222 protein-coding genes, 8 tRNA genes and 1 other RNA gene (1 of these 231 cut by a window edge) are annotated in these 222928 nt (G+C 69.7%); 146 read left to right on the top strand and 85 right to left on the bottom strand.

What is annotated here, in order from left to right; genetic code table 11:
- A protein-coding gene (trmD, locus tag AB6V31_RS07335; protein WP_056230897.1) for a tRNA (guanosine(37)-N1)-methyltransferase TrmD crosses the window boundary here: on the top strand, positions 1–465 show its 3' portion. 225 nt of this gene lie to the left of the window's left edge; the window shows 465 of its 690 coding nt (coding positions 226–690); the start codon falls outside the window, past its left edge; the stop codon is at positions 463–465.
- Positions 466–535: 70 nt separating this feature from the next.
- Here trmD and map read toward each other — a convergent pair whose 3' ends face one another.
- Positions 536–1318 (bottom strand): type I methionyl aminopeptidase, encoded by a 783-nt coding sequence (gene map / locus AB6V31_RS07330; protein ID WP_074695098.1) that lies wholly within the window; start codon positions 1316–1318, stop codon positions 536–538.
- Between the two features lie 118 nt (positions 1319–1436).
- Here map and AB6V31_RS07325 point away from each other — a divergent pair, with 118 nt between their 5' ends.
- The 10 genes from AB6V31_RS07325 (at position 1437) to AB6V31_RS07280 (ending at position 9407) form a co-directional block, all read left to right on the top strand.
- Positions 1437–1928, top strand: a complete 492-nt coding sequence (locus AB6V31_RS07325) for an MFS transporter permease (RefSeq protein ID WP_369364838.1) — start codon at positions 1437–1439, stop codon at positions 1926–1928.
- Between the two features lie 186 nt (positions 1929–2114).
- Positions 2115–2462 carry a 50S ribosomal protein L19 gene (gene rplS / locus AB6V31_RS07320; protein WP_056232294.1) on the top strand — a complete coding sequence of 116 codons (348 nt, stop codon included), beginning with the start codon at positions 2115–2117 and terminating at the stop codon, positions 2460–2462.
- Between the two features lie 144 nt (positions 2463–2606).
- Positions 2607–3356, top strand: a complete 750-nt coding sequence (gene lepB, locus AB6V31_RS07315; RefSeq protein ID WP_056232298.1) for a signal peptidase I — start codon at positions 2607–2609, stop codon at positions 3354–3356.
- Positions 3353–4006 (top strand): ribonuclease HII, encoded by a 654-nt coding sequence (locus tag AB6V31_RS07310; RefSeq protein WP_369364837.1) that lies wholly within the window; start codon positions 3353–3355, stop codon positions 4004–4006. The genes lepB and AB6V31_RS07310 overlap by 4 nt, the downstream gene beginning before the upstream one ends.
- An 86-nt stretch (positions 4007–4092) precedes the next feature.
- Complete coding sequence (locus AB6V31_RS07305; protein WP_055836674.1) at positions 4093–4416, top strand: DUF2469 family protein; 324 nt, start codon at positions 4093–4095, stop codon at positions 4414–4416.
- A 92-nt stretch (positions 4417–4508) separates the two neighbouring features.
- Positions 4509–4871 carry a YraN family protein gene (locus tag AB6V31_RS07300; protein ID WP_056232302.1) on the top strand — a complete coding sequence of 121 codons (363 nt, stop codon included), beginning with the start codon at positions 4509–4511 and terminating at the stop codon, positions 4869–4871.
- Positions 4868–6391, top strand: coding sequence for a YifB family Mg chelatase-like AAA ATPase (locus AB6V31_RS07295; RefSeq protein WP_074695095.1), 1524 nt, complete (start codon positions 4868–4870; stop codon positions 6389–6391). The genes AB6V31_RS07300 and AB6V31_RS07295 overlap by 4 nt, the downstream gene beginning before the upstream one ends.
- Positions 6388–7560: a DNA-processing protein DprA gene (gene dprA, locus AB6V31_RS07290; protein WP_369364834.1), complete on the top strand. Its 1173-nt coding sequence runs from the start codon at positions 6388–6390 to the stop codon at positions 7558–7560. Before AB6V31_RS07295 ends, dprA begins: the two co-directional genes overlap by 4 nt.
- A 63-nt stretch (positions 7561–7623) precedes the next feature.
- Complete coding sequence (locus tag AB6V31_RS07285; RefSeq protein WP_369364833.1) at positions 7624–8619, top strand: tyrosine recombinase XerC; 996 nt, start codon at positions 7624–7626, stop codon at positions 8617–8619.
- Between the two features lie 170 nt (positions 8620–8789).
- Positions 8790–9407 (top strand): hypothetical protein, encoded by a 618-nt coding sequence (locus tag AB6V31_RS07280; protein ID WP_369364831.1) that lies wholly within the window; start codon positions 8790–8792, stop codon positions 9405–9407.
- A 14-nt stretch (positions 9408–9421) separates the two neighbouring features.
- On the opposite strand, the gene AB6V31_RS07275 is transcribed toward AB6V31_RS07280, so the two are convergent.
- Complete coding sequence (locus AB6V31_RS07275) at positions 9422–9925, bottom strand: murein hydrolase activator EnvC (RefSeq protein WP_268104109.1); 504 nt, start codon at positions 9923–9925, stop codon at positions 9422–9424.
- Positions 9926–10239: 314 nt separating this feature from the next.
- Between AB6V31_RS07275 and rpsB the strand changes: the two genes are divergently transcribed.
- The 9 genes from rpsB to AB6V31_RS07230 all read left to right on the top strand — a co-directional run bounded on the left by rpsB (position 10240) and on the right by AB6V31_RS07230 (position 17026).
- Positions 10240–11139, top strand: a complete 900-nt coding sequence (gene rpsB / locus AB6V31_RS07270) for a 30S ribosomal protein S2 (RefSeq protein ID WP_369364829.1) — start codon at positions 10240–10242, stop codon at positions 11137–11139.
- A gap of 153 nt (positions 11140–11292) precedes the next feature.
- Positions 11293–12120 carry a translation elongation factor Ts gene (gene tsf / locus AB6V31_RS07265; protein ID WP_056230918.1) on the top strand — a complete coding sequence of 276 codons (828 nt, stop codon included), beginning with the start codon at positions 11293–11295 and terminating at the stop codon, positions 12118–12120.
- Between the two features lie 144 nt (positions 12121–12264).
- Positions 12265–12984 carry a UMP kinase gene (pyrH, locus tag AB6V31_RS07260; protein WP_369364827.1) on the top strand — a complete coding sequence of 240 codons (720 nt, stop codon included), beginning with the start codon at positions 12265–12267 and terminating at the stop codon, positions 12982–12984.
- Positions 12985–13059: 75 nt separating this feature from the next.
- Positions 13060–13614 (top strand): ribosome recycling factor, encoded by a 555-nt coding sequence (frr, locus tag AB6V31_RS07255; protein WP_056230923.1) that lies wholly within the window; start codon positions 13060–13062, stop codon positions 13612–13614.
- A gap of 5 nt (positions 13615–13619) precedes the next feature.
- A complete protein-coding gene (locus AB6V31_RS07250; protein ID WP_369364826.1) occupies positions 13620–14672 on the top strand; it encodes a phosphatidate cytidylyltransferase in 1053 nt (350 codons plus the stop codon).
- Complete coding sequence (locus tag AB6V31_RS07245; protein ID WP_268104106.1) at positions 14669–15244, top strand: DivIVA domain-containing protein; 576 nt, start codon at positions 14669–14671, stop codon at positions 15242–15244. Before AB6V31_RS07250 ends, AB6V31_RS07245 begins: the two co-directional genes overlap by 4 nt.
- A 49-nt stretch (positions 15245–15293) precedes the next feature.
- On the top strand, positions 15294–16007 hold the full coding sequence (locus AB6V31_RS07240; RefSeq protein ID WP_074695091.1) for a transglycosylase SLT domain-containing protein: 714 nt from the start codon (positions 15294–15296) through the stop codon (positions 16005–16007).
- A gap of 9 nt (positions 16008–16016) precedes the next feature.
- Positions 16017–16304, top strand: a complete 288-nt coding sequence (locus AB6V31_RS07235) for a hypothetical protein (protein ID WP_369364823.1) — start codon at positions 16017–16019, stop codon at positions 16302–16304.
- Positions 16304–17026: an alpha/beta hydrolase gene (locus AB6V31_RS07230; RefSeq protein WP_369364821.1), complete on the top strand. Its 723-nt coding sequence runs from the start codon at positions 16304–16306 to the stop codon at positions 17024–17026. Before AB6V31_RS07235 ends, AB6V31_RS07230 begins: the two co-directional genes overlap by 1 nt.
- A 49-nt stretch (positions 17027–17075) precedes the next feature.
- On the opposite strand, the gene AB6V31_RS07225 is transcribed toward AB6V31_RS07230, so the two are convergent.
- Positions 17076–18152 carry an AI-2E family transporter gene (locus tag AB6V31_RS07225; RefSeq protein WP_056232310.1) on the bottom strand — a complete coding sequence of 359 codons (1077 nt, stop codon included), beginning with the start codon at positions 18150–18152 and terminating at the stop codon, positions 17076–17078.
- Between the two features lie 170 nt (positions 18153–18322).
- Here AB6V31_RS07225 and AB6V31_RS07220 point away from each other — a divergent pair, with 170 nt between their 5' ends.
- Together AB6V31_RS07220 and AB6V31_RS07215 are read left to right on the top strand one after the other, a co-directional pair.
- Positions 18323–20134 (top strand): glycosyl transferase, encoded by a 1812-nt coding sequence (locus AB6V31_RS07220; RefSeq protein ID WP_369364819.1) that lies wholly within the window; start codon positions 18323–18325, stop codon positions 20132–20134.
- The gene (locus AB6V31_RS07215; RefSeq protein ID WP_369364818.1) at positions 20131–21081 is read left to right on the top strand and encodes a tetratricopeptide repeat protein; all 951 of its coding nucleotides are present in this window, start codon (positions 20131–20133) and stop codon (positions 21079–21081) included. The genes AB6V31_RS07220 and AB6V31_RS07215 overlap by 4 nt, the downstream gene beginning before the upstream one ends.
- Before the next feature lie 119 nt (positions 21082–21200).
- Here the strand turns inward: AB6V31_RS07215 and glgB are convergent, their stop codons facing one another.
- The 3 genes from glgB to glgX form a co-directional block, all read right to left on the bottom strand.
- Positions 21201–23339: a 1,4-alpha-glucan branching protein GlgB gene (gene glgB / locus AB6V31_RS07210; protein ID WP_369364816.1), complete on the bottom strand. Its 2139-nt coding sequence runs from the start codon at positions 23337–23339 to the stop codon at positions 21201–21203.
- On the bottom strand, positions 23336–25303 hold the full coding sequence (locus AB6V31_RS07205; protein WP_056232312.1) for an alpha-1,4-glucan--maltose-1-phosphate maltosyltransferase: 1968 nt from the start codon (positions 25301–25303) through the stop codon (positions 23336–23338). Before AB6V31_RS07205 ends, glgB begins: the two co-directional genes overlap by 4 nt.
- A 185-nt stretch (positions 25304–25488) precedes the next feature.
- Positions 25489–27567 carry a glycogen debranching protein GlgX gene (gene glgX / locus AB6V31_RS07200; protein ID WP_268104103.1) on the bottom strand — a complete coding sequence of 693 codons (2079 nt, stop codon included), beginning with the start codon at positions 27565–27567 and terminating at the stop codon, positions 25489–25491.
- Positions 27568–27613: 46 nt separating this feature from the next.
- Between glgX and AB6V31_RS07195 the strand changes: the two genes are divergently transcribed.
- From AB6V31_RS07195 to ligA, 5 genes are all read left to right on the top strand, one after another.
- Positions 27614–28798 (top strand): cysteine desulfurase family protein, encoded by a 1185-nt coding sequence (locus AB6V31_RS07195; RefSeq protein WP_369364813.1) that lies wholly within the window; start codon positions 27614–27616, stop codon positions 28796–28798.
- Positions 28799–28807: 9 nt separating this feature from the next.
- Complete coding sequence (gene mnmA, locus AB6V31_RS07190) at positions 28808–29905, top strand: tRNA 2-thiouridine(34) synthase MnmA (protein ID WP_074695086.1); 1098 nt, start codon at positions 28808–28810, stop codon at positions 29903–29905.
- 79 nt (positions 29906–29984) lie between these two features.
- The gene (locus tag AB6V31_RS07185) at positions 29985–30443 is read left to right on the top strand and encodes a carboxymuconolactone decarboxylase family protein (protein ID WP_056230947.1); all 459 of its coding nucleotides are present in this window, start codon (positions 29985–29987) and stop codon (positions 30441–30443) included.
- Between the two features lie 38 nt (positions 30444–30481).
- A complete protein-coding gene (locus AB6V31_RS07180) occupies positions 30482–31339 on the top strand; it encodes a sigma-70 family RNA polymerase sigma factor (RefSeq protein WP_369365079.1) in 858 nt (285 codons plus the stop codon).
- Between the two features lie 50 nt (positions 31340–31389).
- Positions 31390–33837, top strand: coding sequence for an NAD-dependent DNA ligase LigA (gene ligA / locus AB6V31_RS07175; RefSeq protein WP_369364811.1), 2448 nt, complete (start codon positions 31390–31392; stop codon positions 33835–33837).
- Between the two features lie 59 nt (positions 33838–33896).
- Here the strand turns inward: ligA and AB6V31_RS07170 are convergent, their stop codons facing one another.
- On the bottom strand, positions 33897–34397 hold the full coding sequence (locus AB6V31_RS07170; RefSeq protein ID WP_056230950.1) for a hypothetical protein: 501 nt from the start codon (positions 34395–34397) through the stop codon (positions 33897–33899).
- Positions 34398–34531: 134 nt separating this feature from the next.
- Positions 34532–36211, bottom strand: coding sequence for a long-chain-fatty-acid--CoA ligase (locus tag AB6V31_RS07165; protein WP_369364809.1), 1680 nt, complete (start codon positions 36209–36211; stop codon positions 34532–34534).
- A gap of 61 nt (positions 36212–36272) precedes the next feature.
- Here AB6V31_RS07165 and gatC point away from each other — a divergent pair, with 61 nt between their 5' ends.
- The 6 genes from gatC (at position 36273) to AB6V31_RS07135 (ending at position 42076) form a co-directional block, all read left to right on the top strand.
- Positions 36273–36572 carry an Asp-tRNA(Asn)/Glu-tRNA(Gln) amidotransferase subunit GatC gene (gene gatC / locus AB6V31_RS07160; protein ID WP_056230955.1) on the top strand — a complete coding sequence of 100 codons (300 nt, stop codon included), beginning with the start codon at positions 36273–36275 and terminating at the stop codon, positions 36570–36572.
- Between the two features lie 64 nt (positions 36573–36636).
- Positions 36637–38157, top strand: a complete 1521-nt coding sequence (gatA, locus tag AB6V31_RS07155) for an Asp-tRNA(Asn)/Glu-tRNA(Gln) amidotransferase subunit GatA (protein WP_056230957.1) — start codon at positions 36637–36639, stop codon at positions 38155–38157.
- Positions 38157–39674: an Asp-tRNA(Asn)/Glu-tRNA(Gln) amidotransferase subunit GatB gene (gene gatB / locus AB6V31_RS07150; RefSeq protein ID WP_268104099.1), complete on the top strand. Its 1518-nt coding sequence runs from the start codon at positions 38157–38159 to the stop codon at positions 39672–39674. Before gatA ends, gatB begins: the two co-directional genes overlap by 1 nt.
- A gap of 193 nt (positions 39675–39867) precedes the next feature.
- Positions 39868–41124: a DNA polymerase IV gene (locus tag AB6V31_RS07145; RefSeq protein ID WP_369364807.1), complete on the top strand. Its 1257-nt coding sequence runs from the start codon at positions 39868–39870 to the stop codon at positions 41122–41124.
- Between the two features lie 63 nt (positions 41125–41187).
- Positions 41188–41508, top strand: coding sequence for a hypothetical protein (locus AB6V31_RS07140; RefSeq protein ID WP_056230965.1), 321 nt, complete (start codon positions 41188–41190; stop codon positions 41506–41508).
- Entirely contained in the window at positions 41483–42076 is a 594-nt protein-coding gene (locus AB6V31_RS07135; protein WP_369364805.1) for a hypothetical protein, read from the top strand. Before AB6V31_RS07140 ends, AB6V31_RS07135 begins: the two co-directional genes overlap by 26 nt.
- Before the next feature lie 19 nt (positions 42077–42095).
- Here AB6V31_RS07135 and AB6V31_RS07130 read toward each other — a convergent pair whose 3' ends face one another.
- The 6 genes from AB6V31_RS07130 to AB6V31_RS07105 form a co-directional block, all read right to left on the bottom strand.
- A complete protein-coding gene (locus tag AB6V31_RS07130; protein WP_074695080.1) occupies positions 42096–42578 on the bottom strand; it encodes a DUF2017 family protein in 483 nt (160 codons plus the stop codon).
- On the bottom strand, positions 42575–42880 hold the full coding sequence (gene clpS, locus AB6V31_RS07125) for an ATP-dependent Clp protease adapter ClpS (RefSeq protein ID WP_143017876.1): 306 nt from the start codon (positions 42878–42880) through the stop codon (positions 42575–42577). Before clpS ends, AB6V31_RS07130 begins: the two co-directional genes overlap by 4 nt.
- Positions 42880–43221 (bottom strand): metallopeptidase family protein, encoded by a 342-nt coding sequence (locus AB6V31_RS07120; protein ID WP_369365077.1) that lies wholly within the window; start codon positions 43219–43221, stop codon positions 42880–42882. Before AB6V31_RS07120 ends, clpS begins: the two co-directional genes overlap by 1 nt.
- Before the next feature lie 178 nt (positions 43222–43399).
- A tRNA-His gene (locus AB6V31_RS07115) sits at positions 43400–43475 on the bottom strand.
- A gap of 36 nt (positions 43476–43511) precedes the next feature.
- A complete protein-coding gene (orn, locus tag AB6V31_RS07110) occupies positions 43512–44138 on the bottom strand; it encodes an oligoribonuclease (RefSeq protein ID WP_056230973.1) in 627 nt (208 codons plus the stop codon).
- Positions 44139–44173: 35 nt separating this feature from the next.
- Positions 44174–44249, bottom strand: a tRNA-Arg gene (locus tag AB6V31_RS07105).
- Between the two features lie 101 nt (positions 44250–44350).
- Here AB6V31_RS07105 and AB6V31_RS07100 point away from each other — a divergent pair.
- Positions 44351–44560 carry a hypothetical protein gene (locus AB6V31_RS07100; RefSeq protein ID WP_056230976.1) on the top strand — a complete coding sequence of 70 codons (210 nt, stop codon included), beginning with the start codon at positions 44351–44353 and terminating at the stop codon, positions 44558–44560.
- 47 nt (positions 44561–44607) lie between these two features.
- Here AB6V31_RS07100 and AB6V31_RS07095 read toward each other — a convergent pair whose 3' ends face one another.
- Positions 44608–45216: a YitT family protein gene (locus tag AB6V31_RS07095; RefSeq protein ID WP_056230978.1), complete on the bottom strand. Its 609-nt coding sequence runs from the start codon at positions 45214–45216 to the stop codon at positions 44608–44610.
- A 61-nt stretch (positions 45217–45277) separates the two neighbouring features.
- On the opposite strand from AB6V31_RS07095, the gene AB6V31_RS07090 reads away from it, so the two are divergent.
- Positions 45278–46696 (top strand): PLP-dependent aminotransferase family protein, encoded by a 1419-nt coding sequence (locus AB6V31_RS07090; RefSeq protein WP_369364801.1) that lies wholly within the window; start codon positions 45278–45280, stop codon positions 46694–46696.
- A 48-nt stretch (positions 46697–46744) separates the two neighbouring features.
- Here the strand turns inward: AB6V31_RS07090 and AB6V31_RS07085 are convergent, their stop codons facing one another.
- The gene (locus tag AB6V31_RS07085) at positions 46745–47002 is read right to left on the bottom strand and encodes a hypothetical protein (protein WP_056230983.1); all 258 of its coding nucleotides are present in this window, start codon (positions 47000–47002) and stop codon (positions 46745–46747) included.
- A gap of 206 nt (positions 47003–47208) precedes the next feature.
- On the opposite strand from AB6V31_RS07085, the gene AB6V31_RS07080 reads away from it, so the two are divergent.
- From AB6V31_RS07080 to AB6V31_RS07065, 4 genes are all read left to right on the top strand, one after another.
- Entirely contained in the window at positions 47209–47739 is a 531-nt protein-coding gene (locus AB6V31_RS07080) for a single-stranded DNA-binding protein (protein ID WP_369364799.1), read from the top strand.
- Between the two features lie 95 nt (positions 47740–47834).
- On the top strand, positions 47835–48332 hold the full coding sequence (locus tag AB6V31_RS07075) for a hypothetical protein (protein ID WP_369364797.1): 498 nt from the start codon (positions 47835–47837) through the stop codon (positions 48330–48332).
- Between the two features lie 55 nt (positions 48333–48387).
- The gene (gene ettA, locus AB6V31_RS07070; RefSeq protein ID WP_056230991.1) at positions 48388–50067 is read left to right on the top strand and encodes an energy-dependent translational throttle protein EttA; all 1680 of its coding nucleotides are present in this window, start codon (positions 48388–48390) and stop codon (positions 50065–50067) included.
- On the top strand, positions 50060–50605 hold the full coding sequence (locus tag AB6V31_RS07065) for an acyl-CoA thioesterase (RefSeq protein WP_369364795.1): 546 nt from the start codon (positions 50060–50062) through the stop codon (positions 50603–50605). The genes ettA and AB6V31_RS07065 overlap by 8 nt, the downstream gene beginning before the upstream one ends.
- A 198-nt stretch (positions 50606–50803) precedes the next feature.
- Here the strand turns inward: AB6V31_RS07065 and AB6V31_RS07060 are convergent, their stop codons facing one another.
- Complete coding sequence (locus tag AB6V31_RS07060) at positions 50804–51673, bottom strand: acyl-CoA thioesterase (RefSeq protein ID WP_369364793.1); 870 nt, start codon at positions 51671–51673, stop codon at positions 50804–50806.
- A 53-nt stretch (positions 51674–51726) separates the two neighbouring features.
- On the opposite strand from AB6V31_RS07060, the gene AB6V31_RS07055 reads away from it, so the two are divergent.
- Together AB6V31_RS07055 and AB6V31_RS07050 are read left to right on the top strand one after the other, a co-directional pair.
- Entirely contained in the window at positions 51727–52395 is a 669-nt protein-coding gene (locus AB6V31_RS07055; protein ID WP_074695074.1) for a hypothetical protein, read from the top strand.
- A 276-nt stretch (positions 52396–52671) separates the two neighbouring features.
- Positions 52672–53391: a cation-transporting ATPase gene (locus AB6V31_RS07050; protein ID WP_369364792.1), complete on the top strand. Its 720-nt coding sequence runs from the start codon at positions 52672–52674 to the stop codon at positions 53389–53391.
- Here AB6V31_RS07050 and AB6V31_RS07045 read toward each other — a convergent pair whose 3' ends face one another.
- From AB6V31_RS07045 to pepN, 5 genes are all read right to left on the bottom strand, one after another.
- On the bottom strand, positions 53392–53841 hold the full coding sequence (locus tag AB6V31_RS07045; RefSeq protein ID WP_144785279.1) for a globin: 450 nt from the start codon (positions 53839–53841) through the stop codon (positions 53392–53394). It abuts the gene before it with no gap.
- Complete coding sequence (locus AB6V31_RS07040; protein ID WP_369364790.1) at positions 53838–55082, bottom strand: mechanosensitive ion channel family protein; 1245 nt, start codon at positions 55080–55082, stop codon at positions 53838–53840. Before AB6V31_RS07040 ends, AB6V31_RS07045 begins: the two co-directional genes overlap by 4 nt.
- A 66-nt stretch (positions 55083–55148) precedes the next feature.
- The gene (locus AB6V31_RS07035) at positions 55149–55952 is read right to left on the bottom strand and encodes an ABC transporter permease subunit (protein WP_074695072.1); all 804 of its coding nucleotides are present in this window, start codon (positions 55950–55952) and stop codon (positions 55149–55151) included.
- Positions 55949–56860 (bottom strand): ABC transporter ATP-binding protein, encoded by a 912-nt coding sequence (locus AB6V31_RS07030; protein WP_074695071.1) that lies wholly within the window; start codon positions 56858–56860, stop codon positions 55949–55951. Before AB6V31_RS07030 ends, AB6V31_RS07035 begins: the two co-directional genes overlap by 4 nt.
- Before the next feature lie 130 nt (positions 56861–56990).
- Entirely contained in the window at positions 56991–59540 is a 2550-nt protein-coding gene (pepN, locus tag AB6V31_RS07025) for an aminopeptidase N (RefSeq protein WP_369364787.1), read from the bottom strand.
- Positions 59541–59666: 126 nt separating this feature from the next.
- On the opposite strand from pepN, the gene AB6V31_RS07020 reads away from it, so the two are divergent.
- From AB6V31_RS07020 to AB6V31_RS07000, 5 genes are all read left to right on the top strand, one after another.
- Positions 59667–60854 carry a ferrochelatase gene (locus tag AB6V31_RS07020; RefSeq protein WP_369364785.1) on the top strand — a complete coding sequence of 396 codons (1188 nt, stop codon included), beginning with the start codon at positions 59667–59669 and terminating at the stop codon, positions 60852–60854.
- A gap of 88 nt (positions 60855–60942) precedes the next feature.
- Entirely contained in the window at positions 60943–61485 is a 543-nt protein-coding gene (locus AB6V31_RS07015) for a ribose-5-phosphate isomerase (RefSeq protein WP_268104089.1), read from the top strand.
- The gene (locus AB6V31_RS07010) at positions 61485–62477 is read left to right on the top strand and encodes an Fpg/Nei family DNA glycosylase (protein ID WP_268104088.1); all 993 of its coding nucleotides are present in this window, start codon (positions 61485–61487) and stop codon (positions 62475–62477) included. Before AB6V31_RS07015 ends, AB6V31_RS07010 begins: the two co-directional genes overlap by 1 nt.
- A gap of 97 nt (positions 62478–62574) precedes the next feature.
- A complete protein-coding gene (locus AB6V31_RS07005; protein ID WP_369364783.1) occupies positions 62575–63201 on the top strand; it encodes an FMN-binding negative transcriptional regulator in 627 nt (208 codons plus the stop codon).
- The gene (locus tag AB6V31_RS07000) at positions 63198–64691 is read left to right on the top strand and encodes an amidohydrolase (protein ID WP_369364781.1); all 1494 of its coding nucleotides are present in this window, start codon (positions 63198–63200) and stop codon (positions 64689–64691) included. Before AB6V31_RS07005 ends, AB6V31_RS07000 begins: the two co-directional genes overlap by 4 nt.
- A 166-nt stretch (positions 64692–64857) precedes the next feature.
- On the opposite strand, the gene AB6V31_RS06995 is transcribed toward AB6V31_RS07000, so the two are convergent.
- The 5 genes from AB6V31_RS06995 to AB6V31_RS06975 all read right to left on the bottom strand — a co-directional run bounded on the left by AB6V31_RS06995 (position 64858) and on the right by AB6V31_RS06975 (position 68275).
- A complete protein-coding gene (locus tag AB6V31_RS06995; RefSeq protein ID WP_056231037.1) occupies positions 64858–65343 on the bottom strand; it encodes a Dps family protein in 486 nt (161 codons plus the stop codon).
- 110 nt (positions 65344–65453) lie between these two features.
- A complete protein-coding gene (locus tag AB6V31_RS06990; RefSeq protein WP_369364779.1) occupies positions 65454–66587 on the bottom strand; it encodes a signal peptidase I in 1134 nt (377 codons plus the stop codon).
- A 74-nt stretch (positions 66588–66661) separates the two neighbouring features.
- Entirely contained in the window at positions 66662–67153 is a 492-nt protein-coding gene (locus AB6V31_RS06985; RefSeq protein ID WP_369364777.1) for a hypothetical protein, read from the bottom strand.
- A complete protein-coding gene (locus AB6V31_RS06980; RefSeq protein ID WP_369364775.1) occupies positions 67150–67671 on the bottom strand; it encodes a hypothetical protein in 522 nt (173 codons plus the stop codon). The genes AB6V31_RS06985 and AB6V31_RS06980 overlap by 4 nt, the downstream gene beginning before the upstream one ends.
- A 10-nt stretch (positions 67672–67681) precedes the next feature.
- Positions 67682–68275, bottom strand: coding sequence for an alternate-type signal peptide domain-containing protein (locus tag AB6V31_RS06975; RefSeq protein WP_268104082.1), 594 nt, complete (start codon positions 68273–68275; stop codon positions 67682–67684).
- Positions 68276–68434: 159 nt separating this feature from the next.
- Between AB6V31_RS06975 and AB6V31_RS06970 the strand changes: the two genes are divergently transcribed.
- Both AB6V31_RS06970 and AB6V31_RS06965 read left to right on the top strand, forming a co-directional pair.
- Complete coding sequence (locus AB6V31_RS06970) at positions 68435–69013, top strand: gamma carbonic anhydrase family protein (RefSeq protein ID WP_268104081.1); 579 nt, start codon at positions 68435–68437, stop codon at positions 69011–69013.
- 10 nt (positions 69014–69023) lie between these two features.
- Positions 69024–69410, top strand: a complete 387-nt coding sequence (locus AB6V31_RS06965; protein ID WP_369364773.1) for a hypothetical protein — start codon at positions 69024–69026, stop codon at positions 69408–69410.
- Between the two features lie 104 nt (positions 69411–69514).
- Here the strand turns inward: AB6V31_RS06965 and AB6V31_RS06960 are convergent, their stop codons facing one another.
- The gene (locus AB6V31_RS06960; RefSeq protein WP_268104079.1) at positions 69515–69994 is read right to left on the bottom strand and encodes a GNAT family N-acetyltransferase; all 480 of its coding nucleotides are present in this window, start codon (positions 69992–69994) and stop codon (positions 69515–69517) included.
- Positions 69995–70104: 110 nt separating this feature from the next.
- Positions 70105–70178: transfer RNA gene (locus tag AB6V31_RS06955), tRNA-Gly, on the bottom strand.
- 194 nt (positions 70179–70372) lie between these two features.
- On the opposite strand from AB6V31_RS06955, the gene AB6V31_RS06950 reads away from it, so the two are divergent.
- The 11 genes from AB6V31_RS06950 to AB6V31_RS06900 all read left to right on the top strand — a co-directional run bounded on the left by AB6V31_RS06950 (position 70373) and on the right by AB6V31_RS06900 (position 78878).
- Positions 70373–70446, top strand: a tRNA-Pro gene (locus AB6V31_RS06950).
- Positions 70447–70518: 72 nt separating this feature from the next.
- The gene (gene tig / locus AB6V31_RS06945) at positions 70519–72021 is read left to right on the top strand and encodes a trigger factor (protein WP_074695050.1); all 1503 of its coding nucleotides are present in this window, start codon (positions 70519–70521) and stop codon (positions 72019–72021) included.
- 177 nt (positions 72022–72198) lie between these two features.
- The gene (locus AB6V31_RS06940) at positions 72199–72687 is read left to right on the top strand and encodes a tetratricopeptide repeat protein (protein WP_268104077.1); all 489 of its coding nucleotides are present in this window, start codon (positions 72199–72201) and stop codon (positions 72685–72687) included.
- 77 nt (positions 72688–72764) lie between these two features.
- On the top strand, positions 72765–73349 hold the full coding sequence (locus AB6V31_RS06935) for an ATP-dependent Clp protease proteolytic subunit (protein ID WP_056231069.1): 585 nt from the start codon (positions 72765–72767) through the stop codon (positions 73347–73349).
- Positions 73350–73371: 22 nt separating this feature from the next.
- Positions 73372–74034, top strand: a complete 663-nt coding sequence (locus AB6V31_RS06930; protein ID WP_056231073.1) for an ATP-dependent Clp protease proteolytic subunit — start codon at positions 73372–73374, stop codon at positions 74032–74034.
- 428 nt (positions 74035–74462) lie between these two features.
- The gene (clpX, locus tag AB6V31_RS06925) at positions 74463–75731 is read left to right on the top strand and encodes an ATP-dependent Clp protease ATP-binding subunit ClpX (RefSeq protein ID WP_056231076.1); all 1269 of its coding nucleotides are present in this window, start codon (positions 74463–74465) and stop codon (positions 75729–75731) included.
- A 41-nt stretch (positions 75732–75772) separates the two neighbouring features.
- Positions 75773–76969, top strand: coding sequence for a hypothetical protein (locus AB6V31_RS06920; RefSeq protein ID WP_056231079.1), 1197 nt, complete (start codon positions 75773–75775; stop codon positions 76967–76969).
- Entirely contained in the window at positions 76969–77472 is a 504-nt protein-coding gene (locus AB6V31_RS06915; protein ID WP_056231081.1) for a hypothetical protein, read from the top strand. Before AB6V31_RS06920 ends, AB6V31_RS06915 begins: the two co-directional genes overlap by 1 nt.
- Positions 77473–77489: 17 nt before the next feature.
- Entirely contained in the window at positions 77490–77780 is a 291-nt protein-coding gene (locus tag AB6V31_RS06910; protein ID WP_369364770.1) for a WXG100 family type VII secretion target, read from the top strand.
- A gap of 74 nt (positions 77781–77854) precedes the next feature.
- A complete protein-coding gene (locus tag AB6V31_RS06905; protein ID WP_369364768.1) occupies positions 77855–78346 on the top strand; it encodes a hypothetical protein in 492 nt (163 codons plus the stop codon).
- A gap of 22 nt (positions 78347–78368) precedes the next feature.
- The gene (locus AB6V31_RS06900; RefSeq protein ID WP_056232332.1) at positions 78369–78878 is read left to right on the top strand and encodes a GNAT family N-acetyltransferase; all 510 of its coding nucleotides are present in this window, start codon (positions 78369–78371) and stop codon (positions 78876–78878) included.
- A 42-nt stretch (positions 78879–78920) separates the two neighbouring features.
- Here the strand turns inward: AB6V31_RS06900 and AB6V31_RS06895 are convergent, their stop codons facing one another.
- Positions 78921–80972, bottom strand: a complete 2052-nt coding sequence (locus AB6V31_RS06895) for a M3 family metallopeptidase (RefSeq protein ID WP_369364766.1) — start codon at positions 80970–80972, stop codon at positions 78921–78923.
- Between the two features lie 80 nt (positions 80973–81052).
- Between AB6V31_RS06895 and AB6V31_RS06890 the strand changes: the two genes are divergently transcribed.
- Both AB6V31_RS06890 and AB6V31_RS06885 read left to right on the top strand, forming a co-directional pair.
- Positions 81053–81649, top strand: a complete 597-nt coding sequence (locus AB6V31_RS06890; protein WP_056231093.1) for a helix-turn-helix domain-containing protein — start codon at positions 81053–81055, stop codon at positions 81647–81649.
- The gene (locus AB6V31_RS06885) at positions 81646–81858 is read left to right on the top strand and encodes a hypothetical protein (RefSeq protein ID WP_056231098.1); all 213 of its coding nucleotides are present in this window, start codon (positions 81646–81648) and stop codon (positions 81856–81858) included. The genes AB6V31_RS06890 and AB6V31_RS06885 overlap by 4 nt, the downstream gene beginning before the upstream one ends.
- Positions 81859–82003: 145 nt before the next feature.
- Here AB6V31_RS06885 and AB6V31_RS06880 read toward each other — a convergent pair whose 3' ends face one another.
- Together AB6V31_RS06880 and valS are read right to left on the bottom strand one after the other, a co-directional pair.
- Entirely contained in the window at positions 82004–82252 is a 249-nt protein-coding gene (locus AB6V31_RS06880) for a hypothetical protein (protein ID WP_056231099.1), read from the bottom strand.
- Positions 82252–84819: a valine--tRNA ligase gene (gene valS / locus AB6V31_RS06875; RefSeq protein ID WP_369364763.1), complete on the bottom strand. Its 2568-nt coding sequence runs from the start codon at positions 84817–84819 to the stop codon at positions 82252–82254. Before valS ends, AB6V31_RS06880 begins: the two co-directional genes overlap by 1 nt.
- 260 nt (positions 84820–85079) lie before the next feature.
- On the opposite strand from valS, the gene AB6V31_RS06870 reads away from it, so the two are divergent.
- The 8 genes from AB6V31_RS06870 to ndk all read left to right on the top strand — a co-directional run bounded on the left by AB6V31_RS06870 (position 85080) and on the right by ndk (position 95967).
- A complete protein-coding gene (locus AB6V31_RS06870; protein ID WP_369364762.1) occupies positions 85080–86693 on the top strand; it encodes an ABC transporter substrate-binding protein in 1614 nt (537 codons plus the stop codon).
- A gap of 28 nt (positions 86694–86721) precedes the next feature.
- Positions 86722–87699, top strand: coding sequence for an ABC transporter permease (locus AB6V31_RS06865; protein WP_369364760.1), 978 nt, complete (start codon positions 86722–86724; stop codon positions 87697–87699).
- A complete protein-coding gene (locus AB6V31_RS06860; protein ID WP_369364758.1) occupies positions 87696–88511 on the top strand; it encodes an ABC transporter permease in 816 nt (271 codons plus the stop codon). The genes AB6V31_RS06865 and AB6V31_RS06860 overlap by 4 nt, the downstream gene beginning before the upstream one ends.
- Positions 88508–90055: a dipeptide ABC transporter ATP-binding protein gene (locus tag AB6V31_RS06855; protein WP_369364756.1), complete on the top strand. Its 1548-nt coding sequence runs from the start codon at positions 88508–88510 to the stop codon at positions 90053–90055. The genes AB6V31_RS06860 and AB6V31_RS06855 overlap by 4 nt, the downstream gene beginning before the upstream one ends.
- A 337-nt stretch (positions 90056–90392) precedes the next feature.
- Positions 90393–93788, top strand: a complete 3396-nt coding sequence (ileS, locus tag AB6V31_RS06850; protein WP_369364754.1) for an isoleucine--tRNA ligase — start codon at positions 90393–90395, stop codon at positions 93786–93788.
- Positions 93785–95137, top strand: coding sequence for a folylpolyglutamate synthase/dihydrofolate synthase family protein (locus tag AB6V31_RS06845; protein ID WP_369364752.1), 1353 nt, complete (start codon positions 93785–93787; stop codon positions 95135–95137). Before ileS ends, AB6V31_RS06845 begins: the two co-directional genes overlap by 4 nt.
- Positions 95134–95547 carry a DUF4233 domain-containing protein gene (locus AB6V31_RS06840; RefSeq protein ID WP_235557008.1) on the top strand — a complete coding sequence of 138 codons (414 nt, stop codon included), beginning with the start codon at positions 95134–95136 and terminating at the stop codon, positions 95545–95547. Before AB6V31_RS06845 ends, AB6V31_RS06840 begins: the two co-directional genes overlap by 4 nt.
- A gap of 3 nt (positions 95548–95550) precedes the next feature.
- Positions 95551–95967 carry a nucleoside-diphosphate kinase gene (ndk, locus tag AB6V31_RS06835; protein ID WP_013586434.1) on the top strand — a complete coding sequence of 139 codons (417 nt, stop codon included), beginning with the start codon at positions 95551–95553 and terminating at the stop codon, positions 95965–95967.
- Between the two features lie 125 nt (positions 95968–96092).
- Here the strand turns inward: ndk and AB6V31_RS06830 are convergent, their stop codons facing one another.
- The 7 genes from AB6V31_RS06830 to AB6V31_RS06800 form a co-directional block, all read right to left on the bottom strand.
- On the bottom strand, positions 96093–96323 hold the full coding sequence (locus tag AB6V31_RS06830; protein ID WP_268104067.1) for a PLDc N-terminal domain-containing protein: 231 nt from the start codon (positions 96321–96323) through the stop codon (positions 96093–96095).
- 38 nt (positions 96324–96361) lie between these two features.
- Complete coding sequence (locus AB6V31_RS06825; RefSeq protein ID WP_369364751.1) at positions 96362–96958, bottom strand: vitamin K epoxide reductase family protein; 597 nt, start codon at positions 96956–96958, stop codon at positions 96362–96364.
- A 325-nt stretch (positions 96959–97283) separates the two neighbouring features.
- Positions 97284–98702 carry a hypothetical protein gene (locus AB6V31_RS06820; RefSeq protein ID WP_156371748.1) on the bottom strand — a complete coding sequence of 473 codons (1419 nt, stop codon included), beginning with the start codon at positions 98700–98702 and terminating at the stop codon, positions 97284–97286.
- Positions 98703–98806: 104 nt separating this feature from the next.
- The gene (locus AB6V31_RS06815; RefSeq protein WP_056231133.1) at positions 98807–99124 is read right to left on the bottom strand and encodes a hypothetical protein; all 318 of its coding nucleotides are present in this window, start codon (positions 99122–99124) and stop codon (positions 98807–98809) included.
- Positions 99121–99570 (bottom strand): hypothetical protein, encoded by a 450-nt coding sequence (locus AB6V31_RS06810; RefSeq protein WP_156371749.1) that lies wholly within the window; start codon positions 99568–99570, stop codon positions 99121–99123. The genes AB6V31_RS06815 and AB6V31_RS06810 overlap by 4 nt, the downstream gene beginning before the upstream one ends.
- Positions 99567–99866 carry a WXG100 family type VII secretion target gene (locus AB6V31_RS06805; RefSeq protein WP_369364748.1) on the bottom strand — a complete coding sequence of 100 codons (300 nt, stop codon included), beginning with the start codon at positions 99864–99866 and terminating at the stop codon, positions 99567–99569. The genes AB6V31_RS06810 and AB6V31_RS06805 overlap by 4 nt, the downstream gene beginning before the upstream one ends.
- A complete protein-coding gene (locus tag AB6V31_RS06800) occupies positions 99863–100426 on the bottom strand; it encodes a YbaB/EbfC family nucleoid-associated protein (RefSeq protein WP_369365075.1) in 564 nt (187 codons plus the stop codon). Before AB6V31_RS06800 ends, AB6V31_RS06805 begins: the two co-directional genes overlap by 4 nt.
- A gap of 150 nt (positions 100427–100576) precedes the next feature.
- Between AB6V31_RS06800 and AB6V31_RS06795 the strand changes: the two genes are divergently transcribed.
- Positions 100577–103159: an Rne/Rng family ribonuclease gene (locus AB6V31_RS06795; protein ID WP_369364746.1), complete on the top strand. Its 2583-nt coding sequence runs from the start codon at positions 100577–100579 to the stop codon at positions 103157–103159.
- Positions 103160–103308: 149 nt separating this feature from the next.
- Here AB6V31_RS06795 and AB6V31_RS06790 read toward each other — a convergent pair whose 3' ends face one another.
- On the bottom strand, positions 103309–103584 hold the full coding sequence (locus AB6V31_RS06790) for a DUF4031 domain-containing protein (RefSeq protein ID WP_074695030.1): 276 nt from the start codon (positions 103582–103584) through the stop codon (positions 103309–103311).
- A gap of 214 nt (positions 103585–103798) precedes the next feature.
- Here AB6V31_RS06790 and rplU point away from each other — a divergent pair, with 214 nt between their 5' ends.
- The 10 genes from rplU (at position 103799) to AB6V31_RS06740 (ending at position 111809) form a co-directional block, all read left to right on the top strand.
- Positions 103799–104107: a 50S ribosomal protein L21 gene (gene rplU, locus AB6V31_RS06785; RefSeq protein WP_055836929.1), complete on the top strand. Its 309-nt coding sequence runs from the start codon at positions 103799–103801 to the stop codon at positions 104105–104107.
- A gap of 18 nt (positions 104108–104125) precedes the next feature.
- A complete protein-coding gene (gene rpmA, locus AB6V31_RS06780) occupies positions 104126–104386 on the top strand; it encodes a 50S ribosomal protein L27 (protein WP_055836932.1) in 261 nt (86 codons plus the stop codon).
- Positions 104387–104480: 94 nt separating this feature from the next.
- Positions 104481–106025, top strand: a complete 1545-nt coding sequence (obgE, locus tag AB6V31_RS06775) for a GTPase ObgE (RefSeq protein ID WP_056231150.1) — start codon at positions 104481–104483, stop codon at positions 106023–106025.
- Positions 106022–106867 (top strand): glutamate 5-kinase, encoded by an 846-nt coding sequence (gene proB / locus AB6V31_RS06770; RefSeq protein ID WP_056231153.1) that lies wholly within the window; start codon positions 106022–106024, stop codon positions 106865–106867. Before obgE ends, proB begins: the two co-directional genes overlap by 4 nt.
- Positions 106864–108123, top strand: a complete 1260-nt coding sequence (locus AB6V31_RS06765; protein WP_369364744.1) for a glutamate-5-semialdehyde dehydrogenase — start codon at positions 106864–106866, stop codon at positions 108121–108123. Before proB ends, AB6V31_RS06765 begins: the two co-directional genes overlap by 4 nt.
- Positions 108124–108173: 50 nt before the next feature.
- A complete protein-coding gene (locus tag AB6V31_RS06760; RefSeq protein WP_056231158.1) occupies positions 108174–108398 on the top strand; it encodes a hypothetical protein in 225 nt (74 codons plus the stop codon).
- A gap of 10 nt (positions 108399–108408) precedes the next feature.
- Positions 108409–109005 (top strand): nicotinate-nucleotide adenylyltransferase, encoded by a 597-nt coding sequence (gene nadD, locus AB6V31_RS06755; protein WP_074695027.1) that lies wholly within the window; start codon positions 108409–108411, stop codon positions 109003–109005.
- On the top strand, positions 109002–110093 hold the full coding sequence (locus AB6V31_RS06750) for a hypothetical protein (protein WP_369364741.1): 1092 nt from the start codon (positions 109002–109004) through the stop codon (positions 110091–110093). The genes nadD and AB6V31_RS06750 overlap by 4 nt, the downstream gene beginning before the upstream one ends.
- Entirely contained in the window at positions 110090–110470 is a 381-nt protein-coding gene (rsfS, locus tag AB6V31_RS06745; RefSeq protein ID WP_150956956.1) for a ribosome silencing factor, read from the top strand. Before AB6V31_RS06750 ends, rsfS begins: the two co-directional genes overlap by 4 nt.
- Before the next feature lie 91 nt (positions 110471–110561).
- Positions 110562–111809, top strand: coding sequence for an LCP family protein (locus AB6V31_RS06740; protein ID WP_369364740.1), 1248 nt, complete (start codon positions 110562–110564; stop codon positions 111807–111809).
- 7 nt (positions 111810–111816) lie between these two features.
- On the opposite strand, the gene AB6V31_RS06735 is transcribed toward AB6V31_RS06740, so the two are convergent.
- From AB6V31_RS06735 to AB6V31_RS06725, 3 genes are read right to left on the bottom strand one after another with little or no spacing between them, the layout of a single operon-like run.
- Positions 111817–112749 (bottom strand): TAXI family TRAP transporter solute-binding subunit, encoded by a 933-nt coding sequence (locus AB6V31_RS06735; protein ID WP_369364738.1) that lies wholly within the window; start codon positions 112747–112749, stop codon positions 111817–111819.
- Positions 112746–114134: a HAMP domain-containing sensor histidine kinase gene (locus tag AB6V31_RS06730; RefSeq protein WP_074695024.1), complete on the bottom strand. Its 1389-nt coding sequence runs from the start codon at positions 114132–114134 to the stop codon at positions 112746–112748. Before AB6V31_RS06730 ends, AB6V31_RS06735 begins: the two co-directional genes overlap by 4 nt.
- Positions 114131–114787: a response regulator transcription factor gene (locus tag AB6V31_RS06725; RefSeq protein ID WP_369364736.1), complete on the bottom strand. Its 657-nt coding sequence runs from the start codon at positions 114785–114787 to the stop codon at positions 114131–114133. The genes AB6V31_RS06730 and AB6V31_RS06725 overlap by 4 nt, the downstream gene beginning before the upstream one ends.
- Positions 114788–114968: 181 nt before the next feature.
- Between AB6V31_RS06725 and AB6V31_RS06720 the strand changes: the two genes are divergently transcribed.
- Entirely contained in the window at positions 114969–116333 is a 1365-nt protein-coding gene (locus AB6V31_RS06720; RefSeq protein ID WP_369364734.1) for an MFS transporter, read from the top strand.
- A gap of 271 nt (positions 116334–116604) precedes the next feature.
- Here AB6V31_RS06720 and AB6V31_RS06715 read toward each other — a convergent pair.
- The 5 genes from AB6V31_RS06715 to AB6V31_RS06695 form a co-directional block, all read right to left on the bottom strand.
- Positions 116605–116680, bottom strand: a tRNA-Ala gene (locus AB6V31_RS06715).
- A 40-nt stretch (positions 116681–116720) separates the two neighbouring features.
- On the bottom strand, positions 116721–117602 hold the full coding sequence (locus tag AB6V31_RS06710; protein ID WP_369365073.1) for a 3-methyladenine DNA glycosylase: 882 nt from the start codon (positions 117600–117602) through the stop codon (positions 116721–116723).
- Between the two features lie 23 nt (positions 117603–117625).
- Positions 117626–118336 carry an SOS response-associated peptidase gene (locus AB6V31_RS06705; protein WP_369364732.1) on the bottom strand — a complete coding sequence of 237 codons (711 nt, stop codon included), beginning with the start codon at positions 118334–118336 and terminating at the stop codon, positions 117626–117628.
- Between the two features lie 164 nt (positions 118337–118500).
- Complete coding sequence (locus AB6V31_RS06700) at positions 118501–119532, bottom strand: App1 family protein (protein WP_056231197.1); 1032 nt, start codon at positions 119530–119532, stop codon at positions 118501–118503.
- Between the two features lie 5 nt (positions 119533–119537).
- Complete coding sequence (locus AB6V31_RS06695; protein ID WP_074695021.1) at positions 119538–120218, bottom strand: DedA family protein; 681 nt, start codon at positions 120216–120218, stop codon at positions 119538–119540.
- A gap of 42 nt (positions 120219–120260) precedes the next feature.
- Between AB6V31_RS06695 and AB6V31_RS06690 the strand changes: the two genes are divergently transcribed.
- Together AB6V31_RS06690 and leuS are read left to right on the top strand one after the other, a co-directional pair.
- A complete protein-coding gene (locus AB6V31_RS06690) occupies positions 120261–121499 on the top strand; it encodes an anthranilate synthase component I family protein (protein ID WP_369364731.1) in 1239 nt (412 codons plus the stop codon).
- 66 nt (positions 121500–121565) lie between these two features.
- Positions 121566–124139, top strand: a complete 2574-nt coding sequence (gene leuS / locus AB6V31_RS06685) for a leucine--tRNA ligase (protein ID WP_143017866.1) — start codon at positions 121566–121568, stop codon at positions 124137–124139.
- Between the two features lie 145 nt (positions 124140–124284).
- On the opposite strand, the gene AB6V31_RS06680 is transcribed toward leuS, so the two are convergent.
- Positions 124285–124782, bottom strand: a complete 498-nt coding sequence (locus AB6V31_RS06680) for a DUF2087 domain-containing protein (RefSeq protein ID WP_074695019.1) — start codon at positions 124780–124782, stop codon at positions 124285–124287.
- A 108-nt stretch (positions 124783–124890) separates the two neighbouring features.
- On the opposite strand from AB6V31_RS06680, the gene AB6V31_RS06675 reads away from it, so the two are divergent.
- The 3 genes from AB6V31_RS06675 (at position 124891) to holA (ending at position 129017) form a co-directional block, all read left to right on the top strand.
- Positions 124891–125622 carry a ComEA family DNA-binding protein gene (locus tag AB6V31_RS06675; protein WP_326493365.1) on the top strand — a complete coding sequence of 244 codons (732 nt, stop codon included), beginning with the start codon at positions 124891–124893 and terminating at the stop codon, positions 125620–125622.
- Between the two features lie 83 nt (positions 125623–125705).
- Complete coding sequence (locus AB6V31_RS06670; RefSeq protein WP_369364728.1) at positions 125706–127970, top strand: ComEC/Rec2 family competence protein; 2265 nt, start codon at positions 125706–125708, stop codon at positions 127968–127970.
- Between the two features lie 9 nt (positions 127971–127979).
- Complete coding sequence (gene holA / locus AB6V31_RS06665) at positions 127980–129017, top strand: DNA polymerase III subunit delta (RefSeq protein ID WP_268104052.1); 1038 nt, start codon at positions 127980–127982, stop codon at positions 129015–129017.
- Between the two features lie 128 nt (positions 129018–129145).
- Here holA and rpsT read toward each other — a convergent pair whose 3' ends face one another.
- Together rpsT and AB6V31_RS06655 are read right to left on the bottom strand one after the other, a co-directional pair.
- On the bottom strand, positions 129146–129406 hold the full coding sequence (gene rpsT / locus AB6V31_RS06660; RefSeq protein ID WP_056231218.1) for a 30S ribosomal protein S20: 261 nt from the start codon (positions 129404–129406) through the stop codon (positions 129146–129148).
- A gap of 118 nt (positions 129407–129524) precedes the next feature.
- Positions 129525–130247 (bottom strand): alpha/beta fold hydrolase, encoded by a 723-nt coding sequence (locus AB6V31_RS06655; RefSeq protein ID WP_268104051.1) that lies wholly within the window; start codon positions 130245–130247, stop codon positions 129525–129527.
- A gap of 87 nt (positions 130248–130334) precedes the next feature.
- Here AB6V31_RS06655 and lepA point away from each other — a divergent pair, with 87 nt between their 5' ends.
- The 16 genes from lepA (at position 130335) to AB6V31_RS06575 (ending at position 146501) form a co-directional block, all read left to right on the top strand.
- Entirely contained in the window at positions 130335–132179 is a 1845-nt protein-coding gene (gene lepA / locus AB6V31_RS06650; protein ID WP_369364725.1) for a translation elongation factor 4, read from the top strand.
- A gap of 25 nt (positions 132180–132204) precedes the next feature.
- Positions 132205–132849, top strand: coding sequence for a DUF1990 family protein (locus AB6V31_RS06645; RefSeq protein WP_074695016.1), 645 nt, complete (start codon positions 132205–132207; stop codon positions 132847–132849).
- Complete coding sequence (gene hemW / locus AB6V31_RS06640) at positions 132849–134066, top strand: radical SAM family heme chaperone HemW (RefSeq protein ID WP_369364722.1); 1218 nt, start codon at positions 132849–132851, stop codon at positions 134064–134066. The genes AB6V31_RS06645 and hemW overlap by 1 nt, the downstream gene beginning before the upstream one ends.
- 180 nt (positions 134067–134246) lie before the next feature.
- On the top strand, positions 134247–135287 hold the full coding sequence (gene hrcA / locus AB6V31_RS06635; protein WP_056231235.1) for a heat-inducible transcriptional repressor HrcA: 1041 nt from the start codon (positions 134247–134249) through the stop codon (positions 135285–135287).
- A gap of 62 nt (positions 135288–135349) precedes the next feature.
- Positions 135350–136474: a molecular chaperone DnaJ gene (dnaJ, locus tag AB6V31_RS06630; RefSeq protein ID WP_074695014.1), complete on the top strand. Its 1125-nt coding sequence runs from the start codon at positions 135350–135352 to the stop codon at positions 136472–136474.
- A 2-nt stretch (positions 136475–136476) separates the two neighbouring features.
- Positions 136477–137211 (top strand): 16S rRNA (uracil(1498)-N(3))-methyltransferase, encoded by a 735-nt coding sequence (locus tag AB6V31_RS06625; RefSeq protein ID WP_056231246.1) that lies wholly within the window; start codon positions 136477–136479, stop codon positions 137209–137211.
- Positions 137212–137276: 65 nt separating this feature from the next.
- Entirely contained in the window at positions 137277–137624 is a 348-nt protein-coding gene (locus AB6V31_RS06620; protein ID WP_056232343.1) for an HIT domain-containing protein, read from the top strand.
- A gap of 49 nt (positions 137625–137673) precedes the next feature.
- Positions 137674–138699, top strand: coding sequence for a PhoH family protein (locus AB6V31_RS06615; RefSeq protein ID WP_235557024.1), 1026 nt, complete (start codon positions 137674–137676; stop codon positions 138697–138699).
- A complete protein-coding gene (gene ybeY / locus AB6V31_RS06610; RefSeq protein WP_369364719.1) occupies positions 138696–139163 on the top strand; it encodes an rRNA maturation RNase YbeY in 468 nt (155 codons plus the stop codon). The genes AB6V31_RS06615 and ybeY overlap by 4 nt, the downstream gene beginning before the upstream one ends.
- On the top strand, positions 139160–140470 hold the full coding sequence (locus AB6V31_RS06605) for a hemolysin family protein (protein WP_074695012.1): 1311 nt from the start codon (positions 139160–139162) through the stop codon (positions 140468–140470). The genes ybeY and AB6V31_RS06605 overlap by 4 nt, the downstream gene beginning before the upstream one ends.
- Positions 140467–141360: a GTPase Era gene (gene era / locus AB6V31_RS06600; RefSeq protein ID WP_056231267.1), complete on the top strand. Its 894-nt coding sequence runs from the start codon at positions 140467–140469 to the stop codon at positions 141358–141360. The genes AB6V31_RS06605 and era overlap by 4 nt, the downstream gene beginning before the upstream one ends.
- 71 nt (positions 141361–141431) lie before the next feature.
- Positions 141432–142379, top strand: a complete 948-nt coding sequence (locus tag AB6V31_RS06595) for an NADP-dependent oxidoreductase (protein ID WP_268104045.1) — start codon at positions 141432–141434, stop codon at positions 142377–142379.
- Positions 142376–142975: a GNAT family N-acetyltransferase gene (locus AB6V31_RS06590; protein ID WP_081349741.1), complete on the top strand. Its 600-nt coding sequence runs from the start codon at positions 142376–142378 to the stop codon at positions 142973–142975. The genes AB6V31_RS06595 and AB6V31_RS06590 overlap by 4 nt, the downstream gene beginning before the upstream one ends.
- 138 nt (positions 142976–143113) lie before the next feature.
- Positions 143114–144874: a 2-isopropylmalate synthase gene (gene leuA, locus AB6V31_RS06585; RefSeq protein WP_369364717.1), complete on the top strand. Its 1761-nt coding sequence runs from the start codon at positions 143114–143116 to the stop codon at positions 144872–144874.
- A gap of 23 nt (positions 144875–144897) precedes the next feature.
- On the top strand, positions 144898–145686 hold the full coding sequence (locus AB6V31_RS06580; RefSeq protein ID WP_268104043.1) for a methyltransferase domain-containing protein: 789 nt from the start codon (positions 144898–144900) through the stop codon (positions 145684–145686).
- 32 nt (positions 145687–145718) lie between these two features.
- The gene (locus AB6V31_RS06575; RefSeq protein WP_369364716.1) at positions 145719–146501 is read left to right on the top strand and encodes an MOSC domain-containing protein; all 783 of its coding nucleotides are present in this window, start codon (positions 145719–145721) and stop codon (positions 146499–146501) included.
- 253 nt (positions 146502–146754) lie between these two features.
- Here AB6V31_RS06575 and AB6V31_RS06570 read toward each other — a convergent pair whose 3' ends face one another.
- Positions 146755–147453, bottom strand: a complete 699-nt coding sequence (locus tag AB6V31_RS06570) for a trimeric intracellular cation channel family protein (RefSeq protein WP_369364715.1) — start codon at positions 147451–147453, stop codon at positions 146755–146757.
- A gap of 244 nt (positions 147454–147697) precedes the next feature.
- Here AB6V31_RS06570 and AB6V31_RS06565 point away from each other — a divergent pair, with 244 nt between their 5' ends.
- From AB6V31_RS06565 to AB6V31_RS06525, 9 genes are all read left to right on the top strand, one after another.
- Entirely contained in the window at positions 147698–148273 is a 576-nt protein-coding gene (locus AB6V31_RS06565; protein ID WP_268104040.1) for a hypothetical protein, read from the top strand.
- Between the two features lie 62 nt (positions 148274–148335).
- On the top strand, positions 148336–149064 hold the full coding sequence (gene recO, locus AB6V31_RS06560; RefSeq protein ID WP_056231295.1) for a DNA repair protein RecO: 729 nt from the start codon (positions 148336–148338) through the stop codon (positions 149062–149064).
- The gene (locus AB6V31_RS06555) at positions 149061–149864 is read left to right on the top strand and encodes an isoprenyl transferase (RefSeq protein ID WP_074695006.1); all 804 of its coding nucleotides are present in this window, start codon (positions 149061–149063) and stop codon (positions 149862–149864) included. The genes recO and AB6V31_RS06555 overlap by 4 nt, the downstream gene beginning before the upstream one ends.
- A 49-nt stretch (positions 149865–149913) precedes the next feature.
- A complete protein-coding gene (locus AB6V31_RS06550) occupies positions 149914–150597 on the top strand; it encodes a DsbA family protein (RefSeq protein WP_369364714.1) in 684 nt (227 codons plus the stop codon).
- Between the two features lie 79 nt (positions 150598–150676).
- Positions 150677–151843, top strand: a complete 1167-nt coding sequence (gene dusB / locus AB6V31_RS06545; RefSeq protein ID WP_369364713.1) for a tRNA dihydrouridine synthase DusB — start codon at positions 150677–150679, stop codon at positions 151841–151843.
- Positions 151833–153167: a deoxyguanosinetriphosphate triphosphohydrolase gene (locus AB6V31_RS06540; RefSeq protein WP_074695005.1), complete on the top strand. Its 1335-nt coding sequence runs from the start codon at positions 151833–151835 to the stop codon at positions 153165–153167. The genes dusB and AB6V31_RS06540 overlap by 11 nt, the downstream gene beginning before the upstream one ends.
- A complete protein-coding gene (gene dnaG / locus AB6V31_RS06535) occupies positions 153167–155005 on the top strand; it encodes a DNA primase (RefSeq protein ID WP_369364711.1) in 1839 nt (612 codons plus the stop codon). Before AB6V31_RS06540 ends, dnaG begins: the two co-directional genes overlap by 1 nt.
- Before the next feature lie 56 nt (positions 155006–155061).
- On the top strand, positions 155062–155835 hold the full coding sequence (locus AB6V31_RS06530) for an ATP-binding cassette domain-containing protein (protein ID WP_369364710.1): 774 nt from the start codon (positions 155062–155064) through the stop codon (positions 155833–155835).
- A 62-nt stretch (positions 155836–155897) separates the two neighbouring features.
- Positions 155898–155973 (top strand) — tRNA-Asn (locus AB6V31_RS06525).
- Between the two features lie 166 nt (positions 155974–156139).
- Here the strand turns inward: AB6V31_RS06525 and AB6V31_RS06520 are convergent.
- Positions 156140–157768, bottom strand: coding sequence for a protein kinase (locus AB6V31_RS06520; RefSeq protein WP_369364708.1), 1629 nt, complete (start codon positions 157766–157768; stop codon positions 156140–156142).
- A 263-nt stretch (positions 157769–158031) separates the two neighbouring features.
- Between AB6V31_RS06520 and AB6V31_RS06515 the strand changes: the two genes are divergently transcribed.
- The 6 genes from AB6V31_RS06515 (at position 158032) to AB6V31_RS06490 (ending at position 164432) form a co-directional block, all read left to right on the top strand.
- Positions 158032–160368, top strand: coding sequence for an acyltransferase family protein (locus AB6V31_RS06515; protein WP_369364706.1), 2337 nt, complete (start codon positions 158032–158034; stop codon positions 160366–160368).
- A 43-nt stretch (positions 160369–160411) separates the two neighbouring features.
- Positions 160412–161344, top strand: a complete 933-nt coding sequence (gene glsA / locus AB6V31_RS06510) for a glutaminase A (protein ID WP_369364705.1) — start codon at positions 160412–160414, stop codon at positions 161342–161344.
- Between the two features lie 55 nt (positions 161345–161399).
- A complete protein-coding gene (locus AB6V31_RS06505) occupies positions 161400–162017 on the top strand; it encodes an SRPBCC family protein (RefSeq protein ID WP_369364703.1) in 618 nt (205 codons plus the stop codon).
- Positions 162014–162682: a DUF4166 domain-containing protein gene (locus AB6V31_RS06500; RefSeq protein WP_369364701.1), complete on the top strand. Its 669-nt coding sequence runs from the start codon at positions 162014–162016 to the stop codon at positions 162680–162682. The genes AB6V31_RS06505 and AB6V31_RS06500 overlap by 4 nt, the downstream gene beginning before the upstream one ends.
- Positions 162683–162753: 71 nt before the next feature.
- Positions 162754–163128: a tRNA-dihydrouridine synthase gene (locus AB6V31_RS06495; protein ID WP_074694999.1), complete on the top strand. Its 375-nt coding sequence runs from the start codon at positions 162754–162756 to the stop codon at positions 163126–163128.
- A complete protein-coding gene (locus AB6V31_RS06490) occupies positions 163128–164432 on the top strand; it encodes a glutathionylspermidine synthase family protein (RefSeq protein WP_369364699.1) in 1305 nt (434 codons plus the stop codon). The genes AB6V31_RS06495 and AB6V31_RS06490 overlap by 1 nt, the downstream gene beginning before the upstream one ends.
- 24 nt (positions 164433–164456) lie before the next feature.
- Here the strand turns inward: AB6V31_RS06490 and def are convergent, their stop codons facing one another.
- On the bottom strand, positions 164457–165023 hold the full coding sequence (gene def, locus AB6V31_RS06485; RefSeq protein WP_369364697.1) for a peptide deformylase: 567 nt from the start codon (positions 165021–165023) through the stop codon (positions 164457–164459).
- 41 nt (positions 165024–165064) lie between these two features.
- On the opposite strand from def, the gene AB6V31_RS06480 reads away from it, so the two are divergent.
- Positions 165065–166027, top strand: coding sequence for a DMT family transporter (locus AB6V31_RS06480; protein WP_174799693.1), 963 nt, complete (start codon positions 165065–165067; stop codon positions 166025–166027).
- Positions 166028–166187: 160 nt separating this feature from the next.
- Here AB6V31_RS06480 and AB6V31_RS06475 read toward each other — a convergent pair whose 3' ends face one another.
- The 6 genes from AB6V31_RS06475 to AB6V31_RS06450 all read right to left on the bottom strand — a co-directional run bounded on the left by AB6V31_RS06475 (position 166188) and on the right by AB6V31_RS06450 (position 170541).
- Positions 166188–166640, bottom strand: a complete 453-nt coding sequence (locus tag AB6V31_RS06475; protein WP_369364696.1) for a hypothetical protein — start codon at positions 166638–166640, stop codon at positions 166188–166190.
- A 243-nt stretch (positions 166641–166883) separates the two neighbouring features.
- On the bottom strand, positions 166884–167336 hold the full coding sequence (locus AB6V31_RS06470; protein WP_369364695.1) for a hypothetical protein: 453 nt from the start codon (positions 167334–167336) through the stop codon (positions 166884–166886).
- Between the two features lie 207 nt (positions 167337–167543).
- Positions 167544–167954, bottom strand: a complete 411-nt coding sequence (locus AB6V31_RS06465; protein WP_369364694.1) for a hypothetical protein — start codon at positions 167952–167954, stop codon at positions 167544–167546.
- A 331-nt stretch (positions 167955–168285) separates the two neighbouring features.
- Positions 168286–168660: a YbaB/EbfC family nucleoid-associated protein gene (locus AB6V31_RS06460; protein ID WP_369364692.1), complete on the bottom strand. Its 375-nt coding sequence runs from the start codon at positions 168658–168660 to the stop codon at positions 168286–168288.
- Positions 168661–168664: 4 nt separating this feature from the next.
- Positions 168665–170254 carry a hypothetical protein gene (locus AB6V31_RS06455; RefSeq protein WP_369364691.1) on the bottom strand — a complete coding sequence of 530 codons (1590 nt, stop codon included), beginning with the start codon at positions 170252–170254 and terminating at the stop codon, positions 168665–168667.
- Complete coding sequence (locus AB6V31_RS06450) at positions 170251–170541, bottom strand: hypothetical protein (RefSeq protein WP_369364689.1); 291 nt, start codon at positions 170539–170541, stop codon at positions 170251–170253. Before AB6V31_RS06450 ends, AB6V31_RS06455 begins: the two co-directional genes overlap by 4 nt.
- A 135-nt stretch (positions 170542–170676) precedes the next feature.
- Here AB6V31_RS06450 and AB6V31_RS06445 point away from each other — a divergent pair.
- Positions 170677–170750, top strand: a tRNA-Ile gene (locus tag AB6V31_RS06445).
- A gap of 126 nt (positions 170751–170876) precedes the next feature.
- Here the strand turns inward: AB6V31_RS06445 and AB6V31_RS06440 are convergent.
- A complete protein-coding gene (locus AB6V31_RS06440) occupies positions 170877–172073 on the bottom strand; it encodes a glycosyltransferase (RefSeq protein ID WP_369364687.1) in 1197 nt (398 codons plus the stop codon).
- 40 nt (positions 172074–172113) lie between these two features.
- On the opposite strand from AB6V31_RS06440, the gene AB6V31_RS06435 reads away from it, so the two are divergent.
- From AB6V31_RS06435 to AB6V31_RS06425, 3 genes are read left to right on the top strand one after another with little or no spacing between them, the layout of a single operon-like run.
- The gene (locus tag AB6V31_RS06435; RefSeq protein ID WP_369364685.1) at positions 172114–173124 is read left to right on the top strand and encodes an NAD-dependent epimerase/dehydratase family protein; all 1011 of its coding nucleotides are present in this window, start codon (positions 172114–172116) and stop codon (positions 173122–173124) included.
- Positions 173117–173878, top strand: coding sequence for an MBL fold metallo-hydrolase (locus AB6V31_RS06430; protein ID WP_369364683.1), 762 nt, complete (start codon positions 173117–173119; stop codon positions 173876–173878). Before AB6V31_RS06435 ends, AB6V31_RS06430 begins: the two co-directional genes overlap by 8 nt.
- A gap of 2 nt (positions 173879–173880) precedes the next feature.
- Positions 173881–174879 carry a 3-oxoacyl-ACP synthase III family protein gene (locus AB6V31_RS06425; protein ID WP_369364682.1) on the top strand — a complete coding sequence of 333 codons (999 nt, stop codon included), beginning with the start codon at positions 173881–173883 and terminating at the stop codon, positions 174877–174879.
- Positions 174880–175122: 243 nt separating this feature from the next.
- Here the strand turns inward: AB6V31_RS06425 and AB6V31_RS06420 are convergent, their stop codons facing one another.
- A complete protein-coding gene (locus tag AB6V31_RS06420; protein WP_369364681.1) occupies positions 175123–175488 on the bottom strand; it encodes a hypothetical protein in 366 nt (121 codons plus the stop codon).
- Between the two features lie 80 nt (positions 175489–175568).
- On the opposite strand from AB6V31_RS06420, the gene AB6V31_RS06415 reads away from it, so the two are divergent.
- Positions 175569–176435, top strand: coding sequence for a zinc-ribbon domain-containing protein (locus AB6V31_RS06415; RefSeq protein WP_369364680.1), 867 nt, complete (start codon positions 175569–175571; stop codon positions 176433–176435).
- 134 nt (positions 176436–176569) lie between these two features.
- On the opposite strand, the gene AB6V31_RS06410 is transcribed toward AB6V31_RS06415, so the two are convergent.
- The 6 genes from AB6V31_RS06410 to AB6V31_RS06385 form a co-directional block, all read right to left on the bottom strand.
- Entirely contained in the window at positions 176570–177388 is an 819-nt protein-coding gene (locus AB6V31_RS06410; RefSeq protein ID WP_369364679.1) for an SDR family oxidoreductase, read from the bottom strand.
- A gap of 184 nt (positions 177389–177572) precedes the next feature.
- The gene (locus AB6V31_RS06405) at positions 177573–178607 is read right to left on the bottom strand and encodes a CNNM domain-containing protein (protein WP_369364678.1); all 1035 of its coding nucleotides are present in this window, start codon (positions 178605–178607) and stop codon (positions 177573–177575) included.
- Positions 178604–180007: a hemolysin family protein gene (locus AB6V31_RS06400; RefSeq protein WP_369364676.1), complete on the bottom strand. Its 1404-nt coding sequence runs from the start codon at positions 180005–180007 to the stop codon at positions 178604–178606. Before AB6V31_RS06400 ends, AB6V31_RS06405 begins: the two co-directional genes overlap by 4 nt.
- A gap of 170 nt (positions 180008–180177) precedes the next feature.
- Positions 180178–180921, bottom strand: a complete 744-nt coding sequence (locus AB6V31_RS06395) for a hypothetical protein (protein WP_369364674.1) — start codon at positions 180919–180921, stop codon at positions 180178–180180.
- Positions 180918–181346: a DUF6114 domain-containing protein gene (locus AB6V31_RS06390; protein ID WP_256335555.1), complete on the bottom strand. Its 429-nt coding sequence runs from the start codon at positions 181344–181346 to the stop codon at positions 180918–180920. Before AB6V31_RS06390 ends, AB6V31_RS06395 begins: the two co-directional genes overlap by 4 nt.
- An 11-nt stretch (positions 181347–181357) precedes the next feature.
- Positions 181358–181954 carry a DUF6230 family protein gene (locus AB6V31_RS06385; protein ID WP_074694982.1) on the bottom strand — a complete coding sequence of 199 codons (597 nt, stop codon included), beginning with the start codon at positions 181952–181954 and terminating at the stop codon, positions 181358–181360.
- A 110-nt stretch (positions 181955–182064) separates the two neighbouring features.
- Here AB6V31_RS06385 and AB6V31_RS06380 point away from each other — a divergent pair, with 110 nt between their 5' ends.
- Together AB6V31_RS06380 and AB6V31_RS06375 are read left to right on the top strand one after the other, a co-directional pair.
- Positions 182065–182679, top strand: coding sequence for a TetR/AcrR family transcriptional regulator (locus tag AB6V31_RS06380; RefSeq protein ID WP_369364672.1), 615 nt, complete (start codon positions 182065–182067; stop codon positions 182677–182679).
- A 135-nt stretch (positions 182680–182814) separates the two neighbouring features.
- Positions 182815–183156: a hypothetical protein gene (locus tag AB6V31_RS06375; RefSeq protein ID WP_074694980.1), complete on the top strand. Its 342-nt coding sequence runs from the start codon at positions 182815–182817 to the stop codon at positions 183154–183156.
- Between the two features lie 9 nt (positions 183157–183165).
- On the opposite strand, the gene AB6V31_RS06370 is transcribed toward AB6V31_RS06375, so the two are convergent.
- Both AB6V31_RS06370 and AB6V31_RS06365 read right to left on the bottom strand, forming a co-directional pair.
- Positions 183166–184605, bottom strand: coding sequence for an ATP-binding protein (locus AB6V31_RS06370; protein ID WP_369364670.1), 1440 nt, complete (start codon positions 184603–184605; stop codon positions 183166–183168).
- Positions 184602–185276, bottom strand: a complete 675-nt coding sequence (locus AB6V31_RS06365; RefSeq protein WP_369364669.1) for a response regulator transcription factor — start codon at positions 185274–185276, stop codon at positions 184602–184604. Before AB6V31_RS06365 ends, AB6V31_RS06370 begins: the two co-directional genes overlap by 4 nt.
- Positions 185277–185421: 145 nt before the next feature.
- Between AB6V31_RS06365 and AB6V31_RS06360 the strand changes: the two genes are divergently transcribed.
- The 3 genes from AB6V31_RS06360 to AB6V31_RS06350 all read left to right on the top strand — a co-directional run bounded on the left by AB6V31_RS06360 (position 185422) and on the right by AB6V31_RS06350 (position 187556).
- Positions 185422–185946: a hypothetical protein gene (locus AB6V31_RS06360; protein WP_369364667.1), complete on the top strand. Its 525-nt coding sequence runs from the start codon at positions 185422–185424 to the stop codon at positions 185944–185946.
- A gap of 140 nt (positions 185947–186086) precedes the next feature.
- Entirely contained in the window at positions 186087–186893 is an 807-nt protein-coding gene (locus tag AB6V31_RS06355) for a hypothetical protein (RefSeq protein ID WP_369364666.1), read from the top strand.
- Between the two features lie 159 nt (positions 186894–187052).
- The gene (locus tag AB6V31_RS06350) at positions 187053–187556 is read left to right on the top strand and encodes a DUF3145 domain-containing protein (protein WP_056231415.1); all 504 of its coding nucleotides are present in this window, start codon (positions 187053–187055) and stop codon (positions 187554–187556) included.
- Between the two features lie 155 nt (positions 187557–187711).
- On the opposite strand, the gene AB6V31_RS06345 is transcribed toward AB6V31_RS06350, so the two are convergent.
- The 6 genes from AB6V31_RS06345 to aceE form a co-directional block, all read right to left on the bottom strand.
- Complete coding sequence (locus tag AB6V31_RS06345; RefSeq protein WP_369364665.1) at positions 187712–188950, bottom strand: beta-ketoacyl synthase; 1239 nt, start codon at positions 188948–188950, stop codon at positions 187712–187714.
- Positions 188951–189018: 68 nt separating this feature from the next.
- Positions 189019–189267 carry an acyl carrier protein gene (locus tag AB6V31_RS06340; RefSeq protein WP_022880558.1) on the bottom strand — a complete coding sequence of 83 codons (249 nt, stop codon included), beginning with the start codon at positions 189265–189267 and terminating at the stop codon, positions 189019–189021.
- Positions 189268–189334: 67 nt separating this feature from the next.
- On the bottom strand, positions 189335–190339 hold the full coding sequence (locus AB6V31_RS06335; protein WP_369364663.1) for a beta-ketoacyl-ACP synthase III: 1005 nt from the start codon (positions 190337–190339) through the stop codon (positions 189335–189337).
- Positions 190336–191256, bottom strand: a complete 921-nt coding sequence (locus tag AB6V31_RS06330; protein ID WP_369364662.1) for an ACP S-malonyltransferase — start codon at positions 191254–191256, stop codon at positions 190336–190338. The genes AB6V31_RS06335 and AB6V31_RS06330 overlap by 4 nt, the downstream gene beginning before the upstream one ends.
- 82 nt (positions 191257–191338) lie before the next feature.
- Entirely contained in the window at positions 191339–192595 is a 1257-nt protein-coding gene (locus AB6V31_RS06325) for a CdaR family transcriptional regulator (protein ID WP_056232370.1), read from the bottom strand.
- A 40-nt stretch (positions 192596–192635) separates the two neighbouring features.
- Positions 192636–195362, bottom strand: a complete 2727-nt coding sequence (gene aceE / locus AB6V31_RS06320; protein ID WP_074694976.1) for a pyruvate dehydrogenase (acetyl-transferring), homodimeric type — start codon at positions 195360–195362, stop codon at positions 192636–192638.
- Between the two features lie 252 nt (positions 195363–195614).
- Between aceE and AB6V31_RS06315 the strand changes: the two genes are divergently transcribed.
- Positions 195615–196310: a DUF1345 domain-containing protein gene (locus AB6V31_RS06315; RefSeq protein WP_056231440.1), complete on the top strand. Its 696-nt coding sequence runs from the start codon at positions 195615–195617 to the stop codon at positions 196308–196310.
- Here AB6V31_RS06315 and AB6V31_RS06310 read toward each other — a convergent pair.
- The gene (locus AB6V31_RS06310; RefSeq protein ID WP_074694975.1) at positions 196307–196969 is read right to left on the bottom strand and encodes a CatA-like O-acetyltransferase; all 663 of its coding nucleotides are present in this window, start codon (positions 196967–196969) and stop codon (positions 196307–196309) included. The two genes, AB6V31_RS06315 and AB6V31_RS06310, sit on opposite strands and share 4 nt — an antisense overlap.
- Positions 196970–197015: 46 nt before the next feature.
- Positions 197016–197088: transfer RNA gene (locus tag AB6V31_RS06305), tRNA-Val, on the bottom strand.
- Positions 197089–197172: 84 nt separating this feature from the next.
- On the opposite strand from AB6V31_RS06305, the gene AB6V31_RS06300 reads away from it, so the two are divergent.
- The 8 genes from AB6V31_RS06300 to AB6V31_RS06265 all read left to right on the top strand — a co-directional run bounded on the left by AB6V31_RS06300 (position 197173) and on the right by AB6V31_RS06265 (position 203042).
- Positions 197173–197748, top strand: a complete 576-nt coding sequence (locus tag AB6V31_RS06300) for a helix-turn-helix domain-containing protein (RefSeq protein WP_369364660.1) — start codon at positions 197173–197175, stop codon at positions 197746–197748.
- 1 nt (position 197749) lies between these two features.
- On the top strand, positions 197750–198049 hold the full coding sequence (locus AB6V31_RS06295) for a hypothetical protein (RefSeq protein WP_369364658.1): 300 nt from the start codon (positions 197750–197752) through the stop codon (positions 198047–198049).
- A gap of 335 nt (positions 198050–198384) precedes the next feature.
- A complete protein-coding gene (locus AB6V31_RS06290; RefSeq protein WP_369364657.1) occupies positions 198385–199113 on the top strand; it encodes a zinc ribbon domain-containing protein in 729 nt (242 codons plus the stop codon).
- Positions 199114–199125: 12 nt separating this feature from the next.
- On the top strand, positions 199126–200826 hold the full coding sequence (locus AB6V31_RS06285) for a bifunctional 3'-5' exonuclease/DNA polymerase (RefSeq protein ID WP_369364656.1): 1701 nt from the start codon (positions 199126–199128) through the stop codon (positions 200824–200826).
- 23 nt (positions 200827–200849) lie between these two features.
- Positions 200850–201872, top strand: a complete 1023-nt coding sequence (locus AB6V31_RS06280) for a hypothetical protein (RefSeq protein ID WP_369364655.1) — start codon at positions 200850–200852, stop codon at positions 201870–201872.
- Between the two features lie 42 nt (positions 201873–201914).
- An RNA gene (rnpB, locus tag AB6V31_RS06275) (RNase P RNA component class A) lies at positions 201915–202282 on the top strand.
- A gap of 73 nt (positions 202283–202355) precedes the next feature.
- Positions 202356–202670, top strand: coding sequence for a hypothetical protein (locus AB6V31_RS06270; RefSeq protein WP_369364654.1), 315 nt, complete (start codon positions 202356–202358; stop codon positions 202668–202670).
- A gap of 81 nt (positions 202671–202751) precedes the next feature.
- Positions 202752–203042 (top strand): hypothetical protein, encoded by a 291-nt coding sequence (locus AB6V31_RS06265; protein ID WP_143017854.1) that lies wholly within the window; start codon positions 202752–202754, stop codon positions 203040–203042.
- Between the two features lie 34 nt (positions 203043–203076).
- Here AB6V31_RS06265 and ppgK read toward each other — a convergent pair whose 3' ends face one another.
- On the bottom strand, positions 203077–203862 hold the full coding sequence (ppgK, locus tag AB6V31_RS06260; RefSeq protein WP_369364653.1) for a polyphosphate--glucose phosphotransferase: 786 nt from the start codon (positions 203860–203862) through the stop codon (positions 203077–203079).
- 96 nt (positions 203863–203958) lie between these two features.
- Here ppgK and AB6V31_RS06255 point away from each other — a divergent pair, with 96 nt between their 5' ends.
- Genes AB6V31_RS06255 through AB6V31_RS06245 form a run of 3 tightly spaced genes read left to right on the top strand, consistent with a single transcriptional unit; the run spans position 203959 to position 208529 of the window.
- The gene (locus AB6V31_RS06255) at positions 203959–204162 is read left to right on the top strand and encodes a hypothetical protein (protein ID WP_056231480.1); all 204 of its coding nucleotides are present in this window, start codon (positions 203959–203961) and stop codon (positions 204160–204162) included.
- Between the two features lie 25 nt (positions 204163–204187).
- A complete protein-coding gene (gene glnA, locus AB6V31_RS06250) occupies positions 204188–205528 on the top strand; it encodes a type I glutamate--ammonia ligase (protein ID WP_056232374.1) in 1341 nt (446 codons plus the stop codon).
- Positions 205529–205538: 10 nt separating this feature from the next.
- Entirely contained in the window at positions 205539–208529 is a 2991-nt protein-coding gene (locus AB6V31_RS06245) for a bifunctional [glutamine synthetase] adenylyltransferase/[glutamine synthetase]-adenylyl-L-tyrosine phosphorylase (RefSeq protein ID WP_369364651.1), read from the top strand.
- Between the two features lie 49 nt (positions 208530–208578).
- Here the strand turns inward: AB6V31_RS06245 and AB6V31_RS06240 are convergent, their stop codons facing one another.
- Positions 208579–210273, bottom strand: a complete 1695-nt coding sequence (locus AB6V31_RS06240) for a long-chain-fatty-acid--CoA ligase (protein WP_369364649.1) — start codon at positions 210271–210273, stop codon at positions 208579–208581.
- Between the two features lie 129 nt (positions 210274–210402).
- Here AB6V31_RS06240 and AB6V31_RS06235 point away from each other — a divergent pair, with 129 nt between their 5' ends.
- Complete coding sequence (locus tag AB6V31_RS06235) at positions 210403–210714, top strand: DUF2277 domain-containing protein (protein ID WP_056231489.1); 312 nt, start codon at positions 210403–210405, stop codon at positions 210712–210714.
- Between the two features lie 71 nt (positions 210715–210785).
- Here AB6V31_RS06235 and glnA (AB6V31_RS06230) read toward each other — a convergent pair whose 3' ends face one another.
- Positions 210786–212210: a type I glutamate--ammonia ligase gene (glnA, locus tag AB6V31_RS06230; protein WP_056231492.1), complete on the bottom strand. Its 1425-nt coding sequence runs from the start codon at positions 212208–212210 to the stop codon at positions 210786–210788.
- Between the two features lie 133 nt (positions 212211–212343).
- Between glnA (AB6V31_RS06230) and AB6V31_RS06225 the strand changes: the two genes are divergently transcribed.
- Entirely contained in the window at positions 212344–212772 is a 429-nt protein-coding gene (locus AB6V31_RS06225) for an RDD family protein (protein ID WP_256335554.1), read from the top strand.
- A 53-nt stretch (positions 212773–212825) separates the two neighbouring features.
- On the opposite strand, the gene AB6V31_RS06220 is transcribed toward AB6V31_RS06225, so the two are convergent.
- On the bottom strand, positions 212826–213536 hold the full coding sequence (locus tag AB6V31_RS06220) for a DUF4191 domain-containing protein (protein ID WP_369364647.1): 711 nt from the start codon (positions 213534–213536) through the stop codon (positions 212826–212828).
- A 118-nt stretch (positions 213537–213654) separates the two neighbouring features.
- Here AB6V31_RS06220 and AB6V31_RS06215 point away from each other — a divergent pair, with 118 nt between their 5' ends.
- Positions 213655–214668 carry a hypothetical protein gene (locus AB6V31_RS06215; RefSeq protein ID WP_369364645.1) on the top strand — a complete coding sequence of 338 codons (1014 nt, stop codon included), beginning with the start codon at positions 213655–213657 and terminating at the stop codon, positions 214666–214668.
- Positions 214669–214685: 17 nt separating this feature from the next.
- Here the strand turns inward: AB6V31_RS06215 and sucB are convergent, their stop codons facing one another.
- Genes sucB through AB6V31_RS06200 form a run of 3 tightly spaced genes read right to left on the bottom strand, consistent with a single transcriptional unit; the run spans position 214686 to position 219301 of the window.
- Positions 214686–216410 carry a 2-oxoglutarate dehydrogenase, E2 component, dihydrolipoamide succinyltransferase gene (sucB, locus tag AB6V31_RS06210; protein WP_369364644.1) on the bottom strand — a complete coding sequence of 575 codons (1725 nt, stop codon included), beginning with the start codon at positions 216408–216410 and terminating at the stop codon, positions 214686–214688.
- A gap of 54 nt (positions 216411–216464) precedes the next feature.
- Complete coding sequence (gene lpdA / locus AB6V31_RS06205; protein ID WP_369364642.1) at positions 216465–217838, bottom strand: dihydrolipoyl dehydrogenase; 1374 nt, start codon at positions 217836–217838, stop codon at positions 216465–216467.
- The gene (locus tag AB6V31_RS06200; RefSeq protein ID WP_369364641.1) at positions 217835–219301 is read right to left on the bottom strand and encodes a leucyl aminopeptidase; all 1467 of its coding nucleotides are present in this window, start codon (positions 219299–219301) and stop codon (positions 217835–217837) included. Before AB6V31_RS06200 ends, lpdA begins: the two co-directional genes overlap by 4 nt.
- An 84-nt stretch (positions 219302–219385) precedes the next feature.
- On the opposite strand from AB6V31_RS06200, the gene AB6V31_RS06195 reads away from it, so the two are divergent.
- The 3 genes from AB6V31_RS06195 (at position 219386) to AB6V31_RS06185 (ending at position 222586) form a co-directional block, all read left to right on the top strand.
- Complete coding sequence (locus AB6V31_RS06195) at positions 219386–220312, top strand: proteasome assembly chaperone family protein (protein ID WP_056231507.1); 927 nt, start codon at positions 219386–219388, stop codon at positions 220310–220312.
- 259 nt (positions 220313–220571) lie between these two features.
- The gene (locus tag AB6V31_RS06190) at positions 220572–221891 is read left to right on the top strand and encodes an RNA polymerase sigma factor (protein ID WP_369364639.1); all 1320 of its coding nucleotides are present in this window, start codon (positions 220572–220574) and stop codon (positions 221889–221891) included.
- Positions 221888–222586 carry a coenzyme F420-0:L-glutamate ligase gene (locus AB6V31_RS06185; protein WP_056231515.1) on the top strand — a complete coding sequence of 233 codons (699 nt, stop codon included), beginning with the start codon at positions 221888–221890 and terminating at the stop codon, positions 222584–222586. Before AB6V31_RS06190 ends, AB6V31_RS06185 begins: the two co-directional genes overlap by 4 nt.
- Positions 222587–222928 lie beyond the last annotated feature (342 nt).

Here is a 222928-nt window from a genome sequence, read left to right as displayed (position 1 = left end):
GACGCCGAAGCGCGCCCGGTCATCATCTTCCCCTCGCCCGCGGGCGAGCGGTTCACGCAGGCGACGGCGCGAGAGCTCTCCACCGCCCCGCACCTCGTCTTCGGCTGCGGCCGGTACGAGGGCATCGACGAGCGCGTCTTCGACTACGCCGCCGAGCGGGGCGACGTGCGCCTGATCTCTTTGGGCGACTACGTGCTCAACGGGGGAGAGGTCGCCGTCATGGCGATGGTCGAGGCGATCGGACGACTGATCCCCGGCGTCGTCGGCAACCCCGAGAGCCTTGTCGAGGAGTCGCACGAGGACGGCCTGCTCGAATACCCCTCGTTCACCAAGCCGGCCGTGTGGCGCGAGCGAGAGGTGCCGCCCGTGCTCCTGAGCGGCAACCACGGCGCCGTGGCGACCTGGCGTCGCGCGCAGCAGATCGAGCGCACGCGCGAGCGGCGGCCCGACCTGCTCGCTGACTGACGCGGCAGAGCTCTTCCGTCGCTGCCGGGAGGATGCCGCGACCTCGGGCCGCGGCATCCGGGATCATCCGTCAGTCGACGCCCAGGAACGAGCGATCGGTCAGGACGATGGGACCGTCGGCGGTGATCGCCACGGTGTGCTCGGAGTGCGCTCCGCGCGATCCATCGGCGCTGCGCAGGGTCCATCCGTCGGGGTCGGTGATCAGCTCGTCGGTGGTCTGCAGGAACCACGGCTCGAGCGCGAGCACGAGGCCGTCGCGGAGCGGGTAGCCGCGGCCGGCCTTGCCGTCGTTGGCGACGTGCGGGTCGCCGTGCATGGTGCGGCCGACGCCGTGGCCGCCGAAGTCGGTGTTGATGCTCAGGCCCTCGGCGTGGGCGACGGCGGCGATCGCGGCGGAGATGTCGCCGATCTTGCGGCCCACGCTCGCGGCCTCGATCGCGGCGGCCAGCGCGCGCTGCGAGGTGTCGATGAGGGCGAGGTCCTCGTCGCGAGCGGTGCCCACGACGAAGGAGACGGCGGAGTCGGCGACCCAGCCGTCCACGGACGCGGCGAAGTCGAGCGAGACGAGGTCGCCGTCACGCAGCACGTAGTCGTGGGGGAGTCCGTGCAGCACGGCGTCGTTGATCGACGTGCAGAGGACCTTGCCGAAGGGGCTCGCGCCGAAGGACGGGTGGTAATCGATGTAGCACGACTCCGCGCCGGCCGAGCGGATCATGTCGTGCGCGCGACGGTCCAACTGCAGCAGGTTGGTCCCCACCTTGGTCTCGGCGCGCAGCGTGGCCAGCACCTCCGCGACGAAGCGTCCGGCGGGGCGCATCGCGTCGATCTCGGCCGGGGTGCGCAGTTCGATCATGGGTGGTTCCTCTCGCGTCGAACCTCCATTGTCTCCGATCCGCGGCGCCGCCGCCCGATGCGCGTGCGCCATAGCCTTCTCAGAGGCGAAGCACATGCGCGAGCCCTAGTCTCGGGTCATGGCGTTGCGACGGATGTTCCTCCACTGGCTGTTCCCGGCCGCGTTCGTTCTGCCGCTGTGGCTGTTCGTCGGGTGGATCGTCTTCTCGGGAGGCAGCGCGTGGGGCCTGCTCTGGCTCTTCGTCGCGGTTCCGGCCGTCTTCATCTCGCAGCTCGTCCTGACCCTCATGGTGCGAGCGCGGGGGAGTGTGCGCGAGAACCGCGCGGTGTCGTGGCGGGATCTGGCGGGCCTGGGCATCTGGCAGGTCGTGATCGTCGCCCTCGGATTCTTCGACTCCCGGGTCTTCTTCCCGCTGCTCGTGCTGTCGATCGCGGGAGCGCTGGTGTTGTTCTGGTCGTCTCTCGCGCAGCTCTGGAACGAGGCGCGCGGCGCGGTGACGATGCTGCACACGACCGACGGGACCGCGTACATCCCGCCGCCGCGCGAGAGTCGCGAACAGACACGGGATGCCGAGGTCATCGTCGTTCCGGAGACGCGGCGCCCCGACTGACGTCGTCGCGTGCCCGCGGCGGAGCGCACCGTTTTGGCGGGTCGGCCTGCGCGTGGCAGAATGGACGCTTGTGCCCTGACCGGCTCTGCCTCAGGGGAGTCAGCTGCTTCGGCGGCTTCGGGCACGCCTCACCTTTTTCCCTCTTATCGTGCGATCGACCTGTGGCGGTCGCAGGAAGTGATGATCATGCAGATCCTCGACTCCGTCGACGCGGCTTCGCTCCGCTCCGACATCCCCGTCTTCGGCCCCGGCGACACCGTCAAGGTGCACGTCAACATCACCGAAGGCAACCGCTCGCGCATCCAGGTGTTCCAGGGCGTCGTCATCGGCCGCTCGGGCGACGGCGTGCGCGAGACCTTCTGCGTCCGCAAGGTCAGCTTCCAGGTCGGCGTGGAGCGCACGTTCCCCGTCCACAGCCCCGTGATCGACCACATCGAGGTCGTCACCCGCGGTGACGTGCGTCGCGCCAAGCTGTACTACCTGCGCAGCCTGCGTGGCAAGAAGGCCAAGATCAAGGAGAAGCGCGACCGCTGAGTCCGCTCTCTCGAACGCCCCGTGGGTTTCACCCGCGGGGCGTTCGGCGTTCTCACGGCGTCGTCGGTCACGGGGCGGCTCCTCGATGTGCGACCCTGGTTCCTGCGGTTCGCTCGGTGTGCGTCGAACCCGGTGAAGGAACACATGAGCGACCAGACCGCCTCGACCCCGGATGCCGTGGCATCCCGCTCCGCCGGACGGCGTCGACGCGGATGGGGGGCGTTCTTCCGCGACCTGCTCGTGATCGTGCTGATCGCGCTCGTGGTGTCGTTCCTCGTCAAGACCTTCGTCGTCCGCTCGTTCTACATCCCGTCGGCGTCGATGGAGAACACGCTGCTGATCAAGGACCGCATCCTCGTGGACGAGCTGACCCCGAAGTTCGGTCAGTACTCGCGGGGTGACGTGGTCGTGTTCCGCGACCCCGGTGGATGGCTGCCGCCGAGCCCCACCGAGCAGCGGTCCCCGGTGGTCGAGGGCGCCGACTGGGTGCTGTCGCTCTTCGGGCTGTCGGCTCCCGACAGCGACGATCACCTCATCAAGCGCGTGATCGGCACGGCGGGCGACCACGTCGTCTGCTGCAACGCCCTGGGGCAGACGACGGTCAACGGCGTCCCGCTCGATGAATCGTACGTGCGGCTCGCTCCGGGGGCGACTGCGCCCGAGCCCGTTCCCTACGACATCACGGTGCCCGACGGCTCGCTCTGGGTCCTCGGCGACAACCGCAACAGCTCGCGCGACTCGCGTTTCAACCAGGACCAGCCCGGGCAGGGCTTCGTCCCCGTCGACAACGTCGTGGGACGCGCGTTCCTCATCACGTGGCCGTTCACGCGCTTCGGTCTGATCGACTTCCACCACGAGGTGTTCGCGGGGGTCCCCGCGCCGGGAGCGCAGTGATCGAACCCACCCTCACCCTCGAGCGCCGTCTGCTGAAGGATCATGCGATCGTCATCGCGTGCGACGAGGTCGGGCGCGGGGCCCTCGCGGGGCCGGTGGCGGTCGGCGCCGCGGTCATCGACCCGGCGCGTTCGCGCAAGCGGGTTCCCGCCGGCCTGCGCGACTCCAAGCTCGTTCCCGAGGCGCGACGGCCCGAGGTGGCCGCCCGGGCGGCCGCGTTCGTCCAGCACAGCGCCGTCGGGTGGGCGAGCTCGGTCGAGGTCGATGAGATCGGCATCATCCGGGCTCTGGGTCTCGCGGCCGTCCGCGCGATCGCGGATCTGCGCGCGCACGGCGTCGTGCCCGAAGAGGCCCTCGTCATCCTCGACGGCAACCACGACTACATCACGCCGGCGGGGGAGACGGGGCTGACGGTGCGTCCCATCATCAAGGCCGACCGTGACTGCGCGAGTGCGGCCGCGGCATCCGTCATCGCCAAGGTCGCCCGCGACACCCTCATGACGGGACTGCACGACGATCACCCCGCCTACGGGTGGGCGCGCAACAAGGGCTACGCGAGCCTCGATCACCGCGAGGCGATCACCGCGCACGGAATGAGCGTGCACCACCGGCACTCGTGGGCCATCGCCGCGGCCCCGACGCTCTTCTGACCCCGCTGCGGACACGGCGCCCGAACGCGCCCGGGCGGCTGCACCGTGCGGCCGGGGCGACGGCGCGCGCCTAGGATGGAGAAACCATGGATGACGACGTCTTCGAGGACTACGACCGCGAGCTCGAGCTGGCCCTGTACCGCGAGTACCGCGATGTCGTGCGCCAGTTCACCTACGTGATCGAGACCGAGCGCCGGTTCTATCTCGCGAACGACGTGAACGTCGTGCGGCGCGACACCGAGCACGACTTCTACTTCGAGATCTCGATGACCGACGTGTGGGTGTGGGACATCTACCGCGCCGACCGCTTCGTGAAATCCGTGCGCGTGCTCACCTTCAAGGACGTCAACGTCGAGGAGCTCTCGCGCCACGACTTCCAGTTGCCCGACGAACTCTCGCTCGACAACTGAGGTCCCTCCCCAGTCGGATCTTCCCCCGGGTTGTCCACCGATAGGTCCCTCCGCTCCGCGCGAGGGGGAGGGTGGATGCCACGCTCTCGGGCATGGCAGCGAAAGACGAGCTCGGCAGAGCAGGCGAAGATCGCGCCGTCGCGTACCTGAGGGACGACGGCTACCGCATTCTCACGCGCAACTGGCGGTGCGATCAGGGCGAGATCGACATCGTCGCCGCGCGCGACGACACTCTCGTCGTGGTCGAGGTGAAGACCCGACGCACCGAGGACTACGGCCACCCCTTCGAGGCCATCGACGCCCGGAAGGCGCAGCGGCTCTGGCGCCTCGCCATGGCGTGGTTGGCGGCCCATCCCGAAGAGGCGAGGGGGCGACGCCTCCGGGTCGACGCGATCGGCCTCGTCGGTCCCGATCCCGCGCGGGCGCGCCTCGAGCACCTCGAGGACGCCTTGTGACCCTCGCGCGGACCTGGGCCGTGGCGTTGTCGGGGCTGCACGGCGATCTCGTCGAGGTTGAGGCCGACGTGTCGTCTCAGACCCCGGAGTTCTCGATCATCGGTCTCGCCGACAAGGCCCTGGGCGAAGCCGGTCGGCGCGTGCGGGGCGCGTGCACCAACCGCGGCCTCGACCTGCCCAAGCGTCGGATCACCGTCAACCTGTCGCCCGCGAGCCTGCCGAAGCGCGGATCGGGGTTCGACGTGGCGATCGCCGTGGCCGCCCTCGCGACGTCGGTGCGGATGGATGCCGCCCGCGTCGCGCGGACCGTGCACATCGGCGAACTGGGACTCGACGGACGACTCCGACCCGTTCCCGGGGTCCTGCCGGCGGTCGTGGCAGCGCAGCGCGCCGGTCATCGGCGCGTGGTGGTCCCGGCGGCCAATGCCGCGGAAGCGGGACTCATCGAGGGGATCGAGGTATTCGCCGCCACGTGCCTCGCCGACGTGGTGAGGTGGCACGGCGGTACGAGCGACGCGCCCGACCTCGAGCCGGTCGAGGCGCCCGCCACCCGTGCAGACGACGAGGAGCAGCTCGACCTCGCCGATGTCGTGGGGCAGGGGGACGCCGTGGACGCCCTCGTCGTCGCCGCGGCGGGCGGGCACCACCTGCTCATGAGCGGCCCGCCGGGCGCGGGCAAGACGATGCTGGCGCGCCGGCTCCCCGGCATCCTGCCGCCCCTCGATGACGAGGCGGCCCTCTCGGTCGCGTCGGTGCGCTCCCTGTCCGGCGAGGCGGTGACTCGGTTGTCGCGCACGCCCCCGTTCGAGAGCCCCCACCACGGGGCGACCGCCGCGGCGCTGATCGGGGGAGGCTCCGGCGTGGTGCGTCCGGGTGCCATCGCCCGCGCGAGCGAGGGAGTGCTGTTCCTCGACGAGGGCGGCGAGTTCCCGGCATCCGTTCTCGACGCCCTTCGTCAGCCCCTCGAGAACGGCGTGATCCAGGTGCACCGCTCCGGGGTCTCGGCGACGTACCCCGCGCGATTCCAGCTCGTGGTGGCCACGAACCCCTGCCCGTGCGGCCAATACGGCGTCCCGGGTGGATCGTGCGAGTGCGCTCCGCAGGCGATACGCCGCTACACGCGGCGCCTCTCGGGCCCGCTTCTCGATCGGATCGACATCGACCTGCGGCTGCAGCGCGTGTCCACCGCCCGGCACGAGTGCAGTTCCCGGACGGTGTCCTCGGAACGCGCGCGCGAGATCGTCGCCGCCGCTCGTGCGCACGCCGCTCGACGGTGGGCCCAGACGCCCTGGAGACGCAACGCCGATGTGCCGGGCACGTGGTTGCGCGGCCCGGCCGCCCCGTCGCCCGAGGTCCTGCGTCCGCTCGACACCGCCCTTCGCCGCGGCGCAGTGACCTTGCGCGGATACGACCGCCTGCTCCGTGTGGCGTGGACGGTCGCCGACATCGCCGGACACGAACAGCTCCGGTCCGACGATGTGGGCCGCGCCCTCTACCTGCGCAGAGGTGCGGGCGCATGATGCCCTACGAGGTCGACGAGATCGAGGCCGCACGCGCCCTCCGGGGCCTGCGGGACGACGATGACCATGGGGGTGCCGTGGAGGCGTTCGCGCGGGCGGTGTGGAGTGTGCTGACCGAGCCCGGAGACGGGGTCGCCGGGAAACTCATCGCGGGACACGGACCGGTTCGGGCCCTGAGCGTGGCCACGTCCGCGGGGCGTGAGGATCTCGGGGCGGCGCGCGCCCGGTGGCTGCCCCGGCTCCATCCCGACGCGATCGCGGCAGCGCTCGACGCCGCGCGGCGGTCGGGAACCTCGCTCGTCGTTCCGGGAGACGCCTCGTGGCCCGCCCGCCTCGACGATCTGGGGGAGCACGCGCCGGTCGTCCTCTGGCGCCGCGGAGCCGGCATCGAGGACGATTCCCCCACGGTCGCCCTCGTGGGCGCGCGAGCTTCGACGGCGTACGGGGAGGGGGTCGCGGCGGATCTCGCCGCCGACCTGACGGCGGCCGGGGTGATCGTCGTCTCGGGGGCGGCGTACGGGATCGACGGGGCCGCTCATCGGGCGGCGCTGTCGACGGGCGGACCGACGGTCGCGTTCCTCGCCGGCGGCGTCGATCGGGCGTACCCGCGCGGTCACGAAGGTCTCCTTGCCCGGATCGCGGGAGCCGGCGCGGTCTGGAGCGAGACGCCCTGCGGGACGACGCCCACCAAGTGGCGCTTCCTCGCTCGCAACCGGTTGATCGCCGCAGTCGCGGACGCCGTCGTGGTCGTCGAGGCGGGGTGGCGCAGCGGCTCGCTCAACACCGCCGCGCACGCCGCGAGCCTCGGCCGCGCCCTCGGCGCGGTGCCCGGTCCCGTCACCAGCGCGGCGTCGGCGGGGTGCCACCGTATCCTCCGCGAGTACGGCGGAGTCTGCGTGACGGGCGCTGCCGACGTGCTCGAGATGGTCGGCGCGGGAGGACCCGGCGAGCAGGGCGCCACCGATCGCACCGACGACACCACCCGACTGCTCGACGCCCTCTCGGCGCGCTCCGGTCGGTCGACGCGGGAGGTCGCCCGCCGAAGCGGGATGTCGAGCGAGGAGGCCGGGGTGCTCCTCGGCTTCGCGGAGCTCGAGGGGAGGGTCGTCCGCGACAGCGAGGGGCTGTGGACGTCCGCCGGTCGGGGGGACGGGCGATCTCCGCGATGAGGGAAACGCCGTTCGGCGCGCGTCGTCGCGCACGCGCGGCCGGCCTGCGGGCACTCTGGGGGGATGCAGTTGTCGGAGGCCGTCGCGGGATATCTCTCCCACCTGTCCGACGTGCGCCGACTCTCTCCGGCGACGGTGCGGGCCTACCGCGCGGATCTCGCGGACCTGATCCTGTGGGTCGGCGATCGCCCCCTGGGCGAGGTCGGCGTGGAGGATCTGCGCGAATGGCAGTGGCAGTCGGCCAAGTCGGGGCAGTCCAAGGCGACCGCCGCGCGTCGCGCGTCGACGGTACGGGGGCTGTTCGCCTGGGCCGTCGAGGAAGAGCTGGTCGGGGTGGACCCCGCGCGGAGGCTGGTGTCTCCGAAGCGCGGGCGCACCCTCCCCGCCGTCGCGACCACCGACGCGCTCGACGACGTCCTGACCGCGGCGGCCGAGCGCGCGGCGAGTGGCGATGCCGTGGCGCTCCGAGACCACGCCCTCCTGGAGGTGCTCTACGGATCGGGCGCGCGGGTCTCCGAGGTGTGCGGTCTCGACCTCGACGACATCGATCACGATCGACGCACCCTGTTCCTGCGCGGCAAGGGCGGCAAGGACCGCGTCGTGCCGTTCGGACTCCCCGCCGCTCGCGCGCTGCAGGCATACCTGGTGCGGGCCCGTCCCGTCCTGCAGGCACGCCGGGTCGAGGCATCCGCATCTCTCGCATCCGGGTCGCGCCACGACGGAAGGGGGAGCGGCTCCCGCATTCCCGCCCGCGAAGCCGGGGCTGCGACGCGCCCGCACGAGCGCGCCGTGTTCCTGGGGGCGAAGGGCTCGCGTCTCGGGCCGAGGGCCGTGCACGCCCTCGTGTCGAGAACCGTGGCGCCGAGTGTGGGAGCGGACGTGCTCGGGCCGCACGCTCTGCGGCACTCGGCCGCGACCCATCTGCTCGACGGGGGCGCCGATCTGCGCTCCGTGCAAGAGATCCTCGGCCACGCGAGTCTGGGCACCACGCAGATCTACACCCATGTCTCCGCCGAGCGCCTCCGCGAGGCCTACCGACTCGCGCACCCGCGCGCTTGAGGGGTCGGCGCGGGCGACCCGGGTGGCGCAGCGCCTCGTGCCGAGGAGCCCGTCCTCAGCCAGCGCTCCGGCAGGCCGCGCGGCTCACCTCGCCGTCGGGTTCTCGCCGGTCGGCCCGTGAAGTGTCCCGTATGCGTGCGCATGCGTGCCGGACCCCCTAGCGTGGAACCGTGATCCCCCGCCGCCTGGTGCCCGCCGCGATCGGCGTCGTCGCGCTCGTCGGGGTGCTCAGCGGGTGCAGCCTCGCCCCGGAGCCGGTCGAAACCCGTCTTCCTCCCGGGCTCGTCGCCTCGAGCCCTCCGCCCCCGGTCGCCGTGCCCTCGCCCTCCGTCGTCACAACGTCTCCCGCGCCGGTCTCATCGACGGGCCCGTCGACTCCCGCCGCAGGATCCGGCACCGACGCCGTCTCGTGCGGCGACGGGGGAAGCCGGACCGTATCGGGGGCCGAGCAGAGCGTCCGCATCGTCGGAACGTGCGCCGAGCTCACCGTCTCGGGGGCGGCCCTCACCGTCGACGCCTCGGGGGCCTCGATCGGCACCCTCCGCATCTCCGGCGACCGCGCCCGCATCGACGCCGGGTCGATCGATGCCCTCATCCTGCAGGGCAATGACGGCTCGGTCCGTTCCTCGGGGGCGATCGGCAGCGCCGATCTGAGCGGCGATCGGTCCTCGATCCAGGCGGGCGGTGCGATCTCGGCCGTCACGGTCCGCGGGCAGGACAACATCGTGAGCGCCACGGGCGGCATCGGCACCCAGACCGTCGAGGGCCGCGGCAACCGGATCGGATGAGCGGGCCCGCCGGGTCACCTCTCGCAGCAGGGCAGCAGCACCGCTCGCGGGACGCCGCCCAGCAGGCGCAGCGGATTCACGTACTCACCGTTCCACCGCACCCCGAAGTGGACGGTCGCGGGGCCGGCGTGCCCACCGGCGGCCACCCGCCCCACCGGTGACGCGCGCGCGACGACCGCACCTACATCCAGGTCGGTGACCACGGGTTCCAGCGTCGTCACGAGGCCGTCGCCGTGGTCGATGGTCACGATGTCGCGCCCGGCTACGGCCCCCACGAAGGCGACGCGGCCGTCCGCGGGGGACCGGACCGAATCTCCCGCGAGATCGAGCCCGCGGTGACCCGGACCGTACATGTGAGCAGGGGCGACGAACGGCCGCACCACCCGGGCCGGAATCGCGGGCCACACCCAGGCGAGGTCGCCGAGCGGGTCGCCGTCGGACGCTTCGGCGGGCGGCGATACGAGGAGCGTCGCCGTCAGAAGGGCGAGAGTGACGAGGCGGGCGGATGCCGGGATCATCAGCGAAGTCTTCTCTCCCCGGGTCCGTGCCGAGCGCGGTGGAGGCGAGACCGGGGAGAGTTCGCGCCCGCACGCGGGTGGGGAGGAGCAGTCCTGTATGCTGGAGGACGCATCTCGCATGTCGGGATGACTCCGCGTGCCCACAGCGCATCGCGCCGCCCTCCGGGGCAGCGCACCGCGCGGCATCCACACCCCCTGGTCCTCCGCTTCGGCGGATGGCGGGTGTGCGCCGGGTACCAGGCTCGTCAGGCGGACCGTCTGACGCGAACAACCACAACCACGGCGCGAAAGCGCCCAGAAACAGGAGTACGACCATGGCCGTCGTCACCATCCGCCAGCTGCTCGACAGCGGCGTTCACTTCGGACACCAGACCCGCCGGTGGAACCCGAAGGTGAAGCGCTTCATCCTGACCGAGCGCTCGGGTATCCACATCATCGACCTCCAGCAGTCGCTCGGCTACATCGACAAGGCGTACGAGTTCGTCAAGGAGACCGTCGCGCACGGCGGCACCATCCTCTTCGTCGGCACCAAGAAGCAGGCGCAGGAAGTCCTCGCCGAGCAGGCGACCCGCGTGGGCCAGCCCTACGTCAACCAGCGCTGGCTCGGTGGCCTCCTCACCAACTTCCAGACGGTGTCGAAGCGCCTCGCCCGTATGAAGGAGCTCGAGGAGCTCGACTACGAGAACCCGGCCGAGAGCGGCTTCACCAAGAAGGAGCTGCTGCTCAAGAAGCGCGAGCTCGACAAGCTGCACAAGTCGCTCGGTGGTATCCGCAACCTGCAGAAGACCCCCTCGGCGATCTGGGTCGTCGATGCCAAGCGCGAGCACCTCGCGGTCGACGAGGCCAAGAAGCTCGGCATCCCCGTGATCGGCATCCTCGACACGAACGCCGACCCCGACGAGTTCCAGTACCCGATCCCCGGCAACGACGACGCGATCCGCTCGGTGAGCCTGCTCACGCGCATCATCGCCGACGCCGCCGCCGAGGGCCTCATCCAGCGCCACCAGCCCGCCGGTGAAGAAGAGGCCGCCGAGCCCCTCGCCGAGTGGGAGCGCGAGCTGCTCGAGACCCCCGCCGAGTCGACCGACGCCCCCGCGGCCGAGTCGACCGACGAGGCTCCCGCTGAGTCGACCGAGGCTCCGGCCGGCGAGTCTACCGAGGCCGCCGAGACCGAGACCGAGGCCGCTGACGCTGAGGCCACCGACAGCAAGTAAGCCGCGAGGCGTTCCGTTCTCCTCCGCGTGAACGGCCCGCTACCCGCACAGGCTACGATCCGGCGGGGTCGTGACAGCCCCCTCTTCGGAGGGTGGCGACACGGCCCCGCCGGGCTCACATCTAGAACGCAAACGACAAGGAGACGCCACACCATGGCAAACTTCACGATCGCCGACATCAAGGCGCTGCGCGAGCAGCTCGGCACGGGCATGGTCGACACCAAGAAGGCGCTCGAAGAGGCTGACGGCGACGTCGAGAAGGCCGTCGAGATCCTGCGCCTCAAGGGCGCGAAGGGCAACGCCAAGCGCGCCGACCGTTCGACCAGCGAGGGCCTCGTCGCCGCCCGCGAAAACAACGGTTCCGTCACGCTTCTCGAGCTCGCCTGTGAGACCGACTTCGTCGCCAAGAACGAGCGCTTCATCGCTCTGGCCGACAAGGTCGTCGACGCAGCCGCCGCCGCCGGTGCTGACTCGGTCGAGGCCGCCCTGGCCGCTGACGCCGACGGCAAGACCGTCGAGCAGCTCATCTCGGACGAGGCCGCGATCATCGGCGAGAAGGTCGAGCTCCGTCGCGTGCGCACCATCTCGGGCGACAAGTTCGAGGTCTACCTGCACAAGACCAGCAAGGACCTGCCCCCGCAGGTCGGCGTCGTCCTCGCCTACTCGGGCGATGACGCCGAGACCGCTCGCTCGATCGCGCAGCACATCTCGTTCGCCAACCCCTCGTACCTCACCCGCGACGCCGTCCCCGAGGCCGACGTCGAGAAGGAGCGCGAGATCGTCACCGAGATCTCCCGCAACGAGGGCAAGCCCGAGGCTGCGCTGCCGAAGATCGTGGAGGGCCGCGTGAACGCGTTCTTCAAGCAGGTCTCGCTGCTCGACCAGGACTACGCGAAGGACAACAAGCTGTCCGTCGCCAAGGTCGCGTCCGACGCCGGTCTCACGCTGACCGACTTCGCCCGCTTCAAGGTCGGCGCGTAACCCTTCGACAGGCTCAGGGCCCGTCATGAGGCCCGGGATGCCACGGCATCCCGGGCCTTTTCCCTGCCCGCGTCCCATATCGGTTCCTGCGTATCGGTCGCGGGTGCGGGGGGATAGTTTGTTCAAGACGAGAGGACATCACACGTGATCGATGAAGCCACCAAGCGCCGCCGAGTTCTGCTGAAGCTGTCGGGGGAGGCGTTCGGCGGGGGCCAACTGGGCGTGAATCCCGACGTCGTGGGCCAGATCGCCCGTGAGATCGCCGAGGCCGTCGACCGCGTCGACATCGCCATCGTCGTCGGCGGGGGCAACTTCTTCCGCGGCGCCGAGCTCAGCCAGCGCGGCATGGACCGCGGGCGGGCCGACTACATGGGAATGCTCGGCACCGTGATGAACTCCCTCGCGCTGCAGGACTTCCTCGAGCAGGCGGGGGCCGCCACGCGCGTGCAGTCCGCTATCTCGATGACCCAGGTCGCGGAGCCCTACATCCCGCGTCGTGCTGTCCGTCACCTCGAGAAGGGTCGCGTCGTGATCTTCGGCGCCGGCGCCGGACTGCCGTACTTCTCCACCGACACCGTCGCCGCCCAGCGCGCGCTCGAGATCGGAGCGACCGAGGTCCTCGTCGCGAAGAACGGCGTCGACGGGGTCTACACGGCCGACCCGAACGTGGATCCGACGGCCACGAAGCTCGATCACGTCACCTACAACGACGCCCTGCAGAAGGGTCTGAAGGTCGTGGACTCCACGGCGTTCAGCCTCTGCATGGACAACGGAATGGATATGCGCGTGTTCGGCATGGAGCCGTCCGGAAACGTCACCCGGGCCCTTCTCGGCGAGACGATGGGCACCCTCGTCACCGCATGACGCGCCGCGCGGGCCCGGGGAGCCGGGCCCGCGCGCGACTAGACTGAACAGTCAGTCCCAACGAATGGAGTCACCGTGATTTCCGATGTCCTCGCCGATGCCGGAGCGCGTATGGATCGCGCCGTGGAGGCCGCCAAGGAAGACTTCGCGACGGTCCGTACCGGACGCGCGAACCCCCAGATGTTCCAGAAGGTGCTGGTCGACTACTACGGCTCGCCCACCCCGCTGGCTCAGCTCGCCTCGCTGAACAACCCCGAGGCGCGCACTCTCGTCATCAACCCGTACGACAAGTCGGCGCTGAAGGCGATCGAGCAGGCGATCCGCGACATGCCGAACCTCGGGGTGAACCCGACGAACGACGGCAACATCGTCCGCGTCACCATGCCCGAGCTCACGCAGGACCGCCGCAAGGAGTACGTCAAGATCGTGCGCGGCAAGGGCGAGGACGCCAAGGTGCAGGTCCGCAACCTGCGCCGCAAGGCCAAGGACGACCTCGACGCGCTGAAGAGCGACGTCGGCGAGGACGAGCTGGTCCGCGCCGAGAAGGAGCTCGACACCGTCACGCGCACGCACGTCGACCTCATCGACGAGGCGCTCAAGCGCAAAGAGGCTGAGCTCCTCGAGGTCTGACCCCCATGCCCGACGCTCCCGAGATCGGCGACAGCGAGCCGGTCGATCCGTCCGCCTCGCCGCGCCGGGCCGAATCAGCGCGCCGTTCGCCGACCACGGGTGAAGGGGTGACCGCGATCGAGTCGCAGCTGCGCGCGATGCGGTCGGACGCCGATCAGCGGATCGCGCACGCCCGCGCCGAGTTCGACCAGGCCAACGAGCGGATCAAGCAGCGCACGGGGCGCGACCTCATCGTGGCGACCCTGATCGGGGTCGGCATCGGCGTGATCGTCATCGCCTCGCTGATCTTCGTCAAATGGCTGTTCGTCCTGTTCGCGGCCGCCGCGATGGTCCTGGGCGTCCTCGAGTTCTCGCGCGCCCTCCAGGTGGCGGGGCGTCGCGTCGATGTGGTCCCGCAGCTCGTCATGGGGTTCCTGCTCCTGCTGAGCGGGTTCTTCCTGGGCCCGTGGGTGCACTGGATCGCCACCCTCGTCGCCGTCGTCGTCGTCATCGTTTGGCGCCTGACGGCCCAGATGTTCGCGTCCGACGGTCGCGCTCACATCGAGGTGATCGGCGACGTCCTCGTCGCGAGCTTCGTGCAGCTGTACGTGCCCTTCCTGACGAGTGTCGCGATGATCCTCCTCGCGCAGCCCCGCGGGGAGTGGTGGGTGCTCGCGTTCCTCATCCTGGCGGTGGCGGCCGACACCGGCGCGTACGTCTCGGGCTTGACGTTCGGCCGGGGTGGTCGGCATCCGATGGCCCCCCGCATCAGCCCCAAGAAGACCTGGGAGGGCTTCGCGGGAGCGTGCGTCGCGGCGCTCGTGGCGGGCGCGCTCCTGGCCGCCTTCATGCTGCAGGTGCCGTGGTGGGCCGGTCTCATCTTCGGGGCCGTGGTCCTCGCGACGGCGACCGTGGGCGACCTCGGGGAGTCGATGCTCAAGCGGGACCTGGGCATCAAGGACATGAGTTCGTGGCTTCCGGGTCACGGGGGAGTGCTCGACCGCCTCGACTCGATCCTGCCGTCGGCGACCGCCGCCCTGGTGATGTTCTATCTGCTGTCCCCCCTGGGAGTGTCATGACCGAGACGCCGATCCACGACACCGTGGCCGCGATGCCGTTCCCCACGACCTCGGGTCGCACCAAGGGGTACGAGAAGCGCGCGGTCGACGTCTTCCTGGCCCGCGCGCGCGAAGCGTTCGAAGCCGACGAGGTCGGGGCCCTGCGTTCCTCCGAGGTTCGCGCCGCCGCCTTCCCGCTCGTCAAGGGCGGCTACAAGGTGGAGGCCGTGGACGCCGCTCTCGGCCGTGTCGAGGACGCCTTCGCCGCGCGCGAGCGCGAGCACGCCCTCTCGCGTCTCGGCGCCCGCGCGTGGGTCGCCGAGACCCGGGACACGGCGCAGGTGGTGCTCGACCGTCTTCGTCGTCCGCGGGGTTCGCGCTTCGACCGCGTCGGCCTCCTGCGCTACGGCTACCGGGTCGACGAGGTGGACGTGGTCGCCGATCGCGTCGCCCGCTACCTCGCGGCGGGTGATCCGGTGACACCCGATCAGGTGCGCTCGGTCGCGTTCCGCATGCAGCGCGGGGGGTACCGCGAGACCCAGGTCGACGCCGTCCTCGACGCCGTCGTCGAAGTGATGCTCGCCGTCGGATGACCCCGACGCGTGGCATCCGGCCTCGGGCGTCGGTAGAATCGAGCGCACTGTGACTTCTGGTTCGGAACTTTCGCGCGCATCCACGTCCCGTGTCGCCCGCCGGGGCGCCTCGGTCGACGTGGTCCCGCCGTCTCTCCCGCACCGTTCCAGCCCCCGCTGGTCGCGTCGTCGCGGTGTGGTCGGCGTCTTCGGGGCTGCGGCCGCGGTCTTGTTCGTCGGTGCATACGTCGGCCCGATGGGCGCCTCGCTGCTGCCGGCTCAGGCCGAGGAGCCGCATACGGTCACCCTGTACGCCGAGGGTCTCGGCGACACGCAGGCCGTGTCGACCTCGGGCGAGAAGCAGGCGCCGCAGCTCGACCGGGCCAGCTACAACGTCTACGTCAAGCCGAAGCCGACGCCCACCCCGACGCCGACGCCGTCCCGCGAGAAGGACTCCGGCTCCGGCTCGTCCTCGGGCAACGCCGGTCCCATGCTCTACACCGGTGGTGGCGCTCCTGCCGAGTGGATGGCCGCTGCCGGCATCTCCGAATCCGACATGGGCTTCGTGGACTACATCGTCAGTCGCGAGAGCGGTTGGAACCCGAACGCGACGAACCGCTCGTCCGGCGCCTGCGGCCTCGTGCAGGCCCTGCCGTGCAGCAAGGTCCCCGGCAACGGCTACGACCCGGTCGACAATCTGCGCTGGGGAACCGGCTACGCCACCGGGCGTTACGGCGGATGGGCCGGCGCCTACGCGTTCTGGTCCGCCAACCACTGGTGGTGAGCGGCATCCATGCCCCGCTCCCGTAAACGGCGCCCGGACTCCTCCCGAGGCGACGAGTCGCTCGATCGTCTGATCGCCGGGTGGAAGCGCACCGAGGTCAAGCGGGGCGGGGAGTGGACGGTGCAGCCCATCTCGGGCCAACAGGCGGTCAAGGACTACCTGTGCCCCGGGTGCGGTCGGACCGTGGAGGCCGGAACCGCTCACGTGGTGGTCTGGCGCGCCGACGGCGTCCTCGGGGACGCAGCCGATCTCGCCGCCCGTCGTCATTGGCACACGCACTGTTGGAGGATCGCCTGATGGAGATTCGCGGACCCGTTCTTCTGCCCGCCCGTCGCGAGGACGTCGAGCTGCGCACGGTCGACGAGCTGACCCTGGTGGGCGAGCTGGCGCTGCCGGCCGATCGCGACCCGGTCGCCAGCCTCGTCACGCTTCACCCCCTGCCCACGGCGGGCGGTTTCATGGACTCGCACATCCTGCGCAAAGCGGCGGGCCGGTTGCCGGCGCTGGCCGACCTCGCGGTGCTGCGTTTCAACACGCGGGGAACGACGTCTGCTCGCGGGACCAGCGACGGGGCATTCGACGGGGGTGCGAACGAGTGCTTCGACGTCGCGGCCGCCGTCGATTTCGTCCGTGAGCGCGGTCTGCCGCGGCCGTGGCTCGTCGGCTGGTCGTTCGGCACCGAGCTGGCGCTGAAGTACGGTCGCGATCACGACATCGAGGGCGTCATCCTGCTCTCGCCCCCGCTGCACCGCGCGACGGCCGAAGAGGTCGCCGCCTGGGCGGGCGACGAGCGCCGCATGGTCGTGCTCGTCCCCGAGTTCGACGACTACCTGCGTCCCGACGAGGCCCGCGAGCGGTTCTCGTCGGTACCGGATGCCACCCTCATCGCGGTCGAGGGCGGCAAGCACCTGTGGGTCGGCGAGACGCAGACCCGTCGCGTGCTCACCGAGATCGTCGCGGCGGTCAACCCGGACGCCCTGCCGCTCCCGGTGGAGTGGGACGGCGAGATCGCGGGCTGAACCCGCGCGCCGGTGCTCCGGCGTCGATGCCGGGTGTCCGCGGACGGGCTCAGCGTTCGTTCTGCCGCGGGATGATGACCTCGCGGTAGATGATGAGGATGCTCGCGGCGACCGGGATGGCGATGAGCGCGCCGAGCAGGTTCAACAGGGCGCCGCCGGCCAAGGCCGAGATCACGACGACGGATCCCGGCACCGAGACCGCGCGGTTCATGATGCGCGGCGAGATCACGTACGCCTCGATCTGCATGTACACGAGGTAGTAGATCGCGGCGGCGAGGATCGCCCACGTGGGGGTGCCGAGGCCCGGGATGAGGCACGTCAGCACGATGATCGTCGACCCCGTGAGGGTGCCCACCAGGGGGATGAGCGAGAAGAAGAAGGCGATGACCGCCAGCACGGCCGGGAACGGCGCGTTGATGATCGACAGGAAGATGGCGCTCAGGACGCCGTTGATGACTCCGAGACTGACCTGCCCCATGACGTAGTAGCCCACGGAGTCGGTGATCTTCTCGGCGAGCTCGATGAATCGGGCGCGCTTCGAGGCCGGGACCAGCTGGTAGACGGCCGACTTCAGCGAGGGAGTGGATGCCGTGAAGTAGATCGTGAGGATCAGCACGATGAACGCGCCGCCCAGGCCGGCCGCGACGGCGCCGCCGATGGTGAGGAGGCTGTTGCCGATCATCGTGGAGATGCTGCCGACGTCGAGCGTGGAGAACCAGTGCTGGATCCCCGCCCACACCTCGTCGATCTTCAGCCAGGGGAGGGTCTGCGACACCCAGGCCTGCACGTCGGTGACGATCTCGTTCCACCGACCGGGCTGCAGCAGCTGCTCGATCTGGGACACCAGCTGGGCGATCTGGCTCACGATGATCGGGACGACCATGAAGATGATCCCGGCGAAGACGCCGAGCACCGCCAGGATCGTCACCAGCACCGCCGCCCAGCGGGGGAGACCTCGACGCTCGAGGAACGACACGACGGGGTCGAGGCCGAGAGACAGGAACAACGCCGTGCCCACGTACAACAGGATCGTCGACAGGTTCTGGACGCTGCCGATGAGCAGCAGGCCGACTCCGACGCCGAGCGTGGCGAGCAGAGCCACCCGGAAGGGATTGTGAATCTTCATGCCGAACGACTCCCGCATCAGCCGGGCTGACGTGCCCGTGTCGTCAGGATACTGAGCGGATGGCCCGACCGAGCGCGCGACGGGCCTCGCCGCGAACTTTCAGGCGCCCTCGGATAGTCTGAAATGTCGATTCGGTGGCGCCCGAGCCACCGGTGGGGATGGTGTGAAGCGTGAGATTCGTCTGGGCCGTGGTGGCATTCGTCATCGCTGCCGCCATGATCGGTGCCGGTATCGCCCAAAGGACCGTGTTCCACGGCCCTTCGGAGACCTCGGCCAACGTGCAGACCGACGGCTCGACGGCGTTCACGCTGATCGACGGCGCAGTGCTGACGAGCGTCCCCGGGGCGCAGACCCTGCGCGTCCAAGGCGATGGGGCGGTGTTCGTCTCGTACGGACGCACCGCCGACGTCACCGCGTGGCTCGCCGACGTCCCCTACACCGCGGTGACCCTCGACGGCGCCGGCACCGTCCAGACCTCCGAGGTCGCGCCGACGGTCACCCCCGCCTCGGGCGCCGCGACCACCGGACGATCGCCCGTGGACTCCGACCTCTGGCTCGACGAGTTCGAACAGACCGGATCGCTGTCGACCACTCTGCAGCTCCCGTCCGACATGAGCGTGCTCGTCGCCTCCGACGGAACGGCCCCCGCCCCCTCGACCGTCAGCCTCACCTGGCCGATCGACGACTCCACGCCGTGGGCCGGTCCACTCATCGTCGGCGGCGGAATCGTCCTTCTGGCCGGTCTGGTGCTCTACCTGCTCGGCATCCGCCATGTCCGTCGTCAGCGTCGTCCGCGCCGCAAGGGGCTGCCCCTTCCGGTCACCGAGCCGATTTCGACGGTCGACGCGGATGCCGAGAGCAAAGGCGTCGTGAGCCAGAGCCCCGCTCGCCGCGGAGGGTCGCGAGTCCGCGGGGCCCTGCGCGGTCGCCGCGCTCTGGTCGCCATCCCCGCGCTGGGCGTGTCGATCGCTCTGCTGGCGGGATGCTCGGCTGACGCGTGGCCGCAGCTCGCGGCGACCGAGTCGCCGAGCCCCACTCCGACGGTGATCGTCCCGGAGGGGCAGTTCCCGCCGGCGGTCACCGAGGCGCAGGCGCAGCGCATTGTGGCGAAGGTCTCGTCGACCGTCGCGCAGGCCGATGCCTCGCTCGACGGGAACGTCGTCGCCGAGCGGCTGTCGGGCCCGGCTCTCGCGGAGCGGCAGACCAACTACAAGCTGCGCGCCGCGATCCCCGACCGACCCGCCCTGCCCGCGATCCCGGCGGAGCCCGTGCAGATCGTGCTGCCGCAGACCACGGGAACGTGGCCGCGCACCCTCATGACGGTGGTGGAGTCGGCGGATGCCGCGACCCCCACGACCACGATCATGATGATGACGCAGCAGACGCCGTGGGAGGAGTACAAGGCCTCGTACGTCGGCAACCTCGAGGCCTCGACGAACCTTCCCGAGCTCGCGGCGCCCTACGTCGGTGCCACGCAGGTTCCGCCGGACTCGTCCTTCCTCGTCATGGCGCCCGAGAAGGTGGCCGCCGCCTACGCGGATGTCATCAACAACGGCCAGAACAGCGCCTCGTTCGCGAAGTTCGACACGGCGAACGACCTGCTGCTCTCGGCGATCCAGGACAACAAGACCAAGCGCACCGACGAACTCAACCAGACCGGTGCGGGAACGGCGGAGATCAGCTTCTCGGCCTCCGCGGGAGCCGCGACGCCCATCGCGCTGGCGACGCTCGACACCGGTGCGATCGTCGCGGTCAACGTGTACGAGAGCGACACCGCGAAGCCCACCAACAAGGACGCCGTGATCAAGCTGGACAACAATCCGGCGGTCAAGGCCCTGACCGGTGTCGACCAGTCGGCGACAGGCTTCACCACGACATACTCCGACCAGGTCTTCTTCTACGTGCCCAGCCAGGGCTCCGACGATCAGATCCGCCTGCTCGGCTACCGATCCAGCCTCCTCGAAGCGAAGGTGTCCCCGTGAGCACTCCCGCCCCCGGTTCCGTGATGCGCGGTGCCGTCGACCTCTCGTCGTTGCGCAACCGTCCCCAGCCGCCGGCGGCACCCGCCTCCGGCGCCCCCGCGACGCCCCCGCGCCCCGCCGGCGCGCCGCCCCTGGTCTTCGACGTGACCGATGAGACGTTCGGTGAGGTCCTCGAGCTCTCGCGCACGGTCCCGGTCGTCATCGATCTGTGGGCCGAGTGGTGCGGGCCGTGCAAGCAGCTGAGCCCCGTGCTCGAGAAGGTGGTCACCGAGCTCGCCGGCCGCCTGGTGCTCGCCAAGGTCGACGTCGACGCGAACCCGCAGCTCGCGCAGGGCTTCCGCGCGCAGTCGATCCCCATGGTGCTCGCGCTCGTGGCGGGTCAGCCGGTGCCCCTGTTCACCGGAGCCGTCCCTGAGCAGCAGGTGCGCGACGTGTTCGCCCAGCTTCTGCAGCTCGCCGCTCAGCACGGCGTAACCGGTACCGTCCCGGTCGAGGGCGCCCCCTCCGCCGATGCCCCCGCCGCGGAGCCCGAGCTGCCCCCGCTGCACGCAGAGGCGTTCGCCGCGATCGAAGAGGGCGACTACGCCCGCGCCATCACCGCCTACGAGAAGGCCCTCGTCGAGAACCCGCGCGACGCCGACGCGCGCGCCGGTCTCGGACAGGTGCGTCTGCTGGACCGCGTCCAGGACGCCGACCTCCAGGCGGCCCGTGCCGCGGCGGCCGCCGACCCGACGGGGCTCGAGGCACAATTCCTCGTCGCGGATCTCGACGTCGTGGGCGGGCATGTCGACGACGCCTTCGGCCGTCTGCTCGACCTCTTCGCCGCGCTTCCCGGGGATGAGCGCGCCCCGGTGCGCGAGCGTCTGCTCGAGCTCTTCGGCCTCGTCGGCGACGAGGACGCGCGGGTGATCCGCGCCCGCTCGCGACTGGCCTCGTTGCTCTTCTGAGCCCGGACATCGCACGGCCCCGTCCTCCCTAGGGGGGACGGGGCCGTCGTCGTTTGCGCGTGTGTCAGACCCGTGGATCCGGCGCGGATCACCCCGCGCAGGGGCCGAGACGCCCGGGGTCAGCTCCCCGAACGGTGGTGGAGCCACAGCACCCCGAGAGGGGGGAGGGTCAGCGTCGCGCTTCCGCGACCATCCGTCTGTACCGCACCGAAGTTGCCCTGCCCTGAGCCGCCGAAGGCCTCGGCGTCGCTGTTGAGGATCTCGGTCCAGGTGCCCGATTCGGGCAGGTCGAGGGGGTAATCGGTCAGCGGAACGCCCGAGAAGTTGCACACCACGGCGATCGTGTTGCCGTGGTGATCGCGACGGGCGAAGGCGAGGACGTTCGTGTTCCAGGCCGGGGCACCGAGGCGCGAGAATGCCGCGCCGTCGTGATCACGCGCCCACAGGGCCGCTTGATCCTTGTAGACGCGGTTCAGCTCGGCCACGAAGGAGTGCAGCTGCGCATGCGAGGGCTGGTCGAGCATCCACCAGTCGATGCTGCGCGACTCCGACCACTCGGACATCTGCCCGAACTCCTGGCCCATGAACAGCAGTTGCTTGCCGGGGTGCCCCCACATGTACGCCAGGAACGCGCGCATGTTGGCGAGCTTTTGCCAGTGGTCGCCCGGCATGCGACCGAAGAGGCTGCCCTTGCCGTGCACGACCTCGTCGTGGCTGATCGGCAGGACGAAGTTCTCGCTGAACGAGTACACGAACGAGAACGACAGCTCACCCTCGTGGTGCGAGCGGTACATGGGATCGCGCCCGATGTACTGCAGCGAGTCGTTCATCCAGCCCATGTTCCACTTGAAGCCGAAACCGAGGCCCGCGTGCGAGGTGGGAGCCGTGACGCCGGGGAAGCTCGTCGACTCCTCGGCGATCAAGGCGATACCGGGGTAGCGCTTGTACGAGGTCGCGTTCACCTCCTGCAGGAACCGGATCGCCTCGAGGTTCTCGCGACCGCCGAACTGGTTCGGCGCCCACTCGCCCTCGTTGCGCGAGTAATCGAGGTAGAGCATGGAGGCCACGGCATCCACTCGCAGACCGTCGACGTGGAACTCCTCGAACCAGTACAGCGCGTTCGCGACGAGGAAGTTACGCACCTCGTTGCGGCCGTAGTCGAAGATGAGCGTGCCCCAGTCCTTGTGCTCGCCGCGACGGGGGTCCGGGTGCTCGTACAGGGCCTCGCCGTCGAAGCGGGCGAGCGCGAAGTCGTCCTTGGGGAAGTGGCCGGGGACCCAGTCCATGATCACGCCGATGCCGGCCTGGTGCAGACGGTCGATGAGGTAGCGCAGGTCGTCCGGCGAGCCGAAACGGCTCGTCGGGGCGTAGTAACCCGACACCTGGTACCCCCACGAGCCGCCGAAGGGGTGCTCGGCCAGCGGGAGGAACTCGACGTGGGTGAACCCCTGCGCGCCGACGTAGTCGATGATCTCGTCGGCCGCGTCGCGGTACGACAGCCCCTGCTTCCAGGAACCGAGGTGGAGTTCGTAGATCGACATCGGGCGGTCGATCGGCGCGGTGAGCGAGCGCTCGTCGATCCACTCGTCGTCCGCCCACGCGTAGGTCGAATCGGTGACCACGGACGCCGTGGCGGGAGGAACCTCGGCGAGTCGCGCCATGGGATCCGCCTTCTCGATCCACTGGCCGGCGCGGGTGAGGATCTCGAACTTGTAGCGCGTGCCGACGCCGATCCCGGGGACGAACAGTTCCCAGACGCCGCTGCCGCCCATCGACCGCATGGCGTGGCCGGCGCCGTCCCACCCGTTGAAGTCTCCGATGACGCGCAGGGCGCGCGCATCGGGAGCCCAGACGGTGAACGCGGTGCCCGTCGACCCGTCGAGTTCGCGCACGTGTGCACCGAGGATGCGCCAGAGCTCTTCATGACGCCCCTCGGCGATCAGGTGCAGGTCGAGCTCGCCGACGGACGGCGCGTGGCGGTACCCGTCGTCGGAGACGTGCTCCGAACCGTCGTACGACGCGCGCACCGTGTAGGCGCCAGGGTAGGCCGCGACGGGCGCCTCCCAGATCCCCCCGCGGACGTGCTCGAGGGCGACCGAGGTGCCGTCGGCCAGTTCGGCGACCACCTCGCGGGCAAGGGGCCGGCGCGAACGGATGACCCATCCCTCGCCGGTCTCGTGCACGCCGAGCACGCTGTGCGGGTCATGGTGGGCGCCGTGGGCCACGGCATCCAGGATCTCGGAGGGAAGGGAGGTCATCGGTTCTCCTTGACGTGCAGGATGTGCACCGGCTCGACGAAGGCGTCGAGGCGCACGAAGTTGTGGTCGGCCCAGGTCCAGACCTGTCCGGTGACGAGATCCTCGACCTCGTACGTGGCGCCGGGTTCGATGCCGAAGACCGTGGTGTCGAGGTGGACGGTCGTTTCACGGGCCGAGTGCGGGTCGACGTTCGCGACCACGATGATCGTGTCGCTGCGACCATCGGGCGAGAGGGCGGCGTCGAGGTGCTTGGAGTACACGAGGATGCTGTCGTCGTCGCTCCAGTGCACGCTGAGGTTGCGCAACTGCCCGAGCGCCGGATGCGCGCGCCGCGCGCCGTTCAGCATGCGCAGGTACGGCGCGAGCGAGTCACCCGCGGCTTCGGCGGCGGCCCAGTCGCGGAACTTGTACTCGTACTTCTCGTTGTCGATGTTCTCTTCGGACCCCGGACGCGCGACGTTCTCGTACAGCTCGTAGCCCGCGTAGACGCCGTAGGTGGGAGCCGCGGTGGCCGCGATGGCGGCGCGGATCTTGTACGCCGGTCGCCCGCCGAACTGAAGGTACTCGGTGAGGATGTCAGGGGTGTTGACGAAGAGGTTGGGGCGGAGGAAGTCGTCGGTCTCGTGGGCGAGACCGGTGAGGAACTCCTCGAGCTCGTCCTTCGTGTTGCGCCACGTGAAGTAGGTGTAGCTCTGCTGGAACCCCGCCATGGCCAGGCCCTGCAGCGGCGCGGGGCGCGTGAAGGCCTCGGCCAGGAACACCGCGTCGGGCTCCTCGGCGCTGACGGTCGCGATGAGCCACTCCCAGAACTGCAGGGGCTTCGTGTGCGGGTTGTCCACGCGGAAGATCGTGACGCCCTGCGCGATCCAATGGCGGACGATGCGCAGCACCTCGGCGCGGATGCCCTCGGGGTCGTTGTCGAAGTTGACCGGATAGATGTCCTGGTACTTCTTCGGGGGGTTCTCGGCGAAGGCGATCGAGCCGTCGGGGAGGGTGGTGAACCACTCCGGGTGCTCGGCGACCCACGGGTGATCGGGCGAGGCCTGCAGCGCGAGGTCGAGTGCCACCTCGATGTCGTTCTCGCGCGCGGTCCGCACGAAGGCGCGGAAGTCCTCGAGAGTGCCGAGGTCGGGGTGGACGGTGTCGTGCCCGCCTGCCGCGCCCCCGATGGCCCACGGCGAGCCGGGGTCTCCGGGCTCGGTGACGAGGGTGTTGTTCGGCCCCTTGCGGTTGGTCTGGCCGATGGGGTGGATCGGCGGCAGGTACAGCACGTCGAAGCCCATTCCGGCGACGGCCGGGAGCCGCTCGGCGGCGGTGCGGAACGTGCCGCTGACGATCGAGCCGTCCTCCGCTCGTCGTGCCCCTTCGGACCGGGGGAAGAACTCGTACCAGGCGCCGGCGCCGGCGCGCTCTCGTTCGACGAGCAGCTCGGCATCCCGCCCGACAGAGACCAGGCCCATCATGGGGCGGGCCTCGAACAGCGCCGCGATCTCGGGGTCGCGGACGATCTGGAGCGCGGTGTCGTCGTGCACGTCGGGATCGCGCAGGGCGCGGGCGGCGTCGTACAGGCGGTCCTTGTCGGTGCCGGGCCGCTTCTTCTCGCCGCGCGCCCGATCGAAGAGCTGCGCGCCCATCTCTCGCATGAGGGCGACATCGACGCCCGCCGCGATCTTGACCTCGGCGGCGTGCTCCCACGTCGCGAAGTCGTCGGCGAAGGATTCGAAACGGAACCGCCAGACGCCCTGCTCGAGCGGAGCGACGAGCGTCGACCAGCGATCGAAGCCGTCGTTGAGGGGACTCAGGCGGTGCAGCGATTCGTCGCCGGACGGCGAGAACAGGCGCACCTGCACGCCGATGCGGTCGTGGCCCTCGCGGAACGCTGTCACGGTGAACGGCACGGCCTCACCGACGTACGCGGAGGGGCGGAATCTGCCGCCGGGCACGCTCGGGTGCGGGAGCGCCAGCGGGATGCGCGGGGTGACCACGCTGCGCGAGGTGGGCGTCGGCTTGACCGGACGCACGGGAATCGAGGCGGCGCTGCGCCAGGGCAGCTCGGGCGAGGGAGTCGTCGTGGTGGCCACGGTCCGAACCTATCGCGGGCCACCGACGTTCCCGTACGGTTTCGCCCGGCCTTGACAGCGGGGCCGGATCAGTCGACGCGGAACAGTCGCATCGAGGCGCCGGCGAGGGGGACGACGTCTCCGGGCGCGAAGCGCTCCTCGTCATCGGACGGCGTCTCGTCGGCGCTCGACCAGAGCGAGACGTAGACCGCGTCCTCGAGATCGGGCAGGACGATCTCGGTGGCGTCCTCGGTGCCGTGGATCACGAGGAGGACGCGGTTCGGGTCCTCTTCTTCGGGCGTCGAGGTCGCGAGGTACTGCAGGGTCCGGTGCGCCGGGTCGTTCCAGCGCTCGCTCGACATCGTCTCGCCGTTCTCGTCGAACCACTCCATGACCGAGGCCGAGGGGATCACCTCGCCGAGCCGGGCGAAGCGCTGGGGCCGCAGCGCGGGATTGTCGCGGCGCAGCCGCAGGAGGCGCTGCGTGTGCGCGAACAGGTGCTCCTGCCACGGGGCGAGGTCCCACGACAGCCAGGTGAGCGCGGAATCGTGGCAGTAGGCGTTGTTGTTGCCGCGCTGCGTGCGTCCCATCTCGTCGCCGGCGGTGATCATCGGCACTCCCGCCGACAACAGCAGCGTGCCCATGAGGTTGCGCATGGCCTTGCGGCGGGTGGCGAGCACGCGTTCGTCGGTGGTGCGGCCTTCGGCGCCGTGGTTGAACGAGCGGTTGGTGTCGGCGCCGTCGCGGTTCTGCTCGCCGTTGCCGAGGTTGTGCTTGACGTCGTACGAGACGAGGTCGCGCAGGGTGAACCCGTCGTGCGCGGTGACGAAGTTGACGCTCGCGAGGGGCCCGCGGTCTTCGGAGAAGGTGTTCGACGATCCCGCCAGACGCGTGGCGAAGCCGCCGATCCCGACCGGGGCGGTGGCCGCGCGCCGGGCGTAGTCGATGTCGCTCAGCCAGAAATTGCGCACCCGATCGCGGTAGCGGTCGTTCCACTCCAGCCAGCCCTCGCCGAAGTTGCCGGTCTGCCAGCCGCCCATGCCGACGTCCCAGGGTTCGGCGATCAGCTTGGTGCCCGACAGCGCGGCACCCTCTCGGATGGCCCTGAGGAGCGGGTGATCGGGCGTGAAGGAGTGGTTCTCGTCGCGGCCGAGGGTGACGGCGAGATCGAAGCGGAAGCCGTCGATCTGCACCTCGTCGCTCCAGTACCGCAACGAGTCGAGGATGAGTCGTGCCGCGGCATCCGTCGAGGTGTTCACCGCGTTGCCGCAGCCGGTCTCGTCGATGTACGCGCCCTCGGCGGTCTGGCGGTAGTAGGCCTTGTTGTCGATGCCGCGCAGGCTCGTGCGCGGCCCCCCGATGCCTTCTTCGGCGGTGTGGTTGTAGACGACGTCGAGCAGCACCTCGAGGCCGGCCTCGTGTAGGAGCTTCACCATTCCCTTGAACTCGCGCAAAACGGCCTCGGGACCCTCGGCGCGGCTGGCGGCCGTGGCATACGGCGCGTGCGGGGTGAAGAAGTTGAGCGAGTTGTAGCCCCAGTAGTTCGACAGGCCCAGCTGCAGCAGGCGAGGCTCGGTGGCGAAGGCGTGGACCGGAAGCAGCTCGACGCTGGTGACGCCGAGGGAGAGCAGGTGATCGATCATCGCGGGGTGCGCCAGTCCCGCGTACGTGCCGTGCAGAGCGGGCGGAATGAAGGGATGCCGCTTGGTGAGGCCCTTGACATGTCCCTCGTAGATGACCGTGCGGTCCATCGGCACGCGGGGCTTGGTGGAGGTGCCCCAGTCGAAAGAGCCGTCGACGACCACGGAGCGCCAGTCGCCGTAGCTGACCGAGACGAGCCCCCGCGAGTACGGCTCGATCAGGAGCGACTGCGGGTTGAACGTGTGTCCGGGGCCGTGCGGCCCTCCGACGCGGATCGCGTATCGCGCGCCGGGTCGCAGCAGGGGAGTGGTGGCCTCGAACACGCCCCCGCCCACGGGGGTCATGGTGATGGTCTCGGTCGCCCAGTCGAGGTCGACGTCGTCGAAGACGAGCACTTGCATCGCGTCGGCGGAACCCGACCAGACGCGCAGGGTGCCCCCGTCGGGGCCGAGCCGCACGCCCAGATCGTCGAGCGACGAGCGGAGCAGGGCGGGGCGGGCGGGCAGGACAGTCTCGGGTCGGACCATGCGTCTTAGGGTAGTGAAAGGCGCTGGAGATACCGGGAGGGCGAGGATGCGGGTATACCTCGATCACGCGGCGACCACCCCGTTGCGCCCGGAGGCGCGAGAGGCGTGGCTCGCCGCCCACGACGTGCTCGGCAACCCGTCGTCGATCCACGGCGCCGGTCAGGACGCGCGTCGCCTGCTCGAGGACGCTCGCGAGGCTCTCGCGACCGTGCTCGGGTGCCAGCCGATCGAGGTCGTCTTCACGTCCGGCGGCACCGAGGCGGCCAATCTCGCGCTGAAGGGCCTGTGGTGGTCGCGCTCCGCCGACGCCGACGCGATCCTGCTCCCCGACGGCGAGCACCACGCCACGCTCGATGCGGTGGGGTGGCTGTCCTCGACGCAGGATGCGCATGTGCGCCCGGTACCCCTCGATCCGCTCGGCCGCATCGACGCGGAGGCGTTCTCTGCGGCTCTTCCGGGAGCCGCCCTCGCGACGGCGCTCGTCGCGAGCAACGAGGTCGGAACGATCCAGGATGCCGCCGACCTCGCGCGGCGCGCGCTCGACGCCGGGGTGCCCCTGCACCTCGACGCCGTGTCGGCGCTCGGCCAGATCCCGGTGTCGTTCTCGGCGTGGCGGGGCTCGGGGAGCGCGCCCTCGGGCCTCGTGGCGATGTCGGTCTCGGCGCACAAGGTCGGCGGTCCCGTCGGCGTTGGCGCCGCGGTCGTCTCGCGACACGCCCGGCTCACGCCTCTCGTCCACGGCGGCGGCCAGCAGCGGAGCCTCCGCGCCGGGACGCAGGACGTCGCGGGCGCCTCCGCCTTCGCGGCGGCCCTCACGGCGGCCGAGGCCGAGCGCCACGGCGAGGCGGAGCGGCTCGCCGCACTCCGCGATCGCCTGGTGACCGGCATCCTCTCGTCCATCCCTTCCGCCCGGCTGCTCGGGCACCGGACCGAGCGTCTGCCCGGCAACGCGCACGTGCTGTTCCCGGATGCCGCGGGCGAGACGCTCCTGTTCCTGCTCGATATGGAGCAGATCGCCGTGTCGACGGGGTCGGCGTGCCAGGCCGGCGTGGCGGAGCCGTCGCACGTGGTGCTCGCTCTCGGGCTCGACGATCGCGCGGCGCGATCGGTGCTGAGATTCACCCTCGGACACACCTCCACGGACGCCGACGTCGACGCCGTTCTCACCCGTCTCCCCGACGCGTACGCCCGGGCCGTGGCATCCGGCGCCCGTTCAGACCGACGTTCGTAGACTGGGACGATGCGAGTTCTTGCGGCGATGAGCGGTGGAGTCGACTCCGCGGTGGCTGCGGCCCGCGCGGTCGAGGCGGGTCACGACGTGGTCGGCGTGCACCTGGCGCTCTCGCGTGCCGGGGGAACGCTCCGCGCCGGCAGCCGCGGCTGCTGCACGATCGAAGACGCGATGGACGCCCGCCGTGCCGCCGACAAGCTCGGCATGCCCTTCTACGTCTGGGACTTCTCGGAGCGCTTCCGCGACGACGTGATCGACGACTTCGTCGCGGAGTACCGCGCCGGGCGCACGCCCAACCCCTGTATGCGCTGCAACGAGAAGATCAAGTTCGCGGCCCTCCTCGAGCGGGCCCTCGAACTCGGCTTCGACGCCGTCTGCACCGGCCACTACGCCACTCTCGTCGACACGCCCGGGGGGCGCGAGCTGCACCGCGCCTCCGACAACGCCAAGGACCAGTCGTACGTGCTGGGTGTGCTCACCGCTGAGCAGCTCGCGCACACCTACTTCCCGCTCGGGTCCACCCCGTCGAAGGCGCTCGTGCGCGCCGAGGCGGAGGAGCGCGGGTTGTCCGTGGCGCAGAAGCCCGACAGCCATGACATCTGTTTCATCCCCGACGGTGACACGCGCGGCTGGCTCGCCGACAAGGTGGGTGCCGAGCGCGGCGAGATCCTCGACCGTACGGGAGCCGTGGTCGGCACGCACGAGGGGGCGCACGCCTTCACCGTGGGGCAGCGCCGCGGCTTGCAGCTCGGGGTTCCCGCGGCCGATGGCAAGCCCCGCTTCGTGCTCGAAGTGCGTCCCATCACCAACTCCGTGGTCGTCGGGCCGAAAGAGGCGCTCGCGTGCTCCGAGATCGCGGGGGAGCGCTACACCTGGGCCGGACGCGCACCCGAGGGCGAGCGCTTCGACTGCGACGTGCAGATCCGCGCGCACGCGGACCCCGTGCCCGCCGTCGCCGAGTTCGTCGACGGCGTGCTGACGGTGCGTCCCGAGACGCCTTTCGACGGGGTCGCCCCCGGGCAGACCGCTGTGCTCTACGACGGCACGCGCGTGCTCGGACAGTTCACGATCGACCGGACGGTGTCGGCGGTCCCGGTCGAGGCCTGAGGCCCGTCACACTCCGCCGTCGCCGTTCGACTCCTCTGGTGGACGCGATCTTCGCGTCCCCTACCGCGAGGAGTCCCCGATGACCCGTATCGACCTGTCCCGCACCAACCGCGGCGGTTACGCCGCCGTCCTCGCGCTCGAGGGGTATGCGCGCACCCACGTCGACAAGACCCTCTACGAGTTGCTCAAACTGCGGGCGTCGATCCTCAACGGGTGCGGGTTCTGCGTCGACATGCACGCCACCGCGGCGGCCGCGCACGGCGTCCCCGCGCGGACGCTCCACGCCGTCGCGGCCTGGCACCACGCCGGCGACCTCCTCGACGACCGGCAACGCGCGGTACTCGCCCTCACCGATGCCGTGACCCTCGTCGGGCCGGAGAGCGTGACCGACGAGGTGTGGGAGCGCGCGGCCGCGTTCTTCTCGGAGAAGGAGCTCGGCTCCCTCGTGGTCGCCATCGCGACGATCAACGTGTGGAACCGCATCGCCCTGGCGACAGGGATGACCCCGCCGGTCGATGCCGCCCACCCCGTCGCATGAGCGTCGCCCGTCCTGCCGGTAGCCTCGGCGAGGTGACGATGGCCAGCCTCGCGTGGAGCACGGAGCGGGACCGACTCGTGGGGATCGCCTATCGGATGCTCGGAGACTTCGGCGCCGCGGAGGACGTCGTCTCGGACGTCGCCCTCGACGCACTGCGGGCGGAGGGCGACGGCGATGAGGTGCGCTCGTGGGCGGCCTGGCTGACGACGGTCTGCGTCAGACGATCCATCGACCAGTTGCGTCGAGTGCAGGCCGCTCGCGAGGATTATCCGGGGCCGTGGTTGCCGGAGCCGGTCGCCACCGAGCGTCTGCCCGACGACGTGGTGGCGGACCGCGAGATGCTGTCGCTGGCGGTCCTGCACCTCGCGGAGCAGCTGGAACCCGCGGCTCGTGCGTCGGTGGTGTTGCATCGGGCGTTCGGGATGACGTCCGTCGAGATCGCGGAAATCCTCGATCGCTCACCCGCGTCGGTGCGCCAGCTGATCTCGCGGGGAGAAAGGAGGCTTCAGCTGCGCGCCGAGCCGTCGTCGTCAGGCGCCGACCGCGGGGCTGTCCGCGCTCTCGTCGCCGCGATCGAGACCGGAGACGTCGCGGGCGTGGCGGGCATCCTCACCGATGACGCGATCCTCTGGGCGGACGGAGGCGGGCGGGTCAAGAGCGCGCTCAACCCCATCTTCGGCGCCGAGAGGATCGTCCGCTTCTTCGCCGGAATCCTCGAGAAGGCGGCCGCAGCCGGAGCCGTGATCTCGGCGCGGCAGGTGGACGTCAATGGCGAGATCGGGCTCTCGCTCTCGGTGGGCGCCGTCACGGACGTCATCTCGCTGGAGATGAGGGGTGGGCTCGTCGCCGGCGTCCGACGGATATCGAACCCCGACAAGCTCTGGAGGGCGTGGTAAGCGGCGACCCGCCCGCGGCCGATGTCGGAACCCCTCCCTAAGCTGGATGCGTGACCGAGCACGATCAGCTTCCCGACCTCACCCTCGACGAGGCGCGCGCCGAGGCCGCGGACCTCACCCAGCGGATCGTCGGTGCGCGCGACGCGTACTACGGCCGAGACGCCGAGGTCGTCGACGACGCGACGTACGACGGATGGATGCACCGGCTCGAGGCCCTCGAGCGTCTGCACCCCGAACTCCAGGGGCAGGACAGCCCGACCCTGTCGGTGGGAGCCGCCGAGGCCACCGACCTCGCGACGATCGAGCACGCCGAGCGCATGCTCAGCCTCGACAACGTCTTCTCGCCCGAAGAGCTGCGCGATTGGGCCGTCAAGACCGAGGCCGCCGCGGGGCGCGCGGTGCACTGGCTCAGCGAGCTCAAGATCGACGGACTGGCCATCAGCCTGCGCTACGAGAACGGCGTGCTCACCTCCGCCGCGACCCGCGGCGACGGTCGGGTCGGAGAAATCGTCACCGAGAACGCCCTGCGTCTCGCCGACATCCCGCACGAGCTCGCGGGAGAGGGGCACCCGCCGATCGTGGAGGTGCGCGGAGAGGTCTTCATCCCCGTCGCGAAATTCGAGAACCTCAACCGGCTCCAGGGCGAGTTCCGCGAGCGGGCGCTGGCCGAGGCTCGAGAGCGGGCCGCCGGCCGACGTGGGGGCCGCGCGTTCGACGAAGAGAAGGCCGAGATCGCGGCGGCTCGACGCTTCCCCGCGTTCGCGAATCCCCGCAACGCGGCTAGCGGCGGACTGCGTCAGCAGATCGAGAAGAAGACGGGCCTCGAACTCGAGGCCGGTCTCGCGCGCATCGACTCCCTCAAGCTCTACGTGCACGGCATCGGTGCGTGGCAGATCCCTCCCGTGGCCGCACAGAGCGAGATCTACGACCTGCTGGCGTCGTGGGGACTGCCCACCTCGCCGTACAGCCGCGTCGAGTCGACGATCGACGGCGTCCTGGCCTGCGTCGCGCACCACGGCGAGCATCGTCACGACGTGGAGCACGAGATCGACGGCGTCGTCGTCAAGGTCGACGAACTCGCCCTGCACGACGAGCTCGGTGCCACGAGTAGAGCGCCGCGATGGGCGATCGCGTACAAGTACCCTCCCGAGCAGGTGAACACGAAGCTGCTCGACATCGTGGTGTCCGTCGGCCGCACCGGACGGGCCACCCCCTTCGCGGTCATGGAACCCGCGAAGGTCGCCGGCAGTGTCGTGCGCCAGGCCACCTTGCACAACCAGGACGTCGTCAAGGTCAAGGGCGTGCTGATCGGCGACACGGTCGTGCTGCGCAAGGCCGGCGACGTCATTCCCGAGGTCCTCGGTCCGGTGGTCGAGCTGCGCGACGGCAGCGAACGCGCGTTCGTCATGCCGGCGGACTGCCCCGAGTGCGGGACGCCGCTGCGCCCCGCGAAAGAGGGCGACATCGACCTGCGGTGCCCGAACGCGCGCTCGTGCCCCGCCCAGGTGCGCGGTCGTGTGGAGCACATCGGGTCCCGCGGAGCGCTCGACGTCGAGGCCCTGGGAGAAGTCACCGCCGCGGCCCTCACCCAGCCCGAGGTGCCCGACCGGCCGCCGCTCGACACCGAGGCGGGGCTCTTCGACCTGACGGTCGACCAGCTCGTGCCGATCGAGGTCGTCGTGCGCGACTCCGAGACGGGGGAGCGCAAGGTCGATCCCGATACCGGCGAGCTCGTGCGACGACTGCCGTTCCAGAAGCTGTCGCCGGCGTCGTACCCGCCGGGCGCCGAGGACCTCGACCCGGCCGAGCGCCGCCGCCGCGGCATCCGCAAGGACTATCGGCAGGTCCTGCCGTCCGAGCAGGCGACCAAGCTCATCGCCGAGCTCGACAAGGCGAAGACCAAAGACCTCTGGCGGTTGCTCGTCTCGCTGAACATCCGGCACGTCGGTCCGGTCGCGGCCCGGGCCCTCGCCCAGTGGTTCGGCTCGCTCGAGGCCATTCGAGCGGCCTCGCGCGAAGAACTCGCGGCCGTCGAGGGTGTCGGCGGCATCATCGCCGACGCCGTCATCGATTGGTTCGACGTGGAGTGGCACCGCGAGATCGTCGACCGCTGGGCAGCCGCGGGGGTGCGCTTCACGATCCCCGGCCACCCCGGACCCGGGGCGGCGGCCGCTGCGGGCGGGGTCCTCGCGGGCCTCACGGTGGTGGCGACCGGATCACTCGAGGGCTACACCCGCGAGGGGGCGCAAGAAGCCATCCTCTCGGCCGGCGGCAAGGCGGCATCGAGCGTGTCGAAGAAGACGGACTTCGTGGCGGCGGGCCCGGGGGCCGGATCCAAGCTCGCGAAGGCCGAGGAGCTCGGACTGAGAATCCTGGATGCCGCGCAGTTCCGCATCCTCGTCGAGCAGGGCCCCGCGGCACTCGACGCGGCGACGGGCGACACCTCAGCCGACGCCGACATCGACGCCGCCGCGGAAGAGACCGCCGCCGACGACTGATCGAACAACGGAAGGGCGGGGGCCGAGGCCCCCGCCCTTCCGTTCGTTCTCGGTATCTGTCAGCCGGCGCAGACCGTGGCGGCCTCCGTGAAGCTCGCCTGCAGAGTGCTCACCTGGCCGCTCAGGCCGCTGGCCTTCGACGGGTCGGCGACGACGGTCTCGAGGAACGCGGCGTAGTCGTTGAGAGCGCCGCTGGCCTTCTTGGCCGCGGGCGCGACCTCCGCGTTGGTGATCGAGTCGAACTGCGTGCCGACGTCGGACGCGAGCTTCTTGAACGCCGCCAACGTCGCCTGCGGGTCGGAGCTGTCGACCGTGCTGCCCGCACCGCTGACCTCCTGGAACTGCGTCCGGACGATGTCGCAGGCGTCGGCCTTCGACTGATCCCCGGCGGGTGCGGCGGGCGACGCGGGCGCGGTGGTCTCCTGCGTCGTCGTGGTGCCGCTGTCGGTCATGCTGTCGTCGCTCGACTCCGCGGTGTTGCTGGCACCGCCGGAGCAGCCGGCGAGAAGAAGCAGCGCGGAGGCTGCGACGAGAGCGAACGGAGTGCGCTTGATGATCATGTGATTCCCCCCAAAGGTCACACCCGGGCACGACGCGGCCCGGAATGCCCCCACGCTACCGAGCGCACGCGTGCACCGACCAATTCGGCCCCGGGTCTTGCGCGCCGAGGTCTGCGTGTAGCAGGGCGGTGGCGTCAGTCGGCGAGCAGGCGGTCGCGCACCTGACGTCGGAGCACCTTACCGATGAGCGAGCGGGGCAGTTCATCGACGACGACGATCTGCTTCGGAACCTTGTAGGGCGTCAGGATGCCGCGCGCGAAGGCCCGCACGGCTTCGGCGTCGAACTCGCCGGGGGTCGAGGGCACGACCGCGGCGACGACCTCTTCGCCCGAGTGCTCGCTCGGAAGGCCGACCACGGCGACATCGGCGATCGAGGGGTGTTGGCGCAGGACGTTCTCGACCTCGGTGGGGGCGACGTTGAAGCCTCCCGTGATGATGAGCTCTTTAATGCGGTCGACGATCCGCACGAAACCGCCGTCGTCGATCGTCACGATGTCACCGGTGCGGAACCACCCGTCGACGAAGACCGCGTCGGTCTCCTCGGGCTTGCCGTAGTAGCCGGAGAAGACCTGCGGGCCGCGGACGAGGAGTTCACCGCGCTCGACGTCGGTGCGCGGGTCGTCGGGGTCGACGACCCGGCACTCGGTGCCGGGCAGGGGGAGGCCGACGGTCCCCGCGACGCGGTTGTCGGCGACGGGGTTGGCCATCAGCACGGGTGAGCACTCGCTCAGGCCGTAGCCCTCGACGAGATAGCCTCCGGTGGCTTCCTCGAACGGCACGACGAGATCGTGCGGGAGGGCCATCGCGCCCGAGATCGCGACGTCGGTACCGGTCAGCGAAACGCCCTTCTCGGTCGCCGCGGCGAGCAGCCGCTCGGCGATCGGGGGGACGAGGGGGAGGAAGGTCGCGGGGTGCTTCTTCGTCACGGCGAGCACGAGGTCGGGATCGAACTTGGGGAAGAGGACGAGACGCGCGCCCATCGACATCGCGAAGGTCACGCACAGGGTCAGCCCGTACGCGTGGAACATCGGCAGCACGGCGTAGACGACGCACCCCTCGCCGCGGACGATCTGCGGCACCCAGGCGCGGGCCTGAGCGGCGTTGGCGAGCAGGTTCGCGTGCGTGAGCATCGCCCCCTTGGGGGTGCCGGTCGTCCCGCTCGTGTACTGGATGATCGCCAGGTCGGTCGACCCCGGTCGCGGGTGCGACGAGGGGAGGGGCGCGTGACGCACCAGGTCGGCCCAGTCGGCGGCATCCTGGGCCTTCGTCGTCAGAGCCGCGCGGGCCTCTCGCGCCTTCGCGAGGGGCAGGCGGAGGGCGAGTCGGGTCAGCAGGGGCATGGCGGTGGTCACGTCGACCGAGATGAGCGTGTCGACCGTCAGGTCGGCCGGGAACTCCTGGATCGTGGCGACGACTTTGCGCCACACGATCGCGTGCTTCGCACCGTGATCCTCGAACTGCTTGCGCAGCTCCCGCGGGGTGTAGAGGGGATTGTGCTCGACCACGACGGCGCCCAGGCGCAGGACCGCGTAGAACGCCACGATGTGCTGCGGGCAGTTGGGCAGCACGATCGCGACCGGGTCTCCCGCTTTCACCCCGCGCTCGGCGAGGGCTCCCGCGACGCGGGCGATGTCGGCGGCCATCTCGGCGTACGTCGTCTCGCGGCCGAAGAACTGCAGGGCCGGGGCGTTGGGGTAGTCGCGCACCGAGGCGTCGACGATGTCGACGAGCGAGCCGCTCTGGGGGTCAAGGTCTTCGGGGACACCGGGGGCGTAGCTCGAGGTCCAGGGCCGCGGGGGATCGAAGCTCGTCACCCCGTCAGCCTAGAGGTGGTGCTCGGCGGGGACAGGACCGCGCGCGAACTAGACTTGCGGGGTGTCTGAAATCACTCCTGATCTCGTGCGCCATCTCGGTGTGCTCGCCCGGATCCAGTTGAGCGACGAGGAGGTCCAAAGCCTCACCGGCCAGCTGGATGCCATCGTCGACAACATCGCGAAGGTGTCCGAGGTGGCGACCCCCGAGGTCGTCGCCACGAGCCACCCGATCCCGCTCGAGAACGTCTTCCGCCCCGACGTCGTTCAGCAGCAGCTCACGCGCGAGCAGGTGCTGCAGAACGCCCCCGACCAGGCCGACGGCCGATTCCGCGTGACCGCGATCCTGGGAGAAGAGCAGTGATGCGCACCGTGCCGACCGATTTCCGGGGAGTCTCCACCTCCGACGCGACGAAGGAGCAGGGACGATGACCGATCTGACCCGCCTCACCGCCGCCGACCTGGCCTCCGCGCTCTCGAGCAAAGAGGTGTCGAGCGTCGAGGCCACGCAGGCCCACCTCGACCGCATCGCGGCCGTCGACGGCGACGTGCACGCGTTCCTGCACGTGAGCGACCACGCCCTCGAGGTCGCGGCCGACATCGACCGCCGCCGCGCGGCGGGCGAGCAGCTGCACGAACTCGCCGGCGTTCCGCTCGCGGTCAAGGACGTGCTCGTCACCACCGACATGCCCTCCACGAGCGGATCGAAGATCCTCGAGGGCTACATGTCGCCCTACGACGCCACGGTCGTCGCGCGCTCGCGCGCCGCGGGCCTGGTGCCGCTCGGCAAGACCAACATGGACGAGTTCGCGATGGGCTCCTCCACCGAGTTCTCGGCGTACGGCCCCACCCGCAACCCGTGGGACCTCGACCGCATCCCCGGCGGCTCGGGAGGCGGGTCGGCTGCGGCCGTCGCGGCCTTTGAGGCGCCGCTGGCCCTCGGCTCCGACACGGGCGGCTCGATCCGTCAGCCCGCGCACGTCACCGGCACGGTCGGCGTCAAGCCCACCTACGGTGGAGTGAGCCGTTACGGCGCGATCGCCCTGGCATCCAGCCTCGATCAGGTCGGCCCGGTCACCCGCACCGTGCTCGACGCGGGCCTGCTCCACGACGTCATCGGCGGACACGACGCGAACGACTCGACCTCGCTGTCCGACGCGTGGCCCTCGTTCGCTGCCGCGGCTCGCGAGGGTGCGACCGGCGAGGTCCTGAAGGGCCTCAAGATCGGCGTCATCCGCGAGCTCGACGACCGCGGCTTCCAGAAGGGCGTGTCGGACTCGTTCCGCGCGTCGCTGGCGGCCATGGAGGCGCAGGGCGCCGAGATCGTCGAGATCAGCGCCCCGCACTTCGAGTACGGCGTCGCCGCGTACTACCTGATCCTCCCCGCCGAGGCCTCGAGCAACCTCGCGAAGTTCGACTCGGTGCGCTTCGGCATGCGCGTGAACCCGCAGGGCGCCGCCACCGTCGAGAACGTCATGGCCGCCACGCGCGACGCGGGCTTCGGCCCCGAGGTCAAGCGCCGCATCATCCTCGGCACCTACGCCCTCTCGGCCGGATACTACGACGCCTACTACGGCAGCGCGCAGAAGGTCCGCACGCTCATCCAGCACGATTTCGACGCCGCGTTCTCGCAGGTCGACGTCATTGCGACGCCGTCCGCGCCGACTACGGCCTTCCGCCTCGGCGAGAAGATCGACGACCCGCTGCAGATGTATCTCAACGACGTCACCACGATCCCCGCGAACCTCGCGGGCGTGCCCGGCATCTCGGTGCCGAGCGGTCTCGCCGCAGAGGACGGCCTGCCCGTCGGCATCCAATTCCTCGCCCCCGCTCGCGAGGACGCCCGCCTCTACCGTGTCGGTGCGGCCCTCGAAGCGCTGCTCGTCGACCAGTGGGGTGCCCCGCTGCTCGACAAGGCCCCCTCTCTCACGAACGGAGCGTCGCTCTGATGGCGAAAGATGCCCTGATGGACTTCGACGAGGCGCTCGAGATGTTCGAGCCCGTCCTCGGTTTCGAGGTGCACGTCGAGCTCAACACCGCGACCAAGATGTTCTCGGCCGCGCCCAACCCCGCCAACGAGGCCCACCACGGTGCCGAGCCGAACACGCTCGTCGCCCCGGTCGACATGGGCCTTCCGGGCGCTCTGCCGGTGGTGAACGCCGAGGCCATCCGGTCGTCGATCAGCCTGGGCCTCGCCCTCGGTTGCTCGATCGCCCCGTCCAGCCGTTTCGCGCGGAAGAACTACTTCTACCCCGACCTCGGCAAGAACTACCAGATCTCGCAGTACGACGAGCCGATCGCCTTCGAGGGCTCGGTCGAGGTCGAGCTCGAGGACGGCACCATCGTGACCGTGCCGATCGAGCGCGCGCACATGGAAGAAGACGCCGGCAAGCTCACCCACATGGGAGGGGCGACCGGTCGCATCCAGGGTGCGGAGTACTCGCTGGTCGACTACAACCGCGCCGGCGTCCCGCTCGTCGAGATCGTCACGAAGCCGATCTTCGGTGCCGAGCACTCGGCGCCTGCACTGGCGAAGGCCTACGTCGCGACGATCCGCGACATCGTGCGCGGCCTCGGAATCTCGGAGGCCAAGCTCGAGCGCGGAAACCTCCGCTGCGACGCCAACGTCTCGCTGCGCCCGCGCGGCCAGGAGAAGCTCGGCACCCGCACCGAGACCAAGAACGTCAACTCGATGCGTTCGGTCGAGCGTGCGGTGCGCTACGAGATCCAGCGTCAGGCCGCGATCCTCGCCAAGGGCGGGACCATCACGCAAGAGACCCGTCACTGGCACGAGGACACCGGTCGCACGTCTCCGGGGCGCCCGAAGTCGGATGCCGACGACTACCGTTACTTCCCCGAGCCCGACCTGCTGCCGGTGGTGCCCGCGCCCGAGCTGATCGAGGAGCTGCGCGCCGCGCTCCCCGAGCCGCCCGCGGCCCGTCGTCGTCGGCTCAAGGGCGAGTGGGGCTTCACCGATCTCGAGTTCCAGGACGTCGCCAACGGCGGCCTGCTCGACGCGGTGGCCGACACGATCGCCGCGGGAGCCGCTCCCGCCTCGGCCCGTAAGTGGTGGACGGGTGAGATCACCCGCGTCGCGAACGCGCAGGAGCGCGACGCGGCCGACCTCGTCTCTCCCGAGAACGTCGCCGCTCTGCAGAAGCTGATCGACGCCGGCACCCTCACCGACAAGCTCGCGCGCCAGGTGCTCGAGGGCGTCATCGCCGGAGAGGGCACCCCGCAAGAGGTCGTCGACGCCCGGGGTCTCGCCGTGGTCTCGGACGACGGGGCGCTCATCGCCGCGATCGACGAGGCCCTCGTCGCCCAGCCCGACGTGCTCGCCAAGATCCGCGACGGCAAGGTGCAGGCCGCCGGCGCCGTCATCGGCGCGGTCATGAAGGCGATGAAGGGCCAGGCCGACGCCGCGCGCGTGCGCGAACTCGTGCTGGAGCGCGCCGCCGCTCTGTAATCGACACCGGATGCCACGGCACCACGCCCCGCGAGGGGTGGGCCCGTGGCATCCGTCGTTCCCGGCCCGGGGCGTGTACACAGCCTCGGCGGTTGACGCGAGATTCGCGAGACGACGGTCGAGGATGCGCGGATCGCTGACCTCGCGCGGGCGCCGAGGACCGATGTCGGAGGTCCGGGGGAGAATGGATGCCATGGGACGAGGTGACGGAACGGGGCGCATCGTCTCGCGCCCCGACGCCGATGACACGGGCACGGGCATCCTGCACGTCGACATGGACGCCTTCTTCGCCTCGGTGGCCGTGCTCGACGATCCCTCTCTCGCGGGCAAGCCGCTCATCATCGGCGGGTCCGAGGGGCGCGGCGTCGTCTCGAGCGCTTCGTACGAGGCCCGCCGCTACGGCGTGAAGTCGGCGATGCCGGTCGCGATCGCCCTGCGGATGTGCCCGACCGCGATCGTCGTCAACCCGCCGTACCACCGCTACACCGAGATGTCGCGACAGGTTATGGCGATCTTCCACGACGTCACCCCGCTGGTCGAACCCCTCTCGATCGACGAGGCGTTCCTCGACGTCCGGGGTGCGCGGCGGCTGTGGCGGAGCCCCGGCATGATCGCGCGGGACCTGAGGGCTCGGGTGAAGGCCGAGACCGGGCTGACCTGCAGCATCGGAGTCGCCGCGACCAAGCACGTCGCAAAGATGGCCTCCACGATCTCCAAGCCCGACGGGCTGCTCGTGGTGGCCGAGGCCGACACCGAGGCGTTCCTTCGCCCGCGTTCGGTGCGGGCGCTGTGGGGAGTGGGTCCCAAGGCCGCCGAGGCGCTCGAGTCTCGCGGCATCCGGCTCATCTCCGACATCCTCGACACCCCGCGGCCTGCGCTCGAGCGGGTGCTCGGTCCCGCAATGGGCGAGCGCATCTGGCATCTGTCACGCGGCATCGACGCCCGCGAGGTACACACGGGGCGCTCCGAGAAGAGCGTCGGTCATGAAGAGACGTTCCACACCGACATCTCCGACACCCGCACGCTGCACGTCGAGCTCCGCCGCCTCGCCGATCGCGTGGGAGCGCGCCTGCGCGCGCAGCAGTACGAGGCGTCGACGATCTCGATCAAGGTGCGCTTCTCCGACTTCACCACGCTCAGCCGTTCGCGCACGCTGCCCGAACCGACCTCGGTCGGCCAGCGCATCGGCGACGCGGCCATCGAGCTGTTCGACGGGATCGACCGACGCCAGGCCGTTCGCCTGGTCGGCGTGCGGGGCGAGAAGCTCAAGCCGGCGGCGATCGCGGCCACCCTGTGGGATGACGACGCCGAATGGCGCCGCGTCGAGGGAGCGCTCGACGACGCCACCACCCGCTTCGGCCGAGGGGCCGTCACCCGTGGATCGCTGCTCGGGCCGTCGCGCGGTGGGGGAGCCCTGCCCACGAACCCACGGCCGTCGTACGACCACTGACACGCCGGTCCCGGTCGCGCAACGCCCCTCGATGCTCCGAGGCCGGGCCGCTACGGTGGAGCCATGCCCAACATCGCTTTGGAACTCGGCAAGCAAGCCACCAGCTTCGGCGTCACCTCCGCCTACGGGGAGCAGCAGGACGTGAACGGCGTCAAGATGATCCCCGTCGCCCTCACCTGGGCCGGGTACGGCGGCGGCTCCGACGAGCAGGGCAACGGTGGCGGCGGGGGCGGTGGCTACACGCTGCCCCTCGGCGCCTACATCCGCCGTGGTGACGATCTGCGGTTCGATCCGAACCTCGTCGCGTTGCTCGCCGTCGGCATCCCGTTCGTGTGGGTGGCCGGTCGCGCCCTCAGCCGTGTCATCCGCGCCCTCAAGAAGTAACGCGGACCCGGTCGCCGACGCCCTCACTGCGGCTGTTGCCGCGGTGTCGGCGCGCGTCGTCGCGGTCGGCGCCGCGAACCCCGTCGTCGCCCTCGACGGGCGTAGTGGCGCGGGGAAGAGCTCCTTCGCTCGACGCCTGGTCGCGGCATGGCCGGGCCACGGACGCGTGCAACTCGTCGCCCTCGACGACGTCTACCCCGGCTGGGACGGCCTCGCCGACGGCGTCGAATACGCCCGGCGGGTCATCCTCTCACCGCACGCGCGGGGGCTGATCGGCGTCTGGGAGCGGTGGGACTGGGAAGCGAGCGCGCGAGCCGAGGCATACGCCGTCGACCCCTCGCTGCCGCTGGTGGTCGAAGGATCGGGACTTCTCACCCCTGAGGTCGCGCGACTCGCCGACGTGTCGGTGTGGGTCGAGGCTCCGTTGGCGTCCCGCAAGGCGCGCGCCCTCGACCGCGACGGCGACACCTACCGTCCGCATTGGGACCGCTGGGCCGCGCAGGAGGACCGGCATCTCGAGGCGCACCATCCGGAACGGCTGGCCGATCTGGTCGTCTCCGTCCCGTAAGGTACGTCGACGACGCCGCTCACGCGCGATCGAGAGTTGCGACGAGACCGTCGAGGCGATAGCCGATCCAGTCGTACACGCCGTAGCGCGGGTCTTCGGGATCGTGATCGTCGTCGTTCTGGATGCCGAGACGGGTCGCCATAACCAGTCGCAGCGCCGAGAGCGTGCGCATCCACGCCAGGGCCTCGGTCTCACCGAGGGCGACGGCGATCGTCGCATCGGGATCGCTCTCGGGGTCGAGGTCCGCACCGTCGAGGCCGAGGGTGTGAAGAACCGTGGCGACGTCCTGCGACCGACGCTCGAGGAGGTCCCCGCCGGTCAGACGCCGGAACTCCCGACTGGCAGCTGCGTCGTCGGGGTAGGCATCCGGGAGCAGGCGTTCCACCGCCGGGTCCTCGCCCGCGCGGGAGTCCGCCAGCAGATCGCGGAACTGTCCCACGATGCCGGCCAGATGCAGGGCCTCGAGGCCGCTGATCTCCAGCACGACGACGCGCTCGCTCACGCGGGGTCCTTCCTGACGGTGGCCCAGAGGCCGAAGTCGTGCATCGCCTGCACGTGGGCTTCCATGACTTCGCGTGGCCCTCGGGCCACCACGGCGTGGCCGTCGTGGTGCACGGCGAGCATCAGCCGGTTCGCGGTCGCGGCGTCGTAGCCGAAGTAGGTGCGGAAGATGTGGGTGACGTAGCTCATGAGGTTCACGGGGTCGTTCCACACCACGGTCTGCCACGACGCTGGCGGAGCCGCCGTCAGATCGGTCTCGAGGTCGACGTCGAGATCGAGGTCGGGACTCGCCACGCCCGCCATCACGCCCACCCCAGCTCGTGGAGGCGTTTGTCGTCGATGCCATAGAAGTGCGCGATCTCGTGGACGAGCGTCGTGTGGATCTCGTCGCGCAGTTCCGCCTCGTCGTGGCAGGCAGCGAGGTGCGGCTCCCGGTACACGATGATGCGATCGGGGAGCTCGCCGACGCCGTAGCGCTCTCGTTCCGTCAACGCCCAGCCGTCGTACAGCCCGAGGAGATCCAGGGACCCGTCCTCGGGGCGGTCCTCGACGACGAAGACGACGTTATCGAGACCGTCCACCATGTCGTCGGGGAGCTGATCCAGCTCGTCGACGACCAGTTCTTCGAACGCAGACGCATCCATCTCGAGGGCCGGGCGCGCGTCGACGCGGTCGTTCACGGCGGGCCTCCCGGGGGTCTCGAGCCGTCCATCGGATGCCGACAGATCACGCCGACGTTCCGTGTCGATTCTACGGCGCGGGGGAGCGCCGGTCGCGAATGACGAAGGCCCGGCGAGCGATGCTCGACCGGGCCTTCTTCGTTGGGGTGGCTAACGGGACTTGAACCCGCGACCCCCGCGACCACAACGCGGTGCTCTACCGACTGAGCTATAGCCACCATGTGTCTGCCGCAGCAGACAACTGAACGATTATGTCATACGTCCAGCGTGAACGACGACACGGCCGAGGCCGAGACGGCCTTCGCCTCGTCGCTCGTCGGGCCCGGCTGGGGCACGAACACCGCGGCGCGGTAGTAGGCGAGCTCGCGGATCGATTCGCGGATGTCGGCGAGCGCGCGGTGTCCGCCGTTCTTCGCCGGGGCCTGGAAGTAGGCGCGCGGATACCAGCGACGCGAGAGCTCCTTGATGCTCGACACGTCGACGTTGCGGTAGTGGAGCCAGCGGTCGACGCGCGGCATGTACTTCGCCAGGAACATGCGGTCGGTGCCGATCGTGTTGCCGGCGAGAGGAGCCTTGCCCTCGACGGGCGCGAACCGCTGGATGTACTCGAGGGTCTGGAACTCGGCATCCGCAAGGCTCACCCCGTTCGGGATCTCGTCGAGCAGACCCGAGGAGCGGTGCATCTCGGTGACGAACTCGCCCATGTTGGCGAGGGCCGAGGCGTCGGGCTTGATCACGATCTGGAAACCGGGGTCGAGCACGTTGAGCTCGAAATCGGTGATGACGACGGCGATCTCGACGAGCTCGTCGACGGCCAGGTCGAGCCCGGTCATCTCGCAGTCGATCCAGACGAGCCGGTCGTTCTCGGAGGCGTTTACCATCCCCACATCCTAGTGAGGGGTGCCGACACCGGCTCTGGTCCCCCAGACACGATTCGAACGTGTGACCGGCGGATTAGAAGGCCGCTGCTCTATCCACTGAGCTACTGGGGGTCGATCTCAGGATATCGCCCGAGGCGTTCCCGGCGCGCCAGCCCCTGGCACATCTGCCGCGGCGGCTGTACATTCCCGCGAAAGAGAGCAAAGGAGCACTCATGTCCGAGACTGCGACGCGACGCATCTGGGTGGCCTACGGTCCGAACGGCGTCGTCGGGAAGATCCAGAAAGACAGCGACGGCTACCGCGTTCACATGGCCGGCAAGGACGAGCCCCTGGGCGTGTACCCCTCCATGGAGATCGCCAAGAACGCCGTGCACTCGCACCTCAAGCCCGGCAGCGAGCGGCCCGAGTTCCGCGAGCACTGAACGGTGGGGCGGCTCCCGGTCCGCGGGAGCCGCCCCACCGCGGTGTCTCAGGCGGATGCCATCGTCCGCGCGGGCGCCGCGGGCTTCGGAGTGGCCAGCAGCGGCAGGGCGAGGTGGACCAACGGCCCGATCCCCAGCGCGAAGACGACGGTCCCGATGCCGACGGTGCCGCCGAGCAGCCACCCGAGGACGAGCACCGACCCCTCGACGCCGAGGCGGCACGCCCAGATCGGCCAGCCGAAGCGCGCGTGCATTCCGGTCATGAGGCCGTCGCGCGGGCCGGGGCCGAAGTGCGCTCCGATGTAGAGCCCGGATGCCACGGCCACCAGCACCACGCCGGCGACGAGCATGAGGGCTTGCAGCCAGAAGGTGTCGGGGTGGGGGAGCAGCCCGAGCGAGAGCTGGAGACTCGTGCCGACGAGCAGGATGTTCGCCACGGTTCCCACCCCCGGCTTCTGGCGCAGGGGGATCCACAGCAGCAGCACGCCCAGGCCGACGATGTTGGTGATCCAACCGATGCCGATCCCCGTCACGCGCGAAAGTCCCTGCGCGAAGACCGTCCACGGGTCGACTCCCAGGCCGGCCGCCACGGTGACGGCGCAGCCGAAGCCGTAGAGCACGAGTCCGAAGAAGAGGCGCAGGATCCGAGAAGACATGTGGCGATCCAATCACGGGATTGGCTTTGGCGCAGGATGCCAATTCGACTACGGTGGCCGCATGGACTCGCGCGTATCGGCCCGCACCCTCGCCGCCTCTCTCGGTGGCTGGCGGGGAAACGGCCCCGCCTACGAGGCACTCGCCGACGGCGTCCGCCTTCTCTGCTTGGACAATCGCCTCGCTCCGGCCACGGCCCTCCCCGCCGAGCGTGAGCTGGCGGCGATTCTGGGAGTGAGTCGCACCACCGTCGCCGCCGCCTACCAGAGCCTGCGCGACACCGGACACATCGAGAGCCTGCGCGGGAGCGGGAGCGTCACCCTGCCCCTGCGTCGGACCGACCCGGGCCGGCACGAACCGGACGCCGAGACGATCGATCTGCAGCAGGCGAGCCCCGCGGCCTGGCCCGGGCTTCCAAGGACCATGGCGGAGGTCATCCAGGACGCTCCGGCACTCGTCGCGCGGATCGGATACGACGTCGTCGGCGATGTGGGCCTGCGTACCGCGATCGCCGAGCACTACCGCGCGAGAGGTCTCGCCACCTCCACCGACCAGATCCTCGTGACGACGGGGGCGCAGAGCGCGATCCACCTGATCGCCTCGGTACTCCTGCACCGCGCCGACCGGGTCATGATCGAGACCCCCACCTACCCTCACGCGGCGGATGCGTTCCGTCGGGTCGGGGCACGCCTGGTGGGCGTGCCGGTCGACTCCGCCCACGGATGGGACCTCGAGCGCGCGGAGCAGACGTTCGCGAGGGCGCTGCCCTCGCTGGCGTACCTGATGCCCGACTTCCACAACCCGACGGGACGCACCATGACCGCGGACGAGACGGATGCCTTCGTCGTGGGCGCGCGCTCGGTCGGGACTCTCCTGGTCCTTGATGAGACCACCGCACAGCTCGACATCGATCGGCGATCGCAGTCGGCGGCATTTCCCGAGGATGAGCGCGTGATCCGCGTCGGCTCCCTCGGCAAGACGGTGTGGGGTGGACTGCGCGTCGGGTGGGTGCGCGCAGCGCCCGACATCGTGCGGCGCCTAGCCAGCGGTCGACCCGTGCACGATCTGGGGACTCCCGAGCTCGAGCAGGCCATCGCGGCGCGCCTCATCCCGCGACTCGACGAGATCGCCGCGCAGCGCGGCACCCTGCTGCGTGCGGGTCGCGACAGCCTGGTCGAGGAGCTGAGGCGACTGTTTCCGGAGTGGGACGTGCCCGAGGTGCACGGCGGTGTGTCGCTCTGGGTGGGGATCGGCGAGCCGCTGAGCACGCCGTTGGTGATGTCGGCGCGGGCACGAGGGCTCGCCCTCTCCGCCGGATCGCGATTCGCCGTGGAGGGCGGCCACGACCGTCGTCTGCGCGTGCCGTTCACCGCGTCGCCGTCGACGCTGCGGCGGGCGGTCGGCATTCTGCGCTCAGCGTGGGACGACGTGCGCGGCGGAAGCGCGATCCCTTCTCGAACGGACTTCACCACCGTCGTCTGAGCACAGCCCGACCGCACCGGGAGACCGGATGCCGAGCGCCGCACGGTTCTACCTGAGGTACCGCAAACACTCGACGGCGTCGGCGGACGACCAGAACTCGCCGAGGCGACGGAAGCTGCCGGAGGCGGAGTGGAACCGCTCGGCGGCGTAACGCCACCCCCCGTCGGCGGAGATCGCACGGATATGACCGACCACGATGCCGCGCGGATCGGCGATGCGCCACAGGCCCGCGGCGACGTGCGTCGCCGCTCCCCACCCGGCCGGACGCGGTGCCGGAGCGAGGTCGTTCCACAGTGCGGTGCTCATGGGATGACGGTAGAACCAACCTCCGACATCGACGCCGGTCGTCCCCGGGGTCCGTCCTCCCCAGGCGCCTGATCGTCCGAATCATCCACGGAACGGCCGGATCGACCCGCGGCGTACGCGTCGATCCGGTCATTCTGAGCGTGGCTCCGGCATCCGTCGGGCACACGGATGCCGGAGCGCACACCACGTCGAGAGGAACAACGGATATGAGCGATCACATCACCCTGGTGGGCAACATCGTCGGCGAGCTGGAGCAACGCGCCACGCGCGGAGGCGGGCCGATCGCGGCCTTCCGGATCGCCGTCGGCGAGCGCAGACTCGATCGCGAGCGCGGAGAGTGGGTGGACGGGCACACGAACTACTACAACGTCTCGGCGTTCGGAGACCTCGGGGCTCACGCGCTGCACTCCCTGCGGAAGGGGCAGCGGGTCGTCCTGACCGGCCGTCTGCGGCTGCGCGAGTGGGAGAACGACGTCAAACGCGGGGTGAGCGCCGACGTCGTCGCCGACGCCATCGGCCACGACCTGCGGTGGGGCACCACGCGCTTCGAGAAGGCGGCGCGGTCGTCGGACGCCGCGAGCGTCGCGGCCTCAGAGGCGGCGGGGCCGGAGGCGGACGAGCAATGGGCGCTCCCCGGGGCGTCGGAGAGGCTCGCCGGTGACGTCGAGATGGTCGGCGCGAGCGCCGGGGGCAGCGGGGGATCGTCGTCGGACGCGGACGAGGCCGGTCCGTTCTGAGTCGGGGGTTCACGGCGGCGCGGGGGACGGTCGCGGCGCGGGCGATCGCGTCGTCCGGAGCGGGGTGGGGCGGAGGGGTCCGTAGACTCGGACGCGTGTCCCGCCTCCTCGGTCGTCCCCTCGCCGCCCTGACCCTCGTCGCGGTGCTGGGCCTCGCCGGATGCACCGGCGAGTCGCCCGCTCCCGGCCCCGTCGAGTCCGCCACACCGTCGGTCTCGGCCTCACCGTCGTCCACGTCCACGCCGACGGCGCCGGCTGCTCCCGCGCTCGTACCCGGGGGGACCGCCGCGCAGAACCTGCCGTTCTTCACCCAGGTCGTCTCGGGGGTCTGGTCGGGCCCCGATCAGGTGGCCGGTCGCGCCTACATCGACGCTCTCGCCGCCGCGGGCTTCGACAAGGCCGCGATGCAGGTGACGCCCGACCGGACCACGGTCGACAACCCCGCCGAGAGCATCGAGTTCTCCGTCCGCATCGGCGATCAGTGCCTGGTGGGTCAGGTCGGCCCCTCGATCGGCAACCCCGTCACCGCGGTGCTGCCCGGCCTGTCGTCCGGCGGGTGCCTGATCGGGCAGACGCGCGCCATCGACTGGTGACCCGAGGCCGACTCACGTCGGCGAGATGCCGCATCGCCCCTAGACTGGACGGGTTATGGCGGAATACATCTACTCCATGGTCCGCGCTCGCAAAGCTGTGGGCGACAAGCTGATCCTCGACGACGTCACCATGTCGTTCCTCCCCGGTGCCAAGATCGGCATGGTCGGGCCGAACGGTGCGGGTAAGTCGACGATCCTGAAGATCATGGCGGGGCTCGACAACCCCTCCAACGGTGAAGCTCGGCTGAGCCCCGGCTTCACCGTCGGCATCCTCATGCAGGAGCCCGAGCTCGACGACAGCAAGACCGTCCTCGAGAACATCCAGGACGGCGTGGCGATCAAGCCCAAGCTCGACCGCTTCAACGAGATCTCTGCCCTCATGGCCGACCCCGATGCGGACTTCGACGCCCTGCTGGCCGAGATGGGAACGCTGCAGGAAGAGATCGACGCAGCCGACGGCTGGGACCTCGACTCGCAGCTCGAGCAGGCGATGGACGCGCTGCGCACCCCGCCGGCCGACGCCTCGGTCGTTCCGCTCTCCGGCGGTGAGCGTCGTCGCGTCGCCCTCGCCAAGCTCCTCCTGCAGAAGCCCGACCTGCTGCTCCTTGACGAGCCCACCAACCACCTCGACGCCGAGAGCGTGCTCTGGCTCGAGCAGCACCTCAAGGCGTACAAGGGCGCGGTCATCGCGATCACCCACGACCGGTACTTCCTCGACAACGTCGCGGAGTGGATCGCCGAGGTCGACCGCGGCCACCTGTACCCCTACGAGGGCAACTACTCGACCTACCTCGAGAAGAAGGGGCAGCGCCTCGACGTCCAGGGCAAGAAGGACGCCAAGCTCGCCAAGCGCCTCAAGGAGGAGCTCGAGTGGGTCCGCTCCAACGCCAAGGGCCGCCAGGTCAAGTCGAAGGCGCGTCTCGCCCGCTACGAAGAGATGGCAGCCGAGGCCGAGCGCACGCGCAAGTTGGACTTCGACGAGATCCAGATCCCCGCGGGCCCGCGCCTAGGCAGCATCGTCATCGACGCCAAGAAGCTCGAGAAGAGCTTCGGCGACCGCTCGCTGATCAGCAACCTCAGCTTCAACCTGCCGCCGAACGGCATCGTCGGCGTGATCGGTCCGAACGGTGTCGGAAAGACCACGCTGTTCAAGACGATCGTCGGCCTCGAGCCCCTCGACGGCGGCACGCTGAAGATCGGCGAGACCGTCAAGATCAGCTACGTCGACCAGTCGCGCTCCAACATCGACCCCGAGAAGACGCTGTGGGAGGTCGTGTCCGACGGACTCGACATCATCACCGTCGGCAAGACCGAGATCCCGTCGCGCGCGTACGTGTCGAAATTCGGATTCAAGGGCCCCGACCAGCAGAAGAAGGCGGGCGTCCTGTCCGGCGGTGAGCGCAACCGCCTGAACCTCGCCCTCACGCTGAAAGAGGGCGGCAACCTGCTCCTCCTCGACGAGCCGACCAACGACCTCGACGTCGAGACGCTGAGCTCGCTCGAGAACGCGCTGCTCGAATTCCCCGGCTGCGCCGTGGTTATCACGCACGACCGGTGGTTCCTCGACCGCATCGCGACGCACATCCTCGCCTACGAGGGCACCGAAGAGCACCCCGACCAGTGGCACTGGTTCGAGGGCAACTTCGAGGCCTACGAGGCGAACAAGATCGAGCGTCTCGGTGCCGACGCGGCCAACCCCTCGCGCTCGACCTACCGCAAGCTCACTCGTGACTGACAGCCCCGCGCAGCACACCCCCGACGAGGGTCCGGCGGTCGCCGGACCCTCGCGGGTGCACGTGCCCATCCACCTCCGCTGGGGCGACCTCGACGCCCTCGGGCACGTCAACAACACCTCGATGTTGAAGCTGCTCGAAGAGGCACGGTTGCGCGCGTTCTGGCACAGCGACGGCGAGGGCGAACCGCTCCCGACGGCGGTGTTCGACATGGACGTGCTCGAGAGCGGCGGCGATCGCGCCACGCTCATCGCCCGTCAAGAGATCGAGTACCTGCGCCCGGTGCCCTACACTCAACGCCCCCTCGACGTGCGCATGTGGATCGGCGCGATGGGCGGGTCGAGCGCCGACATCTGCTTCGAGGTCTACAGCCTCGTCGGTGACGCCGAGCCCGTGCTCTACGCCCGCGCCACGGCCGTCACGGTCCTCGTCGACACCGCCAGTGGTCGACCCATCCGCTGGACCGAAGCGGAACGCACCGCCTGGGCGCCGTACATCGGCGACCCGATCGAGTACCGCCGGGGCCGTTCGCGCGGGTGAGCCCGCTCCACGGGGCTCCGCGTATCCTGCGCCCGTCGTAAGACGCCGGAGCCCGATGACGCCACTCGCGGGCCCGGGGCGTTCCCCTCCCGCCGGGAGCCGACTCTCGTCAGCGCCCTGCGGAACCCGGCCCGCGCACGCCGCCGCCGACCCGCGCGACCTCGTCCGGCGAGGGCCGCCGGGTGTCGGCATCCGGGATCATCCGCGCGGGACGCGCACCATGACCTCTTGCGCGACGCTGGCCACGAGCGCGCCGTCGCGCGTGTAGATGCGTCCGGTGGCCAGTCCTCGGCCCCCGCGGGCGTTCGGGGACTCCTGCACGTACAGCAGCCACTCGTCGACGCGTCCCGGCCGGTGCCACCACATCGCGTGGTCGAGGCTTGCGACCTTCAGCCCCGGGGCGTTCCACGCGACGCCGTGCGCACGCATGATCGACTCCTGGATCGTGAGGTCGCTGAGGTAGGCGAGGGCGGCGCGGTGGACGGCGGGGTCGTCGCCGACCTGGCGACGCAGCTTCATCCAGACCGCCTGCCGGGGCACGTGCGGGCCCTCGACCGAGGCGTACAGCGGCGAGGTCACGTGGCGGACGTCGACAGGGCTTTCGGAGAGGATCCTGCGGCTGATCGGGTGCAGGGTCTCGACCTCGAGCGAGGGGGCGTCCTCGGGCTGGGGAATCCCCTCCGGCATCGGCTCGAAGTGCTCGAGACCCGGGTCTTCGTCCTGGAACGAGGCGATCATCGAGAAGATCGGGACGCCGGACTGGAACGCCTGGGTCCGCCGGGTCGAGAACGAGCGGCCGTCGTGAATGCGGTCGACGGAGAAGGTGATGCCGTCGGAGGGATCACCCGGGCGCAGGAAGTACCCGTGCATCGAGTGGACGGTGCGCTCAGCCGGGAGGGTCCGAGACGCTGCGACGATGGTCTGCGCGAGCACCTGACCGCCGTACACGCGCCCGGTGGGCATGGCCTGCGACACCCCCGTGAAGATGTCTTCGGTCGTGCGCGCTCCGGCATCGCGGAGGTCGAGCACGCTCAGCAGCGACGCCACGGGATCGATGGCCTCGGACACACTGACTCCCGTTCCGGTACGGCGAACCCGCACCGCTTGATAGTTTAGGGCGGGTGTCCGCGCGCCTGTTGTTCCCCGACCCGCAGGCGGCAGCCGACCTGCTCACCTTCGCCGCCCGAACGATCCGTCTCGGTGACGGCACCGTGCGACTGCGAGCCGACGGGGGAGTGCTGGTCGCCACGGCGGCCCCTCTCGCCCCCCGCGGACTGCTCGATGCCACGCCGACCGTTCTGGGTCTGCGCGTCTCGGCGATCGACCCCGAGCTCGAGTGCGACCTGGTGGTCGAGGCGTCCGCCCTGCTCCCCGCCCCCGACGACGCGTCCGCGGTCGTGCTGCCCGAGACCGCGACCTCGCCGGCCTGGGCGGGCATCTCGCCCCCGCGCGGAGGATGGGAGCAGACGGATGCCATCGACTCGGCCGTACTCGCATCGCGAGCGCAGTACGGGGTCGCGGCCGTCGCCGACGCCCTTCCCGCCGACGCCGGCGAGGACATCGTGCGCCTCGTGCGGGCACAGGTGTGGGGTCAGCCCGACGAAGCACTGGGGGGACTGCCCCTGGGCACGGCCTTCGCGGCCTTCGCTCTGGGCTTCATCGCCGGGTCCGAGCAGGCGCCCGTGCGCCGCAGCGGTGCCTGGACGCGCGTGAGTCTCGCGCGCGGCCACGTGCTGGTGCGCGGCCCGGTGCGTTCGGGGCTCACCGCGGTGCGCGCCACGGGGAGCTGATCCAGCAAGCGCACAGGTGGCCTCCATACGCTGAAGACACGCAAGGGGAGTACTCCCGACGCGACGTATCCGTCATCACGAGTCCACGATTGGATTCCGGGTACGTCGGTCCGACAGGGCGGAGGAGACCTTGACGCCGCGGCCGTGCGCCGCCCGTCGAGAGGTCCTTCCATGGTCTCGTTCTCCCGTCTGTTCGATCTCGCCTCCAAGGCCGCCGGAAAAGCCGCATCCTCGTCGCGCCCCCCGGGTGCCTCCGGAGGAAAAGACTGGCGCGACATGGTCCGCTCCGCGGCCGACGCCGTCACCGCCGATCGCGGAGCGAGCACCCCGCCCGCCGCGACCCGCGGCCCCGCGTCGAACGGGCGGTACGCGCCGCCCGCGGCATCCCGTCCCTCGTCCGCTCTGTCGGACGCCGACCGTGCCGCCATCGCCCGCTACGACTACCTCCTGCGCACGGCCGACCCCGACAGGGTCGAGCAGATGCACCGCGAAGCGTTCGCCCGCCTCACACCGGCGCAGCGCGCGCACGTGAAGGAGCGGATGGATGCCGATCTGGCCCCTGACGAGCGCCCGCGCACGGACACCGCGGACGACCTCGCGCGCACGGCTGCGCGTGCCGAGGCGGCGCGTCCCGGACGCATGTCCGGGCTGCTCGCCAAGGCCGGGCGCGGCGGTCTGATCGGTGCCGGCGTCGTGGGCGCCGGGGGCCTCCTCGCGGCGGTCGCCGGGGGAGCCGTCGTCAGCGCCGTCGCGGTGCCCCTGCTCGCGCAGGCCGGGCAGATGGGCGTCGACTTCGCGCGGCTCGCAGAGGGCGTCGACCTCGAGGCGATGGCATCCGGGGTCGATCTCGCCTCCCTTGCCGAGGGCACCGGTCTCGGCGAGTGGGCCGGAGGAGCTCAGGATGCCGTGTCGGGCGCCGGCGAGCAGATCAGCGGTTTCGGCGAGGGACTGTCGAACCTCGACATCCCCGGGTTCGGGGACTTCCTCGGTCGGTGATCAGTCGTTCGCGCGGACGGGCAGGCCCGTATCGGGGCGCCCGTCCTGGCGCGGGCCGATCCCGCGCGGCTCGAACGTGTTGACCATCGCGTAGGCCGCCCGCTCGAGGTAGTCCCACAGGGGCTCTTCGAACGCGGGCGGCAGGGCGATCTCGTCGACGGCGGCGCGCATGTGCCGCAGCCAGCGGTCGCGGGCGTCGGGGTCGACGTGGAACGGCATGTGGCGCATGCGCAGTCGCGGGTGTCCGCGCGTCTCGCCATAGGTCGTCGGGCCGCCCCAGTACTGCGCGAGGAACAGGGTGAGGCGTTCGGCTGCCGGGCCGAGGTCCTCTTCGGGGTACATCGGCTTCAGCACCTCGTCGGAGGCGACGCCGCGGTAGAACGCGTCGACCAGCCGACGGAACGTCTCCATCCCGCCCACCTGGTCGTAGAAGCTGACGGGCTCGGTCATGACTCGTCCTTGTCGTCGGCGCGGACCGCCGGAGGAGTGGGCTTGGGCGCGTCGGCGCCGGGAGCCGGGGGCAGGTCGACGATGGCCGTGGGGGTGTCGTCCTGAACGGTCTTCTTCTTCACCTTGGCAGGGGGCGCTTCGCCGGCGTGCTCGTCAGCGGTCTCGGATGAGTCCATCTTGCTGCGGCGCGGGCGCCAGATCGGGCGGCTCGCGCCGACCGCGACCTGGGTCTCTTTGGTCTTCGGCGGGTGCGCTCCGCGGACGCTCTGCGCGCCCTCCGCGCCCGTCAGCACGATCGAGTTGAGCTGGGGGAGCGCGATGCCCATCGCGTCGATGGCCTTCTTCAGGCGCGCGCGCAGCTCGCGGGCCACGTCGTCCTTCGCGCTCGAGCGGGTCTTCATGACGAGGCGGATGACGAGGGCGTCGCCACTGATCGACTCCAGGCCCCAGATCTCGGGCTGCTCGATGATGCGCGAGCGCCACTTCGTCTCTTTCGCCATCGTCTTGGCGGCGGTCAGCATCGCCTTCTCGACGTCGTCGATGTCGGCATCCACCGGTACGGCCAAATCGATGATGACGCGCGACCATCCCTGGGACATGTTGCCGATGCGGGTGATCTCACCGTTGCGCACGTACCAGAGCGTGCCGTTGACGTCGCGAACGTGGGTGATGCGCACGCTGACGAACTCCACGATGCCGGTCGCGAGCCCCAGGTCGACGACGTCGCCGATGCCGATCTGGTCTTCGGCGACGATGAAGATGCCGTTGAGCACGTCTTTGACGATGTTCTGGGCGCCGAAGCCGAGACCGGCGCCGATCGCGGCGGTGAGCAGCGTGAGCGAGGCGAGTGCGTCGGGCGCGACGATGCTGGCGATCCAGACGAGCGCGACGATCACGAGAATGACGTTGACGATGTTCTGCAGGATCGTGCCGAGGGTGCGGGTGCGCTGCACCAGCCGTACCGCGCTGAGGGGCGAACGATCGAGGGCCTGCGTGTCGTCGACGCGGGCCTTGCTCTTCGCCCCATTGACGATTCGATCCACCACGCGGCGGATGATCACGCGAAGGATCCAGGCGGCGACGGCGATCCCGATGATGATCCCGAGCACCCTCAGCAGCACACCGCCGAAGCCGAGCAGCTGATCGCCGATCCAGGCCCAGGTGTCGGGGTTGGCCAGATCGCTCGGCGACGTGATGGAGGATGACGGGGCGGGCGAGGGGTTTTCGGCGAGAACGGACATCGGATTCAGACTAACGACGGATGCCTCGGCGCCGGCTGAGCGTCGAGGCATCCATCGCGGATCGGATCAGGCGTCGCGCCAGCGCAGCGCGATCCACCCGAGCAGGAGGGGCCCGATCACCCACCCGGCCATCGTGAGCGCGGGCTCCACCAGGTCGGTCGCTCCGGCCCGGGTGAGGCTGCCGGCGGCGCTGACCGGGAGGTATTTGCCCGCCTCGACGACCCACATCCAGTCGGGGCCGGCGATCGAGAAGAGGCTCAGCATGATCGGCAGCACGAAGAGCACTCCCACCGTGACGGCGATCGCACCGGCGCCGCTGCGCAGGACGAAACCGAAGCCGACGCCCATGAGGGTGAAGCAGGCCATCGAGAGCATGCCGAGGGCGAGGGGCACGATCGAGTCGGCGGGCGTCGCCCAGTCGATGCCCGTGCCACCCAGCAGGGGAGCGGTGGCGGCGATGGCGACGGCGTAGATGATCACGGTGGTCACCATCATCGTCACGGCCACGACGAGCGCCTTCGCCAGCAGCACGGCACCGCGACGGGGCTCCGCGGTGAGTGTCGAGCGGATCATCCCGGTCGAGTACTCCCCGGTCACGACGATCGCGCCGAGGATGCCGGCCACGAGCATCGTGAACTGGGTGGGCGCGAGGATGACGTTCGTCGGCTCCATCCCCCCGCCCATGCCGCTCGTGGCGAGCGCGATGAGCAGCGAGATCCCCACCGACAGTGCGGCGGTGACCCCGAGCGACCACCAGGTCGAGCGGAGCGTGAGGATCTTGATCGCCTCGCTCTTCAGCAGGTGCGCGAAGCTCAGGCGCGGGGTGTTCGGGTGCGTCGCCCGGCGGGGCGCGGCGGCGAGGGCGGTCATGCGATCTCCTTGGTCTTGTACTCGACGGAGTCGTCGGTCAGGGCGAGATAGGCGTCCTCGAGGGAGCCGACGCGCGGGCTGAGTTCGTAGAGGGGGATGCCGCGGGCGGCGGCGATGTCGCCGACCGTTTCGGCCGTGATCCCGGTGATCTGCGCCGCGCCCGGCTCGACGGCCGAGACGGTGGCATCCGGGATCTCGAGGGCGGTGACGAGTTCGCCGAGGCGGGGGGAGCGCACGAGCAGGGTGGTCGTGGTCCAGGTGCGGACGAGGTCGGGGAGGGCCGCGTCGGCGAGCACGCGCCCGCGCCCCAGCACGATCACGTGATCGGCGGTCTGCGACATCTCGCTCATCAGGTGGCTCGACAGCAGGACCGTTCGACCCTCGCCCGCGAGATGGCGCACGAACTGGCGCACCCAGCGGACGCCCTCGGGGTCGAGGCCGTTGACGGGTTCGTCGAGGATCAGCGTGTGCGGGTCGCCGAGCAGGGCGGCCGCGATGCCGAGGCGCTGACCCATGCCGAGCGAGAAGCCGCCCGCGCGCTTGCCGGCCACGGATCTGATGCCGGTGAGCTCGATCACCTCGTCGACGCGGGCGTTCCCGATGCCGTGCGTCGCGGCCATGGCGCGAAGGTGATTGCGCGCCGATCGGCCGGTGTGGATGGCCTTCGCGTCGAGCAGGACGCCAACCTCGGTGAGGGGAGAGCGGAGGTGCCGGTAGTCCTGGCCGCCCACGGTCACGCGGCCGGCGGTAGGGCGGTCGAGCCCGACGATCATGCGCATCGTGGTGGACTTCCCCGCACCGTTCGGTCCGAGGAAGCCGGTCACCCGCCCGGGGGCCACCGTGAACGAGACGCCGTCGACGGCGGTCTTGTCGCCGTACCGCTTGGTGAGGTTGTCTGCAACGATCATGCCTCCACGCTAGGGACGGCGACCCGGTCGCCGCGTCCTCCGTCCGGATGATCGCGAGCGACGGGAGGATGACCCCGCAACGACGGATGCCCCCTCCCGAGGGGGAGAGGGCATCCGACGCAGACGCGGATTACTGGGCGTCGCGCTCCTGGACCGCCAGCGCGCGTTCGACGCCGGCGAGGTTCTCGCCGACGAGGCGACGAAGCGCGGGGGCGGCGTCGGCGTTCTGCGACAGCCACTGACGCGTCGCGTCGCGCAGCGCCTTGTTCGCCAGGGCGGCGGGGTACAGGCCCACGATCAGGTACTGCGCGATTTGGTAGCTGCGCGACTCCCAGATGGGCAGCAGCATCGCGAAGTACGGCTCGACGAAGTCGGCGAGCACGTCGACCGTCGTCGGGTTCGTGAAGCCCGAGGCCGTCGACCGAACGATCGTGTTCGGCGCGTCGGCGCGCTCGATGAGCGAGTCCCACGCCTCCTGCTTCGCCGCGTGCGAGGGGAGCGACGCCTTGGCCATGGCCGCGAACTCCCCGCCCTTCGCCGTGTTGTCCGCGGCGCGCGCCTCGTTGATGTCGGCCGCCGTGACCACGCCCGCGGAGGCGAGCGAGACCAGTAGCTGCCACGACAGGTCGGTGTCGATCTCGAGGCCCTCGAGCGTGGTGTCGCCGTCGCGGAGCGCACGGACCGTCTCGGCGTGAGCCGGGGTGGAGGCCGCCGAGGCGAACGCCGTCACGAACTGCAACTGGCTGTCGCTGCCGGCCTCGGCCTTCTGCGCCAGCTCCCACAGGCCGTCGGCCACGCGCTCGCGCGCCGCGTCACGGGTCTCGGGGGCGACGTACGAGTTCGCGGCGAGCTGCAGCTGGCCCAGCGTCGTGCGCACCGTGGTCGACTCGGTCTCGGAGCCGATGTTCTGCAGGACGAGGTCGAGGTAATCGGTGGCCGAGGCCTCGGCATCCCGCGTCTGATCCCACGCCGCACCCCACACGAGCGAACGCGCAAGCGGGTCGGAGATGTCCTTCAGGTGCGCGATCGCGGTGGCCAGCGAGCGCTCGTCGAGACGGATCTTCGCGTAAGCGAGGTCATCGTCGTTGAGCAGCACGAGGTCGGGACGACGGATGCCACGGAGCTCGGCGACCTCGGTGCGGTCGCCGTCGACGTCGATCTCGACGCGGTGGACGCGCTCGAGCGAGCCCGACTCGGTCACCGAGTAGAAGCCCACGCCCAGTCGGTGCGGGCGGATGGTGGGGTAGTCGGCCGGGGCGGTCTGCACGATGGCGAAGCGCGTGATTGTGCCGTCCGCTCCCTCTTCGATGAGCGGGGTGAGCGTGTTGACACCCGCCGTCTCGAGCCACTTCTTGGCCCAGTCGCCCAGGTCGCGACCGCTGGTGGCCTCGAGCTCGACGAGCAGGTCGCCGACCTCGGTGTTCGACCACTGGTGCTTCTGGAAGTACGCGGCCACACCCGCGAAGAACTGCTCGATACCCACCCACGCGGCGAGCTGCTTCAGCACGGAGCCGCCCTTGGCGTAGGTGATGCCGTCGAAGTTCACCTGCACGTCTTCGAGGTCGTTGATCTCGGCGACGACCGGGTGGGTCGAGGGGAGCTGGTCCTGGCGGTACGCCCAGGTCTTCTCCATCGCGTTGAAGGTCGTCCAGGCGGCCTCCCACTCGGTGGCCTCGGCGGTGGCGATCGTGGAGGCCCACTCGGCGAACGACTCGTTCAGCCAGAGGTCGTTCCACCACTTCATGGTGACGAGGTCGCCGAACCACATGTGCGCGAGCTCGTGGAGGATCGTCACGACGCGACGTTCCTTCACGGCATCCGTCACCTTGCTGCGGAAGACGTAGGTCTCGGTGAAGGTGACCGCACCCGCGTTCTCCATCGCGCCGGCGTTGAACTCGGGCACGAAGAGCTGGTCGTACTTGGCGAACGGGTAGGGGAAGCCGAACTTCTCCTCGAAGTACGCGAAGCCCTGACGGGTCTTCTCGAAGACGTAGTCGGCGTCGAGGTACTGCCACAGGCTCTTCCGAGCGAAGACGCCGAGGGGGATGACGCGGCCGTCGGCGCTCGTGAGCTCGCTGTAGGTCGCCTCGTAGGGACCCGCGACGAGAGCGGTGATGTACGACGAGATGCGCGGGGTGGCGGGGAAGTCCCAGCGGGCGGTGTCGTCCGACACGACGACCGGCTCGGGCGTGGGGGAGTTGGAGACGACCTTCCAGCGCGCGGGGGCGGTGACCGAGAAGGTGAAGGCGGCCTTGAGATCGGGCTGCTCGAACACGGTGTACATGCGGCGCGAGTCGGGCACCTCGAACTGCGAGTAGAGGTAGACCTCGCCGTCGACGGGGTCGACGAAGCGGTGCAGGCCCTCGCCGGTGTTGGTGTATTCGCAGTCGGCCTCGACGACGAGCTCGTTCTCGGCCGCGAGGTCGTCGAGCGCGATGCGCGAGTCGGCGAAGACGGCGGCGGGGTCGAGCGAGCGGCCGTTGAGGGTGATTGCTTGCACGGTGCGCGCGATCAGGTCGATGAAGGTCGACGCGCCCTCGGTGGCGGCGAAGGTCACGACGGTGCGCGAGGCGAAGACCTCGTCTCCGCGCGTGAGGTCGAGCTGCACGTCGTAGGAGTGCGTGTCGACGATCGCGCGACGCTCCTGCGCTTCGATGCGGGTGAGGTTCTCTCCTGGCACTGGCGTTCTCCCGGGGATCTGGGTGGTTTGTCGCAGGTGACGCGGTTGACGTCGGTGACAACCGTATAAGCCTAGTAGCGAGATATCTCGCGTCCGCGCCTCGCGCGGGAGTGCGAGGATGTGATCGTGAGCACGACCGACACGGACACCAACCCTGAGACCGTCCTCTACGCGTCGCCCGCTGCGGCGTCCGGACCCAAGTGGGTCGAGACGCCGGTGGCGTACGACGGCATCCTCCTCGCCGGCTTCGGCGGGCCCGAGGGTCAGGACGACGTCATCCCGTTCCTGCGCAACGTGACGCGCGGGCGCGGCATCCCCGATGAGCGACTCGAAGAGGTCGCCCACCACTACCGTCACTTCGGCGGCGTCAGCCCGATCAATCAGCACAATCGCGAGCTCAAGGCCGCCCTCGAGGCTGAGATCGCCAAGCGCGGACTGGGTCTGCCCGTGTACTGGGGCAATCGCAACTGGTCGCCGTACCTCGAAGAGGCCGTCACCGAGGCGGCCGAGGCGGGCGACACGACCCTCCTCGCGATCGCGACGAGCGCCTACAGCTCGTTCTCGAGCTGCCGTCAGTACCGCGAAGACTACGCCCGTGTGCTTGAGGCGACCGGTCTCGGTGAGACGGTGACGATCGACAAGGTCCGTCAGTTCTTCGACCACCCGGGCTTCGTGAGCACCTTCGTCCGGGGCGTGACGGATGCCGTCTCGGCCTACGTCGCCGACGGGATCGCGCCCGAGAAGATCCGCGTGCTCTTCTCCACGCACTCGATTCCGAGCGCCGACGCGGAGCGTTCCGGCCCTCGCGACGTCGAGTTCGGAGAGGGCGGTGCCTACGAGGCGCAGCACAACGCCGTCGCCGCCTTCGTCATGGCCGAGGTCGCCGCCGCCGTCGCCGACGTCGAGTGGGAGCTCGTCTACCAGTCGCGTTCGGGCCCGCCCACGCAGCCCTGGCTCGAGCCCGACGTCAACGATGTGATCGCGGAGCTTCCCGGCCGCGGCGCCGAGGCGGTCGTCATCGTGCCCCTTGGTTTCGTCAGCGACCACATGGAGGTGCTCTGGGACCTCGACACCGAGGCCATGGAGGCCGCTGAAGAGGCGGGCATTCGCGCGGTGCGCACGCCGACGCCGGGCATCGATCCTGCGTACGTCTCGGGTCTGATCGACCTGGTCGAGGAGCGGCTCAAGGGCACGCCGAAGGCGGAGCGCCCACACCTGACCGACCTGGGCCCCTGGTACGACGTGTGCCGGCCGGGGTGCTGCGAGAACATCCGCGCCGGTTTCAAGCCGGTCGCCGCAGGTCTGCGTCCCTGACGACCTCGACGCCGCCCGTTCCTCACCCGGAGCGGGCGGCGTCGTCATGTCCGCCCGCGATGTCGGACCCGCTCAATAGACTTGCCGCATGCGCATCCACATCGGCACCGATCACGCCGGTCTCGAGTTCTCCACCCAGATCCAGCACCACCTCGCCGCTCAGGGGCACGAGGTCGTCGACCACGGCCCGGTCGAGTACGACGCCCTCGACGACTACCCGGCCTTCTGCATCCGCGCCGCGCAGGCGGTCGTGCGCGACCAGGCCGCGGGCGTCGAGGCCCTCGGTGTCGTGTTCGGCGGCTCGGGCAACGGCGAGCAGATCGCCGCGAACAAGGTGCTCGGCGTGCGCGCGGCGCTCGTGTGGAACATCTCCACGGCTGAGCTCGCCCGCGAGCACAACGACGCCAACGTCATCTCGATCGGTGCGCGACAGCACACCTTCGACGAGGCCGCGTCGTTCATCGACCGCTTCATCGCGACGCCCTTCTCGGGTGAGGAGCGCCACACCCGTCGCATCGGGCAGCTCGCCGCCTTCGAGCAGGACGGGGTGCTGCTGCCCGACCCGCGCGCCGGCCAGAAGCCGAACACCATGACCGACGCGAGCGACTCGTTCGACCCTGAGGCAGGCTGATGCCCGAAGGGCATTCCGTCCACCGCATCGCGCGGCAGTTCGACCGCAACATCGTGGGACGCACGGTCTCGGCATCCAGCCCCCAGGGGCGTTTCGCCGAGGGCGCCTCGGTCATCGACGGCCGCGAGGCGCTCGAGGTGCGGGCGGTGGCGAAGCAGATGTTCCTCCGCTTCGACGGAGACGTCTGGCTGCGCGTGCACCTCGGCATGTACGGCGCCTGGGACTTCTCGGGCGAGGTGGTCGTCGATGCGACCATCGCCTCGGCCAACGGCCGCATGGGCCAGACGAATCAGCGCGGCACGGTCGTCGACGACGAGCCGATCCTGGATGCAGCGGGCGAGAACTCCTTGACCTCCATCGGCGCACCACGTCGCACGCGCGTGCGCATGTCGGAGCAGACGACGGGCCTCGAGGAGCAGAACGAGTGGCCCCCGCCGGTGGTCGGCCAGGTGCGCCTGCGCCTGCTGACCGACACCACGTGCGCCGACCTGCGCGGGCCCACCGCCTGCGTGCTGCAGACCCCCGACGAGGTGCAGGCGACCATCGCGAAGCTCGGGCCCGACCCTCTCGTCGACGACCTCCCCGAGGGCGAGGAGCGCTTCACCGCCACGGTGCGCAAGAAGCCCACGCCCATCGGCCTGCTGCTGATGGACCAGGCCGTCGTGAGCGGCATCGGCAACGTGTACCGCGCCGAGCTGCTGTTCCGCGCGCGGCAGAACCCCCACACGCCGGGTCGCGACGTGCCCGAAGAGGTCGTGCGGGGCATCTGGCGCGACTGGGCGACGCTGCTGCCGATCGGCGTCGAGACCGGTCAGATGATGACGATGGACGGGCTCGACCCCGCCGCCTACCGCCGCGCGATGGCGCGCCGCGCCGACCGGCACTGGGTCTACCACCGCGAAGGACTGCCCTGCCGCGTGTGCGGAACCGCGATCGTCATGGAAGAAGCCGCCGGACGCAAGCTGTACTGGTGTCCGAAGTGCCAGGCGTGAGCGAGCGGGTTCCGGGCTCTGCGACGGACTCAGGGACCGGGGCAGGAGGCGGCTGAGCCTGTTCGAGCCGCCCGGCGCCGCGTTCTAGGCTGATCCGGTGCGTCAGAATCCGAGCTTCGCGATGACCGACGTCGGTGAGATCCGTCGTCTCATCGACCTCAACCCCTGGGTCACCCTCGTCAGTCAGACCGACGACGGCCTCGTCGCCTCGCACTACGCGGTCATGCTCGACGACACCCGGGACGACCTGACCATCGTGGGCCATGTCGGCAAGCCCGACGACGCGATCCTCGGTCTCGGCGACCGGGAGCTCCTCGTCGTCGTCCAGGGCCCCCACGGCTACATCACGCCGCGGTGGTACGGGGACGTCCCTGCCGTGCCGACGTGGAACTTCGTGTCGGCGCACCTCAGCGGCATCCCGGAACTCCTCTCTCCGGAGGAGAACCTGCGGGTACTCGAGCGCCTGGTGGAGCGTTTCGAGGGTGATGGTGACGACGCGAGAGGGCTGTACGCGGTGCCCAACGACGCCGCCTTCGTCGAAAGGCTCGAGCGCGGAACCATGGGGTTCCGCCTCACGCCGACGCGGGTGACGGCGAAGCTCAAGCTCAGCCAGAACCGTCCCGCGGAGGTCGTCGAGACGATCATCGACGGTCTGACCGCCGAGGGGCGCCACGAGCTCTCCGCTGAGATGCGTCGCGCCGCCGACGCGCGGGTCCGCCCGTGATCGGCGAGAACGTCGGATTCCTCCGCGCGGTGCGTGTCGCCGGACCCGGACGCGAATTCCTCCCGACGTCCGAGCCCGTCGACATCGTCATCTCCGACGGACGGATCGCCGATATCGCGCCGACGGGCAACCTGCGGCCCACCGGCGCCGTCCTCGAGGGGGAGGGCGGGTGGCTTCTCCCCGGGCTCTGGGACCACCACGTGCACGTGCTCCAGTGGGCCCTCGCGGCCGATCGTGTGCCCCTCGGCGAGGTGGCGAGCGCGCGCGACGCCGCGACGATCATGGCGCTCGCCCCCGCGTCCGACGGCCGCCGCGTCGGTTCCGGATTCCGTGACGGGCTCTGGTCCGACGAGCCGAGCCTGGAGTTGTTGGATGCCACCACCGGGGGCGTGCCGACGTACCTGATCAACGCCGACGTCCACAGCGTGTGGATGAACACGGCGGCTTTCCGACGCGAGGGCTTCGAGCCCGTGGCATCCGGGATGCTCGTCGAAGAGGACGCGTTCGAGATCTCGCGCCGTGTGAACGCCGTCGAGGCCGACGTCGCCGACGCCGCCGTGGAGCGCATGGCCCGCGCGGCCGCGGCTCGCGGGGTCGTGGGTCTCGTCGACCTCGACATGACCTGGAACGACGAACCCTGGCAGCGGCGAGCGGCGCGCGGATTCGACACGCTGCGCATCTCGTACGGCACGTACCCGCAGGACCTGGATCGGGCCATCGCCGAGGGTCTTCGCACGGGCGACCCCGTGAGGGGATCGTCGAACGGTCTCGTGCGGGTCGGGCCGCTCAAGGCGATCACCGACGGCTCGCTGGGCACCCGCACCGCGGCGTGCGCCCACCACTATCCGGGCGACACCGGCAACCACGGATTGCTGACCGTCCCGCCGGAGGAGCTCGTCGACATGATGACGCGGGCCACGGCGGCTGGACTCGAGTGCGCGATCCACGCCATCGGCGACGTCGCGAACGCCCACGCGCTCGACGCGTACGCCCTCACCGGCGCGGTGGGCACCATCGAACACGCGCAGCTCGTCGCTCACGCCGACATTCCGCGCTTCGCCCGTCTGAGGGTCGCCGCGAGCGTGCAGCCCGAGCACGCGCTCGACGATCGGGACATGACGGATGCCATCTGGGCCGAGCAATCCGCCCAGCCCTACCCGCTGCGTGCCCTGGCCGACAGCGGCGCCAACCTCCGCTTCGGTTCCGACGCGCCCGTCGCACCCCTCGACCCGTGGGCCGCGATGGCGTCGGCGGTGTTCCGCACGCGCGACGGACGCGACGCGTGGCAGCCGCACCAGCGGGTCGACATCGACACGGCGATCGCCGCCTCGACGGCGGGGGGATCGACCGCACCCGCCGAGATCTCACCGGGCGCCCTCGCCGATCTCGTCATCGTCGGGGCCGACCCGCTGATCGCCGACGAGCGTGGACTGCGCGCGATGCCCGTGCGGGCGACGCTGCTCGCGGGTCGCGTCACGCACGGCGCCTGACGCACGATCGTTCTTTTGGCGTGAGGGGTCACTTTCTGTCGCTGGGCGCGTCTCCTGGCGACAGGAAGTGACCCCTCACGCGCGCGGTGGAGGGGCGGGGGAGCGGGAGACGTGCCGGAACGACGAAGGGGGAGGTGCCGAAGCACCGCCCCCTTCGAGGAACGTCTTACGCGGCGAGGTGCGCGAACAGGAACCAACGGTCCTTGTCGAGGCCGCGCTTGATCTCGATTGCCACGTCCTGGCTCGACATGTCGATCTCGTCGAGACCCTCGATGGCGGCTTCGATGTCGACGAGCACCGCGTCGATGTCGGCGATCACGGCGCGGATGACGACATCGGACTGCGCGAAACCGGCCGGGACCTCGGTGGCCTTCGCCTTCGCGGCGACGGTCGACAGGCGCGAGTCGATGGGAAGACCCAGGGCGACGATGCGCTCGGCGGCCAGGTCGGCCCACTCCTGCGCGTGAGCGACGACCGAGTCGAGCAGCTCGTGCACGCCGATGAAGTTGGCGCCGCGGACGTGCCAGTGCGCCTGCTTGCCGTTGACGACGAGCGCCTCGAGGCCGATGACGACGGGGGAGAGGAACTGGGCGGTGCCGGCGGCCATCGTCGGGTCGACGGTGGTGGCGGCGGGGGTCTGGACGGTGCTCATGTGTGCTCCTTAGGCGACGTTCGAAGTCTCGATGGATGCAACGCTACTCACGTGGCAGCATTCCGCAAGCAAGATGAGGCTCGGCTAAATCCCTGGTGAATAGGTAATCCTCACCTTCCCTGATCGCGTCTCAGCCCCACGGCGAGACCGAGGGTCACCACCGCGGCGGCTCCGGCGACGAGCATTCCCCAGGGCGTTGAGCGGATGCCGGTCCACGCGAGGGATCCTCCGGTCTGGGCCGGATCCGCGAGGGACGGACCGGGTTCTCCGGTCGGAGGGTCGCTCGCCGTCGCGTCCGTGAGCCGGACGACGGGAGTTACGACAGCGTCAGCGTTACGCGAGATGTTGCCGGAGGCGGCATCCATCCTCACTCCGAGGTCGATGCGCAGCGTGTCACCCGGCGCGATCACCGAGCTCACCCACTGGTCCCCCTGCGGCACCGGGCTCGAGGCCACGACCAGGGTGAGCGAGCGCGTGAACGAGGTGTCGCCCGGGTCCGAGCCGACGGGGGCGGTATCGAGGCGCAGGCCCGCCCGTGCCGGATCGGGACTCGCGTTTCGGATCCACAGGGTGGAGGTGAGCGTGCCACCAGGAACGATGCGGTCCGGCTGGTCGAACAGGCGCACCGCTCCGTCCGAGACGAAGCGCGCCCCATCGTCGCTCACGAGCAACTGGCTGGACGAAGCCGATGCGGGAGTCGGCGTCAGCAGGGGAGCGGATGCCGTGACGAGGATCAAAGCGAACGCCGTGGTCGTTCTCCGGTGGCGATGCGAACGGACGAGATCGAAGATGAGCAGGACCAGGCCGTAGCCGACGACCGCGACACCGACCGCCGCGATGACGATCCCGCGCTCCTGTCCTCCGAAGACGATCCCGGGATACCCGAGATACGGCACCGCGAAGACCACCGTTCCGCAAAGTTGCTCGCTCTGCACCGGGGGATCGTCGGCGTCGTTGGCGTCCCCTCGCGTGATCAGCAGCCGCGCGCCACCGGTGCTGCTGGTCGTACCCACGACGCGGTGCGTGACCACGGCGGGCTCGCCCGAGCGCAGTTGATAGGTCACGACATCTCCGACCGAGACGTCGTCTATCGAGGACGGGCGGACCGCGATCAACGTCCCCGGTGGCATGCCCGGCTGCATGCTCGCGGTCAGGACGGTGTACGTCTGTGCGCCGAGGAGCAGAGGGATCACCACGGTGATCAAGCCGAAAAGCGACACCGCGACGAGAACGATGCTGCCCACGATGGCGCGCGTCCGAGCCCACCCCGGCCGTTCCGGCGGCGGAGTGGTGGAGCCGGGAGTGCGGGGATCCTCGATCAGTTCTGACACTTGACGCCCCCGAGCAGTCCGCCGACCAGGCTGGAGAGGACGACCGGCTGCCCGTTGCTGGGCGGTGACGTCCACTTCTGGGTGACGGCGGTGACGGTGATCACGACAGTGCCGCCGTCGAGCAGCGCCCTCACCACCGACGCCAGGAGCGATGTCAGCACCGAGCCGGTGATGTCGATCGTTGTGGCGGTCACGCCCGTCGCGACCACCTGGGTGGCGCCGTTCGCGGAGTTCGTGGCGGTCACGGTGTACGACGTCGCGTCGGTGATCGGGGACCACGAGATCTGCGCGTACGACGACAAGCCGAGTACCGCCGGCTTCGACGTGCACGTCGTGACGGGCGCCGCGAGTGCGGACGTGCTGAGCGAGAACGCCGGCGCGGAGGTGGATGCACGCCACGCGGCCGCGGCGGCGGTGGGCACGGTGAGCGCCAGGGCCAGGGCGGCGGCTACGGCGACGACCGCACGACGACGGCTCACGATGTCGCCTGATCGACGGTGATGGTGATCTGCGGGGTGAGAGCGATCGCCTGGGTCGTGGACGGAGCGCTCGGGTCGAGAGTGACGCGCAGGCACAGGTCGACCGACGCTCCGAGCGCGTATCCGCCGGCTGGGGCGTACCCACCCGCGGGCAGGGGCGTTCCCGTCCCGCAAGCCCCGACGAACACCTGTGTCGAGACGTACGGCGCGAGCGCTGCCGACACCGACGCCGCAGCGTTCACTCGCCAGCGCAACGTGTCACCCGACCCGGTCGCGCTCACGCGCAGGGCTGCGGTGTCGCTGGAGCGCCCCGGTAGGAGCGGTTTCCACGCACTCCAGCTTCCCGTCCAGCTCGCCGCGGCTCCGAGCGAGCCGGTCGAGGTCACCCCAGCGGCGAGCGGGCGGCGGTCCGACCAGACGGCGTGTGCCGCCACGGTGCCGGGGCCCAGCACGAGCGCTGCGACGAGGACCGCGGTCCACCGGACGCGCCGTGGAACGCGATCGTCGCGACGGTGCATGGTCAGTCCCTCAGCTGGAGGCCTGGGTCAGCGAGAACGCGAGCTGGTTGAGGTCCACGGGCGTGTTCACGCCCACGAGGTTGGGCGTCGTCGAATCGAAGGTGACCGTGACGGTGGCCGTCAGGGTTCCGGCCGTGGCGGGAGTCACGCGATAGGTGTTGGTCCCCGTCTGCGCGCCCAGGCCGGTGATGTTCACCACGACCTTCACGTAGGGGGCTGCGGGACCGGTGACGAAGCTGGCGCCCTGGGTGACCGCGAGGTCGGCGGCGAGGGTGTCGCCGACGAGGGTGACGGTGACCGGCTGCGTGAGCGTGAGTACGTCGCCCGGGACGATCTTGACGTTGGTGAGGTTCGACACCGACGTCGCCTGCCCGAGGACGCCCTTCAGGCTCCACGAGCCCGTGCCGAGCGACAGGGCGAGGTTTCCGGAACTCACGGTCCCCGCGGTCAACGCGGTCTGCGTGGTCCAGAACGCGTAGGTGCCGCCCCCGCCGAGAAGCAGGGCGGTGCCGGCCGCGATCGCGAGGATCGCCTTGGTGCGGCGGTGTCGTCGGGCCGGGCGGGCGGTGCGGGTGCGGGTAACGGGTTCGGTCGACTGCGACATGAGGTCTCCAAGGGCGATGCGGCTGTGGTGGGACCGAAACTATGAGCCGTGATCAGGATCGCCGCTACTGATCCGCGGGCCGGAGCTACGGTGTTCGCCCACCCTCGGTAGTGCTCTCGCGCTTCTCGGTAGCTCCTCGGTAGGGCTAGCCTCGGGCTCATGCCGATCGCCCCCGATGCCTCTGTTCTCGCCCTCAGCGGAGCCGCTCCGAGCCTGCACGACACCGCGTTCGTGGCGTCCGGTGCGCGCATCATCGGCGATGTCACGCTCGGCGAACAGGCCAGCGTCTGGTACAACGCCGTCGTGCGCGGTGACAGTGCGCGCATCGTCCTGGGCGCGCGCAGCAATCTGCAGGACAACGTGTCCGTGCACGTCGACGCCGGGCGCCCGGTCACCATCGGTACCGACGTCTCGGTGGGGCACAACGCCGTCGTGCACGGCTGCACGATCGGTGACGGCTCGTTGATCGGTATGGGCAGCGTCGTCCTGTCGGGCGTCGAGATCGGTCCCGGGTGTCTGATCGCCGGGGGAGCTGTCGTGCTCGAGGGCACCGTCATTCCCGAGGGATCGCTGGTTGCGGGCGTCCCCGCGAAGGTGAGGCGCGCGCTCACGCCGGAGGAACGGGCGAAGATCCTCCGCAACGCGCAGACATATCTCGCGCACGTCGAGCGCCACGGCTCGGCGACGCGGATTCAGGATGCCGCAACCCCGGCGGACGGCGACCGTTCCGGCGCGTAACCTCGCGCGCATGCACATCACATCGCTCGCCCCGAACGAGATCTTCGTCTTCGGCTCGAATGCCTCGGGGGCCCACGGCGGAGGAGCAGCGCGGTTCGCGATGGACCGCTTCGGCGCGATCTGGGGTCAGAGCGAAGGCCTGCAGGGGCAGTCGTACGGGATCGACACGATGTCGGGACTCGACGTCTTCGAGGAGCAGGCGCGGCGATTCGTGGCCTTCGCCGCGAAGCATATCGAGCTGCGCTTCCTCATGACCGAGGTGGGCTGCGGTATCGCCGGGTACCGGCCGGAGCAAGTCGCGGGCTTCTTCGCGGGAGCGGGCGACAACGTCGTGCTGCCGGAATCGTTCACGCGCGAGCTCGGGTCTCGAGCAAGACCTCCGGCACCTCGCTACTAATGGTGGACTTCGCGCGTGTCACGCTGATGATGCTCGTCGACGGGTACACGTGATCTTCGATCTCACCGTCGTGGCGTGAGTTGGGGGTCGCGGCCATCTCACGGCTAGGCAAGTTCGCGCTCGAAGAACACAACAGAGCCTTCGCGCCGGACCTCCACAAGCCCCGCTTTTTCCAGCACGCGCTGCGAGGCGGCATTGCCCGTATCGGTGTCGGCGATTGCCCGACGCGCTCCCCACGCCCGAGCGTGGTCAAGAGCGAGGCCAACCGCTGCCGTAGCCAATCCACGCCCGCGCGCCGCAGGAATCAGTCCATACCCGAACTCGACCGTTCCGCTCGAGTCGGGCGGACCAAAGAACCCGAAGCCGCCGACGGCCAGCCCCGTGCGGGCCTCCCTAATGGCATACATGGTGAACGGTGAACCCGTCTCGGTGGTCGCAGCGAGCGCGGACAAAGGGGCCAACTCATCCGCGAACGGATAATCCCGATGCCAGGCGTCGCCGGGTTCCTCCCGTCCGTCAATGATTCGTCGTGCGAGGGAAGGCGATAGCCGCGTGAGGAGAACTCGTTCGTTTTCAAGTGTCATCCGTTCCATCATCCCGTGGATGCACATTCTGAGAAACGCTCTACGCCGAATGACGGGTCATGGACCAACAGCTCAAAACAACTATTGATGGCCACGAACGGGTGAAAATGTGGAGGGGCTGACGAGAATCGAACTCGCATCATCTGTTTGGAAGACAGAGGCTTTACCACTAAGCTACAGCCCCGGAATTCCGCGGTTTTCTGACGAACCGCGGAGTCGGACGACACCCACTCTACGACACCCTGAGGCCCGTCGCGAACGCGGGGGAGTCGGCATCCCTCCGCTCTCGCACGCAAGGGGGTCGGCAAAATCGGCGCAGCCAGGGGGATCGACTAGACTTTCAGCGGTCGTTTCGTCGGCGCGTGCCGCGCGCCGCCCCGGGGCGTAGCTCAGCTTGGTAGAGCGCCCGCTTTGGGAGCGGGAGGCCGCAGGTTCAAATCCTGTCGCCCCGACGAACGGCCCCACAGACCACAGGCCCAATCGGCCCCCGCGTGCGCGCGGGCCACACGAGGAGAACGAACCGCATGGTCAACAGCACCGTCGAGAAGCTCAGCCCCACCCGGGTCAAGCTGCACATCACGGTTTCGCCCGACGAGCTCAAGCCGAGCATCGCCCACGCCTACGAGCACATCGCCCGCGACGTGCAGATCCCCGGCTTCCGCAAGGGCAAGGTGCCCGCGCCGATCATCGACCAGCGCATGGGCCGCGGCGCCGTCATCGAGCACGCCGTCAACGAAGGGCTCGACGGGTTCTACCGCGCGGCCGTCGAGGCCAATGACCTGCGCGTCATCGGTCGTCCGAACGCCGAGATCGTCGAGCTCCCCGAGCTCAAGGACTTCTCGGGCGACCTCATCGTCGACGTCGAGGTCGACGTGCGCCCCGAGTTCGACCTGCCCGCGTACGACTCGATCACGGTGACGGTCGACGCCGCCGAGGTCGACGAGGCCGGTATCGACGCCGAGCTCGACCGCCTGCGTGCGCGCTTCGGCACGCTCATCACGGTCGACCGTCCCGCTAAGACCGGTGACTTCGTCGAGCTCGACCTGGTCGCCACGATCGACGGCAACGAGATCGACCGCGCCGAGGGCGTGTCGTACGAGATCGGCTCGGGCGAACTGCTCGAGGGCATCGATGAGGCCATCGAGTCGCTCACGGCCGACGAGCAGACCACGTTCCGTTCGAAGCTGGTCGGCGGCGAGCACGCCGGTGAAGAGGCCGAGGTCTCGGTCACCATCACCGCCGTCAAGGAGCGCGAGCTTCCCGAGGCCGACGACGACTTCGCGCAGATGGCGTCGGAGTTCGACACCATCGCCGAGCTGCGCGAGTCGCTCAGCGAGCGCGTGTCGCAGCAGTCCGTCTTCACGCAGGGCTCGGCCGCGCGCGACAAGTTCATCGAGGCGCTCCTCGAGGCCGTCGAGATCCCGGTTCCGCCGCAGCTCATCGAGGACGAGGTGCACCAGCACCTCGAGGGCGAGAACCGCCTCGAAGACGACGAGCACCGCGCCGAGGTCACCGAGGCGAGCGAGAAGCAGTTCCGCACGCAGATGGTGCTCGACAAGATCGCCGAAGATGCCAACGTCCAGGTGTCGCAGGACGAGCTGACCCAGTACCTGATCCAGTCGGCTGCGCAGTACAACATGGCGCCGCAGGACTTCGTCAACGCGCTGCAGCAGGGCAACCAGCTGCCCGCGCTCGTCGGTGAGGTCGCCCGCAACAAGGCCCTCGCGATCGCGCTCGGCAAGGTCACCGTCGTCGACACCGACGGCAAGCCCGTCGACCTGACCGGTTTCGTCGCCGTCGAGGGCGAAGAGCCCGTCGAGGGTGACGACGCTGCGGACGAGGCTCCCGCCGAGGAGGCCGCCGCTGAGGAGGCTCCCGCGAAGGCTCCCGCCAAGAAGCGCGCCCCCGCGAAGAAGAAGGCCGACGCTGACGAGGCGCCCGCCGCTGAGGAGGCTCCCGCTAAGGCTCCCGCCAAGAAGCGCGCCCCGGCCAAGAAGAAGACCGACGAGGCCGCTGACAGCGAGTAAGTCGTGACGAAGGGGGCGGATGCCGTGGCATCCGCCCCCTTTTCCGTCCCCGGGCGCCGTCCGGGGGAACGGCCCCGTTGAGTGTCCAGAACACTCGGACCGCGTCTCGAAGCGTCCGAGTGTCGTGGACACGCAGTGCGTGAGCGTGGGGTCAGAACGATGATGAGGATGCGACACATGAACGACTGGCAGAGCAGAGTGGATGCCGTGTGGGCCGATGACACGCTCAGCCCCGAGCACGTGATCGAGCGGATCGACGAGCTCGCCACCGAGCGCCCGGCGGACGATGCGGTGGCGCTGTTCGAACGCGCCGGGGCGCGTGACTCGGCCGGCGTCGAAGACGAGGCGGAGGTGCTGTACCGCCGTGCCCTGGAGATCGGGCTCGACGACGAGCGACGCACGCGGGCGACGATCCAACTGGCGAGCACGATCCGCAACCTCGGCAAGACCGAAGAGTCGCTCGCGATGCTCGAGGCGGAGTACGAGCGCGAACCGCGCGGGCCTCTCCACGACGCGGCCGCCGCCTTCTACGCCCTCGCGCTCGTGTCGAACGGAAAGCCCGAGCGGGCGGCATCCATCGCCCTTCAAGCTCTCGCCCCGCACCTGCCGCTCTATACCCGTTCCGTCACGGGATATGCGCGAGAAATCGCCGACCAGGCGCGCTGATCCGCCCGCGGCGAACACGGCATCCCGCTCCGGAACGCGCCGGTAGATTCATTTCAGATCACGGAAGAGGAGCACACATGCCCGAACCCCTTATGGCAACAAGCGTCTTCGACAGACTGCTCAAGGACCGCATCATCTGGCTCGGTTCCGAGGTGCGCGACGACAACGCCAACGAGATCTGCGCCAAGATCCTGCTGCTTGCCGCAGAAGACCCGCAGAAGGACATCTACCTCTACATCAACTCGCCCGGCGGCTCGATCACGGCCGGCATGGCGATCTACGACACGATGCAGTTCGTGCCGAACGACATCGTCACCGTCGGCATCGGCATGGCGGCCTCGATGGGCCAGCTGCTGCTGACCAGCGGTACCAAGGGCAAGCGCTACATCACGCCGAACGCGCGCGTGCTGCTGCACCAGCCCCACGGTGGCTTCGGCGGAACGTCGAGCGACATCCAGACGCAGGCGCAGCTCATCCTCGACATGAAGCGCCGTCTCGCCGAGATCACCGCGGCCCAGACCGGCAAGAGCGTCGAGCAGATCAACGCCGACGGTGACCGCGACCGCTGGTTCACCGCTCAGGAAGCCCTCGAGTACGGCTTCGTCGACCACATGCGCGAGCACGCCACCGACGTCACCGGCGGCGGCGGAACCGCGGCCTGAGCCGAGAGGAAAGGACACCATCATGAACATCCCCACTTTCGGCGGCGCCGCATCGCACATGCCCTCGAGCCGCTACGTCCTTCCTCAGTTCGAGGAGCGCACGGCCTACGGCTACAAGCGCCAGGACCCGTACAACAAGCTGTTCGAAGACCGCGTGATCTTCCTCGGCGTGCAGGTCGACGACGCGTCGGCCGACGACGTCATGGCGCAGCTGCTCGTGCTCGAGTCGCAGGACCCCGACCGCGACATCATCATGTACATCAACTCGCCCGGTGGCTCGTTCACGGCCATGACGGCGATCTACGACACGATGCAGTACGTCTCGCCGCAGATCCAGACGGTCGTGCTCGGTCAGGCCGCCTCCGCGGCATCCGTGCTGCTGGCCGCCGGCGCCCCCGGCAAGCGTCTCGCCCTGCCGAACGCCCGTATCCTGATCCACCAGCCCGCCATGGGCGAGGCCGGACACGGACAGGCGTCCGACATCGAGATCCAGGCGCAGGAGATCCTCCGCATGCGCACTTGGCTCGAAGAGACCATGGCGCGTCACACCGGTCAGGACGTCGCGAAGGTCAATAAGGACATCGACCGCGACAAGATCCTCTCCGCCGCCGAGGCGATGGAGTACGGCATCGTCGACCAGGTGCTCACGACCCGCAAGCGCACCCCGGCGGCCCTCACCGCCTGACGCGCTCGCGACACGACGAAGCCCCGCAGACCCGTTTCGGTCTGCGGGGCTTCGTCGCGCATGGGGCGTGAATACGGTCGGTGCTCGCGCAGGGTCGGGGATTCGCGCAACCTCAGTTCGACGGGGCGGATGCCGACGGAGGTTGTGCAGATCGCGGAGGTTGTGCGCGCGGCGACGAGAGCTCCGCACAGGATCAGGGATTCGCGCAACCTCAGCTCGCAGGGAGAATTCGAGCCTGAGGATGTGCAGATCACGGAGGCTGCGCGGCAGGGAAGGTCCGCGCTTTCCGCGGAAGCGCGACGGGACGCCGTGTGTCCGCCGTGGGCGATCACGACACCGCCGCGCGCGCGAATGCCCTTGGATCACCCGGGCTCGGGTTAGGCTCGGGTAACACACCGGCGGGGGCCGGGTGACGGGAGGAACCGGCCATGGCACGTATCGGTGAGAGCGCCGACCTGTTCAAGTGCTCCTTCTGCGGCAAGAGCCAGAAGCAGGTACAGCAGCTGATCGCCGGTCCGGGCGTCTACATCTGCGACGAGTGCGTCGAGCTCTGCAACGAGATCATCGAAGAGCGCATGGCCGAATCGTCGGCCGGCGAGGTCGCCGAGTTCGACCTGCCCAAGCCGCGCGAGATCTTCTCGTTCCTCGAGGAGTACGTCGTCGGGCAGGAGCCCGCCAAGCGCGCCCTCGCCGTCGCCGTCTACAACCACTACAAGCGCGTGCGCTCGCACGGCACCCTTCAGCCCGCGGAGCAGCGCGCCGAAGAGATCGACATCGCCAAGAGCAACATCCTGCTGCTCGGGCCCACCGGTTGCGGCAAGACCTACCTCGCCCAGACCCTCGCGAAGCGCCTCAACGTGCCGTTCGCGGTCGCCGATGCCACGGCCCTCACCGAGGCCGGCTACGTCGGTGAAGACGTCGAGAACATCCTGCTGAAGCTCCTGCAGGCCGCCGACTTCGACGTCAAGCGTGCCGAGACCGGCATCATCTACATCGACGAGGTCGACAAGATCGCCCGAAAGGCCGAGAACCCCTCGATCACGCGCGACGTGTCGGGCGAGGGCGTGCAGCAGGCGCTGCTGAAGATCCTCGAGGGAACGGTCGCTTCGGTTCCGCCGCAGGGCGGCCGCAAGCACCCGCACCAGGAGTTCATCCAGATCGACACGACGAACGTCCTGTTCATCGTGGCCGGGGCCTTCGCGGGCCTCGAAGAGATCATCTCGGCACGCGTCGGCAAGCACGGCGTCGGTTTCGGCGCACCGCTGCAGCGCAAGGAAGACGCGCCCGACCTATTCAGCGAGGCCCTGCCCGAGGATCTTCACAAGTTCGGCCTGATCCCCGAGTTCATCGGTCGCCTGCCCGTCGTGGCATCCGTCTCGCCCCTGGACCAGGACGCGTTGATGGAGATCCTCACGGCACCGCGCAACGCGCTGGTCAAGCAGTACCAGCGGATGTTCGAGCTCGACGGTGTGCAGCTCGAGTTCGAAGAGGACGCGCTGCGCGCGATCGCCGACCTCGCCGTCTTGCGGAAGACCGGCGCGCGCGGTCTGCGCGCAATCCTCGAAGACGTCCTGGGCCCGATCATGTTCGACGTGCCCTCGGCCGACGACATCGCTAAGGTCGTCATCACGCGTGCGGCCGTCGAAGACCGCGCGCAGCCGACCATCGTGCTGGCGCAGAAGCGACGGAGCGCGTAACCCGCTTCGCTCACACCTCACCTACGGACCGGGGGGACCGAATGGATGTCGACACCGACCAGCTGTCACTTGCGCAGCAGGTGCTGGAGAGGCAAGCCGGACACGGGCAGGCGATCGGGGAGCACCTCGAAACGTACGCCCGCCTGAACGCGGGAGAGCTGGGCCTGATCCTGCAGCTGTTCCAGCCGATCAGCGACGGCATCGTCGACGTCGGAAAACGCGTCGCCGACATGTCGTCGCAGGCCTTCGGCATCGGCACCGAGCGGATGGGCGAGACGGTCGCGGCGTATCGCGCTGCCGAGCAGACGGCTCACGACGCGATCGCTCAGGTCGCCGCGTCGCTCGGCGTCGACACGCCGCCGTATTCGCCGGGCACCGCGCCGACTCTCGGCGCTGCACAGGGCGGGGCCTCGAGTCGCTACGGCGAGCCCGACGGGAACCTGTTCAACCAAGCCTTCTGGGACGGTTACTCCGCCGTCGAGTGGGCCGACGGGACGGCATCGGGAATCTCCGACCGCGTGGGAGACGGACTGTCCGCGTCTCGAACGGTCACCGAGAAGCAGGACGTGCGCTCGTACCTCCCTCGACCCCAGGGCGAGGATCCCGAGATCGAGAGCATCCGTTGGAAGGCGGGTCCGATCTTCGGCGGAGTGGACTGGCTCTTCGAGGAGCTCGTCGGCTACTCACTCCTCGAAGAGGTGACGAAGCCCTTCTCGGGCGACTGGGAGCGCATGCGCGAGGCGCAGTTCGCCTGGACGCACGCGGGGGATGCCATGAGCGCGATCGGTCAGAACGCGATGGGGCTTCTGCCGCCCCTCGCGTCATGGACCGGCAAGGGCTCCGAGGCGTTCGTCGCAGCGGCCGGCGTGATGTCGCAGGCCCACACCGTCGTGGCAGGACCCGCGGGCACCGTGGCGACGGCCATCAAGGTGCTGATCCTGTTGTGCAAAGAAGCCGTCGGTAAGATCCTGAAGATCCTCGACCGTCTCGCGCAGAAGCTTCTGCGGATCGCGGCCGAAGCTGCGGTTCCCGTGGCGGGTTGGCTCGTGGCGGCCGTCGAGGCGGGAATTGCCGTGTACGACCTGATCCAAGATGCGCGGTGGGCGTACAAGTGGATCAACATGATCTACGACCTCGTCTCGGGGATGGTCGGAAATATCGGCACGATGACCGACAGTGCGATGCGCATGGCCGACCTGTACGAGGGTCTGGCGCGCGGAGCGGCGGCGCGAGTCTGATGGCACGCATCGACGACCCGATGATGGATCACGTTCCCGGCCCCGACGACGATCGGCTGGTCGGCGACTTCCGCACGATGGCGGAGACGTTCGCACGACTTCTTCGCGAAGACGACGAGCGCGAGAACGCGCGCGCCGCGATCGAGGCGGAGGAGCGCCGAGAGGCCGACGAGCATCGTGCCGCCCGTGCTCGTGCCGGCGAGATGGGCGCGGAGTGGCGCACGGTGCAGTCGCGCATCGACCTCGGCGAGACCAGCCTTGAAGCGGTCTTCCGCGGCGAAGATCAGACTTCTGCCGCCCAGGCTCTGCGGAAGATGTCATCCGAGAATCTCCGCGCACTGCGGGAGTCGTGGGACGAAGTCGACGACGACGTCACGGAGGACGACGATCGTCCGTCACCCGACGCTGAGTTCGACGCCGCCGCCCGCCAATCGCACGAGCGCTACACCGAAGCTCTGGCGAAGATCCGCGACGCGCTCGAACTCGCGCGTCGCGACGTGTGAAGGGAGAGTCCTCGCTCATGACGTCTTTTTCGATCAAGCCCGATCGGCTCGCGGAGACGGCCTCGTCCATCGACGCCGCCGTTCAGCGCACCGCAGCCGAGACCGCGACGCTCGCCTCTGCACGCAACACCCTTCTCGGGGGGTGGCAGGGCGACGCGGCTGACGCGTACGCCGCCAAGCAGGGGGACTGGCTCTCGGAGATGACCCGCTTGGCCGATGTCGGCCGCGCCGCCGCCGACGCGGCCCGGACGGCGGCCCAGGCCTATCGCGAAGCCGATGACGCCGTGGGGAGGGCGTGGTCGCTGTGATCATGCGCGGATCCGGAGAAGACGCCCACATCGGTCCCGTCCGATGGAACGGATTGACGCGGGGCGGGGCGCGGATGCTCGTTCGTGACGAGCCCTCCAGCGCGGTCCGCCGCGCCACGGATGCGCTCATCGCGGCGGGATTCTCCGACGGGGGCGACGCCTTCGCCACCGCGATCCGGGAGAGCGGGTCGGAGTGGACCGCCCATGACGTCCGCCTCGGCGACGTGGCGAAGTCGTGGAAGCGCGGAGTCGTCGAGTTCTTCGCGGAGGGAACGGGCTTGGAGTTCTTCCCCAAATTCTGGAGAGGGGCGACTCCGACGGTGGTTGTCGCCTGTGCGCGAAAGATAAACGAGGGGACCGAGTTGCTCGTCTACCCCCACTATTCGGTACGCGGCGGCGCCGATCGCAATGACGCGGCGCCTCTCGTCCGTCAGGCGGTTCAGGGGCTCTCGGACGCGTACGGAGCCTCGGGGGCACTCGTCTCCAGCGAGAAGCTGCTCTCCATCAAAAACGACGGTTCACCGGCGTCGCAAGCCGTCGTGCGCGAGGTGCTCGGCTGGCGCTGACGCGCACGGCAAGATGGAGAGCGTGCTCTCCGACCTCGATCTGCCCACGACGGTGACCGCCCGCATCTCAGAGGTGACCGTCCGCCGGGCGAAGCCGACCGACCTGCCCGCGTTGATGGCGCTCCTGGCAGATGACCCCGTCAGTGCGGCACGGGGCGATCGAGCCGATGCCTCGGACGAGGGAACGTACGCCACCGCATTGCGAAGCGTCCTCGAGGCGCCGTTGAACGATCTGATCGTCGTCGACGACGCGGCGGGGGAGGTGATCGGCACCCTGCAACTCACCGTCATCCCCGGCATGGCGCGTCAGGGGGCCACCCGGCTGCTCGTCGAGGCGGTCAGGGTGTCTTCGAGTGTGCGTTCCGGCGGGATCGGCAGCGCGGTGATGCGCTGGGTGATGCACGTCGCCGCACCCGCGACCGGCGCGGCCCTCGTGCAGCTGACCTCTGACGCTGCGCGCGTGGACGCTCACCGGTTCTACACGCGTCTCGGTTTCGCCGACTCGCACGTCGGCTTCAAGTACGCGGTCTGAGCCTGCGTGCCCGGACGCCGAGAGCGGCCGGGCACGTCGACCTCAGCCCGCGAGACCGCGGCGCTGCAGCAGCGGCTGGATCTCGGTATCCCGGCCCCGGAAATCCCGGTAGGCGGCGAGAGGGTCGCCGGAACCACCGACCCCCAGCAGCTTCTGGCGGAACCGGTCGCCGTTCTCGCGCGTGAGGCCGCCGTTCTCGCGGAACCACTCCACGGTGTCGGCGTCGAGTACCTCGCTCCAGATGTACGAGTAGTACCCGGCGCTGTAACCGCCCGAGAACACGTGGGCGAAGTACGTCGAGGCGTAGCGGGTGGGGGCGGCGGGGTTGTCGAGCCCGATGTCCGTGAGGGTCGCCGCCTCGAAGGCCGCGACGTCGATGTCGGCCGACGCCTCCTCGACGGAGAGGCCGTGCCACGCCTGGTCGATCCATGATGCGGCGAGGTACTCGCTCGTCGCGAAGCCCTGATTGAACGCCTCGGAGGCGTGCAGACGCTCGACGACATCGGCCGGCAGCGGCTCGTCGGTGTCGATGTGCCGCGCGTAGTTGGTCAGGATCTCGGGCCACAGGATCCACATCTCGTTGACCTGGCTGGGGAACTCGACGAAGTCGCGGTAGACGGCCGTTCCGCCGAAGTGCGGGTAGGTCACGGTGGCGAACAGTCCGTGCAGGGCGTGTCCGAACTCGTGGAAGAGTGTGGTGACCTCGTCCAGCGTCAGCAGCGTCGGGGTGCCGGGGGCGGGCTTGTTCACGTTCAGGTTGTTGACCACGATCGGGGCCGCGCCGCGGAGGGCCGACTGCGTGACAATCGAGTTCATCCACGCCCCGCCGCGCTTGCTGTCGCGCGTGTACAGGTCGAGCAGGAACAGCCCGAGCTCGCTGCCATCAGCGTTGTGCACCTCGAAGACGCGCACGTCGGGGTGATAGCCCTGAAGGTCGTGGCGTTCGGTCATGCGGATGCCGTAGAGCTTCTCGGCCGCGAAGAACACGCCGTCGCGCAGCACCCGCTCGGCCTCGAACCACGGACGCAGGGCCGCCCGATCGAGGTCGTACCGCTCGGCGCGGACTTTCTCGGTGTAGAACGCCCAGTCGTGGGCTTTGATCCGGATGCCATCGGCCTCGGCGATCTTCTGCAGAGCCTCTTGCTCGGCCCGGGCGTTGGCGGCAGCGGGGGTGGCGAGTCGGCGCAGCAGGTCGCGCGCGGCATCCGGAGACCCCGCCGTCTGATCGGCGAGGACGGCGGCGGCGTGCGAGGGGTAGCCGAGCACCGCGGCGCGCTCGGCGCGCAGACGCACGATCTCGCGGAGGACCCCGCGGTTGTCGTTGTCGTTGCCGCGCGTGGCGCGCGAGCGCGAGGCCTCGAGCAGACGGCGACGGCTCTCGCGGTTCGTCAGCGACGCGAGCAGAGGGTGACCGGTGTACAGCGTGAGGTTCACGATGTAGCGCCCGTCCAGGCCGCGACTCGTGGCCGCCTGCGCCGCCGCCGAGAGCTCACCGTCGCTCAGGCCGTCGAGCTCGTCGGCGGAGTCGAACACCACCGCGAGCTCGTTGGTGTCGGCGAGCAGGTTCTTCTCGAACGTGGTCGTCAGCACCGACAGACGCTGGTTGAGCTCGGTGAGCGTCCGCTTCTGCGCGTCGTCGAGACCGGCGCCGGCCAGCGACATCTCGCGGTGGTACCGCTCAACGAGGTAGCGGCTCTCGGCGTCGAGGTCGAGGTCGTCGAGCTGCGCGTGCACGGCGGCGATACGGGCGAACAGACCTGCATCGAGCTGGATCGCGTCGCGGTGCGCCGACATGAGGGGAGCGAGTTCCTCTTCGACGGCCTGGATCGCCGGGGTGCCGTCGGCGGATGCCACGGTGTAGAAGGTGCGCGCGACCCGGTCGAGCAACTGCCCGCTGCGCTCCAGAGCGACGAGGGTGTTCTCGAACGTGGCCGCGTCGCTCTGCGCGGTGATCGCATCGACCTCCGCCCGCTGCGCGGCGAAACCGGCGCGGAACGCGGGGAGGTAGTGCTCGACGTCGATGCTGCCGTAGGGCGGCAGGTCGTAGGGGAGCGAGGGCGGCGCGAGGAGGGGATTGTTCACGGCATCCGTCATTCATCCAGCCTAGGCGCAGTCGTGGAGGGGGTGCAGAGAAGATGTTGCAAAGGAACCCGTGCATAGGTATCTTTGCATTCATGGTCGACAGGTCGAAGCCCCGCGAAGAGCGTGTTCTGGATGCCGGGGCGCTCCGCGCCCTGGCGCACCCGCTGCGCGTGCGGCTCTACGACATCCTCAGCCAGTACGGCCCGCAGACCGCGAGCAGCCTCGCGGAGCTGACGGGGGAGTCCACCGGAGCGACGAGCTACCACCTGCGGGCGCTGGCCCGTCACGACCTCATCCGCGAAGTCGCCGATCGCGGAACCGCCCGCGAACGCTGGTGGGAGCGCCCGGCCGGCAGCGTCACGCTGACCAACCCCGAGCTCGAGCACACGCCGTCGGGACGCGCCGTGATGGAGGCCGTGCACTCCGAGACCCTGACGCTGCGTCACCAGCAGCTCATGCACTTCGCCACGCACGGCTGGGACGAGGACGAAGAGTGGCGCGACGCGTCGGTGATCTCGACCGCGACCGCGCGCCTGACCGCCGAGCAATCGCGGGATCTTGTGCAGCGCATCGGGGCGCTCATCGATGAGACCGTCCAGCGTTACCGCGATCAGGAGGGCGAGGGCGTCCGCCCCGTGACGATCCGCAACGACGTCTTCCCGCTGCCGACCGAGAGGGGCTCCGCATGACCGCCGTTACCCGCACCATCGCCCTGCCGGTGCGTCCCACCCGACTCGAGGCCGCGCTGCTCGCGCTGTCGCGAGCGATGGCCCTCGCCGCCGAAGAGCGGATGCGCCGTCGCGCGTGGGCCGTCGAGGCGGAGCCCGCGCGGCGAGCCGGACGTGCCGCGTCGCAGGCGATGTCGGCGGATGCCGCGCGGTACCTGCTGCCGCGGTGACGCCTCAGGCCCCGGGGCTTGTCGAGGCCCGCGACCGGTGGACCGCGGGTGGCTTCGACAGGCCCAACCACCTGAGAACCGCAACGCACAGAGCCCGCCGACGCGCGAAGGCGTCGACGGGCTCTGCGATCCCGAGCGGTGAGGCTCAGGCGAACTCGGCGTCGTCGTCGTAACGCACGACGACCTCGCCCGCGGCATCCTGGCTCACGATGACCCCGGTGTCGAGCTCGGCGACGGGGCGTCCCTCGAGGAAGGTCAGCGTCCACTTCGGAGCCGGAGCGCTGAGCCCATCGGGGTTCAGCGCGGCTTCGACGGCGGCGATCTGGGCGTGGAGCACCTCGGGAACAGCCTTCGGCGGCTGTTCGCGGGCGGTCCAGCGGGTTCCGAGTTGCATCAGGCCTCCTGGGGTGCGAACACGATGTCGGTCACGGTGGTGAAGTCGGCCTCGGCGAACGAGATCGTCTCGATGCGGCCCACGGCGCGCAGGTCGCCCTCGGCGAGGCGCAGGGCCTCGACGTGCGGCCCCGACACGGTGAGCGAGGTCACCGGCGTCTTCTGCGAGGCCTTCGCCTCGGTCTTGGCGCGACGGATGCCGATGAGTGCGGCGCTCACAGCGGTGAGCACGGCCGGGTCGCCCTCGATGCCGAGCGGCGCGGGCCAGGCCGCGGTGTGCACCGAACCCTCTTCGAACCACGACCACACCTCTTCGGACGCGAACGACAGCACGGGCGCGAACAGACGGACGAGCGTCGACAGAGCCGTGCGCAGGGCAAGGGCGGCCGAGGCCTGGCCCACGTCGGACTGGTCGTACGCGCGCTCCTTGACGAGCTCGAGGTAGTCGTCGCAGAACGTCCAGAAGAACGACTCCGTGATCTCGAGCGCCCGCGCGTGGTCGTAGGCCTCGAACGCGGCAGTCGCGTCGCGCACCACGGCATCCAGCGTCGCGAGCATCGACGCGTCGAGCGCGTGCGTGACCTCGGCGCCCTCGGGCACGGGGAACGACAGCACGAACTTCGCGGCGTTCAGGAGCTTGATCGCGAGACGGCGACCGATCTTCACCTGCGTCGGGTTCTGCGGGTCGAACGCCGCGTCGGTGCCGAGACGGCTCGACGCCGACCAGTAGCGCACCGCGTCGGAACCGTGCTGCTGGAGGATGTCGGCGGGCGTGACGACGTTGCCCTTCGACTTCGACATCTTCTTGCGGTCGGGGTCGACGATGAAGCCCGAGATCGCGGCATCCGTCCAGGGGCTGCGGTCGTCTTCGAGCGCACTGCGCAGCATGGTCGAGAAGAGCCACGTGCGGATGATGTCCTGACCCTGCGGGCGCAGGTCGAACGGGGCCACGAGGTTCCACAGCTCCTCGTCGCGCTGCCAGCCACCGGCCAGCTGCGGGGTGAGCGACGAGGTCGCCCACGTGTCGAGGATGTCGCGCTCGGCGTCGAAGCCGCCCGCCACGCCCCGCTGATCTTCGGTGTAGCCCGGGGGCACGTCCACCGTCGGGTCGACCGGCAGCGACGCGACGTCGGGCGTCAACACGCGCGAGTAGTCGCGCTCTCCGCTGTCGTCGAGGCCGTACCAGACCGGGATCGGCACGCCGAAGAAGCGCTGCCGCGACACGAGCCAGTCGCCGGTGAGGCCGCTGGTCCAGTTCTCGAAGCGCACGCGCATGAAGTCGGGATGCCACGACATCTCGCGACCGAGCGAGATGAGGCGCTCGCGCAGCTCGGCATCCCGAGCACCGTTCCGGATGTACCACTGGCGCGTCGACACGATCTCGAGCGGACGGTCTCCCTTCTCGAAGAACTTCACGGGGTGGGTGAAGGGCTTGGGGGCGCCCTCCATGGCGCCGGACTCCTGCAGGAGCTCGACGATGCGCTTCTTGGCGCTGAACACGGTCTTGCCCGCGAGCTCGTCGTAGGCCGCCTTCGCGGCATCCGTCACGAGCACATCGGGGGCCTCGGCCACGATGCGGCCGTCCTTGCCGATGATGGTGCGGTTGGGCAGGTCGAGCTCGCGCCACCAGATGATGTCGGTCACGTCGCCGAAGGTGCAGATCATGGCGATGCCCGATCCCTTGTCCTTCTGCGCGAGGGGGTGCGCGAGCACCGGCACCTCGACGTCGAACAGGGGGGTGCGCACGGTCGTTCCGAAGAGCGGCTGGTACCGCTCGTCGTCGGGATTGGCCACCAGCGCCACGCAGGCCGGCAGCAGCTCGGGGCGGGTGGTCTCAATGAACACGTCGCCCGAGCCGTCGGTCTTCGCGAAGCCGACGCGGTGGTAGGCGGCGGGCTGGTCGCGGTCTTCGAGCTCGGCCTGGGCGATCGCGGAGCGGAAGTCCACGTCCCACAGCGTCGGCGCCATCGACTGGTACGCCTCACCGCGCTCGACGTTGCGCAGGAACGCCAGCTGACTCGTGCGGATCGAGTCGTCGGAGATCGTGCGGTACGTCTGGGTCCAGTCGACGCTGAGGCCCAACTCGCGGAAGAGGTCTTCGAACTGCTTCTCGTCTTCGACGGTGAGTTGCTCGCACAGTTCGATGAAGTTGCGGCGGCTGATGGGCACCTGGTCGGCGGCCTTGCTGCTCTTGTTGTCACCGCCCGCGAACGGCGGGGTGAAATCGGCGTCGTAGGGGAGCGAGGGGTCGCAGCGCACGCCGTAGTAGTTCTGCACGCGGCGCTCGGTCGGCAGGCCGTTGTCGTCCCAGCCCATGGGGTAGAACACGGTCTTGCCGCGCATGCGCTCGAAGCGCACCTTCACGTCGGTGTGCGTGAACGAGAACACGTGGCCGATGTGGAGGCTTCCGGATGCCGTCGGCGGTGGGGTGTCGACGGAGTACACGCCCTGGCGGCCGAGCTCGGCTGCGCGCAGGCGGTCGAAGACGTACGTGCCGCGTTCACGCCACGCGGCGTCCCACTTCTGCTCGAGGCCTTCCAGGGCGGGCTTGTCGGGAATGGTGGCCATGGGGGTACTCCTCGAGCGATATGGGCGGCACTGTGTGAGCGTGCCTGATGGGTTCTGCGTCCACGATACCGGGGGTCTCGCGTGAGCGCGCGTCGTAGCGCGCTCTTCGAGGTCCATTGGGGGTGAGACGTCTCAACCGGCTTCGGCGTGGGCCTGCACCCGTTCGCTCTCAGCACGCGCCCGACCGCCGACTTTCCGCACCCGGTCCAGGAACCCCGGTAAGCTGAAAGCCTTCCCACCAGAGATTCCGAGGTTTCTCCATGCCTTCTTCGCTTTCGCGCCGCGTGCTGTCGGCTGTCGCCGTCGCGGCCGTCGCCGCCCTCTCGCTCTCCTCCTGCGCCGGGTCGGACCCTGCCGCGCAGGGCGACGGCGAGGTCGTCTGGGCGATCGAGGGAGCGAACCTCTCGGCCGGGCACATGGATCCGCAGACCAGCCAGCTCGACGTGTCGGCGATGGTGCAGCGCGCTGTGCTCGACTCGCTCGTGTTCCAGGAGGCCGACGGCACGTTCTCGCCGTGGCTCGCCGAGTCGTGGGACGTCGAGGACGGCGGCGCGAGCTACCTCTTCCGTCTGCGCACCGACGTGACCTTCCACGACGGCACGCCCTTCGACGCGGCCGCGGTCAAGGCGAACTTCGACCGCATCGTGAACCCCGACACCGCGTCGGCGCAGGCCGCCAGCATGCTCGGCGGCGAGCTGTACGCCGGCACCGACGTGGTCGACGAGCACACCGTGCGCGTGCGCTTCACGCAGCCCTACGCTCCGTTCCTGCAGGCCGCCAGCACCGCGCTTCTCGGCTTCTACTCGCCGAAGGTGCTCGAGACCAAGGCCGACCAGCTGAAGGCCGGCGGCCCCGACGTGACCGTCGGCACCGGCCCGTTCGAGCTGACCGAGTACACGCCCGACCAGGACATCGTGTACACCCGCAACGACGACTACACCTGGGGTCCCGACGGCGGCGGTAAGCCGAGCTTCAAGACGCTGCGCGTCGACATCCTGCCCGAGGTGTCGGTGCGCGTGGGCGCGCTGTCGAGCGGCCAGGCCGACGTGGTCACCAACCTGCCGCCGAACCTCGTCGAGCAGGTTCCCGCTGACGACACCGTGAAGTCGATCGCTTACCCGGGACTGCCGTACTCGCTGTTCCTCAACGAGAAGTACGGCGTGTTCGCCGACCAGAAGGTGCGTCAGGCCTTCACGCGCGCGATCGACGTCGACGCCGCGGTGAACGAGATCTTCTTCGGTCAGTACCCCCGCGCTTGGAGCGTCCTCGGCGCGACGACCCCCGGCTACGACGCGAGCCTCGAGAACTCGTGGCCCTTCGACCAGGCTCAGGCCAACGCCCTCCTCGACGAGGCCGGCTGGACGGGACGGGATGCCGACGGCATCCGGACCAAGAACGGTCAGCGTCTCACCGCGCGCTGGATCGCGTGGACTCCGGTTCCCGACGACCGCGCCGCGCTCGCCAACGCCGTGCAGAGCGACCTGAAGGCCGTGGGCTTCGACCTGCAGCGCGAGTTGCTCGAGCCGGGCGCCTACAACGAGCAGTACGGACCGAAGACCTACGACGTCACGGACTGGGGCTTCTCGGGCGTCGACGCCGATCTGCTGCGCAGCCACCTCGCCACCGACGGGTTCCAGAACGCCTCGCAGGTGAGCGACCCCGCGCTCGACGCGCTGCTCGAGCAGGGCGCCTCGACGACCGACCCCGCCGCGCGCAACGCGATCTACGCCCAGGTGCAGCAGTGGAACGCCCAGCAGGCGGCAATCGTGCCGCTCTACAGCCCGGCCCTCATCAGCGCCGTGACCCCGAAGGTCTCGGGCCTGACGTTCGACCTGTACGGCCGCCCGCTGTTCGCGACCGCCTCGGTCGGCTGAGCCGCCGGGTATCGGACAGACTGATCGGATGCCACGTTCTCGCTCGCGCGCCCTGCTGAGGCGCCTCGGCGGGATCGTGGCATCCGTCTTCCTGGTGCTGTGGGGAGCGGCGACGCTGGCGTTCGTGGCGTTCCGGATCATCCCGGGCGACCCGGTCGACGTGCTGCTCGGACCGCAGGCGCAGGTGAGCGAGGCGGTCAAGGCGGGCATCCGCAGCGACCTGGGGCTCGACCGGCCCGTGCTCGAGCAGTACGCGACGTTCCTCGGCCGACTCGTGCGCGGCGACCTCGGCGAGTCGTATCAGCTGCGTCAGCCGGTCGTCGAGGTCATCGGGCGCCAGCTCGCCCCGACCCTGCAGCTCTCGGCGCTCGCGCTGGTCATCGCCGTCGTGGTGGCCCTCGCCTCGTCGCTGCTCGTGCGCGGGCGGACCGGTCGGGCCGTGGCATCCGGAATCGAACTCGTCGTGCTCTCATCGCCGGTGTTCTGGACGGGGCTGCTGCTGTTGAGCGTGTTCTCGTTCCAGCTGGGGTGGTTCCCGGTATCGGGGGCGCGGGATGCCGCCGCCATTGTGCTGCCCGCGGTGACCCTCGCTCTGCCGGTCGCGGCGCTGCTGTCGCAGGTGCTGCGCGACGGGGTCGAGGCGGCCGAGCGCGAGCCGTTCCTCACCACCGTGCGCGCCCGCGGCGCGACGCCCCTTCGCGAGAGCGTGCACCACACGCTGCGCCACGCGGGCGTCGGGGGAGTGACGCTCGCCGCCTACCTCGTCGGGTCGTTGCTCGGCGGTGCCGTGCTTGTCGAAACCGTGTTCGCCCGCCCCGGCATCGGGCGCGTGACGCTGACCGCGATCACGGACCGCGACCTGCCGGTGATCACCGGCGTGATCCTGCTGAGCGCGCTCGTCTTCGTGGTGGTGAACACCGTGGTCGACCTCGTGGTGCCCCTGATCGACCCGCGGCTGCGGACCGCAGCCCCGGCGCTGGCCGCTCGAGCGGCGGTGCCCTCGTGAAGCGCCGCGGCCAGGCCGTGGCGCTCGGGATCGCCGGTGCCGTGCTCGCCGTCATCGCCGTGGGCGCGGTCGCCCCGGGGCTGCTCGCCACGCACGACCCGCTGCTGACCGACGTGCGCGCGACCCTGCAGCCGCCGAGCGCGGCGCACTGGTTCGGCACCGATCAGAGCGGCCGCGACGTGTACTCCCGCGTGGTCTACGGCGCCGGGCGGTCGGTCGGCATCGGCCTGCTCGCCACCGGACTCGCCCTGGTCGTCGGGGTGATCGCCGGTTCGCTGTCGGCCGTCGCGCCCAGATGGGCGGATGCCGCGGCCATGCGCATCGTCGACGTGCTGCTGGCGTTTCCCGAGTTCCTGGTCGCCCTACTGGTCGTCGCGGTACTCGGCCCCGGCCCGGTGAACGTCGCGGTCGCGGTGACCATCGCCGCGGTACCCGTGTACATCCGCCTCGCGCGGGCACAGACCCGAACCCTTGCCGCCGCCGAGCACGTGGAGGCAGCGCGAATCATCGGGGTGCCGACCGTGGTGGTGCACGTTCGGCACGTTCTCCCCGGCGTGCTGGGCGCGGTGAGCGTGCTGGCCACGATCGGCATCGGCACCTCGATCCTCGCGGCGGCCGGGCTCAGCTTCCTCGGCCTCGGCCCGACCGAGCCCACCGCCGAATGGGGCCTCATGCTCTCGGCCGGACGCAACCTGCTGCTGCAGGCGCCGTGGGTCGCCGTGTTCCCCGGGCTCGCGATCACCGCGACCGTCGTGAGCGTCAGTGTGATCGGCCGCATCCTGCGGGCTCGAGCCGAGGAGCGCGACGCATGAGCGGATTGCGGCTGCGCGGCCTGCGCATCGACGGCCCGACCGGTGCGATCGTGCGCGGACTCGACCTCGACGTCGCCCCGGGCGAATGCGTGGCGATCGTGGGGGAGTCGGGCACCGGCAAGTCGGTCAGCGCCCGTGCCCTGCTTGGGCTCGTGCCCGCGGGCCTCACGGCGCGCACCGACGAGCTCGAGATCGACGGCGTCGACGCTCGCTCGTTCGGTGAGCGGCAGTGGCGCGGGCTGCGCGGCGACCGGATCGCCCTGGTCTCCCAGGACGCCCTCGTCTCGCTCGACCCGCTGCGACGCATCGGCGCCGAAGTGGCCGAGCCCGTGCGCATCCACGAGCCCGAGGTGCGCGGAGCGGCGCTCGCCGCGCGCGTGCGCGACAGCCTCGAGCGCGTCTCGCTACCGGAGCCCGACGCGCGAGCGCGGCAGTACCCCCACGAGCTGTCCGGCGGTCTGCGGCAGCGCGCTCTGATCGCCTCGGCGCTGGCCGCGAACCCCGCCGTACTGGTCGCCGACGAGCCCACCACCGCGCTGGATGCCACCGTGCAGGCCCGCGTGCTCGATCTGCTGCGCCGCATCGCCGATGACGGTGTGGCCGTGGTCTTCATCAGCCACGACCTCGGGGCGGTCGCACGTGTGGCGGATCGCGTCGTCGTGATGCACGAGGGACGCGTCGTCGAGACCGGGCCGACCGCCGAGGTGCTGGCGTCGCCACGTGATCCCCACACGCGCGCGCTCGTCGAGGCGGTCTCGCACGAGCCGCTCCGCCGGGCACCGCGCACCGACGCCCCGATCTTCACCGCCGACGCGCTGATCAAACGTTTCGGCGACCGGGCCGCTGTCGACGACGTGTCGATCGAGGTGCGCCGCGGTCTGACCCTCGCGGTCGTGGGGGAGTCGGGGTCGGGCAAGACCACCCTCGCGCGCCTGATCGTCGGAGTGGCGGACCCCGATGCCGGGACCATGACGTTCGCGGGACGACCCTGGTCCTCCGGGGTCGCCCGCGGCGCCGCGCGCACCCGCGTGCAGCTCGTGCAGCAGAACCCGTGGGGCGCCCTCGACCCCCGCTGGACGGTGGGCCGCACGCTCACCGAGGCCGTAGCCGCCGGAGGAGTTCCGCGCTCCGAGCGTCGCACTGCCGTCGCCGCCCTGCTCGAAGAGGTGGGCCTCTCGCCCGCGTTCGTCCGGCGCCGACCCGCGCAGCTGTCGGGGGGACAGCGCCAGCGCGTCGCGATCGCCCGCGCCCTCGCCGTGACGCCGGAGCTTCTCGTGCTCGACGAGCCGGTGTCGGCGCTCGACGCGTCGGTGCGCGCGCGGATCCTCGACCGCCTGCGCGCCCTGCAGGCCGAACGCGACCTCGCGATGGTGTTCGTCACGCACGACCTCGACGTGGTCGCCGGTATCGCCGATGACGTGATCGTGATGAAGGACGGGCGCGTCGTCGACTCGGGCACCGTGTCGTGCGTGTTCGCCGCCCCGCGGCATCCGTTCACTCGGGAACTGCTGGCCGCGGCCGGTCTGGGCGCGCCCGGCGCGTGAGCCGGGGGTCGTGTCCGGCCTCTGCCTGCGCCGAGTGTCCACGACACCCGGACGAGTCCGCCCCTGCGTCCGTGTTTCTCGGACGCTCGACGGCCGCGCACACCCCGCTGCGCGCCGCGCGCGGCTCGCGTAGACTGGACGTACACGCACCGATCCGGCCATCACCGGGGAGCACGCGGAAGAAACGGGTCCAGGCCCGGAGTAGAACCGCGCGGGGCAGGCCCGTCACAGCCGCAGTGAGAGTGGCACCGGTCCCGAACGGGGGCGGCGCAAGGCGGGGTGGTACCGCGGTCCGCACGGATCGTCCCCGCAGGTGGATCCCAACCTGCGGAGAGACATGACCTACCCACGCCCCTCATCCTTCGGCCCGGCTGCCGACGCGGCATCCGTCGTTCCGAGCCCCCGCTTCCCGTCGATCGAGAACGACACGCTCGACTTCTGGGCGCACGACGACACCTTCCGCGCCTCGATCGCGAACCGCGAGGGCGCCGAGGAGTGGGTCTTCTACGACGGCCCGCCCTTCGCCAACGGCCTTCCGCACTATGGGCACCTTCTCACCGGGTACGCGAAGGACGTCTTCCCGCGCTTCCAGACGATGCGCGGCAAGAAGGTCGACCGCGTCTTCGGGTGGGACACGCACGGCCTGCCCGCCGAGCTCGAGGCGATGAAGCAGCTCGGCATCACCGAGAAGGACGAGATCGAGGCGATGGGCGTGGCGACCTTCAACGCCAAGGCCCGCGAGTCGGTGCTCGAGTACACGCGCGACTGGCAGGACTACGTCACGCGTCAGGCCCGCTGGGTCGACTTCGAGCGCGGCTACAAGACGCTGGACACGACCTACATGGAGAGCGTGCTGTGGGCGTTCAAGACGCTCCACGACAAGGGCCTCGCCTACGAGGGCTACCGCGTGCTGCCGTACTGCTGGCGCGACGAGACGCCCCTGTCCACGCACGAACTGCGCATGGACGACGACGTCTACAAGATGCGTCAGGACCCCTCGGTCACCGTGACCTTCCCGCTGGTCGGGGCCAAGGCCGAGGCGCTGGGTCTCACCGGCGTCCGCGCGCTCGCGTGGACGACGACGCCGTGGACGCTCCCGACGAACCTCGCGCTGGCCGTGGGTCCCGGCATCCGCTATGCCGTGATCGAGGGCGGACCGAACGGCGCCGCCGACGTGCACCGCGCTCCCGACGGCACGCCCGACGAGGCCTTCGAGGCCGTCGCCCACCGCTACCTACTGGCGGAGGACCTGCTGCCCGGATACGCCAGAGACCTCGGGTACGAGAGCGCGGATGCCGCCCGCGAGGCCGTCCAGTCCACGATCCTGGGCTCCGAGCTTGAGGGCGTGTCGTACGACCGCCTCTTCGACTACTACGCCGACGCCTCCGTCTGGGGCACGCAGGACGCCTGGAAGATCCTCGTCGACGACTACGTCACCGTCAGCGACGGCACGGGCATCGTGCACCAGGCTCCCGCCTACGGTGAGGACGACAAGCGCCTGGCGGATGCCGCGGGCCTGCCGACGATCATCTCGCTCGACGACAGCGGCCGCTTCCTCTCCGCGGTCACCGACGTCGCCGGCGAGCTGTGGATGGAGGCCAACCGCCCCCTCATCCGCCTGCTCAAGCAGGACGGCCGACTGCTGCGCGAAGCCTCGTACGAGCACTCGTACCCGCACTGCTGGCGCTGCCGGAACCCCCTCATCTACAAGGCCGTGTCGAGCTGGTTCGTGCGCGTGACCGATATCAAGGACGACCTGCTGGCGAACAACCAGCAGATCACCTGGGTGCCTGAGAACGTCAAGGAGGGCCAGTTCGGCAAGTGGCTCGAGGGCGCGCGCGACTGGTCGATCAGCCGCAACCGCTACTGGGGTTCGCCGATCCCGGTGTGGAAGAGCGACAACCCCGACTACCCGCGCGTCGACGTGTACGGCTCGCTCGCCGACATGGAGGCCGACTTCGGCCGCCTGCCGGTGAACGCCGACGGCGAGGTCGACCTGCACCGTCCCTACATCGACGACCTCACGCGTCCGAACCCCGACGACCCGACCGGCGCGTCGACGATGCGTCGCATCGAAGACGTGCTCGACGTGTGGTTCGACTCCGGATCGATGCCGTTCGCGCAGGTGCACTACCCGTTCGAGAACCACGAGTGGTTCGACGAGCACGCCCCCGCCGACTTCATCGTCGAGTACATCGGGCAGACCCGCGGCTGGTTCTATGTGATGCACGTGCTCTCGACCGCGCTGTTCGACCGCCCGGCCTTCACCGGGGTCTCGTGCCACGGCATCGTCCTCGGCAACGACGGACAGAAGATGTCAAAGTCGCTGCGCAACTACCCCGACGTGCGTGAGGTGTTCGATCGCGACGGCTCGGATGCCATGCGCTGGTTCCTCATGTCGAGTTCGGTGCTGCGCGGGGGCAACCTCGTCGTGACCGAGGAGGGCATCCGTTCGGGCGTGCGCGAGTTCCTGCTGCCGCTGTGGAACGCGTGGTACTTCTTCGCGACCTACGCGAATGCCTCGGGCGCAGGCGGGTACGAAGCCGAGTGGCGCACCGACTCCACCGACGTGCTCGACCGCTACATCCTGGCGCTCACCGGCGACCTCGTGACGAACGTCGCGGCCGACCTCGAGGGGCTTGACTCCACAACGGCGGCCGAGCGTCTGCGCGACTTCGCCGAGGTGCTGACCAACTGGTACATCCGCCGCTCCCGCGACCGCTTCTGGGTGGGCGTCACCGACGACCCGCGCAGCCGCGAGGCCTTCGACACGCTCTACACCGTGCTCGAGACGCTGACCCGCGTCGCGGCCCCCCTGCTGCCGCTGGTCACCGAGCGCGTGTGGCAGGGCCTGACAGGCGGGCGCAGCGTCCACCTGACCGACTGGCCCGACGCCGCGGCGTTTCCCGCCGCCGAAGACATCCGCACCGCGATGGACACCGTGCGCGAGGTCTCGAGCGTTGCCAACGCGCTGCGCAAGCGCGAGGGCAAGCGCGTGCGCCTGCCGCTGCCGCGTCTGACGGTGGTGACTCCGGATGCCGCGGGCCTGGCCCAGTTCGAGGACCTCGTGCGCGAGGAACTCAACGTCAAGGACGTGAAGCTCGTGGAGCTGAACCTGCAGTCGTTCGACGAGTTCGGTCTCGCGCAGCGCCTCGTGGTGAATGCTCGTGCCGCGGGACCGCGTTTGGGCAAGCGCGTGCAGCAGGTCATCCAGGCCGCGAAGGCCGGCAACTGGGCGGAGACCGACCGCGGCATCGTCGTCCAGACGCCGGACGGCGAAGTCGTCCTCGGCCCCACCGAGGGCGCCCTCGAGACCGATGCCTCGCGCCTCGCGGAGGGAGAAGCGGTGGCCCTCCTGAACGCCGCCGACGGCTTCCTCCTCCTCGACACCGTCACCACCCCCGAGCTCGAGGCCGAGGGCCTGGCGCGCGACATGATCCGCGGCATCCAGGACACCCGCAAGGCCGCCGGCTTCGACGTGAGCGACCGGATCGCCCTCACCCTCACGTTCGACGACGCCGGGGACGCGGCCGCCGTGGCCCAGGCGTTCGATGTCGCGGGAGTGGCATCCGAAACCCTCGCCGAAGGCGTCGTGCTGGCCAGCCGTACCGAACGGCTCATCGAGCGCGGGGACGTGGGCGAGCCCGAGTTCGAGAACGTCCTCACCGCCAAGACCTACGCGAACGTCGGCGCCGTCACGGTGGCCGTCGCCCGGATCGGAGCCCCCGCATGAGCGATCGCACCAGGGCGGATGCCGTCTACGCGGCGCTGCTCGAACGACAGGGCGAGCAGTGGGTGCAGCCGCGCGTCGAGCGCACGCGCCGCGTGCTCGAGCTGCTCGCCGACCCGCAGCGCATGTACCGCGTCATCCACGTGACCGGCACGAACGGCAAGACGTCGACCAGCCGCATGATCGAGAGTCTGCTGCGCGCGATGGGCCTTCGCACGGGCCTGTTCACCAGCCCCCACCTCGAGCGCTTCACCGAGCGGATCCTCATCGACGGAGAGCCCGTGGCCGACGCCGCGATCGCCGACGCGTGGGACGAGATCCAGCCGTTCGTCGGCATGGTCGACGGCGAGCTCGAGGCCGCCGGAGACGCCCCGCTGACGTTCTTCGAGCTGCTCACGGTGCTCGCGTTCGTCGTCGCGGCCGACGCGCCGATCGACGTGCTCGTGCTCGAGGTCGGCATGGGCGGGGAGTGGGACTCCACCAACACCGCCGACGGAGACGTCGCGGTCTTCGCGCCGATCGACATCGATCACACCGACCGCCTGGGGTCGACGATCGCCGAGATCGCGACGGTGAAGTCAGGCATCATCAAGCCGGGCGCCGCCGTCGTCTCGGCCGCCCAGCCCGACGAGGCCCTGCGCGCGATCCGCGCTCGCGCCGAGAAAGAGGGAGCGACGGTCGCGGTGGCCCCGGACGGCTTCGCCCTCGAGGGCCAGACCCTCGCCGTCGGCGGGCAGCAGCTCGACATCCGCGGAGTCGCGGGCACGTACCGCGAGGTCTACCTGCCGATGTACGGCGCGCACCAGGGTTCCAACGCGGCCCTGGCCGTCGCGGCGGTCGAGTCGCTCATCGGCGGCGGCACGCAGCCCCTCGCCGCCGACGTCGTGGCCGACGGCCTCGGCAACGCGACTTCTCCCGGCCGCCTGCAGCTCGTCGGCACCGCGCCGACGGTGTTCGTCGATGCGGCGCACAACCCGCACGGCGCGCGGGCCCTGGTCGCCGCCCTCGACGAGTCGTTCGACATCGACGAGTGGGGCGCGGTGGTCGGCATCCTCGACGGGAAAGACGCCGTCGGCATCATGTCGGCGCTCGTGCCCGCCGTGGCCCGGGTGTTCGCGACGGCGCCCGACAGCGACCGCGCGACCGACCCCGACGTGATCGCCGACGTGGCCGAGGCCGCCGACCTTCCCGTGACGGTGCACCCGACCCTTGAAGACGCCGCCGACGCGGCGCGCGCGTGGGCCGCGGAGTCCGACCGCCGTGCGGTGGTCATCGCCGGATCCGTCGTCCTCGCCGGTGAGGCCCTGCGCTTGTCGGAGCTCGAGGACTGGAAGTCGGGGTGGCAGGCGTGAGCCCGCGCGAACCCCGTGCTCCCCGCGTTCGTCGTCAGCGCGGTGCGCAGGAGTCGCTCGGTGCCGTCGTCCTCGGCTTCGAGTCGATCATCGTGTTCCTCGGCGGTCTCGTCGTCTACGGCCTCAAGGTGCTCCCCGCGGGCATCGAGCCGTGGTGGGGGATCGTCGGCGGTGTCGTCATGGCGATCGCGATGGTGGCGGTGTCGGGATCGCTCCGGCACCGGTGGGCGTTGTTCGCCGGGTGGGCTCTGCAGGTGATCCTGCTGCTCGGCGGTCTGCTCGTTCCGGCCCTCGCCGTGGTCGCCGTCATTTTCGGTGGCATGTGGGCGTATGCGACGATCAAGGGAGCGGCGCTCGATCGGCAGAACGCACGACGCGCCGCTTCCCCCGACCTCTCGAACGGAGAATGACCCATGGCTACCGAAGAGACCCTCGTCCTGGTCAAGCCCGACGGCGTCGCCCGCGGCCTGACCGGCGCCATCCTGGCCCGTATCGAGGCGAAGGGCTACGCCCTCGTCGACATCCGCCTCGTCGAGCCCGACCGCGAGACCCTCGCCCAGCACTACGCCGAGCACGAGGGAAAGCCGTTCTACGAGCCGCTGCTCGAGTTCATGATGTCGGGCCCCTCCGTCGCGATCCGCCTCGCCGGCAACCGCGTCATCGAGGGCTTCCGCTCGCTCGCGGGCACGACCGATCCCACCACCGCCGCCCCCGGCACGATCCGCGGCGACTTCGGCCGCGACTGGGGCCTCAAGGTGCAGCAGAACCTCGTCCACGGATCCGACAGCGTCGAGTCCGCTGAGCGCGAGCTCGCGATCTGGTTCGCCTGATCCCGGATGCCATGAAGGCCGCCGCCCCGTGAGGGTGGCGGCCTTCGTCGTTCGAGGGCGAGGTGGCTGAGCACCGCGAGGTCGCCGAGCCGGTCAGAGCAACGGGCCCCCGCGGGGCAGGTCCGTCAGGAGCGCGAGACGCGTGCCCGGCGTCCCGCCGCCAACCATGACACCGGTCCGAGTACGGGGACCACCGAGATCACGAGCGCCCACATGAGCACGACCGTCGACGGGAGGTGTCTCGCGCGCCGGGAGAGGCTCCCGATGGCCGACACGGCAAAACCGAATGCCACGAGCGCGACCGCCGACCAGACGAGGTCGTACGGGGCGGGCATCAGTGGGTTCACGGCATCCATCCCTCGACGCGAGGACACGAGGGGCCGCGCCCACCAGGTCAGAGCTGGGCGAGAACGTTCAGCCGCACCTGCGCGATCACTGCGACCACTGCGAACGCCAGGATCGTCATGAGGGGCACCCATGCCATGAGCCGGTCGGCGATCTCGCGGACCCGCTCTCGAGGGATCACGCCCTCGCGCAGCACGTGCAGCGTCACGACGAAGAACGACGGGATCACGACAGACCACGTCACCATGCACCAGGGGCACAGCGTCGACAGGACGAAGAGGCTCTGCGAGATGAGCCAGATGACGAAGGTCAGCGCGAAGGCGAAACCGACCCAGAACAGCGCCCAGAACCACCGCGCGAACCGCGCGCCGGCCAGCAGCGCCATTCCGACGACGATCGGCGCGATCCACGCGGCGAGCCCGATGATCGGGTTGGGGAAGCCGAACACGCTGCCCTGCGACGATTGCAGATTCGTCGAGCACTGGACCAGCACGCTGAAGTCACAGGATGCCGCGCTGCCCGGGTTCTCGAGCTGGTGGAAGCGCTCCATGGTGAGGGAGAACGCCGCCCACCAGCCCACGACCCCCGCGAAGATCAGCCAGATCGCGACCACGACCGGACGGCGGGGGGTGACGGTTTCACTCATGCCGCGATTCTCTCACCGACGCCCTATGGGGTCGCTTTGAAGGCGGTCGCTCCACCTTGGTTCGTCTGACGATGGACTCGCGCCGTCGCGGGGCCGGCAGGCGATGTCGCGTCCGAGCGCAGCAACGGTCCAGGAGCGCTCGCTCGTGAGTGCGGTGAACGATGTGGTCTACGACCTGCGCCGAGAGGCCGGCTTACGTGGTCACCGTTGCGCCGACTCCGATCTCCTCACGCCTTCGTCTTCGGAGGGTGCACACGTGGGCGTGTCCGCTTCGCCCATGCCGCGACTCTCTCACCTGGCCGCCACAGGGGCACTTCGGGCAGGTTCACTCATGTGTCGTGAAGACACTGTGGTCGACGACCTCACCCGTGAACAGGTCGAGACTGGGAGGAGGCCCGCCGTGCTCCGCGGCATATTGGGCCTCCCACGCCGTCACGGAGTTCGTGTACGCCTTGTTGTTGTGGGCGTCGATCGGGTTCAAGGGCCCGGGCATGAGCACCCGGTTCACGTTGGGCGGCGTTTCGTCGAACGTGTTCCCGTCGAGGTTAGGCACAACGTCTGTGAGGTGCTGGAAGGCATAAACGGGAATGTGCTCGGGGATGTCGAAGGAGTCGATGGGCGACCCGTTCGTCACGACACCGACGGTGTTGTAGGGGAACGTGCGATCAGAAGCGAGGTTGGCGGCCATGATCCCTCCCTGGCTGAATCCCGTAAGGACCACGTCGCTTCCCGGAGGGATACCTGCGTCGCGCATCGCCTCGAGAACGGCCCGCTCGTAGGCCGTCCGCAATGCCGGGTTGTCCATCATCAACGCGACATTGGAGTCGCGATCGTTGAGTGCGCCCTCATCCGGACCAAGTTGCCAGTCCTGCGTGGAGGGCAGCGAGACGACCCAGCGTTCCACCCCGTCGGGCCCCACAACCTTCTTGATATCAACGACCGTCTGGTCGGCGCCACCCATCGTGTCCGTCGTACCGTTCACCGAAACCAGGTCGGCTAGAGAAGAGATTCGCGTGACTTCCTGCGACCTTTCCCATGCCTCGAGTCGGTCTCCGGTCAGTGTCGCGGGGTCGAGCTCTTCGACGTCCGTCGAGTTCTGCAGGAAGTTCTGGGCCGCCCCGCCGAGAACAAGACCGACAGCGCTGCCCAAGTAACCGAACGGTGCCCCGGAAAGAGACGCCATCGAGGGGAGCATCTGCGAAATGACCTGCCTGAGCGCGTCGAGTCCCTCGGCGATGATGGGCAAGAGCTTCTGAAGAAGTGACCCGAGGGCTGCGAGAGCCTCGAGAAGGTCGGTGACGAGACGGCCGGTCGCTTCGATGAGGTCGTACGCACTACGCGCGAAATCCTCGACGCGTTCGGCGACCTCGAACGGGTTCAGGGTGAACGAAAAGAGTTCGTCAGCGAAGCGCGCGAGTTGCACGAGAGCGTCGCAGACAAACGACCGAGTGGCCTCGACGATCCGAGACGCGAGGCGGAGCGCAGCTGCCGTCGCGGCCGTCCATTCGGCGGCGTCGAGGGCGACCTGGTGGAGGTCCTCGTGGCGCTCCCGCAGCGCCCTCACCGTCCGTCCATCAAGTTCACCGAGTGAAGATCGTGCGTGCTGGACAGTTTCGGGAATGCTCACCAGCGATCGCGAGGCGTCTTCCCATGCCGCGGCTACAGCAGCCGTCGCAGAGGGGTTCCCCACCAACTCGTCGAACCATTCGCGCAGAGGTTGCACGTACTGGAGGACGACGCCCACGACTCCTGGAATCTGAGCGCAGGCATCTCCGCCCGGGCCGCTGGTCGGGAGGCCTCTCGTCCAATTGCCACTGGCGAGTTCCGAACTGACAGCGGATGCCGCGGTCATCCGTCGCTCCGGGCGAAAGCGTCCACCGCGTCCTGCTCCACTGTGGAGAAGACCATCGAGGCGTTGTCCACCCCGTCGGCAACTCGATCTGCCAGATCCTGCGCCGACGTCAGCAGTTCCCGCGCTCGAGCGGCGACCATGTTCGCAAGGGGCACGACGAAGCCTCTGTTCAGAAGACCGAAAGCGTCCTCGGGTAGATCCGCTCGCACGTCGTGCCCCGCCGAGTTGAAGGCACGGGATGCATCACGAGCCAGCGCGGCCTGCTTCTTCAGGACGCCACCGTCGACCTCGATGTGTTGATTCGCTGCGGTCATCGTCCCGCCTCCTCGGAAATCGTCCTGGCCTCGTCCATGGTGATGCTGCTGCCGTCGTAATTGGGCGCTGCGCCCAGACTGGTCAGGGCCGACTTCACGTCGATCCTCTTTTTGTCGCTGTCTCGGAAGGCCAGATCGACATACTTCATGTTCAGAACGCGCCCGTCGAGTGCAACACTGATCACGTCGCGCACGAACTCCGGTGATGCCTTCGTCTCCTCGGCGGCCGGGAGGTCGACGGTTCCGCCGATCGTCAGCGTCTCGGTGAACCCGTCCAGGCTGACGTCGGCGTAGGCATTGGAGATCCCGAGATTGGCCGCTTCCAGTGCGGCGGGGATGTCGGTCTTGTACGAATCGTCGTGAGACGGCAGTTGGCTGCACCCGGCCGCAACGCTTGCGACCAATGCCAGGCCGACGATCGCAGCGATCCGCCCCCGACGTATCACGCTGTCAGCCCCAACCCGCGTGCCCCGTCGAGGTCGGCATCGCTGTATGCGGTCGCGAGGTCGTCCAATGCGCCGCACATTTTCGTCAGCAATGCGGTGCGGCTGGCCAGGCTCACCCCGAACCGCCCCTGGGCCAACGCGTAGGCCTGTTGGGCATCCCCGCTCCACTGCGTGCTGAGCATCGCCGCTTCGCGCGTCAACGCCTCGATGAGCGCATCGATCTGGGCACCAGCGGCCTTGACGTTCTGTGCGGTGCTTGCGAGTCGAGCTGGCGTCACCTCCAGGTGATCGATCATGCGTTGCCCCTCCCGTTCGTCGGCCCGGCGTACTCCTCGTCGACACGTCGCCGCGTTGACTCGACGAGCGGGGAATCGGCGCCGAGGCTCTCCGACATCCGTCGGACGGCGGCGTCCGCCGCATCCCGCTGCGCCTCGCGAACCGTCTCCGTGATGATGCGCGAGAGCGTCGCCGCATCGAGGTCCATCGCGCTCGACGAGACATCGATGCGATCGACCCGTCCGCCCGCAGCAGCCGATACACGCACTTCGCGCCCTAGGGAGCTACGCGTTGCGGTCACCGTCCGCACGTCATCGCCCATCCGAGCAGCATCGTGCGACAGTGCTCTCGCTTTCGCCGTCTGGGCTTGCACACGTGCGCGTGCCTGCTCCAAGGCGGTGAGTGAGTCGTCGGACAAGGTCATGGTGGCCCCCTTCGCCAGAGCTTCGACCGTATCGAGCCCCCGCTTGGTGCGGGAAGTCTCTGTGGATAAGTGCAGGTGACCGCGCCGTCGTGGGCGTTCTCGGCGGTTCGTGCGATAATGAAGGCTGATGTGACCGCGGCCGCGCCGCAGGAACATCACCCAGAAGACTTCGGGCGATGACCGCCCTTCGCAGCACGAGCCGCAGGCCGGCTGCAGACCGAGTGAGTTCGCGGCCCCGCCGGGTGCGGCGCTGCATGAGATTTCGTCGGACGACGCGCGGTGTCGTCCGCCAGGGAGTACCCCGACATGGCCGATGTGACAGACGAACAGAACCCCACCGACGAGACGCCGATCTCTCCGGACACCGCCACCTCCGACTCCACCCCCGCGGTCGACGAAGAAGAGGCGGCGGTCCAGGATGCCGAAGACGCGGCCGCCGACGACACCGAGGCGCCCGCGGTGCTCGACGTGGAGGACATCCCCGCCGCCACGGACGACCCGTCCGAGGTGGACGCGTCGGAGCTGTCCCCACCGGCCGCGGACAAGGTCGAGTCGATCGCGGAGGCCGAGGTGCCGGCATCCGGTTCCGTTTCGGATGAGTCCGCGTCCGCCGAGGCGGCGACGGAGCAGCCCGAGGTCAATCCCGCCGAGCCCGAGACTCCGGCTCAGCTCAAGACCCCTGCCGAGCCCGAGAAGCCCGCCCGTCCGACCGCCGTGTCGCTCGGCCTGCTCCCCGAGAACTTCGTGTCCGCCGTCTCGACGGCCCTGCACTTCTACGCGCCCGCGCTTCCGCCCGTCGTAATCCGCGATGACTTCGATGACCGCGACGACGAGGGCCCCAGCGAGCGCGTCTCGGCGAACGCCCGCCGTCGCAACCGCCGCCGCGGGGGACCGAACGACAACCGTGACGATGCCCCCGAGGCTCCCGCCGCGCCCCCCGTGCGTCAGCGCGCGGTCGAGGTCATCACCGAGCCGCAGCGGATCAAGGGTTCCACGCGCCTCGAGGCGAAGAAGCAGCGTCGCCGCGACGGTCGCGAGGCCGGGCGCCGTCGCCCCGTCGTCACCGAGGCCGAGTTCCTCGCCCGCCGCGAGGCCGTCGACCGCGTCATGGTGGTGCGTTCCAAGGCCGGTCGCATCCAGATCGCGGTGCTCGAGGACAACGTGCTCGTGGAGCACTACGTCGCCCGCAACCAGGACGCCTCGCTCATCGGCAATGTCTACCTCGGCCGCGTGCAGAACGTGCTGCCCAGCATGGAGGCCGCGTTCGTCGACATCGGTCGCGGCCGCAACGCCGTGCTGTACTCCGGCGAGGTCGACTGGGACGGCGTGGAGACCAACAACCAGCCGCGTCGCATCGAGCTCGCCCTCAAGTCGGGCGACCGCGTTCTCGTGCAGGTCACGAAGGACCCCGTGGGCCACAAGGGCGCGCGTCTGACGAGCCAGATCTCGCTGCCCGGCCGCTACCTGGTCTACGTGCCCAACGGCACGATGAACGGCATCTCGCGCAAGCTCCCCGACACCGAGCGAGCGCGCCTGAAGAAGATCCTCAAGGAGGTGCTCCCCGAGTCGTCGGGCGTGATCGTGCGCACGGCCGCCGAGGGCGCCACCGAAGAGCAGCTGACCCTCGACGTGCAGCGCCTCACCTCGCAGTGGGAGCACGTCTCGAGCCAGGTCAAGACGATCCAGGCGCCCGCCCTGCTGCACTCCGAGCCCGATCTGCTGGTCAAAATCGTGCGCGATGTCTTCAACGAGGACTTCACCCGCATGCTCATCCAGGGCGACGAGGCGCTGCAGACGATCTCGTCGTACCTGCAGGGCGTCGCCCCCGACCTGCTCGAGCGGGTCGAGAAGTACGAGGGCGAGCAGGACCCGTTCGACGCGTTCCGCGTGACCGAGCAGATCGAGAAGGCGCTCGACCGCAAGGTCTGGCTGCCCTCGGGCGGCTCGCTCGTGATCGACCGCACCGAGGCCATGACGGTCGTCGACGTCAACACCGGCAAGTTCGTCGGCTCGGGCGGAAACCTCGAAGAGACCGTCACCAAGAACAACCTCGAAGCGGCCGAAGAGATCGTGCGCCAGCTGCGCCTGCGCGACATCGGCGGCATCATCGTCGTCGACTTCATCGACATGGTGCTCGAGTCCAACCGCGACCTCGTGCTGCGCCGCCTCATCGAGTGCCTGAGCCGCGACCGCACGAAGCACCAGGTCGCCGAGGTGACCTCGCTGGGGCTCGTGCAGATGACCCGCAAGAAGCTCGGTCTCGGCCTGCTCGAAACCTTCAGCGAGGCGTGCGAGGTCTGCGCCGGTCGCGGCGTCATCGTGCACCACGACCCGGTCGTCAAGCACCGTCCCGCGGGTTCGTCGAGCAACGGTGGCGGCAACGCGAACGGCGGATCGTCGAACCGTCGCGGACGCGGCGGCAACGGCGGCTCGAACGGCAACGCGTCGACCGGTGGCGGCAACGGCGTTAGCGCCGCGCAGGGCAACGGCGGGGCGAACGGCAACGGGGGAGCGGCGGCGCAGGTCGGCGGCACCCACGTCATCACCGAGGGCGTCAAGTCCGCTCTCGCGCAGATCGCCGCGTCGACCGTCAAGCCCACCATCGACGACCCGGCCCTCGTCGAGGCGGCGGTCGTGGCATCGGTCGAGGCCGTCCTCGAGGCGAAGACCGAGTCGGCGTCCGAGGCGCCCGCCCCGGCTCGCGAGAAGCGCCCCCGCAAGAAGCGCGAGCCCAAGGCGCCCCGCACCGAGAAGGACGCCCTGCTCGAGTCGGTCCTCGAGGCTCTGCCCGAGCCCAAGGCGCCCGGCCAGGGACGCTCGCGTCGTCGCGTCACCACCGCGGCCCTCACCGGCACCCCGGTGAACGCTCAGCCTTCGTCGGAGGCCTGAGCCCCGCTCATCCCGCGTGAGGGGTCGTTCTCCGTCGCCGAGCATCTCTCCCGGCGACGGAGATCGGCCCCTCACGCGTGTGTGCGAACGGGGACGGATGCCGCGGACTCGCTCCCGTCGTCAGGGATGAAGCCCGTGGAGCCGGACGCTCAGGGGTGAGGGCGGCGCTCACGTGCGGTGATCCGCAGTCCCGAGGCGCGCAGGCGCCGCACGAGCTCCTTGCCGCCGACGTACTCCGCCCCCGCGCGGATGAGGTCGGCGTGGCGCTCGTCGGGCACGTCATAATGGTCGAGGTCGAACGCACGGCGCGGGATTCCGGCCGCTGCGGCGAAGTCGTGCAGTTCGTCGAGATCGCTGTCGCTGACCAGGTGAGCCCACAAACGTCCGTGCGCGGGCCACTGGGGATCATCGATCAGGATTGCCATTCCGCGATCCTACGGTCGACACGCGGGTCGAATGCTTTTGCCGGATGCCTCCGGGTGAGCTAAACTTGACCCTTGGTGCGTCGCGTCCACTCCTGACAGGAGCGTGACCCCGCGGGCTCTGCTCGCCGGATCGCACCGAGACTTGGGTCGTCAGACCCTCCCGACGTCATCAGACAACCGGAGCTCCGCGCTCCCGAACGAAAACAGGTGTGAAGTGGTTTACGCAGTTGTGCGCGCCGGCGGCCGCCAGGAGAAGGTCCAGGTCGGCACGGTCGTCGTGCTCGACCGCCAGAAGGCGAAGATCGGCGAGAGCATCCAGCTGCCCGCCGTCCTGTTCGTCGACGGCGACGCGGTCACGACCGACGCCGACAAGCTCGCGAAGGTCTCGGTCACGGCCGAGGTGCTCGGCGAGGAGCGCGGTCCGAAGATCGTGATCCAGAAGTTCAAGAACAAGACCGGCTACAAGAAGCGCCAGGGCCACCGTCAGGACCTCACGCGCGTCAAGATCACCGGCATCAAGTAAGAGCCAGGAGACGCAGAGATGGCACACAAAAAGGGCGCAAGCTCCACCCGTAACGGTCGTGATTCCAACGCACAGCGCCTCGGCGTGAAGCGTTTCGGCGGCCAGGTCGTCCTCGCCGGCGAGATCATCGTCCGCCAGCGCGGCACGCACTTCCACCCCGGCGCCAACGTCGGCCGTGGTGGCGACGACACGCTGTTCGCCCTGGCACCCGGTGCGGTCCAGTTCGGCGCGAAGGGCGGCCGCAAGGTCGTCAACATCGTCACCGCAGCAGCGGAGTAATTCCCGCGCTTCGGCGCACGAGGGGGTGGGCGGCTGCCCACCCCCTCTTCTTTTTTCGAGTCGGCTTCGCCGGCCACACCCGGAAGGACCCGCCATGGTCACCTTCGTCGACCGCGTGACCCTGCACCTGCGTGCAGGAAAGGGCGGCAACGGCTGCGTCTCGGTGCGCCGTGAGAAGTTCAAGCCGCTGGCCGGTCCCGACGGCGGCAACGGAGGTAGCGGCGGCGACGTCGTGCTCGTCGCCGACCCGCAGACCACGACCCTGCTGTCGTACCACCACTCGCCGCACCGCTCCGCGGGCAACGGCGGGTTCGGCATGGGCGACCACCGCTCCGGTGCGCTCGGCGAGGACCAGGAGCTTCCGGTGCCGCTCGGCACGGTCGTCAAGGACGTGGACGGCAACGTGCTCGTCGACATGCTCACCCCTGGGATGCGCTTCGTTGCCGCTCCGGGCGGCCTGGGCGGCCTGGGCAACGCGGCGCTGTCGTCTCCGAAGCGCAAGGCACCCGGTTTCGCCCTGCTCGGAACCCCGGGATACGAGGGCGACATCGTCCTCGAGCTGAAGACCGTCGCCGACGTGGCGCTGGTCGGTTTCCCTTCCGCCGGCAAGTCGAGTCTGATCGCCGCGGTCTCTGCCGCGCGCCCCAAGATCGCCGACTATCCGTTCACGACGCTGCACCCGAACCTCGGTGTCGTGCAGGCGGGCGACGCGCGCTTCACGATCGCCGACGTGCCCGGACTCATCGAGGGAGCCAGCGAGGGCAAGGGCCTGGGCCTGGAGTTCCTGCGTCACGTCGAGCGGTGCACCGCTCTCGTGCATGTCCTCGACTGCGCCACTCTCGATCCCGGCCGCGACCCGCTGAGCGACCTCGACATCATCCTCGCCGAGCTGGCGGCCTACCCCGTTCCCGAGGGCCAGGTTCCGCTGCTCGACCGCCCGCAGATCATCGCCCTGAACAAGGTCGACGTCCCCGAGGCGCACGAGCTCGCCGACTTCGTGCGTCCGGATCTCGAGGCCCGCGGTTTCCGCGTGTTCGAGATCTCGACCGTCAGCCGCGCGGGCCTGCGCGAACTCACCTTCGCCCTCGGTGAGATCGTCGAGGAGCACCGCCTCGCCACGATCGATCAGACGCCGCCCGAGCGCGTCGTCATCCGCCCCCGCGGCGCCGAGAAGGACTTCACCATCAAGGTCGAGGGCGGCACGTACGGGCCGGTCTACCGGATCCTCGGCGACAAGCCCGTCAAATGGGTGCAGCAGACCGACTTCCAGAACGAAGAGGCCGTCGGCTACCTCGCCGATCGTCTCGCCCGTCTCGGCGTCGAGGACGGGCTGTTCCGCGCCGGGGCGGTCGCGGGTGCGACCGTCGTCATCGGCCCCGGCGACGGCATCGTCTTCGACTGGGAGCCCACGCTCACCTCGGCCGCCGAGCTCATGACCGCGCCGCGCGGCACCGACCCGCGTCTCGTGCAGAACCCGCGCCGCACCTCGTCGGAGCGTCGCGAGCAGTACCACGAGCGGATGGATGCCAAGGCCGACGCCCGCGCCGAGCTCGAGGCCGAGCGCCGCGCGGCGCGTGCCGCGGGCATCACCCCCGACGGCGACTCCTCCCGGCTCGAGTTCGAGGACGAGGAGCGGTGACCGCGACGACGCGCGCCGACATCCCCGGCGCGGCCCGCGTCGTGGTGAAGGTCGGTTCGTCGTCGATCAGCGGCGACGGTGCTCACCGCATCGACACGATCGTGGAGGCCCTGTCACGTGCGCACGGCGCGGGCACCGAGGTCGTGCTCGTGTCGTCGGGTGCCATCGCCACCGCGCTGCCCTTGCTCGATCTCGAGGGCCGTCCGAACGACCTCGCAACGCAGCAGGCTGCGGCGGCGGTCGGTCAGAACGTCCTCATGTGGCGCTACCAGACCTCACTCGACCGCTTCGGTCTGCTCGCGGGTCAGGTGCTGCTGACGGCGGGCGACCTCGAGAACGCCACGCACCGCTCCAACGCGCGCCGCGCGATGGAACGCCTGCTGGGTCTCGGCATCCTGCCCATCGTGAACGAGAACGACACCGTCGCCACCCACGAGATCCGTTTCGGCGACAACGACCGTCTGGCCGCCCTCGTCGCCCAGTTGATCGGTGCCGACGTCCTCGTGCTCCTCAGCGACATCGAGACGCTCTTCACGCTCCCGCCCAGCGAGCCCGGCGCCCGACCCATCACCGACGTCGCGTGGGGCGATGACCTGTCGCAGTTCGAGTTCGGCGCGGGAGTGGTCAACGGCGTCGGCACCGGGGGAGCGGCGACCAAGGCGTCCGCGGCCAAGCTCGCCTCGACCGCGGGGGTGGGCGTGCTCGTCACGAGCGCCGACCTGGTGGCATCCGCTCTCTCGGGCGAGGCTGTCGGCACCTGGTTCGCTCCCAATCCCGACCCTGTCACCCTGGCGACCGGCCCCGTGGGCGCCGTGACCCGCGCCGGTACACTGAGCGCATGACCGTGATCGCCGCCTCCGTCGACGAGCGCCTGCGTCTGGCCAAGGACGCGGCGCGAGAGATCGGTCTGCTCCATTCCGCGCGCAAGACGGCGCTCCTGCACGCCGTCGCCGACGCGCTCGAGACCTCTTCGTCGGGGATCGTCGCGGCCAACGCCGAGGATCTCGACAGAGGGCGCCACGATGCCATCGGTGAAGCGCTCCTCGACAGGCTGCGTCTCGACGACACGCGCGTGGCCGCCCTCGCCGCGGCGGTCCGCGACGTCGCGGAGCTTCCCGATCCGGTCGGCCGCGTGCTCGACCGCCGGACCCTGCCCAACGGCCTGCAACTCGAGAAGGTCGCGGTGCCCTTCGGTGTGGTCGGGTCGATCTACGAGGCCCGACCCAACGTGACCGTCGACATCGCCTCGCTCGCCCTGCGTTCCGGCAACGCCGTGGTCCTGCGCGGGGGATCGGCGGCGCAGAGCAGCAATGCCACGCTCGTCCGGGTCATGCGCGACGCGCTCTCGCAACACGGGGTGAGCCCCGAGGCCATCCAGAGCGTCGACGACTTCGGTCGAGACGGGGCGAAGGCCCTGATGAACGCGCGCGGGCTCGTCGACGTGCTCGTGCCGCGGGGCAGCGCCGGTCTCATCGAGACCGTCGTCACCGAGTCGACCGTGCCGGTGATCGAGACCGGCGCCGGGGTGGTCCACGTCTACCTCGACGCCACGGCCCGCGACGACTGGGCCCGCGACATCGTCCTCAACGCCAAGACGCAGCGGCCGAGCGTCTGCAACGCCGTCGAGACCGTGCTCGTACACCGCGACGCCGCCGACCGGTTGCTGCCCGAGCTCCTGGCATCCCTCGTCGACGCCGGAGTCACGGTGCACGGCGACGCCGACACGCGCGCGCACGATGCGCGGGTCGTGCCGGCCGCCGACGAGGACTGGTCGCTCGAGTACGGCACCCTCGACCTCGCCGTCCGCGTGGTGGACGACCTCGATGACGCCCTCGCGCACATCCGTCGCTACTCGACCCACCACACCGAGTCGATCATCACCGACGATTCCGCGGCCGCCGATCGTTTCCTCGCTGAGGTCGACTCCGCCGTGGTCCTGGTGAACGCCTCGACGCGCTTCACCGACGGAGGCGAGTTCGGCTTCGGGGCCGAGGTCGGCATCTCCACCCAGAAACTTCACGCCCGCGGACCCATGGGCCTCGCCGAGCTGACGAGCACCAAGTGGCTCGGGCGCGGCGACGGCCAGGTACGCGCCTGACCGCCTAAAATGAGACGCGCGCCTCGCGCAGACCTCTGATCGGAGCACTGATGACTTTCGTCGCACTTCTGGCCCAAGCCGCAGAAGAAGGCGCCCACCACGGTGGCAACGTGCAGGCCCAGACCTTCTGGTACGGCGCCGTCGCGTTCCTCACCTTCGTGGCCCTGAGCCTCGTGACGCTGTCGTACCGCAACGTGTCGAACCGTCACGCGCACAAGGCGGCGGCGTACACCCAGAAGCACGGGACGCCCACCCCCGAGGCGCACGGCCACTGAGGCCCACCGTATGTCGGTGACGCGCGCCCCTCGCATCGGGGTCATGGGTGGGACGTTCGATCCCATCCATCACGGTCACCTGGTCGCCGCCAGCGAGGTCGCCCAATCGTTCGATCTCGATGAGGTCGTCTTCGTGCCGACGGGGCGTCCGTGGCAGAAGGACGACGTCACCGAGAGCGAGCACCGCTACCTGATGACGGTGATTGCCACGGCATCCAATCCCCAGTTCACGGTGAGCCGCGTCGACGTCGATCGCGCGGGGCCCACGTACACGATCGACACCTTGCGCGACCTGCAGGAGCAGCGTCCCGGTGCGGAGCTGTTCTTCATCACCGGCGCAGACGCGGTCGCGCAGATCCTCAGCTGGCGCAACCACCAGGAGCTCTGGGATCTGGCGCACTTCGTGGCGGTGTCCCGGCCGGGTCACGTCCTCACGACCGAGGGGCTCCCATCCCAGAACGTGAGCCAGTTGGAGATCCCCGCCCTGTCGATCTCGTCCACAGACTGCCGCGCCCGTGTGCGCCGAGGCCACCCCGTGTGGTACCTCGTGCCCGACGGCGTCGTGCAGTACATCGCGAAGCACCACCTCTACCGGAGCACAGCATGAGCACTCCCGAGAACCCCGAGACTCCCGCGCTGACCCGCCGTCAGTTGCGCGAGCTCCGCCAGACCGGCGCGACGCCCATCATCGTTCCGCAGCCCGAGGGCGAGACTCCGGATGCCGAGACCCCGGCCGCTCCGATCGAGTCGGCCGAGGCGCCGATCGTCGATCGCGTGCCCGAGCGCGGCGCCGACGAGAGCGCGGGCGAGGAGGACGCCGCGTCGGACCACGCCGAGGCCGAGCCCGCGACGCCAGAGCACGAGCCCGCCGTGTCCGAGGAGCCCGCGCCCGTCGAGCAGCGCGACGAACCCTTCGCGCCCGCTCTGCGCCCCGACGCGTTCGACGGGTCCTTCGGCGACGGCGACTTCGGTGTCACCGGTCTCACGCGTCGACAGGTCCGTGCGCAGGAGAAGATCCGCACGGCCGCGGTCCCCGTCATCAGCTCCGACCTCGAGTCGTCGATATCGCGCCAGAACACCGCTCCGGCACCGCAGGCCGAAGAAGGGTCCGCTCTGCCCGCCATCTTCCGTCCCGCCGCCCCCGACACCGCCGAGAGCCCGATCTCGTCGGACGAGACCGGACCCGGCGCCTCGGTCGTCAACCCCGCGCTCGGCTCCGAGCTGCTGGACGGGGCAAACCCCGAGGTCTCGCTCCCCGCGTCGTTCGATCAGCTCATCTCGCGCAACGCCGCAGCGAGCGGCGCCGTGTCGACCCCGAACGCGCTGATCCTGTCGCAGACCCCCGCCGGCGTTCCTCTGGTCGGTCCCGTCACGGCGACCGGTGAGGTCATGATCACGGGCACGTTCGAGCTGCCCGAGGGTCTGGGCTCGGTCGGTCACGCTCCCGGCACCACCGACGGCCGCGACGCCGACGCCGTGCTCCTCGACGGCGAGCTTCCGCCCGCCTCGTCCCCCACCCCGATCGCGGCGAGTGCCGCGATCAGCACCGTCAAGCAGCCCGGCGAGATCATCCGCCCGCCGGCGCCCGAGAAGGGGAGCAAGCTCCTCATCGGGCTCATCATCACGACCGGTGCTCTCTTCCTGGCGGTGGCCGTCACCCTCGGCCTCGCCTTCACGACAGGAGTCTTCCGATGACAGCCACCGACAACGGTCGCGAGATGGCGCAGATCGCCGCTCTCGCCGCCGACGCGAAGGGCGGCGACGACATCGTCGCGCTCGACGTGTCCGAACCCCTCCCGCTCGTCGACATCTTCCTCCTCGTCACCGGTCGCAACGAGCGCAACGTCGCCGCGATCGCCGACGAGGTCGAAGAGAAGCTCCTCGAGCACGGCCACAAGCGCGTGCGTCGCGAGGGCCGACAGGAGTCCCGCTGGGTCCTGCTCGACTTCGGCGACCTTGTCGTCCACGTCTTCCACGAGGAAGAGCGTGTCTACTACGGCCTCGAGCGGCTCTGGAAGGACTGCCCGGTCGTCCCGATCGAGCTGCCGACCCCGGCGAACGCCGCCGACTGACGATCCTGCCGTCGACGCCCTCTGCCCCCGCGGCAGGGGGCGTTCTCGTTCGTACGCCGGATTCATAGACGCGACAGCGCATGCTGGGTCGGTGTCACCGACCTCGCACCGCGTCCGCCGCAACCGGCGTCGGCTCCTGCTCATCGTCGCCGCCGTCGTCACCACGGCCGTCGTGGGCGCCGTGGCCTTCGTCGCGGTAAATCTCGCCGGCGCGGCCAACGGCATCCATCATTCCGATGCCGAGCTGCCCACCGCCGCTCCGGGAGTCGCCCAAGACGAGGGCGAGCAGAACATCCTCATCATGGGCCTGGACAGTCGGGTCGACGAGGACGGCAAGCCGTACCCCCAGGAGATCTACGACGCGATCCACGCCGAGGACGCATCGGCGGGCGGCTACAACACCAACGTGCTGATGTACGTGCACATCCCCGCCGGCGGCGGGCAAGCGGTCGCCGTGTCGATCCCGCGCGACGACTACGTCGACTACGCGGGCGCTCCGGGTGGGACGAAGAAGGGCAAGATCAAAGAGGCGTACGGGCGGGCTTTCGCCGCGAAGAACGACGAGCTCCGCGCGGCGGGCGTCTCGGAGGACGACGCCTATCAGCAGGCCCGCGACGCCGCACGCACCGAAGAGATGCAGACCGTGTCGCAATTCTTGGGCGGCGTCCCGATCGACCACTTCGTCGAGGTGACGATGGCGGCGTTCTACCGGGTCGCACAGGCCGTCCAGCCGATCTCGGTGTGCCTCAACCACGCGACCGCCGACACCTACTCGGGAGCGGACTTCGTCGCGGGGGAGCAGCAGATCGACGCCGCACAGGCGATGGCGTTCGTCCGCCAGCGTCGCGACACGAAGTACGACGACGTCTTCCTCACCGACCTCGACCGCACGCGCCGTCAGCAGGCGTTCATGGTGTCGCTCGCGCTGAAGCTGCGCGACGCGCAGACCTTCACCGACTTCGGGCGCCTGCAGGACCTGCTCGACACCGCGAAGCAGTACGTGGCCGTCGACAAGGGCTTCGACCTGCTCAGCCTCGCCTCGACGGCCCAGCGCCTCGCCGGGGGAGACGTGACGTTCCAGACGCTCCCGGTCGAGCGCTTCGGCACGGTCGACGGCGAGAGCGTGAACATCGTCGACCAGAAGGCCATCGCGGCTCAGGTCGGTGCCCTGCTCCACCCGGCTCCCGCGGCGACGACGGACCCCGGGACGGATGCCACGCCGGGCCCGACCGATGCGCCCGCGACGAGCGCTCCCGCGGCGTCTCCTTCCCCGACGTCGTCGGTGTACACCGACTCGCAGCAGCCGATGCGCGCGGGGTCGGTGCCCTGCGTGAACTGAGGCGTGCTCAGCCGTACCGCTCGCGGTACCGCAGCTCGGCGGCCGGGTGCAGGGCGATCGGCGAGGTGTCGATGAGACTCGCCGGCGTCAGATATTGGATGCCGAGCGCATCGGGCGCAACGAGCTCGGGGGCGTCGTCGATGAGTGCGTCGACGAGGGCGCGAGCGAGCGAATCGGCGAGGTCGGCGCGCGCGAGCAGGAGGTTCGCGACGCCGATCGTGGGGACGGCCCTGGTGGCGCCGTAGACGCCGGAGGGGATCGTCGTGGCGGCGTACACGTCCGGGAACCGCGCGCTGAGCGCCGCGAGAGCGGGGGTCGTGTCGATCACCGAGACCGGGACCTGCTCGGCGAGGGCGGCGATCTGCGGGGTCGGCACCCCGCCCGACCAGAAGAACGCGTCGATCCGTCCCGCGGCGAGATCGTCGACGGCACCGCGGAACGTGCGTTCCACCGTCCGGGGTCCCGCACCGGTCGACGGGTCGAGTCCGGAGGCGTCGAGCACCCGTCTCGCCGTCGCCGCAGCGCCCGACCCCGGGGCGCCGAGCGACACCGTGCGCCCCGCCAGGTCGGCGAGCCGCGAGATCCCCGCGTCCGCGCGCACGATGCACTGCAGGTAGTTCTGGTAGACGCGTCCGATCGCGACGATGTCGTCCGCGGCATCCGCTGCCGAATCCACCAGCGAGAGCCCGAGGTCCACGCGGCGCTCCCGCAGAAGACGGAGGTTGTCGATGCTGCCCTCGCTCTGCAGCGGCGAGACCGAGACCGCGGTCGACGACGCGGTCGCGGCCGCGAGCAGTTGACCGAACTCGAGGTAGCTGCCGCCCGGCTCGCCGCAGCCGAGGACGAGGGGCGTCGATGCGGGCGTGGAGCACGCGGCGAGCGAGAGGGCGCCGGCACCCGCGACGACCGAGAAGAACGCGCGTCGGGTCAGAGTCGTCACCGCCGCCTCCACTCGAGTCGCGCGGCGAGGCCGCCCCTGGCCGAGCGCTCGAGGTGCAGGGTGCCGCCGGCCGCCCGCATCAGCTCGGCGACGATCGCCAGGCCCAGGCCGGTCCCCGGTGTCGACCGGTGGGCGCCCGCGCGCCAGAACCGGGTGCCCATGCTCTCGAGGTCGGCGTCGGCGAGATGCGCGCCCGAATCGTCGACGCGCAGCGTCACGCCCTCACCGTCGTCGTCCAGGGTCAGACCCACACGGGCTCCTCTCCCGGCGTAGTTGGCGGCGTTGTCGAGCAGCACCTGCACCATCTCGTCGAGGTCCGCTCGGCCGCACGGCACCGCGACGACCGTGTCGTCCGCGTCCTCCAGCGTCACGCCCGCCTCGTCGAGCCGCCACCGGTGCAGATCCCCGAGCTCGGATGCCGACACCCGGCACTCGCGCTCCGCCCCCTCGTCGCGCGCGGCGTCGTACCCCTGCCGCGAGGCCGAGGCTCGGTGCTCGGCGTTCGCGAGTGTCAGCATGCGTTCGACGGTGTGCTCCAGCCGATCGAGGTCGTGGTCGACCGCGGCAAGGTCGTCAGCGGCGTCCGGATCCCGGGGGAGCGAGTCCACGCGCAATCGGATGGCGGCCAGGGGAGTGCGCAACTGGTGCGACGCGTCGGCCACGAAGCCGCGCTGCTGCTCGAGCGTGTTCTCGACCTCGTCGGTCATGGTCGTGAACGCCCGGCTGAGCCGGCGGAGCTCGGGCGGCCCGGTCGGACGAAGGGGAACGGGCTCGCGGTGGGCGGTGAGCGCCGCGACCGCCGAATCGAGGGCGCGCACAGGCCGCAGGATCCACCGCGTCCACAGCAACGATGCCCCCATGAGCGCGGAGAGCAGGAGGAAGCCGACGACCGCCACGAGCGCCCACGCGGCACCGACATCGGCCTTCGCGCGTGCGAGGTCGACCTCGATCACCACCACACCGGTCGACAGATCGCCCGCGGCGATGACGGGGACGGCGACCAGTGCGGTGTCCGGCGCCCACGGGGTGACGCGCGGAAGAGACACCTGCGGGATGGCCCGCGACGCCGCCCCGGCGATGGAGCGCACATCGACGTCGGGCGAGAGGCCCCCGGCCGAGGCCACCGCGTCACCGCTCTCGTCGAGCACGAGCACGGCCTCGCCGTACACCGCGTGGAACCGGTCGACGTAGGTCTGCAGGCTCGATGTCCCGCCCTGCACGAGAGCCGTTCGGGCGCGCTGCACGACCTGATCGAGCGACGCCTGGCGCTGCAGGGCGACCTGCTGCGTCCGCGAGTCGGCGATCGACTGGGCGACGGGGATGAGCACCGCGATCACGGCGATGAGCCCGAAGACCAGCAACGGGAGCAGGACGCGCAGCTTCACCCGGCATCCTCGAGGCGGTATCCGAACCCGCGGACCGTCGTGATCGTGACCTCGGGGAGCTTCTGCCGCACCTGGCCCATGTGCACGTCGAACGATCGCGACGACGCCGCGTACGCGTCGCCCCACACCTCGTCGAGGATGACCCGGCGACTCACGACGGTCCCCGCGCGACGGGCGAGGGACAGCAGGATGCCGAATTCGTTGGGCGTGAGCGACACCTCGCGGTGTGCGACGCGGACGCGGCGGGCGTCGACGGCGATCGACACCTGGGAGGTCTCGACGCGCATCGGCTCCTCGGGCGGGCTGTACCGGCGTGTGACGGCGATCAGTCGGGCGAGGAGTTCGTGCAGACGCACGGGCTTGACGAGGTAGTCGTCGGCGCCGAGTGACAGCGCGCGGACCGTCGAGCGTTCGTCGCCTCTCGCTGTCACGACGATCACCGGGATCTGGGTGACCTCGCGCAGGTCGCGGAGCACATCGAGTCCATCGCGATCCTCGAGACCGAGGTCGAGGAGCACCGCCTGTGCGTCTCGGTGACGGAGGAGCACATCGCTGCCGCGTGACACCCGGGTGCACGTGTGACCGGCGCGGCCGAGGGCCGAGACGAGGGCCGCGGCGACGGAGCCGTCGTCCTCGGCGACGAGTACGTGCATGCTCCATCGTAGGCATAGGCTCCGCGGCGCCGCGGCCCACGAACGTAAGGCGACTGTAAGGATCTCGCCCGGCGGCGTAGGCGGCGGCCACGATGGCCGATACGCCTCGTCACCGCTGCCGGAGGCCTCTTCCGCCGGCGGTGACGAGACGACCAACGTCCCTCGACCGATCGGATTCCTCATGTCAACGACGACGACGATCCCCACGAGTCTGCGGCGTTCGATCTCGAACACGCTCAAAGGCTCGGCCGGCAACCTCGTGGAGTGGTACGACGTGTACGTCTACTCCGTGTTCGCGGTGTACTTCGAGTCGCAGTTCTTCAGCTCCGACGACAAGAACTCCACCATCTACGTGTGGGCGATCTTCGCCGTCACCTTCCTCATGCGGCCGATCGGTTCGTGGTTCTTCGGCCGCTTCGCCGACCGGTACGGTCGCCGTCTGTCGTTGACGGTGTCGGTGTCGCTCATGGCGTTCTGTTCGCTGGTGATCGCTTTCGCCCCCACGGCCGAGATGATCGGCGTGGGTGCCGTCATCATCCTCGTCTTCGCCCGTCTCGTTCAGGGCTTCGCGACCGGAGGCGAGTACGGCACGAGCGCGACCTACATGTCCGAGGCCGCCGTGCCCGGTCGGCGCGGCTTCCTGTCGTCGTTCCACTACGTCACCCTCGTCGGCGGTCACGTGCTCGCACAGACCACGCTGCTGATCATGGTGCTCAACCTCGATGACGAGGCCATCACCGCGTGGGGCTGGCGCGTCGCCTTCGCGATCGGCGGTGTCGCCGCCGTGGCCGTGTTCTGGATGCGCCGCACGATGGACGAATCCCTCGAGAAGCACGTGCTCGACGACAACAAGGCGGGTCGCGCCAAGGACTCGGGCTCGATGCGCGATCTGCTCGTCAACAATTGGCGCCCGCTCCTGCTGTGCTTCGCGGTCACGGCCGGCGGCACCGTCGCGTTCTACACGTACTCGGTCACGGGGCCGAACATCGTCAAGACCGCGTTCTCGGGCGGCGATGTCGTCACCGGTACCGTGATCAACCTCATCGCGCTGACGGCCCTCATGCTCATGCAGCCGCTGGGCGGCTGGCTGTCCGACAAGGTCGGTCGCAAGTCCCTGCTCGTCTTCTTCGGCGTCGGCGGCGTGCTCTACACGTGGTTCCTCATCACGATGCTCCCGCAGCAGACCAACGAGTTCGCCGCCTTCGCGATCCTGCTCGGCGGCTTCGTCATCCTGACCGGCTACACCTCGATCAACGCGCTCGTGAAGGCGCAGCTCTTCCCAACGCACGTGCGAGCCCTGGGCGTCGGCCTCGGGTACGCGCTGGCCAACTCGCTTTTCGGCGGCACGGCGCCCCTGCTGTACGCCGGAGCGCAGTCGACCTCGCAGGTGCCGATGTTCATCGTGTACGTCACGGTCATCATCGCGGCGTCGCTCGCGGTCTACATCTTCGCCCTTCGCAACAAGGCGCCCAACTGGCTCGACGACGAGCTGGTCATGCGCGAGGCACACGAGGCGAAGTCCCGCGAGACGGTGTCGTCCCGCTGACACCTCCATGAGGGGCGCCTTCTCCGTCGAGGGGAGGCGCCCTTCGTCGTGCGCGTGCCCGGTGAGGCGGTTGTCGCGGGATGCCGCGTGCCCGGCGCACGGCGTGACCTCAGCGATCCGCGCAGAATCGGTGGCATCCCGCGCCTTCGGGCTGAGGGTGTGCAAATCACCGAGGTTGTGCGGAGCGGAGGGATGCCGTGAGCTCCACCCACCGGGACAGGCCGTTTCCGGAAACGACGAAAGCCCCCGCCGAAGCGGAGGCTTTCTCTCGTGGTGGACCTGAGGGGACTCGAACCCCTGACCCCCTGCATGCCATGCAGGTGCGCTACCAGCTGCGCCACAGGCCCGTTTTTTGTTTTCCGCCCCGTTTGAGGCAACTCCATGAGCTTACAACACGGATCGCGGAGGCAAGAAATCGGCGCCGTCGGGCGTGTCGCCCGCTTCCGTTGCGGCGTCGACGACCGCCCGTCGAAGGGCCTGCCCGCGCTCGCTCAACGCGCGTTGGCGCACGACGTACTCGGCTTTGCCCTCGGGGGTCTCGATCGCCACCGGCGCGTACCCCCAGTCGGTCAGGTCGTAGGGGGAGGCCTGCATGTCGAGCGTGCGGATGTCGCGCGCGAGCTCGAACGCGTCGAGCAGCACCGACCCAGGGACCAGGGGCCCGAGCTTCACCGCCCACTTGTAGACGTCCATCCCCGCGTGCAGACAGCCCGGCTGCTCCCTCGCCACCTGGTCGTCGCGACTGAGGGAGGTGCGGTTGAGCGGGACGGCCTCGGGCGTGAAGAAGCGGAACGCGTCGAAGTGCGTGCACGTGAGGTCGTGGGCGTCGACCACCGCGTCGGTGCCGTCGCGACCGAGGCGCAGGGGCACGGCGTGCCGCACCTCGTCGGCGCGGTAGGCCATCGCCCACTCGTGCAGACCGAAGCACCTGAACTTCGCGGGTCGATCGAGGGTGGCGCGCAGCAGGTTGACGATGCCGCGGTACATCGACCCTTTCTCGGAGCGGAAGCGTTCGGCATCCACTCGCATGCCCTCGGGCTCGGCCCGATACCACCTCCACGCGGCGCGTTCGTCGGCCCCTTCGAGCACGACCCCGGGACCCGGGTGCCACCGCCGCAGGATGGCGGGCTTGTACGAGTAGTACGTGAAGAGGAAGTCTTCGACGGGATGCTTCTGCGCGCGGCTCGCGCGGGCGCGGTGATCGGCGGTGAGCGCGTCAGCGCGATGCGCGTGCTGTTCGGCGGCGTCCGTCCACTCCGCGCGCGTCAGGACGGTTCGGGTCGCGACCAGCGTCACTCGACCGGCTCGATGAGGTCGGGGGAGTCGTTACGGACGTTGCCTACCGCCGCCGAGACCACGTGGTCCTCGAGCGTCTCGGCCATGTCGGGCGCGGCGTCGATGGCCGCGTCGAGGACGTCTCCGACGTTCTCGGTCGTGGGGTCGAGCCAGGCGTCGGCGAAGTCGGGATCCATGAACAGCGGCATGCGGTCGTGGATGGAGCCCAGCCGTCCGATCGCATCGCGCGTGAGGATCGTGCAGCTCAGCACCCAGCGGGCGGGGTCGTCGTCGGCGAGAGCGGGGTTCTTCCACCACTCGTAGAGCCCCGCGAAGAACAGCGGCGAACCGTCGGCGGGGTGGATGTAGTGGGGCGTCTTGCCCTCGTCAGTGGTCTTCCACTCGTAGTAGCCGGATGCCGGGATCACAGCGCGTCGCTTGATGAGGGCGTTACGGAACATGGGCTTGTCTTCGACCTCTTCGGATCGCGCGTTAAAGGCCCGTGCGCCGATCTTGACGTCTTTCGCCCACCCCGGGATGAGCCCCCAGCGCGCGACCTCGAGCCGGCGGACCGGGGGTTCGCTCTTGATCGAGTCGAGCACGATGCCGACCTGCGACGTCGGAGCGATGTTGTACGAGGGCCGGGGCAGCTCGTCGGCCTCGACGTCGACGCGCAGCACCCCCACGAGCTCGGAGGCCACATTGGCTACGACGAAACGACCGCACATGCTCCCACCGTACGCGCCACCTCCGACATCGGGCCTCGCGCTCGGTCGCCTCCGCGCACATCCTCAGCGTTCCGCGCATCCTCAGCCGTGAGGCGCGGGATGCCACTGACTTTGCGCGAATCGCTGACGTTACGCCGGACGCACCGAGGCCGCGGCATCGGGGATCAGGCCTCGTTGGATATGACGCCCGTGCTGCGCAGCCGCTCGAGGAGACCCGCGCCGTCCGAGGCCGTCACCCAGGGCACTTCGGCGGCGGAGTGGTCGTCGACGACCGTCCGCCCACCCGCGAGCACCGCTTCGGCGGGGAGCAGTCGCCGGATCGCGACGGCCGCGACGTTCTCGGGGTGCTCGATCGCGAAGCCGGTGTAGATCGCGTCGTCGTGCTGGCCGTCGTCGCCGACCAGGAGCCACTTCACGTCGGGGAACTCCGCGGCCAGGCGTCGGAGGTTCTGCTCCTTGTGCTCTCGGCCGCTGCGGAACCACCGGTCGTGGGTCGGCCCCCAGTCGGTGAGCAGGAACGACCCGGCGGGGAAGAGGTGGCGGCGCATGAAGCGGGTGAGCGTGGGCGCGACGTTCCAGGCACCGGTCGACAGGTAGACCACGGGTGTTCCCGGGTGTTCGCGCGTGAGGCGCTCGAGCATGACCGCCATCCCGGGGACGGGCTGTCGCGCGTGCTCGTCGACGACGAAGGAGTTCCACGCGGCGAGCAGGGGGCGGGGGAGCAGCGTCACCATGACGGTGTCGTCGATGTCGCTCACCACGCCGAAGCGCACGTCGGACCCCACGATGAACACGCGCGTCTCGGCCGGCTCGCTGCCTTCGACCGACATCGTGATGCTCTGCCAGCCGGGGCTGAGCGTCGCGGGGAGCTTGGCATCGATCACTCCACCGCGGTCGGCGACCACACGATGCGTGACGCCGTCGATCGTGACGTCGACCTGTCCGAAGCCGACCGGCACGGCCGCGAAGCTTCGCCACCCGCGCAAGCTCGCGAACTCACCCGTCGACGTGCGCTTGATCGGCGGGGCGATGAGCACGCGGCCCAGCACGCGGACCCATTCCTCGGTCCCGTACCCCGGGAAACCCGTGACGGCGGGACGCAGTCCGCGGGCGCGCGCTCGACGTTCGCGCCAGCGGTGGAAACGGCGCTCGAGTCGGGCGAACCAGAGCACTTTGGCGCGAGGGGAACGAGGCATCGCCCTCAGTCTTTCACGTCACCGTCCACCGGTTCGAGAGGAGCGGTCTCGTCCGCGAGATGGCGACGTTCGAGCCGCTCGATGATCTTCTTGCCGACGAAGACCAGAACGATGAAGGCGACGAGGATGCCGACGAAGATGTAGCCCGCACCGTGGATGCGGTCGGACAGCTCGCGGTACGTCCCCGCAGCGGATGCTGCGACCGTGACGTACAGGCTCGCCCACACGACGCACGCGGGGGTGGTCCAGGCGAGGAAGCGGCGATAGCTGTAGCCGCTCATTCCGACCGTGAGAGGAACGAGCGAGTGCAGCACGGGGAGGAAGCGCGACAGGAAGATCGCGGGTCCGCCGCGACGACGGAGGTACCGGTCGGCCCGCTCCCAGTTGCGTTCGCCGAGCTTCTGGCCGAGGCGCGAGGCGCGGATACGCGGACCGAAGTAGCGACCGAGCCAGAACCCGAGGCTCTCACCGAGCAGCGCGCCCACTACGATCGCCGCGGCCAGCACGACCCCTTCGACCGGGGAGGCGACGGCGGTGCCGGCCACGATGACCATCGTGTCGCCCGGGACGACCAGCCCCACGAGCACGCTGGTCTCGAGCATGACCGCGATCCCGGCGATGATCGTGCGCAGCACGGGGTCGACGTTCTGGACGACGTCGAGCAACCAGGTGAGGATCTCATTCACCTCCGTCAGCCTAGGGCCGGATCCCCGCTCTAGCCTGAGAGCGTGCCCCGCTCCGCCCCTCCGTTCACCCTGCCGCGGTGGGTCGACCCCGAGGCGGCTTTCCTGCACGTGTTCGCGACGGGCGGGGACGCGTTCTGGCTGGACGCCGGACGCGAGGCGCCGACGGGGTGGAGCTGGATGGGCTCGGGTCGCCTCGACGACGCGTCAGCACCCCTGCAGAGGGATGCCGCACCCGCCGGCGGACCCACGGATGACAGCGGCCCGTTCCGGGGCGGCTGGGTCGGCTGGCGCTCGTACGAAGGACGGGACGCCTGGCTGCGCGTCGCCGCCCTCGTCGCATTCGACCACGCCCGCCGCCGCGTCCACGTCTTCGGCGACGCCGACCTCGCCGCGCGGGTCGCGGGCGCACCGCCCCCGGTGACCGTGGGCGCGGCGGAGCCCCGGGGCATGGCATCCGGCCGAGTGGAGCCCGAGCGGTACGCCGACCTCATCGGCGCCTGTCGCGAGCGGATCCGCGAGGGCGACGCGTACCAGCTGTGCCTCACCACCCGCTTCACCGTGCCCGGGCGGCACGACGCGGTCGCGGTGTTCCGCCGGCTGCGGCAGGCCTCGGCCTCGCACCACGCGGGTCTCATCCGCATCGGCGGCACCACCCTGGTCAGCTCGTCTCCCGAGCGCTTCCTCGAGGTGCGCGACGGTCGCGTGCACACCCACCCCATCAAGGGCACGCGTCCTCGCTCGACCGACCCGGACCGCGACCGGGCGCTCGCCGAGCACCTGCGAGCGGATCCCAAGGAGCAGGCCGAGAACGTCATGATCGTCGACCTCATGCGCAACGACCTCTCCCGGGTGTGCGACCCCTCGACGGTCGGGGTCGACCGGCTGCTCGAGGTCGAGACGTATCCCACCGTGCACCAACTGGTGAGCGAGGTGTCGGGGCGGCTCGTGCCGGGCACCACGATCGGCGGGCTGCTCGATGCCGCGTTCCCCGCCGGGAGCATGACGGGCGCGCCGAAGCAGTCCGCGATACAGATCCTCGCCGGGCTCGAAGGGGAGGAACGGGGGATCTATTCGGGAGCCTTCGGCTGGATCGGCGACGACGGGGCGGCGGATCTCGCGATGGTCATCCGGAGCGTCGTCGTGGAGCAGGATGCCGCCTGGGTCGGGGCGGGAGGCGGCATCACGTGGCGCTCGGTCGCGGCATCCGAAGTCGCCGAAGTGGGGATCAAGGCCCGGGCTCCATTGGCGGCCCTGGGAGCCGAGGTCCCGCCCGGGTGGTGACCTGCGCGTCCGATAGCCTGGAGGTTGGCCCCCGCGGCCTCCCGACCTTCACGATTGGCTTCATCCGTGTCTCAGAACTCCGCACCAGACCCCCGCGAGGGGGGCTTCGACACCCACGCCATCCAGGCGAAGTGGCAGCAGGCTTGGGCCGAGAAAGACCCGTTCCGCGCCGGTGGCGACGACGACACGCGCCCTCGCAAGTACGTGCTCGCGATGTTCCCGTACCCCTCGGGCGACCTGCACATGGGTCACGCCGAGAACTACCTCTACTCCGACATCGTGGCGCGCTTCTGGCGCCACCGCGGGTACAACGTGCTCAACCCCATCGGGTGGGACTCGTTCGGCCTGCCCGCCGAGAACGCCGCCATCAAGCGCGGCGCCGACCCCGTCGAGTGGACCTACGCGAACATCGCCCAGCAGAAGGCGAGCCTGAAGGACTACGGCGTCTCGTTCGACTGGAGCCGCGTCCTGCACACGAGCGACCCCGAGTACTACCGCTGGAACCAGTGGCTGTTCCAGAAGCTGTACGAGAAGGGCCTCGCCTACCGCAAGGACGCCCTGGTCAACTGGGACCCGGTGGACCAGACCGTGCTCGCCAACGAGCAGGTGCTGCCCGACGGCACCAGCGAGCGCAGCGGCGCCGTGGTCGTGAAGAAGAAGCTGACGCAGTGGTTCCTGCGCATCACCGACTACGCCGACCGCCTGCTCGACGACCTCAACCAGCTCGAAGGCTTCTGGCCGAGCAAGGTCATCCAGATGCAGCGAAACTGGATCGGCCGTTCCGTCGGCGCCGACATCGCGTTCGAGATCGAAGGTCGCGACGAGAAGATCACGGTCTTCTCCACGCGCCCCGACACCCTGCACGGCGCAACGTTCTTCGTCGTGGCCCCCGAGTCCGACCTGGCCGCCGAGCTCGCTGCATCCGCTGATCAGGGTCTGCGCGAGAGCTTCGAGGCCTACCTCGCTCAGGTGCAGCGCGCGACCGACATCGAGCGCCAGGCGACCGACCGCCCGAAGACCGGCGTGTTCCTGGGCCACTACGCGATCAACCCGGTCAACGGCGAGAAGCTGCCCATCTGGGCCGCCGACTACGTGCTCGCCGACTACGGTCACGGCGCGGTCATGGCCGTGCCCGCGCACGACCAGCGCGACCTCGACTTCGCCCGCGCCTTCGACCTGCCCGTCAAGGTGGTCGTCGACACGACCGCGCCGATCACCGGCGCGATCCCGGTGATCGAGCTCGACGACGAGGGCGTGCCGATCGACCCGCTCGGCGACATCGACGACCTAGATCCCGTCAAGACCGGCATTGCGCTCACCGGAGACGGTCGCATGATGAACTCGGGCTCGCTCAACGGGCTCTCGAAGCGTCACGCGATCGCCCGCATGATCGAGGAGCTCGAGGCCAAGGGCGTCGGCCGCGCCGCCAAGACGTACCGCCTGCGCGACTGGCTCATCTCGCGTCAGCGCTACTGGGGGACGCCCATTCCGATGCTGCACGGCGAGGACGGCTCGATCACGCCCGTTCCCGCCGACCAGCTGCCGGTGACGCTGCCCTCGGTCGAGGGGCTCGACCTGAAGCCCAAGGGAACTTCGCCCCTCGGCGCGGCCACCGACTGGGTGCAGGTGACCGACCCCGAGACGGGCCAGACGCTGCTGCGCGACCCCGACACGATGGACACGTTCGTCGACAGCTCGTGGTACTACCTCCGCTTCCTCTCGCCGAACAGCGAGACCGAGGCGTTCTCGGCCCGCGAGGCGAACAAGTGGGGCCCCGTCGACTTCTACATCGGCGGCGTCGAGCACGCGATCCTGCACCTGCTGTACGCGCGCTTCATCACCAAGGCGCTGTTCGACATGGGTCTGGTGGAGTTCACCGAGCCGTTCTCGAGCCTCATCAACCAGGGCATGGTCATCCTCGACGGTACGAAGATGTCGAAGAGCAAGGGCAACCTGGTGCTGTTCCAGGAGGAGCTCGACGCCCACGGCGCCGACGCCCTGCGCGTGGCCCTGGCCTTCGCGGGTCCGGTGGAGGACGACAAGGACTGGAACGACGTCTCGACCACCGGTGCGGCGAAGTTCCTCGCCCGTGCCCTGCGCATCGCTCACGACGTCGACAGCGAGACCGACGTGGTCTGGGCCGAGGGCGACGCGTCGCTGCGCCGAGTGACGCACCGCCTGCTGGCCGATGCCGCGAACCTCGTCGAGCAGACGAAGTTCAACGTCGTCGTCGCGCGCCTGATGGAGCTGGTCAACGCCACCCGCAAGGCCATCGACGGCAAGCCCGGTGCGAGCGACCCCGCCGTGCGCGAGGCCGCCGAGGTCATCGCGATGACCCTCGACCTGTTCGCCCCGCACACCGCCGAGGAGATGTGGGCGACGCTCGGCTACGACGGATTCGTCGGGCTCGCGACCTGGCGCCAGGCCGACCCCACGCTGCTCGTCGAGGACACCGTCACCGCGGTCGTTCAGATCGATGGCAAGGTGCGCGGCACGCTCGAGGTCTCGGCCAAGATCGGCGCCGACGAACTCGAGGCCATGGCCCGCGCCGACGAGAAGGTGCTGCGCGCGCTCGGCGACCGCGAGATCGTGCGCGCGGTCGTGCGCCCGCCGAAGGTGGTCAGCTTCTCGACGAAGTAGGTTCTCTGATTCCGGATGCCACGCCACCGGCGCTCTGCGGAGTGCGGGGGCGTGGCATCCGGCGTCTTCTGACCGTGTGGAGGCGCGGCGCTCGAAGAGACGTGCGCCTCGCCGAAACGTTGCGAGGTGAGTGCGCGCGGAGCGGTCAGCGGGCGCGAGAGTAGGCGCCGCCGTCGCGGGAGCGCTCGAGGAGCCCGGCGTCGACCAGATACCGGCGCATCGCCGCGACGTCGTCGACGATCGCCGCCAACCGGTCGTTGACCGCCCGTTCGGTGAGGATCTCGCCCGGCTCGCTCATTCGCCCGACGATGTGGAGGAGCACGGCGTCGCGGTCGGCGGCTCGAGAGGGGTAGACCGTGAGGCGGCCGTCGACGAAGAAGCGGTCGACGCCCGCCGCGCGGGGCGCGGCCGGTGCGGAGCGGAGGGCGTCGCGGAATACCTCGGGCTCGGTTCGCCATCCTGCGCCGTCAGGGGAGATGAGCCCTGCCGAGAGCAGCGTGTCGAGGACGCGTCGACGCTTTCCGGGTGACAGGGCGTCGAGGGCTTCATCGACCGGCTGGGCGAGCACGATCCGCGCGTACACGTCGCGTGCGCGATCGTCGGCGAGGGCTGAGATCACGGCGCGCCACGTGTTCGTAGACATCGCTCCAGGGTAGATGCGGGTTCTGCACAGCGCGGGGATCCTTCCGGCTGTCCACGAAAGAGCGATCTCGCGCCGCGCGACGGCAGCCTCGGTGCCTAGCGTCGTGGCGTGACCGAACCGTCCTCTTCCTCCCATCGCGAGGAGTCGCAGCGCACGGTGATGCGGGGAGCGTCGATGAAGCAGTCCCGTTCCCCGTCGAACGCGGGTGGCACGGAACCGGAGGAGCGCGACGCTGCGAATCCACTCCCGAGCGCTCTTCCCCCGCGAGCGCGCCTCGGCATCGGCGCGGTCATCGTCCTGGTGCTGCTCGCCTTCGCCGTGACGATCGGCATCGGCATGCTGCGGGGCGCCACCGGTGCCGAGATCGTCGACGAAACGGCATCCCCCTCCACGTCTTCCGCCGCCCTGCCCGCAGAGGCGGGACTGTACGTCCACGTCGCGGGAGCGGTGCGCGAGCCCGGGCTGTACCGGCTCGATGCCGGTGACAGGGTCGCCGACGCGATCGCCCGGGCGGGAGGCTTCGCCGACGACGCGCAACGCGACGGGGTCAACCTCGCCAGGCCCGTGGCCGACGGTGAACAGATCGTCGTCCCGGTGGTCGGGGCAGAGGCTGCTTCACCCGCCTCGGGCGGCGGCGGCAGCACGGGTGGCGCGCTCGACCTGAACACCGCGACGCGCGAGCAGCTCGACGAGCTCCCGCGCATCGGGCCGGCGATGGCCGACCGCATCCTCGCGTGGCGCGAAGCGAACGGTCGTTTCACGAGCGTGGATGATCTGCTTTCGGTGCCGGGGATCGGGGAGAAGATGCTCGCGGGCATCCGAGACCTGGTGCGCGTGTGAGGGGGCGTCCCGGCGCGCGCCGCCGATCCCTTCGGGCGGTCTCGGTCGCCGCGGCGACCTGGGCGACCGCGGGTGCGAGCACGATGATTTCGGATCCCACCCCGCTCGCGGTGGTCCTCGCCCTCGCTGCGTGCGCGACCACCGCGCTCGCGTGGCGGCGGTCGGCGGTGCTCGCGATCGTCGCGGTCGCGCTCGCCTGCTCGGCCGCGGCGGCGGGGACCGTGGCGACGGCGGGATCGACGCGGGCGCAGATCGCCGCCCTCGAGGCCGACGGAGGGCGCCACCTCGAGCTGGAGGTCACCGTCACCGGGCGCATCGACGGCTCTCCTGACGGCGGCGCGTGGTTCGACGCCGTCGCCACGCGGGTGCGCGCGGGCGCTCTCGCCGTCACGGGGAGGGTCCCCGCGCGGATCCTCGTCGATGCCGAGGGACGGTCGGCGCTGGAAGCGGCGAGCATGGGCAGCGAGGTGCGGCTGAGGGGGCGAGCCGTCCCCTCCGACCCGGGGGAGCGCGCCGCCCTCGTCGTCCGGACGAGTTCCGTCGAGTCGGCTTCGACCCCGGCGGGCGTGTGGGCGTTCTTCGAGGGACTGCGCGACGGCCTCGTCGCCTCGACCCGCGGCCTGCCCCAGCCGGGAGCGGGTCTGGTGCCGGGGCTCGCCGTGGGTGACACGACGAGCCTCGACCCCGACACAGAGGCCGCGATGAACGCCTCGTCGCTGTCGCATCTCACGGCCGTGTCGGGGGCGAACTGCGCGATCGTCGTGGGTGCGGCGTTCGCCCTGCTGGCGCTGTGCGGTGCGTCCCGCGGCGGGAGGGTGATGGGGGCGATGCTGGTGCTGGCGGCGTTCGTCGCGCTGGTGACCCCCGAGCCGAGCGTCATCCGCGCGGCCGCGATGGCGGCAGTGGCGATGCTCGCGCTCGCACTCGGGCGACCGGCGATCGGCGTGGCCGTCCTGTCCCTCGCGGTGACGATTCTGCTGATGGTGGACCCGTGGCTCTCCCGCTCGCTCGGCTTCGCCCTCTCGGCCGCAGCGACCGGGGCCCTCCTCGTGCTCGCGCGCCCCCTGGCCGGCGGATTGGAGCGATGGATGCCGCGCGCCCTCGCCCTCGCCCTCGCGGTGCCCACGTCGGCCCAGCTCGTCTGCGGCCCGCTGATCGTCCTCATCGACCCGCACGTTCCCCTTCTCGGTGTCGCGGCCAACCTCGTCGCCGACCCCGCTGCGGCGCCCGCCACGATCGCGGGAGCCCTCGCCTGCATCGCCCCGTTTCCCTGGCTGAGGGACGGTCTGACGGCCCTCGCCTGGGTGCCGGCCGCGTGGATCGCGGCTGTCGCGCACACGACCACGGCGGTGTCGGCCCAGAACCTGCCGTGGCCCGACGGTCTCGTCGGGGCGGCGTTGCTCGCCGGCGTCGGCGCGGCGGTCAGCATCGCCGTCGTCAGACCGCGCCGGTTGCCCCGGATCACCGCGATCTCATCCGCCGCCGTCGCCGTGGTCGTCGGCCTTGTCCTGGGGCAGACGGCGGTCCGCACCGTCGCGGGGCCCCTCACCGTGCCCGCGGCGTGGCAGGTGGCCATGTGCGATGTCGGTCAGGGCGACGCGACGCTCTGGCGGTCCGGAGACGCCGTGGCGCTGGTCGACACGGGACCCGAACCCGAGGCACTGACCCGATGCCTACAGACGTTCGGGGTGGACCATCTCGCCCTCGTCGTCCTGACGCACTTCGACCTCGACCACGTCGGCGGGTCCGCGGCGGTGATGGGGCGGGTCGATCTCGTGGTGCACGGGCCGCCCGACGAGGCGGCCGACCGACGACTCCTAGACCGGTTCTTGGACGCGGGAGCGCACCTGCAGAAGGCGACGATCGGCATGACGGGCACACTCGGCGGCACGCGGTGGCAGGCGCTCGGTCCCGCCCCGAACGCCGAGGCCGGAAACGACGCCTCCGTCGCCCTCGACGTCGCCGGCGCGAGCTTTCCTCGCACGGTGCTACTCGGCGACCTCGGCGAGCAGGCGCAGTCCGCCCTCCGACGGCGGATCGATGTCCCGCGTGTGCAGGTGGTGAAGGTCTCCCACCACGGCAGTGCCGACCAGGATGCCGCGTTGTACCGGGCGCTGCACCCGGCGGTCGGGCTCATCGGGGTCGGTGCCGACAACGACTACGGGCATCCGACCGCGACGCTCCTCGACATCCTGGCGGCTCTGGGAAGCACTGCGGCGCGCACCGATCGGGACGGTGCGCTGGCGGTCTGGCTCGACGAAGAGGGGAGACTCACCCTGTGGCGCGAGCGCGCGGGGACGGGGGAAGGGGCTCGCGACCCGACCGGCGATGTCGGAGCCGGTCGGTAGGCTGGAGGAGTGACTCCGGCTCCCCGACGCTCCGCCCCCGCCAAGGCGAAGTCGGCCATTCCGCAGGTGTCGTGGCGTTCCCCTCAGCCCGCGCCGATCGTTCTGGTCTCGGGCCCCGAAGAGGTCTGCGCCGAGCGCGCGATCGCAGGCATCCGATCGATGCTCAAGAGCGAGGACCCGAGCCTCGAGGTCACCGACATCCGGGCCGACGACTACGCCGCCGGCACCTTGCTCAGCGTCACGTCGCCATCGTTGTTCGGCGAGCCCCGACTCGTCCGCGTCAGCGGCGTCGAGAAATGCAGCGACACCTTCCTCACCGAGGCGGTGTCGTACCTCGCCCACCCGCAGGACGGCGCGACGGTCGTCCTGCGCCACACCGGAGCGAGCGTTCGCGGCAAGAAGCTGCTCGACGGCATCCGCGCGGGTCAGGGCAGCGGCATCGAAATCGCCTGCCCCGCGGTCAAACGCGACTCCGACCGATTCGATTTCGCGGTCGGCGAGTTCAAGGCCGCGCAGAAGCGCATCGCCCCCGTCGCCCTCAGGTCGCTGGTCTCGGCCTTCGCCGACGACCTCACCGAGCTGGCCGCGGCATGCCAGCAGCTCATCTCCGACGTCCCCGGCGACATCGACGAGCGGATCGTCGAGCGCTACTACGGGGGGCGCGTCGAGACCTCTGCCTTCACCGTGGCCGACACCGCCATCGCCGGGCAGTACGGCCCCGCCCTGCTCGCGTTGCGACACGCGCTGGCATCCGGGGCCGATCCCGTGCCTCTCGTCGCCGCGGTCGCCATGAAGCTCCGCACCATGGCGCGCGTGGCGGGCACCCGCGAGTCGTCGTCGATGCTCGCTCAGCGCCTGGGCATGAAGGACTGGCAGGTCGACCGCGCCCGCCGCGACCTCGTCGGCTGGACCGGCAACACGCTCGGCATGGCGATCCATGCCACGGCTCGAGCCGACGCCGAGGTCAAGGGCGCGTCGAGAGACCCCGTGTTCGCCCTCGAGCGGATGATCACCATCATCGCCACCCGCGCGCCCTACGGGGGCTGAGCGGCAACCGAAGAGGCTTCGCTTGCCGCGCCGGTTGCGCACGCGGACCGTGCGCAGAGGTCACCCCACTCCGAGAACGACGAAGCCCGCCCCGCGATGCGGGACGGGCTGTCGAGAAGAGCTGCGGCTCAGAGAGCGGCGACCGACTTCGCGATGGCCGACTTGCGGTTCGCGGCCTGGTTCTGGTGGATGACACCCTTGCTCACGGCCTTGTCGAGCTTCTTGGTCGCGGTGGCGAGCGCCTTGAGGGCCGCTTCCTTGTCACCGGCCACGACGGCCTCCTTGGTGCGACGCACGTGCGTGCGGAGCTCGCTCTTGACGGCCTTGTTGCGCTCGCGCGCCTTCTCGTTGGTCTTGTTGCGCTTGATCTGCGACTTGATGTTCGCCACGTCGACGGTCTTTCGTTTGAGTGAGTATGGGATGTGCCGGGCGAGCGGTAGAGGGGCGCTGCACCGGCGATCGTGGAGGTCGGGAAAAACCCCACACGCAAGCCAAGGACCGAGTCTATCAGGTCGATGCCTCGATCGTGGTGAGCGCCACCTCCAGCAGCGCGTTGAAAACTCGCGGACGCATCGCCGTGACGAGATGCGTCGTGCGCGGAACCACGATGAGCTCCGCGTGCGGGGCGACGGCGAGGAACATCCGCTCGTTCATGCGGAGCTGATCCCACTGCCCGTTCACGAACCACAGGGGCACATCGATCCGGCGAAGCGATGCCACGATGTCGAGCTCCGCGAGAGACGACAGGGCCGTGTCCTGCGCGTCGAAGGCGTAGCCGCCGGCGCCGAAGTCGGGCCGCGTCTCGGGAGGGAGGGTGCGGTCGAGCACGCGGTTCGTGAGTCCCAGACCGCGATCGGGGAGGCTATCGAAACGCCGCGTGAAGAAGCGGTAGGCCGCCAGCCCGATGCCGCGGGGCAGGGACGTGCACGATGCCGCGACGAACCCGGCGACCGGGGGACGAGGCGCGGCGCCGACGTACTCGATCGACAACAGCCCGCCCATGGAGTGCCCCACCAGCAGCACGGGACCGCGGGTCGCGGCATCCTGTACCGCGTCATCGATCGTCACGAACGCCCCGTCGAGCGTGAAGGCCTCGTCGCGGCGCGTTCCGTGCCCCGGCAGGTCGACCGCGGTGACCGGGGTGCCTCGCTGTCGCAGATGCGCGACCTGCGCCCGCCACATCGTGGCGGACGTGCGGATGCCGTGCACGAGCACGACCTGGACCGCCATGGCATCCACTGTAAAAGCCTCCGGATGCCGTGGTGCCGAGCCTCCGGGGACGGCGATGTCGGCGCACCACCGTAGAATCGACGGAACATGTCACCGCGCGCCCTGAAGCCCCTCGAGCCGTCTGCCACTCCGCCGGAGCAGATCCGCAACTTCTGCATCATCGCTCACATCGACCACGGCAAGTCAACGTTGGCCGACCGCATGCTGCAGATCACCGGCGTCGTCAGCGACCGCGATATGCGGGCGCAGTACCTCGACCGCATGGACATCGAGCGCGAGCGCGGTATCACGATCAAGTCGCAGGCGGTGCGGATGCCGTGGGGCACCGGTGACGGCACGTTCGCCCTGAACATGATCGACACGCCCGGTCACGTCGACTTCACGTACGAGGTCAGCCGATCGCTGGCGGCGTGCGAGGGAGCGATCCTGCTCGTCGACGCGGCTCAGGGCATCGAGGCGCAGACCCTCGCCAACCTCTACCTCGCGCTCGAGAACGATCTGACGATCATCCCGGTGCTGAACAAGATCGACCTTCCCGCCGCCGACCCCGACAAGTACGCGGCCGAGCTCGCCGGTCTCATCGGCGGCGACCCCGCCGACGTGCTGCGCGTCAGCGGCAAGACCGGCATTGGCGTCGAAGAGCTGCTCGACCTGATCGTCGAGAAGATCCCCGCCCCCGTCGGCAGGGCCGACGCTCCGGCCCGCGCGATGATCTTCGACTCCGTGTACGACGCCTACCGCGGCGTGGTCACATACGTCCGCATGATCGACGGTGCCCTGCAGCCGCGCGAGCGCCTGCAGATGATGTCGACCGGCGCGACGCACGAGGCCCTCGAGATCGGCGTCTCGAGCCCCGAGCCCGTCCCCACCAAGGGTCTCGGCGTGGGCGAGGTCGGCTACCTCATCACCGGCGTAAAAGACGTGCGCCAGTCGAAGGTCGGCGACACGATCACCACGCACCGCAAGCCCGCGACCGACGCGCTGCCGGGCTACACCGACCCGAAGCCCATGGTCTTCTCGGGCATCTACCCGATCGACGGCAGCGACTACGCCGAGCTGCGCGAGGCTCTCGACAAGCTCAAGCTCTCCGACGCCTCGCTGCAGTACGAGCCCGAGACCTCGGTCGCCCTCGGCTTCGGCTTCCGTTGCGGCTTCCTCGGCCTTCTGCACCTCGAGATCATCACCGAGCGCCTCTCGCGCGAGTTCGGTCTCGATCTCATCACCACCGCTCCGTCCGTGACGTACGAGGTCACGACCGACACCGGCGAGACGGTGTCCGTCACCAACCCGAGCGAGTACCCCGACGGCCGCGTCGCCTCGGTGTCGGAGCCGATCGTCAAGGTCGGCATCCTGCTGCCCAAGGACTACGTCGGCACGGTCATGGAGCTCTGCCAGACGCGCCGCGGCACGCTGCTCGGCATGGAGTACCTCAGCGAAGACCGTGTCGAGCTGCGCTACCACATGCCCCTCGGCGAGATCGTGTTCGACTTCTTCGACCACCTCAAGAGCCGCACGCAGGGCTACGCGAGCCTCGACTACGAGCCCGCGGGTCAGCAGACCGCCGATCTGGTCAAGGTCGACATCCTGCTGCAGGGCGACAAGGTCGACGCGTTCAGCTCGATCGTGCACCGCGAGAAGGCGTACGCCTACGGCACGCTCATGGCCGAGCGCCTGCGCAAGCTCATCCCGCGCCAGCAGTTCGAGGTTCCCATTCAGGCCGCGATCGGTGCGCGCATCATCGCGCGCGAGACGATCCGCGCCATCCGCAAGGACGTCCTCGCCAAGTGCTACGGCGGTGACATCACCCGAAAGCGCAAGCTCCTCGAAAAGCAGAAAGAGGGCAAGAAGCGCATGAAGATGGTGGGCCGCGTCGAGGTTCCGCAGGAGGCGTTCATCGCCGCCCTGTCGGGAGACGTCGAGACCAAGAAGTAACGCACCACACCGAGAGGGGTGAACCATGCGCAGGCAGAACTTCACCGATGACACGGTCGACTACGCGGCTGTCGGAGCCACTCAGGCGCACGATCTGATGCAGTACCCGCCCGAGAACTCGCTGCCGGCAGAAGACGCCTGGCGCATCGGCAGCGGCGAGGAGCGTTTCGCCGCGGCCGGAGAGCTCCTGCTGTCGTGGGCGCCCCTGCGCACCGGCGAACTGAGCATCAGCGACGTGCGCCCGGCGTCGGGTGAGGGCTACTCGGGCGTCGGCTTCGACGCCGACGGTGCTCCCGTCGCGCCCAGCAGCCTGGAGGCCGAGCAGCGCTTCGCCGCCGACGGAACACCGTTCGTGAGCCCCGGCACCGGCGTGCGCCTGCACGGCAAGGTCGACGGCCACCGCGCCGACGCCGAGCTGCGCGTGATCTCGGTCTTCGAAGAGCCCCGTCGCGTGGGCTTCATCCTCGGCACCGTCGGACATTCGATCGTCAGCGGTGAAGAGCTGTTCGCGGTGGAGTGGCGCGACAACGACGAGGTGTGGTTCGTCGTGCGCGCCTTCGACCGCCCGACGGCCCCGTCGTACCGCCTGTTCTCGAGCCGCGTGCGCCGTCGGCGCAAGGCGCTATTCGCCCGCTACCTGCGCGCGATCTCGCCGCTGTACTCGTCCTGATGGGTGGTCCGCTCCCGCTCGGAGACCCGGCCCCCGCCGACGGACACCTGCCCGCCGACCTCGAGATCGACCCGACCGCCGATTTCGGTGTCTACCTGCACGTGCCGTTCTGCCGGGTGCGGTGCGGCTACTGCGACTTCAACACCTACACCGCCAGCGAGTTGCGCGGCGCCCGCCAAGACGACTTCGCCGACACGCTGGCCGCCGAGGTGCGTCTGGCGGGTGGAGTGATGGATGCCGCGGGTGGCCGCCGCGCGGCATCCACCGTCTTCTTCGGCGGAGGAACGCCCACCCTGCTGCCGCCGGGCGACCTGGCGCGCATGCTCGACGCGGTCCGCTCGGAGTTCGGAATCGCCGACGGGGCCGAGGTCACCGTCGAGGCCAACCCCGACACCGTCGACGGCACGGTCGCCCGCACGCTCGCCGACGCCGGCGTCACCCGCCTGTCGATCGGCATGCAGTCGGCCCGGCCGAACGTGCTCGCCGCCCTCGACCGCACCCACGATCCCGCGAACGTCGCCACGGCCGTCGCCGCGGCCCGCCGCGCGGGTCTCGACGTCTCGGTCGACCTCATCTACGGCGCGCCGGGAGAATCGCTCGACGACTGGCGCGCCTCCCTCGAAGCGGCCACGGCCCTCGAGCCCGACCACGTCTCGGCCTACGCGCTGATCGTCGAAGACGGCACCAAGCTCGCGCGCCAAATCCGCTCCGGGGTCGTGGCGATGCCCGACGACGACCTGCAAGCCGACATGTACGAGCTGGCCGACGACCTGCTCGCCGCCGCCGGATACGACTGGTACGAGGTGTCGAACTGGTCGCGCGACGTCGCGCACCGCTCGCGTCACAACCTCGCCTACTGGCGGGGGACCGACTGGTGGGGCTTCGGGCCGGGCGCGCACAGCCACGTCGCGGGGCTCCGCTGGTGGAACGTGAAGCACCCCGCCGCGTACGCCCAACGCCTGGCCGCGGTCGAATCGCCCGCGGCCGCGCGCGAGCGGCCCGACGAGACCGCGCGCCGGCTGGAGTCGGTGCTGCTGCGCAGCCGCATCCGCGAGGGTCTGGCCGTGTCCGAGATCCTCGGCGAAGGGCGGAAGGCCGTGGCATCCCTCATCGCCGACGGTCTGATCGAGGGCCGGGATGCCGTTCACGGGCGCATCGTGCTGACGCTGCGGGGACGACTCCTGGCGGATGCCGTGGTCCGGGCGCTCACGGTCTGACCGGCGACGCGGCCGGCGGACGAGTTCGTTCCGGTGGTCGCGTGCCGACCTCGATGAGGGGCTCTCGGGCGTTGAACGACGCGCCGCAGGGCGACTCCGCGAGCCGCCCGGCACCGTGCCGAGGCGATCCCGTAGAATTGGCACTCCGCAGATGCGAGTGCCAGACGGGAGGAGCAGCTCATGGTGTCGGAACGTGGCCTTCAGGTGCTCCGTGCGATCGTGCAGGACTACGTCGACACGCGCGAACCCGTCGGCAGCAAGGCGATCGTCGATCGACACGCCTTCGGGGTGTCGGCGGCGACGATCCGCAACGACATGGCCCTGCTCGAGGACGAAGAGCTCATCGTCGCCCCGCACACCTCGTCGGGGCGCGTCCCCACCGACAAGGGATACCGCGTCTTCGTCGATCACCTCGCCGAGCTCCGCCCGCTCTCGGGAGCACAGCGCAGCGCCATCACGTCGTTCCTCGACGAAGCGGGCGACCTCGACGACCTGCTCGCCCGCACCGTCCGCGCGCTCACGCAGCTGACCGGACAGGTCGCGATCGTGCAGTACCCGTCGTTCGCCCGCGCCAATGTCAGTCACGTCGAACTGGTCGCCCTCGGCGGCCCGCGCGTGCTGGTGATCCTGGTGACCGACACGGGCCGGGTCTCGCAGCGCATCGCCCTCGTGCCCGCAGAACCCGGCGAGACCGACATCGTGCAGCTGCGCGCTCGCGTCGGCGCGCTGCTCGTCGGGCGCAGCGTCGCCGACAGTTCGCAGCAGGTGCAAGCCGTGCTGACCGACGGGCCGCGCCCGGGTGTCACGCTGGACGTGCTCGCCGACGCGGTGCTGCGCATCGTGGGGGAGGAGCTCGAGGAGTTCCGTCAGGATCGCCTCGTCATGGCCGGCGCCGCGACCCTCGCCAAGCGCGAGTCCGACTTCCGCGGGAGCATCTACCCGCTGCTCGAGGCGATCGAAGAGCAGGTGACGCTCCTGCGTCTCATGAGTGAGATGGTGGCCGATGAGAAGGGGCTGTCAGCGAGCATCGGTCGTGAGAACGAGCCGTTCGGACTCATCGAGGCCTCGGTGCTCGCCAGCCGGTACGACGGATCCACCGGCGGGGCCCGCGTCGGGCTGCTCGGTCCCACCCGCATGGACTACTCCTCCAACCTCGCGGCGGTCCGTGCCGTCGCGCACTATCTGACCCGGATGCTCGAAGACGACGACGCGTCTCGCTGACGTCGAATCCCGCGAGCACCCCACCCGAGAACGACCCCGCGCAAGCGGACAGGAAGGCGATTGTGGCTGACCACTACGAGGTCCTGGGCGTCGAACGCGATGCCAGCCCCGAAGACATCAAGAAGGCGTACCGCCGACTGGCACGCCAGCTGCACCCCGACGTGAACCCCGGAGAAGACGCCTCCGAGCGCTTCAAGCTGGTCACCCACGCCTACGACGTGCTGAGCGACCCCGAGCAGCGCCGCCGGTACGACATGGGCGGCGACCAGAACCCCTTCGGCGGCGGGGGAGCGGCCGGCTTCGGCGGGTTCAGCGACATCTTCGAGACGTTCTTCGGTGGGGGCGGCCAGGGCGGCGGCGGACGGGGTCCGCGTCCGCGGTCGCGTCGAGAGCGGGGCCAAGACGCCCTGGTCCGTGTGACCCTCGACCTCGGCGACGTCGTGTTCGGCACCCACCGCGACCTCGAGGTCGACACCGCCGTGCTGTGCGAGACGTGCCAGGGCGCGTGCACGCAGCCCGGGACCAGCGAGGTCACGTGCGACATCTGCCACGGCTCCGGCCACGTGCAGCGCACGGTCCGCAGCCTGCTCGGGAACGTCGTCACCAGTGCCCCCTGCAGCGTCTGCCAGGGTCACGGGACCACCATCCCCTACCCGTGCGGGACGTGCCAGGGTCAGGGCCGCGTTCGTGCGCGCCGCACGGTCTCGGTCGACATCCCCGCCGGTGTCGAGTCGGGCCTGCGTCTGCAGCTGCCCGGGTCGGGCGAGGTCGGTCCTGCCGGCGGCCCCAACGGCGACCTGTACCTCGAGATCACGGTCGAAGCGCATGAGGCCTTCAGTCGCGAGGGCGACGACCTCGTCGCGACCCTCGAGGTGTCGATGCCGGATGCCATTCTCGGGACGAACACGTCGATCGAGTCCCTCGACGGCAGCGTCGACCTCGAGGTGCGCCCGGGCGTGCAATCGGGCGACGTCCTGACCATCAAGGGCCGCGGGATCACGCCGCTGCGCGGAAGTCAGCGCGGCGACCTGCGCGTCGGCGTGCACGTGGTGACCCCCACGCGTCTCGACCACAAGGAGCGCGCCCTCATCGAGGAGTTCGCCAAGCGCACGAAGGCCCCCAAGCCGCGGCTTGCCGAGCACCAGCAGGGCATGTTCAGCAAGTTCCGCGACCGCTTCCGGCACTGACCGTGGTGCTGCACTTCGTCACCGACGACGCCGGGAACGCGCACGCGGGCGACTCCGTCGTGCTGACCGGCGCCGAGGCGCACCACGCCGCCGCCGTGCGGCGCGTGCGCGTCGACGAGGGGGTGACACTGGGCGACGGTCGCGGAGCGTGGCTCACGGGTGTCGTCACCGCGGCGTCGCCGAAGCAGGTCGAGGTACGGGTGACGGGGCGCGAGGTCATCCCCGGACCCTCGCCGCGCTTCGTGCTCGTCCAGGCCCTGGCCAAGGGCGACCGCGACGAACTCGCCGTTCAGGCGGCGACCGAGCTCGGCGTCGACGCGATCGTGCCCTGGCAGGCCTCGCGCAGCGTCTCGCGCTGGGATGCCAAGGCCGACAAGGGCCTCGCCCGCTGGCGAACGATCGTCCGCGAAGCGGCCAAGCAGGCGCACCGGGCCTGGATCCCCGAGGTCGAGGGCGTGGCCCGCACGGCCGACCTCGTGCGTCTCGCCGCGACCTCGCTCGTGCTGGTGCTGGAGCCCTCGGCATCCGACCGTCTCACGTCCGTCGCGACGGAAGGCTCCCGCGGGCGCGACGTCGTGCTCGTGGTCGGCCCCGAGGGCGGCATCGCGCCAGAGGAGCTCTCGGCCCTGGCCGATGCCGGCGCCCGACTCGTACGCCTGGGCGACACGGTCCTGCGCACCTCCACCGCGGGGGCCGCGGCCATCTCGGTGCTGTCGGCGGCGCACGGGCGCTGGTGATCCGGGCCGCGCCTCGGCGCAACGGCCCCGCCTCGATGTCGGAGGCCCTCACTAGACTGGATGCCATGAGCGAGCCGTCGATCTTCACGCGCATCCTGCAGGGCGAGATCCCCGCCGAGATCGTCGCCGAGACCGAGAACGCCTTCGCGATCCGCGACATCGCGCCCCAGGCGCCGGTGCACCTGCTGGTGATCCCCAAGACGCAGCAGTACCGCAACGTCGTCGAGCTGGCCGCGGGCGACCCCGACCTGCTCACCGAGGTCATCGGCCTCGCGAACTCCGTCGCCGCCGAGCACTCCGACGGCGACTTCCGTCTGATCTTCAATACCGGCGAGGGCGCCGGTCAGACCGTCTTCCATGTGCACGCCCACGTCCTCGCGGGCGGCCTGAACGAAAAGAGCCTGGGTGGCTGATTCCCCCGAAGAAACCGTCTCCGACCGCATCGAGGTCGACGGCGTGGCCATGGTGCAACTGCTCGGCCCGCAGGATCGCCTGCTGCGCGTGGTCGAGAAGGAGCACCCCGACGTCGACGTGCACGTGCGCGGCAACGAGATCACCCTCTCGGGCACGCCCGACGCGGTGCGCGCGGCCCGCGGCCTCGTCGACGAGCTGCTCAGCATGACCCGCTCGGGTCACGGCCTCGACCCGGCCGACGTGACCAGCTCGAATCGCATGCTGCGCTCCGACGGCGGACCCCGTCCGTCCGAGGTCATGGGCGAGGCGATCCTGTCGTCGCGCGGAAAGACCATCCGACCCAAGACCGCGGGTCAAAAAGAGTACGTCGACGCGATCGACGAGAACACGATCGTGTTCGGCATCGGCCCCGCCGGTACCGGCAAGACCTACCTCGCGATGGCGAAGGCCGTGCAGGCGCTGCAGCGCAAAGAGGTCAACCGCATCATCCTCACGCGTCCCGCCGTCGAGGCGGGGGAGCGGCTCGGGTTCCTCCCCGGCACGCTCACCGACAAGATCGACCCGTACCTGCGGCCGCTCTACGACGCGCTCAACGAGATGATGGACCCCGACATCGTCCCCAAGCTCATGGCGACGGGAACGATCGAGGTCGCCCCGCTGGCCTACATGCGCGGGCGCACGCTCAACGACTCGTTCGTCGTGCTCGACGAGGCGCAGAACACCACGCCCGAGCAGATGAAGATGTTCCTCACGCGCCTGGGCTTCGGCACGCGCATGGTCGTCACTGGCGACATCACGCAGGTCGACCTTCCGCAGGGCGCCTCGGGCCTGCGCCTCGTCACGCGGGTCCTCGACGACATCGACGACATCCACTTCTCGCGCCTGACCAGCGACGACGTCGTTCGACACAACCTCGTCGGCCGCATCGTCGACGCGTACAGCGAATACGACGAGAAGCGCCTGGCCGCTCGACGCGAACGCGACGAGGCCTCAGAATTCGCCACCCGTGCGGAGCGACGCGGCCCCGGTGCCGCCGGTCCCCGCGATCACCTCCCGAGACGAAACCGCTCATGACGATCGAGATCAACAACGAGTCCGACCACCAGATCGACGAGCAGGTCCTGCTGCGTCTGATGGAGTTCAACCTCCAGGAGCTGCACGTCAGCACCGACGCCGACGTGGCCATCGTGCTCGTCGACGAGGGCGCCATGGAGTCCCTGCACGTGCAGTGGATGGACGAGCCCGGCCCCACCGACGTGCTGAGCTTCCCAATGGACGAGCTGCGTCCGGGCTCCGAAGACGCGCCGACCCCCGCGGGCCTGCTGGGCGACATCGTGCTCTGCCCGGCCGTGGCCGAGACCCAGGCGGTCGCCGCGAAGCACTCGACGCAGGACGAACTGATCCTGCTGACCACGCACGGCCTGCTGCACCTCCTCGGCTTCGACCACGCCGAGCCCGATGAGGAGCGCGAGATGTTCGGGCTGCAGCGCGAGCTCATCGCCGGCTTCCAGGCCGTCGAGCGCCAGCGCCGCGCATGACCGAGGCCCTCCTCCTCGTCGCCGCGTTCCTGCTCGTCGCCTTCGGCGGGCTGATGGCGGCGTTCGAGGCGGCCCTGGGCGTGACCTCGAGAGTCGATCTGATCGAGCTCGGATCGGGCGGCCGTAACGCTCGGGCACTGCGCCGCATCGGCGACGACACGAATGCCCACGTCACCGCCGTCTCGTTCATCCGCGTTCTGGCCGAGACGACCGCTGCCGTGCTCGTCGCCGCCGCGTTCATGCTGATCTTCGACAACATCCTGCTCGCCGTTCTGGCCGCGGCGGTGCTGATGACGGGCATCTCGTTCGTCGCCGTCGGGGCGAGCCCCCGCTCGGTCGGACGCCAGCACGCTCGGGGACTCCTCCGAGGCGGCGCGCCCGTCATCCGGGGGATGCGAATCCTGCTCGGACCTCTCGCACACGGGCTCGTGGCCGTGGGGAACCGCGTCACGCCGGGAGTCGCGCACTCGACGTCGTTCGCGTCGGAAGAGCAGTTGCTCAGCATCATCGACGAAGCGGCCGAGAACGAACTCATCGAAGAGGACGACCGCGAACTCATCCACTCGGTCTTCGACTTCACCGACCGCTATGTGCGGGAGGTCATGGTGCCCCGCACCGACATGGTGAGCGTGGACGCGACTGCCACCTCGCGCGAGGCCCTGGCCCTTTTCCTCGAGAAGGGCGTCTCGCGCATCCCCCTCGCCGACGACGAAGCCGACGATGTCGTGGGCGTGCTGTACCTGAAGGACCTCGTCCAGTTCGGCTTCCGCGACGAGGCCGGGTGGCGTGATGCTCCGATCCGTCGCATCGCGCGGCCGGCCGTCTTCGTCCCCGAGTCGATGAAGGCCGAGACGTTGCTGCAGCAGATGAAGAAAGACGCCGTGCACGTGTGCCTCGTCGTCGACGAGTACGGCGGCGTCGCGGGTCTCGTGACCCTTGAAGACCTCATCGAGGAGCTTGTGGGCGAGATCGCCGACGAGTACGACGCCCCCTCGACCGAGATCGTGGAGCTGCCCGACGGCCGATACCGCGTCAACGCGCGGCTGGGCCTCGACGAGGTCGGCGACCTGTTCGGTCTCGAGCTCGACGACGAAGACGTCGACTCGATCGGCGGGCTTCTGGGGAAGGCGCTCGGCCGTATCCCGCAGCCCGGCGCCACCGCCGAGCACTCCGGCCTCGTGATGACCGGCGGGGCCTCTCGCGGCCGCAACCGGGGCATCGCGACGGTGATCGTCGAACGGGCTGAGACGATGGACGATGAAGACGTCGAGGCCGACGCCTCGTCGCGTGAGAGGAACGACAGATGACCGACACCCGATCCGGTTTCGTGACCTTCGTGGGCCGGCCGAACGTCGGCAAGTCCACGCTGACCAACGCCCTCGTGGGCGAGAAGGTCGCCATCACGAGCGACAAGCCGCAGACCACCCGCCGCGCCATCCGCGGCATCGTCAATCGCCCGGGCGGCCAGCTCGTGGTCGTCGACACCCCCGGCATCCACCGCCCCCGTACCCTGCTCGGCCAGCGGCTCAACGACCTCGTCGAGCAGGTGCTCGGCGACGTCGACGTGATCGCGTTCTGCGCACCCGCGACCGAAAAGGTCGGCCCCGGAGATCGCCGGATCGCCGAGTCGCTCTCCGGCTACCCGCGGGCCAAGAAGGTCGCTCTGGTGACCAAGACCGACGCCGCGACGCGGGATCAGATCACCGAGCGCCTCATCGAGGTCGACGCCCTGCGCGAGGACTGGGCCGCGGTGATCCCGCTCTCGGCCGTGACGAACGACCAACTCGACGTGCTGAGCGATGAGTTGCTCGCCCTCATGCCGGTCGGGCCCGCTCTGTACGACGACGATGTGGTCACCGACGAGGCCCTCGACGACCGCATCGCGGAGATCATCCGCGAGGCCGCCCTCCACGGCGTGCGCGACGAGCTCCCGCACTCGATCGCCGTGACCGTCGACGACGTCGCCAAGCGCGAAGACAGCGACCTCACCGACGTGTGGGCCAACATCGTCGTCGAGCGCGACAGCCAGAAGGCGATCATCATCGGCAAGAAGGGCTCGCGCCTGGCCGACGTGGGTGCACGCGCACGCGCCGGCATCGAGCCGCTCGTCGGCGGACGCGTCTACCTCTCGCTCCACGTCCGCGTGGCCAAGGAGTGGCAGCGCGACCCGAAGCAGCTCGGCCGCCTGGGCTTCTGACCGACCCGGGCAGCACACCTCAGGCCGGGGGCTACGCTCAGCGGCGACGACGCGAAACGAAAGGCGTGACCATGGCGAAGAGGTGGACGGCTCCGGCTCCCGGGCCCATCGATCAGTGGAGCTTCGACGAGGTCGAGGTCGCACCCCCCGGCTCGGGTGAGGTGACGATCCGCGTGCACGCGGCGGGCGTGAACCCGGCCGATGCGAAGCACGTCGCCTCGGCGCGTCCCGGCGCGGAGTTCCCCGTGCCGATCGGCTACGAGCTGTCGGGCGAGGTGACGGCAGTCGGTCCGGATGCCGTGGGCGGCTCGGGGGAGCTGACGATCGGCGACGAGGTCGTCGCGTTCCGCGTGCAGGGCGCCTACGCGACCGACATCACGGTTCCGGCCCGCGACGTGTTCGCCAAGCCCGCGACCCTCTCGCACGCCGAGGCGGCGAACCTGCTGCTCGCGGGCACGACCGCTGCCGAGATGATCCAGGTCACCCGCGTCACCGAGGGCGAGACGGTTCTGCTGCACGCGGCCTCGGGCGCGGTGGGCGTGAGCCTGCTCCAGCAGGCGCGCGAGCTCGGCGTCCGCGTGATCGGCACGGTGGGGCCGGATGCCGAGGACTCGGCCGAACGCGTCCGTCGCTACGGCGGTATCCCGGTGGCCTACGGCGACGGCCTGCGCGAGCGCGTCGAAGAGGCGGCCGACGGCGCCCCGATCGCCGCCGCGTGGGATGCCGTGGGCAGCGACGAGGCCATCGACGTCTCTCTCGCCCTCGTGTCGGAACGCGACCGCATCGTCACGATCGTCGATCCGGAGCGCGCGAAAGCCGACGGGTTCCTCTGGATCGCCGGAGCGCGGCCCGAGAGCGCCCGTTTCCGCGACATCGCGCGCGCGCGGGTGCTCGAGCTTGCGGCATCCGGAGTCCTCGAGGTTCCCGTCGCGCGCACCTACCCCCTGGCCGAGGCCATCGCCGCTGTGCGCTTCGTCATGGACGGCCACCCCGGCGGAAAGGTCGCCCTGCTGCCGTGAGCGCGTCGCCGTTCGTCCTGCCGCCAGCGCCCGAGACCCTTGAGGTGACCAGCGAGCGGGTGCGCCTGCGCCCGTTCGAAGAGCGAGACCTCGAGGCCATGGCTGCGTACCGCGGTGACGCCGAGGTCTGCCGTTTCCTCCCGTTCGAGCCGCAGTCGCCCGACGACATCCGTGCCCGGAACGGCCATCTGATGGGCGGAACGAGTCTCGAGGGCGAGCGCGGCGGCGTGATGCTCGTGATCGAGCGCGTCGACGACGGCGCGGCGATCGGCGACCTCGTGCTCTTCCACCTCGATGCCGGAGCCGGGTCGGCCGAGGTGGGCTGGGTGGTCAGCCCCGCGGCATCCGGTCGAGGCCTCGCCACCGAAGCGGTGCGCGCGCTGATCGACACCGCATTCGACGTGTACGGACTGCGTCGGCTGACGGCGCAGATCGACGCCGACAACGTCCGCTCGGCGGCCCTCGCTGAACGGCTCGGCATGCGGCGCGAAGCGCACTTCGTCGAGAACGAGTGGTTCAAGGGCCGGTGGAGCGACCTGCTCGTCTACGCCGTGCTCGACCGCGAGTGGGCGGCCGCCCGACGGAGCGCCTCGTGAGGGACTGCTACGATCGCTCCATGCGCTTCGGTGGCCAGCTTCTTCTTAGTTGCCGCGACGAGTCCTCGATCTAAGGGCCTTCCTCGTCGCGGAGATCGTCGTCGGCCCCACCGAACGAATCTAAAGAAGCGACACATCATGAAGAACACCCAGAAGCCCACGTCCGCTCCGGTGCACAAGTACCGTCCCTTCCACGAGCAGATCCGGGTCGACCTGCCCGATCGCACGTGGCCGTCCACGCGCATCGAGGCCGCACCCCGCTGGTGCGCCGTCGACCTGCGCGACGGCAACCAGGCGTTGATCGACCCGATGAGCCCCGAGCGCAAGCGCGTCATGTTCGACCTCCTCGTGAAGATGGGCTACAAGGAGATCGAGGTCGGCTTCCCGAGCGCGAGCCAGACCGACTTCGACTTCGTCCGTCAGCTCATCGACGAGAACCTGATCCCCGACGACGTCACCATCCAGGTGCTGACCCAGGCGCGCGAGCACCTGATCGCCCGCACCTACGAGGCGATCGCCGGCGCCAAGCAGGCCATCGTGCACCTGTACAACTCCACGAGCGTGCTGCAGCGCGAGGTCGTGTTCCGCACCGACGAGCAGGGCATCGTCGACATCGCGCTCGAGGGCGCGCGCCTGTGCAAGAAGTACGAGGCGACGATTCCCCAGACCGAGGTCTACTACGAGTACTCGCCCGAGAGCTACACGGGCACCGAGCTCGAGTTCGCCCTGCGCATCTGCAACGAGGTGCTCGAGGTCTTCGAGCCGACCGCCGAGCGCAAGGTCATCCTGAACCTGCCCGCCACGGTCGAGATGGCCACGCCCAACGTCTACGCCGACTCGATCGAGTGGATGTCGCGCCACCTGAACCACCGCGAGAACGTCATCCTGTCGCTGCACCCCCACAACGACCGCGGCACCGCCGTGGCCGCCGCGGAGCTGGGCTACATGGCCGGCGCCGACCGCATCGAGGGCTGCTTGTTCGGCAACGGTGAGCGCACCGGCAACGTCGACCTGGTCGCCCTCGGCGTCAACCTGCTGACGCAGGGCATCGATCCGCAGATCGACTTCAGCGACATCGACCAGGTCAAGCGCACGGTCGAGTACTGCAACCAGCTGCCCGTTCCCGAGCGCAGCCCCTGGGCCGGCGACCTCGTCTTCACCGCGTTCAGCGGGTCGCACCAGGACGCCATCAAGAAGGGCTTCGAGGCGATGGAGGCCCGCGCGACCGCCGAGGGCAAGACCGTCGACGAGATCGAGTGGGCCGTTCCCTACCTGCCGATCGACCCGAAGGATCTGGGCCGGTCGTACGAGGCGGTCATCCGCGTCAACTCGCAGTCGGGCAAGGGCGGCGTCGCGTACCTGCTGAAGGCCGACCACGCGATCGACCTGCCCCGCAAGCTCCAGATCGAGTTCTCGGGCGTCGTGCAGGCGCGGACGGATGCCGAGGGCGGCGAGGTCTCGAGTGCGCAGATCTGGGACATCTTCAACGACGAGTACCTGCCGTCGACCGTCGACGACCAGCGCTGGGGCCGCTTCGAGCTGCTGTCCACGCGCTCGTCGAGCGACATGTCGGGCGACGTACACCTCGACGTCTCGCTGCGCGACGGCGACACCACGCACCCGGCCTCGGCCGTAGGCAACGGTCCCGTCGCAGCCTTCCTCGAGATCGTGCGCGCACAGGGGTTCGATGTGACGCTGTACGACTACGTCGAGCACGCTCTCAGCTCGGGCGGCGACGCGCAGGCCGCGGCCTACGTCGAGCTGCAGGTCGACGACCAGCGCCTGTGGGGCGTGGGCATCGACGGCGACATCTCGACCGCGTCGCTCAAGGCGATCGTGTCGGGCGTGAACCGCGCGATTCGCACCCGTCAGGACTCCGGCGCCCTGGCCGGCGTCTGACCCGCGCGAAAGAGACGAAGACCGTGGCCTACGCCCACGGACACCACGAGAGCGTGCTGCGTTCCCACGCCGTGCGCACCGTCGCCGATTCGGCGGCCTATCTGGTGTCTTCGCTGTCGGCCGGCACCCGCATCCTCGATGTGGGCGCCGGCCCCGGCTCCATCACCGTCGACCTCGCCGACCGGGTCTTCCCGGGAGAGGTCGTCGGGGTGGATGCCGCCTCGGGCGTCGTCGAGGTCGCCCGCGCCGCCGCGGGGGAGCGCACGAATGTGACCTTCCGCACCGGCGACGCCTACGCCCTCGACGTGCCCGACGCCTCGTTCGACATCGTCCACGCCCACCAGGTGCTGCAGCACCTCGAGCGTCCCGTCGACGCCCTGCGGGAGTTCCGCCGCGTCGCCGGGCCCGACGGCCTGGTCGCGGCGCGCGACGTCGATTACGGCGGCGTGATCTGGCATCCGCTCATCCCCGCCCTCGACGACTGGCTCGAGATCTACCACGGCGTGCACCGCGGATCGTCGGGCGAGCCCGACGCGGGTCGGCGGCTCAAGGCGTGGGCCCGCGAGGCGGGGTTCACCCGCATCGAGGCCAGCGCGAGCGTGTGGGTGTTCGACACACCCGACAAGCGCGCCTGGTGGGGCGGCATGTGGGCCGACCGCGTTCTCGCCTCCGCGTTCGCCGGACACGCGAAGCGCCTCGGCCTGGCCGACGACGCGCAGCTGCAGCGCATCTCGGACGCGTGGCGCGAGTGGGCCGAGCACCCCGACGGGTGGATCCTGCTGCCGCACGGCGAGGTTCTCGCCCGCTGGTGATCGCGAGTGGGCGTCGATGCGAGGATGAGACCGTGATCCGCGTCGACGCCCTCTACCGCTACCCCGTGAAGGGCTTCACGCCCGAGGAACGCGACAGCCTCGTCATCCAGGACGACGGCCGTGTTCAGGGGGACCGCTCGCTCGTGTTCCGCTTCGCCGATGCCCTCGAGCCGGCGGATGCCACGTTCCCCAAGAGTCGCGGACTCGCGCTCATGACCTTCCCGACGTTGGCGCGCGTCGAGCTCACCCTCGACGATGAGGCGCTGACGCTGCGGCTCCGGGTCGACGACATCGACGTCACCGCCGATCTCAGCGACGAGGGCCGCGCCCGACTCAGCGAAGCGGTCACCGCCTATCTGCGCACGACGAGCGATGCGAAGCTGCTCGAGGCCGACGGCATCCTGCCCCTGGGTCTTCTCGGTGACGGTCGCACCGCACGCTTTCAGGATCGCCCGCGCGGATTCATCTCGCTGCATGGCGCCGCCTCGGTCGAAGAGGTGGATGCCGCGGTGCCCGCGCCCGTCGACGATCGCCGCTTCCGCTCGAACATCGTCGTCGGCGGCACCGCGCCGTGGGCCGAACTCGAGTGGCAGGGCCGCGTGCGGATCGGCGAGGTCGAGTTCGAGGTGCAGAAGCCGATCGAGCGCTGCGCCGCGATCACCGCGAACCCCGACACGGGGGTGCGCGACGCCCGGCTGCTGCGCGTGCTGACCACGGAGTTCGGTCAGTCCGAGCCGACGCTGGGCATCCTGCTGCTGCCGGTCGCCGACGGCGGCACGATCCGCGTCGGCGACGAGGTCACGCCCCTCGCCTGACGGAGCATCCCCGCGTGAGGGGGCGAAAACTGTCGCTTCCGCGCGCCCTAGGCGACACAAGGTGACCCCTCACGCGCGCCGGCCCCGCCACATCGCGTCAGGGGTCGAAAACTGTCGCTTCGGCCTGTTCCAGGCGACACGAAGTGACCCCTCACGCGCGCAGGCCCCGCCACATCGCGTCAGGGGTCGAAAACTGTCGCTTCCGCCCGGGCCAGGCGACACAAGATGACCCCTCACGCGCGCGGCGCCTGGCTCACTCCGACTCGTCGACCCGGATGATCGGGATGCCGGTGGTCTCGACCGCGACCTTGCGGCGATAGATCTTGCGCTGCTCGGGCAGCGAGAGGTCGAAGATCACGGCGAGGACGCGGATGATCGTCGTCACGATCACGCCGATCACCGCCGCGATCGGAAGCGGCACCCCGAACGCCACGGTGGTCGCCAACACCACGCACCCGCCACCGGCGGCGACAGCGTACAGCGAGCCGACGTGCATGATCGCGACCGGCAGCCCCATCAGCACGTCGCGCAGCACGCTGCCCCCGGCCGCGGCGAGCACGCCGACGAACACCGCGGGAACCGCCGGCATGCCGAGGGCGAGCGCCTTCGACGTGCCGAAGGCGCCGAACAGGCCGATCACCACGGCGTCGAGCATGACGATCGCGCGGTTCAGCCGCTGGAAGATCCCCGACAGCAGCATGCCGACGATCGAGGCGAGCGTCGCGGTGATGAGGTACCAGTTGCTCTGCAGCGTCGCGGGGGTGAGCCCCAGCAGCAGATCGCGGATGAGACCACCGCCCATGCCGAGCAGGATGCCGATGATCGCCACCCCGAGCAGATCGAGGCGTCGCTGCCCCTGGAAGCCGGACGCGAACAGCGCGCCCTGCACACCACCCAGGGCGACGGCGGTGAGATCCGCCCACAGGGGGATGACGAAGACCGAGGCGTTCACGGCATCCATTCTCCGGGACACGCGCGATCGGCGTGCGGAGGCGCGTGCGCAACGTCGGAGATGCGCGCGTCACCGTGGTGCCCGCGATGTGTAGCACCCGGCAGGGCCGCCGTCCAGGGTGAGCACGAGCAGCTCGGATGCGCTTTCATCGAGGGCAGGGGGGCCGATGTGGTGCGCCCGGAACGTCGATGCGACCACGAGTCGCCGGAGGGGACTGCAGATGCACTGGGGGGCGAATTCGAGCGTGGCGGTGGCCGTGCTCATCGCGGGGGCGGTCACCACGATCGTGACGGCGATCATCCGACGTTCACCGTCGGCGGCGACGGCTCGAGCGACGCGCGAGGGCGTGCTGTTCGTCGTGTCGACGCGGAAGTGGCAACGCGTCCTGATCCGCACGTTCGGCATCGCGGTCATCGTGCTCGGCAGCATCCTGCTCCTGGCCGCGGCGGGGGTGAAGGACCCCGAGACGAGCATGGTCATCGCCGGGGCGGCGATGTTCGTCGGCGGCATCCTCTTCGTGTTCCTGGCGCGGGGGATGAAGCGCATGCGACTGGAGGTCACCCCCGACCTGGTGTGGTCGTTCGGTCTGGTGCGCGGACCGAACGCGGTGCCGCTGGCCGAGATCACCCGGTTGGAGCCCAATCCGGGCGACCGGTTCGGCGGCATCCTCGCGAAGACGGAGGGCACGACGCGATTCGGTGCGACCCGACTCATGCTGGGCTACCCCCAGCTGATCGACTTCTTGCAGCACGCCCGCCCCGACCTGCCGATTCCCGACGGGTCGTGGCCCCTTCAGCAGGGAGCGGCGACCGCCCGCTGAGGCTGGCGGCGCGCCAGGGCGACGCGCAGCCGCTTCCCGGGGGAGCGGGCGGATAATGGACTGTGCCCACCTACCGCGACGAGGTCGTGGTCCTGCGTACCCACAAGCTCGGGGAGGCGGACCGCATCCTCACCCTGCTCAGCCGCCGCAACGGCAAGATCCGCGCGGTCGCGAAGGGCGTGCGCCGCACCTCGTCGAAGTTCGGTTCGCGCCTCGAGCCGTTCATGGTCGCCGACGTGCAGCTGTTCAAGGGGCGCAACCTCGACATCGTGCAGCAGGCCGAGTCGCTCGGGTCGTACGGGGCCGAGATCGTCGCGGACTACGACGTGTACACCACGGCCAGCGCCATGGTCGAGACCGCCGATCGCCTGAATGAGGCCGAGGCGACACCCCAGCAGTACCTGCTGCTGGTCGGTGGACTGCGATCCCTCGCCCGCGGTGAGCATTCCGAGCGCAGCGTGCTCGACTCGTACCTGCTGCGCGCGATGGCGCTGTCGGGGTGGGCGCCCGGTCTGACCGAGTGCGCGCGCTGCGGCACCATCGGCGACCACGATTACTTCCTCCCGCAGCTCGGCGGCGTCGTCTGCTCGACGTGCGCCCCCGCGGGCTCGCCGCGCGTCGCGCGCGACACGGTCGACATGCTCCGCGCCCTGATGGCCGGGGAGTGGGAGACGATCGACGCCGCCCCCGGTCGCACGATCGCGGCGGCCTCGGGCCTCGTGGCCGCGTACGCGCAGTTCCACCTGGAGCGCGGCATCCGCTCCCTCTCGCACCTGGAGTCGCATCGATGACACCCAAGCCGTTCACGCACCGCGACGCCGTGCCGTACCGCCCCCTCGACTGGACGGGCGAGTACCCGCCGGCCTTCCCGAAGGGCGCGGTTCCCGAGCACGTCGCGATCGTGATGGACGGCAACGGCCGGTGGGCCAACCGGCAAGGCCTGACCCGCGTGGAGGGCCACCGCGCGGGTGAGGCGGCCCTGCTCGACGTCGTGGCGGGTGCCATTCAGGCGGGCGTGAAGCACCTGTCGGTCTACGCCTTCTCCACAGAGAACTGGTCGCGCTCACCCGACGAGGTGCGCTTCCTCATGGGATTCAACCGCGAGGTGCTGCACCGCCGCCGCGATCAGCTCAACGAGTGGGGTGTGCGCATCCGCTGGTCGGGTCGCAAGCCGCGCCTGTGGGGCTCGGTCATCAAAGAGCTGCAGCACGCCGAACGTCTCACCGAGGGCAACTCCACCCTGACCCTGACGATGTGCGTCAACTACGGCGGTCGGGTCGAGATCGTGGATGCCGTGCGCCGCATCGGCGACGACATCGCGTCCGGCAAGCTCAAGCCGTCGGCCGTGACCGAGAAGCTCATCCGCAAGAATCTGTACCAGCCCGACATGCCCGACGTCGACCTGTTCGTGCGCTCGAGCGGCGAGCAGCGCACCTCGAACTTCCTGCTCTGGGAGTCGGCATACGCCGAGATGGTGTTCCTCGACACCCTGTGGCCCGACTTCCGTCGCACGCACCTGTGGGAGGCCATCGGGCACTACCAGTCGCGCGATCGCCGGTTTGGAGGGGCTGTGGACAAGCCGACGACGTGATCGATGCCGTTGACGGAATAGATCGGCGATTCGAAAGGTTGCACGCGATATGACGGATGCCATCAAGATCGACGTGTGGAGTGACATCGCCTGCCCCTGGTGCTACATCGGCAAGCGAAACCTCGAGAACGGCCTGGCCGCCACGGCCGCTGACGACGACGCCCCGGTCGTCGAGATCGAGTACCACTCGTTCGAGCTCTCGCCCGACACCCCCGAGGACTTCGACGGGGGAGAGGTCGACTACCTCTCGCAGCACAAGGGCATCTCGCCCGAGTCCGCTCGCGAGATGCTCGACCGCGTGACCGGCGTCGCCGCCGATGCCGGCCTCGCATACCGCTTCGACATCCTCAAGCACACGAACACCGTGAAGGCGCACGAACTGCTGCACTTCGCGAAGGAGAACGGCAAGCAGCTCGAGCTCGCCGAGGTGCTCATGTCAGCGTACTTCCTCGAGGGAAAGCACGTCGGTCGCGACGACGACCTCGTCGCCCTCGCGGTCGAGGTCGGTCTCGACGAGGCGGAGGCCCGCGAGGCCCTCGCCTCGCAGCGCTTCCGCGCGGCCGTCCGCGCCGACCAGGAGCAGGCCCGCCAGTTCGGCATCACCGGCGTGCCCTTCTTCGTCATCGACGGCAAGTACGGCGTCAGTGGCGCGCAGCCGGTCGAGGCCTTCAGCCAGATCGCCCGCCAGGTGTGGGGCGAGCGTCGCGAGGCCGCGGAGACCGCCGACGCGTGAGGCTCCTCCACAGCGGTGCCCGTTTCCGATTCGCCGGGAGCGGGCACCGCTGTCGTTATCCGTCTGGGAGAATGGTGAAGTGAATACGGCAATGGCTCCGACGCGGTCCCTCCGCATCGGCAACATCGAACTCGACGCTCCCGTCGTGCTCGCCCCGATGGCCGGCATCACGAACACGGCGTTCCGCCGCCTGTGTCGCGAGTACGGTGCCGGGCTCTACGTGAGCGAGATGATCACGACCCGCGCGCTGGTCGAGCGCAACGAGACGACGATGCGACTTATCCAGCATCACGAGTCCGAGACCCCGCGCTCGATCCAGCTCTACGGCGTCGACCCGGCCACCGTCGAGGCCGCGGTGCAGATGATCGTCGCCGAAGACCACGCCGACCACATCGACCTCAACTTCGGCTGCCCCGTGCCCAAGGTCACGCGACGCGGCGGGGGAGCGGCCCTGCCGTGGAAGACCTCGCTGTTCCGCGAGATCGTCGAGCGCGCGGTCAAGGCCGCGGGCGGCAAGCCGCTGACCATCAAGATGCGCAAGGGCATCGACGCCGACCACCTCACCTACCTCGAGGCCGGGCGCATCGCCGAGGGCGCGGGCGTCGCCTCGATCGCGCTGCACGCCCGCACGGCATCCGAGTTCTACTCGGGTCAGGCCGACTGGGCGGCGATCACCACGCTCAAAAAGACGGTCACGAGCGTTCCGGTGCTCGGCAACGGCGACATCTGGTCGGCCGATGACGCCGTGCGCATGATGGACGAGACCGGCTGCGACGGCGTCGTCGTCGGCCGCGGCTGCCTCGGCCGCCCGTGGCTGTTCGGCGACCTGGCGCGCGCGCTGGGGGGACCGGGTGCCGCCCACGGCAAGCCCGTCGACGCCACGCTCGGTTTCGTCGCGAAAGCCTTCCGTCGTCACGCCGAACTGCTCGTGGAGTTCTTCGAAGACGAGGGGCGCGGATGCCGTGACATCCGCAAGCACGTCGCCTGGTACTTCAAGGGCTACCCCGTCGGAGGCGAGCTGCGCGCGAGCCTCGCGACCGCGTCGACCCTCGACGAGATCGACGAGCTGCTGGCCACGATGGAACTCGACGCCCCGTACCCGGGTGCAGCGGCCGAGGGGCAGCGCGGTCGTGCGGGCACGCCGAAGCGCCCGGCCCTTCCCGACGGCTGGCTCGACTCCCGCGAGATCGGCCACGATGCCGGTCGCGCGCTCGCCGACGCGGAGTTGCACCACAGTGGCGGTTGAGGCGTCGCCGGCGGTCGCTCGACCGCTCGGCTACGACGACGTCGACGCGGCGCGCTTCCACGTCGAGAACCACCGCTCCCAGCGCGACGACTTCGCGCGCGATCGCGCCCGCGTGCTGCACTCCGCGGCGCTGCGCCGCCTCGCCGCGAAGACTCAGGTGCTCAGTCCCGCGAGCCCCGCCGACTTCGCCCGCAACCGCCTCACGCACTCGCTCGAGGTCGCGCAGGTGGGACGTGAGCTCGCGACGGCCCTGCAGCTGTCGCCCGACGTCGTCGACACCGCGTGCTTGAGCCACGACCTCGGACACCCGCCCTTCGGCCACAACGGCGAGCGTGCGCTCAACGAGTGGGCCGAAGACATCGGCGGATTCGAGGGCAATGCGCAGACCCTGCGCATCCTCACGCGCCTCGAACCGAAGTCGTTCGGCGCCGACGGCGAGCCGTACGGCCTCAACCTCACCCGCGCGAGCCTCGACGCCACGTGCAAGTACCCGTGGACGGTCGACGAGCCGGTGCCCGACCCGGGCGGCCGCTTGAAGTTCGGCGTCTACCCCGACGACGAGCCGGTGTTCCACTGGATGCGCGGCGGAGCGCCCGCGCGCCAGCGCTGCATCGAGGCCGAGGTCATGGACCTCTCCGACGACATCGCCTACTCGGTGCACGACTTCGAAGACGCGATGGTCAACCGTTACGTCGACCCGGCCCGCCTCGCCTCGCGCGTCGGTCGCGAGGGGCTGCTCGACGCGATCCAGCGCTGGGTGGGCTACGACTTCGTGCGCGACGACCTCGCCGCGGGCCTCGAGCGCCTCATGGCCATGCCCGAATGGATCACCACGTTCGACGGCACGCGCCCCGCGCTCGCGCGGCTGAAGAACCTCACGTCCGACTTGATCGGCCGCTTCGCACGCGCCGCCACCGCCGCCACGCGCGAGGCGTACCCCGCCGACGAGCTGACCCGCTACCGCGCCCACGTCATCGTGCCCGCCGAGGTCGAGGTCGAGATGGCGGTGCTCAAGGGCATCATCGGCGCCACCGTCGTGTCGATCGACGGCCGCAAGGTGCTGTACCGCGAGCAGCGCCACGTGCTCAAGCGCTTGGCATCCGCCCTCTGGGAGAACCCCGGCGCCCTCGACGCCCTGCACGCCCCCGACTTCGCCGCGGCCACCGACGACGCCGCGCGCCGCCGCGTCGTGGTCGACCAGGTCGCGAGCCTGACCGATCAGCTCGCGATCGCGTGGCACGGCCGGCTCGTGGGAGAAGTGGATGCCGCCGAGCTCGGCGTCTGGGCTCCCGGCGCCCGCGCCGCCCGGGGAGCGGATGCCTGATGCCCCGCATCCGCCAGTCCGACGTCGACGAGGTCAAGGCGCGGGTCAACATCGCCGATGTCGTCGGTGAGCGCGTCGCGCTGAAGTCGGCGGGCGTTGGGTCGATGAAGGGCCTGTGCCCCTTCCACGACGAGCGGAGCCCGAGCTTCCACGTGCGGCCGCAGGTCGGGTACTACCACTGCTTCGGCTGCGGCGAATCGGGCGACGTGTACTCGTTCCTCCGCGCGATGGACCACGTCTCGTTCACCGAGGCCGTCGAACGCATGGCCGCGCGCGTCGGATTCACGCTGCACTACGAAGACGGCGGGCCCGCGCCCGAAACGACCGGCCGCTCGCGCCTGTACGCCGCGAACGCAGCGGCGGCGGAGTACTTCCGCGCACAGCTCATGACGCCCGAGGCCGACACCGGCCGCCGCTTCCTCGGCGATCGCGGGTTCGACGCGGGCGCGGCCGCCCACTTCGGCGTCGGCTACGCCCCGAAGGGCTGGTCGCACCTCATGGACCACCTGCTCGCGCAGAAGTTCACCCGCGACGAACTGCTGCAGGCGGGGCTGGTCTCCCAGGGGCAGCGCGGCGTCTACGACCGCTTCCGCGGGCGGCTCGTCTGGCCCATCCGCGACGTCACCGGGCAGGTCATCGGCTTCGGCGCGCGCAAGCTCTATGACGACGACCAAGGCCCCAAGTACCTCAACACCCCCGAGACGCCGATCTACAAGAAGGCACAGGTGCTGTACGGCCTCGATCTCGCCAAGCGCGACATCTCGCGGTCGCACCGGGTCGTCGTGGTCGAGGGCTACACCGACGTCATGGCGTGCCATCTCGCGGGTATCACCACCGCGATCGCGTCGTGCGGTACCGCCTTCGGCAGCGACCACATCACGGTGCTGCGGCGGGTGATGGGCGATGACAGCTCGTCGGGCGAGGTCGTCTTCACCTTCGATCCGGATGCAGCGGGGCAGAAGGCGGCGCTGCGCGCCTTCGCCGACGAGAAGCGCTTCGCCGCGCAGACGTACGTCGCCGTCGCCCCCGAGGGCCTCGATCCGTGCGACCTGCGCCTGCAGCGCGGCGACGGAGCCGTGCGCGCGTTGATGGAGAACAAGGCGCCCATGTTCGAGTTCGTCATCGATCAGCGCCTCAAGGACTTCGACCTCTCCAGCGTCGAGGGTCGGGCCGGCGCCCTGCGCGCGGCGGCGCCCATCGTGGCCGACATCCGCGACCCCGCGCTCCGCCCGGGATACGTCCGCGTGCTCGCGCGCCGCCTCGGTCTCGACATGCCCGAGGTGCAGTCGGCCGTCGAGCGCGCGGCCCGCGGCGCCGACCGCGCCGAGAAGTGCGAGACGCGCAAAGACAACGAGCCCGCACCGATCGCGATCTCGGTGACGATGGCATCGCTCCCGAACAACCGCGATGTCGCCCTCGAACGCGGCGCGATGATGGCCTTCCTCCAGTACGGCCACCGCATCGAGCCGGACGTGTTCCTGCGGGCGCTGCAGACGCCGTTCAGCCATCCCGCGCTCGAGGCCGTTCGCAGTGCCCTGGCATCCACCGATCTGTCCCAACCCGGCTGGGCCGTCGCCGCGGTCGAGGCCGTCCGCGAGCCCTTCCGGTCGCTCGCGGCGGAGTTGCTGACCGCCGAGTTCCCGGCGCGCACCGAAGAGGGAGCTGTCGCCTCGGCGAACGACCTCGCGCGGGGCCTGCTCGTGCGCGAGCTCGAGCGCGAGAAGAACGAATTGCTCCGCGGCATCCAGCGGGTTCCCGCCGATTCCGACGAGGGTAAGAGACTGCGCTTCCGCCTGCGCGAGCTCGACGCCGATCGTCAACGACTCGTCGCGACCTGAGGGCTCGCTGCCGCGCGCCGCTGGCATCGCTCGTGCTCGTCGGGGAGGATGAGGGAATGCCCCGGACCCTCGACACCGACGTCGCCCTTCGAGCCGACGACCTGTCTCTGGCGCGCAGCGGCGTGCGCGTCATCGACGGGATCACCTTCACCCTGCCCGCCGCGCGCACGATGATCGTGCAGGGAGCGACGGGATCGGGCAAGACCTCGCTCGTCTCGCTCCTCGCGGGCCACCCCGACGACGGGCTGACGGTGGTCGGGGGAGACGCGCGCGTGCACGGCATCTCGGCCCGCAGACCCGGCCGCGCCCGCCGCGAGTGGGTCTTCCACACCGGCTACCTGCCGCAGGGGGCCGGAGCCGCGCTTCCCTCGCGCTTGACCGTGCAGGACGTGATCGCCGAGCCCATCACGAGCCGCGACCGCAAAATCAACTCGCGGGCTCTCGCGGTGCGCGTGGCCACGCTGCTGGACGAGATGGAGCTGCCGCTCGGCACCGCGCCGAAGTACCCCTACGAGCTCAGCGCCGGCATGCGTCAGCGCGTCGCTCTCGCTCGCGCCCTCGTGCTCGAGCCGCGTCTGTTCGTCGCCGACGACCTGTACGCCAACCTCGACCTCGAGGTGCGCGCCGCGGCTCGCGCGTCCATCACGCGGCGTCGCGACGAGCGCGGCATGGCATCGCTCATCGTGACGAACGACGCAGAAGCGCCGAAAGACCTGGATGCCGATGTCCTCGTGCTGCACGCCGGTCACGCCGTCGGACTCGGTCATGGCGACCAGGCCGTGCAGTGGACACCCGACGGCACGCCCGAGAGGCGGATTTCGGCCGGTTGATTTTTCCGCCGCCCCCGCGTGCTGTTAGTATCGTGGGGTTGCCCGCCGCAAGGTGAGCATGATCCTCGGTAGCTCAATTGGCAGAGCAATCGGCTGTTAACCGATAGGTTCTTGGTTCGAGTCCAAGCCGGGGAGCCAACGCAAGGCCCGACGCATCAGCGTCGGGCCTTCGTCGTTGCACGGGGCCTTTCGAAACGGCAATGAGCTCTGGAGTGCCCAGAGGTCACCGCCGAGCGCGGCTCGACACGCGAATCGCATGACGGCGCGAGCGGAAGGTGCGCCTTCGAGCGGACCGGGGAATCCGCTAGTTCGCCGGGACGTCTGCGATCTGCCCTGCGCCCGGCCCCTTGCCGTTGTTCGCGCCGTTCCCCTTGCCGTTGCCGTTGCCGTTCCCGTTGCCCGGCGAGCCCGCGCCCGGCGCCGTGCCGGTGCTCGCTCCGGGGGAGGGGGATGTGCTCGGCGTCGGGACCGCGCTGTCGCCGCCCGGTGCAGGGGTGTCGGGCGCCGGCTCGACGACGGCGGAGCCACCGGAGCCGGGCGAGCCCTGACCGGGCTGTGAGTCCCCGCCACCCGGCGCCTCGACGACGGGCTGGGCGGGGGAGGGCTGCGTGGGCTGCGAGGTGCCGGGGTCTTTCACCGGCGGCGGGGTCTCGGCATCCGTGTTGGACACCGGCTCGACGGACGAGGGGACGTTCTCGGCCACGACGGGGCCCGGCGTCGACGAGGGAGCCGGGGTCGAGACGCGGTCCGTGGTCATGTCGGATCCGGCGCCGAGAGAGAAGGCCATGACGTGCCCGCCGATGACGAGGGCAGCGCCGGCGGCGGCTCCGGCCCACAGCACGCGGCGTCGCCGCGAACGCGGGGCGCGCGCCGATGTCGAGGGGACGCTCCCGGCTCCCACCGACGCGGCGGCCGACACCGGTGCCGTCGTCTCAGCGCGGGAGCGCGGGGGAGTCGTCGACACCGCACCCGCGCCCACCGGCGCCACCGGCTCAGCGCGCGCGGCGGGCGGGGTGACGGGGGCAGTCATCAACGCGGTCGGCATCGTCCATGACGCCGCCGGCGCAGCCGTCGGGGTCTCACCCGTCTCGAGGGCCAGGGCCTCGGCGCGCTCGACCACGTTCGCCGCGGTGGGCCGTTCGTCGGGATCGAAAGCGGTCATGGAGGTCAGCAGGGTCTGCCACTCGGAGCCGTACGACCCCGGAATCTCGGGCTGACGAGCGAGGCGAGCCAACAGTGTCTCTTGCAGCGTCCCTCCGCCGAAGGGGTGCAGGCGCGTGAGCGCCTCGATGGCGAGGAGCCCGAGCGCGTAGACGTCCGACGCGGCACGGGGCGCCTCCCCGCGTACCTGCTCCGGGGCCAGATAGGCGGCCGTCCCGATGACTGTTCCGGGCGTGGTCAGGCGTGTCGCCCCGATCAGACGCGCGACGCCGAAGTCCGCGAGCACGGCCTCGTGCGAACGCACCCCGCCTCGCATGGGCCGCAGCAGCACGTTGGACGGCTTGACGTCCCTGTGCACGATGCCCGCGTCGTGCACCATCGTGAGCGCCCCCGCGAGGTCGGCCACGATCCCCGCGACCTCGGCGGATGCGAGAGGGCCCTGCTCGATGCGCCGCTGCAGCGACGGGCCGTCGACGAGCTCCATCACGAGGTACACGTGGTCGTCCCCGGTGAGGCGAGCGTCGTACAGCGTGACGAGCGAGGGGTGCGCGAGGGCCGCGAGGGCGCGCGCCTCCGACATCCTGCGGAAGGGTTCGGGTTCGTCGGCGGCGTCGGCGTAGAAGATCTTGATGGCCACGTCGCGCGCGAGCACCTCGTCACGCGCGCGGAAGACGCGCCCCATCCCGCCGGCGCCGATCCGCTCGCGCAGGATGTAACGGCCGCCGAGGATGTCGCCCGCGTGGGGCATCGCGTGGTCGGACGAGTGGCTCATCGATTCCTTCGAGCAGGACCGCCTGACGGCGAGAGGGAGGGATGCCGGGACGCATCCGTCGCGTCGGACACTATGCCCGCGCGGCCCCTGGTAACCGGGGGTGGCGGGGGCCTGCTCCGACGCGCATAATGGTGGCTCGGTTCGGGGGCAGGCTCTGCGTTCCCCGTCCCGAGCGAATGCGCGAGGGGTCTGTGCCTCCGCCCCGTGGGAGCGGTTCCACTAGGCTCTTTCCGGCCGCCGACGCCGGCCCGAGAGGATCCGACGTGCCCGCCCCCGCCTCTCGTGTGCGTCGCGACCTGCAGGGGCTCCGCGCCATCGCCGTCGTCGCTGTCGTCGCCACGCACCTGACGGGGTGGCCCCGTGGTGGTTTCGTGGGCGTCGACGTGTTCTTCGTCCTCTCGGGGTTCCTCGTCACGGGAATCCTCCTCTCCGACCTGGACCGCGAGGGCACGGTTCGACTCGGAGCCTTCTTCGCGCGACGGGTGAAGCGGCTGCTCCCCGCCGCGCTGGTCGTCCTCACGGCCGTTGTCGGCGCCGCCTTCCTGGTCTTCTCGCCCGTGCGGGCCGAAAGCACCCTGACCGATGCCCTGTCTGCGGCGGGTCTCGTCTCCAACTGGCACTTCGGCCTCGAGGGCCGCGACTACTTCGCCGCAACGGATGTCTCGCCCCTCCAGCATTTCTGGTCGCTGTCGGTCGAAGAGCAGTTCTCTGTGGTCTGGCCCTTGCTCGTCCTCCTCGCCGTCGCCGCTCTTCCGGCCGCTGCGCGCCGCGCACGAAGGGGACGCGTGGCGGTGGGACTCCTCGCCGGGGCGGTGGTCGTGGCATCCGGGATCGTCGCCGTCGTCCAGACGCCGGTCGATCCGAGCCTGGCGTACTTCTCCACGCTCACCCGGGCGGGTGAACTCGCCACGGGTGCCGTCATCGCGTCCGCCGCTCCCGTGCTCGCGCGCATCCCGGCGGCGGCCCGCGGCCTGCTCGCCTGGGTCGGGGTGGCCGTGATCCTCGCCGCGTTCTTCGTGATCGACCCCGCGGGCCCCTTCCCGGCGCCCGCCGCCGCGCTCCCGGTGATCGGTGCGGCGCTCGTGATCGGCGGGGGGATCGGCGGCGACCCCCACCACCGGCACCTCTTCGTGCTCACGAACCCCCTCGCCGTCACCCTCGGCGACCTCTCGTACTCGCTCTACCTCTGGCATCTGCCGGTGATCGTCTTCGCGGGCGTCCTGCTCGCGCCCAGGCCCGCCGCGACGGCCATCACGATCCTGGCCCTGCTCGTCCTGACGGTCGCGACCTACCTCGGCGTCGAGCAGCCGTTCCACCGTTCGCCGTGGGCCGCCCCGCGCGCCGCGGAGCCGACGTCTCCGGCCCCGGCGGCCCCCGAAGCGCTTCCGGCGTCGCGCCGTCCGAACGCGCTCGCCTCGCGACCCGCCGGGTACGTTCCCGGTCAGCGGTACTACCCCGGATCCCGCGCCGCTGCGGCCCCGGTCGAACCCGCCCCCGCAACGGTCGTCGCCCCTGCACCGCTCCCGGCGCCGGAAGAAGAGCGGATGCCGGCACCCGCGGCATCCCTCCCCACCGAGGCCGCACCCGCGTGGGCCGCCTGGCGCGCGCGCTTCGCCCCGCGCGTGGCGATGGCCGGCGCCACCCTCGCAATCGGCTCCGGCGCCACCGCCCTCGCCGTGATGTTGGCGTACGGAGCCCCGACACTCCCGGGACTGCCGGTGGCAGCCCCCGCCACGGTCGACGTCGCCGCCCAGGCGGGTGACGCCCTCAGCGCGCTGCAGGCGGAACTCGCGGCCGCGGCCACCGCCACCTCGTGGCCCGACCTGCACCCCTCGCTCGACGAGGTGCAGCGCGCTTCATCATCGGCGAACCGCGCGCACGACTGCTTCACCCCGGGGGTCGCTCTCGACGCCGGCCGGTGCACGTGGGGCTCCGCCGACGCCCCGCGACACCTGTACCTCGTGGGCGACTCGAGCGCGATGGCGTACGCGCCCGCGTTCGCGAAGCTCGCCGACGACAGCGGGGGAGCGTGGCGCGTCACGACGGTCGGAATGTACGGATGCCGTTTCACCGATGTGCTCGTCGAGAGCCGCGATCCGTCGGTCATGGCCGGCTGCGCCCAGCGCAAAGCCGACGTCGCGGCGATGATCGCCGCCTCGCCCGCCGACCTGCTCGTGGTGTCCAACGCGTTCACGCTGGGGCGTTCGGTCGATGGACGCGACCTGAGTGCCGGTGATCTGGCATCCGCCATCGCCTCCGAGGTCACGGGATGGGCGCCCGCGGGCCACACCGTCTACCTCGCGCCTCCGCCCCACGGCGTCGACCTCGGCCGCTGCGTCTCTCCGCTCACCGGCCCGTCGGCGTGCCTTGCCGGCGTGGACGATGTGTGGACGCAGATGGAGGCCGCGACCGAGGCCCATGCCGCGACCACGGGTGACGCGGCGATCAGCTCGCTTGCCTTCAGCTGCTGGCACGGCATCTGCCCCGCGTTCGCGGGCGACACCCCCGTGCGGTACGACGACACCCACCTGACCCCGGCGTTCGCGGAACGATTGACGCCGATTCTGCGGGGCGAGCTCGCGGCGCGCGGACTGTACTGACGGGAGCGGCCCCGGTCCCGCGCGGAACTGCGAGGCTGGGGGAGTGATCTCGCCTCCCGACGCCCCGACCGCCGACCTCGACGCATTGCGGTCACGCCTACTTCCGGAGCGCGGGGGACAGGTCGACGACAGCATCCCGCAGCTGGCCGACGCCGACCCCGACTTCTGCGCCCTCGCCCTCGTCCTGCCCGACGGCTCGGTGCGATCGAGTCGACAGGCGGACGTTTCGTTCAGCGTGCAGTCCGCGGTCAAGCCGTTCCTGTTCGCGCTGGCGCTGCTCGACACCGACGGCGCGGCGCTGGATCGCGTGGGCATCGAACCCACCGGCGAGTCGTTCGACGCCCTCAAACTCGAGAGCGGCACCGGCCGGCCGCCGAACCCCATGGTCAACGCCGGGGCGCTGCTCACGGCCTCGCTGGTCGAGGGTGCCGATGCCGAGGCGCGCATGGTCCGCATCGCGCGCGGGCTCGCCGCCTTCGCCGGACGCGAGCTCGACGTCGATGAGGACGTGGCGCACAACGAACATCTCCTCGGCGATCGCAACCACGCCCTCGCCCACCTCATGCGCGCGGAGGGCACCCTCGAACCGACGGCCGACGACGCTGTCGCGGTGTACGCCCGCGCCTGCGCGACCCTGGTGGATGCCGAGACCCTCGCCGTGATGGGCGCCACTCTCGCGCTCGGCGGAGTCAATCCCCGAACGGGGGAGCGCGCCGTGCCTGAGCGCGTCGCGCGCGACGTCATCTCGGTCATGGCGACCTGCGGCGTCTACGACGGATCAGGACGGTGGATGCGAGCGGTCGGCATCCCGGCCAAGTCGAGCGTCTCGGGTGCGATCGTGCTCTCGATTCCCGGGCGTCTCGGCGGCGCCGTCGTGAGCCCGCCGCTCGACGAGCAGGGCACGAGTGTGCGGGGGCGTCTCGCGAGCGAAGCCCTCAGCGACGACCTCGCGCTGCACTCCTTCGGGGCGGGCTGACGACACCCGCCGAGGGATGTGTCGAGCGCGACCCCCACACGCCTAGGCTGACGCTATGGGGGCACGGGGGATCTATGTCGCGACGACCATCCGCGCGACGCTTGACCAGGTGTGGGCGGCGACGCAGGACCCCTCGCAGCACGTGCGGTGGGACGTGCGCTTCTCGCGCATCACACCCACCACGAGCGACGCGGACGGCGCCGCGCGCTTCGTTTACGAGAGACGCACACCCGTCCACACCGTCCGCGGCGACGGCATCAGCATCGGCGAGAGCTCACGCCCCGACGGCAGCCGTACCTCCGCTCTGCGGTTCACCACGGCCGACCGCCTGTCGCCCTTGCGCGACGGTCGCGGCTACTGGCGGTACGAGCCGATGGACGGCGGCATCCGGTTCTCCACGGGCTATGACTACGCGGCGGGGTGGGGCCCGCTCGACGTGATCATCCGGCCCCTCGTGGGCTGGGCCACCGCGTGGAGCTTCGACCGCCTGCGCCTGTGGCTCGAAACGGGTGTCGAACCGGAGCACTGGTCGCTCGTGCATGCCGTCGCCTTCTGGCGGAGAGATCGCCCCCGCGCGTCGCGCTGCGAGAGGATCCCCCCGCACCGACGGCGTGCGCTCGACGACGCACCCGCCACGCTCGCCGCACTGCCCGCGCCGGGAGGCCGACGATGACCTCGATCTTCGCGCGGGCAATGGGCTCTGACTTCCACCGCCTTCACCCGATGATGCAGCGGCGCTTCGGCGTCGGACTCGACGACGGTGAGGCGTGCGTCGGCCGCGGTGTCATGAGCGAGATCCGGCGCGGACCCTGGTGGACGGTCCCGTTCCTGCAGTTCGGAAAACTGCGGAACATCCTCGTCCCGGCGGTCGGCGACAACGTGCCCTTCACCATCTGGAACAGCCCGTACCTCGACCCCTTCGGTCGTGAGACCGTGACCTTCGTCCGGGAGTACGAGGTGGGCGGACGCTCCGCGCGGTTCGACGCGACGATGATCCTGCACGAGGGCCGGGTCATCGACTACCTCGGCACGCATCAGCATCTCGCCGTCGACCTCGACCTGAAAGTAGACGACGACGGCGGACTGCTCCTGCGCTCGGGGGAGCAGCGCTTCTACGAGGGGCCGGTCGGCTTCCGGTTCCCGATGCTCTTCAGCGGCCGCGCCACCCTGCGCGAAAGTTTCGACGACACCGACGGCCGGTTCCGCGTCGACATGCGGGTCGACAACGACCGCTTCGGTTTCCTCTTCGGCTACCGCGGCAGCTTCACGTGCGAATGGATGCCGGCCTCCGGCGCCCCGCCCCACGTTTTCCCGCGGCGCCACGAATCCCGCGTCTGAGATCGCCCGCACGCGGGTGTGAGAACATCGGCGCAGTGTCGCCGGATCGACATCTCCGAAGGAGTCCCCTCATGCAGCCAGTCGTGCGTCGTCGCGCGTCGCGCACCGTCACCGTCGGCGTCGTCGCCGCCCTCGCCGCCACCCTCACCGGGTGCGGGCAGGGGACGAACGTCTCGGACGACTACGCCCAGATCTGCCGGGACAATTCTACCGAGAAGCGACTTCCCGACGACGATTGCAACAACCACGGCGGCAGTGCGCACTGGTACTACCTGCCGCTCGGCTCCAGCAGCCGGACGGTTCCCGCGGTGGGGCAGCCGGCCACCGGTGGTTCCGACAGCCTTCCTTCGGGCAAGACCGCTGCCCGCGGCATCTCAAGCGACGGAGACAGCGTCTCGCGCGGCGGCTTCGGCGGCTCGGGCTCCGACGGAAGCCACGGCAGCTGATGCGGCGCATCGAGCTCGCCCCGCGTCCCGACTGGGAGCGCACCATCAAGCAGTCCGGCCTGATCTATTCGCACTCCGTCCACGACGACGGGACGGCGGTGGAGTACTGGAACGACGGCGCCGCCTACGTGTTCACCCTCCCCGAGGTCGAAAAGCTCGAGAAGCAGACCGAGGAACTGCACCGCATGAGCCTTGAGGCGGCCCGGTACATGGCATCCGGCGCACTCGGTCATCTCGGGCTCAACCCGAAGGCGTTCGAACTCGCGCAGTGGTCGCTCGAGCAGGACGAACCCGACGTCTACGCCCGCTTCGACCTCGCCTATGCCGGCGACGGCTCACCCGCCAAGATGCTCGAGTACAACGGCGACACCCCCACCGGTCTCATCGAGGCGTCGGTCACGCAGTGGTTCTGGTTGCAGGACCGGATCAAGAGCGGGGCGCTGCCTGCCGACACCGACCAATGGAACGGGCTGCACGAGGCCCTGGTGGAGCGCTGGCGAACCCTGCTGCACCGCTCTTTGAACGAGGGGGAGGGCGGCCGACTGTTCGTCGCCCACTCGGATGCCGACACCTACGGCGAAGACTGGGACACCGTCGCCTACATGCGGGACGTCGCCGGCGAAGCCGGGTGGGAACACACCGGCATCGAGATGAAAGAGATCGGCTGGCACCATGGTGCGCGGCAGTTCGTCGGCGTCCCGGAGCCCTGGGGCTCGTCGCGGAGCATCGCGGCGCTGCCCGGCGACACCCCGGGCACGCAGTATCCCGTGATCCGCAATCTCTTCAAGCTGTACCCGTGGGAAGACCTCGTCTCGGGGGAGGACCGCGTCGTCGGCGACCAGGAGTTCGGGGCCCTGCTCATCGCCGGTCGCGGACTCTTCGGCCGGTGGTACGAGCCGGCGTGGAAGATGTTCCTCTCGAACAAGCTCCTGCTCGTCGCCCTCTGGCGATTGTTCCCCGGCCACCCGAACCTGCTGCCGGCCTATGCCGACGGCCCCAACGGCATGACCGACTTCGTCGTCAAACCCGTTTTCGGTCGAGAGGGCGACGGCATCCAGGTGCATCGCCGTGACGGCAGCGTGACCTCGAACGGGCAGGAGTACCGCCGTGAGGGCGCGGGTCGCGAGCGCGTCTGGCAGCAGTACCACGAGCTGCCCGACTTCCCGGGGGCGCAGGGGAGCAATCATCCCGTGCTCGGGTCGTGGGTGATCAACCAGGAAGCGTTCGGCGTCGGCATCCGCGAATCCGACGGACCGATCACCGACTACTTCTGCCGGTTCGCTCCGAACATCATCGAGAGCTGACGGCGCCGCCCCGCGGCTCGCCGTTCACGCGTCGATGTCGTCGACGCCCGGCATCCACGAGATGCCCGGCTTGCCCCACTTGCGCTTCTTCGCGATCTTGGCCGCCACCCGGCTGTCCTCCTCGTCGAGACGATCCACATACAGGATGCCGTCGAGGTGATCGAACTCGTGCTGGAGGATGCGCGCACGCCAGCCCGTGACCTCGATGCGGACCGCGTGACCGTCGAGATCCGTGCCGGTGAGCAGCGCCGCCTCCGACCGCCGCAGCGGGAAGCGTTCGCCGGGGAACGAGAGGCATCCCTCGCTCTCTTCTTCGGGGTCGGGGTAGCCGGGCTCCATCGGACGGATCCACAAGTCGGGGTTGATCACCACGCCCCGCCAGGGTCGACCCTCGTCGTCCTCGTACGTGTACGTGAAGATGCGCAGGCCCACTCCCACCTGCGGGGCGGCGAGACCCACGCCGGGGGCGGTGTCCATCGTCTCGAACATGTCGGCGACGAGCGTGCGCACCTCATCGGTGATCTCGTCGACACGGGCAGCGGGAGCGTGCAGCACGGGATCACCCATGATGCGAATTGGGAGTACGGCCACGTCACCAGCCTAACCAGCGGACGGCGGGCTATCGTCGGAGGGTGATCCCGCTCGATGCCACCCTCAGCGACGGAATCGACCAACTCGTCGGTGTCTTCCGCGATCCCCGTATCCTCCTCGGCATCCCGCTGGCGCTCCTCGGCGCGGTGTTCATGTCATTCGGCGCGCAGTACCAGCACCGCGGGGTGCAGAAGGTCGAGCGCCTCTCGGGCAAGACCACCGGGGGCCTCTCGCGCAAGCAGCTCACGTCTCTGCTGACACGCCCCTCGTGGGTCGCGGGCACCGTCATGCTCGGACTGGCGATCGTGTGCCAGCTCTCGGCGCTGTCGGTCGCGCCGCTCATCCTCGTTCAGCCCCTCGGCGCGATCGCGCTCGTGATCACGACGGTGTTGAACGCCCGCGTCTCGGGGCAGAAGCCGACGCGGCAATCCCTGATCGCGATTGCCCTGTGCGTGGGCGGCATCTTCATCTTCGTGACGATCGCCGCGTTCTTCGCCACCGAGCACGTGGTCACCGAGCGCGAACTGTGGATCATCCTCGGCATCCTCGCCGTCGTGGTCATCGTCTTCGGCGTGTTCTGGGTGCTCGTGCGTCGCCGGGCGCAGGCACTCTTCTACATCATGGCCGCGGGGGTGATCTACGGCTTCGTCGCGACCCTCGCGAAGGTCGTCATCAGCCGCGCGCAGGCCGGCAACTTCGAGTGGCTCACGATGCTGTGCCTCGTCGCTCTGCTGGCCGCGGTGGCAGTGGGCGCGTACTTCGTGCAGACCGCGTACTCGGTCGGTCCGCCCGACCTCGTCATCGCGGGGCTCACCGTGATCGACCCGATCGTCGCGGTGTTGATCGGTCTTCTCGTCCTCGGCGAGGCGTCGACGGCCCCCGCGTGGGCGCTCATCGGCTTCGTCATCGCGGGCGCGATCGCCACCTGGGGCGTGATCCAGCTGACCAAGCATCACCCTCAGGTCACCGCGGACGGAAAGCCGGCGAAGCCTCGGGTGAAGTAGGCCATTCTTCTGGTCGCTCCGTTGACAGCGAATACCTGTCGCGGAGGATCCGCCGCACCGCCCGGGCAGTTAGTGAAGGTCTCGATGCCTCTATCGTCCGCATTGGACCGCCTCGGCGACCTCTTGATCCAACGACGGCGCCTCGAGGGGCCGATGCAGATCACCGATTCGCGAGAGACTCGAGTCGTTCGCCGGTGAGAGAGAGTGACTGGCCGTTGACGGCTTCAGCGATGCCGAGGTCCTCCGCCGCCGTTTCCAGCCCAATGTGGATTCCCCCTTCTCCCTCCGCGTAGAAACCGACTCCGCCGACTCTCATGTCTTCTGCGCTTCGGGCAACAACGCCCAGGATCGGGCCGAGAGTCTTGGCAGACACCGAGTATGCGGGCTGCAGCGCGTCTGGCTCCAGGATCACCGACACGGTGAGGTCGCCCGAGAACGACGAGAGGTAGATGGCTTCCGCGCTGTGCACGCCGAGCCCTCCGTTTTCGAGCTGCCTCGCAAGGTCATCGGCACGCTCTTGCCCGGTCGGTCCACCTATGGAGCAGCCGCCGATCGTGATGGCGAGAACGAGGCTCGACACCGCCAGCGCCGCCCCACGTTTTCGGATGTTCATCGTAAACCCACCGCCCGCTGGACTGTCGGGTCACGCCTGAGCGATGCAGAACTGGTCACCACTCCCGGCACACGTCGAGGGAATCCGTTGTGGTGGCTTCTGGCGCCGGCATGCTCGAAGCGCCGCAACACGCTGCCTGCGGCGCGATCGGTGTAAATACCACCGTGGCAGCGCCGGCCATGTTCATTAATCACGCGCCGCATTTAAAACGGCACTGGTGCGCGCCACACGGGCGAGCGCGGATCACTGTTCAGCAAGAGAATCAAGCCGCTCTCCGGTTAGGTGGAGCGAATTCCCGTTGATCGCCTCACTGATGCCGAGCTCGCGCGCCGCCCCGACTATTGAAACGTCGATCCCGCCCTCTTCTTCAGTGTAGATAACAACAGCGGGCACGCCCATTTCTACGGCGCTTCGCGCAACGGTGCCCAGAATCGGAGCCAAAGTTTCCGCCGAAACCGTGTAACCGGGCTGCACCGCGTCGGGTTCCACCACCACCGTCAAAGAAAGGTCCCCCGAAAACGAGGACAGATAGATGGCATCCGCCTTACTCACTCCGAGGCCTCCCTTTTCGAGCTGGTTGGCGAGCTCGTCGGCACGCTCCTGTCCCGTTGGCCCGCCGATGGAACAACCACCGAGCAAAGTTGCGAGGAAGAAGCCAGCAATTGCAGTACTTACTCTGCGCTTGCCGCCGTTCATCGAGAGCCCAAGGCCCGCACGCCACGGGCGCTACGCGCCTCAGCCAGTGCGCGAAGTGTTTCAGGGGCCTGGCGCAAGCGAAGGCCTCGGCGGGCGATTTCATCCGATATGTTCTGACCTGACTTCAATGCCAGACCCCGCGTAGTGGCCATCGCGACCACAGCCAGTCCACGTGCTCGTAATCGCATCATCTTCCTTGGCTCGCGGTCACTTCCCGGCGTAGGAGGTCCATTCCTCCGCGACAAGCGTTAGCGAATCGCCATTGAGTGACTTCTGAAGCCCCAGCTCGGTCGCGGCATCTCGGAACGACAGGTCTTTCCCGGATTCGTCATCCGCGTAGAGATACAGACTTGTCACTTTCATGTCTGCAGCGTTGTCTGCCGTGACCGCGAGGATGCGTGTCAGGGTCGCGGCGGCGACCTCGCGGCCGCCCGGCTCCAAACCATCGGAGGAGAGCTTCACTGTGACGGTCAACCCTCCCGCGGCAGAGGGAGTCGTAACCACTTTCGCGCCCACGACACCGCTGCCCGCGGCTTCGAGTGCCGCTGTCAGCCGCGCCTCCTTGTCGCCGGCGCTGGGCCCGCCAAAGCAGGCGGTCAGTCCGAACAAGAGCGTCACCGCCAGAAGGGTTAAGCCCGCACGAACTGAGTTGACGCCCATCATTCCCCCAAAGCTCGTGCGCCAGCGAGGTCGCACGATTCGTAAACGTCCGCGAGAGTGCGGATCGTCGCCGCGTTCCGACTGAGGCGAGCTGCACGAGCGCGGGTCTCAATCATCGCCCGCGTACTCGATGAAACTGCGGCATCCGTGGCTTCACCGCTGGTCTGCGCGTTCAACGCCGCAATGGCCGTCTGAAGCTGGGTCGCCACCGATTCCAGTTGGGCCGCCTGCGCATCGAGGTTCTGCGCGTGGTCCACGAGCGAACCGAGTTGGACGTCGATTCGACCGCTCACTGAGCCGCACCCCGTTCATCTGAGCCCTTTCGAATCTCAGAAACGAGCGGGAAAGATTCGCCGAACATTGTCGACGCGCGATCCGCAGCCTCGGACCGTGCCGCTGCCTGCGCGCGGGAGATGGTTTCGGTGAGGACCGATGAGAGTCGGGCATCAGTACGAAAGCCGCTGGCGAGCGTCACATCTAGGATCTTTCCGTCTGCAGCGGATGTGACGGTGCATTCCCCACCCTCGCTTCGAATGGTCTTCGACACGGACCGCAGCTCTTCCATGGCGCCAGCGGCACGTTCCCTGGCAACAGCAGCAGCAGCGAACTGCGCTTCTAGACGGGCACGCGCTGCTTCAACCCGTTCGTCAACACTAGAGTCCATATCTTTACTCTCCAGACTTTCCGACGTAAACCTCTTCTACCGTGCCATTGAGGAAGGTCCAGTCGTTTTTCAAATTCCCGCCGTTTGAGAGGTAATTCCTGAAGTCAGAGGTGTACGTGTCGGCGTTGTGCGTCTTGTTGGGGTCGATGGAACCGTCCGGATCAGACAAGACAACCCAGTCGATGTTCTTGGGCACGGTTCCGGTGACCGCCACGCTCGGCCCTAGCGGACCATTGACGACACCTGCTTTCCAGTCGACAGGTGCTCGCCCATCGAGCTTCGGGACAGGGTCCGAGACGTGTTCAACCTGCAGTACGGGAATATGACTCGGAATGTCGTATTGCTCCGTGGGGGAGCCATTCGTCACGACCCCGATCGTGTTGTAGGGCGAAGATGAGTCGGCACCAAGATTTCCGGCCATGATGCCCCCTTGGCTAAACCCGGACCACACTACGTCCGACCCCGGGGGTACCCCTGCATCTTCCATCATCTTCTGCACCGCGCGCTCATACTGCGTGCGGATGATGGGGTTATCCATCAGAACAAGTGCGATGTTGCTGTCCAGGTCGTTGAGTGGGGCGTAGTCCTTCAACGCGTCCGCCATGGGATCGTCGCCAAGGATGCCCTTCAAAATCCCCCAGTCGAGGGTCGAGGGCAAGTTGACCAACGTGTAAGTAGACCCGTCAGGCCTTCGGACCGTCGAGATGCTGACCGCTGTCTGGTCTTTACCGCTGATGCGATCGATCAATCCATTGCCCTCAATGAGATCACCGGGCGACGAGATCGAACCGCGCTTCATGAGTTGTTCGTACGCCTGATCGTCACTAGCGGCGCTCGGATCAAGCTCGCCCACCGGCGGGTCCGCTTTAAGCATGTCGCCAAGCCCTGTTCCGAGGAGGTACCCAACCGGGCCCCCAACGAACGCGGCAATGCCGGGCAGCATGCGACCTAGCAAATCTTGAAGGACGACCAAGCCCTCACCGACGATGGGCCCCAGTTCCCCGAGCAGACGCCCCAACTGCCCGAGCGCCGTGAGGAGCTGTTCGATCAGGTCCCGCGCCAAGACGATGATGTCCCACGCCGCGTCCGCGAACTCGCGGATGGCGTCGAGCTTGTCGAACGGGTTCAGGGTGAAGCTGGTCAACGAGTCCGCCAAACGCGCCAGGGCGTTCAACAGGCCGCAGATCGCGTCGCGGCAGGCGGTGACGAGAGTCGACGCGAGGGCCAGCGCAGACGACGCGGCACCCGCCCAGTCCTGCACGTCCGTCAACACCCTCGAGACGTCTTCGTACCGCTGGCGAAGGGCGCGCACCGTTCGGCCATCGAGGTCGTCGAGAGCGCGCGCGGCGGACGCGAGGTCGAGCGTCAACTCCGACACCGACGACTCGACCGTGCGCCATTCCGACGAACGCATCGCAACGGCGCCCGGGTCGCCCTGCAACTCGTCCATCCATTGGGGCAGCGGCTGCACGTAGGTGATCAACCAGCCGACGAAACCGGGGATGCCATCGCAACCCCCGCCCGAAGAGCGAGATGCGCCCGCAGCCCACGACTCGCTGCGCAACTGGGCAGCGACGGCGGCAGCGCCGCTCATGACTCGAACTCCTGCATGACCGCGACGGCCTGCTCTTCGACGTCGTCGAAGGATTCGCGCGCGACCTGGACGCCCTTCTGCATCGTGGCGACGAGTTCACGCGCGCTCGCCAGCAGTTGCGCGGTGTTGCTCGCGAGGCCGTTCGCTGCTCCCACGACGATTTCCGACGCCAGGACGCCGAACGCCGACCCGGGAAGTGGTGCGCCGGCGGCGGCAGCCGCGGCATCCAGGGAATCGCTCACGCGTCCCAGTGTCGACGCCTGTTCCGCCAGGACGTCGGTGTCCATGATGATGTGCGTTCTTCCCGCCACGTGGCCCCCGCTCGTGTCAGCTTTTCCCACACCATAGCGAAAGCCCTCGCGGCCACGCACGGCCCCCTACGGATTGTGGATAACCGGATGCCGGTAGGCTCGATGTCGCTGGGGGCGGTGGCCAAGCTGGTGAAGGCAGCGGGCTCATAACCCGACGATCGTGGGTTCAAGTCCCACCCGCCCTACGACAGACAAGCATTGCGGCGCCGCCGTGCTCGCAGCCGCCGGGCCCGCGCAGCCCCCACCACCCTCGCAAGATCGGCGGAACGAGCGGGAGGGCCGTTCGACGCTCCCGTCGCTTCCTGGCCGGATCAGCCGGTGCTCATCGCGGATTCGTAGACCGCGATGATCGGGTCGACCCGTTGCTCGATCTGAGCGCGTCCCCGGATCATGGCCGCGCTTGCCGCCGTGATCATGTGGGGTTCCCTCCGGATTTTCGCCACGAGAGCGCTGATCCCCGCGGCATCCGGTGTATCGGTGAGGAAGCCACCGCCCGGCGGCACCACCTCGCCGAGATCCGGGTCGCAGAACAGCACGGGAAGACCGGATGCCGCTGCCTCGAGCATCACCATGGGCTGGTTGTCGAAGTCGTACGAGCTCGACACCAGCAGGTGGCTCGCCCGCATCGCATCGAGCACCTCCTGCTGGGAAACCGACCCGTGCAGGGCCAGCCGGGTACCCCTTCTCTCGATCGACCGCCGCGAGAGACCGTCGCCGTAGACGTCCACCGCGACGTCGCGCGCGAAGGTGCGCGCGGCGTCGGCGAGCACCGCGGGACGTTTCTCCGGCGACAGTCGCCCGACCCACACGAGACGGAGGGTCTCCCCGGGGGAGAGTCGACGCTCGAGTGGTGCGCCGATGCGGTCGAGCACGCTCGGTTCGAGCCCGTTCGGCACGACCGAGATGGGCGTCTGAACCCCCTGCTGGGTGAGCTTGCGGGCGAAATGCGTCGACGGGACGATCACGTGGTCGCTCGCGCGGGACTGAGCGAGCATGAGTCGCCACATGCTCCTTGCCGCCGGGGTGGCGGTATAGGGGGAGTCGGGGCGCACGCGCAGGCCGCGGTGGCTGATGTGGCGGGCGTGCAGGGCGGCCAGCAGGGGAACGGTGACGCGGGGAAGAGGGAGGACACTCGTCGTGTACACGTCCACCCTTCCGTGCATGGTGTGAACGATCGGGAGACCTAGATCGCGCGCCGCACGCACTCCCGCGAGGGTGGCGAACATCTCGGAATGCGTGTGCACCACGTCGATCCGGCGCTCGATGAACTCTCGACGCATCAGCGCCGCTGCGTCACGCGGTGGCCAGGTGAACGGATAGCCGTCGGGACGAAACGCCCGGGAGGTGGACAGCGCGACGATCGACGGATCAGCACTCGGCTGAGCCAGGGGGCAGAACACCGCCACCTCGTGCCCGGCTCGGGTAACCGCTTCGCGGAGCGACTTGACCGCGGTCTGCACGCCGCCGAGCGTGGGCAGGTAGTAGTCCGTCACCAAGGCGATGCGCATATCCCGAAGCATAGGGACCGGCGGCTCTAGACTCTGCCGGATGAGGGAACGGGCAACAGAGGGCGGCACTCCCGGCGTCGCGCCCCGCGGGGAAACGGCGCTCGTTACCGGCGCGAGCGGGTTCCTGGGCGGGTACGTCGTCCGCGACTTGCGCGCCCACGGGTACGACGTGATCGCGTCGGGTCGGAACGCGGCCGCTCTGCCCGCGGGGCAGACCTTCGTCGGCGACCTCGACGAGCTCGCGCGGGTCGACCTCGGCCGGACGGTGGACGTGGTCGTGCACTGCGCGGCGCTGTCCTCGCCGTGGGGTCGCTGGGCCGAGTTCGAGCACGCCAACGTGACCGGCACCGCGCGAGCGCTGGAGTTCGCGCGACGCGCCGGAGCACGCCGGCTCGTCCACATCTCGTCCCCGGGAATCTATGCCGCCCCCCGCGACCGGATCGGCATCCGCGAGGGCGACGTCGATCCGCGGCACCCGATGAATGGTTACATCCGGTCGAAGCTCGAGGCGGAAGCCCTTCTGCAACGCGCGGCCGCGGAGGGGTCGGCGCCGGATATCGTCATCCTCCGCCCCCGCGGAATCATCGGTCACGGCGACCCCAGCCTCGTCCCCCGGATCCTCCGCGTGCGCGAGCGGTTCGGCATTCCTCTGATGCGCGGCGGCCGAACCCTCGTCGATCTCACCGCTGTCGAGAACGTCGCTCTGGCCGTGCGGCTCGCGGCCGAGGCGCCCGGCGTGCACGGCCAGGCGTTCAACATCACGAACGGGGATCCTCGTCCCTTCCGCTCAGTGCTCGAACAACTGCTCGAGGGGCTCGGGCTCGAGCCGCGGTACCGGCGCGTGCCGACCGCGGCCGCATACCGGGTCGCGGCGCTGCTCGAGGCCGTGTGCGGAGTTCTGCCCGGACATCCCGAGCCACCCGTCACCCGGTACACCGTGACGACGATCGCTCATTCGCAGACGCTCGACATCTCACGCGCTCGGGACCTGCTCGGCTATCGACCCCAGACGTCGCTCGACCAGAGTCTCGCGAGTTACGCGCGTGCCTGAGCTCACGTACTTCGCGTGCGGCGCGACCTCCCACGAGATGAGCCGGTTGCTGCGCGGTACCGCTCGGGAGTGGCGTCTCTTCCCGGCCGGAGCTTTCCTGTACCGCTCGGGCGCTCGGCGCGTGCTCTTCGACACCGGCTACGCTCCCGAGCCGTGGCGCGCCGGACTCGGGGCATGGGCGTACCGGAGGATGCTTCCCCCTCGCGTCGAACCGGGTGACACGATCGCCGAGCAGATCGACCCCGCCACGATCACGCACGTCGTCCTCTCCCACCTGCACCCGGACCACATCGGCGGCGTTCGGTTCTTCCCGAACGCCGCTTTCGTCCTCAGCGACGGGGCGCGTCGCACCCTCGAGCGATCGCGACTCCGCGACGGGCTGCTCCGCAGACTGCTGCCCACGTGGTTCCCAGCGGCGACGGTGCTGCCCGCTCCCGTGTTCACGTCCGGTCCGCACGGGTTGCGTACCGCGGACCTGTTCGGCGACGGGTCCTACCTCCTCGTCGATCTGCCGGGTCACGCCCGAGGTCACCTCGGTGCCCTCGTCGAGCAGAAGGTGCTCCTCGCCGGAGACGCCGCCTGGGGGCGCGATCTGCTCGGCGCCGAGCACCGTATCCGGCGCCTCCCGCGACTGGTCAGTCACGACATGACCCGGCAGCGCCACACCGCGCGGATGCTCTTGTCAGCGGAGCAAGACGGCCTGCGTCTCCTCTTCAGCCATGATCACCATCCGACCGGGCAGAACCTGCTGTGACCATGAGGAGGACAGGGATGCCGCAACATCGACCTACCGGACGGAGCCCTCAGCTTCGGCCGTGCCGGCTGGCGGGATGGGGAACGTACCTCCCGGATCGGGTGGTCACGTTCGGAGAACAGAAACGTCACCGCATCCCCGATGGCATGTCGCAGCTCGACATGCTCGCCGCGGCAGCCGAGGACGCCCTCCGACGAGCCGGGCTTCGTGCTGACGACATCGACTGCATCATCGCGGCCTGTGCGGCGGGCGTGCAGCCGATCCCCTGCACGGCGGCGCTCGTGATGGAGCGCGTCGCCCCTCACGCCGGCGCCGCCGCCTTCGATGTCAATTCGACCTGCACGAGCTTCATCACGGCGGTGGACATCGCGTCGCGGTACCTCGCCGCCGGCGACTACGAGCGGGTGCTCATCGTGTCGGGCGACGTCGGGACCCGCTTCCTCGACGCCGGCCAGCGAGAGAGCTTCGAGCTCTTCTCCGATGCGGCCGCCGCTGTCGTGCTGACGCGTGGAGTTGACGGAGAGAGCGATGCCGCTGCGCCCGGAGTGCTCGGTAGCCTGCAGCAGACGTGGCCCGAGCACGCGCACGACACGGAGCTTCGCGGCGGGTTGTCGCTGCACCCGGCCCAGTCCTACGCCGACGGCGACCCCTCCGACTACGTGTTCGCCATGGACGGGCGGCGGGCACTCCTCGGCATGTTGGCTATGCTGCCGGATTTCTTCGCCCGGTTCTTCGAACGAGTGAACCTCCGTCTCGACGAGATCGACCTGGTCGTGCCGCATCAGGCGAGCAGGGCCCTCAGCATCGCGATGCGTCGGATCGGCATCCCGAGGGACGCGTACATCGACCGCGTCGCCGAGTTCGGGAACATGGTGTCGTCGTCGGTGCCGTTCATGCTGGCGACCAGTCTCGACGAGGGGCGGATCGGCCCCGGAGACACCGTCGTCCTGTGTGGCACCGCCGCGGGCTTGACCGCGAACGCCCTCGCGCTCAGGCTCTAGCGAGCCACGCTGGCAATGTGCATCGGAGGGATGCCGAGGCCCCACCGTCGAAGCCGGGTCCCGTCGAGGCGGTGTCGCGGCTGGCCCTCCGCGCGTGGAGCGTCTTCACCCACGGATGAGGCGGCCACGCCGGTCGGGCAGCGGGCTCGAAACTCTACGACCGTGGGTAACCTCGCACCCGCTCTCCGCGAGACCCTCGAACGGCTCCGCCTGGTCGGGGGTCATTTGCATGCGGCGGGCAGCTCAGCTCGCGATCGGCGTCCGGATGAACAGGAACTGCGAGAAGAACAGGGTCGCCGTCGCGAGAATGATTCCGATCGCGAGGTAACCAACGACGAGTCCGACGACAGCCATTACGCGACCGACTCCGTAACGCTGGGCGGCGCGCAGTCCGAAGTGCCCGAGAATGATCGTCGCCACGGCGAGAGGGAACGCGGCGAACACGGCGACGAAGCCGATGAAAGGCAGCGGTACGAAGGCCGAGTTGAAGAGTGCGATCGGTCCCACGATCACCGAGGCGATCGCGGTGCCGTTGGTGCTGGGGTCAGCCCGCGGCGGCGACGGAGGAGCGAACGGCGGCTGGTGCGGCGACACGGCGGGCATCGTCATGCCCCCGACCCTAGTGGCAGGACGCGTCTCCGAAAGCCCAACGGATGCCGATGTCGGAGGTGCCGTCTACGGTCGCTGGCGTGGCGGAGAGAGTGCAGGCATGGTGGGCCCGGCGACAGTGGTCGAAGGGGCGGGAGGTGCCCTACGCCGTCGGCGCGTACCGAGACTCGTGGGCCGCCTTTCCGGCGCTCATCCGTCAGTACCACCCCGATCTGAACGCGGGGATCGCACTCAGTCAGGTGCCGCCGGCCGCTGACGTCCTCCTGCTCTGGCAGTGCGATTCAGGTCACCGTTTCGCGGCCACGCCCGAAGAGCAGCGACAGCGCCCCGGGAGGGAGCGCCGTCGCAGCGGCTGGTGCCCGGAGTGCAGCGAGCAGGCCAACCCGAAACGCGCGATCGCCCTGCCCATGCGCGAATCGGTCTCGGCGCCGCCGGTCGCCGGGAACGCGGTACTTCGGCCCCGCCGAGGTGCCACACGCACCCCGATCTGTCAGAAGACCCCGGACGTCCCCGTCGGCGCGGCCTTCCTCTCACCGTGCGCGCCGCAGCCCGCCTCGGCCGTGGAGGGCCGCGTTCGCGCCGACCTGCGGCAACGCCTCCTGCTGAGCGACGGATCCAACGCCATTCGGATTGCCAAACCGTTCTTCCACCACCTTGAGGTGTGGCCCGACATCGTGTTTCCCGAGCTGCGCATCGCTCTCGAATACGACTCGATCGGCCGTCACGGCCTCGAACACGTGGGAAAGCGTGAGGCGGCCGACCGCCGGAAGGACAGGGCTCTGCGCACAGCCGGATGGGAAGTGGTGCGGTTGCGAACCGGGAAGCTCGAACCTCTCGGCCCGCACGACCTCCAGCTCGCGGCCTGGAATCCGGCCGCACTGGACCGGCTGGTCGAGGCATTCCGCGGCATCCGGGGATCTCTGCTCGTGGACTCGTACCTGCGATGAGCCGCGCGCCTGGCGCCGGCTCCTTCTCGGAAGCCGACGACAAACGGGGCGCGATCCATGCACCGGGTCTATCGAAAAGCGACCCCGTGCACGGTCCGCGCCCCGGAACAACCTCCGAGATCGACGCCGCGCGGCTACGAGCCGTGCGCCTCCTCCGACACGGGCTGCCACTCGCGCCACGTTTGCAAGCGCGACTCGTAGTCGCGTTCGGCGATGCCGAGGGGCGCCTTGCCGAAGAAGATGCGCAACGGCGGGGTCGCGGCATCCACCACCTTCAAGATCGCCGCGCGAGTGGCCTCAGGCTTGCCGGGGTCGGCGGCGGAGGGGCGCTTCGCCGCCTGCTCGCGCACGTCGGCGTAGGCCTCGATCTCGTCGCTGCGCTGCGCCGAAGGGCCCGACCAATCGGTCGAGTACCCGCCGGGCTCGATGAGAGTGACGTGGATGCCGAACCCGGCGACCTCCTGCGCGAGCGACTGCGACAGGCCCTCCAGGGCCCACTTCGACGCGTGGTAGGCACCGACCGTGGGGAAGGCGCTGATCCCGCCGATGCTCGACACCTGGATGATGTGGCCCGAGCCCTGCGCGCGCAGGATCGGAAGAGCTGCCTGCGTCACCCAGAGCGCCCCGAAGAAGTTGGTCTCGAGCTGGGCGCGGACCTCGTCCTCAGTGAGTTCTTCGACCATGCCGAAATGCCCGTAGCCGGCGTTGTTGACGACCACATCGAGTCGTCCGAACTTCTCGTGCGCCTTCGCGACGGCGTTGAAGTCGGCCGAGCGGTCGGTCACGTCGAGGCTGAGGGGAAGGAACGTGTCGGGGTAGTTCTCGACGAGCTCCGAGACGTCGTCGACGTTGCGGGCTGTGCCGGCGACGTTGTCGCCGCGTTCGAGGGCCGCCTCGGCCCACTCGCGGCCGAAGCCCTTCGACGCGCCGGTGATGAACCAGGTCTTGCTCATGGGTGTCCTCCGAAGAGATGTGGGGGTGAACGCGAGCGACGGTACGCCGCGCTCCTTGGCCCGTTCGATGGCTTGACACTCGAACCCGCCGCGCGACTGCTCACCCGTGACGAACGCCTGCCGCATCGAGGCACGCTCGCGAGGAGCGCTCCCGAACGCGGCAGGCGTTCATCGCGAGATCAGGTCAGGCGGCAGACCCACCCTGTGCCGCGGCCAGCTCGCCCGGGCCCGGCAGAATCTCGCGCAGCAGGTCGTCGAGAGTCACGACACCGAGCAACTGCTCGCCCGCCACCACGGTGGCCAACTGCACGCGTCCGCGACGCATGCGAGCGAGCGCGTCGTAGGCCGAGGCACTCGGCTCGAGCACGAGCGGTTCGCGCGCGATCTCGAGCGCCGGGGTGTCGGGGTCGACGGTCAACGTGTCACGCACGTGCGCAACGCGAGAGTCCGCGCCCAAGCCCACGAGGATGCGCAGGTGCGTCGACGAGGCGGCGACAGCCTGGATCTCGGCGACCGTGGCATCCCTCGGCACCGACGTCGGGGAACGATCCGTTCGCACGATGTCTCCCACCGTGAGCGTGCCCAGGGCGATCGCCTGAGCGATCGGCTCCGAGTACTGCTTTTCGAGCGTGCCCGCCTGGCGCGAATGCGCGACGAGCTCGCGGATCGTGTCGGCGTCTTGCCCGCCGGCCGCTGCCTTTTCGACGGGCTCGACACCCGACGCCTTCACGAGCCGGTTCGCGATGTGGTTGATCCACAGCAGGAACGGTCGCAGCGGCCAGGTGAGGGCACGAGCCAGGATGCCGGTGGCCTTCGCCGCCGTCTCGGGATGAGCGATCGCCCAGGACTTCGGGGCCATCTCGCCGATCACGAGGTGCAGGAACGTCACCACGATCAGGGCGAGCATGAACGCGATGATGTCGGCGAGCACGTAGGGCAGACCCCACGCCTCGAACACGGGAGCGAGCGCGTAGTCGATCGCGGGCTTGGTGATGGCGCCGAGCAGGAAGGTGCACGCGGTGATGCCGAGCTGAGCGAACGCCAGCATGACGGTGAGCTCGTTCACACCGCGCAGGGCCGCACGCGCCGAGGCGCTCGTAGCGGCCTGCTCCTCGAGCCGGTGGCGGCGCGCGGCAAGCAGAGCGAACTCCACGATGACGAAGAACGCGCTCGCGATGATGAGCGCCGTGGTGATCAGGGCGACGGTCCAGCCGTTCATCGGGCCACCTCCTCGTCGATCGTCGAGACCCCGTCGGCAGGCTCGGCATCCCGGTCCACCTCGTGCAGATGCACAGCCAGCTGGGACGGCACGTGCCGATCGACCTCGACGACCTCGATGGCGAGCCAGCGCTCGATGTCGAGGCCCTGCACGGTCTCGGACGCACGCTCGGGAAGGTCGACGCGCACGACACTGCCGATGGCGGGCAGGTCACCGTGGGTCTCGATGACGAGACCCGCGACGGTTTCGACGTCGCTCTCGGCGAGGTCGTACCCGATCAGGCGCTCGAGCTCGTCGAGGTGCAGATCGCCGGGCACCGTCCAGGCGTCGTCTCCGTCCGCAGAGACCTCGGCGACCTCCACGTCGTGCTCGTCGGACAGCTCGCCGATGACCTCCTCGGTCAGGTCTTCGATCGTCAGGATGCCGTCGAAGTTGCCGTACTCGTCGACCACGCACGCGAGCTCGTTGCGCGAGCGACGCATGCGGTCGAGGGCGACAGGCAGGAGCATCGAGGTCGGGATGACGACGGCGGCGCGCATGACGGATGCGACGGGCGCATCGTCCGCGGGCCGCTCGCGCAGCACGTCGATCAGTTCGACGACACCGACGGGGGAGTCCTCGTCACCGATCACGGGGTAGCGGGTATGGCCGGTGGCCATGAGCGCGCGGACCTCGACGACCGTCGTGTCCGGGGTGACCGAGTCGATCTGCGACCGGGGGATCATCGCGTGTTCCACATCGCGCTGCGGGAAGTCCAGGATGCGGTCGATGATCATCGACAGATCGTCGGGGAGGTCTCCGCTCACGCGCGACTCCTCGATGATCGCCTCGAGGTCTCGCGCGGTGGCGCTTTCGTCGACGTCCTCGAGGGGCTCGATCCGCAGCAGTCGCAACAACGCGTTCGCCGCCACGTCGAACACGGTGATGAGCCACCCGAACAGCAGCAGGTAGATCCGTGTCGGAACAGCGAGAGCACGGGCGAGGGGCTCGGGACTCGCGATCGCGAGATTCTTCGGGTACAGCTCGCCGAAGATCATCGTGACGATGGTCGCCAGCAGCAACGCGCCGATGGTGCCGATCAGCACCGAGACGGTCGGGTCGATGCCGACGCCGCCGAGGAGGGTCCCCAGCGACTCACCGATCAGCGGTTCGGCGACGTATCCGATCAGGAGGCCCGTCACGGTGATTCCCAGTTGGGCGCCCGACAGCATGAACGACGTCCGCTTGGTGATCGCCAGCACCCGCTTGGCCTGCGCGTCGCCCTTCTCGGCCTTCGCCGCCATGCGCGAGCGATCGACCGACATGTAGGCGAACTCCTGCGCGACGAAGAATCCGCAGGCCGCGATGATCGCCAGAGTCACGATGATCCCCAACAGCAGTGTCAGGGCCGCAGCCAGCATCAGATCTCACCCCCTCTCGAGAAGAGGGGGCTCGAAGATCGGCCCTCCTGGTCGGTGGAGGTGCGGTGATGGCTCACGGGTTTTCTCTCTCGTGGGTCGGTGATCACTGATCCCCTCGACTGTATCCAGCGCGATTCCGCCCAGGCTGGGGATTCACCCCGACCGTGCGCTCACCCCGGTTGCGTGATCTTCTGATCGGTGTTCGTGTACACGATCGAGTCGGCCGTGGTGCCGACCAGGCCGAGGGTCACGCGCGCGAGCCCCGGTGCGATCCCGTCGGCTGGTGGGGGAGTGTCGGCCCCGAGGGTGAGGGTCTTGCCGTCGGCGGTGGTCGCTGACAGCGAGTTCAGGTAGACCGAGACGTGCCCCGACAGCGTCATGCGGTCGGCTGTCGTGACGAGGGCGGGACCCGTCGCCCGCCGCACGGTGAGGGCGAACCCGTCGATGGTGATCTCATCGGCCGTCATCTTCAGCACGGTGATGCGCGTGCCGTCGGCGAGCGGCACGGTGACCACGCTGACGAGAGGGATCCCCCGGAACGACAGGGACTGGGCGCCCAACTGGGCCGACGGTTGCGTGAAGACCGGTGAGTTCTCATCGACCACGGCGGCCTGCGCAGGCGGGGTGGTGGAGTCCTGCGGAGGCGGGGTGGGCGCCGGCGACGTCGGGGTGGCGGGCGTCGGATCCGGCGCCGGGACCACCGGGACGCCCGGCAGCGTCGGCAGAACGGATCCCGCCGTGGGTGTGGGGCTGGGCGTGGGCGACGGAGACGGGTCGCTGCACGGGAGCAGGATCGGGATGCACAGTCGCGCCGGCCGCGTGCCGTCGTCCGCCCACGCGGCTCCGGCGCCTGTCGCACCGCCCAGCAGGAGCATCGCCGCGGTCAGCGCTGCCGCCGCTCGCGCGCGCTTCATCGCCCGGCTCCCGTGATCGCGCTCTCCGCCTCCTCGGCCGTCGGCGCCGGATCGTCCTGTGAGCGGGGCGGCGCCCACGACACCGCGATGATGCCACCCACCGTGCTCAACAGCATCCCGAGCAGGAAACCTCCGAGGTTCACCCCGACGAGCGAATAGACGGCCACGGCGAGGGCGATGACCCCGTAGAAGATCCGGTGCGCGGGCATCGAGATGAGCAGGATGCCGAGGAGCACCAGGACGAGGGGGATCACCGTCGCCTGGAGGCCTTCGATTCCGAGCTGGATGTGCAGCTGACCGATGTCGAGTTGGCCCGAGAAGAACATCTCGATGCCGCCGAGAGCGACGAGCAGTCCGCCCACGAGGGGGCGACGGCGGCGCCATGCGCGAAAGCGCGCCCGCGCGGTGAGGTCGGGGGAGGTCATGGCGGCGCCGATCAGAAGCACGTCTTCGAGCCGTCGGTCAGCTCGAGCTTCATGCCGGTGAGAGTGAAGACCGACGCCTGCGTGCTCCACGCGGTCTGCTTGAGGTTCGCGATCGAGATGGTGTCGGCATCCTGCGCGAAGTCACCCGCGGTGCCCTTCGCGGACGTGTTGACGGTCGAGGCGTCCACGCCGATGCGGATGTTGCCGAACGAGGAATCGCCCTGCAGGCCCGTCATGCCGATCTGCAGGTCGGAGGCCGACGCGGGGGAGCCCCCGCCGCCCGCGGTGATGAGGACGCCGACCTTGCCGAGCGGGGTCTCGCTGACGACCGATTGGCAGAGGTCGGCGAGCGTCGCCGACGTGATGTTCGCGATGGCGACGTTGTGCTCCCCGCCGGCGGTGTCGTTGGTGACGCCGGCGTACTGCGAGAAGCCGGTGCCCTCGAGCTGCGAAGCACTGATCTGGAATTGGCTGCCCGAGACGGAGAACGACACGGGCACGGCGCCCTGGGCGACACCGGTGAGAAGAAGGCTCGCCACGGCGGCGACGGGGACGGTGGCGAGGGCCACACGGCCGGTACGGGAGCGGGTCAGGTCACGGAACTTCATCGATCCTCCTGCGGAAGCGGGCCCGGCGACGGCGCCGAGCGACCTCAGGCTACGCCTCATTGACAGAGTGTCAATAGATCGCGGGCGCATCGCTTCGTTAGAGTCTCCTCATGTCGAGCGACCGGCGAACGCGCCTCACTCCCGATCAGCGGCGCGCCCAGCTCGTCGCCTCGGGCGTGGCGTTCCTCGTCGAGAAGCCGCTCGACGACCTCACGATGGAGGTGCTGTCCGAGCGCGTCGGGGTCTCGCGGGGCCTGCTCTTCCACTACTTCGGATCACGTCAAGGACTCCATCGCGAGGTGGTGGGCACCGCCGCGGCGGCACTGCTCGCGGCATCCGTCCCGTGTGAGGATCTCGCTGCCCGGGAGCGGCTCGACGACACGCTGGCGCGCATCGTGAGCTTCGTCCGCGAGCACCGCGGCACGTTCTTCTCGCTCGTGCGCGGCGTCGCGTCGGGCGACACCGAGGTGCGGCACGAGGTGGATCGCGCGCGCGACGTGACCGCCGGATGGGTCACCGACGGGTTCCTCGAGCTCGGCGCCGAGGACTCGCCCCTGTTGCGCGTCGCGCTGCGTTCCTGGGTGAACTTCGCCGAAGAGGTTCTCGTCGAACTTGCCCTCGGCACCGAGATGCCCGCGGTCGACATCGTCTCGTTCCTCTCGCGCTCGGCCTTCGGCGTCGTCGACTCGGTCGGAGCGGATGCCGAGCAGGCTCCCCGCACCTGAACGCCCGTGCACGTCCTCCCGGAAACTGCCCCCGAGGCGGGGCCGGGTGGCACAATGAAGAGGCCCCCATTGCTGCGCCCCAGCGCGGTCCCCACGAAACACGGTTCGATTCGTCGAGCCAGAAAAGGACCTGTGATGGGACGTCTCATCTATCGTGACCGCGCGTCGTTCGACATCGACGACCGCATCCTCGCCCACCTCCGCATCGTCGTGATGAACAAGCTCCGGCGCAACGAGGGCTTCATGCTGCAACTGCCCGTCAACGAAGGCGTGCGCCAGGCCAGCCTCTGGATCCACGCCTCGAACGCGCTGGTCCTGCAGTTCTACGGTGGCCGGGAGCCGGCGATCGACCGCGCCCTGGTCGACCAGATGATGCACGACGCCAGTGGCGCCGACGGGCTCACGCTCACCGCCGCGGGAATCGCGCCGGCGACCACGGCGCCGCCGCGGCAGCCGGTGGGCGGTCGCTCGGCCTGAGTTCCGGAGTCACCCTGCTGCTCGCTGCTCGAGCGGCAGGGTGACCTCGAAGCGCGCACCGCGATCGCTGTCGACGCATCGCACGTCGCCGCCGTGCGCCCGCGCGATGCCGCGCGCGATCGGCAGCCCCAGGCCCACCCCTCCGAAGGCCGCGCGCGCATCGTCGAGGCGGACGAGACGCTCGAAGATGCGCTCGCGGTCCGCCGGTGGCACGCCCGGCCCGTCATCGGTGACGGCCACGACCGCGGTGGACCCCCGCCGTTCGACGGCGATCGTGACCCGTCCGGTGCGATCCGTGGCACGAGCGGCGTTCTCGATGAGATTCGAGAGCACCTGCGCGACGCGGTCGGGGTCCGCGTGGACGGGAACCGTGGCATCCGGGATCTCCGTCCGGATGCGCAACGAGGGGTGCACGAGAGGAACGCGCTCCGCCTCTGCGGTGACGAGGGAACGCAGATCGAGGTCGGTACGCGAGAGCTCGAGGCCGCGGTCGACGCGCGCCATGGTGAGCAGGTCGTCGACGAGACGCGACGCACGCGCGGCCTCGCGGGCGACGTGCGCGGCGAGCACCTCGCGTTCGGGTCCGGCGAGGTCGGCGCGGACGAGGGTGTCGGCGGCGGCACGGATGCCGGCGACCGGCGTGCGCAGTTCGTGCGCGGCGTCGGAAAGGAAGGCACGCAGCCGCTGCTCCGCGTCGACGGCCGCCTGCTCGGCCCCCACGACGTCGTCGAGCATGTCGTCGAGGGCGGCCGCGACGCGCCCGATCTCGGTGTCGGGTCGCGTGGGGTGCAGGCGCCTCTCGCGCTCTCCGGAACCGATGGCGCGCGCCACCCGCGACACCTGGTCGAGGGGGCGCAGGCTCCGGCGCACCACCAGGGTGACTGCCCCCGCGGCGAGAACGAGAACCCCGATGGACGACAGGGCCATGATCCACCGCACCTGCACGAGCGTGTCGTCGATCCCCGCCGCCGATGCCGTCAGCGTCAACGTCGAGCCGTCGCTGAGGGTCGAGCGGAGCGTGACCAGGTCGCTGTCTCCCGTCACCTCCGAGGCGACGACGCTGACGTCGCTCGAGCCGGTGGGCTGCGGAGTGGACCGGGCACCCGGCCCTCCGCCTGGACCGCCGGGGCCGCCCGGAGGGCCGTCGCGCAACTGCTCGGGGCTGGGTCCGGCGACGACGGAGTCCCCGCTCGCGCCGTCGATGCGCACGGCGAGTCCCTGGTCGGACAGTCGCTCGGCGAGGTCGGAGTCGTCGACGGTGCCCACGAGGGATGCCGCCGCGGCGGCGCGATCGCGAAGACGGTCTTCGATCTGACCGCGCAGGCGCGCACCCAGCGCCACGTCGACGACGATCGCGAGCACGACGAGCAGGAGCGCGACCAGGGCGACCACCGCGACGATCGTGCGGCGACGCAGCGACCCCGATCTGAGCGGGGGAGAGATGCTCATCGTTCCTCGCTCAAGCGATAGCCGAGCCCGCGGACGGTGTGGATCAGCCGGGGGCCGCGCTGCTCCATCTTGCGCCGGAGGGCGCTCAGGTGCACCTCGACGAGATTGGGGTCGTAGTCCTCGTAGCCCCACACTTGCGTGAGGATCTGCGCTTTCGAGAGCGTGCGTCCGCGGCTCTCGGCGAGAAGCTGCAGCAGCCGGAACTCGGTGGCCGTCAGCTCGAGCGACACCCCGCCGCGATGCGCCGTCGCCGCGTCGGGATCGACGACGAGATCGCCCACCGACACGGTCTGCGGCAACCGCCCGCGACGGCGGAGGACCGCGCCGCTGCGCGCGACGAGCTCGGCCATCGTGAACGGCTTGACGACGTAGTCGTCGGCCCCTTCCGCGAACCCGCGCAGGCGATCGTCGACCTCGTCCCGAGCGGTCAGCATGATCACCGCCGTGTCACAGGCGGCTCTCACGAGCGGAAGCAGACGGATGCCACTCGGCCCGGGCATCATCCAGTCGATGATCACGAGGTCGGGGCGGAACGAGGCGAGACGGTCGCTGAGATCGGTCCCGTCGGGCGCCGCCTCGGTGAGGAAACCGTCGGCGCGCAGGGCCGTGGTGACGGCGATGCGGATCGTCTCGTCGTCGTCGAGGACGAGCACGCGGGCAGCGAAGGACATCCGGGCGACGATACGGACGCGGGCTGAACGCCGGTTATGGCTTACCTATGCGAAGCAGGCGGGTGCGCGGGCTTCAGGTTCGCTTCAGTCCCGGCTCGAAGTCTGGTCTCAGAGCCGGTGACCGACACCGGACGGGAAGAGAATCATGAACGACGACAACCCCACGCTGCCGCTGCCACGACAGCACGAGACCCCCGAACCCCGCCGCCGCTCGTGGCGCGGACCGGCGCTGATCGCTGGCGCCGTGATCGTGGCCGCCGGCCTCACCGGCGGAACCGCCGCCCTCGCGGCGCAGAGCAACGGCGCGGGGTCCCTCGCCGCCTCGTCGACCTCGGCGCCCAGCGCCGACGGCGGATCCACCGGACCGGGTAGCACCCCCGGTACCACCCCGACCCCGGGGGCCTCGCCCACGACCCCGGCCGACGGCACGGCTCCGACGCCTCCCGCGGACGCAACCGCTCCGGCGGCACCCGCCGACGGCAAGGAACCCGGCGCGTGCGGACCTACCGGCCCCGGTGGGCCCGGCGCCCCGAAGGGCGACGCTGCCAAGCCCGCACCGCCCGCCGACGGCACGGCGCCCACCCCTCCCGCCGACGGGCAGAAGCTCACGCCTCCCGCGCCTCCGGCCGATGGCACCGCTCCGACTCCTCCCGCAACGCCGGGCAGTTGAGCAGCGCCCCGCGCTGACCGCCGCGCCCCGCCCTGCGCGTGCAGCGAGCGGTCAGCGCGGTGGGGCACGATCGTTCGGTGGCGAGTACTCGGACGCGCCGACGGCGGACGCCCCGGCAACGGCTGATCCGGCGACGACGCATGACGTTCGCTGCGGTCGCCGTGATCCTCGTGGGCCTGATCGCTCTGGCGGTCATCCCCCTCGTCTCCCTCACCGCCGCGTGGAACAACGAGGCACGGCGCGAGGCCATCGACCTCACCTCGTTCGATCCCGGCCATCTCATCGACGACGAGCAGTTCTACGACGGCGACGCCATGACGGCCGACCAGATCCAGTCCTTCCTCGACGACGAGGTGGGGGAGTGCCGCAACGACTCCTGTCTCTCGGTTCTGCGGTCTGACCTGCCCGCGCGGGGACCGATCGTGTCGGATGCCACGGGCCGCACGATCTGCGAGGGCTACGACGGGGGAGAACTCACCGCCGCCCAGATCATCGATCGCCTGCAACGCGCGTGCGGGATCTCGGCCAAGGTGCTGCTCGTTACCCTCCAGAAGGAGCAGAGCCTCGTGTCCGGCCGAACGGCGCGCGCCCCGTCACCTGAGCAGCTCGGTGCGGCGATGGGGGCGAGATGCCCCGACACCGCCCCGTGCGACGCCGGTGCCGCCGGGTTCGGCGCCCAGGTCGCCCAGGCCGCCACCGATCTGAAGTCGTACAGCGCCTCGGACTTCATGCGGCAGCCGGGAACGCACTACCTCGCCTATTCACCGGATCCCTCGTGTGGGGGTTCAGACGTGACGATCGCGAACGCGGCCACCGCGGCGCTGTACAACTACACGCCGTATCAGCCGAACCCGGCGGCCCTCGCCGCGCGATGGGGGACGGGCGACGCCTGCTCGGCGTATGGCAACCGCAACTTCGCGCTCTACTGGGCGCTGTGGTTCGGCTGACACCCGCTGGGCCGATCGCGCGGCCGCCCCGCGGGACGCGCGGAGGAATCACAGTGTTGTGATTTCGTTATGCACGGGCGATAATGGCCGGACAACCGAACAATCGCCGGCACTCCATCACAGGTCGTAGGGGAAGACGTACCTGACGAAGGAGAAACCATGGCGATCACGTCTTCGCGCGGAGTGATCCTGATCCACTCCGCGCCCCGCGCGCTGTGCCCCCACCTCGAGTGGGCGGTCGGACGCGCTCTCGGCCGCGCCGTCAACTTCGACTGGGCCGAACAGCCCGTGTTGACGGGCAGCCGTCGCGCGGAGTTCTACTGGGAGGGCCCCGTCGGTTCCGGCGCAGCACTCGCGAGCGCCATCCGGGGGTGGGAACACCTGCGCTTCGAGGTGAGCGAGGATCCCACGCCGCGCAGCGACGGCGGACGCTGGATGCACACGCCGGGTCTCGGCATCCACTTCGCTCAAACCGATTCGGCCGGCAACGTCGTCATCGCCGAGGATCGCGTGCGCTACGCGATGGAGGTCGCGGCCGGCGACCCCTTCGAGCTGCAGCGCGAACTCGACGTCGCCCTGGGCTCGGCCTGGGACGAGGAGCTCGAGCCCTTCCGCCACGCCGGAGACGACCAGCAGATCGTGTGGCTGCATAAGGTCGGATGAGCCCGTCGAGTGGGGGAGGCGCCACTACCGGAGGTCGGTGAACACACCCGGCACCGGGACCGCGTATCCCTCGCTTGACGAGACGAGAGCCCCCTGGCATCCCCGATCGCAGTCGGGGGGATGCCAGGGGGCTCTCGTCGTGACGGGGAACGCGCTCAGACCGAGGCGATGGCGACGACGGCGTTGTGCCCGCCGAAGCCGAAGGAGTTGCTGATCGCGAGCTGGTCTCCCGCGCCGAGCTCGACGGGCGAGCCCGAGAGCGCGAACGGAACCTCGGGGTCCTGCTCGGTCAGGTTGATCGTGGGGGGCGCGACGCGGTTCTGCAGAGCGAGAACCGTGAAGATCGCCTCGAGGGCTCCGGTGCCGCCCAGAAGGTGGCCGGTGGACGCCTTCGTGGCCGAGACGGGGATATCGTCGACCCGACCGCCGAAGACGGCGCGCAGCGCCTTGTACTCGTTCGGGTCGCCGACCGGCGTCGAGGTGGCGTGCGCGTTGATGTGCGTGACGTCGTCGACCGACGCGCCCGCCATCTCGAGCGCCATGTGCACGGCGCGAGCGGCGCCATGACCCTCGGGGTCGTTCGCGGTGATGTGGTACGAGTCGGCGGTGACGCCACCGCCCATGATCGACGCGTAGATCTTGGCGCCGCGGGCCTTGGCGTGCTCCTCGGTCTCGAGGATCAGCACGCCGGCGCCCTCGCCCATGACGAAGCCGTCGCGGTCGATGCTGGCCGGACGCGAAGCGGTCTCGGGCGAGTCGTTGCGCTTCGACAGCGCCTGCATCGACGCGAACGAGGCGATCGTGATCGGGTGAATGGCCGATTCGGTTCCACCCGCGATGACGACGTCGGCGAGGCCGTCGCGGATGTGCTGCACCGCGTTGACGATCGACTCGGTGCTCGAGGCGCACGCCGATGCCACGGTGCGCGCGAAGGCGCGGGCGTTGAAGTGCAGCGAGAGGTTACCGGCGGCCGCGTTCGGCATGAGCATGGGAACCGTCATCGGCATGACCCGACGCGGGCCCTTCTCGCGCAGGGTGTCCCACGCGTCGAGGAGGGTCCAGACGCCGCCGATGCCCGTGGCGAAGTCGACGCCGAGGCGGTCCGGGTCGATGTCGGGGGCGCCGGCGTCTTCCCACGCTTCTTTGGCCGCGACCATGGCGAGCTGCGACGAGGGGTCGAGCCGCTTGGCGACGGGTCGCTCGAGCACGGTCTCGGGACGCACGAGCGCCTCGGCGGCGAAGGTGACGGGCAGGTTGTACTGCTCGACCCACTCGTGCTCGAGGGAACGGGCGCCGGAGGTTCCGGCGAGCAGGGCGGACCAGCTCTCGGGTGCCGTTCCGCCGATGGGCGAGGTGGCTCCGATGCCGGTGACGACGATGCGGGGTGTGCTCATGAGCGAAGAATCCTTGGTGCGGCCGACAGGTCGTGACCGGTGGGGGCCGAAGCCCCCACCGGGAGGTGTCAGGACTGGTTCGACGTGATGAAGGTCACGGCGTCGCCGACGGTCTTGAGGTTCTTGACCTCGTCGTCGGGGATGGTGACGCCGAACTTCTCCTCGGCGTTGACGACGATCGTCATCATCGAGATGGAGTCGATGTCGAGGTCGTCGGTGAACGACTTCTCGAGCGCGACCTCGTCGGCCGAGATACCCGTCTCGTCGGTGATGAGCTCGGCAAGGCCGGCGAGAACCTCGTCGTTGGTGAATGCCATGATGTCTCCTGTTTCTTGGGGGCGGGCCTGTCAGGCCCCGATCAGTCTAGGGTTCGGTGTCGCCGCGTCAGGGCAGCACGACGACCTGCGCGCCGAACACCAGTCCGGCGCCGAAGCCGATCTGCAGCGCGAGGCCGCCGCTCAGCTCGGGGTGTTCCTCGAGCAGGCGGTGGGTGGCGAGGGGGATGGATGCCGCGGAGGTGTTGCCCGTAGTCTCGATGTCGCGACCGATGACGACGGTCTCGGGCAGTCCCAGCTGCTTGGCGAACTCGTCGATGATGCGCATGTTCGCCTGGTGCGGCACGAAGGCGGCGAGGTCGGCGGGCTCGATGCCGGCGGCCTCGATCGCCTGGCGCGCGACCTTGACCATCTCCCAGACGGCCCAGCGGAACACGGTCGGACCCTCCTGGCGGAGGGTGGGCCACGCAGCGACGCCGTCGCGGAAGTCGGTGAGCGTGGCGTTCATGCCCACGGCATCCGCCTTCGATCCGTCCGAGCCCCAGATGGTGGGGCCGATGCCGGGGGTGTCGCTCGGTCCGACCACGACGGCGCCCGCGCCGTCGCCGAGCAGGAACGAGATGCTGCGGTCGGTGGGGTCGACGACGTCGCTGAGCTTCTCGGCGCCGACGACGACGACATGCTTCGCCAGACCCGCCCGCACGAGGGCGTCGGCCTGACCGACGCCGTAGGCGAAGCCGGCGCACGCGGCGTTCAGGTCGTAGGCGGCCGCGGGGTTCGCCCCGATGCGGTCGGCGACGATGGCCGAGGCCGAGGGGGTCTGCTTGGGGTTGCTGATGGTCGCGACGATCACGGCGTCGATCTGGTCGGGGGCGATGCCCGACTTCTCGACGGCTTCGCGCGCGGCCTCGGTGGCCAGATCGATGGCATCCGTGTCCTTGTTCGCGCGGACGCGCGTGACGATGCCGGTGCGCTGGCGGATCCACTCGTCGCTGGAGTCGATGGGCCCCACGAGGTCGTCGTTGGGCACGAAGTTCTCACCGCGCGCGGCACCGTAGGCGTAGATGCGCGTGTGAGCGGCTCCCTGCAGCTGACGGAGGGTGGGGGTGCTCATGCCTGGTCTTCTTTCAGGAGTGAGACGGCCGCGTCGAGGTCGTCGGGGGACTTGACTGCCACGGTGGGGGTGCCGCGCAGTGCTCGCTTCGCAAGGCCCGTGAGGGCACCGGCGGGCGAGAGTTCGATGATGCCGGTCACGCCCCGCTCGCCGAACGAGGCCATGCAGCGGTCCCAGCGGACGGGCGACGAGACCTGGGCGACGACGAGGTCGAGGGCGCGGCGACCTTCGGTGACGACGGAGCCGTCGGAGTTGGTCCACAGCGTCGTGGCGGGGTCGGACACCTGGACGTCTGCTGCGGCGGCGCGCAGCGTCTCGACGGCGGGCTCCATGAAGCGGGTGTGGAAGGCGCCCGCGACCTGCAGGGGGATCACGCGGGTTCCGCGCGGCGCCTCGGCGGCGAGCTCGGCCAGGGCGGGTAGTTCGCCGGCGGCCACGATCTGTCCGCCGCCGTTGTAGTTGGCGGGGGTGAGTCCGAGCGCCTCGAGGCGCTCGAGCACGGCGGTCTCGTCTCCGCCCACTACGGCGCTCATGCCGGTCTCGACGGTGGCGGCGGCCTCGGCCATCGCGCGGCCGCGGAGCCCGACCAGGCGCAGCGCGTCCTGGTCGGAGAGCACTCCGGATGCCGCCAACGCGGCGATCTCGCCCACCGAGTGCCCCGCGACACCGGCGACGGAGGTCGTGGCTCGCTCGTTCAGCGCAGACCACGACAGCAGGCTCGCCGCGACGATCAGCGGCTGGGCGACGGCGGTGTCGCGGATCTGATCGGCATCCCATTCGGTGCCGGCGGCGACGAGGTCGACGCCCGCCTGCTCCGAGAAGGTCTCGAGACGCTCGCGCGCTCCGTCGAGTTCGAGCCACGGCGAGAGGAACCCGGGGGTCTGAGAGCCCTGCCCGGGGAAGACGGCGATGATCACCGTTCCATCCTGCCAACGATCGAGCCCACGCTTATGGAGATATCGACACAGATATACGGCGTGTCTTTGTGCGCGCCGTGCATCAGCGCGCCAGGGGCGACCGTCGACCCACGGGTCCGCGACGGCGCGTGGCATCCGTTCCGATCGATCCCAGGATCAGCGCGGTCTGCAGGATGAGCGCCTCCCGGGGGCCCGTGGCATCCCATCCGATGACCTCCGACACGCGCTTCAGGCGATAGCGGACCGTGTTGGGGTGCACGTACAACTCGCGCGCCGTCGCCTCGAGCGAGCGCCCGTTGTCGAGGTAGCTCCACAGCGTCGCCACCAGATCGGCGCTGTGCGCCTGCAGCGGCTGGTAGACGCGATCCACCAGCGTCTGCTTCGCAACGGCGTCGCCAGCGAGGGCGCGCTCGGGCAGAAGATCATCGGCCTCCACCGGCCGCGGGGCATGACGCCACGCGCGGGCGACGGCGAAGCCGGCGAGGGCGGCACGAGCGCTCTGCCCGGCGTCGACCAACGCGGGGACCGCCGGTCCGAGGACGAGATGGCCCGACCCGAAACCGGGCTCAAGACGCTTGGCGATCTCGGGGAAGGGCAGTTCGGCGGAATCCTCTCCACCGCGCGCCGGCAGGTCGGCACGACCGACCACCAGCACCAGGCGCGAGCCCTGCACGCCGATGAGCACGTCGACGCCGAGCTTGCGCGCGGTGCGACGCACCTGGTCGACGTCGAGTTGCGGGGGAGTGGTGCCCACGAGCACCGCGACCTCTCCGTGGCCGTGCCAGCCGAGCGCGGCGATGCGGCTGGGGAGTTCGTCGTCGGCCTCGCCGGTGAGGATCGAGTCGACCACGAGCGCTTCGAGGCGAGCGTCCCAGAGGCCCCGGGCCTCGGCGGCGCGTGCGTAGACGTCGGCCGCGGCGAAGGCGACTTCGCGCGAGTACGACAGCATCGCCTCGCGCACCTTCTCGCTGCGTCCGGCGACGCGCTCTTCCATCACCTCGACGGTGACGCGCACGAGCTGCAGGGTCTGCGTCAGGCTGACGCTGCGCAGAAGCTCACGAGGGGCCGCGGCGAAGATGTCGGCGGCGATCGCCGGAGTGGATGCCGGCTCCTCGAACCACTGCAGGAACGAGGTGATGCCGGCCTGGGCGACGAGCCCGACGGCGGACCGCCGGGCTGGCGGCATCTCGGCGTACCAGGGAAGTGTCTCTTCGAGGCGCTGGATGGTCGCCGTCGCGAGATCGCCCGAGATGCGCCGCAGCCAGGTGAGGGTGTCGGCCTTCTCCTGCGCGGCGGCCGCGACCGCGCCCGCAGACCGGTCGGGCCCGGCCCCGCCCATGGAGGCGGAACCGGACCCGTCGGTGGTGCTCGTCACGCGCTCAGGCCTCGCCACCCGCGTTGCCGCTGGTACCGGCGTTGACGTCGTGCAGGCGGTACTTCTCGATGGCCTGACCCACGACCGCGCCGTCGACCTTGCCCTCGGCGGCCAGCGCCTGCAGGGCACGGACGGCGAGCGACGGACCATCGATCTTGAAGAAACGACGGGCCGCGGCACGCGTGTCCGAGAAGCCGAAGCCGTCGGCGCCGAGGGTCCAGTAGTTCTGGGGGACCCACTGGCGGATCTGGTCCTGCACCGCGTGCATCCAGTCGCTGACGGCGACCACGGGGCCGTCGGCTTCCTTCAGCTTGTCGGTGAGGTAGGCCACGCGGGGCTCTTCCTCGGGGTGCAGGAAGTTGTGCTCGTCAGCGGCGAGACCGTCGCGGCGCAGCTCGCTCCACGAGGTGACCGACCAGACGTCGGCCGTCACGCCCCAGTCGTCCTTCAGCAGACGCTGGGCCTCGAAGGCCCACGGCACACCGACGCCCGAAGCGAGCAGCTGCGTCCGGGGACCATCACCCTCGCCCGCCGAGATGTGGTGGATGCCGCGGACGATGCCGTCGACGTCGACACCCTCGGGCTCGGCCGGCTGCACGTACGGCTCGTTGTAGACCGTCATGTAGTACATGACGTTGGGGTCGGGGTGGTTGCCGCCGTACATGCGCTCGATGCCCGAGCGAACGATGTGCGAGATCTCGTAACCGTAGGCCGGGTCGTACGACACGGTCGCCGGGTTCGTCGAGGCGAGCAGCTGCGAGTGGCCGTCGGCGTGCTGCAGGCCCTCACCGGTCAGGGTGGTGCGACCGGCCGTGGCGCCGATGATGAAGCCGCGAGCCATCTGGTCGCCGGCCGCCCACTGGGCGTCGCCCGTGCGCTGGAAGCCGAACATCGAGTAGAAGACGTAGACCGGGATCAGCGGCTCGCCGTGGGTCGAGTACGCCGTGCCCGCCGCGGTGAACGCCGCGAGGGCGCCCGCCTCGTTGATGCCGACGTGGATGATCTGACCCTGCGGGCTCTCCTTGTACGCCAGCAGCAGCTCGCGGTCGACGGAGGTGTAGTGCTGACCCTTGGGGTTGTAGATCTTCGCCGTCGGGAAGTACGCGTCCATACCGAACGTGCGCGCTTCGTCGGGGATGATCGGCACGATGCGGTGACCGAAGTCCTTGACCCGCAGCAGGTCCTTCAGCAGACGCACGAACGCCATGGTCGTGGCGATCTCCTGCGTCCCCGATCCCTTCTTGGGCAGCGCGTACGCGGCGTCACCGGGCAGCTCGAAACCGACGTGCGTGGTGCGGCGCTCGGGCAGGAACCCGCCGAGCGCGCGACGACGCTCGAGCATGTACTTGATCGTCTCGTCCTGCTCACCGGGGTTGTAGTACGGCGGCTGGTACGGGTTCTCATCGAGCTGCGCGTCGGTGACGGGGATGTCCATCGCGTCGCGGAACGACTTGAGGTCGTCGAGTGTCAGCTTCTTCATCTGGTGGGTCGCGTTGCGACCCTCGAAGTGCGGACCGAGGCCGTAGCCCTTGATCGTCTTCGCCAGGATGACGGTGGGCTGACCCTTGTGCTCCTTGGCCGCCTTGAACGCCGCGAACACCTTGCGGTAGTCGTGGCCACCGCGCTTGAGGCCCCAGACCTGCTCGTCGGTGTAGTCCTTGACGAGCTCGAGGGCACGCGGGTCGCGACCGAAGAAGTTCTCGCGCACGTAGGCGCCGTTCTCGGCCTTGTAGGTCTGATAGTCGCCGTCGGGGGTGCTGTTCATGAGGTTGAGCAGCGCGCCCTCGGTGTCGCGGGCGAGCAGGTCGTCCCACTCGCGGCCCCAGACGACCTTGATGACGTTCCAGCCGGCACCACGGAAGAAGCTCTCGAGCTCCTGGATGATCTTGCCGTTACCGCGCACCGGGCCGTCGAGGCGCTGGAGGTTGCAGTTGACGATGAAGGTCAGGTTGTCGAGGCCCTCGTTCGCCGCGACCTGCAGCTGACCGCGGCTCTCGACCTCGTCCATCTCGCCGTCGCCGAGGTAGGCCCAGACGTGCGAGTCGCTGACGTCTTTGATGCCGCGGTTCGACAGGTACTTGTTCGACATCGCCTGGTAGATCGCGTTGATCGGGCCGAGGCCCATCGACACGGTAGGGAACTGCCAGAACTCCGGCATGAGGCGCGGGTGCGGGTACGACGGGATGCCGTTGGGCGCCTGCGACTTCTCCTGACGGAAGCCGTCGAGCTGCGCCTCGGTGAGACGGCCCTCGAGGTAGGCACGGGCGTAGGCGCCGGGGGAGGCGTGGCCCTGGATGAAGATCTGGTCGCCACCCGACGGGTCGTCGAGGCCGCGGAAGAAGTGGTTGAAGCCCACTTCGTAGAGCGCCGCCGACGAGGCGTAGGTGGAGATGTGGCCGCCGACGCCGATGCCGGGACGCTGGGCGCGGTGCACGGTGACCGCGGCGTTCCAGCGGATCCACTTGCGGTAGCGGCGCTCGAGCTCCTCGTCACCGGGGAACTCGGGCTCGTTTTTCTGCGAGATCGTGTTGATGTAGTCGGTGGTCGGAACCATCGGCACGTTCAGGTGCAGTTCTTTCGAGCCCTTGAGCAGGCTCAGCATGATCTCGCGAGCGCGAGCCGGACCCTTCGCCTGGACCAGCTGGCGCAGGGATTCCTGCCACTCCCCGGTCTCTTCCGGGTCGCTGTCCTGCGGCCCCTGCGAATACGGATCCTGGTCGTGAACAGTCACGGAAGACCTTTCGTCGTCTGGCAGGTCATGCCAGAGAATCGCCATACGAGTGCGGCAACCCTTGTTCGCTCCGCACAATCAACCAGCGTCCAGCCTAGCGAGTCGGAGCGGGATCGGATGCGCGGCGGGCGCGAGCGATCCTCGCCCTGCGCGCATACGGTTCGATGTCGAGACGAGTGGATGCCCGTCGAGAACGCCTGCAGCCCCCGCGCCGCGACAGGGCGCTCGAGGACGCAGGTCTACCCTGAGCCCGTGAGCACCCATGAGCGCGAGGGCTTCCGCACCCGGCCGGAGCATCGCTGGCCGGTCCTGATCGCCCTGGCCGTCGGTACGGGGCTGTACGCGGTGCTGCCGAATGAGGCGTCCGGCGTGCTCCGCTACGTCGTCGTCATCGCCGGCGTGCTGTGCGCCATCCCCATGGTCGTGACCAACCCCTCCCGACTGTCGCGCGAGTCGGCGGTCGGGAGGGGGTTCGCGCTGGCATTCACCGCCGTGCTGCTCGTGGCGAACCAGGTCGCGTTCTTCCTGCTCATCCAGCAGCTGCTGCGCGGGGAGGGAAGCGGGGCCGGCACCCTGCTGGGGGCTGCGCAGGTATGGGCGATCAACGTCATCGGCTACGCCGTCGTCTACTGGGAGATGGACCGCGGAGGGCCCATCGCTCGCCGTCGCGACGCACGCGACGAGCTTCCGCCCGCGGACTTCCAATTCCCGCAGGACTCCGACCGCGACGCGGTGAGCGAGGTTGCCCGCCGTTCGTCCGACACCGAGGACTGGGCGCCCGGGTACGTCGACTACCTGTACTTCTCGGCATCCAACGCCATGGCCTTCAGCCCCACCGACGTCATGCCCCTCAGCACGCGCGCGAAGCTGTTCATGATGGTGCAGGCGGTGTCGGGGTTCATCCTTCTCGCGCTGGTGATCTCGCGCAGCGTGAACATCCTGAACTAACGCGACGCCGTCAGCCAGGTCGGGGCGCCCATCAGGTCCTCGAGCTCGGTGACCAGTCGGGCCGCGTGGAATCCGTCTGCGACCGCGTGGTGGAGCTGCAGGGAGAGGGGCATGAACAGGCGCTCGCCGCGCTCGACGTACTTCCCGATGGTGACGATGGGGGCGAGGTGCGACGCGCCGTTCTCGATGTTGAGGGTGAAGCCCGTGAAGCTCGTCCACGGCACGCTCGATACGTCGAAGGTGTTGCGGGGCGGCTCACCCTGCGGGAAGAAGTCGAGACTGTTCGCGTGCGCGGCGATGGTCTGTTCGGCGCTCGCGTGGAAGGCCGCGAAGTCCGAGTCGTACGGCACCCAGAGACAGGCGAACGTCTCCCGCTCCGCGTGGAAGACCGTGAAGGCCGGGTGGACGACGTTCCAGACGGCGGGCGCGCCCGCTTCGTCGACGCGCATTCGGAATTCCGGATGCCGGTTCACGATCGACGCGATGGCCCAGATCTGCGCGATGGAGGTGCGGCACCCCGATGCGCGCCGAACCGCCACGAAGTCGGTGACGTCGATCTCGACGGTCATCGCGTAGGTGCAGGGCGACGAGCGCAGGTAGTGCTCGAAGTGCTGACGTCGGGGCCACGTCTCGAGGTCGATCGGAGTGAGCTGGTCCATCCGCCCATGATCCCAGGAGAGAAAAAGACAGTGCGATTGAAAGGGGTGGGCCCTGCCGGGATCGAACCGACGACATCCACGGTGTAAACGTGGCGCTCTACCAGCTGAGCTAAAGGCCCTGGTCCGTCCGATCCTAATCGGCCCCGTCGATCCACCGAGACGGGAACCTTGTAATATGGCACGTAATACATATTGGAGGGCACGTGACGACCGCGACACCGCTGCTTCGCGCCGCTCGCAAGAGCCGCAATCTCACGCAGAAGGCCATCGCCGATCGGCTTCACGTCGATCAGGGGCGCATTTCGCGCGCCGAGAGTGCGGGCGAGCTCGAGTATGGAACGGTCGAGCGCATTCTCGGCGCGACCGGCCACCGGTTGTACTCTGCCCCCACTCGTCGCGACGATGTCGCGACTGCCGCGTCGTCCATTCGCTCGCATCTGCGGCGCGGCGATCGACACCGCGCGCTTCGCGCGTTCATCCAACTCAGCGACGACCTTCAGGCCGAACGCGGGCTCATCCGTGGAGTGCTGGTGGTGGCCGAGCCGGAGCCCACCGGGGAAGCCGTGTGGGACTCCGCGCTCGCCGCGCTCGTCTCTCTTCGCCTCAATGAAGAGAATCTGCCGCATCCGGAATGGACCAAGACACCGAACCGGCACCTCACGTCACCGAGGACACTGGAGGTAGACCCCGCCGACCCGCGCCCTGGCCCCGGCGATGTACCGGAAGAATTCCTCGAGCACGGTGTCCTCATCTGGAGCGACACCCTCGCGAGCGTCTGAGGTGCCCATCCTCGGGCGGGACGACATCGTCGCAGCATTGCGCGATCTCGTCGAAGAACTCGTCGCCAGCGGGGATCGCGTCGGCATCCGCCTCGTCGGGGGCGCCGCAATTGCGCTCCGCCATTTCGAACGGGAATCCACAAACGACCTGGATGCAACAGGGGTGACGAGCCAGGACGATCATGCCGTCGCCGAGGCGGCAGCGCGCGTCGCCGAGCGACGCGGATGGCCGAAGGCTTGGTTGAATTTCGAGGTCGACCAGCTCGGAGCAACTCCCTGGATCGGTCGCCCTGCCGAATAGGAGAAGCTCTACGACGCCGATGGTGTGGTCATCGAGGTCGCTTCGGCGGAGACGCTGCTGGCGATGAAACTTCGAGCAGGACGCCCCGGTCGCGATGTCAATGACATACGTCGGCTGCTTCATCTCTGTGAAGTCGGCACCATCGATGCGGCGGAGGACCTTTATGAGGGGTACTACCCCGGCGACAGCATGAGCGCACGGACGCGGGGGATAGTTGAGCGGATCCTCGAAGAAGCCTCGCCACCACCGCTCCACCCGGTCGACCCGATTCGGTGGTGACCGCGCACCAGGTACGCGTACCGCGGATGTCCGAGGCCCGGGGTAGCGTGGGGGACGTGAATGCCGATCCCGCCGACCAGCGCAAACTGCTCGACCTCGCCGACCTCGACGCGCGTATCCACCGTGACGAGAAGGTCGCCGGCAACCCACCGCAGGCCGAGCGCGTGCGCGAGTTGATCGCGCGGCGGGCGACGCTCACCCAAGAGCTCTCGACGCGCGCCAACTCCCGCGACGACATCAACGCCGAACTGAAGCGCCTCGAGTCCGACGTCGCCGTGGTCGACGCCCGCATCGCCCGCGACACCGAGCGACTTGCCGCGTCGTCGAACCCCAAGCAGGCCCAGGGCTTCGAGAGCGAGCTGACCTCGCTCAAGCGGCGCAAGAGCGACCTCGAAGACATGGAGATCGCCCTCATGGAGCGCCTCGAGGCAGCCGATGCCGCTGTCGCCGAGCAAGAGGCCGTGATCGCCGACACCAACGCGCAGGGCGCTCAGCTCAGCGCCGAGGCCAAGACCACCGTCACCGACGCGACCACGCGACTCGAGGGCGCGCGCCGCGACCGTGACGCCGTGGCCGCTTCGGTTCCCGCCGACCTGCTCGGGCTCTATGAGCGCCTGGCATCGCGCGGCAACGGTGCCGGACTCCTGCGTGCCGGGGCGTGCGAAGCGTGCCGCATGGTGCTCCCGCCGAGCGATCTCGCCGTCGTCCGTCGCGCGCAGACCGACGAGGTCGTGTTCTGCCCCGAGTGCGGCGCGATCCTCGTCCGCACCGAAGAGTCCCGATGACCCGAGACGGCCGTGGCCTCTGACACGGTCGTCGTCGCCCGCGCGGCATCCGGTTCCCCCGTCCTGATCGAGCTCGACGCCGACGCGAACCCGCTTCGCTCGACCGAGGTCGACGAGCTCGTCGCGGCCGTCCGCGCGCGCGAGCACGCGGGCGACGTGCGCTGGGTCTGGCCCGACACCACCACCGCCTACCCAGAGCTGCTCAATGCAGGCGTTCGCGTCGCACGAGCGTGGGACCTTCGGCTGGTGCACGCGATCCTGCGCGACGCCGTGGCCGTCACCGACGACGCCGGGCTCCGCCGCGCGACCGCCTGGGATGCCGCATCCATCCCACCCGACGCGGGCGACGCCCTCTTCGACCTGGGGGAATCGGCATCCGGAGTCCCCGAATCCGCCGACGAAGCGGTCGCCGAATACCGGCGCCAGCATAGCGCCATCGCCGCCGCAGCGACACCCGGCGCCCTGCGGCTGCTGGCCGCCGCCGAGTCGGCCGGTGCGCTCATCGCCGTCGAACTGCACGCGGCGGGCGTGCCGTGGAGTGTCGAGGCGCACGAGCGCCTGCTGGAGACCGAGCTCGGGCCGCGGCGCGGCGGCGGGCTCCCGGAGCGCATCGAGCAGACCGCCGCCGTCGTCCGCGACGCGCTCGGCGACCCGAAAGCCTCGCTCGACTCGCAGCCGCGACTGCTGCGCTCCCTGCACCGCGCCGGCCTGCTCGTGCAATCGACGAGCCGCTGGGAGCTGTCCGAGCACGACCACCCCGCCGTCGCCCCACTGATCGCCTATAAAAAGCAGATGCGCCTCTACACCGCGAACGGCTGGGCGTGGCTGGCCGAGTGGGTGCGCGACGGTCGGTTCCGTCCCGTCTACGTGCCGGCCGGCGTCGTCACCGGGCGGTGGGCCTCGTCGGGCGGGGGAGCCCTGCAGATCCCACGCGCCCTGCGGACCGCGGTGCGGGCCGACCCCGGCTGGACGCTCGTCACCGCCGACGTGGCCCAGCTCGAACCCCGCGTCCTCGCCGCGATGGCACGTGACACGGCGTTGGCCGAGGCGGCATCCGGTCGCGATCTCTATGCCGGCATCGTCGAGCGCGGTGCCGTCGCCACCCGCGCCGAAGCGAAGCTCGCGATGCTCGGGGCGATGTACGGCGCCACCACCGGAGAGAGCGGACGGCTTCTCCCGCGGCTGCGGAGCACGTTCCCCTGCGCGATGCAACTGGTCGACGACGCGGCGCGCACGGGAGAGGACGGCGGGGTCGTTCACACCTGGCTCGGTCGGACGTCCCCCACTGCTGGGGAGTCCTGGCGCGCGCTGCAATCTCGGGCGAGCGACGCTGCGGCATCCGGGATCGACGAAACACGCGCGCGCCGATCCGCGCGCGACCGCGGACGCTTCACACGCAATTTCGTGGTCCAGGGCACGGCAGCCGAGTGGGCGCTGGCATGGCTGGCCGACCTCCGCTCACGTCTCGCGAGGTTCCCCGAGGTGGATGTCGCCCACGCGGCGCCTGCGTCGGGACCGGTGTTCCACCGGGCGCCGCACCTCGCCTTCTTCCTGCACGACGAAATCGTGGTGCACACCCCTCTTGCGCACGCGGATGCCGTGGCCGACGCGGTGCGGGAGGCGGCGGCATTCGCCGGGCGCTTGCTCTTCGGAGCGTTCCCCATCGACTTCCCCCTCGACCTCCGCGTCGGCACGACCGCAGACAAGGGCTGACGGGCGCTCGGTACGCTCGAGGGGTGATCGAGCTGCCGCCGTACCCGCGACGCGCCTCGAATGCCGCGGTGAGGGACGCCGATCCGCTCGCCTACCGCCTGGCCGCGTCGGGCGTGGGCACACTCGCCCTCGGAGTCCTGCTCCTGGTCGGGTGGGCGCTCGTGCAGTTCGAGGTCGTCAGAGCCGCATGGCTCGACACGCTCGCGGGACTGGTCGCTGTCGTCCTACTGTGGGCGGGTGTCCTCGGGCTGGCGCTCGGGGCCGCACTGGTCGCCTATCCGGCCGGAGTGCGGCGCGAACTCGCCCTGCACCGCTTCGCGCGTTCTGTGGGGTTGTCGTACGCGCGATTCGGCTCACCTCTCGAGATGGGCGGAGTCTTCTTCGCCGAGCGGGCCCCCGGTGCCGATCCCTCGTACGGGAGCGCCTTCGAGCTGTATCGGCCACCTTTCGACGATGCCCCGCTTCGCCTGGGCGTCGCCACGTTCGAGGGGGGACGGGATGCCGCGCGCGGGCCGCGCCACGCTTTTCGTTTCCTCGCTCTCCGGCTGCCCCGCCCGATGCCGCACATCATGATCGACTCGGTGCGCAACGGACGCCTCCGAGCCGAGCTACCGGGCGCGCAACGGGTGTCCCTCGAGGGCGAGATGGATCGCCACTTCGCGGTCTACGCTCCTCTCGGCTACGCGCGCGACGCTCTCCAAGTCCTCACACCCGACGTCCTCGTCTGCCTCCTCGAGCACGGACGGAACTGGGACGTCGAAGTCGTCGACGACCTCCTGCTCGTGGCATCCACCCGATTCCGGCGGGGCCGGGATGCCACGGAAATGCCCGCTCTGCTGCGCTTCGCGACCCTCCTGGGTGCCGAAGTCCGTACGCAGGTCGTGCCGTACACCGACCCCCGCGCTGTGTTCCCCCGCACGCAGGTCGCCGCCGCGGGGAGACGTCTGCGGCGGCGTTCGGTCTGGTGCGACATCGCCATTCTGCTCGGGCTCGTCATCGGAGTGCCCGCGGCGATCCTCGGTGGCGTTTTGCTCGTCGCCCGGTGACGGTGTCGGCGCGGCACGGCCCCGTAGACTAGCGAGCGCGAATGGGTCGGCTGGACGGTCGCGTCACGGGTTCGCCCGTGCCGAGGAACGTCCGGGCTCCACAGGGCAGGACGGTGGGTAACGCCCACCCGGAGCAATCCGCGAGACAGTGCCACAGAGAGCAGACCGCCCCGTCCCCTCGGGGTGCGGGGTAAGGGTGAAAGGGTGGTGTAAGAGACCACCGGGGTCGTGGTGACACGACCCGCGAGGTAAACCTCGTCCGGAGCAAGGCCAGACAGGGGATGACGACGCGGCTCGCCGAGTCCCCGGGTAGGCCGCTGGAGCGGCACGGCAACGTGTCGCCGAGAGAGATGACCGTCCACGGGGTTTCGACCCCCGGACAGAACCCGGCGTACAGGCCGGCCCATTCGCCCCTCGGGATCGCACGCCGAAAACCAGTACTCCGGTCGACATCTGAGCGCGGCCCGGCTCCGAAGACCTGTCGTGGCACAAGACGACGCACGGGACTTCCTGGTCAACCTCATCGATCGGGCGGACGCGACAGGACGACCCTTCTGGGACGCGACCGCCGACGAGCGGGCGATCGTGCGTGCGCGCTTCGGCACGCCCGCGGCCGCGCTGCAGACGACGCGCAGCCGCGACGGCGATTCGGGGGCCGTCGGCGCGGCCGATCTGTTCCTCGGCACGGCGATCCTCGTCGAGGTCGCGGCGGAGCTCCTGCAGGCGCCGAGCAATGGGCGCACGCGCCAGCAGGCCGCCGCCGCCATGCGCGAGCGGGTGAATCTGCTGCTCGGCTAGACGCGCTCGCGGGTCAACCCCGATGCCGAGTGTCGGACATATGTTCTACACTCGACCACGGCCGGGGAAGGGGTCCGGTGCATGGGTTCGACGAGAGTCAGCGACGAGATGGTCGCTCGGGTATTGGCATCCATCGCCCCCTGCACGCTGCAGCCCGAGACCTGGGGAGCGCGACCCATCGAGTGGTACGCGCAGAAGCGCCCCGTATGGGCGTGGGTGACCTGGCCCAACCGGGCCGCCACCCGCGAACCCGCGTGGGCGACGGGTGGCAACGACCGCGTGGTCATGCTCGAGGTGCCGTGCGAGGGCGGCCACTGGGCACCCGTCGTGTGGCGCAACGCGGTCAGCCTGCGTCGGGCAGACGCCGCCTGAAAGGTTTCCGGATGCCACGGCACCGGCCCCGGATCTACTTGACCGCGGGCAGCGCCTCGGGCACCGGCACCGCGAGCGACGCGGCGCCGATGATGCCGGCGTTGTTGCGGTGCTTCGCCGGGACGATGGGAGCACGCAGCTTCAGCAGGGGGAGGAAGTTCTCGGAGTGCTTCGACACGCCCCCGCCGACGACGATGAGGTCGGGGCTGAAGAGGAACTCGACGTAGTCGTAGTACCACTGCAGGCGCTTCGCCCACTTGTCCCACGACAGTTCCTCGCGCTCCATGGCCGAGTAGGCCGCGAAGTGCTCGGCGTCCTTCTTGTGCCCGGCGCGCTGCAGGTGACCGAGCTCGCTGTTGGGAACGAGCACGCCGTCGTAGATCATCGCCGACCCGATGCCCGTGCCGAGCGTCGTGAGGATGACGAGACCGTTCACGCCCTTGGCCGCGCCGTAGCGCACCTCGGCGATACCGGCGACGTCGGCGTCGTTGGCGAAGTGGATGTCGCGCGACAGGCCCTGCTCGAAGAACTTCTCGGCCTCGAAACCGATCCACGACTTCGAGACGTTCGCGGCCGAAAGGGTGCGGCCGCCCTTCACGATCGCGGGGAACGCGACGCCCAGGGGAAGATCCGCGGGGGCCTCCAGAGTCTCGAGCACCTGCTTCACCGCCGCGAGGACGTCGGCCGGCTCTGCACCCTCGGGCGTCGCGACCTTCACCCGGTCGCTGATCAGCTCACCGGCATCCAGATCCACGATCCCGGCCTTGATGCCGGTTCCGCCGATGTCCACTCCGACCGCACGAGACGCATTCGTTGCCATACCCCTCAGCCTATCCAGCCGCACGGTCGGGATCAGTAGGATCGGGGGAGCACCGGCGGTTCGCGCCGAGACGCGAGATCCACGTGAGGAGCGATCGTGAGCGACGATGACAAGAAGTACTGGTACAACCTCGAGACCGGCAAGGTCGAGCAGGGATACGAGTCGCCCGCGGTGGATCGCGCCGGCCCCTTCGACACCGCCGAAGAGGCGGCCAACGCGCCGCAGCTCATGAAGGAGCGCTCGAAGCAGTGGGCCGAAGAAGACGCCCGCGACGACTGGGGCTCCGGCTCCACCCGCTGAACGCCCACCGAAACGAGGGATGACGATGGACAAGCAGCGCGATTTCGTCTTGCGCACGATCGAGGAGCGGGGCGTCAAGTTCGTCCGCCTCTGGTTCACCGACGTGGTCGGCACGCTCAAGTCGGTGGCGATCGCCCCGGCCGAGGTCGAGGGCGCCTTCACCGAGGGGCTGGGCTTCGACGGCTCCGCGATCGAGGGACTGACGCGGTCGTACGAGTCCGACCTGCTCGCGCACCCCGACCCCACGACCTTCCAGATCCTGCCGTGGCGCGGTGAGATCGACCCGACCGCGCGCATGTTCTGCGACATCACGACGCCCGACGGGCAGCCGGCCGTCGCCGACCCGCGTCACGTGCTCAAGCGCACGCTCGCAAAGGCGGCCGACGCCGGGTTCACGTTCTACACGCACCCCGAGATCGAGTTCTACCTGTTGAAGTCCTCGCAGCTGGGTGCCGACGGTCGCCCGCAGCCGGTCGACTCGGCCGGGTACTTCGACAACGTCCCCGGCGGCACGGCGCACGACTTCCGTCGCCGGTCGGTGCGCATGCTCGAAGACCTCGGCATCTCGGTCGAGTTCAGCCACCACGAGGGCGGACCCGGCCAGAACGAGATCGACCTGCGCTACGCCGATGCGCTGACCACCGCCGACAACATCATGACGTTCCGCACGGTCGTGAAAGAGGTCGCGATCGAGCAGGGCGTGTACGCCACCTTCATGCCGAAGCCGATCAGCGGCCAGCCCGGCAGCGGTATGCACACGCACCTGTCGCTGTTCGAGGGCGACATGAACGCGTTCTACGAAGAGGGCGCGCAGTACCAGCTGTCGAAGGTGGGCCGTCACTTCATCGCGGGCCTGCTGCGTCACGCGAACGAGATCTCGGCCGTGACCAACCAGTTCGTCAACTCGTACAAGCGCCTGTGGGGCGGCGACGAGGCTCCCAGCTTCATCTGCTGGGGCCACAACAACCGCTCCGCTCTCGTGCGCGTGCCGCTGTACAAGCCGAACAAGGGCCAGTCGACGCGGGTCGAGTACCGCGCGCTCGACTCCGCCGCCAACCCGTACCTGTCGTACGCACTCATGCTCGCGGCGGGCCTCAAGGGCATCGAGCAGGAATACGAGCTCCCGGCCGAGGCCGAGGACAACGTCTGGTCGCTCAGCGACGCGGAGCGCCGCGCGCTCGGCTACGCACCGCTGCCGGCCAGCCTCGACCACGCCCTCGAATACCTCGAGGAGTCCGAGCTGGTCGCCGAGACGCTCGGCGAGACGGTCTTCAAGTACGTGCTGCTCAACAAGCGTCGCGAATGGCAGCAGTACCGCGCTCAGGTGACGCCGTTCGAGCTCGCGAGCAACCTCGAAGCGCTCTGACAGTCGTTCCATGACCTCGGGCGATCGTTCCACTGCGCTCACCGCCCTCGCCCGCACCGGCTTCTCACGGCTCGCCGAAGCAGACACGCTGCTCTCCGAGCTCGAGGAGTCGGTGGGGGTGGAGCGGGCGGATGCCATGCAGCTCGCGCAGCGCGTGGCCGACCCCGACCGTGCCCTGCTGTCGATCCTGCAGGTCACCCGCCGTGATCGCGAAGCGGTTCGCGCGGCGGCGGCGGACGCGGGAGCGTGGCGCGCCCTGTGGGACATCGTGGGCGCCTCCGACGGCTTCGCGGAGTTCTACCTGCGCCACCCCGATGAGCTCGCGCATCTCTCGGGTGCGGGCCTGACCCTGCCGGACGAGCCCTTCATGCGCGCCGAGCTCCTGGCATCCGTCGGCGATGTCGAGGGCTTCTCGTCGGATGCCTCGGATGCCGCGTGGGTGGCGTTGCGCGTGCGCTATCGGCGACTGCTGGCCCGGATCGCGGCCTACGACCTCGGGCAGGACGACCCCGCGGGCGCGATTCCCGCCGTGGCCTCGTCGTTGGCCGACTTGGCGGGAGCGGCCCTCGAGGCGGCTCTCAGCGTGGCGAGGGCGCGGGTCAGCGGGCCCGGGCCGGGATCGTTCCCTCGTGAACAGGTGGAGGCGACCCGGTTCGCAATCATCGCGATGGGCAAGACGGGCGCGCGTGAGCTGAACTACGTCAGCGACGTCGACGTGATCTTCGTGGGGGGATCGGCCGATGAGGACGCCGTCACCGAGGCGCGCGCGATCGACATCGGCACGCGGCTCGCCGTGCAGACGATGCGCGGCATCTCGGGTCCCGAGATCGAGCCGCCCCTGTGGGAGGTCGACCCGAACCTGCGCCCCGAGGGCAAGCAGGGCGCGCTCGTCCGCAGCCTCGCCTCGCACGAGCAGTACTACGCGCGGTGGGCGAAGAGTTGGGAGTTCCAAGCCCTGCTGAAGGCCCGGGCGATCGCCGGGGACCCGACGTTGGGGGCCGAGTACGTCGCCGCCGTCCAGCCCCTGGTGTGGCACAGCGCCGCGCGAGAGAACTTCGTCGAGGGCGTCCAGCGCATGCGCGAACGCGTCACCGATCACATTCCGTCCGCGGAGGTCAATCGACAGCTCAAGCTCGGGCCCGGCGGCATCCGAGATGTCGAGTTCACCGTGCAGCTCCTGCAGCTGGTCCACGGTCTGACCGATGAACGGATCCGCCAGCGCGGCACGCTCGAGGCGCTCGACGCGCTGGTCGCCGAGGGGTACATCGGGCGGTCCGAGGCCGAGGCGTTCGGTCGCGACTATCGCCTCCTGCGTCTGCTCGAGCACCGCCTCCAGCTTCGCGGTCTCCGCCGCACGGCGCTGCTGCCCGAGAAGGACGACGACCTGCGGGTCCTCGCGCGAGCGTCGCGACTGGCCGACTCGGCATCCGGGGTGCAGGCCGTGTGGGAGGGCATCAAGCGCGAGGTGCGCGACATCCACGTGCGCCTGTTCTACCGCCCCCTGCTGTCGGCCGTGGCCGCCCTTCCCGAGGGGGAGCGCACCCTGTCGACCGAGCAGGCGCGCGATCGCCTCGCCGCGATCGGCTTCCGCGACCCGGCCGGAGCGCTCCGCCACATCGCCGCGCTGACCAGCGGCTTGAGCCGCAAGGCGACGATCCAACGGCACCTCATGCCGATCATGATCCGGTGGTTCGCCGACGGCGTGGATCCCGATTACGGCCTGCTCGTCTTCCGCCGCATCAGCGAGCGGCTCGGCAACACCCCCTGGTTCCTGCGGATGCTGCGCGACTCGGCCGGGGCCGCCGAGAGCCTCACGCGGGTGCTCTCGGGCTCGCGGTACATCGGTGAGCTCATGGAATGGATCCCCGAGTCGGTGGCCTGGCTCGACGACGACGCGCTGCTGCGCCCCCGTTCGGGAAAGGCGCTCGAAGAAGAGGCGCGCGCCATTCAGACCCGCTGGCAGAACATCGACGACGCGATGCGTTCGGTGCGGGCGCTGCGCCGGCGCGAGATGCTGCGTGTCGCGATGGCCGCGGTTCTCGGAACGGTCTCGCTCGAGGAGCTCTCCGACGCCCTCAGCACCATCACCGAGGTCACCATCCAGGCCACCCTGCGCGCCGTGCGCCGTGTCGTCGTCCCGCCCGAGGACGACGATCTCGACTTCGCGGTCATCGCGATGGGACGCTTCGGCGGACGCGAGATCGGTTTCGGATCGGATGCCGACGTGATGTACGTCTATCGCGCGAACGGAATCGACCCGCAGCGGGCCAGTCAGCTCGCGCTGAAGCTCGTCGCCGGCCTGCGCGAGCAGTCGGAGGACCACCGTCTGCCGCTCGACCTCGATGCGGAGCTCCGACCCGAGGGGCGAAGCGGTCCTCTCGCCCGCTCCCTCGACGCCTACGCCGAGTACTACCGGCGGTGGTCGTTGTCGTGGGAGGCGCAGGCGCTCCTGCGCGCCCGTGGCGTGGCCGGCAGTGTCAAGCTCATCGGGGCGTTCCTCGAGCTCGCCGACGAGGTGCGGTATCCGGTGTCGGCCGATCAGAACGGGCTCCGCGAGATCCGGCGCATCAAGGCGCGCGTCGAGAACGAGCGTCTGCCGCAGGGCGCCGACCCCGCTCGGCACCTCAAGCTCGGCCCCGGTTCGATCAGCGACGTGGAGTGGCTCGTGCAATTGCTGCAGCTCCAGCACGCGCGCGCGATCCCCGCGATGCGGACGACGTCGACGCTCGAGGCGTTGGATGCCGCTGTCGACGAGGGGGTCATCGAGGCCGACGCGGCCGAGAAGCTCGCCGCGGCTTGGCATCTCGCGAGCCGTCTTCGTTCGGCGAACACGCTGTTGTCGGGCCAGACGAGCGATGTGCTTCCCGTGGATCGCGCGAAGCTCGACGGCATTGGTCGCATCCTCGAATATGCTCCGCGCTCGGCCACGCAGGTCGAAGAGGACTACCTGGGCACCACGCGCCGCGCGCGCCGCGTCTTCGACAAGCTGTTTTACGGATGACCGTGAGCGGAAGGGATGCCGCCCGCTCGCGGCATCCCTTCTGCACAGCTCACGACATGAGACGTTCGCGCACCTCGCGTCGCTGGACCTTCCCGATGAGGGAGCGGGGCAGGTCGTCGACCACGACGACACGACGCGGCACTTTGTAGGCCGCGAGGCGCGCCTTGCAGAAGTCGCGGATCGCGTCGGGTTCGACGTGGACGCCGTCGCGCAGCACGATCGCCGCCGCGACGTCTTCTCCGCCGCTCGACTTGGGGAGGGCGACGACGGCCGCTCCGGCAATGTCGGGGTGCGAGGTCAGGACGTCTTCGACCTCGCTGGGCGACACGTTGAACCCGCCCGTGATGATGATCTCTTTGAGACGGTCGACGATGGTGACGAAGCCGTCCGGTGAGACCGAGGCGATGTCGCCCGTGCGCAGCCATCCGCCGTCGAGCAGTGTCGCCGCCGTGTCGGAGGGGCGGTTCCAGTACCCCTGGAAGACCTGGGGACCGCGCAGGAGGAGCTCACCGGGCTCGCCGAGGGGCCGGTCGACGGTCGGGTCCTCGGGGTCGACGACGCGGATGTCGGTGCTCGGAAAAGGCACGCCCACCGTTCCGGGGCGGCGGGACGGGCCGATGGGGTTGCCGAGGGCGACCGGCGACGACTCGGTCATTCCGTACCCCTCGACGAGAAGACCCCCGGTGGCGGCCTCCCACCGATCGACGGTGGCGACGGGCAGGCTCATCGCCCCCGAGATCGCGAAGCGCACGGTGCTCAGGTCGAGCGTGCCCCGGGCTGCGGCGCGCGCGAGCTGGTCGTAGATGGGGGGAACGGCGGGAAGGAAGGTGGGCGGGCTCTTCTTCGCCGCCGCCGCGACCAGCTCGAGGTCATACTTCGGGAAGAGCACGAGCTTTGCCCCGATGCTCATGGCGAATGTCAGGCAGAGCGTGAGCCCGTAGGCGTGGAACAGGGGGAGGACCCCGTAGAACGACTCTTCACCGTCGCGAAGGCCCGGTACCCACGCGCGGCCCTGCATCGCGTTGGCCCGCAGGTTCGAGTGGGTGAGGACGGCGCCCTTGGGGCTGCCCGTGGTGCCGCTCGTGTACTGCAGCAGTGCGATGTCGTCGAGAACGGGGCCGGGGTGCTTTCGAGACAACGTGCCGTGCGTGAGGAGCTTCTCCCACGCCTGCGGACGCTTGGACCGCGGCGCGCTGGTGAGCTGCTCGCGCGCGGCCTTGGCTTTCGCCACCGGGAGGCGCAGCGCGAGGCGCTTCGCGAAGGGGAGGGCGGTCGTGATGTCGACGCTGATGATCTTCTCGAGCGCCAGGTCGGCCGGGAACTCGGCGACGGTGTCGGCCAGCTTGTCCCACACGATGGCGAACCGGGCGCCGTGGTCCTCGAACTGATGACGCAGTTCGCGGGGCGTGTACAGCGGGTTGTGCTCGATGACGATCGCGCCGAGGCGCAGCGCGGCATAGAACGCGACGACGTGCTGCGGCGAGTTCGGCAGGACGAGGGCGACGCGGTCGCCGGCCCGAACCCCCAGTCGACGCAGGCCCTCTGCCGCGCGGGAGACCTGGTCGCCGAGCTCGCGATAGGTGGTCGGCGCACCGAAGAACTCGAGGGCGGTCTTCTTTCCGTACCGCGCGACCGAGGCCGCCAGCAACTCGGGCAGTGTCTGCGAGGGCTCGTCGATCTCGAGGGGCACCCCCTCGGCGTAGGAGGTGGACCACGGACGCGACGCGTATGGGGACTCGGCCATGCTCCCATCCTCCCGTGCCCCTCCGACATCGCGGCGGAGGTTCACCTGAAGGGATGCCGGGAAGCTGGCGACGAGGCGAAAAACTGACGACCCTCGCAACCGGCGGCCGATCGGCCTAACCTGGCCCGCATGTGCCGCAATATCGTTCCCCTGCACAACTTCACGCCTCCGGCGACGGATGCCGAGTGCCACGACGCGGCGCTCCAGTTCGTCCGCAAGATCGTGGGGACGACGACGCCATCGCGGGCCAACCAGGACGTCTTCGATCGCGCCGTGGACGAGATCGCGGCATCCGTCCGGAATCTGCTCGACGACCTGGTGACGAAAGCCCCGCCGAAGGTGCGCGAGGTCGAGGCGGCGAAGCGGCAGGCCCGCTCGGCCGAGCGCTACGAAGCCATCCGCGTCTTCCAGGAGCAGAAGCGAGCGTCACGCGCCGGATGATCCGCAGGCGAACGACGATGCCCGCCCCCGCGAAACGGCGGGGACGGGCGTCGACGTGGATGATCGGGCGATCAGACCCCGAAGTACAGCTCGTACTCGAAGGGGTGCGGGCGCTGGGCGATCGGCTGGATCTCGTTCTCGATCTTGTACTCGATCCAGGTGTCGATGAGCTCCTGCGTGAACACGCCGCCGGCGAGCAGGAACTCGTGGTCGGCGCGCAGAGCCTCGAGCGAGTCGAGCAGCGAGTTCGGAACCTGCGGGATGTTCTTGGCCTCTTCGGCGGGGAGCTCGTAGAGGTCCTTGTCGACGGGCTCGTGCGGCTCGATGCGGTTCTTGATGCCGTCGATACCGGCCATGAGCTGAGCCGCGAACGCGAGGTACGGGTTGCCCGAGGCGTCGGGAGCGCGGAACTCGATGCGCTTTGCCTTGGGGTTGGTACCCGTGATCGGGATACGGATGGCCGCGGAGCGGTTACCGGCCGAGTACACCAGGTTGACCGGAGCCTCGAAGCCCTTCACCAGGCGGTGGTAGCTGTTGAGGGTCGGGTTGGTGAACGCGAGGACCGCGGGGGCGTGCGCCAGCAGACCGCCGATGTACCAGCGGGCGACGTCGGAGAGTCCGCCGTAGCCGGTCTCGTCGTAGAACAGCGGCTTGCCGTCGTTCCACAGCGACTGGTGCGTGTGCATGCCGGAGCCGTTGTCACCGAAGAGCGGCTTGGGCATGAAGGTCGCGACCTTGCCCCACTGCTCGCAGGTGTTCTTGACGATGTACTTGAACTTCAGGATGTCGTCGGCCGCGTGCAACATCGTGTCGAAGCGGTAGTTGATCTCCTGCTGACCACCGGTGCCGACCTCGTGGTGCGAACGCTCGAGCGCGAAGCCCGCCTCGATCAGCTTGAGGGTGATGTCGTCGCGCAGGTCGGCCGTCTTGTCGACCGGCGAGACGGGGAAGTATCCACCCTTGTAGGGGGTCTTGTTGGCGAGGTTTCCGCCCTCCTCTTCGCGTCCGGTGTTCCAGGCGCCCTCTTCGGAGTCCACCGAGTAGAAGCTCGAGTTCTGCTTCACCTCGTAGCGGACGTCATCGAAGATGTAGAACTCGGCCTCGGGGGCGAAGAACGCGGTGTCGGCGATGCCGGTGGAGGCGAGGTACTTCTCGGCCTTCTTGGCGACCTGACGCGGGTCCTTGCCGTAGATCTCACCATTACGCGGGTTGTAGATGTCGAAGATCATGACGAGGGTCTTGGCCTCGCGGAACTGATCGACGTACGCGGTGGTCACGTCGGGGATCAGCTGCATGTCCGACTCGTGAATGTTCGCGAACCCGCGGATCGACGAGCCATCGAACAGCTGTCCGACGGTGAAGAACTCCTCGTCGACGGTCGAGGCGGGGATGTTGAAGTGCTGCTGCACACCAGGAAGATCCGTGAAACGGATGTCGAGGAACTTGACGTCCTCGTCCTGGATGAACTTGAGCACCTCGGACGAATCTTTGAACATGAAGACTCCAGAGGTAGAACATTCGGGATCATGCCGGCCTCGGCCAGCCTCCTCGACCCTACCCAGAACCGGTGTCCCGGTCATATCTCGCATGTTTCGGGGATGTTACGCGGCGCCGATTACGCTGGATGCCGTGAGCGTCCCCGCCGAGAACGAGTATCCGGGCCAGCGGCTCGGCCTTCCCCGCGAGGGTCGCGGCTCCATCGCCCGTCCAGGACGCCGCATCGCGGCCCTGCTCATCGACGTCGCGAGCGCCGGCCTCATCGGCTACGCGTTCTTCTCCGCACCCGACCCGGTGACGGGCGTGCCGTTCGCGAATCCGATCGCGACGAACCTGATCTTCTTCGCCGTCCAGATCCTCTTCATCCCCCTCCTCGGCGGCAGCCCCGGACACCGGATCCTGGGGATGCGCCTGGAGCTGGCATCCGGGGGCTGGGTGGGCCTTTGGCGCCCGATCGTGAGAACCGTCCTCCTCGCCCTCATCATCCCCGCGGTCGTGTGGGACGCCGACCAGCGCGGCCTGCACGACAAAGTCGTCGGAACGGTCCTCGTGCGTTCCTGAATCCCCGATCCATGGAAAAGGCCCCCGCCGGAGCGGGGGCCTTTCTCATGAGATCAGCGGGGACGCGGGGAGCGCATCTTCGTCGGGTCGACGCCCTTCGGGATCGGCAGCGACGACAGGCCCTGCGACACCGAGGACACGCGCTTAATGACGGCGGCCATCGTCGAGCGGTCGACCTTCTTCGGGAGCGCCTTGATCGTCGAGGCGAGCTTGGCGATCGGCACCTCGTCGTCGCCGTGTCCGACGTAGAGAACGGTGACGGGCACGCCGGCGGCGACGCGCGTCACACGGGAGCGCTCCTCGCCGACGAGACGCGTCAGACGGCTGCGGTTACCCTCGCCGATGAGGACGACACCGCCGCGGCCGATGGCCCGGTAGACGGCCTCCTGCGTGCGCGGGTTGACGCCGATCGGAGCCTCGGAGGCCTGCCAGTTGCGCCCGAGCGACGACGACAGCACGTGACCGGTGGCGCCGGGCATGCCGTCGATCTTCTTGTACATCGCGGTCGTCGACAGACGCGTCATCGTGATCATCGACGCCAGGATGCCGGCCAGCAGGCCCGTGACACCCCAGAGGATGATGCTCCAGGCCGCCAGCGGCGGGATCAGGAAACCGATGAGCACACCGAGGGCGATGCCCACCATCACGATTCCGGCCAGCAGGAACGGCAACCACCGGTACTCCTTCTGGGTGAAGGTGTACAGGGTTTTGATCTGCGAGAAGAAGCCCGGACGCTTCTCGGGCGTGGTGGTGCGAGCGGCCATGAGAATGATTCTATCTTCGCCGCGAGTCCTTCCTCCCCAGGCGGCGGATCCCTCGTTCGCTCCCCACTTCAGGGGCGACGCGCCCTCGAGGGGCGGCGGGTTCGGCCACCATCGCGGAATGAGCAGCTCCACGGCATCCGTTCTCGCCGAACCCCTCGACGCGTACCTCAGACGTCGAGCGCGCAGCACCCTTCCCCTGACGCCGGGGGAGGCCGTCACGGCAGCCGTCGGCCTCCTTCGCGGATGCCGCGCATCCACCACCGCGGCGGACGGGAAGACCTGGTGGCTCACCGCGACCGGGTGCCCCGTGGCGATCGACGACCCGGACGGACCCGACGCGATCGCAGCGACCGCCGAGACGCTCGCGCACCTCGCTAACATCGCCGACGACACGCCCACGCGCGAGATCGTCAGTCGCGCACGAGAAAGCGTGTTGACGCGCCCTCCACGCGATTGGGAGGCGGTCGAGAGGCGTCTGTTCGCGCACGCGACGCCCGTTCCGCTCGTGCTCGGCCCGTTGTTCCCGGCAGCGGAACCCGTCGCGGATCCGCCGACGCGCGAGCAGGGCGGCCCGGCGATCCGGGTGCTCGACCTCGTCGATGCCGACCTCGCCGACGCGACCCGACAAGCGCTCGAGCGTGTCCGCGGACACTGGCGTCGGTCTCGCGTCTTCCGCATGTCCACGTTGAGCGCGAGCATCGGGGTGATCGCCGTGCTGGCCTTCTGCCTGATCCCCGAAGACCGCGCAACGCCGCAGCCTTCTACCGGCCAAACCGTCGTCGATCCCGCGCCGACCTCGACGACGCCGTGGCTGTCGGACCCGCTGCCGGTGGACGAGCGCCGTCCGCTGTCCGACGACGTGGAACAGATCGCCCGCACACTGTTCACGGAGCTGCAGGGATGCCGAGGCGACGCGGCCTGCGTGTCCAGGTACGAAGAGAACTCCGCCTTCCCACGGGAACCTGTGGCGGCTGGGGCGGCGGCAGGAAAGATCACCGTCGTCGACGACTTCGGGGGAGTGACCGTCGTGCGGGTCGATGCGGCAGAAGCGACGCAGTACGTCACCCTCGTGCGCCAGAACGAGCGATGGCTGGTCCGCGCCGTCAGAACGGTAGCGGACCAGCCATCATGAGCCGGTGCTCGGTGGGATCAGATTCCGAGGTCACCCTCGAACTGCGCCGCCTCGAGGCGAGCCTTGACCGTGCCGAGGAAGCGAGCGGCGTCGGCTCCATCGATGATGCGGTGGTCGTACGACAGCGCGAGGTAGACGTACGAGCGGACCGAGATCGCGTCCTTGCCGTCGACCGAGACCACACCGGGCTTCTTCACCACGGCACCGAGGCCGAGGATCGCCGACTGCGGCAGGAACACGATGGGCGTGTCGAAGAGCGCGCCGCGCGAACCGGTGTTGGTCAGCGTGAACGTGCCGCCGGCGAGCTCGTCGGGCTTCAGCTTGTTGTCGCGCGTGCGGGCGGCGAGATCGGCGATCTCGCGCGCCAGCTGCGCGATGTTCTTGTCGCCGGCGTCCTTGACGACCGGGGTGAGCAGGCCGCGCTCGGTGTCGACGGCGATCGACACGTTCTCGTGAGCGGGGTAGACGATCTCGTCACCCTCGACCGTGGAATTGATGATCGGGTACGCCTTGAGACCCTCGATGGCCGCGATGGCGAAGAACGGCAGGAACGAGAGCTTGTCGCCCGTCTTCTGCTGGAACTCGCCCTTCATGCGGTCACGCAGAGCCGCGAGCTTGGTCACGTCGACCTCGACCACCGTCGTCAGCTGAGCCGTGGCCTGCATCGACGCGACGGCGCGCTCGGCGATGACCTTGCGCAGGCGCGACATCTTCTGCGTGGTACCGCGCAGGGGCGAGACCTCGACCGGCGCGGGGGCGGCCGCCGGGGTCGACGCGGCAGCGGGAGCCGCAGCGGCGGGAGCGGACTTGGCTGCCTCGGCGGCCTTGAGCACGTCTTCCTTGCGGATGCGTCCACCGACGCCGCTGCCCTTGACCGAAGCCAGGTCGACGCCCTGCTGCTGCGCAAGGCGGCGCACGAGCGGGGTGACGTAGGTCACGTCGTCGTTGGACGAGGCGGCCGGAGCCGCGGCGGGAGCGGGCTGCTCGGCCGGCTTCTGCTCGGCGGCGGGAGCGGGCTGCTCGGCGGGCTTCTCCTCCGCCGCGGGGGCGGGCTGCTCGGCCGGCTTCTCTTCGGCGGCCGGGGCGGCGGGCGCCTCGGGCTGCGCGGCCGGGGCGGCACCACTGCCGATGCGCGCGAGGGCGGCACCGACGTTGACCGTCTCGTCTTCCTGAACCAGGATCTCCTGCAGCGTGCCGGCGACCGGCGAAGGAATCTCGGTGTCGACCTTGTCGGTCGAGATCTCGAGAAGCGGCTCGTCGACCGCGACGTCGTCGCCGACGGCCTTCAGCCAGCGGGTGACGGTGCCCTCGGTGACGCTCTCGCCGAGCTCGGGGAGCTTCACCTCGGTGGAGTCGCCACTCGCGGCGGGCGCGGACTCGGCAGCGGGCTGCTCGGCGGCGGGCTGCTCGGGAGCGGCCTCGGCGGGGGCCGCCTCTTCGGCCGGAGCGGACTGCTCCTCGGCCGGGGCGGCCTGCGGGGCGTCGTCGGACGAGGCGGCGCCGGAGCCGTCACCGATCTTCGCGAGGACCGCTCCGACCTCGACGGTCTCGTCTTCCTGGACCAGGATCTCCTCGATCACGCCCGAGACGGGCGAGGGGATCTCGGTGTCGACCTTGTCGGTCGAGATCTCCAGCAGACCCTCGTCCTCCTGGACGGTGTCACCGACCTGCTTGAGCCAGCGGGTGACCGTTCCCTCGGTGACGCTCTCGCCGAGAGCGGGGAGGACGACGGAAGTGCTCATGGATATGTCTCCTTCGTACCGGATGCGGTACCTAGCTTAGTGACCGGTTTGCGGTCAGAGTGCGTGCAGGGGCTTGCCGGCGAGAGCCAGGAAGGCTTCGCCGAGCGCCTCGCTCTGGGTGGGGTGTGCGTGGACGAACGGCGCGATGTCTTCGGGGTGGGCTTCCCACCCCACGGCGAGCTGCGCCTCCGAGATCAGTTCACCGACGCGATCGCCCACGAGGTGGGCGCCGACGACGGGGCCGTCGACACGTCGGACGATCTTCACGATGCCCGAGGTGCCGATGATCTCGCTGCGGCCGTTTCCGGCCAGGTTGTACTCGTACGCCTTCACGGCATCGGATCCGTAACGATCCTGCGCCTGCGCCTCGGTGAGCCCGACGGACGCGACCTCGGGGTGCGAGTAGGCGACGCGGGGGACGTCGACGTCGGGGACCAGCACGGGCGCCAGCCCGGCTATCTCCTCCGCCACGAAGATGCCCTGCTGGAAGCCGCGGTGCGCGAGCTGCAGGCCGGGGACGATGTCGCCCACCGCCCACACGTGGTCCGCGGCGGTGCGCAGACGCTCGTCGGTCTGGACGAAGCCGCGGTCGAGGACGACGCCGGCTTCTTCGTAGCCGAGTCCGGCGGTCACCGGGCCCCGGCCGACAGCGACCAGGACGTAATCGGCCACGAGCTCGGAGCCGTCGTCCAGGGTCACGGTCGCCGAGTCCGCGGACTGCGAGAGGGAGGCGAACCTCTTCCCGAGCTGGAGGGAGATCCCGCGCTTTCGGAACGCGCGCTCGAGCGCCTTGCTCGACGCCACGTCCTCGGCCGGCAGCAGGTGGGGGAGTGCCTCGACGATCGTGACCTCGACGCCGAACGAACGCCACACGCTCGCGAACTCGACACCGATCACGCCACCGCCCAGGACGACCACTCGCTCGGGGATCACATCGAGGTCGAGGGCCTGCCCGCTGGTGAGCACCCGCCCGCCGATCTCGAGGCCCGGCAGGCTCCGGCTGTACGAGCCGGTGGCGAGGATGACATCGGTTCCGCGGTACACGTCGTCGCCGACGCGAACCGTCGGCCCCGCCGCGAGCACCCCTTCGCCGTGGACGACACGGATGCCGCGAGCCGAGATCAGGCCCTCGAGTCCCTTGAACTTCTTCGCGACGATGCCTTCGCGGTACGCCCGCACGCGCGCCGGATCGATGCCCGAGAAGGTCACATCGACGCCGATGTCGGCCGCGCCACGGGCGGCATCGGCGACCTCGCCGGCGTGGAGGAGCGCCTTGGTCGGAATGCACCCCCGGTGCAGGCAGGTGCCGCCGAGCTTGTCCTTCTCGACGAGCACGACGTCTTTGCCCAGCTCGGCGAGGCGGAGGGCGGCGGCGTAGCCACCGCTTCCACCGCCGAGCACGACGACGTCGGCGGAGTACTCGGTCACCGTACGCCGTCCGTGGCCAGCATCTCGACGAGCGAGCGGACCGTCGCTCCCGTCACGCCCTTGTCGGTGTACCCGAAGGGCGCGGACTTGTTCATGCCCACACCGGCGATGTCGAGGTGCACCCAGGGGATACGCGGAGCATCGGCGTCCGACGAGACACGACCCACGAAGTGGCGCAGGAACAATCCGGCGAACAGCGAGCCGCCCGCGGGATCGCCGATCTTGGCGTTCTGCAGGTCGGCGATGGGGGAGTCGAGGTCGTCGACCATGTGGTCCGGGAGCGGCAACTGCCAGGCGAGCTCTGCCGTCCGCGAAGACGCGGCCAGGTACGTCGCGACCGCCTCGTCGTCTCCCATCACACCGGTGTGGCGGTTGCCGAGCGCGACGGTGATCGCCCCCGTCAGAGTGGCCACGTCGACGATGAGATCGGGGTTCTCGCGGCTGGCCGCGGCGAGGCCGTCGGCGAGCACGAGGCGACCTTCGGCATCGGTGTTCAGCACCTCGACGGTCGTGCCGTCGAGGGTGCGCAGTACGTCGCCCGGGCGCGTCGCGCGACCCGAGGGCATGTTGTCCGCGATGCAGAGCCAGGCGCTCACGTGCACGGGCAGACGCATCTCGGCCGCGGCCTTGAGGACGGCGAGCACTGTCGCGGCGCCGCACATGTCGTACTTCATACCGACCATCGATGCCGGCGGCTTGAGCGAGAGGCCACCGGTGTCGAACGTGATGCCCTTGCCGACGAGGGCGACGTGACGCTCCGCGTCGGCGGGCGCGTAGTCGAGGCGCACCATGCGCGGCGGGCGGTCGGATCCCTGCCCGACTCCGAGGATGCCGCCGTATCCGCCCTCGCGAAGGGCGTTCTCGTCGAGCACCTCGACCTCGACGGGCAGGCCCTCGACAGCCTTCACAGCGGCGTCGGCGAAGTCGGCGGGCCCGAGCCACTCGGCCGGGGTCGTCACCAGGTCCTTCACCAGCGCGACCGCACCGGCGACGGCCGCGACCGCAGCGGTGTCACTGTCGGTGGGCGCCTCATCGGCGACCACCGTCACGCGGGTCGCGCGCACCTTCGCCGCCTTCTTCTTGTAGTCGGCGAAGCGGTATCCGCCGAGAGCGGCACCCTCGGCGATCGGTCGCCACGGGGAAGCAACGAGCGACTGCACGGCGACGTGCTCGAAGCCGGTCAGCTGGCGGAGCCCCGTGCCCGCGGCGTCACGCAGAGCCGCGTCCGCCGGGTTCGAGCCCGCACCGGCCACGGCCACGGGGGTGGAGACGCCCGGGACGTGCACCCGCTGGAACGAGCCCGCCGCGCCGGTGAAACCGACGGCGGACAGCGACGCCATCAGTCCCTCCCAGCCGGCCGGATCCGGAGCCCCCTCCGAAACAGTGGGGACGATCAGAAGGATCGCGTCGGCGTCGGACTCGAGAACGGGGGCGTCGGTATACGCCACGGAGGGAAACGGCATGGCATCCATCCTAGGTTCGAGCGTGTTCGCTAGGAGCGGGACGCACCGCGGCCGACGCAACCGGCACGCTCGTAGAGTGGAGGTATGCGTTCCTCCGCCCCGCTGTACGACCGCGCCCCTGCGGCGCCCCCCGTGCCGTCGGGCCTGCCGCTCGTGATCGCCCTCACCGGTTTCACCGATGCCGGTGGCGCGGTGACCCGTCTCGTCGAGTACTTCCGAAACGACGTGCAGCCCAACGCCCTCTTCGTCTTCGACAACGACGCGCTGCTGGATTACCGCGCGCGCCGACCCGCGATCACGTTCGTCGAGGACCACCTCACGGACTACCGACCCGCGCGCCTCGAGCTGTCGCTCGCACACGACTCCCTCGGACAGCCCTTCCTGCTCCTCGCGGGATACGAGCCCGACTTCCTCTGGGAGGCCTTCGCCGAGACCGTCCTCGAGCTGTCGGCGGGACTGCAGGTCTCGTCGATCTCGTGGGTGCACGCGATCCCCATGCCGGTCCCGCACACGCGTCCCATCGGCACCACCGTAAGCGGAACGCGCCCCGACCTCGCCGAGGCTCACTCCGTCTGGCGCCCTCACACCCAGGTGCCCTCCACGGCGGGCCACCTTCTCGAGTACCGCTTCGCCGAAGCCGGCGCCAAGGTGGCAGGCTTCGCCCTGCTCGTTCCCCACTACCTGGGTGACACGGAGTACCCCGCCGCAGCCCTCGCCGCTCTCGACAGCTTGACCGTCGCGACCGGTCTGGTGTTCTCGGGAGAAGTGCTGCGCGAAGAGAACCGCGAGTTCCTCGAGAAGGTCACCGAGCAGGTCGAAGGCAGCGACGAGCTGACCCGCATGCTCGAGAACCTCGAGGAGCGTTACGACGCCTACATGGCGGGTTCGACCCAAGCCACGCCGATCATCCACACGGGCGATCTGCCGAGTGCCGACGAGCTCGCCGCCGAGCTCGAGCGCTTCCTCGCCTCGCGCCCCGGCGACGACGATCGTCGCGGCAAGCTCGGCTGACGGCATCCGACATCCGCGTCGACGGGATGCCGAGGAGTCGGCATCCCGGGAATGTCCCATCGGGCGCGAGCGTTGTCTACGCATAGATCCCCGGTCCACGTCAAGTCCCGGTCCGGGAATGTGAGACAATGAAGAACCTGACCCGTTGTCAACCGGACCAGGAGCCCCCGCTCCTCGGTTCGGGACTTGACAAGGGTCTTACTAGTGTCCGAGAACGACCGGTGGCCGTGCAGCGTGCGTTCCCGGTGAAAGGCGAAACGTGGCAGACACGACAACCAAGACCCGCTCCCGGAGTGCGAAGGACACCGAGCTCGAGAACTCCGAGGAGACCGTGACGGCGTCGAAGACGACGACCGCCAAGAAGGCCCCCGCGAAGAAGGCTCCGGCCAAGGCCAAGGCGACTCCCGCCAAGGCGAAGGCCAAGGCCAAGAAGGACGACGACCTCGAAGAGGACGACGAGGTCGAAGAAGGCGACGTCGAGATCGACGAGACCGACGACAGCGACGACTCCGACGACGCGGCCAAGACCGACGCGAAGAAGTCCGACGACGACGATGACGACGAGACACCGGCGGCGCCCGCCGAGGCACTTCCTACCGGCGCCATCGTCATCTCGTCGAGCGACGAGGACGACGTCCCCGTCTACTCGGCGCAGATCACCGGCGCCACCGCCGACCCGGTCAAGGACTACCTGAAGCAGATCGGCAAGGTCCCGCTCCTGAACGCGGCCGAAGAGGTCGAGCTCGCGATGCGCATCGAGGCCGGTCTGTTCGCCGAAGAGAAGCTGTCGAACATGTCGGCGGCCGAGAAGACGAGCCAGCTCGGACTCGACCTGCAGTGGGTCGCCCGTGACGGTCAGCGCGCCAAGAGCCACCTGCTCGGCGCCAACCTCCGCCTCGTCGTTTCGCTCGCCAAGCGCTACACCGGCCGTGGCATGCAGTTCCTCGACCTCATCCAGGAGGGCAACCTGGGCCTGATCCGTGCGGTCGAGAAGTTCGACTACACCAAGGGCTTCAAGTTCTCGACCTACGCCACCTGGTGGATCCGTCAGGCCATCACACGCGCGATGGCCGACCAGGCCCGCACCATCCGCATCCCGGTGCACATGGTCGAGGTCATCAACAAACTCGCGCGCGTCCAGCGTCAGATGCTGCAGGACCTCGGTCGCGAACCCACGCCCGAGGAGCTCAGCCGCGAGCTCGACATGACCCCCGAGAAGGTCATCGAGGTGCAGAAGTACGGCCGCGAGCCGATCTCGCTGCACACGCCTCTCGGTGAAGACGGAGACAGCGAGTTCGGTGACCTCATCGAGGACACCGAGGCCGTCGTCCCCGCCGACGCGGTGGGCTTCACCATGCTGCAGCGTCAGCTGGAGTCGCTCCTCGACTCGCTCAGCGAGCGCGAGGCGGGCGTGATCCGCATGCGCTTCGGCCTCGGCGACGGTCAGCCCAAGACCCTCGACCAGATCGGCGACACGTTCGGTGTCACGCGCGAGCGCATCCGCCAGATCGAGTCGAAGACCATGGCGAAGCTGCGTCACCCCAGCCGCTCGCAGTCGCTCCGGGACTACCTCGAATGAGCGGCGAGGCCAACGCCGGCAAGGCGCTCACCGTCACCGTCGAGGGCACGTCGTACGCCCGCATCCCGATCCGCACGCGAGTCGTCATGCCGGGCGACGACCTCGACGCGTTCATCCTCGAGTACGCGAAGGATGCCGTGCAGCCGGGCGACCTGCTGTTCGTCACCGAGAAGATCGTCGCGATCACGCAGGGCCGGTCGTTCAAGCTCGACACGATCAAGCCCCGCAAGCTCGCGCTCTTCCTGTCGAAGTACGTCACCCGCACGCCCTACGGCATCGGTCTCGGCATGCCCGAGACGATGGAGATGGCGCTGCGCGAGTGCGGAACGCCCCGCATCCTGTTCGCCGCGGCCGTCTCCGCCGTGACCAAGGCGTTCGGACGCAAGGGCGACTTCTACCGCATCGCCGGCGACAAGGCGCGCGCGATCGACGGCCCCACCAAGGGCACGATCCCGCCGTACAACCAGGCCGTGGTGCTCGGACCCGAGCGTCCCCGCGAGGTGGCCGCCCGCCTCAAGTCGCTGCTCGGCGGCGACCTGCAGGTGGCCGTGGTCGACATCAACGACCTGGGTGGCAACATCCTCGGCTCGACGATGGACAAGGCCGGCGAGAAGCGCCTCGTCGCGATCCTCAAGGACAACCCGCTCGGTCAGGGCCACGAGTCGACGCCGCTCGGCATCGTGCGCCACACCTGAGACACCTCGTCGAGAGGCCCGTCCCGTTCTCGGGGCGGGCCTCTCGCGTTCCCGGATGCCGCCTCCCAACCGCCCGCGCCCGTCACGCAGATGTCTCGCCCCGGTTGCGCGGCGACGGCCCCGCCGGGCGCCCACTTGCGGCAAACGAGCGGCTCGAGGCGCCAACGCACGGCGCACATGTGCCGCAAATGCACGCCACCGGCCACTCCAGGCGCCCATTTACGGCAAACGAACGGCCCGCGGCGCTCACGCAGCGCACGGCGCTCATGTGCCGCAAATGCACGCCACCGGCCACTCCAGGCGCCCATTTACGGCAAACGAACGGCCCGCGGCGCTCACGCA

This window comes from Microbacterium sp. 16-032 (assembly GCF_041079455.1).
GTDB classification, from domain to species: Bacteria; Actinomycetota; Actinomycetes; order Actinomycetales; family Microbacteriaceae; genus Microbacterium; species Microbacterium testaceum_A.
The sequence above is the reverse complement of the archived record's forward strand: the minus strand, read 5'-3'. Positions and strand labels throughout refer to the sequence as shown.

Excerpts from the sequence above, each read along its gene's own strand:
- map (WP_074695098.1), bottom strand. The coding sequence starts at position 1,318 with ATGATCGAACTGCGCACCCCGGCCGAGATCGACGCGATGCGCCCCGCC.
- AB6V31_RS07325 (WP_369364838.1), top strand. The coding sequence starts at position 1,437 with ATGGCGTTGCGACGGATGTTCCTCCACTGGCTGTTCCCGGCCGCGTTC.
- rplS (WP_056232294.1), top strand. The coding sequence starts at position 2,115 with ATGCAGATCCTCGACTCCGTCGACGCGGCTTCGCTCCGCTCCGACATC.
- lepB (WP_056232298.1), top strand. The coding sequence starts at position 2,607 with ATGAGCGACCAGACCGCCTCGACCCCGGATGCCGTGGCATCCCGCTCC.
- AB6V31_RS07305 (WP_055836674.1), top strand. The coding sequence starts at position 4,093 with ATGGATGACGACGTCTTCGAGGACTACGACCGCGAGCTCGAGCTGGCC.
- AB6V31_RS07300 (WP_056232302.1), top strand. The coding sequence starts at position 4,509 with ATGGCAGCGAAAGACGAGCTCGGCAGAGCAGGCGAAGATCGCGCCGTC.
- dprA (WP_369364834.1), top strand. The coding sequence starts at position 6,388 with ATGATGCCCTACGAGGTCGACGAGATCGAGGCCGCACGCGCCCTCCGG.
- AB6V31_RS07285 (WP_369364833.1), top strand. The coding sequence starts at position 7,624 with ATGCAGTTGTCGGAGGCCGTCGCGGGATATCTCTCCCACCTGTCCGAC.
- AB6V31_RS07275 (WP_268104109.1), bottom strand. The coding sequence starts at position 9,925 with ATGATCCCGGCATCCGCCCGCCTCGTCACTCTCGCCCTTCTGACGGCG.
- rpsB (WP_369364829.1), top strand. The coding sequence starts at position 10,240 with ATGGCCGTCGTCACCATCCGCCAGCTGCTCGACAGCGGCGTTCACTTC.
- tsf (WP_056230918.1), top strand. The coding sequence starts at position 11,293 with ATGGCAAACTTCACGATCGCCGACATCAAGGCGCTGCGCGAGCAGCTC.
- AB6V31_RS07250 (WP_369364826.1), top strand. The coding sequence starts at position 13,620 with ATGCCCGACGCTCCCGAGATCGGCGACAGCGAGCCGGTCGATCCGTCC.
- AB6V31_RS07245 (WP_268104106.1), top strand. The coding sequence starts at position 14,669 with ATGACCGAGACGCCGATCCACGACACCGTGGCCGCGATGCCGTTCCCC.
- AB6V31_RS07235 (WP_369364823.1), top strand. The coding sequence starts at position 16,017 with ATGCCCCGCTCCCGTAAACGGCGCCCGGACTCCTCCCGAGGCGACGAG.
- AB6V31_RS07230 (WP_369364821.1), top strand. The coding sequence starts at position 16,304 with ATGGAGATTCGCGGACCCGTTCTTCTGCCCGCCCGTCGCGAGGACGTC.
- AB6V31_RS07225 (WP_056232310.1), bottom strand. The coding sequence starts at position 18,152 with ATGAAGATTCACAATCCCTTCCGGGTGGCTCTGCTCGCCACGCTCGGC.
- glgB (WP_369364816.1), bottom strand. The coding sequence starts at position 23,339 with ATGACCTCCCTTCCCTCCGAGATCCTGGATGCCGTGGCCCACGGCGCC.
- glgX (WP_268104103.1), bottom strand. The coding sequence starts at position 27,567 with ATGGTCCGACCCGAGACTGTCCTGCCCGCCCGCCCCGCCCTGCTCCGC.
- AB6V31_RS07195 (WP_369364813.1), top strand. The coding sequence starts at position 27,614 with ATGCGGGTATACCTCGATCACGCGGCGACCACCCCGTTGCGCCCGGAG.
- mnmA (WP_074695086.1), top strand. The coding sequence starts at position 28,808 with ATGCGAGTTCTTGCGGCGATGAGCGGTGGAGTCGACTCCGCGGTGGCT.
- AB6V31_RS07185 (WP_056230947.1), top strand. The coding sequence starts at position 29,985 with ATGACCCGTATCGACCTGTCCCGCACCAACCGCGGCGGTTACGCCGCC.
- AB6V31_RS07180 (WP_369365079.1), top strand. The coding sequence starts at position 30,482 with ATGGCCAGCCTCGCGTGGAGCACGGAGCGGGACCGACTCGTGGGGATC.
- AB6V31_RS07170 (WP_056230950.1), bottom strand. The coding sequence starts at position 34,397 with ATGATCATCAAGCGCACTCCGTTCGCTCTCGTCGCAGCCTCCGCGCTG.
- gatA (WP_056230957.1), top strand. The coding sequence starts at position 36,637 with ATGACCGATCTGACCCGCCTCACCGCCGCCGACCTGGCCTCCGCGCTC.
- gatB (WP_268104099.1), top strand. The coding sequence starts at position 38,157 with ATGGCGAAAGATGCCCTGATGGACTTCGACGAGGCGCTCGAGATGTTC.
- AB6V31_RS07145 (WP_369364807.1), top strand. The coding sequence starts at position 39,868 with ATGGGACGAGGTGACGGAACGGGGCGCATCGTCTCGCGCCCCGACGCC.
- AB6V31_RS07140 (WP_056230965.1), top strand. The coding sequence starts at position 41,188 with ATGCCCAACATCGCTTTGGAACTCGGCAAGCAAGCCACCAGCTTCGGC.
- clpS (WP_143017876.1), bottom strand. The coding sequence starts at position 42,880 with ATGGCGGGCGTGGCGAGTCCCGACCTCGATCTCGACGTCGACCTCGAG.
- AB6V31_RS07120 (WP_369365077.1), bottom strand. The coding sequence starts at position 43,221 with ATGGATGCGTCTGCGTTCGAAGAACTGGTCGTCGACGAGCTGGATCAG.
- orn (WP_056230973.1), bottom strand. The coding sequence starts at position 44,138 with ATGGTAAACGCCTCCGAGAACGACCGGCTCGTCTGGATCGACTGCGAG.
- AB6V31_RS07100 (WP_056230976.1), top strand. The coding sequence starts at position 44,351 with ATGTCCGAGACTGCGACGCGACGCATCTGGGTGGCCTACGGTCCGAAC.
- AB6V31_RS07095 (WP_056230978.1), bottom strand. The coding sequence starts at position 45,216 with ATGTCTTCTCGGATCCTGCGCCTCTTCTTCGGACTCGTGCTCTACGGC.
- AB6V31_RS07090 (WP_369364801.1), top strand. The coding sequence starts at position 45,278 with ATGGACTCGCGCGTATCGGCCCGCACCCTCGCCGCCTCTCTCGGTGGC.
- AB6V31_RS07085 (WP_056230983.1), bottom strand. The coding sequence starts at position 47,002 with ATGAGCACCGCACTGTGGAACGACCTCGCTCCGGCACCGCGTCCGGCC.
- AB6V31_RS07080 (WP_369364799.1), top strand. The coding sequence starts at position 47,209 with ATGAGCGATCACATCACCCTGGTGGGCAACATCGTCGGCGAGCTGGAG.
- ettA (WP_056230991.1), top strand. The coding sequence starts at position 48,388 with ATGGCGGAATACATCTACTCCATGGTCCGCGCTCGCAAAGCTGTGGGC.
- AB6V31_RS07050 (WP_369364792.1), top strand. The coding sequence starts at position 52,672 with ATGGTCCGCTCCGCGGCCGACGCCGTCACCGCCGATCGCGGAGCGAGC.
- AB6V31_RS07045 (WP_144785279.1), bottom strand. The coding sequence starts at position 53,841 with ATGACCGAGCCCGTCAGCTTCTACGACCAGGTGGGCGGGATGGAGACG.
- AB6V31_RS07040 (WP_369364790.1), bottom strand. The coding sequence starts at position 55,082 with ATGTCCGTTCTCGCCGAAAACCCCTCGCCCGCCCCGTCATCCTCCATC.
- AB6V31_RS07035 (WP_074695072.1), bottom strand. The coding sequence starts at position 55,952 with ATGACCGCCCTCGCCGCCGCGCCCCGCCGGGCGACGCACCCGAACACC.
- AB6V31_RS07030 (WP_074695071.1), bottom strand. The coding sequence starts at position 56,860 with ATGATCGTTGCAGACAACCTCACCAAGCGGTACGGCGACAAGACCGCC.
- AB6V31_RS07015 (WP_268104089.1), top strand. The coding sequence starts at position 60,943 with ATGCGCATCCACATCGGCACCGATCACGCCGGTCTCGAGTTCTCCACC.
- AB6V31_RS07010 (WP_268104088.1), top strand. The coding sequence starts at position 61,485 with ATGCCCGAAGGGCATTCCGTCCACCGCATCGCGCGGCAGTTCGACCGC.
- AB6V31_RS06995 (WP_056231037.1), bottom strand. The coding sequence starts at position 65,343 with ATGAGCACCGTCCAGACCCCCGCCGCCACCACCGTCGACCCGACGATG.
- AB6V31_RS06980 (WP_369364775.1), bottom strand. The coding sequence starts at position 67,671 with ATGCACCGTCGCGACGATCGCGTTCCACGGCGCGTCCGGTGGACCGCG.
- AB6V31_RS06975 (WP_268104082.1), bottom strand. The coding sequence starts at position 68,275 with ATGTCGCAGTCGACCGAACCCGTTACCCGCACCCGCACCGCCCGCCCG.
- AB6V31_RS06970 (WP_268104081.1), top strand. The coding sequence starts at position 68,435 with ATGCCGATCGCCCCCGATGCCTCTGTTCTCGCCCTCAGCGGAGCCGCT.
- AB6V31_RS06965 (WP_369364773.1), top strand. The coding sequence starts at position 69,024 with ATGCACATCACATCGCTCGCCCCGAACGAGATCTTCGTCTTCGGCTCG.
- AB6V31_RS06960 (WP_268104079.1), bottom strand. The coding sequence starts at position 69,994 with ATGACACTTGAAAACGAACGAGTTCTCCTCACGCGGCTATCGCCTTCC.
- tig (WP_074695050.1), top strand. The coding sequence starts at position 70,519 with ATGGTCAACAGCACCGTCGAGAAGCTCAGCCCCACCCGGGTCAAGCTG.
- AB6V31_RS06940 (WP_268104077.1), top strand. The coding sequence starts at position 72,199 with ATGAACGACTGGCAGAGCAGAGTGGATGCCGTGTGGGCCGATGACACG.
- AB6V31_RS06935 (WP_056231069.1), top strand. The coding sequence starts at position 72,765 with ATGCCCGAACCCCTTATGGCAACAAGCGTCTTCGACAGACTGCTCAAG.
- AB6V31_RS06930 (WP_056231073.1), top strand. The coding sequence starts at position 73,372 with ATGAACATCCCCACTTTCGGCGGCGCCGCATCGCACATGCCCTCGAGC.
- clpX (WP_056231076.1), top strand. The coding sequence starts at position 74,463 with ATGGCACGTATCGGTGAGAGCGCCGACCTGTTCAAGTGCTCCTTCTGC.
- AB6V31_RS06920 (WP_056231079.1), top strand. The coding sequence starts at position 75,773 with ATGGATGTCGACACCGACCAGCTGTCACTTGCGCAGCAGGTGCTGGAG.
- AB6V31_RS06915 (WP_056231081.1), top strand. The coding sequence starts at position 76,969 with ATGGCACGCATCGACGACCCGATGATGGATCACGTTCCCGGCCCCGAC.
- AB6V31_RS06910 (WP_369364770.1), top strand. The coding sequence starts at position 77,490 with ATGACGTCTTTTTCGATCAAGCCCGATCGGCTCGCGGAGACGGCCTCG.
- AB6V31_RS06905 (WP_369364768.1), top strand. The coding sequence starts at position 77,855 with ATGCTCGTTCGTGACGAGCCCTCCAGCGCGGTCCGCCGCGCCACGGAT.
- AB6V31_RS06895 (WP_369364766.1), bottom strand. The coding sequence starts at position 80,972 with ATGACGGATGCCGTGAACAATCCCCTCCTCGCGCCGCCCTCGCTCCCC.
- AB6V31_RS06890 (WP_056231093.1), top strand. The coding sequence starts at position 81,053 with ATGGTCGACAGGTCGAAGCCCCGCGAAGAGCGTGTTCTGGATGCCGGG.
- AB6V31_RS06885 (WP_056231098.1), top strand. The coding sequence starts at position 81,646 with ATGACCGCCGTTACCCGCACCATCGCCCTGCCGGTGCGTCCCACCCGA.
- AB6V31_RS06880 (WP_056231099.1), bottom strand. The coding sequence starts at position 82,252 with ATGCAACTCGGAACCCGCTGGACCGCCCGCGAACAGCCGCCGAAGGCT.
- valS (WP_369364763.1), bottom strand. The coding sequence starts at position 84,819 with ATGGCCACCATTCCCGACAAGCCCGCCCTGGAAGGCCTCGAGCAGAAG.
- AB6V31_RS06870 (WP_369364762.1), top strand. The coding sequence starts at position 85,080 with ATGCCTTCTTCGCTTTCGCGCCGCGTGCTGTCGGCTGTCGCCGTCGCG.
- AB6V31_RS06865 (WP_369364760.1), top strand. The coding sequence starts at position 86,722 with ATGCCACGTTCTCGCTCGCGCGCCCTGCTGAGGCGCCTCGGCGGGATC.
- AB6V31_RS06855 (WP_369364756.1), top strand. The coding sequence starts at position 88,508 with ATGAGCGGATTGCGGCTGCGCGGCCTGCGCATCGACGGCCCGACCGGT.
- ileS (WP_369364754.1), top strand. The coding sequence starts at position 90,393 with ATGACCTACCCACGCCCCTCATCCTTCGGCCCGGCTGCCGACGCGGCA.
- AB6V31_RS06845 (WP_369364752.1), top strand. The coding sequence starts at position 93,785 with ATGAGCGATCGCACCAGGGCGGATGCCGTCTACGCGGCGCTGCTCGAA.
- ndk (WP_013586434.1), top strand. The coding sequence starts at position 95,551 with ATGGCTACCGAAGAGACCCTCGTCCTGGTCAAGCCCGACGGCGTCGCC.
- AB6V31_RS06830 (WP_268104067.1), bottom strand. The coding sequence starts at position 96,323 with ATGGATGCCGTGAACCCACTGATGCCCGCCCCGTACGACCTCGTCTGG.
- AB6V31_RS06825 (WP_369364751.1), bottom strand. The coding sequence starts at position 96,958 with ATGAGTGAAACCGTCACCCCCCGCCGTCCGGTCGTGGTCGCGATCTGG.
- AB6V31_RS06815 (WP_056231133.1), bottom strand. The coding sequence starts at position 99,124 with ATGACCGCAGCGAATCAACACATCGAGGTCGACGGTGGCGTCCTGAAG.
- AB6V31_RS06805 (WP_369364748.1), bottom strand. The coding sequence starts at position 99,866 with ATGATCGATCACCTGGAGGTGACGCCAGCTCGACTCGCAAGCACCGCA.
- AB6V31_RS06800 (WP_369365075.1), bottom strand. The coding sequence starts at position 100,426 with ATGTTCCTGCGGCGCGGCCGCGGTCACATCAGCCTTCATTATCGCACG.
- AB6V31_RS06795 (WP_369364746.1), top strand. The coding sequence starts at position 100,577 with ATGGCCGATGTGACAGACGAACAGAACCCCACCGACGAGACGCCGATC.
- AB6V31_RS06790 (WP_074695030.1), bottom strand. The coding sequence starts at position 103,584 with ATGGCAATCCTGATCGATGATCCCCAGTGGCCCGCGCACGGACGTTTG.
- rpmA (WP_055836932.1), top strand. The coding sequence starts at position 104,126 with ATGGCACACAAAAAGGGCGCAAGCTCCACCCGTAACGGTCGTGATTCC.
- obgE (WP_056231150.1), top strand. The coding sequence starts at position 104,481 with ATGGTCACCTTCGTCGACCGCGTGACCCTGCACCTGCGTGCAGGAAAG.
- AB6V31_RS06765 (WP_369364744.1), top strand. The coding sequence starts at position 106,864 with ATGACCGTGATCGCCGCCTCCGTCGACGAGCGCCTGCGTCTGGCCAAG.
- AB6V31_RS06760 (WP_056231158.1), top strand. The coding sequence starts at position 108,174 with ATGACTTTCGTCGCACTTCTGGCCCAAGCCGCAGAAGAAGGCGCCCAC.
- nadD (WP_074695027.1), top strand. The coding sequence starts at position 108,409 with ATGTCGGTGACGCGCGCCCCTCGCATCGGGGTCATGGGTGGGACGTTC.
- AB6V31_RS06750 (WP_369364741.1), top strand. The coding sequence starts at position 109,002 with ATGAGCACTCCCGAGAACCCCGAGACTCCCGCGCTGACCCGCCGTCAG.
- rsfS (WP_150956956.1), top strand. The coding sequence starts at position 110,090 with ATGACAGCCACCGACAACGGTCGCGAGATGGCGCAGATCGCCGCTCTC.
- AB6V31_RS06725 (WP_369364736.1), bottom strand. The coding sequence starts at position 114,787 with ATGCACGTACTCGTCGCCGAGGACGACGGCTCCGTCGCCGCGGCCCTC.
- AB6V31_RS06720 (WP_369364734.1), top strand. The coding sequence starts at position 114,969 with ATGTCAACGACGACGACGATCCCCACGAGTCTGCGGCGTTCGATCTCG.
- AB6V31_RS06705 (WP_369364732.1), bottom strand. The coding sequence starts at position 118,336 with ATGTGCGGTCGTTTCGTCGTAGCCAATGTGGCCTCCGAGCTCGTGGGG.
- AB6V31_RS06700 (WP_056231197.1), bottom strand. The coding sequence starts at position 119,532 with ATGCCTCGTTCCCCTCGCGCCAAAGTGCTCTGGTTCGCCCGACTCGAG.
- AB6V31_RS06680 (WP_074695019.1), bottom strand. The coding sequence starts at position 124,782 with ATGTCTACGAACACGTGGCGCGCCGTGATCTCAGCCCTCGCCGACGAT.
- AB6V31_RS06670 (WP_369364728.1), top strand. The coding sequence starts at position 125,706 with ATGATTTCGGATCCCACCCCGCTCGCGGTGGTCCTCGCCCTCGCTGCG.
- AB6V31_RS06655 (WP_268104051.1), bottom strand. The coding sequence starts at position 130,247 with ATGGCGGTCCAGGTCGTGCTCGTGCACGGCATCCGCACGTCCGCCACG.
- lepA (WP_369364725.1), top strand. The coding sequence starts at position 130,335 with ATGTCACCGCGCGCCCTGAAGCCCCTCGAGCCGTCTGCCACTCCGCCG.
- AB6V31_RS06645 (WP_074695016.1), top strand. The coding sequence starts at position 132,205 with ATGCGCAGGCAGAACTTCACCGATGACACGGTCGACTACGCGGCTGTC.
- hemW (WP_369364722.1), top strand. The coding sequence starts at position 132,849 with ATGGGTGGTCCGCTCCCGCTCGGAGACCCGGCCCCCGCCGACGGACAC.
- hrcA (WP_056231235.1), top strand. The coding sequence starts at position 134,247 with ATGGTGTCGGAACGTGGCCTTCAGGTGCTCCGTGCGATCGTGCAGGAC.
- AB6V31_RS06620 (WP_056232343.1), top strand. The coding sequence starts at position 137,277 with ATGAGCGAGCCGTCGATCTTCACGCGCATCCTGCAGGGCGAGATCCCC.
- AB6V31_RS06615 (WP_235557024.1), top strand. The coding sequence starts at position 137,674 with ATGGTGCAACTGCTCGGCCCGCAGGATCGCCTGCTGCGCGTGGTCGAG.
- ybeY (WP_369364719.1), top strand. The coding sequence starts at position 138,696 with ATGACGATCGAGATCAACAACGAGTCCGACCACCAGATCGACGAGCAG.
- AB6V31_RS06605 (WP_074695012.1), top strand. The coding sequence starts at position 139,160 with ATGACCGAGGCCCTCCTCCTCGTCGCCGCGTTCCTGCTCGTCGCCTTC.
- era (WP_056231267.1), top strand. The coding sequence starts at position 140,467 with ATGACCGACACCCGATCCGGTTTCGTGACCTTCGTGGGCCGGCCGAAC.
- AB6V31_RS06595 (WP_268104045.1), top strand. The coding sequence starts at position 141,432 with ATGGCGAAGAGGTGGACGGCTCCGGCTCCCGGGCCCATCGATCAGTGG.
- leuA (WP_369364717.1), top strand. The coding sequence starts at position 143,114 with ATGAAGAACACCCAGAAGCCCACGTCCGCTCCGGTGCACAAGTACCGT.
- AB6V31_RS06555 (WP_074695006.1), top strand. The coding sequence starts at position 149,061 with ATGACACCCAAGCCGTTCACGCACCGCGACGCCGTGCCGTACCGCCCC.
- AB6V31_RS06550 (WP_369364714.1), top strand. The coding sequence starts at position 149,914 with ATGACGGATGCCATCAAGATCGACGTGTGGAGTGACATCGCCTGCCCC.
- dnaG (WP_369364711.1), top strand. The coding sequence starts at position 153,167 with ATGCCCCGCATCCGCCAGTCCGACGTCGACGAGGTCAAGGCGCGGGTC.
- AB6V31_RS06530 (WP_369364710.1), top strand. The coding sequence starts at position 155,062 with ATGCCCCGGACCCTCGACACCGACGTCGCCCTTCGAGCCGACGACCTG.
- AB6V31_RS06520 (WP_369364708.1), bottom strand. The coding sequence starts at position 157,768 with ATGAGCCACTCGTCCGACCACGCGATGCCCCACGCGGGCGACATCCTC.
- AB6V31_RS06505 (WP_369364703.1), top strand. The coding sequence starts at position 161,400 with ATGGGGGCACGGGGGATCTATGTCGCGACGACCATCCGCGCGACGCTT.
- AB6V31_RS06500 (WP_369364701.1), top strand. The coding sequence starts at position 162,014 with ATGACCTCGATCTTCGCGCGGGCAATGGGCTCTGACTTCCACCGCCTT.
- AB6V31_RS06495 (WP_074694999.1), top strand. The coding sequence starts at position 162,754 with ATGCAGCCAGTCGTGCGTCGTCGCGCGTCGCGCACCGTCACCGTCGGC.
- AB6V31_RS06490 (WP_369364699.1), top strand. The coding sequence starts at position 163,128 with ATGCGGCGCATCGAGCTCGCCCCGCGTCCCGACTGGGAGCGCACCATC.
- AB6V31_RS06475 (WP_369364696.1), bottom strand. The coding sequence starts at position 166,640 with ATGAACATCCGAAAACGTGGGGCGGCGCTGGCGGTGTCGAGCCTCGTT.
- AB6V31_RS06470 (WP_369364695.1), bottom strand. The coding sequence starts at position 167,336 with ATGAACGGCGGCAAGCGCAGAGTAAGTACTGCAATTGCTGGCTTCTTC.
- AB6V31_RS06460 (WP_369364692.1), bottom strand. The coding sequence starts at position 168,660 with ATGGACTCTAGTGTTGACGAACGGGTTGAAGCAGCGCGTGCCCGTCTA.
- AB6V31_RS06455 (WP_369364691.1), bottom strand. The coding sequence starts at position 170,254 with ATGAGCGGCGCTGCCGCCGTCGCTGCCCAGTTGCGCAGCGAGTCGTGG.
- AB6V31_RS06450 (WP_369364689.1), bottom strand. The coding sequence starts at position 170,541 with ATGGACACCGACGTCCTGGCGGAACAGGCGTCGACACTGGGACGCGTG.
- AB6V31_RS06440 (WP_369364687.1), bottom strand. The coding sequence starts at position 172,073 with ATGCGCATCGCCTTGGTGACGGACTACTACCTGCCCACGCTCGGCGGC.
- AB6V31_RS06435 (WP_369364685.1), top strand. The coding sequence starts at position 172,114 with ATGAGGGAACGGGCAACAGAGGGCGGCACTCCCGGCGTCGCGCCCCGC.
- AB6V31_RS06425 (WP_369364682.1), top strand. The coding sequence starts at position 173,881 with ATGAGGAGGACAGGGATGCCGCAACATCGACCTACCGGACGGAGCCCT.
- AB6V31_RS06420 (WP_369364681.1), bottom strand. The coding sequence starts at position 175,488 with ATGACGATGCCCGCCGTGTCGCCGCACCAGCCGCCGTTCGCTCCTCCG.
- AB6V31_RS06410 (WP_369364679.1), bottom strand. The coding sequence starts at position 177,388 with ATGAGCAAGACCTGGTTCATCACCGGCGCGTCGAAGGGCTTCGGCCGC.
- AB6V31_RS06405 (WP_369364678.1), bottom strand. The coding sequence starts at position 178,607 with ATGAACGGCTGGACCGTCGCCCTGATCACCACGGCGCTCATCATCGCG.
- AB6V31_RS06400 (WP_369364676.1), bottom strand. The coding sequence starts at position 180,007 with ATGCTGGCTGCGGCCCTGACACTGCTGTTGGGGATCATCGTGACTCTG.
- AB6V31_RS06395 (WP_369364674.1), bottom strand. The coding sequence starts at position 180,921 with ATGAAGCGCGCGCGAGCGGCGGCAGCGCTGACCGCGGCGATGCTCCTG.
- AB6V31_RS06390 (WP_256335555.1), bottom strand. The coding sequence starts at position 181,346 with ATGACCTCCCCCGACCTCACCGCGCGGGCGCGCTTTCGCGCATGGCGC.
- AB6V31_RS06385 (WP_074694982.1), bottom strand. The coding sequence starts at position 181,954 with ATGAAGTTCCGTGACCTGACCCGCTCCCGTACCGGCCGTGTGGCCCTC.
- AB6V31_RS06380 (WP_369364672.1), top strand. The coding sequence starts at position 182,065 with ATGTCGAGCGACCGGCGAACGCGCCTCACTCCCGATCAGCGGCGCGCC.
- AB6V31_RS06375 (WP_074694980.1), top strand. The coding sequence starts at position 182,815 with ATGGGACGTCTCATCTATCGTGACCGCGCGTCGTTCGACATCGACGAC.
- AB6V31_RS06370 (WP_369364670.1), bottom strand. The coding sequence starts at position 184,605 with ATGAGCATCTCTCCCCCGCTCAGATCGGGGTCGCTGCGTCGCCGCACG.
- AB6V31_RS06365 (WP_369364669.1), bottom strand. The coding sequence starts at position 185,276 with ATGTCCTTCGCTGCCCGCGTGCTCGTCCTCGACGACGACGAGACGATC.
- AB6V31_RS06360 (WP_369364667.1), top strand. The coding sequence starts at position 185,422 with ATGAACGACGACAACCCCACGCTGCCGCTGCCACGACAGCACGAGACC.
- AB6V31_RS06355 (WP_369364666.1), top strand. The coding sequence starts at position 186,087 with ATGACGTTCGCTGCGGTCGCCGTGATCCTCGTGGGCCTGATCGCTCTG.
- AB6V31_RS06350 (WP_056231415.1), top strand. The coding sequence starts at position 187,053 with ATGGCGATCACGTCTTCGCGCGGAGTGATCCTGATCCACTCCGCGCCC.
- AB6V31_RS06345 (WP_369364665.1), bottom strand. The coding sequence starts at position 188,950 with ATGAGCACACCCCGCATCGTCGTCACCGGCATCGGAGCCACCTCGCCC.
- AB6V31_RS06340 (WP_022880558.1), bottom strand. The coding sequence starts at position 189,267 with ATGGCATTCACCAACGACGAGGTTCTCGCCGGCCTTGCCGAGCTCATC.
- AB6V31_RS06335 (WP_369364663.1), bottom strand. The coding sequence starts at position 190,339 with ATGAGCACCCCCACCCTCCGTCAGCTGCAGGGAGCCGCTCACACGCGC.
- AB6V31_RS06325 (WP_056232370.1), bottom strand. The coding sequence starts at position 192,595 with ATGGGCGGGGCCGGGCCCGACCGGTCTGCGGGCGCGGTCGCGGCCGCC.
- AB6V31_RS06310 (WP_074694975.1), bottom strand. The coding sequence starts at position 196,969 with ATGGACCAGCTCACTCCGATCGACCTCGAGACGTGGCCCCGACGTCAG.
- AB6V31_RS06265 (WP_143017854.1), top strand. The coding sequence starts at position 202,752 with ATGGGTTCGACGAGAGTCAGCGACGAGATGGTCGCTCGGGTATTGGCA.
- ppgK (WP_369364653.1), bottom strand. The coding sequence starts at position 203,862 with ATGGCAACGAATGCGTCTCGTGCGGTCGGAGTGGACATCGGCGGAACC.
- glnA (WP_056232374.1), top strand. The coding sequence starts at position 204,188 with ATGGACAAGCAGCGCGATTTCGTCTTGCGCACGATCGAGGAGCGGGGC.
- AB6V31_RS06245 (WP_369364651.1), top strand. The coding sequence starts at position 205,539 with ATGACCTCGGGCGATCGTTCCACTGCGCTCACCGCCCTCGCCCGCACC.
- AB6V31_RS06240 (WP_369364649.1), bottom strand. The coding sequence starts at position 210,273 with ATGGCCGAGTCCCCATACGCGTCGCGTCCGTGGTCCACCTCCTACGCC.
- AB6V31_RS06235 (WP_056231489.1), top strand. The coding sequence starts at position 210,403 with ATGTGCCGCAATATCGTTCCCCTGCACAACTTCACGCCTCCGGCGACG.
- glnA (WP_056231492.1), bottom strand. The coding sequence starts at position 212,210 with ATGTTCAAAGATTCGTCCGAGGTGCTCAAGTTCATCCAGGACGAGGAC.
- AB6V31_RS06220 (WP_369364647.1), bottom strand. The coding sequence starts at position 213,536 with ATGGCCGCTCGCACCACCACGCCCGAGAAGCGTCCGGGCTTCTTCTCG.
- AB6V31_RS06215 (WP_369364645.1), top strand. The coding sequence starts at position 213,655 with ATGAGCAGCTCCACGGCATCCGTTCTCGCCGAACCCCTCGACGCGTAC.
- sucB (WP_369364644.1), bottom strand. The coding sequence starts at position 216,410 with ATGAGCACTTCCGTCGTCCTCCCCGCTCTCGGCGAGAGCGTCACCGAG.
- AB6V31_RS06200 (WP_369364641.1), bottom strand. The coding sequence starts at position 219,301 with ATGCCGTTTCCCTCCGTGGCGTATACCGACGCCCCCGTTCTCGAGTCC.
- AB6V31_RS06195 (WP_056231507.1), top strand. The coding sequence starts at position 219,386 with ATGCGTTCCTCCGCCCCGCTGTACGACCGCGCCCCTGCGGCGCCCCCC.
- AB6V31_RS06185 (WP_056231515.1), top strand. The coding sequence starts at position 221,888 with ATGAGCGGCGAGGCCAACGCCGGCAAGGCGCTCACCGTCACCGTCGAG.